This window comes from Candidatus Moraniibacteriota bacterium (assembly GCA_028688415.1).
Taxonomy (GTDB): domain Bacteria; phylum Patescibacteriota; class Minisyncoccia; order Moranbacterales; family UBA1568; genus UBA1568.
Window position 1 is genome coordinate 576,715 of sequence record JAQTYF010000001.1, and the last position, 230,686, is coordinate 807,400.

The window sequence follows — 230,686 nt, forward strand, 5'->3', positions numbered from 1 at the left end:
TTGGCTTCGCGAATCAGTCTTTCAGTGTTCTTTGCTCCGGCCTCGTGTCCTTCCCACGGTTCCAGACCACGTTCCGTTGCCCAACGTCTATTTCCATCAGGAATAATCACCATGTGACGAGGAAGATACTGACTTTCTCCTATTGTATTTGTTGCTTTGAGATTCATATATTCACCATACTTGTTATCCAAAATTCTTTCAAGAAGCCTATTATTTCGCCTCTAATATTCACGTTTCATCATATACTCAGCGACTGAAGAAAGAAAGTCGTACGCTCGAGGATTGAGCAATGCTTCTATATTCTTCAGTGCTTGCTTGCTTTCATCGATATACGCGGAAGCGAGCTCTTTCGTTCCTTGGAGTGCTCCTGTGGATTCAATAAGGGACTGGAATTCCTGACAATCTCTTTCGGTCAATTGTTCTCCGAGTCCGAGTATCTCAGTGATACGTTTTCGTTCATCAAGTGTCCCATCACGGAGAGCACGAGACACGAGCAAGGTGATTTTTCCTTCAGAGATATCTGATCCTATAGGCTTACCGAGACGTTTCGCATCTCCGAATATCCCCAATATATCGTCTTGAATCTGAAACGCGATGCCGAGAGGAAGGGCGTATGCTGAGAATCCTTCGAGAAGCTCTTTGGATGCTCCAGCGAGAAGAGCGCCGAGATAGAGTGGCCCTTCGATAGTATACTTTGCTGTTTTATTCCGATACATCGAAAGGATTTCCATTTCACTTGCCTTGCCCATATATTCTATATAGATATCTTTCATTTGTCCGATGGCAGTAAAAGAAACGATTTCTTGCAATTTCGAAAGAGCACGGAATTTCTGTTCAAGAGGAAAAGAAGAAGAAAAGATTATATCATTTCCAAAGGCACCGAGAATATCACCAATAACGATAGAAATAGATTCTCCAAAGTGTCGCGTATCTTTGTTTGCGAACAGTGATTTCCCGATATCGGTGTAGTGACGATGAATAGTCGCTATGCCGTGTCGGGTGTCATCGTTGTCGATGATATCGTCGTGAACAAGGAGGAATGCATGTACCAACTCTATACTCATCGAAGTGGTCAATATAGCCTCCTCATCTTTCCCTCCAGCTCCGATATATCCATAATACATAAAAGCGGCTCGCAATCGCTTGCCACCAGCCAAAACGAATTTCCGAGAATATCGCAGGGCATCAGTGATGAAAACATCTTCTTTTTCCGCTGTTTCGATAGCCCTGTCAAAATACGCCCCAATTTTCGGATCAAGACGTTCTTTGAAAACCTTTAATTCATTCTCTATCTGCATATATTCCCCTTTTAGAGATAGTCAAACACGCTTGAAAGTATATCAAGAAAGAAAACCAAAAACAAGGGAAAAGTCTTCCACTCTCATTTGAAGTACAATCCTCTTTTCTTTTTCAATAACCAAAAGAATTTTTCAGCATCCTTTCCACACTGACTGAGCAAGAGCTCTCAGATCGAAAAAAGAAGTTATGATTGTGTAGATTGGGGACTACTTTTTTCGTAACACTGAAAGCTCTTGTGAGAGGTGGAACGATGATGAAAAATTGGCTTTTGGTTGTTGGATAGAAATATCCCTTCTATATGAGAGGTTACTTGTGAGAAAAAGATTTGAAAAAAGATACTAAAATTGCAAAAAGTCTTTATATTTCTTGTAGAGCTCATGCGTCGCTCGTACATCGCGAGCGTTATATCGTGCGATGTCTGATGATCTTCCATTTTCAAACAGTGTTTTCACATCATCACCATCGACTCCCTGTATTTTCGGACTCTCGATGTCGAAAGCTCGACACCAGAGATGGAGGCTCCCCTTCTTTCTCATCGCGCCGTAAAATGTCAATTGATCAAAGAGGTCTATATGATGTGCTCCTCTCGCCTGAGAATTCAGATACCGATTCGAGAGCAGATTTTTTGTCGGACGAATACCGTGTATAGCAGAACGCACCATGAGGAACGGCACATCGAACTGTCGACCATTGAATGTGACGAACGTATCGTACTTTCCAGCGATCTCCCAGAATCTCTGGAGCATTTCTTTTTCTGTCATCACGGTACACTTGCACTCTCCTTCTTCGAAACTTTCTTCTACCTTCACTGATGAAGATTCAAAATATACCGCACTTTTTTCACGCTCACTATCATAAATACCGATAGCAACTATACGCCCTGTCAAAGGTGAGAATCCCATACCATTTTTCAGATCCGTCAATGCTCCGGCATATTCAGTCTCATTTTCTGATTCTCGTTTGATCCAACGAGTGAGTGCTTCCTGACTCGTCTCATCGAGCGTGTCAAAATCTTCTCCAACGGTTTCAATATCGAAAATGAGGGTGTGCATACGCTTTCTTATAGTGGGTGTGTACGATTTCTGAAGGCGAGAAATGATTGAACGAGATTACTCATATCCTTTTCCTCTATAATTGCTTCGCTCTCATGTGTTTCGATATATGTGTTGAGAGCCTGCATACCCTCCTTACTTTCATACCATTCTTCGAAAAGTGCTCCGTATTCCTCTACTTTTTTTTCCTGTTCTGATTCTGGAACCGTTTCTTCATCAGGATGGGTATTTCTGTAATCCAATGAAGCAAAATAATACTGCACCAGATTCTTTGCTAAGAGGAATCTTTCTGCCCTTTCTTGTTCTTGCTCTTTCGATGGGAGAACGTACTCTGGATGTTCGAGGATATTCATAATAATTGTTTCTTTATCATTATCTCACCCATATTGTAGCATAAAAAAACAGGGCCCGTGGTGCATTTGCACTCGGTACCCTTTTGAACAAAAAACTCAAGAGACGCCGTACTGCTCCCGGTAAGCAAGTATCTTCCTGAGTGCCTCAAATGGCGGTTCTGCGTTATTGTTGATGTCGCTTGGATCGTAGGAATCACAGTAGCACTGCAAAACCCCAATGAGATCAGAGAGTGTCGCAGCAGCACGAACAGGAATGCCGTAATTCTGTTCAAATTCCTGCACGGCCGACAAATTACCGTCTTTACTTCGTTCCTGCCGATCGAATGCAATCACACAACCGATAGGAGTACCACCATTGACACGAATAATTTCGACCGCTTCCCCAGAAGATGTTCCCGTCGTCATGACATCGTCGACGACAAGGACTTTTTTTCCTTGAAGCGATGTGCTACCGACAACAATACCACCTTCGCCATGGTCTTTTTCTTCCTTGCGGTTAAAGGCGTACTCAATACTGTTGCCGAGAGTCGCCGCAACGGCAGCGACCAATGGAATGCCCTTATATGCTGGGCCGAAAATGACATCCGGACGACCATACTTGAGTTCGTCCTTATAGACATTGACAGCATACGCTTTGGCAAGTTCAGAGAGGGTGCCTCCGGTATTAAACAAACCAGAGTTGAAGAAGTAGGGCGAGGACCGCCCACTCTTCAGTTTGCGCCCCTCCGGAACCAACTCCAGAGCCCTGATGCGTAACGCGTAAGAAACGAATTCTTCAGCGGATGGGATAAGAGATTCTATCATGATAAGTCTTCTTTCTCTCGCGATGCGAGTTGGTTGGTTGAAATTCAAAATGGATACTTGCCAGCCCGTTTGAGACCAGCGTTCAGATCATCGCGTGAAAACTCGGCAGACTTCGCAGCTGCTTGTGCGAAATATTTCGAATCACAAGCAAATTGCCCCTTTGCCCAAGCGCCGGTCACACCACGTGATGAATTGATAACAGCACCAAAGCCATCGTCGTTGAACAGCGCTGCGCAGTCATTCGCCGTAGCGCCCTGACCACCATAACCCGGGCCAAGAAACAGTCCTTTCGGAAGAATTCTTCGCATTTTGACTGCGTCTTCAGGAAAAGTCGCTCCCATGACAACGCCCAAATTGCGATAGCCGTTCTGGCCCTCTGTACCTTCGCCCCACACACTAACGAGCTTGGCCAGCTCTTCCCAAACGGTAAAACAACTCTGTGTCACCAATTGCTCAACCGCAGAGTTAGGTGCAAACGATGTCTTGTCGACAACAAAAGCGCCCGTGCCATGAGTCTTGATTTGATTCACAAAATGCAGAACGCCAGCTTCGCCAATGTACCCGGCGCCAACAGTCACAGCATCAGCACGAATTGAGGTTTCTTTTATTTCCCCATCGAAAAATGGGATTCCACCAATGTGTGCGCCCGCGTAGGCCTTTGCTGTTTCTCCGCCGTCAGTGCACTTAGCATCGTTGATGACGAGAAGGCCCTTGCTGTGAGCATAGGCGATAGTCGCCTCGAATGCCCAAGACAAAAAATGGCTGCCGGTGTAAAAAGCCAATTGCGGTTTCACGGCGACAGCAAATGGTTCAATGGCGTCGATGATTGCCACATTGGAATCATAGTACAAGTGCCCAAGAGCCTCCCATGTTTTCTCATGTTTGGCAACCACGACATCAACAAGATGCAATGGCATGAATTGAAACTGGGGATCGAGCCCGACGCAAAGTACGCTTTTTTTCGCAATCATTGCGGCTTGAAGCCGATCCACAAAAGTCGACGATTTGATATTCATTTTTAAATCTCCAGTTGTTAAGTTTACAAAAAATCAGCTCAAAGCTGATGTTACAGCATACAAATCTTCCCCGCTTTTGTCAAACGGGGAAATGGCCTCAAAAAGAGAAAATCCCCTACCAACAGGCGGAGAATTTTTACTAGACATGTGCCAAGCCCTGCCTGTCGGCAGACAGGAGTTGGCGTACTTTATGTCTTCAACTTCGTTGTAGCCCTAAGGGGAATCGGACCCCTGTTACCAGGATGAGAACCTGGTGTCCTAACCATTAGACGATAGGGCCGTAAAGAAACTTTTCCATAATAACTATGGAAAACCTTCTTAGCAGGAGCGGTAGGAATCGAACCTACGCAAGCGGATTTGGAGGCCGCTGTACTACCATTATACGACGCTCCCGTGCCTTTTTTCTGAAAATTCAACAAACAAAAAACAGTTAACCATTTAACAAAAAGCAGATACTATCATTCTATCGTGCTTACTGTTTTTTGTTAACTGTTGCTTGATTATTTGCTCTCAGCGTGAGGAGTGTTCTTCTTACAAAAACGACAATATTTCGAAAGAGCAAGCTTTTCTTTCACCTTTTTCTTATTGCGCTTGGTGTAATGTGTGATACGACTACACAGAGAACACTTCAGTTTTACCATGGTATCTTTTATCTGTCCCATAACACTCTTCTTTACTAGCTATTTACAAAGCCTTTCTACTCTACCTGAAAGAAGGCTATTCGTCAACCTGAGCCGTTGATCGGGATTGAACCGATGACCTCGTCATTACCAATGACGTGCTCTACCAACTGAGCTACAACGGCATACTTTCAAAGCACTTTGTATAGACTATCAAGAAATGTGTGCTCTGGCAAGAAAAATCTTATGGACGAAGAGATTAATTCAGTTGTTTCATTCAGAGAAATATAGAAACTGATAATAAGTGTTTGAAAAAGAAAAAGGCCGATGAATGATATCATACGGCCTCAAGGCGAGTTTTCGCATGAAGGGAACAAGTGACGTCTACGCGTCATTGAAGCATTGCCAGAACTCCTGGCGGGTCTTGACCGGCTTCACGACTTCCGCGGAGTTGTGATCAAAGAGAAACAGAGCGAATGCATGATTCGGAAAACCCTGTCTCATCCAGTACTCGGCCGCTTCAGGAGATTTTTGCTGAAGCGCTTCGATTGCGTGCGTCTGGAGCACGATGTAGCCGGGGTAGTCCAGGACTTCAAGTCCCGTCTCCACATCATGCATCGTGTCACCTGCGTTTGATGGCACTCCGTCGTGTGAAAACAGACACGGCACCTCGACCCCGATCCACTGCTCACGGATCTGGAGTGGTGCTCCCCCGCGTGGGACGGAAATGAAGCGGATCGTCCCCAGATCTTCCATTTGAATTTGGCGCATGAAAAAACCTCTCATTCCAGAACACATGCCAACACAGGCAAGATGTAATAAGATAATCACGAATAAGACTAAGAGTCAATGGTCCATTCGAATCCTATCCTAAATAACAAAAACGAGGATTTTTAACCCATCATTATATATTATGGGATTCAGTCACAAATATTTTTCTTGCCGTCGCACTTCTCGAAAGCCAAACAAATTTGAAGAGGGATTCCTCCTCCACCATCGCTGTGCCGGAGGCACCGCGACTCCTCCAGAGCCTGGGTTTTTCAAAAGCCAAGCATATTTAGATTCGGTCACAAATATTTTTCCTGACGGAAAAATTTCGCGTCCCCGTCTCACGGTATTCGCCTTGCTCTGCGAGCAAACTCATACATCGTTCCGACTTTCTCATCCCTCTCGAAAGCCAAGTAGTTGGCTTTCTCCTGCCAAAAATAAAAAAACTTCCTTTCGGAAGTTATTTTATTTTGTGGGCAGGGAGGGATTCGAACCCCCGAAGGCCGAAGCCGACAGATTTACAGTCTGTTGTAATAGACCACTCTACCACCTACCCATACCATATCTCTTGTCCTTCTTTTGAGCCACCTGTCAGACTTGAACTGACGACCCACGGTTTACAAAACCGTCGCTCTACCAACTGAGCTAAGGTGGCATCTCCTCTCTAAAACTCTACTCTGTAATCACATTTTTCCCACTTCATCTACCAACCCCGCCTGCATCGCTATGCGAAGCATTGCGGGCAGGTAAGCTAAGGTGGCATTTCATTATTCTACTTCTTTTTTTCTTCCGAGACAAGTATAGCTTCTATACTTCTTTCTGAAGGAGAATTTTTTCCAAACGACGAATCTTGATTTTTGCCATGCGTTGGACAGGACTCAGTCGGAGCACTTGTCGGTAGCATTCTTTAGCATCTTTGATATTACCAATCTCGAGATAATAATCCCCGAGTTCTTCATACGCACTGAAGTCTTTTGGATTCACAGCGATATGTGCAATCAGGGTTTCTTCTTGTGCGACACTGACAGATTTTTTCTTGACAGATATTCTCTCAGGACGAACCATTGCCTCACTCACCATTGGGCGAAGAGCATCTTGTTCTTGTTCCTGTTCTACTGGAGCACTCAGCTGTATGTCCTTCACAACATCTGATTGCACATCGAGAGAAACTCTGGTATTTTCCTGTTTTTCAAAAATACGAAAACGTTCAACTCGAGATCGTCTAATCACTGGGATTTCCGTATCATTTGTCTCGATCGTATCCCCACTACCATCGGATACTTCTTCTTGTACCGATATTGGTTTCTGAAAATGTTTCTGCTTTTCTTTCAGAGACTGCGTCATATCACTTAGTGTATTGTGCATTCGAAGAGACATCACTTTGAAGCGATAGGTCATTTTTTCTAATAGATGTAGAGAAAAATGTTTTGTTCGAGAAAAAGCAATCTGCTCTCCTGCGGTACTTTCTAACTGAGAAATTTTGTCCACTACTACAGGATCAACACCCTTTCGAGAAAGATACCACAATGCAAACAGTACACTCAGCACGATGACAATTGGAGGGACAATGAGATACCACATGAGAATTGAAGGACGAGGAGACGAGTTAAAGATTTTCAACGAGGAAAGAGATGCGTATCTTGTATTCTTTTAGACAAAAAAGAGGTCAAACGAAACATTATATTTCATATCGAACAAAACCACCTATCTGAATATTTTCCCCTATCTTATGGATTTTTTCAGTGAGCAATTCTCCGACGGTTTTGGTACTATCTTTGATGAACACCTGGGTCAACAGTGCGTTTTCACTGCGGAATTTTGTTTCTTTACCCATCATAATCTTTTCCATCATTTCCTGTGGTTTGTTTTCTTTGATGAGCTGTTCTTTCCAGATATCACGTTCTTTCTTCACGAGTTCTTCCAGAACTTCTTCTGGTTTCACATACTGTGGAGCGGCGGCGGCGATATGCATAGCGATATCATGACCCAACGAAAGGAATTCTTCATTGATAGCGACAAAATCTGTCTCGCAATACAATTTAAGAAGTACTCCGATACGATTATTGGAATGAATATAAGAAATCACAATACCTTCGTGAGCTTCACGATCACTCTTGCCTTGTGCCTTTGATTGACCGCGTTTTCGAAGGAGAACAACTGCTTGTTCTTCATCGCCTTTTGCTTCATCCAGAGCTTTTTTTACATCGACAACACCTGCACCAGTCATTTCACGCAAGCGTTTTACTTGTTCCATTACACCCATAATTTTAGATGTTATTTTTGAGTTATTTCATTCTCAAAAAAAGAGTGTACTTTTTCTTGAGACATACAAGAATCATCTTGTTGCGATTATGCCACTTGTGATTGAACAGATCCTTTGACCATGTTTTTTGCCAATGCACTTTTTTCTTTTGTTTCGATCACCATCTTGCCAAGATAACCAAGCAAAATACGGAGAGAAGAAAGAGCATCATCATTTCCTGGAATAGGATAATCAACAAAACTCGGATCGGTATTTGTATCGACGATACCAATCACAGGAATATTCATTTTTCGAGCTTCAAAGATAACCAAAGACGCTTCTTTGACATCAGCAATGACAATAGCCCCAGGCAACTGCCCCATACGCTTGATACCTCCGACTTTCTTCTCAAGCTTTTCAACTTCTTCATTTTTCTTTGCTTGTTCAAATTTGGTATATTTCTTGAAAGCACCCTGTTCCAACTTCTCATGAGTGTCATTCAAATATTTGGCACGAGAATTGATGCAAGAAAAGTTCGTGAGCGTACCTCCCAACCAACGATCGATCACATAGGATTCACCTAATCGAGTAGCGAGAGATTTCACTGTATCCTGAGTCTGGGTCTTCATCCCAACAAAAAGAATCGGTTTACCACTCTTGACCACTCCACTCAAAAATGTCCCTGCCGACTGAAGTTTCTCAGCAGTTCTCTCGAGATTGACGATATTGATATTCTTGCGCGTCGTATAGATGTATTCTTCCATCTTCGGATGACGGCGAGATTTCAAATGTCCGAAATGGACACCTGCCTTGAGCAAATCTTCCAAACTCACGCTCACTTTCGAAAAATCAAATGAAGCGAAATAGGATTCACTTACTTGCTTTTCTGTCTCTTTCTTTACAACAACTGTACCTGTCTCTGCTATAGCCGTTTCCGACATAATATTACTTCCTTAAGAAATTAAGCTCTTCACAGAAAAGTGAAGATGCACATTTTGCTCACATGAGCCACCTATTTTCTCTTTTCTAAGCCTTGAAAGCACTGTAAGAACAGGCCAGGAACAGGCTCTTTGAGAAAATATGTCTGATTTTGTACTCCTGTTCGAAGAACAAGAGGAAAATACAGTTAGTATCGTATCAGAAGAAAAGCATTCTGACAACCCCCTTCTTTGGGGCTTGCCAATTCTACGAGCTCGTGATACACTCTTCCTACAACGCTCCATACGTAAATTTTATGCTGTTTTTATGAAACAAGGAATACACCCAAACTATTTTGAAACCGCCACTATTACTTGCTCTTGCGGAGCAGTACTCGAGACTGGTTCAACAACAGAAACGATGCACACAGAAATCTGTTCACAGTGCCATCCTTTTTATACTGGAAAAAAGAAGTTTATCGATGCTACAGGACGAGTTGATCGTTTCAAAAAACTTTCTCTCAAATCAGAAGAAAAACAAGCTCTCCGTCTCAAAGCTTCCAAAGCAAAAAAGGCAGAAACTCCTAAGAAAAAGAAAGAAGTTGCCGAAAAATAGCGTTCCTGGCGCTTCATTTGTGTTCCTTACTTTCTCTTCTTAACATGTGAAGCGTCATTTGATCCCATATCCGTTCTGCAATCAGTAGAAAAGAAATGGGATTTTTGCTTTTTTTACCGTATATGTTAGGCTTCAAGAAAGAAAACTATGGAAAATCTCTTTCACGGAATTGAAAATGAATATCAGGAAATAATGACGCTTCTCAGTGCGCCAGAAATTTTACATGACCAAAAAAAATATGCTGTTCTCGGAAGAAGAAAAACTGAACTCGAAATTATTATTGGTCATATCACCCGTCTCCGTATCATAGAGAAGAATATGCGAGAGAATGCTGAACTCACACAGGGAGAAGATGATGCTGAACTCAAAGAAATGGCAATGAATGAGAATCTCGACCTTTCAGTTGAAAAAACAAAGCTCGAAGAAACACTCAAAAAACTCCTTCTCCCAAGAGACCCTTCGGATGAAAAAGATGTCATTGTAGAGATCCGTGGTGGTGCTGGAGGAGATGAATCAAGTCTCTTTGCTTCCGAACTCTTCCGTATGTATTCGCACTACACAGAGAAACAGGGTTGGAGAATTGTCATGCTCCATTCTAATCAGACAGAGGTAGGTGGATTCAAAGAAGTAGTTTTTGAAATCAATCGTGGTTCGAGTGATATGCCTGTATATCAGAAAATGAAATACGAATCTGGAGTGCATCGAGTGCAACGCATCCCAGAAACAGAAAAATCTGGACGAATCCATACCTCGACTGCAACGGTCGTTGTTCTTCCGCAAGTCGAAGAAGTAGAAGTGGTTATTCGCAATGAAGATCTCCGTATTGATACATTTTGTTCATCTGGTCCTGGTGGACAATCCGTCAATACAACCTACAGTGCTGTTCGTATCACTCATCTCCCTACAAATACCGTTGTTTCTTGTCAGGATGAGAAATCTCAAATCAAAAATAAAGAGAAGGCTCTCAAAGTCCTCCGTTCTCGCCTCTTTCAGCTTGAAGAAGACAAACAAAATCAAGCACTCGGGAATGCTCGTCGTACACAAATCGGCACAGGTGATCGAAGCGAAAAAATCCGTACATACAATTTCCCACAAGATCGAATTACCGATCATCGAATAAAGATGTCTTGGAGTAATATTCCTCAGGTTCTCAGTGGAAACTTTGAACCAATTATCAATGCTCTCGAAACAGAAGATATGAGACTCAAACTCGAACAACAATCAGCCAACAACCAGTAATCACAAAACGTAAAATCTCAAAAAATTTTCAGAAGACCTGATGATAAAGTTTTATCATCGTTTGATGAAAAATATTTGAGATTTTTTTTCAGAAAATATGACTATCAAAGAATTACAAAATGAATTTCTCTCTGCTGAGAAGAAATATATTGATCCTATTGATTTTTTTCTCTTGATCGCTCATACGCTCAAGAAAGAAAAAATATTTATTCTTACTCATCCTGAATATGAAATAAATTCATCGGAAGAAAAAAATATCAGAAACAACATACTCCGTAGAATACAACACGAACCCATAGCGTACATTACTGGATCCAAAGAATTCTATGGCTATGATTTTACTGTTACAAAAGATACTCTCATACCGCGACCAGAAACAGAACAGATAGTTGAGTTAGTTATTGAATCAGTTCATAATCAACAATTAACAGAAAACAAGGAACAGAAAATTGCCATTATCGATATTGGTACAGGAAGCGGAAACATTATTATTTCCATCGTAAAGGAAATAAAAAAACAATTCACCTCGTCTGTTTCAAATATATCCTTTTATGCTCTTGATATCTCTCTCCCTGCCCTTGTTGTCGCGAAAGAAAATGCGAAGAAACACGCTGTCGAGAACAATATAGAATTTTATACGAGTGATCTCCTCGAAGGAATGAAAGAAAAAATCCCTCAAACAGATATTCTCATTATCACTGCCAACCTCCCCTATGTCTCACATACTTTGTATGAGAATACGCCACCAGACGTACATAACTTTGAACCAATGACCGCGCTTATAAGCGAAGAAGACGGTCTCGCTCATTATCATCGTCTCTTGAAAAAAATCAAACAACTCTCTTATACGAAACAATCTTTTTTTCTTTTATTGGAGATGAGTCCTGAACAGTCGCTTCCTCTCTCACGTTTTATTTCCGATCTCTTTCCTCAAGCAACCGTACACATACACCAAGATCTTGCACAAAAAGATCGTATTGTTTCTATTATTCTCTCGCGTCTATAAAATTTCCTTATTATAAGCTACACCACAAAAAAACAAAAACTCCGATAAACGGAGTTTTTGTTTTTTGAACCAAAAGAAATGGAACAGAAAAACGATTATCGTTTCTTTGTTACTTTCTTAGCGGCCTTCTTGACTACTTTTTTTACAGCTTTTTTTGTAACTTTCTTAGCTACTTTTTTTACAGCTTTTTTTGTAACTTTCTTAGCTACTTTTTTTACAGCTTTTTTTACTGTTTTCTTTTTTGCTACTGCCATAGTACTCACCTCCTTCTAACCACTCTTCTTTTGTTTCATATGTTTATGAAACAGAAAAAAGAAATATGGAATTATTTATTTTTGTTTCACACAATAATTTTTGTGCGTATTACAGAAAATTATTTCTGCATACTTTTATTATACTCTTTTTTTAGAAATTGCAAAGGAAAAAAATATCTGTCAACCCCCTCATTCTCTTTTTTTGTAAAAATAATTTTTTATTTTTTCTTATAAAAATATTTCTTCTTTTATTCTGAAAAAATAAAAGAGAAAAATATTCATTCAATTATAAAAAAGAGTACACACTCATAAAAATAAAAAGAAGAAAAATAATTACCAAGAAAAATATTTTTCTATATTATCTTCCCTTTTATTACGCCAAAAATAGAATGATTTGTCCAGTTGACAGCTGTTTTTCGAAGACGTAGTATGAGAGGCAGAGCGGTCGATTAACTTATCGATGACACAAAAGATAGGTAAGTTAAAAGAAGCTTCAACGTAAGCCAGTACCTTATTAATCTTCATAAAAACTAGAAAGAGGGGTGAAAAGATATGGAACAACAAGATCCTATGTTCGAAGAATCTCCTGCTGATCAAGCAAAAGCTTGGGTGCAAGAAAATCTTCGTATCATTGTCAGCGTCTTCATTGTTGCGGCAATCGCTCTGGGCATTTACTCCTACTCACAACGTACGGCAGTAATCTCAGACGACGAGAATACCCTTCTCGAAACCAAGCAAGGTGAAACAAGTATTCTGACAGGAGATACGAAATCAGAAGGCTCCGTAAAAGCAGATGTGAAAAACAACGTTATTGTCACTCCGGAACTTAGTCGAGAAACCGAAACATCTTTCGTGGAACAGGCGGAACTCGGAAACGGAACAACACATTTGGCTCGTCGAGCCCTTGCTCATTACCTGGAAAAGAATCAAGACTCATCACTCACAGCGGAACACAAAGTATATATCGAAGATTATCTTCGAAAAAATGTTCGCTTTGAAGGAGCGGTTATCCCTCAGACATCTCTCGAATTTTCGAAAGACTTGATCAAACAAGGCATTGAGAAATCAAAGATGTTGAATGAAAAACAATTACAGAACTTAAAAAAATATTCTTCTCGTGTCAGCGCTTACCGCTAATACATCAGGAAGAGTCAGTTGTTCTTTCTTTTCAAAAACACAGCCCCGTAACACGGGGCTGTGTTTTGTTTATCTCTTTAATTCCTTTGTTTGAGTCGTATACGCCAATCTACGAAAAGAAGAAACCCAAAAATAATTATTGCTACAATAAACAAAGCAAAGAATTTTCCTAGAGCCTGGGTGTTCAGAGCAATCACTGCTATAACGGAAGTAATAAAGAAAAAAAATACCGCTATCTGACGCTCAGACCAACCAATTTCAAGCAATCGAAAATGCAAATGTCTTTTATCAGGTAAGAAAAGAGATGATCCTTCGCGAAAACGTTGCCAAATGACAAAGAGAGCATCCAAAATCGGTAGAGAAAGCACTAAAAGAGCAGTCGCGATCTTCGTTCCCGCAATTACTGCCAAAATAGCGATGAGAAAACCAAGAAACATAGAGCCTACCGTACCAGCAAGAATACGCGCTGGATAAAAATTGAAGAACAAGAACCCAATTGTTATCCCCATACCAACGACTGCGAGAATAGCGATTGGCGGTTGATATACTTCTGGTTTAAGACTGAGGAAAAAAATAGTGATAAACGTAATGAGCGAAATACTCCCGCAAAGCCCATCAAGCCCATCAAGCCAATTCAAAGCGTTCATTACAAGAAACATCCAAAAAAACAGAAGAAGAAATCCTGGTAGCACGAAAATTTCATAAGGAACAATCCATACTCCACCAAAAGGATTCGAGAGAGAGTGTATGTGAATACCAAAAATAAAAACGAGGGCAGTAAGAGCAATTTGAAAAAATATCTGTACTTTCCACTCTATTTCTTTCAGATCATCCCAAAGACCAAAGAAAAGTATGAGCAAGCCTCCACACAACACTCCATACAATTCTCGCGTCAATACAAGATGCGAATCAAAAAAAAGGGTGAAGAGAAAAGCAAAAAGCATTGCCACTCCTCCTAAACGAGAAAGTGTTTTCCTCTGTGCATGACGGCTCTCTGTTCGCCATACAGATCGCTTAAAAAGAGGTACCAAGAGAAAAAGGAGAATACAGCCTACAGTCAGTGCAAACGCTATAAAAAAAGGGGTGAGGAAAAGATCTATCGTCATAAACAGAGCACTTCAGTAATTAATCACCGCGACACTGATACTGACTATTACGATACCGAAAGAGAGAAGGCAACCACCAAGGAGCATGAGATACGAGGCAATACGTTCAGACTTCTGATAAAAATGATAGGAGAGGAAAGTATGCAGTAAAGTAAAAAAGATACTCGCCAGTGGAAAAAGATATGCTTGCCACCAAGATCCCTGGATATCTACCCCGAAATACACGTTGTAATGTAAGATAATAATATTCTCTTCTTGTCTAACAAAATATCCAAGCAGTCCGAGACTTAAAAGACAGAGAAGGATATTCGTGATGAGCAAAATTTGTACAATATCATTGGCAAAAAAAGAATGCTTCGCTTCTGATTGCAGAGTAACAGCATCCCAAGACAATTCATTTGTATTTTCTTGATATGGCATAGAGAAAATCAATTTGGAGTATCGAGCAAAGCATCGGAATGTTCTTGTTCTACACCAAGACGAGCATGATCAAGTTGATTTGTTACTTTGAAAAGACGCTTCTCTACCTCATCATATTTTTTATGGGCATTGCCGATATGACCACCGAGCACAGCAAATTCTTGTTCAAATTTCTCATGCTCACGAGCTAATTTATCTAATTGCCCCATAATCTCTTTCGCTCTTTTTTCTATTTGAAGACCCTGCAATCCAAAAAGAATCGTCCTCATATAGGCATAAAAAGAGTTCGGGGAAACAGGCATAATACGTCGCTGTGTCAGATAATCAAGCAATCCTTGTTCGTCATCGTCTTTGATAATAATTTCATAATAAACATTTTCCGCAGGAACATACATCAATGCGAAATCAAGCGTCCCCTCTTCGGGAACAATATATTTGTTTGCTATAGCATCCACATGCTTCTTCACATCAGTATAAAACTGTTTTCGTGCGATACGCTTTTCATCATCAGTTTTTGCGGTAATAATCTTTTTGAAATTCTCTAAAGGAAATTTAGAATCCACACTGACTAATCCCCCTTTGAGCTTGATAATCGCATCTACCGCTTCACCACTCTTGAACATATATTGCAAAGCAAAATTTTCCTTAGGAAGCATCTGAGACAAGAGGTCTTGAAGCATCAATTCACCAAATCCACCACGAATTTTTGGAGCTTTCAAAATCTCTTGTAATGAAGCCACCTCTTTTCCTACTTCAAGAATTTTTTCACTCGAATAACGCAATTGTTCCAAATCTTTCTGAACATCAGCATACGAACGAGCCGCTTTATCCAAACGATCATCGAGACGCTTCCCATTCTCTGAAAGACGATTATCGAGCATATGCTGAAAATTCGAAAGTTGCTGATTGAATGCATTGGCAATAGAATGAATCTCCGAATCAAAATGACGACTCATGTTGATCATCTCTATTCGCGAAGCATCAGAATCAGTATTTTTCTTTTGCAAAGAAAAAACCAGCCATAAAACGAGACTGGTTACAAAGAACAAAAGAAGAACGACTATCCAAGATATCATATATGCTTATTGAAAAAAATTGTCTTTTTTTTATTTATTCAATCCAGAAATGAATCGTTTCAGTTCAGGGACTTTGTTCGAAACTTCTTCATATGGTCCTTCAAGAAACTCAATAAAAAAACGATCCAGCATATTTAATCGATAGTGGAGTTCTTCGCTATTCATAAGTACAAAACGAATTTCCTTACCCACTTCTGCTTCCAAATGAGCGATAGCATGCTTGAGCTTAGTACGATTGATATTGTTCACCACAAGAATCATATCGACTTTGCTTTTTGGATAATTGAGAAATAAGCCACTAATGAGAATAAGTTTCACTTCACCTATAATCTTCAGTTTACGAAAAACCTGTGATTGAGCATGGACATTGAGTTTCGAGACAAGACTTTTCAGTTCGGTATAGAAAGGAAAATCTTCATTGACTGAGAATTGTTTTTTCCCTTTACGTGAATGTTCAATAACCATCTTCATTTTCGTCAGACGTACTATCTCACGACTCACTTCTGGTCTCGAAATAAGTGTTTTCTCTGATATGGTAACAGTCCCAAACTCTACTCCGGGATTGAGAATGAAAAATCGTATAAGTCGAGCGCGAGCCTTCGATCCAAACAGCGAGTCAAACAATGCAAGTGACATAGGAATACAATCGTTACGAATAGAGCCAGAAAAGAGTTATTTTCCCCTTTTTTCCAGTATAGAAAGAAAAAGGCGAAAAGTCAAAAAGAGCTTTCTTCTTCCCAAAAAGAAAAGAGGCGTTGTTGAGTGCATAAAAGAGGCTGTATCTCACGAGATATGCTATAATAAGTATATTCTTTTTCTTTCTGACAAGATTTTTTCATCTTGATAAGAAAAGGTACGTTATTCTTTATGTTTTCTCTTTCAAAACAAGCATCAAAAAAAGTATGCTCAACAAAAAACAACAAGAAAAGGTTCAAGGAGTTCCCGATTTGAAAAAAATTATCACTGAAATTCCTGTTACCAAAGGACGCGGCACAGAGCCTTTTGTAAAAGTCTTCAACTATAGTGATCAAAACATCGCCAAAAGTTCTCTCGGGTCTCTTGTGGGTGTTTTTGAAATTTCCGATAAAGATGAAAATTCTGTCTTCATTGTCAATTTCCTTACTTCTGTAGCAAAAAAAGAATATTTCAGCAATCTCCGTCGTGGATCTATCGAAAGTTTCGAAGCATCTCTCCATAAAATCAATCTTGCACTAGCAGAACTCGTCAAAGACGGTCATATCGCATGGCTTGGTAAGTTTCATGGTGCTATCGGCGTACTCGAAAAAAATAATTTGCATTTTTCCGTTACTGGACAGGCACAGATACTCCTCTTACGGAACGGTAACCTTTCAGAAATAAGTGATGGAATAACTTCTCCAGAGTCTAACACTCATCCTCTTAAAACGTTTATTGAAATATCGAGCGGACGACTCGTTCCCCAAGATAAAATCATACTCACGTCTCCCGAACTTTTTGAACTTCTCTCTACCGAAGAGCTTGAGAAAAATGCTCTCCGTATGGACAACGAGCAGTTTTCTCAGTTTTTACGAACGGTACTCGTAAATAAACTCGATATGGGAGGATCTCTTATCGTCGATTTTGAAGAAACTGAACAAATACAAGAAGTAAAGAAAGAGGTAAAAAAGGTTATTAAAACGTCACAGAATTTTTTCAGTCAAGAGCCATTTGAAACTGCTCAAAAAGAAAAGAATGCTATCATCGTAAACGGCGTACTCAATAATCATGAAGTTTCTGATGCCGAAAAAGAATATACCGATCCTCGTACTCGACATATTTATGTCCATGGCGACACTGAACAGATAGATGAAAGTCATCCATTTCAAGAAAATATGCAGTCCTTTTTGCAAGACATCGCTCATTCGTTGGAAGGCATACTTATTGCTCAAAAAAAATTACTCCGTAAATTTGGAAAGAGAATAACCCTTTCTTTTGTCTTCCTGACGGAAAGAACCCTTACAGCATTCTCTACTTTTTTCTCTCTCATTCATAAACAATGGATCAAAGGAAGCGCCGTTCTCGTATCCAAAATACGGTCTGTCCAAATCATATCACCTATCAAAAAGAAGATTCAGAAAACCTCTCCTATACATATAGAGTACAAACAATCCTTCCCAAGTGATATCAAAATCGTGCCAACACAAAAAATTTCCCCTGAAAATGAAGAGCCTTCCTCGGATCTTCCTCCGTTTATAAAGGAAAAATTGGTTGCTTTTTATAAGAAAAAAGAACTGTCTCATCCAGAACATCTCTTTTGGGAACGCTTTATTACTCTGTTTTCACCTCTTTTTTCTTTCTTTATATCATCGTTTACAAAAGTATCCCGAGCATTATTCAAATTTTTTGTCTTTATCATAGCATTCGCTAAACCAAAGATTCAGCGTCTTTTTGCCCTCTCATTTCTTTTTCTCAGAACGAAATTAAATCAGTATGAAAAAAAACAGATCATCCTTGCATCTGGTATTGTTGTCACCCTCATTCTGGGAAGTGTTTTTCTAGTGAAATTTTTCAATAAACAAGAAGCTTCCCCAGTGGTTGAGGTGCCAATTGAAAATGCTCTTCCCTTTTCCTCTTCTCTCGAAACAGAGAAAAATATCCACTTGGTGCAAGACATGCAATCCATCATGACCACGGAAGACACCATTATTACTTCAGTACTACTCGATGATGAAATATACCTCATCACTCCCACTGCTGTTCTTAGTGTGAACGAAAAGAAAAGTTTTCTCTTACCAGAAAAAAGTGGTTCTGTGACACTCGCTACTCCGATGAATGACTTGCGCCTTATTTTCATCTCTACAGATACCAACGAGCTTTTCTCTTTTGCTCCAAGCAATGGAAAATTCACAAAAAATACCCTCAATCTCTTGGACGGAACTATCATACAGTCTATCGGCACTTATCTGACATATCTTTATGTATTGGATGCCAATACCAATCACATCTATCGTTTTCCACGTGCAGAAGGTGGTTTTGGAACAGGCTCTCTCTGGACCAAATCCCCCCTCGCTCTTGGAAACTCTCCTCAAATAGCAGTAAGCGAGACAATTTTTGTTGCTCCAGATACAACTCACATTTCAGCTTTTTTCCGTGGTATATCTACCAAGGATTTTGAATCGCCTCTCGCACCCCTTTCTCTTTCTTCTCTTCTCGCTTCACCTGATCTCGAGAATATCTATGCAATCGATACTAACGAGAAACGCATACTGATATGGAATCAGGAAGGAATGCTCATTGCTCAGTATTTCTCCGAACAATTTTCTACTCTCAAAAGTATTTCGGTTGATGAAAAAAAGAATACGGTGTTTATCACAACCGAGAAGGAACTTCTGTCATTCACCCTTGATTCAAAAAAATAAATCCTGATTCCTAAAAAAGAGTAACAGTGATCCCGTTACTCTTTTTTGTTTCCTGATATTTTTTAGAGAGGTTTTTCTGCAAGCCTCATACGATTCATAATTTCACGATTGACAATAGTCGCATCACGACCATACCGGAGACGCGAGAGTTCTTTGAGAGCATTCGCTATCTCTTGACTCCCATTCGTTGGAGCGTATGTTTTCATATTGAATGGCTTGGTAAGCTCATTGTTCATAAGGAGTCTCGCAAAACAATTCCGATTGTCGACATTCATCAGATCGCGGGCTGAAAATACAGGAAGAAATTGCTTCTCAAGAAATTCAGCGTCTTCTGATCCGATACGGAACGAAACAAGCGATCCGACATTCCCAAACACTGCCTTGGAAATTTCTTCTTTGAGCTGAGCAATAAACTGATGCGCCATTGTGAGCACCAATCGATATTTACGAGCCTCTGAGAGGATTTGAGCAATAGAATTTGTGGTTACATTCTGGAACTCATCCATATAGAGATAGAAGTCGGTCCGCTCCTCTTCTGGTGTGTCTACACGTGACAGCGCTGCCATCAAGATCTTTCCGACAATGACCATGCCGAGCAGTTTCGCATTGATTTCACCGATTTTTCCTTTGGAAAGATTGACGAGAAGAATCTTCTTTCCGTCCATAATTTCACGGAAATTGAGCGTGCTTTTCTGCTGTCCAATGATTGGGCGCATCATATCATTGGAAATGAACGTTGTAAGCTTGGAAGTAATATACGGCACCATGTTGGCAAGCGCCGCTTCTCCACCTGCCTTCTCTGCTTCTTTGGTCCAAAAATCGTATGCGATAGGGTTATTACACTTGGAAAGTTTGTACTTGCGAAAATCTTCATCTGCTAATACTTTGGAAATTTCCATGAGCGTTGATCCGCTCTCAGGATCCTCCATGATAAGCAACATTGCATTACGCATATATTGTTCAAACATTGGTCCACCAGTGGCTTTCAGATCATAGAGTTGATCAAATATACCAATCATTTCATTGATAACGAACGTTTTTTGCTCTGGATGTTGTGCATCGTACTCGAGCATATTGAGCCCAATAGGACGTTCGGTATCCGAAGGATCAAAGAGAATGACGTCTTCTGCTCGTTCTTTGGGAATAGCGGTCAAAATATCTTCAATAGCATCTCCGTGAGGATCAATAAAACAAAAACCATGTCCCGCAAGAGCGTCTTTCTTGGCCATTTCCTGAAGATACACCGACTTACCAACACCCGTCTGTCCAATAACATACATATGACGTCGACGATCATTTTCAGTAATACGAATATCTGTCTTCGTACCGCGATAATCATTGTATCCGAGAAGCAGTCCTTCTTCTGGAATGTTCACTGGTGGAGGAGCAGCTCCTGCTTTGAGCCACTTGATTTTTGGTGTAGCCGTCGTCGAAATCGGGAAATGGAAAATACTCGCCAATTCTTCGACCGAAAGGATCATCTGCTGTTCATCATTAAAGTTACGGAAAATAAAATCATACACTGCTTGTTTTTCACTGATGCGTTTTTTGATACGAAACGTATTTACTTCTGGATTCTCGAATTGACCAAAAGCATTTTCCAAATGACCCAGGATTTCTTCCGCACGCTCTTGAGTCCCTGCTGATGCAATCAGTCGTATATTGGCACGAAAAGCTCCTTTATTCGTTTTTTCATCGATAGATTTTACCAATTCTTGTTCTTCGGGAGTAAGGTTGACTTGTTTTTTATCATCTAGAATTGAATTCTTCTCTTTAGAACTTGTCAGTGTCTTCATCATTTCTTTTCCAAACGAAGCAGAGGCCTCACGAAGCATTGATTGATGTTTAGCATCCTTGAGACGCTTCCCTTCTTGCATCCTCTGGGCAATCTTTTTCCCTTCACTACGCCACGCAGTATTCGTACGAGTGAGGAGTATCTGAAGCGAGATGCCTTCTTCGATAGAATTCAACTTACTTAAAGCATTGGAAATAACATTGAGTGGATCAACATCGAGTCCACGATAGGTACGAAGAGGAAGAGCATGGCTATGAACGAGATCGAGTACAGAAACTGCCGTATAGCCACCCGGCGAAAAGATAGTGTATTCCGTCGCTTTTTCAATCACTGCATGAGGGAAAAAACTATGTATTTGTTTCTCTGCACTCTCCCTGAAACGCTTTGGAACAGAAAGGTAGAAAAATATTTCTTCACTCGAAGAAGGATTGGCAATTTCAAAAATGATTGTTGGAGTATCAAAAAAAAGTCCTTTGAAAAAACCTCCCTTGGGCTTCAGAACAGTCAGTGAAGCAAGTAACTGCTCCATAGCAAAAATCTCTTCTTTCCATGCCTCAGCATTCGGAGCCTGTTGCGCTCCCTCTGGAATTTCTTTACGTGTCACGCGTATCATTTCCAGATCCATATTCATAGACTGATTGATCTGATAACGAAAACGAAAAAAACTTCGAATAACGAGAAATGTTCCGCTGATGATAGCGACAGACGCCAAAAGATACACCAACGGTATCAAAAGGATATTCAAATCAAGACCGGTCATTTTTTGTATGTGTTATATATTTTTTTGATATTTGCTGGGATAGATTCTCAGTCTTTCTTGATCAGACCTTTGGCGAGCAGTCCTTCATACAGATTATCTACGAGTTCATCATGCATCTTATCAAGTGCATAATAATCTCCGAGAGAACGGGCAACTTTCACCGCATAGACAACTCCTCTTGTCTCAGCGAGCTCAATAAGTTTCTGTACTTTACTCTCCTCATCTATCGTCGCACTGATACTCTTTGCATCCAATTGATGATCCGTGTTGTCAGACGGTACTGATGATTGTGATTCGGGTGCCACCTGAGCGAGAATTTCATCGTATTTTCTTTCTTTCTGTTCACTCGAACCTTCAATGTGTGTATCGATCTGTTCCGATGGAACTGTCAATACATTCTCTGCTGATGTTTCTGAGGTACGTTCTGGCGTAATAGACATATTCTCCGTTCCAATCGTTTTTTCGTCGGCCATAATTATTGAAGATAAATAATAAAAGATAATTGATGATAGATAAGTAACTAAGAAGATAATTGATGATAGATAATAGATACTCGATAAAAAAACATTCAACACCCCATCATTTATCACTCATCATGTATCCTGCATCTTCGGTATCTCTCTAGACTGCTCCTTCTGTGAGTTCTTCTTTGAATTTGTCGACAACACCACGTACAAATATATTGTACCCTGGAATCTTGTTTTCGAAAAACGATTCAAGTTCTTCTTGCTTCGCCTCTCTGTTAAGCAGAGATTCATACTCTGCGACATTTTCATCGCCCAACTTCTCCATCGTTTCAATAAAAATACGCTTCACCAAAGCTTCTCCTATCTTTGCGAGCAGTTCTTCTTTCTTGTCTTCTGGGACATTTTCCAAATGAAACGCCTCGATGAGTTCTGTCTTCAATGCTTCCTGGTCAAGTGCCATAGATGTATGTAATAAATTGTATTAGTTCAAAAAAAATGAAAAATTATTGAGTGGTCGTATAGAGACCGAGGCGTTGTCCTGGAGTAACCAGCGTCGATATCTTCTTGAGATAATCCATGACCGTGACGTTCGGGTGTTCACGCAAAAATGCTATCCTATCGAAAGCAATCTTGTTATCCTCTACACCCTGAAAAAATTGCGTAAAATTTTTGATTTGTTCGTGATTCAAACCTGTTTTGTATCCCGTAAAAGATCCTGCTTTGTAGAGTTTTGCATCTTTGAATATATCCATCAGCTTGATAGAACTCATTTCTTTTTTATCCACAATCCAGTCTTGGCCCAAAGCAGGGTTTTCCATTCGAAATATCTGCATATACCAATCATTCACACGAGGGATGAGTTCTGCTGTAAATACTGGTTCACGCGAAACAGATGGTGATTCTACAGGAACAACATTGCTCACAGGAGACTCGGTGACCCGTTCCAATGGAGGAGTATTTTCTCCAACAGATTGTGTGGCAATCTTTCCACTCAGAATTTCATCCACTTTGGCATTGGTCAGTGTCGTACCAGGATGCGAGGCGACATAGTCTGCTATTTTTGCATCATTGGCAGTGATGGAAACTATCTGATCAGGAGAAAGAGACTGAGCTTGAGAAAGAGCATTCTCAACAAATGCTTTATCAATACCATGATCAGAAAACTTAATTGTTTCGCCAGCCTTCAATTGTACGTCACCGTATTTATCTTTCAGCGCATCGATAAAATGAGTTTTTTCTGCCCCTTCGAGTTTCAGCGTGTCAGCTACCCCTCCTGCTATTTTCCACACTGAGTCACCTGGCTTCACGACATAATCCTGATTGAATACACCTGTGAGAGGGTCTGTATCTGGTTGAGGAACCTGAGGTGCTTCAATGGGCGCTTCTGATGGTACAGGAACAGACGGAATCGCTAGCGGTGACACTTCTCCAGGAGTCGGAATCTGTGCGGATGCCTGAGGAGTATTTCCTATTTGATCTTTCACCCAGTCCACTGCCTGATTGCCACCCAGATGATCCATAGCGACCTGAGTCAGCCAGCCAGATCCGACAAGTCCACCGACACCCAGGGCCGATACCTTACGCCATGTCTTCGCTCGTTTCTCATTTTGCAATTTCGTATTGAGAGCATTGATATCTTGATCAAGGAGGGTATTGAGCGCATCAAAAGTAACTTCTGGTTTCATGCCAAGACTTTCTGTCTTGAGTCTCTCCATCTCTTGAGCTATTTCCCCTTCTGCTTGATCAACTCTTTTTCTCTCTCCGAAACTCTCGAGGAGCGCCTCTGTACCAACAGCCATACCCGCTCCACTGGCCACTTTGCGAATAACTGAAGCAAAAGCAAGTGCTCCTGCTGCGGTTCCGCTCCCACCAGACAAAGCAATTCCTGCGGTAATGCCCAAGAAAGCTGCTGTAATAGCGAGTTTTCTTGTAAGTGGGATGCGATTATAGGCACGGCCCAAGTTTCCTAACAGAACAGTTACTTTCTCGATACCACTCGCATCTTTCAGATGTTCTGACTTGTATTGTGTTCGTTCATTGATGAGATTGGTGGATTCATCGAGCTTGTAATAACGCATGATACGCTCTATCTCTTTTGTTCTTTCCTCTGGAGTCAGTTGTTCTTCATCGATTCTCTTTTGAAGCAGTGCCACTTCTGCATTCTGAAGATTCTTCACCGCTGTCTCATAATAAACCTGTGCGTCATCTTTTCTCGCATCTTGCTCAATACCAAACATACTCTTGAATTTCTTCCAAGCATCCCTATTCTTGACATCCGTCTCCACCCAACGAGCACGCATCTCACCAACCATCGTTCGAAGACTATCTATGTTTGCTTGTTCTGCTTCTCGATCTGTCTCTAATGTTTTTTCTTCGGATGTTTGTAACTCAATTATCGGTTCATTTTTGATAGTCTCAGAAGCTTTTATCTCTTTTGGTTCTTCTTTTTCATCTGTTGGCACTGTATCAAAACTTCCTTCTTCCTCTTGATCAAGAAGCTCTCGCAATCTGGCTTCATGTCCTGCTCTCACCGATGCCAATCGATCATTTTCTGCTTTTTTCTCTGTTTTTTGTCTTTCGAGTTCTTCTTGTTCCGCTTTCTGCCACGCTTCTGCAGATACAGAATCCACAACAGGGATTGAAGATATTTTTTGTCCCTGTGCCTCTCTGACATAACCCTCTGTAGAAAGTTTTTCCTGTAATGCTTCAATAGAGAGACTGTGCGCTGTCATATCGCCTTCATCCTCTTCTCGTGGTTCTGAAAGCAATTCCTCAGCATTTGCACCCTGTCGAACATCCATCATCCCTTCTGTAAGTGCGGTTACAAAAATTCTCGACTGAGTTCCATCTGCATTTGTCTTCACCCACATATCTCCCACTTGTGGCACGAAATCTTCAAGACCACCCTCATTGTCTGAAGGTGGAACTATCGGTGGCTCGTCCGGTGGAATCGATCCTCTACCTCCCCCATTATTTCTACCTCCACGATCGCTTCCGGTCTGTGTTTGTGGCTTGCTTGATGTTTCTGCGTTCTTTCCGCTAGATTTTTTCTTCTGTGCAGATTCTTGATCAGAGATATTTTTTCTCTTTTTTTCAAGTGTCCTCACCATTTCTTCTCTTGATATGACTTCGGCATCCTCGACTTTCTCTCCTTGTTTTGCTTTCAGTTCTAATGCTTGTATTTCCTTTCTTAAGAAAGTAATTCTCTCATTAAGATGCTCTTTCTCTTTTAAATCAAGTGATCTGAGCACTATATCATTCCCATTATTCTGAGGCTCAGAAATGCCGATATTGTTTTCGTTGTTTCGCCTGCGTTGATTCACAATCTTTCCTGATGTGGTACCAGCATCAAGACTAGCTGATACTATCGGTTGACTCCTTTCGTTCGAAATGCCTTTTCGAGCCTCAATAGCTGCTGCATTAGCACCTGCCATTATTATTTTTTTTTGTACACTGAACCTTTCCGCCATAATCGTACTATATATAATTAAAGACTTTTTTATTGTATACGATCAGTAAAATACTTCTCGATAAACAGATGAGCAAACAATTGTTTCTCAGAGGCGTCCATCGGTAATTGGTCGAGGCGGATCATAATACTTAAAGAGAGTGCTTGTATAATATCGTTTTTGTTTTCTTCTATAAATTCGACGAGATTTCGACCTTCTAACAAAGTATTCATTTCTTGCAGACCAGCCGCAAGAGTACTTTTGAGACGGTCTTCTTCGAATGCGATTTCTAGAGTATTCTTTCCAAGTTTTTGAAAGATTTTTTCATACACTTCGCCAGCATTTTCTGTTTTCGTCTTTTCTGGTGTTTTTGTGGTATCTACCACTGGTTCTGTAGATAGAGGCGAGACTTTTTTTGCTCGGGGCATTATTAATTTCCACTGAAACTCGTCATCCAGAAATTGCAAAAATTTCTTTACATATTTCGGCGTCACTTTCAAACCTTTCTTCTCGCCATAATGATACTTTATTTCCGTACCAGATTCAGAAATCTCTTCAATAACAAGTTCTTCTCCCTCTTTGTCTTTTCCAAACGGTCTCCGCTTGCTCCGTAAGGCTTCTACAAGCACAGCAAACAACTCTTCACCAGAATATTCTTTCTTTTTTTCTGATGCCACTTTCTTTCCTTCTCGTATAACAAATTTCGCTTCATTAACATCGGAAAGAGCTCGTTTGAGATCATCAATATTTCTTTTTTCAAAAGCGTCCTTGGCAGCACTCCGTAATGAGTAAAGATAAGAAGAAAACTTACTAAAATTCCCTTGTTGTTTTCCTTTTTTATCGCCAGGGAGAACTTCGACAAGAATTTTGGCTTCTGATTCTTTTTCTTTGCATTTTTTCCTAATAGAATCCATCATATCTTGCAGTGGTTTGAGTAATTCTTCTCGTTTTTCTCGAATAACTCTATTCACAGCTTCCACACATTTTAAGAATTCAGTATCTGCTATTCTTTTATCTATTCTTGCTTCTCTTTCCGGTATTTGATCCAAGAGAACATCACTCAATGTGTGGGTGATTTGTAATTTCTCTACTAACGCATCAAGATCCTTCTCATTTGTCACTGTATTAATTTCTGTTTCTCTATAATTAAACTGTATCAACAAATCAGTCCGAACAAGTTCATGCAATTTTTTTTGAACTGCTTGTTCAATCTCTCTTTTCAACTGACTTATCACAGTAACTTCATCATTAGTGAGGTCTCTCTGCAATGAATCCTTAATTTCGTCTAAAGGAAAAAATCGAATATCGGTCGGCCCTTCACCCTCCTTGGTCTTCTCGGTGATCACTATACTTTTTCGAAGGCGTACGTACTCTTCTGGCGTTTGAACCTTCTCAATAATAATCATCCAGTCTTTTTGAATTTCATCAAGAGCTCCTGAAAGATCAGCCGAAATCTCTGATTCTGCATTTTTTTCAGATCGAATATCAGCAGAACTATTTCTCTGTCCAGTATCAGCTGATGCTCTCAATTCTGCTACGACTTTATCTCCTGCTGTAGCAATTATATTTTCCAAGCTCGAATGAGGTTCTGCCATAATACTTCTTTTATTTCACGAATTCCTCAACACATTTTCTGACAAATGTATTTGAAAAGAGATTCTTCTCTGATGCGGTCCAGGAAAATTTCTCCAAGCCATCGACAAATTTTTGAGAGAAAGCTGTAATAATCTTTTCTTTGTGTTCAATAATACTTTCAACTCCGATTTGATCTCTGATATCGTTCAGACCATCCCTGAGAGCGTCTGCTAATCTCTGTTCTTCAGAAAAGATTTCTTTGTCATCATGACCGAGACTCTGGTAGAGAGTTTCATACGATCGCTCTTCTGATTCTACACTATTATTCTGCATTGAGGAAACGATTTGTTCGCTCTCATCCTGAAAAATGATTTGTTTTCCTCGTTTTGGTTTTTTTGTATCAAACTTTTTCTTTCCTTCTTCTGTTTTCTGTTCGGTATATCCTGATTTTTTTGGTGATATTTGTTTCACCCGACCGCCGATAGATTCATCATCTTCTCCGATGCCTCCATCGTTTTTGTCTTTTTTCCCGAGGAATATTCTTTTTTCGAATGCGTCCAATTTTTCCCAGACCTCCATAATTTCTGCGGATGATGAATGTTCATCTACTGATTGAGCCCATTCATCTACTTGTCTGACGAATTCTGGTGGACTCGGAGCATCGTCTGCTATATCGCCACTAAAGGCGATCGTCGATTGTTCACATTTCTTCTTCAGTGCATCTACTTTTCTGTCGAGAAGAACTTTTTGGTATCCTTTTTCTACCAATTCAATATCTGGTTTATCATCTCCCTGTTCGTTTTCCAACGACTTCAACTCTGATATTTTGAGTTCCAGGGCATAATCTGGCAAAGAAGCTTCAAGGGCATGGAGCTCAGCAAACAAAAGGAATCCTTGACGTCCCTGTTCTACAATATGATCATCAAGTTTGTTCCATTCTTCCCCAATTGTTTCAATCTTCTCGTGTATTGATTGAGATTGCTGTAATATTTCTTCTCCCTCTTTTTTCTTTTCTGGATCATCAATCTCTCCAGAGAGATATGGTCCATATTCTTCATCAACAAATGCATTCCATGATTCTATCATTGTACGACTTGCCTCGAATTCACGAATAAAAGCATTTTCCAGCTTCATCATTTCTCCTTCATACAGGGCATAAAATTCTGGATACTGTTCTTTTATTGGATCCGTTTTTTCCATTCCCGCAACCAATACACGGAAGTTTTCCAGGTGTTTTTTCTCTCCCTGCGCCCTCCTGTTCTTCTCTATCCCGTGAATATCGGTTCTTGTGTAATAAATCTGTGGTTTTCCTCCTTTGGTCTTCGCTATTGTTCCTACGGCAATACGATCACCGCTTGTGGCATCCTGAAAAACGTCACCTTTCTGTGGAAACGGAAAATCTTCTTCTGGAATGACATCGTTATTTTGTTTTTTCGGCGGTTCGAGAACAGTCTGGGCGTCTGATTTGTCTCCGGCAACCGCTGTATCTGGAGGAATATTCGACTGAACAGACTCAGACTCCCTTTCCTTATCAAGAATGATTGGTGGTTGTACAATCATTTCTTCACGAGGGAGCGACTGAAGAACAAACTGTCCATCTTTGAGCGGAGGGAGTGGTTTCTGTAAAAGGTTTCCGACCTGTTCAAAAAAAGGAAATTTCATAATTTTTCTTTTCAATGTATCTTTGTTATAATTCTATCATACAAAACAAAAAAAATATATGTCTCTCTTTCGTAAATATTCATCTCATCAGATTGCAACAGGATTTCTTCTTTTTGGTATTCTCGTACTCGCATTTTCTGTGAGAATATACCACATCGAAAGTATTCCGGCCGGTATCTATCCAGACGAAGCTGCGAACGGTGTCGATGCGCTCCATGCGCTCGAGACCGGAGTATATCAACTCTTCTACACAGCCAATTATGGACGGGAAGGGCTCTTCATCAACCTTCAGGCACTCTCGATATCTCTTTTCGGTAATACCATCCTCGGACTCAAGCTCTGGTCCATCATTTTTGGAACCCTCTCAGTACTCGGCATCTACCTTCTTGGCAAAGAACTCTTCCACAGACGAATTGCTGGCTTATTTGCATCCTTCATGCTCGCGACATCCTACTGGGCAATCAATTTCTCCCGCATCGGATTTCGAGCCATCATGACTACATTCCTTCTCACTTTCTCATTTTATTACTTTTTTCGAGGTCTTCGCACGAGAAAATTCAGAGATTTTTTCATCTCTGGTATCCTTTTCGGAACTGGAATGCATACGTATATTGCATTCCGTGTTGCCCCTCTCATACTTCTTCTCCTCCTTCCAGCGCTGATACTTTCCTATGAACGTTTTTTCGCACGTTATTACAAACACGCACTCCTATTCATACTTGGTGCATTCATTTCTGCATTACCAATGTTCTATCATTTTTTTGTTTCTCATCCAGAAAATTTCGAATCACGTTCTGATGAAATATCCATCTTTTCTCCGAAAATCAATCATGGCAGTATTTCACAAACACTCGCTCGTACATTCTCCCTTTCTCTCATAAAATACAATTTCTTTGGTGATCAGAATTGGCGTCACAACTATCCACCCTATCCGATACTCAGTCCTTTCGTTGGAACATTTTTCCTTGCCGGATTCCTTTTTGTTCTCTGGCAAACAGGAGCACTTCTCATACGTCGTATTCGTTATCATAATCGAGATACCAGGCTCGTTCTATATTTCTTTCTGCTTGGATCTTTTTTTACGATGCTTCTTCCGGAATTCCTCTCTGGAGAAGGGCTTCCTCACGCTCTCCGTTCGATCGGAACACAGATGCCAGTATTTCTCATCGCTACTCTCCCAGCGCTCTGGATATTTCATCAAGCTCTGCGTTCTCGAACAGGTTCGCGTATTGCACTGCTCTTCGTTCTGTTTATCGCTTTGAGTGGAAGTATGGCATTTGATCTGACAAAATACTTTGTTTTCTTTGCAAAAAGTCCAAATGCTGGAGGATCATTCAACGAAAACTATACCAATATGGGACGATACCTCCTCACACTTTCTCCTGAAACAAAAAAATACGTACTCTTTTCTGATGAAGGAAACAATGACCGCTTCAGACTCCCTGTCTTTGCTCATCCTGTTTACTATCTTACTTATGGACGCGTCGCCAATATGGAAATTATCGGAGAAAACACTCTAATCCAAAGTCCAGCTATCTTTCTCATGGTGAATTACAACGAAGAAATAGCGAAAAAGATATTTGAGCGTGTGCCGAATACAAGGATAGAACGTATCGATATGAACGGACCTGATCGTACTGGTGGAGATTTCAATGTCATTTTTTTATCTGAAAACTAATAATCAAGAAAGATTTCCTCATAAGTAATCTTTCTCAGAACCAGTCGTTTGCTCCAGCGAGCAACTCCTTGCGTGAACTTTTTTTGATCTGACGAAGCGTCGGAACCATGCTCAAAAAAACTTCAGGCCTCTGAGAAAAATTCTTATGAGAAACTCTCAAAAAAAACAGTATGGACTTTTTGAAAAAACACGCATATCTCATTGTTGCAGGGATTCTCGTATCACATTTTGTTCTTGGTCTCGTGATTTCCAGTCAAGAATCGATGATCTATGATGAACGAGCGCATATCCCCGCTGCCTATAGCTATGTCCGTTACGGCGATATGCGTCTCAATCCCGAACACCCCCCTCTCCTCAAAGACCTCGCTGGGCTCCCACTTCTCGCATTCAATCTTTCTTTCCCTCTCGCTTCTCCCGAATGGCAGACAGGCACCAATGAACAGTGGACTGTCGGTGATATGTTCGTCAACTGTTCCAATCCTGAAATGAGTTGCAACAATGCTGATACGATTCTTTTCTGGTCTCGTCTCCCTATTACGCTCGTCGCTGTATTACTCGGCATCGCGATCTTTCTTTGGACACGTGAACTTTCAGGAACGCTCGCAGGCCTCTTTGCAGTTACTCTCTACGCTTTTGACCCAAACATCATTGCTCACAACCATTATGTTACGACCGATATCGGTATCGCCACATTCCTTTTCCTGGCATTCTATTTCTTTGTTCGTTTCTTGAAAAATCCTTCGTACACGAATATCATCACAGCCGGACTTTTCCTCGGATTCGCTGAAGTGACCAAATTTTCTGCCGTACTTCTCTTTCCTCTTTTTGGACTCTTTGTCATTCTCTACGCTCTCACCAAAGAGAAGAGACCGACAGACAGACGAACCGTATCTCTCTTTAAAATGCAAACCTTATTCGAATATGTTCTCAAATTTGGAGGCAGTGTTGTTGTTTGTTTTATTCTTATCTGGTCCTTGTATGCCTGGAATACGATCAATATGCCGGGTGAAAAAATCGTTGCCTCAGCTGATTTCTATCTCTCTCAACAAAATGCACCGGCGATATTCATCCACGACCTCATTGTAAATACGAGTGAGAATGCATTTCTCAAGCCACTCAGTCAATACATTCTCGGTGCTGGTATGATCTTTGCTCGTGTCGCCAGTGGTAATCCTCATTATTTCCTCGGCGAAGTGACTATGGATCCCTCACGCTGGTATTTTCCTGTCGTTTTCATCCTGAAAGAAACCCTGCCCTTTCTCATGCTTCTTTCCTTCGCTCTCATCTATACGCTCTCGCGTATTGGAAAAGTGCTCTTGCGAACAAAAAAACAAACTCTTTTTTCTTTCATATCTCAGTCTATCCAACAGAAGCCAGCACAATACCTCATTTTCGGATTTATTCTCCTCTATAGTGTGGTCAGTATCAATGGAAAATTGAATATCGGTTTCCGTCATCTCTTCCCTCTTCTTCCGTTCCTTTATATGCTTATTGCAAAGACGGTATTTGATTTCTGGAGACATCTCAAGAAAAATGAATCGACTCAGAAACTCTTCTCAATTCTCTTTTCTGGTATCATCTTTTCTATTATTTCTATACCCATTCTCGCTTATCCGAACTATCTCTCGTATTTCAATATCGCTGTTGGTGGTCATAGCAATGGCTACAAATATGTGACTGATTCCAACTACGATTGGGGACAAGATTTGAAAAGAGTACAACGATTCATCGATATTCACAATCGATGCAAAACAGGACAAGTGGACCTCTGGGAATCCAAAGAATGTATAGTCACGGTCGATTATCCTTCTATCAATAAGATCCGTATAGATTATTTTGGTGGGTCAAATCCTGGAACGATGTTTGATGATGTGTTCATCCCCTGGTGGGGTGAAAGGGAACCAGAAGCTGGCTGGTATGCCATCTCCTCATTCTTCTACCAAGAGAGTTTGTACAAGAAAAAACCCATCGGAACAAGAGATTATTCTTGGCTCGAAGATTATACTCCAGTGACTCGAGTCGGTGATTCTTTCTTCATCTATTATATTCCCGAAAAGAGATAAGGGACGAGAGATGAGTGATAATGGATAAATGATAAAAAAGAAAAGAAAAAGATTCCGGATACTCTATCGGAATCTTTTTCGTTTCAGATCTTTTTACTTCCTTTTTATCTCTTATCGCTCATCCATTATCATGTATCTTTCACCGTCCCCCACTCACTTTTTCTTTTTCTCTTTCTTATCTTTTTCTGTCTGCTTTACAGTGCTCTGTTCTTTTTCGGTTACATACTCCTCTGGAAGATTGTCACGAAAAGTATAATAGATACGATTCTCGACACGCATATCAATATACTCGAGCTTCTCACGTTTTGATGCCGATAACTCTTTGTCAAAAAGAAGACGGAGTGTTCTCAAAGATTTTTCCAGAGGAAAGGACGTGCTGAAATATACTTCCCAGCCATCTGTTGTTCTCACTCGAAGTTCATCGGAAAATTGAGAAACAACACTGTATTGTGGCAAGAGGTCAATATTCAATTGCTGAGAAAACTTCTGATCAAGATCGAGGAGAAATGCCATGAAATCTGTATCCATAACCCTACTCCCTTCATTGACAGCAGTATGACTCATATCACTGATCGTCAAAGCAAACTTTTGATATGCCTCTGTCGTCGCAACAGCATTTATTTTGAGTGCACCTTGTTCATCAATCATATACGTCGTCTCTGGAGTCGCCCAAAGGAGAATTTTCTTCTTTTCATGAAGAGAGAGGGTGAGCGTATTTGGAAAAGAACGAATGAGAGAAGCTTCAGAAACAAGAGGAAATGATTCATATACATCACGTACTATAGTCGCCATTGGAATGACGGGATACGCTCGTTTTGGAAAGATCCCCCAGTATTTCCCCATAATTCTTTCTTCCACAAACTGCTCCACGTCTTGCTGGGATAGTGTCTCTGTCCCGAGCACGAGAGGGTGCTCTACTAAAACAAACGATGAGAAGAAAAAAAGATAAAATAATGTACCTGCAAATACGAACCAGAGCAACAATACTCCATTGGTTATTTTTGTTGGTTGATTCTTCTTTTCTATCCGTTGTCTGCGTTTTTCTGGTAACGCTTTCCGAAGAAAAGGAGTGTGTTGTTTTTCTCCCTTTTTTCTTTTATTGTATTTTGAAAAAAACCACATAATAAAAGATATTACAATGAAAGAAAGAGTTTTTCGAGAAGTAATCGGGCATTACTTTGCGTATTTCTCAAGAGAGAAAGAGCTTGTTCTACTGTTTCCAGTAGCAAAAAAAATCGTTTCGTCTGAGGAATATTTTCACCCTTCAATGCCTGCCTATACAGTCCTGGCAACCACCATTCGAGAAGATGTATGGTCTCAGGGACATTTTTTGCCAACTCTTCCGCAAGCACGAGTCGCTCACCAAGCGAGAGTGAGGTCAAACGAAAGAGTCGACTCAATTTCTCTTGTTCTCCTACAAATTTCTCAGGATGAGAAAGTAAACGCAAGATCATCCCTGGGCGACCGAGAGTGAAGAAAAATGGTGCAATCACTGTTTCCTTGTTTCTCTCCACTACTGAAGCAAGGCCAGACTGCATATCTTCTGGTGAAACATAGCTGAATCGTACACGCTCAATACGAGAAAGAATAGTTGGTATGATATTTCCTATCTGATGTGTCACCAGAATAATAACAGCACTCGGGTTCGGTTCTTCAAGCGTTTTTAGAAGAACGTTCTGAGCTGATGATGAGAGTTTATGAGCATCTTCTATAATAATCACGCGATACTTTCCATGAATCGGAAATTGTCCCAAAAACAACAATGCTTCTCGTATCTCGTCTACACCAATATTTTTTTGTTTAGTCACGCTACGTTTCGTCTCTTCTTGTGGAGTAATCACTCGCACATCAAAAGGATATGGTTTATCTGTGGTAGGCACAAAGTCAGGCTCAGAAACAAGCTCTGATGCAAATGCGAGTGCACAGAAACTTTTTCCGACAGATTCTGGTCCGACAAAAAGATATCCCTGAGAGATAGAGTCTTCTCGGACGAGTCTCTCAAGTCGTTTTCTTTCTTTGTGGTGACCAATAATATGCATAGGCAAGGAATTTTCAATTTCTAATTTTCAATTTTCAAAGAATGATTTAGTTTTAAAAATTTCAAAATTGTTTAAAAACGAGAAGTGTATCAAATATATTTTTCAATCACTGTTTGCAATTCATTCTGAAAATGTTGTTTTGTGAAATGTGCTACTGATTGTCGCATCAAAGATTCATCATACTGACCTTCGTGTTCAAGAAACCTCCTCACTCCTTCTGCGATGATTTCTGGTGTTTGTGCATGAAACAATTCCCCTGTTTTTCTTTCTTGTATGATTTCTTTGATACCACCATATTCATACGCGATCACTGGCGTACCAAATGAAAGTGCTTCGACGGCCACCATACCAAAATCTTCTTCTGACGGAAGAATGATCGCTCGGGCACTACGATACAGTTCGACAAGCTCATCGTCTCTAACAAACCCTCGAAAAGAAATATTCTTCTCTGCTCTTTCTTCGAGTGCATGTTGTTCTGGTCCACAACCAACAATGACGAGAGGCAGATCGAGTTTATTGAATGCTTCAACCACTCTATCAATTTTTTTGGATCGAGTCAGTCGAGAAACAACAAGAAAAAAGGATCGTTTGGATGGAGCTGTAAGGACACCCTCTGTAGTACTTGCTTTTTCAGACAAATCGAGAGCTCCTGGATACAAGAGCGTGCTTTCTCTTCGATAATATTTTCTCACTCGTTCTTGCGTGAATCGCGAATTGACGAGGAGAAAATCTGGGCGATCAGCTGATTGTCTATCCCATATACGGAGATAACTCATCACCATTCGTAAAAAAATATTCCTTTTCCCTTGTGCACCAAGTTCTCCGAGATACTGCTCATGATAATCCCACGCATACCGCATTGGGGAATGAATATAGGCAATGTGCTTTGTATGAAGACGTGTGATAATTCCCTTGCTCCACGCACCAGAAGAAGAAATGACGATATCAAAATCACGCAAATCAAATGATTCCACAGCAACCGGAAAAAATGGCAGAAAAAATCGATAGCGTTTCTTCAGAAAATTCGGCAACCGAGACAACCATGACACACGAATATCTCGTTTCACAAAGTGCTCTCCTATCTGTTTCTGATCATACAACAGTGTATAAATCGGCGCTTCTGGGAAAAGCTCTGCCATTGATTCGAAAACCCGTTCCGCTCCTCCGTATGACACCAAGAAATCATGCACCAAAGCTACTTTTTTCTTTGTTCTTTCTGATGATTTGTCTACATTTTGTTCTTGCATATCAGGAAAATAATACATGTATATCATCTGCGCATTTCTGCCAACTGAAACGACGTACATTCTCAGTCGCTTTTGCTATTATATCATCTCTTTGCTGTTTGTCCGAAATTACACGATATATGCCCTCTGCGAGAGATTCTGCATTCAGAGGATCGATATATATCGCCCCTGCTCCGCCCACTTCGGGAAGAGAAGCAATATCCGATGTCACCACAGGTACGCCGACAGACTGTGCTTCGAGTACTGGGATACCAAACCCCTCGTAGAGAGATGGAAAAAGAAACACATCGGCATTTTTGAACAATGCCCATTTTTCTTCTTCTGAAATATACCCTAATTCTTTGATATCAAGCTTGTGGCTTGTAGCTTGTAGCTTATAGCGAATTTGATCATAGCCGTATCCAGGCTTCCCTGCAAGTACAAGTATATGAGGAATCACATATTTCTTTTTCAATATTTCAAATGCCTCAATCATTCTCACGATATTTTTCCTTTCTTCCAATCTCCCTATGAACAAAAGATATGGCGATGTCTGTTTTTTTGTTCTTTGTTGACTGTTCTCTGTTGACTGCTGTTCGTATCCCTCATAAATCACCTGTATTTTTTTCTCTGGGACGCTATAGAGTTTCATTACATCACGTTTGGTATTTTCTGAAACACAAATCACCGTACTAGCAACGCGACACGAAAAACGAATAGACAACCGCATGTAGAGACGATCCAGAAATGCATAACTCTCTTTGCAAAACTCATATTCAAGACCGTGAATCGTCACGATTGTTTTCTTGGGCCCGCCTGCAACGCTATGCTCGAATGTACAAGAAGAAGCTTTGTGAAAAATTTTCCTCACAAATAGAGCTACACTACTATACAAAAACGTAGCATTGTGGGCAGGATGGATCAAGGGCACAGTGTGTGCTGGTACGAAAAGAACATCAGGAGTGTGAAAGAGCATTTCGAGAGAAAGTGCTATTTGTGTCCAGAAACGCGGTGCCCAGACACCTCTCACGTGCCAATTGTTTGGCAAAGAAAAGTCAATCTCTGGAACGACGAAACGTATTCTTCCTTTTTCCCAGGAGATTTTCCGTCGGACATAAAGAATTACCGTATCTGTCGGGCTGATACATGTACGCAGATGTTTGATTGTTTGATATGCATATTCCTCAATTCCTGTCCGTCTCTTGAGGAAGGCTCTCGATGCATCAATACCTATGATCATAAAGTTTCAGTGGGTAGAAATTCTTATCAGAAATATTTTCTTTTTTCATTCTTCGTATTTCTCGAACATTTCTGACTCGTTCTGTCGAACAGGGAGCTGTCCTGTCGAGACCATCCGTCACGCTCTCCGCCAGCTGGCGGATGTTACCGACTCACTTATCACAAATGTGACCGATAAATACGAAGAATGAAAAAAGGAAATATTCCTGATATCACACTTCTTTATGACTAACACTACTTCGCCAACATAATACTCCGCTTATAGAGTTCGAGGTTTTCGAGCACAATGCCAGTTCCCTTCACAACGCAAAATGCAGGATCTTCCGCTACATAACATGGGACATTGATCGTCCTTGAAATCAATTGATCGAGATATTTGAGCTGAGCTGTTCCTCCAGAAAGCACCATCCCCTTGTCCATGATATCAGCCGACAATTCTGGTGGCGTTTCCTGAAGCACTTGCTTGATGACGTTGATGATTTCACGAAGCTCGTCTTGGATAGCTTCTGTCACTTCATTTGAAGAAACGACGATCGTTTTTGGCAATCCTCCCATCAAGTCTCGTCCATGAATATCCATATGCTCTTCTTTTACCTGAGCAATAGCAGAGCCGATTTTCATTTTTATTTCTTCTGCTGTCCGATCACCTATAGAGAGGCTGTATTTGCGCTTGATGTAATCCGATATAGCCTGATCGATACGATTGCCTCCGACGCGAGCACTATGAGCAGAGACGATACCTCCAAGTGAAATCACAGCAATTTCTGATGTGCCTCCTCCAATATTGATAATCATATTCCCCTGCGCCGCATGAATTGGGATTCCTGCTCCTATCGCTGCAAGTATCGGCTCTTTCACGACATACGCGGATTTGGCACCCGCCTTGAGGGCAGCATCGATCACAGCACGACGCTCGGTCGATGTCACTCCCGCAGGAATAGAAAGTACTACTTCAGGTCGAAAAAATCGGACACGTCCACTGACTCGATTGAGAAAATATCGGAGCATCGCTTCTGTCACACGATAATCAGCGATAGCACCATCTTTGAGTGGTTGGCTCGCGACGATGGTGTCTGGGGTACGTCCCAACATTTCTCTCGCTTCATTACCGACAGCGATCACCTTGTTTTCGAGAAGTGAAATAGCTACCACGGAAGGCTCGTTCACTACCACACCTTTCCCAGGAACGAACACGAGTGTATTTTTCGTCCCGAGATCAATGCCTATTTTTCGTAAAAACATTCCTTTCATATTTCTTCAATATATATTTTATCTCTTTCTTCTCTAGATCACACAATTTTCCACTGTCACTCTTTTGATCCGTGCTCCTATCTTTTGCAAGCGTTCCTCTATTCGTTCATATCCGCGATCGACTTGGTAAATATCTTCGATCACGGTCTTGCCTGACGCACAGAGCGCTGCGATGATAAGCGCTGCACCTGCCCGCAAATCGAAACTCTTGATAAGTGTTCCTCGAAGAGGTGTCTTGCCATTGACGATTACCTGATGAGGATTGAGGACAGTTGCCCGAGCCCCCATCTTGATAAGTTCTGATACATAATTAAATCTTCCTTCAAAAATAGTATCGAAAAGAAGCGTGTCTCCGACTGCTTGCGAAGCAAGCACTCCAAATGGAGCCTGGACATCAGTCGGGATACCTGGGTACGTTCTCGTATCGAGTTTGACAATCGCTTTCAATTTCTTCGCAGGAACAACAGTGATAGTATTTTTTTCTATCACAAAATCAGCACCAAATTCTCGTAATTTTTCTAAAACAATATCAAGATGTTCTTCCCGGGCATTTTTGACAGTGATCGGACTTCCGGTAGCGACACCGAGAATAAGGAAGGTTCCCGCTTCATTGTGATCAGGAATAATCGTATGCTTTGCACCACGAAGCGTACCTGACCCAATAATCTCAAGTGTATGTGTACCAAGACCTTTGATCTTTGCTCCGAGAGCAATCAGGAATTTTCCCAAGTCTTCTACATGCGGTTCGGTTGCAGCAATCTTGATAATCGTTTTCCCTGGCATACTCGCAGCGAGCATCATCGCATTTTCAGTTGCAGTCACGGAAAATTCTTTGAGGATGATTTCAGCCGAATGTCGTTTGCTTGCATCGACACGATACACTTTTCCATCGCTTTTGATATCAATACCCATTTTCTGTAGAGCGTCAAAATGTGTCCCTACTGGTCGAGCTCCGATAACACAGCCGCCAGGATGATGGAAAGTAAATTTTGCAAAACGTGCTGACAGTGATCCAAGAAGGAGAATCGATGAACGGATTTTCTTCACGGCTTCGATATCTATTTTTGATGGATCGATATCTCGAGTAGTGATCGCCACCGTGCGCTTTCCTCGCCACTCTATCAGAGCACCCATACTCTCGAGAATCTCGATCATTCGAAAGACATCTTCGATCAGCGGAAGATTTGAGATGACGCAGGTTTCCTCGGTCAAGAGTGTTGCTGCAAGTATTGGTGTCGTTGCATTCTTGGATCCGCTCACAGTGATTTCTCCACGCATTTTTTTCCCTCCCTCAATTTCAAAAAGTTCCATAAACTCCGTTCAATAAAAAATAAATATCTCTCTGTGCTACGTTCTGGTTCTTATACACTTACAGAGTACATACCACATGAGTATAGCCCAAAAGAGCCTAAGAATCAATAAAGACCATATCAATACGAGGTATCGGTATGGTCTCTTATGCTTCTTTACTGAGAAGCGAAGGCAAAGGAATTTGCCTTATGTAAATACAAGAAAACATTGTTTGTTTTTCTTTTTGTTTTGATTTTGATTTTTAAAGAGCATTTTTCCTTTTTTTAGAGAAGAATCATCTTTTGAATGATTTTCTCTCCCAAAAAAAGAAAACGGGCACTTCCCGAAGGAAACACCCGTCTTAATTCACTACCTTACTAGTATAGCACGCTTTTCCCCTTTTGTCAAAGGTTTTTTTTGGTTTACTTAGCGGTTGAACCGCTAAGTAAACCATTAGATAAACAATCTGGAATATTACCTCTGCTTCTTGATATATTCATACACAGCAAGAGCTGCGACGACACCGTCACCAGCAGAAATGTTATTTTGTTTGTAGGGAGCATCAGTAGCATCCCCAACTGCAAAGATTCCTACTTTCGATGTCGCTTTGGTTCGATGATCGAGGACGATTTCTCCTCGTTCATTGAGAGTGATAAGATCTTTGATAAATTCTGTATTCGGTACCATTCCGATTTCCACGAAGACACCATCAGTTGACAGTGTTTTTTCTTCGCCAGTGAGAGCATCTTTGTAGAGGACGCCTGTGACGGCCGTTTCTCCGAGTATCACTTGTGGTACAGCGTTATAGAGAGTATGTACTTTTTCATTCGTGAGAATTCTGTCTTGGGTCACGGCATCTCCACGAAGAACATCCGAACGAATCATGAGGGTGATGGATGAAGCATATGGCAAGAGATCTTCTACTGCTTCGAGTCCAGCATTACCTCCTCCAACCACCACCACATTTTTATTACGGAAGAATGGTGCATCACAGGTCGAACAATACACGACACCCTTGCCATTGAATGTTTCTTCTCCAGGAATATCGAGATGACGATGTCGTCCGCCGGTAGCCACGATCACTGCTTTGGTCTCATGTTGTGTCCCATCAGAGAGTACAATAGTATAGCGTCCATCCTGTTCTGTCACAGCAGTTGCTTTCACTCCTGTCAAAATCTCGATCCCCTCTTGTGCACGGAGATGTCTCTCGAGTGACTGAGCGAATTCAAATCCAGGGATAGTCACCGTACCAATCCAATTTTCGATACTTGCAGAGACCGTCGACTGACTGAGGAAATTTTCTGTCACAAAAAGCGTCTTCATTTGTTTGCGAGCAGAATATACTCCTGCAGCCACTCCACCCGGACCTCCACCGATGATGATCACATCGTACATATTTTTTTTCTTATTGAAATTATTTTTGAAAAAAGAAAGGGTCTTGTATTTTTTCAAACACAAAACCCTCTTTTACATCAGCCTCGATAACCACCATCCACCAGAATATTCTGGCCCGTGATATACGATGCTCCAGATCCAAGGAGAAATACAACAACCGTCGCCACTTCACTCGGCTCTGCGAAATGTCCGAGCCAAATCTTGGCACATTCACTTTCATACTCACCGTCTGGCAAGGTATCATTCATACCCGTATTGATCCACCCTGGAGCAACACCGTTCACGCGGATGCCATACTTGGCATAATGAGAGGCAAACCCGAGTATCTGCATCGCCATTGCCGCCTTGGACGAATCGTAATGCATCGAATACTCTGCCCACGAATTGATACCGTTCGTCGAAGTAATGAGAACAACAGCGCCTTTTACTTCTTTGGCTTTCATACGCTCGAGGACGGCACGAGTGGAAATAAATGATCCCATCACATTCACCGCATAGACATCGTTCCAACCAGGGATTTTTTTTCTATCGGCATCAATACGTGTCTTGAGTGTTTGTTCTGTCAAATCAGTGTTCGGTGAAATACCAATACTGTCGACTAACAGTGTAATTTCTTCTCCAAGTGTCGTCACAGATTCTTCGAGCATTTGCTCAAATGATGATTTTGTCTCATCGGTACGGTCCGAGACCTGTGCAAGAAAGATGTCCGCACCAAGCGTTTTGAGTTCTTCGGCGACCGCTTCTGCTTTAGAACGATTACCGCTGTAGGTCAGCGTGAGCTTCTTCACACCATGTACTACAAGTGCACGAGCAATCTCAGATCCGATACCACCACTGCCACCCAAGACGAGTGCGTGACCAGATACATTGAAAAGGTACTTATTCATAAATTTCTCCTCTATTGGTTTAGATAAACAAAAGAACTACTGCATTTTGAAAAGGGATTTCAGATATGCTTCGCTGATTTTTTTCTTGCCATCCCATTTGCAAGATATATCATCCTTGAGAAGCTCTACTCCGAGCATCGCCACCGCTTCGCGAATAGCGGTGATCTGCGTGATGACAGCGAGACAATCTTTTTCTTCTTCCACCATACGACGTACGCCTTTCAATTGTCCTTCGATGCGCGCAATACGCGAGAGCACCGGCGATGTTTTCTTCGGAATCGTCATAATGATTGTTTCAGAAAAATATACCCTACAGGGGTATATTATATCTTTTACGAAAATGTGTCAACCCTGCGCATTCAATTCCATTCTAAAGCGCGACATTCAGACAGAATGAATGTTTTTTTTCAACGAACAAAAGAATTTTTCATCATCCTTTCCACTCTGACTGAGCAAGAGCTCTCAGATCGAAAAAAGAAGCTAAGAGTGTGTTGATTGGAGGCTTCTTTTTTCGTTTTACTGAGAGCTCTTGTGAGAGGTGGAACGATGATGAAAAATTGGCTTTTGGTTGTTGAAAAGAGAAAGCTTCATTTCAAGAGAGACTGTAGTCCTTAAAACTTCGCCCATCCAAACATATCATTGAAGTTCCCGATAATCATCTGTACAACATTTTCAGTTTGTTGTGGAGTAATAATCATTTTTTCTCTTGAGATGCTTTCATTACCTGCTTTATCGATAGACTTGGCCTTGAGAAAATAGACAGAACCAATCTTGAATGATGTGAGCACTATCACGTGTGAAGTCGATGGATCGGTCGGCATATCAATCGTCTTTTCTTCTCCATTCGATCCTTCTTTGTAAGCAATGGAAGTGGTGGCTGGTTCATCAGTGTACCACGAAACAATAGCCTGGACTTTGCCATCTTGAGCGAGAGCCATATCAGTTTTGAGTTGGTCAATTTCTGGAGCAGTGGTATCTTGACTCGTTGTGAAGTTTTTGGCATCCTGAGTCACCTTGTTCCCTGCTTCATCTGTCGCAACGATCTTGGCATTGTACACCGACCCTGGTTTCAGTCCCTTGAGGACGACAGTGTGCGAGAGGGAAAGATCAGGCTTACCCTGAGACCCGGTATCAGAACTCTCCTTGGTATTCGTATAGGAGACGGATGCATCGGTCGGAACGCTCGTATTGAAACTCACTTCGACTTCCGTATCAGAAAGTACTTTGGTCGTGACATTACTAATTCCCGGAAGAGAACGGGGCGAGAATGTGTAATCAGAAGAAGCGAAAAGGTTGTTTAATTTATCCTTACCTTTGACACGAAAATGATAAAGTTGATTGCTCTCGAGCTTGTTGACAGTCATTGTGTGCGTCTTCGTTTGGGTATTACTTTCTTGTTTGTCTCCGTACGTTTCTGAGAGACCGTATTCCACAATAGAAGACATAAGTGTACTCGTTTTCCAAGCGAGAACTGCTTCGCCGATTTTGTTCGAAACGATATTGATAGAAGAAATGGTCGAAGGAGAAGTAGTAGTGAAAGAGGATTCGGAGGAAGTAGTGAGATTGCCTCTCGCATCGGAAGAAAGGACGACAAAATAATATTTGGTACTCGGGATGAGATTCTTGAGAAAAATCGTATGTTCGACAGCGTACGTCTCGATAGCTGAATTGATCACATCTTCTCCGGACATATCTCCATAATCCGTCGTGATGCCGTACCTCACGTACCCATTACTGACCTCATCCGTACTCCATGTCACCGTTGCATTCTCTCCTGTCACATCTGACACATTCACACTCGAGATTGTCGGGGATATCAGATCACCCCCTTCGCTTCCGCTGTCTACCTGTATCGGTTTGGTCGTGAAACTCGCTTCATCAGAAACAACCACTGTGTCGAGATTATCGATACAGGTTGCCTGGTAATAATAAATCGTCGAAAAGAGAAGTGATGGAAGCGTGATAGAGTGGCGCTTGTTTTCGAGAGTCTCAGTGACTGGAGTGGCTGCATAATTGCTCGGGGCAGTGCCGTACTCGATCGTACAGAGAGCAGGCTGGTCTGTAACAAGTGAGATGACGGCATTCGTATCAGTGATAAGTACCGTATTCATCCCTGTGATACTCGTCAGTGGATCGTGCTGGAAACTCGGATCCGGAAGTGTCTTGAAAGAGTTTTGTGAGGAAAGTGTCGTATTTCCAGAAAGATCAGCAGAGTAGGCTTTGAAATAATAAGTAGTGTCAGCGACGAGAGAGGGAAGGATAACAAAATGATCCTGTCCATAAGTGACAGTTTCTGTAGTACTGGTATACGGTCCTCCTCCAGTAGTAGCATATCGTATCTGACTCGTACTTTGTTCATCGGTGAGCCAAGTGATAGCTACTCGATCATACGTGATGACAGAAGCTCCGAGAGTGGAAATGACAGGACTTGTATTGTCCGTGGTAGTAGTGAATTGATAGAAAACGCCTCCATTGGTATCGAGAGCCATATTACTATCCGTATCTTCTGATTTCACAAAGAAATAGTAAACCGTACCAGGTTGCAATCCTGATATTGTCTGAATATGACTCGTCGTGAGTGGAGTGGTACCGACTTCGGTAGGAGCGACGAGAGCAGTTTCTGATTTTTCTGTTGAGTAAGAAATATAAGTAGAGGCAGGAATATCCGTGTTCCAACCTATTGTTGCCTGAGTATTCGCGGCGCTCGAGAGAGCAACATTGGAAATAGCTGGACCTGGATTGGTAGTGAACGTATATCCTGTTCCCCCGTTATTATCAGTACCTTCGTTGCCTGCTGGATCAGAAGATTTGACCTGATAGAAATACGTTGTAGCAGGAGTGAGACCGGTAAGTACGACGCTATGGATACCACTTCCTCCAGTGTTATCCGCATAGTTGAACACGCCGATTTCATCAGTGAAAAATCCACTGTTAACGGAAAAACCGACCGTCGAAGTAGAGAGTTCGTTGGTATCCCAAGTGATAGTGACTTGAGTTGTCGAAACTGCAGAATGAATAACATTGGAAATAGCAGGCGGAGTGGTCTCTGATCCCCCTCCTCCTTCTCCAGAATCTTGAGTACCATTTGGCTTTCCTTGAAGAGTCGACGACATCCAAGAAACGTTTCCGACGTTGTCTGTCATCTTGACCTTGTAGTAACGAATCGTGTCAAAAGTGACAGTCTCATCAATATAGTAATTAGTACTTCTGGAATTGATAGTAGCGACGAGAGAAAAATTGACATTGTCTCCTGACGCATAAAGTTTGTAATTGGCGAATCCATAAAAAGGTTCGGCAACCGTTCTCCAAGAGATGAAGAGTTTCCAATCATTATTCAGAGCATTCGACACATCTTGAATAATCATAAGAGTCGGAGTTTCTGTCGAAGTGACAGAGGAAATGATTGTTTCATTGTTGTAGACATCTCGATACTGAACATAGACGATGTCTGGATTGGTAGCGAGTGTGAGGAGCTTCGTTCCATTATAGGCTTCGTAGGTGGATCCAGAGAGATCAGAATTCAATCCAACTTTCATTTCAATCGTGGAATCATCAGTCGCAGAGAGAGTGACACTCGCTGGAGTGAGCGATGCATCAACCAAAACAGGATAGGATCCGAGCGTTGGCGCCTTGGAATCAAATGTGATGGTATCAGTCGCTGTGGCAGTATTGTTGGCAGCTTCATTGTCATTCACGGTCACTTTCACTGAAAGAGTCGTGCTATAGGTATTGGTAATATCAGTCTTCGCGTCCCAGATAGCTTCGTACTGTGTGTAGTTTGCAATATCGACACTCTTGTTAGCTGTGGCATTGATAGAAAGATTGGCACTATTGATGGTAACGAAACCAGACCCATTGTCATAGGCAAAGGAAGGAGTGATGTATCCAGGAGTGTTCGTTCCATCGGTAGTATCGAAATCTTTCACTCGATAGATGATACGGATTTTTCCCCAGTCAGAATCGAGATTATCAGAAATCTGTGAGACTGCGAGACCATTAGTATTGTAAGCAGTGTCAAATTCTGGAGCAGCATTCACCACATATTGTGATGTCACACTTGTGAGGATCGGGGTGATAGCACCGCCTGAGGTAAGAGTCACTCGGTATTGGAAATATTGATCATCCGATCCTGTCATGAGTGGATGCGTCGGAGAGAGTGTCACCCCATTGTCACTCTCGGTGAAATATGTAGATCCTGAACAATCAGTGTATCCACACCAGGAAGCAGATGTGAGACCTCCGAGAGTAGACGCAGAACGCACTTGAAGTTTCACAGTATCACTGGCACTCGTATTTGTCGCTGTCCAACTCATTTTGGAGAGAAGATTGGCATTCGAGGAAGAGTCGTACGGAGAAGAAAGAATCTCTCCTGATGTGTACTGGGAGTAGTCGATGGTAACAGAGTCAAGAGTGGGTGAAACAGACGGATCAGTTGTCGAAAAATTCGCACGATACTGCATGTATTGATTGCCTGATAATGATGAGATGTCTCCACCATTCGCGACACCAGTTGTCCAGGAAGTCCACGAACCATCTGGCGTCGCAGTATTACCCGCCCGGACGTCCATCGTTATGGTTTGTCCGTTGAGTGTCGTAGCATAACCAAAAGTGGAAAAGGAGGCAGACGCTCCGAGGTTAATAACGGCAGAAGTGAAAGTACCAGAAGCTACTTCGGGAAAACGATTATATTGAGATACAGTAACATTACCATAATTAGTCACGTAGACCGATGTTCCATCAGGAGAAATCGTTATACCGATAGGACTTGCTCCTGCCGATATTGTTTCGGGGGTAAGTGGAGTAAGAATTCCAGTACTGGTATTTCTGTTGTATTGAGATACATTTGAGCTTGATAAATTGGCAGTGTAAGCCGATGCTCCAGACGAAGAGATAACAATACCATACGGACTATTAGATGTATTTATAGTATCTACATATGTAAGCAAACCAGTACCTATATTTCTGTTATATTGAAAAATGCGTTGATAATCATAATTAGTTACATAGACCGATGTTCCATCAGGAGAAATTGTAATACTATAGGAACCATTCATTGTGGATATCGTTGCAGGGGTAAGTTGAGTAAGGAGGCCAGTGCTGGTATTTCTGCTGTATTGAGATACTTCATTATAATTATTTACATAAACTGACATCCCATCGGAAGAAATTATAACATTATTCGGTTGGATTCCTGTAGATATCGTTGCGGGGGTAAGCGGAGTGAGGAGGCCAGTGCTGGTATTTCTACTGTATTGAGATAATGTATTACTACCATAATTAGCCACATAGACTGATGTTCCATCAGAAGAAATTGTGATACCACGAGGACTCGTTTCTGCCGATATTGTTGCGGGGGTAAGCGGAGTGAGGAGGCCAGTGCTGGTATTTCTGCTGTATTGAGATACGGTAGTGTTACCAGAATTAGTTACATAAACTGATATTCCATCGGGAGAAATCGTAATACCGATAGGATTTGCTCCTGCCGATATTGTTGCGGGGGTAAGCGGAGTGAGGAGGCCAGTGCTGGTATTTCTGCTGTATTGAGATAATGTATTACTACCATAATTAGCCACATAGACTGATGTTCCATCAGAAGAAATTGTGATATCACGAGGCTGTGTTCCTGTAGGTCTCGTTGCGGGACTGAGTGCTGTAAGCAATCCACTCTTTACAAATTCTACTCTCGCTCCACTGCCGCTTCCCGTCACCTGTGTTATATTATTCGTTCCATTCCCAAATCCCCCACCTGTTGCCAGTCCTTGTGGTATCGTCGTCCCATCATCGGTGAAAGTATAACCGGTAGCAGGGAGTTTCACATCAGTCCCAACCGTCAGTCCACTCTGACTCGTATACTCATTCCAGTTCGTCTGATTGCCAGGATGCACGGCAGTATTCACCGTCACTCCACCACTCCAGCTATTCTGGGTAAATGTATATGTCGCTCCCTGTGAACCGAGTGGCAAGAGATAGGTACCACTGACGATCACAATGACGAGCAAGGCCGATACCTGTGCTTTCCAGCTGCCCATCAATACTTGTCCTACTTCTTTAATTGATTTGGAAGCAAGGCTTCCAAAAGATGGAAACAAGCTTCCAAATCTCCTCTGTTTCTTATGCGATATGACATCAGAAAGTACTCTCTTCTTTTTCTTGGAGAGGAGAGCGACAAAAAAACCAGTTGTTTTTTTTATTGTTTCTAGGAGTACTACGAAGAAATTTTTCTTCCATTCCGAAAAATGACGTCTGAAGAAAGTGCTTCTTTTTCTCTGCATTCTCTGCGGTGCAACACTATCAAAACACCCTTTCTTTCTCTGAATGAGGGTTTGATATGGTTTTCTTTTTTCTTCTACAAAAGACACTCTTCGCATAGTGTTTCTTTTTGTTTCTTCGCGCTCAAACATGGGTGTTCAAAAAAGAAACATCCATTGAAAGTATACCATAGAAATCTTCTTTTTGAAGAGAAAAAAGCCGTCTCTCGAAAAGAGATAACGGCTTATAGGAAAAATGAGGGCTATAATGATTGGACTATTCGTCTGAATTGTTCACCACGATCGAATTCATTCTTGAAAACACCGAAACTCGCTGATCCCGGAGAAAGAAGGACAATATCTCCCGGCTCCGCTGATCGGGACGCGATTTCTACTGCTTTATCCATACTGTCTACTACTGTGAATATCTGGTTTTTTTCTGTATCTGGGAGATACTTTCGAAGCGAAAGAATGAGTTTGTCGGTTGCTGTCCCTCGGAACAAAATGAGTCCTTTCACACGTGTCGCTATGGCTTCTGCAAATGCATCAAACTGAAGATTCTTGTCACTTCCTCCAGCGAGAAGGATGATCGGTTCGGAGAACGAACGGAGAGCGGAGAGAGATGCTTCAGGAATAGTCGCGGTGGTGTCATTGAAATACTGCACGCCTCGACTCTCCCCTACATATTCGAGACGATGCTCGACACCAGGGAAACTCTCGATACCTGACACAATCTGTTTCGCAGATAATCCAGAAGCGAGAACTGTAGAAACTGCAGAAAGAATATTACTTTGGTTGTGTTCTCCTCGAAGGGTACGATGTTTTATAGGCATGAGTTCGTGAGATTCACCTTGTTTACGAATCCATATCATCCCATCTTTGAGCCAGACTCCATCTCCATCGATTTCATCTCGTTCAGAAAACCAAACAATTGATCCAGGAGCATCTTGTACCATATCACGCACCGCTTCATTGTCGAAATTAGCAATCACCACATCATTTTTTTTCTGAAAAAGAAAAATGTTTTTCTTATCCTCGATATAGTCAGCCATCGTCTTGTAATAATTGAGGTGATCAGGATAGATATTGGTAAGCACAGCAATATGAGGACTTTTCTTCATATATCGTAAAGCAGAGAGTCTCCAAGAAGAAAGTTCAAACACTACTGTGGTATCTGAAGTGATTTTTTTGAGCGAGGAAAGCACACCGACTTGTCCAATACCGATTCTCATCACTTTTTTTCCACTTTTTTCGAGTATGTGTGCGATCAGTGTCGATGTCGTTGTTTTTCCTTTACTTCCAGTAATGCCAATAATTGGCGCCTTACACAACGCAAAAAAAATACTCGAGTCCATTTCGACTGGTATATTGTTCTTCTGTGCGAGCCTGATATATTCATTCGTCCAGGATATGACCGGGTTCTTTATCACCATATCGACATGGGAAAAATCTTCCGGACGATGTTGTCCGAGTATATAGGTGATATTCTTGTATTTGGCAAGTTTTTCTAAGGCAGGGCCAAGCTCTTCTCGTTTTTTGATATCGGTAACAATCACTTCACGCACACCGTGCTCGAGAAGAAACACTACCGTACCAACACCGCCCATATTGAGACCAAGACCAAACACCGTCACTCGCTTGTTCTTGAAAAAAGATTCTTGCAACATATTCTTAGGAAATGTCTACTGAGCGGTTGGACCGCCAAGTACATAACAGAGGAAACAACGATGAATTATATATTCTCTACCATCCAAACCAGTGTTTGTTTTTCTTTCGAAGAACCATGCCATATCGAGCATCTGGAATCAAGGTATCGTTAGCGAGAGCAAACTGTCCATTGATAATCACAAAAGAAATGCCCGTTGAGTATTGATATGGTTCTTCTATAGTGGCACGATCAGCAATATTGTCTGGCTGAAATATGACTATATCAGCGAAATACCCTTCCTGCAAGAGTCCTCTCTTCTCCAACTGAAATTGCTTAGCTGGTTTCCCGGTCATTTTGTGCACTGCCTCTTCCCAGCTGAGGGCTTTCTGATTACGGACATATTCTGCAAACACTTTAGGGAAAGTACCAAAATTACGTGGGTGCACAAGATTGCCAGACTTGGCATACTCGGTACTGTATCCAACGCCATTGCTACTAATAATAGAAAATGGATGTTGGATGGATTTCAAGACATTCTTCTCGGACAATGCTTCAAAAGAAACGATAGCCTGTCCTTCGCTCGCTATGAGAAAATCAAGCACTGTTTCTTCGGGCGTCTTCCCTTGAAGGAGAGCAATTTCAGAAATTTTTCGTCGCGAGAGCATTTTATTTAAGTGAGACGAAGAAATGGTAATCTGTGAATAATCCGTATCGTTTTGCTTCATATCACGAAGTACCGTGCTTCGCACTCCAGCATCTTTGAGACGAGCAAGCATCATTTTGCGACCTTCTCCCGTAATCCATTCCGGAAGAAGAGTGTAGAGGACAGATCCTGTTGTTGTATACGGATAGACATCGAAACTTATCGGCACTTCATCGAGCGCGGCGGTTTCTATAAGATGAAAAACATCGTCCATATAGTGCCAATTCTTCTTGCCGACAACTTTCAAATGAGAAATATGGAGAGAAGATTCCGCTTCACGAGCAACGAGAATAGCTTCTTCAACCGCTTTGACGACATCTGCGCCTTCATCACGCACGTACGTTGCATAGATTCCCTGATGAGAGACAGCTGTTTTGGCAAGTGTCGACAATTCTCTCGTACGAGCACCTCTGGCGTGAGTATAAGCAAGTCCTGTCGAAAGCCCTATAGCACCTTCTTCTAGGGCTTTTTCGAGCATTGCATCCATTGCGTGGATTTCATCGGGTGTGATGGTACGCGTCTTGTCATCCATCGCTCCACGTCTCAGTGTTCCATGTCCGACAAGCGTCGCAAAATTGACCCCGATACGACGACGCTCTGTTTCTTTGAGAAAATCCTGCATCGATAACCAATTGAAATTTATTTTTTCGACATTGGTCCATTTCTGAATCGCACGGATATTTTCTGGAGAAAAAAGTGGCGCAAGCGATGCTCCTGAATTCCCACCGATGATTGTCGTCACGCCCTGAGAGACGAGACTCTCCATGCCCGGTTCGTTGAAAATTTGCCAATACGTATCAGAATGATTGTTCACATCCACAAAACCTGGCGCCACATACTGTCCGTCTGCATCAATGATTCGCTCGGCCTGTGCTGATGCCAGATCTCCTATCGATGCAATAATTCCTTCCTTGATAGCAATATCGGCACGAAACATCGGACGGCCACTTCCGTCGATGATAGTGCCATTTTTTATCACGATATCATACATATTGCTTGTGTTTTTTTAACAGTCGTCTATTGTGTTTCATTTTTCTTAATATGTTCCTTCAACTCTGTCATAAATTGTCTGTTCTGCTGAAGTATCTTGGGGATAAGCAAATCAATATCCGCTGATTCTTTCAAATCATCGATTTTCTGTAAAGCACTTTTTTTGGCGATAGTCATCATTTCATCATAATCTGACATCTGCGACTCAATAAATTTGATATTACGATAATCTCTTTTTACTGCGACAAGGAGTACTTTGGATGTCCGAGCATTGGGTAACATTTCAGCAAGTGCATTCCCAGAATTCCTTGGATTATCGAGACTCGCAATACGCATATTGAAATCTTCATCTATCTTGAGTGTATCTGGATCAGCATAGTGCATCGCATACGCAGGGTCGATCTCTGCAACCTTGAGCATAAAGGCTTTATTTTGTTTTGCATCAACCGGAAGTTGTTGCAAGAACTCACCAAGAGAACCCGTGTTGTTATTGAGTTGGTCGAGATAACGTGAGAACTGACTATTCTTGTGTATACCCGTATCTTGAATAGATTCCATACCAAACTCATCATCTCGTTTTTTCGCAAGAGCAGGAGGGAAAGCATCCACAATATCTTCTTTTTTGATTTCTTGTTTTTCCTCTTGTTTTTGTGGGACCACTACTTCTTCTTTCAAAGGTACTGAGGGGGTGATGATCGGTTCTGCCTGAGAAATCAATTCCTCGGTAGGTACTTCTTGAGAAGTCTCTCCCGATGGTATTTCTTCCCCTTCTTCATCGCTGTCTTGTTTATCCAACGAGGCGATTTCATCCTCGAGAGCACGACGTTCCTGAATGAGTACCAACAAATCTTCATCCTTCTTCTCCGGAGAAATAGATTCATTCAATGCTTCAATTTTTTGTTTGATCAGTTTCTTCTTCTCATGACGAATTCTTGCCTCAGAAGCTTGTTGTTCTTTTTTCGCTTTCTCTTCGGCTTCTCTTTTTGCTTGCAACACCTTCTCTTCAGATTCTTGTTTTTCTTGAGTCAGACGTTCTTGTTCGTGTTCTTCCATCAACATGATTTCTTTTCGTTCTGCAAGAGTATGCAAAATATCATCATCAGAGAGTGATCCGAATTTCGTTTCGGAAATCTCTTGCAGACGTTTTCTATATTGTTCGATATCTTGCTTTTTTTGTGTTGTTTTCTTCATAACCTTGTACGCTATTGTTTACCGATAACAGTGACGAGTTCTACGAGACGATTCGAATATCCCCATTCATTATCATACCACGCAACAATCTTCACGAGATCACCATCGATTACTTTCGTCAGAGAGAGATCTATTGTACTCGAGTGTGGATCACCGATGAAATCAGAAGAGACAAGTGGTTCACGAGTCACTGCCAATACCTGACGATACCTAGCATCTTGACTGGCCCGCTCAAGTACGGCATTGATTTCTTCGACGGTTGTTTTCTTCTTGAGAACAAACGTGAAATCAGTCAAAGAGACAACAATAGTCGGAACACGAAGTGAGAGCCCATCAAATAATCCAGAAAGTTCCGGGATGACTTGTGTCACAGCGATAGCCGCTCCGGTCGTCGTCGGAACGATATTGGACGCGGCTGCTCTCGCACGACGGAGATCTTTGTGTGGGCCATCCTGGAGATTCTGATCAGCGGTGTACGAATGTATTGTTGTCATCAATGCTTTGGCAATACCAAACTCTTCATGAATGATTTTTGCAACTGGAGCAAGAGAATTTGTCGTACATGAAGCGTTGGAAATCACTTCTTCAGACTGATACGAAGATTCGTTGACGCCAACAAGAATGGAAGGCACAACGTCTCCTGTCTTGGCAGGTGCTGAGAGAATTACTTTTTTGGCTCCGGCAGCGATGTGTTGTGAAGCAGAGACGCTATCCGTAAATCGACCCGTGCACTCGAGTACGACATCAATCGCCAATTCTTTCCACGGCAGTTTCTTCGGATCAGGTTCAGCAAATACGAGACATTCTTTCCCATCGACGATAAGCTTCCCTTCACTCACTTCTATCCGTTTTCGGTATTGTCCGTACGCAGTATCGTATTTCAACAGGTGTGCCAAGATATCGACACTCGTCAAATCATTGAGAGCAACAATCTCGATATCTTTTTTCTCGAAAGCTATTTTGAACGCTGACCGTCCGATACGACCGAATCCATTGATGGCAATTCTCTGTTTTTGCATATTTGTATTTCTGTATATAAATAAATTTTTTATAAGGCTTTATGATCACTCCCAAAAGAAAGTATCTTTTGTTTTACCGCTTCCTTCGTCTGATTTCGTGCTTTGGTCAATATTTTACGAAGGTCAGTTTCATCTTCTGATAACAATGCTTCCCGAAGTCCACCAATGAAAGAAAGACGAAGAGCGGTATCAACATTGAAGCAACTCACTCCTCGACGGATGACTTCAGCGACTCGATCACTCCCCCAGTCCGATGCTCCGTGCATCACAAGTGGAAGTGTCACACGCTCTCGTATAGCCGTCAGACGTTCATAATCAGGTGTTTCACGTTCCTGGAAAAATCCGTGAGCGTTTCCGATAGCAACCGCGAGAGTATCAATACCTGTTTCATTGACAAATTCTACTGCCTGATCAGGATCGGTCATATAATTATTCCAATCGATATTTTCCATCTGTATTTCTCCGAGATATGGAACATTACCGAGTTCGGCTTGCACTACAACGTTCTTGCTGTGAGCAATTTCCACAATTTTTTTGGTAGCGATGAGGTTGTCTGGATATTCCTTGCGTGATCCATCATACATCACCGAAAGAAAACCTATACCCATGGCTCGTTCAACAACCTCAAAGTTCTTACCATGATCGAGATGAATACCGACAGGGATATCTTTGGAATAAAATTCAGCAAGATTTTTGATGAGATGAAAAATAGCGCGACCACCCGCATAATCAAATGTTTTTTCGGTCAACTGAATAACAACAGGAGAGGACAGTTCTCGTGCTGTTTCGAGAATAGCCTGTGTCGTCTCGAGATTGATCGTATTGAAAGCGCCAATCGCATAGTGATTCGCTTGTGCTTCTTCAAGCATCGTTTTTACATTTGCCAACATAATTTTCGTGCTATCAAATTATTATTGAGTTTTTCGTAATCGTCGTTTTGCTTCTTCTTCAAAGAGTCCCATCATTTTTATCAACTCATAAGGAAAGAGACTTTCTCTTCCTACCAATACTCCATCCATTCCTGCCTCAAAAGAAACTGGTCCCAGAAGGGCGCTCTTCACCGATCCTCCATAGAGGAGACTGATCCTCTCTGCTGTCTGCATATCAAACATCTCTTTCAATATTTTTCGGAAGAGAATGCTGACACCGAGGATATCCTGCGTTGTAGGAAGTGCATCGGTACCGATAGCCCAACGTGGCTCGTAAGCAATAATAATTTTCTCAGCTTGCAACTTGGAAAGGTCAGAAAAAATTGTACGTATCTGACGGGATAAAACTTGTTCGGTATTTCCTGCCTGTTTGTCTTCTTCTGTTTCTCCAATACAGACAATCGGAGTCAGATAGTATTTGATAGCAAATATTGCTTTCTCACGTACTTTCTCATCCGTTTCTCCTGCGTATCGTCGCCGTTCACTATGACCAAGGATGACATATTCCACTCCATCATTTTTGAGCATCAAAGGTGAGATTTCTCCGGTATACGCACCACTTTTTTCTGGAAAAAAATTCTGTGCGCCTTTTTTTATTCCCTGAGGCAAACGATCAAATTGTGCGAGATACAAAAACGAAGGGCAAATCACCCCGAGAACGTGTTCGTAGTTCCTCTGCCCAGCTTCTCGATGAAGCACCGTAAGATACTGTGATACTTCTTCACGTGAGAGCATATTCATTTTGAGATTTCCGATCACATAAAATTTCCGCATAGAAGTTTCATTTGTTTTCATGAATTCAGATGTCCTCGTAAATATTCTGCTGCCTTTTCTGGTTCTATGGTCGATATTTCTATTCCCGTAGAGAGTTCAAAACCAGCCCAAACAGATGTCCTCGGTAAAATCTCTATATGCCACTGGTAATGAGGGTAGTCTTTGCCATCACACGGAGCTGTATGAATATAGAAATTATACGCTGGATCATTCAGACCGCTATAAAGGGCAAAAAGAGCTTTCTGCATCGCTTCCGCAAGGGCGAACTTTTCTTCATCGGTAATGCGTTCAAAATACGGATTAGGACGCTTACCAATCACCCATATTTCGAAGGCGACACGGGAGGCAAAAGGGCAAAATACAATGAAATGTTCATTTTCGTAGAGTATCCGCTTTTTAAATTTCTGCTCCGCTTTGATGACGATATCGTATACATTGCAGTGATTGCTTCTGTAATACCGTTCTGCTCCAGAGAGCTCAAGGTTGATATACGGGGAAATAGCTGGAAGCGCAATAAGCTGAGAATGGGGATGCTCGATAGATGCACCTGCTTCTTTTCCATGATTATGGAAAATCTGAATGTAATTGATATCTGGTTTACCCATGAGTGATAGATATCGTTCTTGATACGCATCAAAGAGCTCCGCTCCTTGCCATGTCTCAAGTAATGCCAGCGGTTTCTCTGCATCACGTGTCACAAAGAGTTCATGGTACCCGAAACCAGTCATCGAAAAATAAGGTCCCTCAGAGAGGTCTCGCACTTTTTCCTCCGAAGAGAAGGCTGGATATTTATTCGGAAAAACACGGAGACTCCACTCTCCGTCTTCCTGACGATACACAAGAATATCATCTTGTTCATTCGTTTTCTCTGGATCGACGAAAGGATCTTCAGGATTATCTGCACGGACACGTTCCAATGAAGCAAAAGCATCAGGACGCTTGGCACGGCCCGTCGCTATCACAACCCAATCTCCCGTAACAATGTCTTGACGAAGTTCTGAGGGAGTAGTATGTATTTTTTTTTCTGCTTGTGTCATTTTGTTTTGTTTTTTTATTGACGATAGATATTCAAGAAGCATTGGCAGTTATTTTCTTCTTAGCATACTCACTAATATGATATGCACCCGTGATGAGACGCCATTTCGTTTTGAAAAGATCGATTAATACTTGAATAAATCCATTCGGACCAGTCAATTTCACAGTAGACCCTTCTTCATTCATCCAGCGAACTGGCAATTGTTTCACCTGAAACCCGAGTCTCAGTGCCAATACTACCAACTCAAAATCAAATCCGAATCGATCGACAACCATGCGTGAAGCGATCTCGTTGGAAGCTTTTTCTGAAAGCACCTTGAAACCACATTGTGTATCAGGATAATTCCATAAACCAAGAATGATACGAATGAGCCAATTCCCTCCTTCACCCAAAATTTCTCGATGCTTGGGCTGATGTATCTGAACGAACGATCCTGCTATCTTACGTGAACCGATAATAACATCATATTCTGACTTGAAATGTTCTTCGCAGGCATCGAGATGAGTGATAGAGGTCGAACCATCAGCATCGAGGAAAAGTCGCCACTTCCCTACCGCTTCGAGTAAACCCTGACGGACAACATACCCCTTGCCGTGATTTTCTGTATTCTCGATGACACGAATATGAGGTATCTGCAGTGCATAATTACGAGAAACGAGAGCAGTATTGTCAGGAGAACCATCTACGATCACCAGTATCTCATACGAATAATTCTTCCCTTTAAGATATTTGTCTATTTCGAGAAGATTCCGTCCGATACGCTCACCTTCCTTATATGCAGGGATAATCACTGATAGAAAGATTTGTTCCATAAAAAAAATGAAGAATAGTAAACATCCTGTTAATTACGCTTCCACTATATCACAAAACAGAGAAACCTGCACATCAGAAAAAGCACTATTGAAAGAGAAGTTTATAATTTTTTGACCAATAGACGATACCTTCGTAGTAATTTTTATTGAAAGTACCAAGATAATTGATAGAAGCGCTCTTGATGACTGACTCTTTACTCGAGGTAGCGCCAGCGACACGAAGCTTGAGAGCCATCGCCATCACCCCATCCGTGATATTCCATGGATCAGGATTCTTATGTCCTGTATTGGCTGTAATGCGAGATTTATACCCCATCCATACATCAGACATAAACTGAGGTATACCCATCGCCCCGCCCTGCCCGATATACGCACTCGGAGAAGGAGAACAAGAGACTTTCTTGTCCTTACTGTACCCGAGAACATCGACAATATCATAGAAGAGAGCCTTTCGTTTATACAAAAGATCAATCGATTTTTGCCAATTCTTATTTTTCTTCAAGAGGGATTTGTATCGTGCAACAGAGACACTTTCTACTTGTTTATAGGTACACTGTCCCGTATTGACACCGATGTTCGTTTCTTTTTTCAAGAAACCATACAGCACTCCTACAGGCACTCCTGTTTTTTTGCTGGCAAACTCTACTGCTTCACGGATATCTTTGGCATCATATGATTTCCCCGACAAAATATCCAAATCGCCCTGCAATTGATCCAGTTCTTTCTTGAGACGACTGATAATTGTTTGTTGATCTTCTATATCACCCTGCGTGTCTACCTTATCCAATACCAAATTTTTCTTCTGCTGATTCTTGAGAGCGAGCAGTCGTTCCTGATCCTTTTTCATATCCTCCAATGTTTCTTTTTCACCAGTCACTTTTTCTTTCATGGTGTTGATCTCACCAATCACTCCCTGTATCTTTTCCTGTACCGAAAACAACGTATCATATTCATGAAAAAAACGCATATCACTCTTTTCTGCAACAATGATTTCAGAAAAAGGGATACTGCTACTTTCATAAAGCTCTCGAAGGAGTCCTTTGAGAACAGATTTTTCGAGGGTCAATTGTTGCTCCAGTCCAGCTACTTCTTTTTCTTTTTGTTCGATGGTTTGTGTGGACTCATTGAGAAGCACCTGTGTACGCTGAATCACCTGCTGGGTAGAGGTGAGCGATGTATTGATCTGGTTTAAGTTCTTTTCCAACTCACTTTTTTTCTTACTTGCGTCTTTGAGTTTTTTCTCCAGACTATCGATACGATCATTGATACATCCAGTGTCTGTATCGTCACAATCCGACTGAGCCAAGACAACAGAAGACTCTGTTGGCACAACAAAACACAGCGCAGAGAACGCGCCGAAAGAGAACAAAAGAAATAAGATGCGAATTTGTTTGTACATACACACAGTATAGCATATTTTTTTACTCCTATTGAACACAAAAATGCCCAAAAGAAAAAACTCCCGAAAGAGTCTTTTCTTTTTTGAAGAATGATTTGATTTATTCTTCTGTTTCCGTTTTTCCACTGACTTTTTGAATTTCAGCCTTCCCGTCTTTTGATTGTGCGAGGATAGATTTTTCGATTTCTTTTGCCACTTTTGGATTTTCTTTCAGAAACACTTTAGCGGATTCACGTCCTGCGCCAAGCTTCACTTCACCAAAAAGGAACGAGTTTCCTGATTTTTTGAGCGTTCCATAGATAACACCAGAGTCAAGGAGGTCTCCTGCAAGTGAAATACCTTCATTGTACATAATATCAAATTCAGCAGTACGAAATGGTGCTGCGACCTTGTTCTTCACCACTTTGGCCTTCACACGATTCCCTACCACTTCTTCTCCTCGTTTGATCTGAGCACTCCGTCTCACTTCGATACGAACGGAAGAATAAAATTTGAGCGCCTGTCCTCCGGTAGTCGTCTCCGGATTACCAAACATCACACCAATCTTCATACGAATCTGATTGATAAAAATAACCACGACATTGGAACGAGCAATAATAGCGGTCAATTTTCGAAGAGCCTGCGACATAAGCCTCGCTTGACGGCCGACATGATGATCGCCCATCTCACCTTCGATTTCTGCTTTTGGAACGAGGGCTGCGACAGAATCGACAACAATCACATCCACCATATTAGAACGAACGAGTGTTTCCACGATATCGAGTGCCTGTTCGCCATTGTCTGGTTGAGAAATGAGGAGATCGTTGATATTCACCCCGATACGCTTGGCGTATTCTGGATCGAGTGCATGTTCTGCGTCGACAAAGGCAGCAATACCACCTGACTTCTGCGCATTGGCGATAATATGAAGCGACAGTGTCGTTTTACCAGATGATTCTGGACCATACACTTCTACGACACGACCGCGTGGTACACCTCCGATACCGAGAGCGATATCGAGTGACACCGATCCCGTCGGAATCACCTCGACATCGACCTTACGGACGTCGCCAAGTTTCATCATCATTCCTTCACCAAATTTCTCTTGGATCGCATCCAAGACAGTATTGATTTTATCTTTCCCCTCACTTTTTGTCGTTTTGATCTTCGCCATATGAGTTATTACAATGATTTATATTTTTGAATTATGTCCTCTGTTGTTTACTTCTCTTACAGAATAACATACACAAAGAAATACGTCTAGAGCTGTCTCCCAAGTGGAGTAAAAACAACCGCGTCTTCGATTTTTTTCTCGATAGAAAGGGACTCTTCTTCTGCATCATTCCATCGGATGAATGTCTGTGATGGCTTATCAGAAAAAACTGTTACTCGCTCTTTTGATATGACACTCTGTGGCGTATCTTGACGTAGGATTCCATCAAATACTTTCTCATCATCTACTTCGATCATCACTTGTGCGGGATTTTCACGTACCGACACTTCGACACGGAACATCTGAGATTCCATATCAAGAGACACTGGTACTGCTTCTGGTATTGGCTGTATATGAGAAGACTCTATTACAAGCACTTCGACTTTCTGTTTTTCGAAACGATCGACTGCCATCACTGTCAGCGTATTGATCCCTGACTGTAGAGGAAGAGTACTAGAGAAATTTCCCTCTCCATCGACAAAGATTGATTGGTCATTGATAGACACCCGTGCTCCCTTGTCCGTCTTTCCTTGTATAACAGCCGTATCTGTGTCTACGACTGTGCCGTTCATCGGACTCAGTATGACGAGACGAGGAACGAGAGCGAACGTCTGAAATTCACGGAAAACGTATATAAAAGCACCAAAAACAAGCAATACAACAAACGTGATAACAATCGATTGTGGAGTGATAACGAGCGAAGCAATGTTGATATGTTTTTTATGAACGGGCTGTTCCTTGGGTTTTTGATGGAGATTTTCTTGGATATGACGCTCACGTTCGTAGAGCTTCATAAACACACCTTCATCAATATTGAGATACAGTGCATAACTCTTGAGGAAACCACGGACATAGACATCCGCCGGCAGTTTTTCATATTCTCCGTTTTCGAGATGTTCGAGATATTTCACCTGTATTCTCGTCGCCTTGGAAATCTCTGTGAGACTCATACGAAAATCTCCGCGAAGTTTTTTCAACTTCTCTCCCAGTGTCAGTGATTCAACCTTTTTCCGTGTAAAACCTTCACTCATAAACATCCTTCATCTCTTATCAATTACTTTCCTTACAACTGCCATTTATTCCGTTCTGATTGCTCTGCGATCGGATCATCGCCGTATTGTCTTTCTTCATCTTCTGCAGAAGCAGAGGTGATATCACCTTTACCAATCAGTACTGTTTTCTTGCCATCCACCATACCAACAACTCCATTGTCTTCGAGAAGACGCATCAGTCTGGCCGCTCTTGGATACCCGACACTAAACGCTGTCTGAAAAGAAGTGGTCGAGGCTCGTCCGGACTGAATAGTCATCGCCTTGGCCTGTTCATACAAAGCATCTTCTTTCGCACCTTCATCGATGAGACTGAGTGCCTCTGTGATATCGTCCGATTCTCCTTCTATCACTCCTTCAATATCATCACCGATACCGTCCTCCTCCTCATGCGCTTTTTTCTGTGCACAAAGAAACGACGTTACCGCATTGATTTCTGCTTCAGAGACGAGTACGCCCTGTATACGACGCATTTCTTTGCCATCAGCAGCCGAGTAAAGCATATCGCCATTGCCGAGCAATTTCTCAGCGCCACTCGTATCGAGGATAGTACGGGAGTCGATCTGTGATTTCAATTGAAAAGAAATACGAGCTGGAATGTTTGCTTTGATAAGTCCCGTGATGACGGTTGCTTCCGGTCGCTGTGTCGCGAGCACGAGATGAATACCGATAGCACGCGAAAGAGAAGCAAGACGCACAATGAGTGGCTCCACTTCTTTCTGATGAGTCACCATGAGATCCGCCATTTCATCGATCATAATCACGATATATGGCATAGCAGGATAGGGTTCTTGTTTCACGGTACCAGCTTCTGTATTGACGACCGTACGCTTCTCTCCTTTGGCGATCATTTCGTGATACCCTTGGATATCTTGTTTGCCTGCTTCTTCGAGGATTTTGTATCGGTGTTCCATCTGACCGACTGCCCAACGAAGTACGTTGACAACTTTTTTGTTCTCAACGATAACATCCGCTTTCAAATGAGGGATGCCTTTGTAGCGTGCAAAAGAAACTCTCTTCGGATCAATCAAAATGAGTTGCAACTCTTCAGGCGTATTTTGGTAGAGTAGTGAAAGAAGAAAAGTATTCATACACACACTTTTCCCTGAACCTGTGCGACCAGCGATAAGAATGTGAGGCATCTTGGCAAGATTGGCCATTACTTTTTTTCCATTCACATCTTGACCAAGAGCGACCATGAGATCGGAAGTACGAGACTTGTATGTATCGCTCTCGAGCATTGATCGGAGACGGACAGTAGCTACAGATTCATTCGGCACTTCGATACCGATGAGCGCTTGCCCAGGAATAGGTGCTTCAATACGAATTGATTTGGCAGAGAGTGCAAGAGCGAGATTATCAGAGAGCGCTGTAATACGAGAGAGCTTGACTCCAGAAGCCGGATGAAACGTATACTGAGCGACAGTCGGACCGAGACGGACGTCTCCTGGTTCCACTTCAATACCAAAATGTTTGAGCGTATTCTGAATAATATGTTTTTTTGCCTCTATGTCACCTCCTGTTGCATGACCCGTTGCCTGTTCCAAGAGACTTACATCCGGAACTTCCCACGGTGTCGTTCCTGAATTTTTCTTTTTCAGACTGAGTTTCTTGATCAATACGGTCTCTCCTTCTCGAAACTTCAGATTACTAATGTTATTCTCTGCGAGTTTTGCTGTATCTTCTGGAGAAAGAGCTGAGGACACCTCTGATGATTCTTCTGTTTCTTCTGGTATTTCTTGTTTTTCTGCCTCTCCCTGTGGTGCGACTGATACCATCTCTGCTACAACAGGATCGACAGAAGGAGATGCTTCTGGTGATTCTGGTGTTTCTTCTTTGCTCGGAAATAGTCTCCTCTGCAACCGCTCGAATGATGCGATGAGAGAAACATTGAATGAAGCAATCACACCGATAATAAAAAATGTGAGAAGAATAATCGTTCCAGCAACCATCCCAGTAAACTTGATGAGAACAGAGGCAAAAGCAAAACCAACATACCCACCACCCTGTCCATTACTCGCTACCTTGAGAAGCTCCTTGGTCGTATCTCCACTGTAGAGATGGAACAATCCGAGCACGGAAAAAAACGCGGTAATAAGACCGATAAATTTCACCGCATCCGAGAGCGTGGTCTTACGTCCCTTGAGAAACATGAGTCCTGCAATAACAAGAAGGAGAGGGAAGAGCCATTTGCCCCATCCGAGCATCATCCCGAGACCCGTATTGATCCATACACCTAAGAGTCCGGCTGAACGGAAATAGGCAAGGAGAAAAAGCAGTGAGAGCGCAAACAAAAAAACCGCTGCGATACTTCGCTTGGCATCACTGTGTAAAATAGTTTCAATGGTGAAATCATCTTCTTCTGATTCTTCTACGACTTTTTTCTTTCGTCCCATAAGCAAATATATATTTTTATCTTACTTTTTGAGTATACCACAAAACAGATTTTTCTGGAGTTTCAAGCATTTGTCGACAGAAATCAAGACAAATAAAAAAAGGTCTTTCGACCCGTTTCTATATTATAGCACATTTTTCTCTTTCTGTCAATGCACAAAAGAAGGGGCATTCCTTCTTTTGTGCTCAAGATTTCTACTGACCAGGAGCTGTCTCCTTCCAGTTAAGATCACAATAACGAGTACCTCTACAGTTATTCACGCCACAACCTTTTATGTCATTGTATCGTTTTCCATCACACACATTGTTCGTGTCTCCACAAGCTGGAATACCGGAACAATCATTCTGAATTTTGACATATACCGTTCTGTTGGTTACTCCTGAGGCATTCGAACAGGAGATGGTGAAGGAAGTGGTAGGAGCCGTAACAGAGACAGAAGTAGAGCCGTCTGCAGGATCGATTGGTGCATTAGTCCAGCTAGCCGTAGAACTACTATCATCACTCGAATGACGACAACTCGTTGCATTGGCAATGGTCCATGTGAGAATGGTAGATCTTTCTGATGTAAGTACGAGTGGATTTGCTTTCAGTGATACTGTTGGTTTATTGGTGTTGTATGCAGAGCAGGAAGCTGGTGAGGGAGTGAGTGCGGCACACGTACCACTACAATTGTAAGTTCCCAGATTCTGCTTTCCACACTGATTCGGAGCAGAGAGACAGGTTACACCGGCAACTCTGTACCAACGTTCTTGAGCATTGGTAGGAGCTGGTGCATCGCACGTTCCATTGCACACAATCACACCCGAGGTAGTCGTTCCAGAATCTCCACAGGAGTTCACACTCCCTGTTTTCTGACAGGCAGTACCGTATCCTGTAGGGAGAGCGGGAGGAGTAGCACTACAAACACCTGCACAATTGTATGTACCAGAAGTGGTACCACAAGCATTGGCAACAGAAGTACAAGTTCTACCATTCAATGCGGAGCAAGGAGGAACGACTGGTCTCGAATTGCCACCACCGCCGCTTCGAGCCCCAGATGTTGATCCTCCTACAGCATTACCGCAGTTATTATTATTTCCACGATTACCACTACCATCACGACTGCCACTTGTACCACTACTACTACTCGTACCACTCGAACCATCACTCCATGCCATTGATCTTTCTATATGAAAGAATCTACCATTGCCCATCCCGAAAGAAACACCGATGCTAACAATGAAAATTATGAGAAAAGTTTTAATAGTATTCATATGTTATTTCCAATCATCTACAAATAAACTCAATTGATCAAATGAAGTAAGATCCAAGAGATTTCTTTTTTCCTGTGTTGCAAGATTCATAATAACAAGTCGAGCTTGGGTCGGAGGATCAGTCCAATCCACTTCTTCAAAGGCTATATATTTTTCATCTGGCGAGAAAATTGGCCAAAAAGCATGTGATTTAATATCATACATAAAAGTCGCTTCAAACGGACTCCAGGAAGAAACTTCAAAGACATAAATGTCTCCTCCATCTGGATATGACCAAGCAATATATTTCCCATTCGGAGAGAGAGAAAATTGTTGATTAAAACTCACACCATCAGATTCCGTCTTCCAAATATGCTCACTTGATTTATCTTCTAAATCAATTTTATACAATCCATCATTTCGTAAAACAACAACTGATCTGCCATCCGGAGTCAATATCGGCATAGCACCTTGTGCAATTTTTTGTTCTTGATTGCCAGCTTTCTGCATATATACATTGAATTCATTCGGTCTTCCAAGAGCTTCGGCATTCTCCTCTTTTCCCGAATAAATAAGAGCGTCATATGGAACCGAATACGAGGGATGTCGCTTTTTTTGAATCATCGAGTCAGTAAGTGTTGTAGCGATATTCCCTTCTATTCCTGTAATTTGGGTTTCGTCACCTCTTATTTCTGATACTAACAATTCTTCCGATGTAGCAGTTTTAAATTTTCCTGAAAAAGCAATTCCTTTTTCTAATAGAGAATAGGGAGCAAGAATATTTTTACTAATATCATACTGATAAATACCAAAATCATTTCCATTGTTTGGTGCAAGAGAAAGATATATAGATCCCTTGGGATCCCATACGGCTTGAGACGTTGTTTCGGTGGACATCAATACTTGTTGCTCTACCAATTTTGTATTATTTTCCTTTTTGGAATATAAATATGTTTTATAAAACAAAAAAATGCTCGTAAAAACAATTGACACTAGAATAAAGAAAAGAAGAACTTTCTTGAGAATGTAAGAATGAGAACTTAAAAACATATTTTTTATTTAGTATTTATTTTCATTTTCATTATACCCCCACCAGAGGGAAATTACCAACTCTTTGTCAAGGCAAGATACATTTCTGCAGTGCTCTCGTGCAGACATACTGGATATCACCCTCCTCGTCGGTGCGATGGATACGGATATTTCGTTTTTTGAGACGATGGAGAACTTCGGAACTCGGATGACCATAGCTATTCTTGCCAACAGAAATCACCGCTTCTTTCGGTGTGAACTGATCAAGGAACACTTCACTCGTCGAGTAGCGTGAGCCGTGATGGGATACTTTCAGAATATCGATGTGTCCGATATCAGGAAGAAACATTTCTTCACTCGGGAGATCACCAGTGAAAAGCATCGATGTCTCTCCATACGTGAACCGTGCGACAATACTCCCCTTGTTGGTCTCTGCCATTGTCTCAGGGAGTGTTGTCTCGGGATATTCGATCGAGAGGAGTCCATCTATCGGAAGCTGTAGTGTCGTTCCTCGAGATACTTTGAGAGTATCGATGTGATATTTCTCCAGTGATTGCTTGAGAAGGGTGAATACCTCTGTCTCACTCTCGGCTCCTGTAGAAAGAAAATGATTGATATGGTATGTCGAAAACAATCCTGGAAAACCGCCGACATGATCTGCGTCAGGATGCGTCGCGATGACGACTTCAATAGTCCGGTCCCAGAATGGAAGATATCGTCCGAGACGAGCAAGGAGGTCTTTACTCTTTCGACCGCCGTCAATCACGACTTGATTCGATCCTTGAGAAATGAGAAGTGCATCGCCCTCTCCGACAGAGAGGAATGTGACGAATGTCTCTTCACGATATCCGTCCCACCATGTTCTTCCTGCATACAAAATACAAGCAATGAAGAATAACAGCACCAGACTACTCAGAAGTATTTTTTTCGACATAGGTGTGCACAAAATATTTCTCTCCTACGACAATACCAGAGAACAGTACAACATACCAGAGAAAGAGCGTGAGAGGAGAGAGTGATACGCTTTGTACTGCTCCAGCGATACCACTCAAATATTCGACAGATGAAGTGATCGTTCGAAGCAGTGCATACGTGATGCCTGCAGGAATAATATGGAGTCCTGGCAAGAGGAAAAATCCTAACGCAGAAATAGAAGTGAGCGCCATTGTGTATGGTATGAGCGGAAGAATAAGTACGTTCATGAGAAGAGCAAAAGGAGAGAAAATATGGAATTGATAAGCAATGATCGGCACCACAAAAAGTTCTACAGCAAACGTCATCATCGCTATTTCCACGAAAGTTTTCCCAAAAAATATTCGAGGAAGAAAAGATTGCATGATCGGTGTACAGAAAATAAGCGCGAGGGTCGCGAGAAAAGAAAGCTGAAACCCGATATCATACCGTAAAAGAAGTGGCTGAAATATGAGCATCACTCCTCCTGCAAAGAAAAGCATATTCAGTCCGCGAGACAATCGACCAAAAAAGAGTCCTGATAGAGCACAAACGCCCATCACACCCGCTCGCACCGCTGATGATGGAGCACCAACTAGGATAATAAAAAGTATAATACCAATGACAGCAAACCAAAGTGCCTGACGACGCCAGAGACCAAGACCGATACCGAGTAGCATCAGTCCTTGTACGATAAGTGCAATATTGTATCCTGAAATCGCCGTAATATGAGAGAGTCCCGACGCGACAAATGCTTGCTTGAGGTTTTCTGGCAAACGATTGTCCCCTCCTATAACCAGTCCGAGAGCGAGACCAGCTTCTGGCTGAGGGAGACTCTGTTCTATCGCCCGCTCGAACGCTCGCTTGGGGAGAAAGAAGAAACGCATCATACGAGCATGTCTGTCTTCGGGTAACGATTGCGATATGGTCGCGTGGGCACAGACGTATCCAATACCATTTTTCGCAAGAAACATGCGGTAGTCGAATGCTGGATCAAAATTCTCGGGTCGCTCGAGCAAACAAGAAAATGTCAGTCTCGATCCGATGCTGACATCGGTCGAAAGTGGTGCTTGCCACAAAATTTTCTCTTTTGGACAATCATCCTGTTCACATACGATACCTCTGACAATTACTTGTCTGAAAAAAGTTTTCTCCTCTGGTTCACTGACGACACGAACTGTGCCAATTATTTCCTGTGAGACAGAATCATCTCCTCGATATCGATCGAGTGCTCGTTCTACCAAAAACGTCCCTGCAATGAAAAAAAATATCGGCACAATAAAAAGGAAACTTCTCCGAGAAGGAAAGGCGACACAAACACCTACCCACAAAGCGATACCACACAAAAGTATCCACTGTGGAGAAACAAAAAAGGAGCCCAGAAAGACTCCTCCTATATATCCTAAACACGCAAGAAGAAAAATTTGATCCTTTCTCATAATTATGAAAAATAGAGAGTAATCATGATTTCTTTTTTTTCGTTTGGTTAGTTTTGTCCACACTTCCGATGAGCGCGTCGGTAACATCCGCCAGCTGGCGGAGAGCGTGACCCAGCCTCGCTCTCGCTCGTCAAGGCGGGCGGATGCCTGCCTGTCGGCAGACAGGGTCTCGACAGGACAGCTCCCTGTTCGACAAAGCGAGTCAGAAGTGTTCAAAAGTAACCACGGGATAAAAAAGAAATCATGACTACTCTCTCAAAAAACAAAGGGAGTCTATGAAATTTCAATAATCTTCTGACGACTATTTTCTCCAGAGACAATCCGTATCAGACTTGGTGCAACACCAAAATGTTTTGACAAGAGCTTGATCAAGAGATGATTCGCTTTCTCATCGACCGGTGGTGCAGTCAGACGAACACGATATTCCCCGTCTCCCACACATTCTATATCATTCTTTGACGCTCGAGGAATAACTTTTACAGAGATTTTTGACATAGAATTTTCACTCGCTTCTTTCAATAAAAATTGGATTTCTTTTTTCTTACCAATTGTTTTTTCAGAGAGGCTTGAAAGTTTTTCGAGCATGGTGCCGTCGTCTGCGACGGATCGAAAAAATTTCAGAAGTGAGTTCGCCGCTGGGCGAATGAGCGTCTCTTCGAAAAAATTATTGGTAAGGAAAAAACTCGGTAATTATAAGAAATACTTAAAACAATGCTTTTATTCCAAAGTATCGAGGGCCTTGCGAAAACTCTTGGCACTGCCAAAAGACTTATACACACTAATAAATCGGATATAGGCGACATCATCTGTTTCTTTCAATTTTTTCATAATCAAACTCCCTATCTCACGACTCGGAATCTCATTCTCATGTTTCTCATGAAGAGCATACTCGATTTCTCCGAGAATCTTTTCTATTTTTTCTTCTGCGAGAGGACGTTTTTCAAAAGCTCTCCGTAACCCTTTCTCGATTTTACTCCGATCGTATTCTTCCTTCCGACCATCTTTTTTCACAATCGAAAGATGAAATATTTCTATTTCCTCATACGTACTGAAACGAGCATGACATTGTTCACACTCCCTTCGACGACGCACTACTCGCCCCTCCTGTGTATCACGAGAGTCGATAACTTTTGTTTCAGTATGATTACAGAATGGACAATACATAAAAAAAGATAATTGATGAGAGATGAGAGATAAAAATATAAGGATGAGGAATAATTGATGTCGGATATTTTGCATCACTTATCATGCATCTTCTATCCTCTTTTATAGTATACACCGCTCTCGTTTTTCGTAAAAGAAAAGATGCTCTTAGAGGAGCATCTCGCAGAAGAAATCATCCTCTTGGTTATTTCTTCATTTTGCGACGAATAAAAGCGGGAATTTCTAAGTCTTCATCCTGAGCAAATTCTTTGGATCCATTGTGCGAAGACATATTACGTGGTTGGATCTTCTCTTCAATGATCATTTGTGCCGGTTCTATTTTCCTATTTGTAAAACGGATTTCATCTAATCCTTCTTGATCAACTTTTTCTGTTTGTTCTTTTTCTTCTGGTTCTTCTGTCGGTTGAGAAAACGTATGACGCGAAGGAGTAACAGGAGGAGTCACTGTTGTTGATCGATTAGTGATCAGTCCGATAGGTGATTCGTTCATCCGTACCACATCAAATCCTGTTGCGACCACTGTAATCTGTATTTCACCTTTACGAATCTGATCATCGGTGACCGCTCCAAATATCACCTTGGCATTTGGATCAATATTTTCTGTGATGATACTCGCTGCTTCATTGATTTCAAGCATCGTAAGATCAGTCGAACCAGAAATATTGAAGAGTACCCCTTTGGCACCATCGATAGAAAGTTCGAGAAGAGGGCTGTTGATAGCGGCCTTGGCAGCTTCGACAGCACGGTTGTCTCCGGAAGCAATACCAATACCCATAAGAGCACTTCCGCTATCTTCCATAATCGCTCGCACATCGGCAAAGTCGACATTGACGATACCTGGCTTGGTAATCAAATCAGAAATACCCTGCACACCCTGACGGAGAACATCATCGACGATACGAAAGGCGTTGATGAGCGTGGTCTTGCGATCAATAATAGAAAGAAGTTTATCATTCGGAATAGTGATAAGCGTATCAACACGATCTTTCAAATTGGCCAATGCTTCTTCGGCAATGGTACGGCGTTGAGATCCTTCGAAAGCAAATGGTTTTGTAACAACACCAACTGTCAGAGCTCCCAGCTCTTTGGCTGTTTCAGCAACAATAGGAGCAGCTCCAGAACCAGTGCCTCCTCCAAGTCCACAAGTAACAAACACCATATCCGCTCCTTTGAGCACTTCCTGAATTTCATCACGATTTTCTTCAGCAGCTTGTCGTCCGATTTCTGGATTCATTCCAGCTCCCAGTCCCTTGGTCAAATTTTTACCAATGTGAATTTTTTCCTGTGCTTTGGAATTATGCAGAGCTTGAGCATCAGTGTTGATAGCGACGAACTCGACGCCTTTAATTTTGGCATCGATCATTCGAGTAATACCATTACCACCAGAACCTCCAACACCAACAACTTTTATCTTTGCGAATGTCTCAATGTCGGGTTTGATCTCTGCCATATATGTCCCCTTAAAAAAAGTTGATTAGATAAGCCATTTCTTCTTTTTCATCTGTATGCTCTCTACTCATTTCACACCTTCCAATCAGAAAGGTTTCTTGAATTTCAACTCTATCACAACGTGAGAAAAAGTGTCAAGGTAGCGAAAAAACACAAGAAAAGAGTATTTTCCGAACATATCCGTTGTGTATCTGTTTTTGCTACCGAAACATTATGGGAGAAACTGTTTCAACCATTGATGTATTTGTTTTATTGTATCATAAACACCCTCAGGAACCAAGCCCGCTATTTTTCCTCCAGCAGAATAGACGCCGTTTTTACGAGTTGCATTGGTCTCTGCGAGAAGAAGAAGTCCGATAACTGTGGCAAATTGAGGTGTATCCACCTGATCAAGAATACCTCCAAGAGCTTTCGGGTAACCGATTTGCACAGGAAGGCGCAGAATATTCTTGGCAAGTTCTACTGTTCCAGGGAGGAGCACTCCTCCGCCACAGAGCACTGCTCCACCAGGAAGCAATCCTTCACGTTCTATTTTTTTCAATTCTCCATTGACGAATGAAAAAATTTCTTCGAGTCGGGCTTCAATAATCTCAGCTATATGATGACGAGAAACCAATACATCTTCCTGAGAATCAAAAATACTGAGATCGACTTCGTCTTTCTTGGGTATCTCTTCGGGTGAAGCACTACCATATTTTCTTTTGACTGCTTCCGCAACTTCAATAGACGTTCGGAGACCGATAGCAATATCGTTGGTGATATGACTGCTACCGATAGGCAATACAGCGAGATGGAGAAGGTCTCCGTCTTCGAAAACAGCGAGTGAAGTCGTATTCCCTCCAATATTAATAAGGACTGTGCCTAACTCTTTCTGTTTGGACGAAAGCGTTGCTTCAGCTGCTGCTAACGGTTCAACAACAAAACTTTCTGCTTGAACATCTATTTGATCAAGACTGCGCGCAATATTTTTCAAATGAGCCGTACTACCGCTGATAAGAAGGGCATTCATTTCGAGCCGTACACCTTTCATGCTGAGAGGATTTTTGATATTTTTTTGATCATCCAATCGATAGTCCTTCGGAATAATATCAATTATTTCACGATTGAGAGAAAGTGTCGCTCGTGCTTGCGCTTCATCGAGGACACGGGAAATATCATCATCCATAACCTCTCCATCTGGGCGACCTACAGCAATCACACCAAGAACATCCTGACAGAGGATCTCTGTTCCACCAACACTCACAACAAGATTTTCGATAGAATGTCCAGCCATCCGTTCGGCCTGCTCGAGTGCGACATTGCACGCTTTGGCAACACTATCGGTATCTGCCACGACACCGCGACGCATACCGAAAGAAGGTGCTTCTCCAACACCAATCACTCGAAGTGGTTCATCAAGAGAAACTTCCTGAGCAATCACTGCTCGGATCTCTGCGGAACCAATATCCAATCCTACAAAATAACGACCACGCGACATAGACAAAAAAATCAAAGACAAACCTGGAGCATTCAAAAAACGAAGCTACATCTTTTTTATTATACCTTGAAAAGAGTAAAACGCAAAAGAATATTTCTACCACGAAAAAAAGGCGATGAGATACGGAGAAAAAATCACCAAACCAATAGCAATAGAGGCGAGTGTTGCGAGGAGCACCGCCCCTGCCATCACATCTTTGATCACTCGTGCATAAGGATGTATTCTCGGTTTGAGGATATCCATTACACGTTCCAGTGCAGTATTGGCAAGTTCGAGTGTCAGCACAAGTGCCATTGATAAAACAATGAGAGAACGTTCCATTCCAGAAAGTGGAAAAAGAAACATTCCTATTATCACAAAAGAGCTTATCAGTATTTCTGTTTGAAAGTTTTTTTCATGATGGAGAGCAAAAGAAATACCCTTGAAAGCATAGAGGAGACTTCGAGAAAATCGATTCATAGAGACATTGATTATATTGATATTATTTTTTGTTTCCCGTGAGCTTATCTGTCACCGCTTCTTGAATCAAAAACATTTCTTCTTCATGATCAAATCCAAGCAGATGGAGTATTCCGTGTGAAAAAATATAGGTCATTTCACGCTCCAATGTCACTTCATCTTCTTCTGCTGAGTGTGCAATAAAGTCTGCGCAAAGGAAAATATCTCCGAGAAAAATCTGCTTCTCTGCGTTCTGCGACAATGCAGATTTTCCTTCATATTCACCAAAGGACAGTACATCTGTCACGCTGTCATGCTGTCGATATTGTTTGTTGAGAGACTGTATTTTTTCACGAGAAACGATCGTTACGCCGATGGTTATTTCTTTCTCTGACAAAAAAGAAAATTGTGGGTGTGCGAGAGTACAAGAAGCAATCGTCTGAAAAAAATCACTCTCGAGAGGATTATCCACTTCATTGGTATATTCTAAAATAATATGCATAATTTCACAATTTTTCTCTCGAATCTATATCAAAAGACTTTCAACAATTTTGCGAATGTCATCACCAGATGCACGACCAGCGACTCCTTTTACGGCTATCCCCATCGCTTGTCCCATCTGTGATTTGGCAGTGATATTTGCTTCTTTGAGGAGTGTCGTGACCAAAACACGGAGATCTTCTGCTCCCATGGCCTCAGGGAGATATGCGGAGAGGAGATTCAGCTCAGATTCTTCTTGAAGGGCTAGATCCTCCCGATTACCAGCACGATATTGAGCAATACTGTCTCTCCGTTGTTTCACAAGACGTTTGAGAACTTCTTCTACTTCACTGTCAGAAAATGTATCAGGGGTAACACGTTTTTCAATAGCAACATTTTTCAGTGCGCTTTGTAGAAGCCGAAGTGTATCACGCCTAAGCACATCACCAGATTTCATCGCTTCTTTGAGATGCATTCCTATGGTTTCGTAGAGTGTCATATATTTTTTCTCAATCAGATTACTTGCTTCATTATTGTATCAAACTCCCCTGACAATACCAAGCGAGAGAAAACCACTGACGTACATCAGTGGTTTTTCCTCAGAAAAATTTACATTTTTTTCTTGATATCACGCAGAGCGTCTTCATCAAATTTCCCTAATTTTTTGAGACGATTGATTTCCTTGCGAATCTTCACTTTGTAGAGAGCTTCGTCACGACGTTTGACGCGACTCTGTTCTGGTTGATGAAATCGTATTTTGCGAACCTGCCTGAGCACTCCACTCTGCTGGACACGACGAGAAAAACGCCGAATAAGACTTTCAGCAGTTTCTTTCTCTTTTTTCTTCACTTGAATCATAAAAACGACCTCCTTTCAAAAAAGCTTTTCGCTTTTTCACTCTTTCTCTCTTGTATCATCTCATTTTTGAGCGAAGAGAGAAGTACTGAAAAAACGACAAGCTTGAATAAATTATACCATTACACTATCCACTGCATGAATATTTTCTGCCAATCGAGCTCCCCCCAAAAGATGGAGATGGAGATGAGGGACCTCTTGTCCTCCATCACGTCCCACTCGAATAAGAAGCTTATACCCTTTTTCAGAAATATTCAAGTCCTCTGCGATTTTCTTGGCTACGAGAAACATTTTCCCAACAATCGACACATCGACAGGCTCCATCGAAGCAATACTCACAATTGGTTTCTTAGGGATGATCAAAATATGGACAGGAGCGATAGGATGAATATCCGGAAAGGCCAATACTTCATCATCTTCATAGATGAAAGTTGTCGGAACTTCTTTACGAATAATTTTGAGAAAAATATTATCATTCATAGCTCCTGTCGATATATGTGCCTATACCTTGAGATCTTGGTTTGCTTTGAGAATTTTTTTGACGGCATCAGCGAGTCGTTCATGGGTGACGGTCTCTTGCGTTCCTGAAACCATATCTTTGACAATAGCTGTATCATCCAACGCTTCTTTCTGGCCAATAATTACGGTCACTTCTGCATCCAGACGATTTGCGACACGCATCTGAGATTTCAAGCTTCCTCTTCCGAAACTCTCCGCGATAAGAATACTATTCTTTTCGAGCTCAGAAAAGAGCTTGAGACTTTTCTTCTTGGCCATTTCACCAAGTTGAGCGAGAAACACCTTGGCTTTTGGTTCCTGGTACGGCTTCACCTGGGTACGTTTCATCTCAAGGATAATGCGATCGAGACCAAGACCAAATCCGATTGCAGGGGTGTCTTCTCCTCCCATCGTCTTGATCAAGCGATCATAGCGTCCACCACCACCAAGAGAATATTTCTTTCCATCCTTGTCTCCTGACCAGATTTCAAAAACTGTTTTCGTATAATAATCCAATCCTCGCACGAGTCGAGTATTGATAGTATATGGAAGCTCGAGTTCATCGAGATATTCGAGTAAGCGTTTGAAATGATCTCGCGATTCTTCATCAAGATAATCGAGAGACTGAGGAGCCTGAGAAGTGAGTTGAATACATTTGTCCTCTTTGCAGTCGAGTATTCTCATCGGACTCGTCGTCAATCGTTCTCGACAATTCTGACACAGTTTACTTCTCTGTGCTTCCAGATACCTTACCAGTGCCTTCTCATATTCACGACGTGATTCTGGAACACCGATGCTATTCACTTGAAACTCTATGTTTTTAAGTCCCAATTGTTGGACAACGCGATATGCGAGTTGGAGTGTCTGGGCATCAAGTATCGGATCATTCTCACCATACAATTCGAAGTTTCCCTGCCAAAACTCTCGATAACGACCTTCTTGAGGACGATCATACCGATACACTGGGCCAACCGAAAAGAGTTTCACTGGTTTTGGCAGAATATTCATACCGTGCTGGATATATGCTCGAGCAATACCCGCTGTAAACTCTGGACGCAATGCTACTTTGTCACCTCCACGAGTCGTGAATGTGTACATTTCTTTTTCGACAATATCTGTATTCGTACCGATCAGTCTCGTGAATAAGTTTTCAAATTCTACCAACGGTGTATCGATACGCTGAAATCCATACTCCTGCGATGCGTGGGTGAGTATTCGTCGTACACGCTCCCAATATGGCTGATCTTCAGGCAAAATATCACGCATACCACGAAGAGATTGAAGAAGAATTTTTTCCTCAACTTTTTTCCCAGCACTCGTTTTCTTTACTCCAACATTCTTTTTGGTAACTTTTTTTATTCCTTTCTTTTCGCTCTCTTTCTTCAATGCCTGAGAAGGTTTGCCAGTAACCGCTTTTTTCTTCAACATAACAGTACTCTTAAAAGATTGACGAATTAATACAATGAAAGTTTGTCCATCGGCCACGCTCGCAGAAGCACACGACCAATTATTTTATCTTTTTTGATAGGTCCGAGAGCACGCGAATCGTAACTAAACATTCTGTTATCTCCCATCACAAAATATGCATCGGTACCCACTTCTGTTTTCTTCATATCTTCAGTCAGTATATTTGCATCAAGATAAGCACTCTCATCTAACACATATCCTTCTGGACGATCAAGAGTATAGAGAATCACTTTTCCTTGTCGAATCTCAACCGATTCTCCTGGTAGCCCGATAACACGCTTGATAAAAAACTGCTCCGGATTCTTTGGGTAACGGAACACGACAACATCTTGTCGATCGATTGAACGAAACGGACGAACAGAAAAATTGATGAGATCTGTCAGATTGATAGCGGTTTCTTTGTATCCGAATTCACTCACAACAAGATACTCAGCATCATGGAAGTTCGGCTCCATACTGGAACCTTGAACGAAAAATGGCTGGAATAAAAAGATGCGAACGGGTATAATGATGACAAGAGCCAAAAGAAACACTTTGACCATTTCAAAAATAAGCTCACCAATACCGAGATATTCGCCTTCTTCTGGATTTTTTTTCACAACGTCATTCATATTTTTGCGAGATTGGACACAAGATAAAGAAACTACGGACCCCTTCTCCCCTGAAAGGAACAAGGATAAAACATTGATATTCTAACAGATTTTCCACCCTTTTGCAAGAGTAAAAAATCCCTCTGATAAAGGAAAAAGTAAAAAATATGGATAGTCTCCAAAAACACTCTCATTCAAAAAAATCCCTCATTCCCTCTCAAAAAACTCTTTTTTTGCCTCATGAGACGGAGGTTTCTGCACCTCAAATCACAGCGCCTGAGCTTTTTTATGATTTCTCACACAAAAAACACCGTCCGAGACATTCGTGGAAAAAACCAGTCATGATCTTTTTTGCTTTATTTTTTACTTTTTTCTCACTTGTCGCATTTCTTTTGTTCTCCAAAGGTATTTCTATTGGACGAACAATTCAACTCGATAATACAGCGTCCCCTTCATTTCTGACAGAATTAAAGCATCTCGCCTCCAGCTTCATCACACGTGATAACACTCTTCTTGATGGCAAAAACAATGGACGCATTAATATTCTTCTCCTTGGTCGCGCAGGAGAGAAGTATCCAGGAAGAAATCTCACTGATACAGTAATGCTCATGAGTATCGATACCACGCAAAAGAAAGTGGCTCTTTTGTCACTCCCCCGAGATCTCTATGTCCCGATCCCAGAAACATCACTCTTCATCAAAATAAACTCTCTGTATCAATATGGAATCAGTAACGATACCGGTATCACACCGCTCCGTACTTCTGTTGAGACAATCACTCATCAAAAAATTCACTATTCTTTTGTGTTGGACTTCGATGGATTTGAAAAAGTCGTTGATGCACTTGGTGGTATTTCGATTGATGTTGTCAGAGATTTCTATGATCCTCGTTACCCAGGAAAGAATTATAGCTATGAGACATTCGAGATAAAAAAAGGATGGCAGACACTCGATGGCGCGACAACACTCAAATATGTGAGAGAACGACACAATGATCCAGAGGGAGATTTTGGAAGAGCAAAGAGACAACAACAGGTCATTCAAACCATCCGAGACAAAGCTTTCTCCTTAGGAACCGCCTTCAATTTCTTTGCTGTTCGCGATCTCCTCGATGCTTTGGGTGAGAGCGTACAGACAGATATGTCTCTCGAGGAAATGGAACATTTTCTTCAGTTGGTGCGAACGCTCGATACAAAAAACATCACTTCTGTTGTCATCGATGCTTGGAAAATGGACAGTTTGCTCCGTGTTTCTCATATCCAGGTTGGTCCAACCGCGATGTTCATTCTGGTTCCTCGTATCGGAAACTGGAGTGAAATCCAGGATGTGAGTGAACACCTTTTCGATCTCGATACTCTACACACACGAGAACAAATGATTCAAGAAGAAGACCCTACAGTAACGATCATTGTGCCAATAAAAGAGATTGCTCTTGCGGAAAAAATGAAAGATCTTCTCGAGACGATAGGATTTCAGTCTGTAAACATTATTTCATCTCGTGTTTTGAACACAGAAGAGAAAGAGAGTATAATACAAGACACAACAGGGATGTCCAAGCCCTATAGTCTCGACGAACTCATACGAAAGTTCTCTCTCAAGAAAGAGGATTCTTCAGAAAACCTTTTGGAACAAAAATCATCAACATCAGATTTCGTTATCACTCTCGGTGAAGATATCCGTGAAGCACTGGCGTATGATGAAGAAAAAAGTGTCGGAGAGATTCCTGATGATGCTGTTTTTCCAGAGATGATTGCTCCTCAAGAAAAAATCAAGAAAAAGAATTAACCTTCTTTCTCAAAGATTGCTTATTCTTATAATAAAAAATATTTGCTCTCTTTACTCTCAAAAACTATGAAACTTATCATCGGACTCGGTAATCCAGGAAAAGAATACGTACATACTCGGCATAACGCTGGATTTTTGTTTGTGGATTTCTTGAGGCAAGCACTTCAATTCGAATCCTTTGTATTGGATAAAAAAATGTCTGCAGAAATCAGTACCGGTAGTGTCGACGGGGAAAAAATACTCCTAGTCAAGCCAACGACATTTATGAATAATTCTGGCACTCCCGTACAGTCCCTACTCCAATTCTACAAACTTTCTCCTGCCGACATCATCGTTATTCATGATGATCTCGATATCACCATCGGAGCATACAAACAGACACATTCCTCACGAAGCGCTGGACACAATGGCGTTTCTGATATCATCGAAAAACTTGGCACTCAAGATTTTTTCCGCATTCGTCTCGGTATTGATAGACCAGCAGTAGAAGAAGGTGCTTGTCCGTCTATCCATCAGTATGTACTTCATAATTTTTCTCCTGAAAATCTGAAAAAAATAGAAGAAGTATTTCCAGAAATAAAAAAAGTGATACTTCCCTCGTAACTCTTCTCAATAAAAAACACAGCCGACTCACATCGTACGAGTCGGCTTTTCTTGTGAGATAAATGTTTCGAGTTGCTTATTTCTTTGCTGGAGCTTTTTTGTCAGCATCCGCATTTTCGACAGGAGCACTCTCCTTGACAACACCTTCGACTTTAGTCACATCACCTTCGACTTTCTCATTCAATGCTTCCAATTCGGCTTCGGTACGTGGTGCTTCCACAAGAGCAACAGTAGTGTCCATTTCTGTCAGCACTTCCACTCCAACAGGAATCTTCATATCTTTGACTTGGATATGATCTTCGAAAGTTTTCAACGAGGAAAGATCGACAGAAAGTGTATGAGGCAGATCTTTCGGAAGACAACTGATCAAGAGTTCTTCTACTGGTTTGAGAAGCATACCACCCATTTCACGCACTGCAGGTGCTTCACCAATGAATTCGAGAGGAACGTGTGTTTCGAGTTTCTCATCCATACGTACCTGAAAAAGATCGATATGAGAGAAACGACTCGACAGTGGATCGAGCTGGACATCCTGAATAATAACATTGGACTTCTTTCCTTTTTCAGGAATGATTTCTACGATACTGCTTTCACCAGCCTTGGTATACAATTTGGAGAAATCAATATAGTTCACCCAAAACATTTCAGGAGTTGTACCGTGACCGTACATAACTGCTGGTATTGATCCCTGCTTGCGCATGGTATACAAATCTTTACTTGCTTCTTCTCGTGACTTCACTTGTAATGTAAATTCTGACATATACTTCTTCACTATTATTCGAAATTATACTTATATAAATATTTCTACACCGCCCGTATACTGTTTCAAAAATTGATGCGCTTCGATAACCTGATCTGATGATACCGTCTCACTCAAGAAAACAGTGCGCGCCTCGCTCTGCTCCAAATCAGTCAGAATACCAAGACTCACCACACCCATCTGCCCCATCGACACAAAAACCATCGAGGACGCTCCACAATCCGTACAAGAAAGATGGAGTGTCGTACGTTTCTCATCTTCATCGAGCACAAGCATCTTGGCCGGCTTGTATTTCTTATTACATACCGGGCAACGGATGATAGATTGCAGATTTTCAAGTGGCATTTTCATACAACATATTTCTCTTATGCGACTCAGCAAGCAATCATTTCTCAAAAAACACCGTCTCTCAATCACGCTGTAGTCCCCATAGAGTACCACAAGAAACCGGCTTGGTCAAGAAAACATGAGAAAGACAAAAAATCATTATTCGTATCGCAAAGCTTCCAAAGCATGGATTTTCGAAGCTCGCATAGCAGGAAAAAGGCCCGTGAACAGCCCAAGAAAGAAAATGAATATGATAATGGAGATAACAAAAATTGTTGGCATCTCCACGAAAGACGTCGGAGCAACACCATATTTTCCTGACAAAGCGTTGATACCGACATTGATACCTTTGGCCACTCCGTATCCGAATATAAGGCCCATCGCTCCTCCTAGGAAACTAATGAGAAATGCTTCAAAAATAAACATCTTGAAGATATCGAGTCGTTTTGCGCCAAGAGCTTTCAGAATACCCACTTCTTTGGTTCGTTGCAGAAGCGAGATACTCAGTGTATTGAGCATCCCCATCGCAGAAATAGACATGATAATCACTCCGAAAACGACGAGAATTGCTCTCACAATAGAGAAAAATGAATTGATATCGGCAATAGTATCTGTCACGCTTTCTGTCACAAATGAGGTCTGTTCAATCTGAAGACGCACCGATTCAATTATTGATTCGTTTTTAACGAGCACTTTACCAAATTGACCGGCGATATTTCCATACCGAGATCGGACCTCATCAAAAGAAACGAGAGCGTATACCGCTTCATCTTTTAGAGGATCCCTTATGACATCGGCAATAACAAGCATATTTTCATCTTCACGCTTGGTGCGTTCTGTTGATCCGTCTTCTATATCACCCAACATATCATTCGTCACGACACTCGTATATTCTATGCGTTGCCCGATACTATCACGAGGATTTTCGTATCCCAACAATGTCGCCAATTTGGGCGTGATAAGAATTGCGCCTGGTTCAGTAAAAATTTTTTCACGAGTCACTTGGTCAATGTCAGAACGTGCGAGGTCGAGATAATGTCGACTTACGGCATTCATAACCACGTCAGTTTGTGTTTCACCATTGAAAAACTTTCCACCGATACTGGTACGAATTTCGATCTGATCTATTCCGGCTATATTTCGAATCTTTTCCAATGCTCCTTTGTCGAGTAAAACAAAAGTTTCGAGACTCTTATTACTCACATCAATGATATTGCTTGGGTTGTTCTTTGTCACTTCATGAATAACCATCCCTTGCACCCCAAACCCAAGCGATATAAGTAAGGTGATAATACCAATACCAATAGCGACTCCGCCGACTGTCAGTACTGATCGTAGACGATTCGAAAACATATTCCGATACCCGATGAAGAGTACTGAGGACAAACGCATATGAAAAAAATTTTTCATATCAACTGCGTTCGCTTCAGAAGAATTTCCATCAAACTGATGAACAGACGGAGCTATGGCTTTATTTTTTATAGCTATTTCATTCATGATAATTCTTTCATATCTTTTTCCATTTGACTAATGGAATGCTGATTGATGACATCGGTTGTGATTTTCCCATCAATCATATTCACAATACGTGAACCAAATTTATATTGATCGACGTTATGTGTCACCATCATAATAGTGATACCAAACTGCTCTGAAATATTACTGAGAAGTGTCATTAGTACTTCACCAGCTTTCATATCGAGATTTCCTGTCGGTTCATCGGCAATAAGGAATTTCGGATTAAGAAGAAGCGATCTCGCAAGAGCGATACGCTGTTGCTGTCCTCCTGAGAGGTCATATGGACGATGATCGGACCACTGTCCCATACCAACCAATTCAATAAGCTTGGCAGCCAGAGGAATACTTTCACTAAATGTTTTACCAGCGATCACACCAGGGATAGCGATATTTTCTATAACCGAAAGAGATTTAATCCAAAATGGTTGTTGCGGAATGAATCCGATGTATTTATTACGAAAGTTCGCGCGCCAATCTTTATTCTTACTCCAAATATCTTCTTCACCGATAAACACCGTTCCTTCAGTAGGACCTTCTAGACCATAAATGGTATGCAAGAGTGTCGATTTTCCGCAACCAGAAGGACCTACTAGGAGAATAAATTCACCTTTATACACTTCCAAATTGATACCATAAAGCACAGGAATATCCTGATCTCCAACATGGAAGGATTTCTTGAGATCTTTGACTCTGATAACAATGTCTTTCTCTTCAGACATATTGCTTTTGACACAATTTACTAATTTCCAAATTGCAATTGACCTATCCAACCAAAATTATTAAGAAAGGTTTTCGTGATGACTTCTGTCGCGTTGGCTTTCGATTGTTCTACTGGTACGGTTACTGCATCCGTCACCGTCTTGTTACCCGCTTCATCAGTCACATCCACCTGATAACTATAGACATCCCCTGCTGCAGCTGGAATAGTAATGAGATGATAAGTATTCAGGACATCATCATTTGTTGATTGCTCAAATGATTTGGTCACGATCCCCTTGGCGTATGCTACGTGTATTCGAGATGGCTCATCGGTCTCAATCTTGATATAGACATTGGCCTGAGCGTTATTACCTCGACCTGAAACACGTCCCATCGATTTGTTTGAAAGAATCTTGGGCGGTCGAGAGTCGGTACGAGTAGTAATCTTCTGCTCATACGGTTTCGCTTGAATATGATACTGGTCATCTCCAGTCACACTAATGATGTATTCTACTGCTGGATCAAGGTCTGATATTTCGGCGGTATGTTCAGTGACCAATTCTTCGTTCAAATACGTACGACTACTTTCTGTTCCCTTTCTATAGTATACCAGAGTCGATGTCGGAACGTTCGTGTCATAAGCAATAGTGATGGTCGGCAAATCTACATTTTCTTTGTTTTCTATCGTCACTTCTGATGCTACTGGTTCTTCTGGTGTACTAAAAGAATATTGATCCGATGAGAAGGTATTCAAATCACCATCAACACATTCTATCTGAGCCTGATAATCAGAAGCGGGCTGGAGTTTGTCAATTTTCTGCACATGTCCAGAACCAGCAGATGTTTCTTCTACGCTATAGGCACCGTAGTCGAGCGTACAAGTCGCACTCACATTGGTCGTCCAGTTGACATAGGCGGTATTGAGACCGATGTCAGTTACAGTCACATCAGAAATCACGGGTGGGTCGAGCGTAGTAAAAGTATCGACATTGGATGTCCCGATATTCCCATCTGGATCGATATATTTCACACTATAGAAATACTTTGTCCCAGCATCAAGTCCTTTGACCAATACTTCGTGTGTCGTAACCGAGTCTACCTGTCCAGTAGTTTCTCCAAGAGAAATTGATTTCCCATACTCGATAAAAGAACTTGCTACGCGATCTGTCGCCCATTTGAAAGTAGCCTGAAAAGATTGAGTGGTGTAACTCGGGGTTCCAACAAGTTTCGGTGCCGTCGTATATTTTCCTGTTGGAATAATCGAGACCGTCGACGAAGCAGCGGAATAGTTACTCGTCTTGTCTTTGGATTTGATATGGTAGTAATACAACTTACTCTCCAGTGTCGTATCACCCGAGGCAAGGAGTATTTCTCCTGAATCGACATACGCGCTTCCTGTTGTTTTGGCAATTTCTGTAAAAGTCACATTGTCTTCGGAACGATAAATGACAAAACCATCAAAGTTGGCAGCATCGATACCGTCTGGCCTTGCCCATTTCACCGCAATACCATACTTCGAATTTTCTCGGTCAGAAGTATCAAAAATCTGTACCGTCCCAGGGATAGGAGGATTACTCGTATCAGCATTGAATGACACTACAGCATAATTTCCGTATTCAATATTTCCTGACTCATCCTCAGCTACTACGAAGAATAAGTTTTCACCTTTTTGAGTCGCAAAAGCACTCGGACCAGCGGCGTTGAGAGTAGTTGAAACAGAATTATTCGCTGTTGGGAGGACATTGACGGAATAATGATATACAATCGCTGCTTCGTCTCCTGCGAAAGACGCTGGACTCGACCAGGAGAAGGCAAAAGAGTTGGCAGTCGAAGTTGTCGGAGTTGCTGTCAGATTCTGTGGTGGTGTCGGAGCGCTTGCGCTGTAATAATATTCTTGTAACAGTGCTGTCGAGGCATTGCCAGCACCATCTACCGTACGGAGATAAAATTTGTTCTTACCAGACTGATAGGCTCCCACAATATGACCAACATTCGGCAGTGTGACAGTAATATCAGCGGGATTCACAATATCAGTCCAAGTATCCGTTATATCACCGTCGGTGCGATACTGTAATTTAGAAAGACCTGAGAAAGTATCAGTTGCATCTCCTGACCAAGTAAAAACGAAATTGTCCGTTGCTGTATATCCTGTTGGATTGACCGAAATAATCGCTGGATTGGTTGGAGCGATATTATCAAATTTATACGTAAAGGCACTATATGAATTTGTAGTTATCATACCAGCATTGTCTTCGGTCATAATCTTCAAATAATATGTCTGTCCTGCCGATAAACTTCCAGCCGTATAATTATTGGTCGTCTGAAACGTCACTGGATCAGCATTACTATCCGTACCAAAATAGACATAATACCCAGCCACACCTGATCCACCAACACCATCAGTAGCGCCATTCAGAGCATCGACAACAGGCCACTCGAAATACGGGGCCGTGTGATTGTACCAGGTATCGGTCGTGAGCGCAGTTGTCTTCCCGACATTTGTATAAGCGCTCACAGCACTCGGATTGGTTGGCTCGGTGATGTCCTGATAGTAACTCACCCTATAATCAGTAATGAGTGGTGAAAAAATGCGATCTGATGAAGACAGATTAGCTCGAACTTCGATATACCCATCGGGAGTAGAATTGATTTTGAACAAATGATTCGTCCCAAAAACCTGTTCATTCGAAACAGCTACCCAATCTTCCCAGGTAACTCCATCAGTCGATGATCTTGTTTCAAAAGTAACAAAAGTATTATTTGGCAACGTATAATTCACCGAAAAGTTTGCCCACTTATACACTGAGACAAGATTCAGCGCTTCCGACGTATAGGTTCCGGTCTTTTGAAATCCTGTTCCATTCCCCGTCGAGCTCACTACATAACTATAGAGTCCATCAGGATACGAGTTGGTGCCGTTACCAGCTATCACCCAGTTGCGATTGCTCGTATGCTTCTGAAAACCACCGATATTGACCTGGGCCGGGACATCCGTCACGGACTCCCACGTTCCTGCCAGACCATCAGCCAATAAATACCGATAGTAATTGGAAGTGTTAGCTCCACGAGTCGTATAAATATATCCGTCCTGACCGTCGGCGATGCTGCCACCAGTGCTGATAGTAGCTGGCAATGCTGGCAGGGTAGCCCATGTCCCCGCGGTGATATCGTAGCGATAGTTCCAGGCATTTCCACCACGAATAGAATAAATATATCCACCATTGTAAACCATTTCACCGCCTGTTGTGACGCTTGGTGCGCCCACAGTAGACAATGCTGACCAGCGAGACCCGGCAATAGCATCCAGATCATAGCGCCACCAGGTGGTCTGGCCCGCCCCGCGTGTCAGATAGATATAACGACTGCCATCATAGGTCATGCTCGAACCGGCACCAACCTGTATTGGCGGACGATCCGTCGTGATTTCACTCCAGGTATTAGTCGGGATATCATATTTATAGAAGTAGTTACTCGCTCCACTCCGCGACGTTCGAATCGCCCCCGGAGAATAGTAAATCTCGTTGTTATCGCCAACGTATACCAGGCTCGATCCATCCCAGGCACCCACCGGAAGTCGCGCCATCTCGGTCGTCGTTCCGGTCGTCACATTGTACCGGACAAAGGCGTTATCATAATAGCCACGGATCATGTAGAGGTTATCACTTTCATCGGCCACGGCAAAGGTACCGTACCAAAATTGAAAATAGCTACTCCCACCAGGAATGGACGGACCAAAAAATCCTTTGGTTGGAACCTCCCATGAGGCCTCCGCAATATTATAGCGATAAAAATTGGCAGTGTTGGCACCACGAAGCGCATAAATATATCCGTTGTAGGCTATCTGTGAAGCCCCCTGATCAAAAGTTGCTGGAGTATCAGGCAATTGTGACCAACTATTGAGCGAAACATCGTATTTGTAATAATTATTTTTCCAGTTTCCTCTTGTTAAAAACACGCTTCCCGTGTTCATATCATAAGCAAGACTCCCTCCGGTATAGATTCCTGTGGGCGCCGAAGCAAGCACTGTCCAGGTATTAGCGGTTTCACTGTGCGACACATCAGTTGCAATAGAATACTTGGCAAAATACGGATAGTAATTCCCCTGCATGACATAGATGTTGTTCCGTCCATCGTAGACGCTATCCGAATCATAATTCGTGAGCTGACCATCAACGGTGTTTGGGTTTCCAAACTGTGCGTTGGCGCGAGCGCTCCACGTATCAGTCGTCGTGTCATAGCGGTAGAATGCGTCATCACTTCCCGGAAGACCGTAGATATAGTGCGATCCATCATACGAGATCGATCCTCCGATATAAAAGTTCTTCGGGGCACTCGACACGGCACTCCAGGTATCAAGCGCGATATCATATTTCCAAAAAGTCGGGGTATTCCCTCCTCGAGTAGCATACAAAACGTCACCCGGCCCTGCTTCGATGGACCCTCCATACCCGACTGTAGCTGGTGTCACCGCCATAGCGGTCCAGATATCGTTGGTCAAATCATACCGATAAAATCCGGTCGTGTTCGCGCCGCGCAAAACGAAAATGTAGTCACTGCCGGCATAACTCACCTGCACACTGTCACTACCATAATACATTCCCGCTGGAGCGTTGGTCATGCGCGACTGGTTCCAAAATCCCGTCCCACTGCTGGCCGAAAGCCTGAGAGCATCAGTGACATCAGTCGCCGACACATTGGAGAGGGTCCCAGCCGCAAAGCCAGCTTGGGTCGTCTTGGTCTCAGTGATGGCGGGCGTCACCCCGTTATAAACATAGGTGAAAGCCGCATATGCAGAAGCGCTGACATTTCCGTTATTATCCTTGGTTTTAATCCGAAGATAATAGGGAGCGGCAGTAAGAGCCACATTGACCTCATAGGTCGTGCTCGTTTGAAATGATCCATCGATCACTGGATCAGCACTGCTATTCGTCCCAAAATACACATAGTATCCATCTACTCCCGCCTCTGGACTACTTGCTCCAGAGAATGAAAAGTATGGATGTTCATACAAATATGTCTGACCAGATGTCAGTGTCACCCCGCTCATGATTTGCGAATAAGCATTAACAGCCGTTGGATTGGTCGGTGGCGTATCGGAATTGTTATAGGTAATCGTATAGTCTGAGACCGTCGGAGTACTCACTCCATCACTGGTCGCAAGCGTAATCCGTACCTGGATATACCGCTGAGCTGGTGAGGCAATTGTAGTCCCGACTACAGCCTCCCATGCTGACCAGGAACTCGCATCCGTACTCGTACGGGCCTCATAAACAACACTCGTATTGGCTGGCACCGTGTCATTTACCACAAACGAAACCCAGTCTGACGCCTGGGCCAAATCGAGCGCCTCGCTCACATAACTTCCCGTACTAACAAAGTTGTTCGTTCCAGATGTGTAACTCCACATATCAGTCGTTCCTTGTCCTGTGAGAGCATAGAAAGAATTACCACCAGCATATTCAATATCAGCCCCGTTATAGGGACCGCGGCCATACAAGTACTTTTGATTCGATGGCAGCATCCGCCAGGTGTTTGTCGCTATCGTATATTCCCAAGTTTCGTCTTTGTAATACCCAGCCAGAGCGTATATTTTCCCACCTGCGTACGTCAAGCTCGTACCATAATACTGAGCAAACGGCGTTGGAGAAAGAGTAGACCATGTTGCACCAACCGTATTATATTTCAGAAAAGCTGTTTCACCGTCACCGACAGTGGCATAGAGGTTAGTACCGTCAGAAATCAATTTTCCGCCAACACTGACATTATACGTCACTCCATCAACGACTGTATTCGCAAGTGTCGCCCATGGACCGACAGCTACATCAGTACTGTAAAAATTGGACGTGCCATTACCACGGAGCAGATACACCTGATTAGTTGAAGTGTTGTAGGCAGCACTCCCACCGTTCCCCACCGTAGCCGGAACTGCGGTCACTGTCGCCCAGGTATTGGATGCGACTGTGTAACGATAGAATGTCGTGGTATTAATACCGCGAGGACAATAGATATACCCAACATTGTACGTACACGTCGTATCATACGTCACAGTAGCAGGCAGATTGGCCATCGCTGACCATGTATTGGCAGTCACATCGTATCGATAAAAATTGAGTGTTCCTCCACGTACCGCGTAAACATATGATCCAATACCGGTTACCCCGTTCCAGATGAGGTCACTTCCCGTGCCCATGGTAATGGTGTTGTTCATCACCTGCTGAGGCCCTACCCAATCCCCTGTGGCGCCGAGAGTCGGATCGAATTTCCAAAGATCATACGTACCATTGCCACGAAGCATGTAAAGCATGTTGTCATTGGCGTTGAAGGCAACTGAGGTAAAATTGGCGCCGGCTGGCGTTGTAGCAAGCACCGTCCAACTATTGCCCGTAATATCATAGCGGAGAAAACCTGTCGTATTAGCTGAGCGTGCATAGTAAATATAGCCATTGGCGTAGGCGCCCTTCTCATCACCATTGAAATTCTGTCCAGTCGTGATATTGGTTCGAGTGCTCCAAGTATTACTGGCGATATTGTAACGATAAAATGTGAGTTGGTTGGCTCCGCGTGGTGTGTAGAAATTTCCATCATACCCATACACAAGATTAGCTCCTGCAGAAACTGTCAACGAAACTGGTGCGAGACTCTGCCACTCGTTAAGAGCCACATTAAATTTCCAAAAGTCAGTACTATTGTTCCCGCGCAACACATAGGGGTTGGTTCCGTCAAACCCAATACTCGCACCAGTCCACGGGGTATCGAGTAGTTCTGGCAATTCTGTCCACGTGTTCGTCACCACATCATACGAATAGAATTTTTTCGAAAAACCACCAAAAATAATATAAATCAGGTTATTGGTACTGTCAGCCACCATGTCTGCTCCATAGTATGCCGGAAATGGCAGGTCGGTAAGCTCGGTCCATTCGTTTAAAACAGAGTCGTACTTCCAAAACGCCTTATCGGACAATCCTCGCATGACATAAAGATCGTTTCCGAGAAATATCGAGCTCGATCCAGCGGACACGGTATCAGGCGGTACGGACCAGGTGCGAGCTGACCAACTTCCATCGGAGGCGAGCTGTATTGCATCGGTAGCACTTTTGAGAGAAAGATCGGTTGTTGTTCCAAGCCCCCACTCTGTTTCTGTTGTGATCGTACGAGCATAAGGCGCACCAGACACATTCATCCCAGTAATATACACGGCAAGTACTGCGACCAGTGCCACAACACTACTTCTCCAAGAAAACATCCAGGCTACTTTACTCAAAAATACGGTATGCTTTCCTACAAAGGCACTAAAAAGACTTAGATGTCTCCGTCGCCAATAGGCTGTTCCGTGACTTTTTCTTGAGGCAACAGTGTATGTTTCCAAGAATTCTCCGAGACTTTCCGCTTCAATCACTATCTTATTTTTCTTCTGTTTCGAAGTACGGAAAATTGAAAAAGCCATGAGAAAAAACGTTTGCCAAAGAGTTTTCAACAAAATACCGGCTACGCGTACCAGTGATGGAATTTGTCCCGATGAAGGCTGTTGAATATATTTTGTACTCTGAGGAGATTGCGTGGTCTTGGTAAGCCAATTTCGGACACGGTACATACGGTCAGAACTCACCTCAAACATATCCTTCTTTGAGACAACACTTCGCGGAGGAGAAGAAGATTTTTTCACTTTCTTTTTAGAAAGAATCTCGGTTTTTTTCCGAGAAGAAACAGATCTCTTCTGAGACGTAGATACTGTTTTTTCTTTTTTTATTTTTTGTTTGAGAAGAGTCATGAAAAAATACTCTGGATACCAAAAATAAGAAATTTTTATTCTCAAAAATCGTCAATTCCCTTTCAAGAAAAATGCACGTAAACAAAAGTATTATATCACGAAAAATCCCCTTCCCCTAATCAAAATGTCTCATAAAAATATTTTTATTTTTACTTTCATTTATGCTTCATCCAAAGATGATATTCCTTCCCAATCTTGAAGAATAAAGAGAAAAATTCAATACATATTCTCGATTCCAGAAAACGATCGAATTTGGCTATTTCCTGAAAACGTGTATACTAGAGGAAGTCGTAACCCATTAACAGGAAATACTCCTATGACTGAAGAAATTATCGTACCGACAGGACATTGCATGAAATGCAAAGAAAAAAGAGAAATGAAGGACACTGAAGAAGTAGAAATGAAAAATGGTCGCAAAGCTATGAAAGGCTTGTGTTCCGTTTGTGGCACTAAAATGTTCAAGATTCTTGGAAACAAGAAATAGTTTCGAATCATCAAAAAAGAGCTCTGCCAACTGGTAGAGCTCTTTTTCATTCCTCTTTTTTCTCTCTTTTTCTTCATCTCGCATCATGCATCACTCATCTGTTATCTTCTCTTAGATATCCAAGTTTGTCACAGTTTTGGCATAGGTCTGAATAAAGCGACGACGTGGTTCCACTTCACTTCCCATCAAGATATCGAACAGTTCATCGGCAGCCTCAGCATCTTCGATGGTCACCTTGAGCATAATACGATTATCAGGATTCATCGTAGTTTCCCAGAGTTGTTCTGGGTTCATTTCTCCGAGACCTTTGTAACGCTGGAGTGCAATACCACTCGCATTGCCTGCTTCTCCTGCATTCTCTACCAAGACCACTCCTACCTCTTCTTCGGATTCTTCTGTCTTCTTTTCCTTTTTGCCTTTTTTGGCCGTTGATTTTGCGAGGATAGCTTGCTTCATTTCTTCTACAATACGGAGTTTCTCTTCTTCGGTATACGCATAACGAACGTCTTTGCCTTTTTGCAAACGATAGAGCGGTGGTTGCGCGATAAAAATATGTCCATCACGAATCAATTGCTCATAATAACGATAGAAGAATGTCAGAAGCAATGTTCGGATATGAGATCCGTCGACATCGGCATCGGCCATAATAATCACTTTGCCATAGCGGAGTTTCGTAGCATCAAATGTCTCACCAATACCCGCACCGAGAGCAATAATGATTGGTTTCAATGTATCGGACTTTACTACCTTGTCGAGACTGGTTTTTTCGACGTTTACGAGCTTTCCTCGGAGTGGCAATATAGCCTGAAACTCACGGTTTCGTCCCTGTTTGGCTGATCCACCTGCAGAATCTCCTTCGACGATATAGACTTCGGAACGCTCTGCATCACGAGTGGTACAATCAGAGAGTTTTCCTGGGAGAGTCATTCCTTCGAGCGCTCCTTTGCGAAGCACAGCGTCCTTGGCAGCACGAGCAGCAATACGAGCCCTCACAGTGAGGAGACATTTATCGATCATGGCACGAGCATCACCTGGATGAGTCTCGAGATATTCATTGAGTCCTTCTGTCGTCACTGATGATACCGCACCACGTACCTCATTGTTATTGAGCTTATCTTTTGTCTGACCCTCAAACTGTGGATTGGCGAGCTTCACAGAGACAACCGCTGTCAGTCCTTCACTCAAATCTTCCGAAGTAAATGATCCTTCTTTTTCTTTCAACAGGTTATTTTTCTTGGCATAGTCATTCATTGCACGAGTGAGAGCCATCTTGAAACCAGCGACGTGCGTACCACCACCTGGGTTCAATATATTGTTTGCGAAAGAAAAAAGATGTTCTTTGAAACCTTCTGTAAATTGGAAAGACACTTCGACATAAATATCGTTCATTGTTTTTTCGATGTAGACTGGCGTCTGATTCTTCACTTCTTTCCTTCTATTGAGAAATTTGACGAATGAAACAATACCAGAATCGAAATAAAAACTGTGTCGTTTGATCTTGTATGTTTCTTCGTCACCGTGTGCTTCACGACAGTCTTCGACATTGATACGGATGCCCTTGGTCAGAAATGCTTGATAACGGAGATATTCGAGGATTTTGTTCCAGGAGTACACTCTTTCTGGAAAGATCTCTGGATCCGCTTGGAAAGCGACAGTTGTTCCTGTTTTCTTGGATTTCCCGATAGGTTTCACATTAGCTACTGGTTTGCCACGATGATACTCTTGTACCCATATTTTCCCCTCGCGCTCGACAGTAACTCTGGTAATAGCAGACAAAGCGTTCACAACAGACACACCGACACCGTGCAATCCTCCAGAAATTTTGTATCCGCCCTCACCACCGAATTTTCCTCCTGCGTGAAGTACCGTCATGACGGTTTCCAGTGTTGATTTTTTGGTCTGAGGATGGATTTCTACTGGTATACCACGTCCATTATCTTTCACTTCTACCCAGTTATCTGGCAAGAGTCGCACAACAATATCCGTACAATGCCCTGCCATCGCTTCGTCAATAGAGTTGTTCACTACTTCCCAGATAAGATGATGAAGTCCATCAAGAGAAGTCCCTCCGATATACATACCTGGACGCTTACGCACAGGATCGAGTCCTTCGAGCACCTGAATAGATTTTGCGCCGTAGCTTGCTTGTTCTTTCTTTGCCATAGATTTCATTTGGAAGGAATTATATTGCTCTTATTCATCTTTATTATTTATAAAACGTCTGAATGAAAATTCTACAAGAAGCATACCCGCAAAAAGCAAGAGTGCATCCCACCAGAGCAGAATATCATTGTACTGAAAAAAAACTATTCCCATCACGAAAAGGGAAAGCAAGAGAGATTGTCGGAATGCTCCTGCCAGATTTTCTGCTGTTGCCGTATCTCCCAACCCTTTTCGGTATATCCAAATGACAAAAAGGAGAAATATACCCGTCAAAAAAACAAAAAGACTGAGGGAAAAAATGACAAGTCCGATAAATCCGGTCTGGTGCGGGTCGAAGAAAAAAACAACGCCGAGCCACGCGATAAGTGTCATCAATGTGAAAAAACGAATACCCCAGAGATAGAAAGAAAGCGACATAGTATTCGAACTCAAGAATAAATTTCCTCTTGTGAATAATGTATTATTTTCTCTCCTCCCCTCTGATAAGGAAAATCCACCTTTTCAGTATAGCGGTTTTTTGAGAAAAGCACAACTGTAGAATATCTCATATCAAGGCTATTCTAAAGCAAAAAAGAAGGGCTTTCCCTTCTTTTTCGTCATTTTCTCCTTTTATTTCACTTCTGATGTAGTGTTGGCATAGTTTTTTTGAATTATTTTTTGATGAGTTAGAATGGTGCTGTCTCTTTCCAATTAAAGTCACAGTAGCGGGTACCTGCATTGGTACATGTTGTCATGGAACCACAAAGATCGAGGGTGAATGTTGATCCATTACAATGTTTCGAGGCTTCACTACCACAGGTTCTCGTATCGGCACAAGCAGAAACTGTCACTGTTACTGTTTTACTCGTATTCACACCTACGCTATTCTGACATGTAAGTGTATATGATTTATTTGTCAGAATATTGTTTTTGGTTTCGTTTCCATTTGTTCCCCTTGATCCACTCCAGTCACCTGAAGCAGTACACGACACAGCATTAGCTGTTGACCAAGAAAGTGTTGAGGAACCGCCTGAGGTAACACTCGAAGATGAGGCTGAGAAATCAATGATAGGAGATGCTGGAGTTGGAGGTGGAGGAAGCACACAGCTACTTCCATTCCAGTTGTATCCTCCGTTGCAATGATACTGACACCTTGTACCTGTATCAGTGGCATAGTATGAGTAGTTTGTGGTGTTGTTAGCAAGGTTCACATTGTCACTTGCAAACATCGTAGCATTTACTGGGACAGATCCTTGACAAATGTTTGTCACACAAGATGATCCACTTCTATTGGAAAAGGAATCACAAGTATACTGACAGCTTGTGCTGGTATCAGTAGTTGAGTAGGTGTAGGCAGTGTTTCTATTAGGAGCATTATCTGGTGCTCCGTAGGCAGAGACGTTTGAAGAAGGGAGGCTATTGCAGGAATAGGTAGGAGCGAAACAACTACTTCCATTCCAATTGTATCCACCGTTGCAGGAATACTGACACCTTGTACCTGTATCAGTTGCAAAATATGAGTATGGAGTATTAGCATTAAGACTTACATCGTCATTTGCGAACATCGTGGCATTAGCTGGGATAGTGCCAGTGCAGGAGTAAGTTGGAGGTGGGGTTGGAGGAAGCACACAGCTACTTCCATTCCAGTTGTATCCACCGTTGCAGGAATACTGACACCTTGTGCCTGTGTTGGTGGCAGAGTATGAGTATGGGGTATCAGCGTTAAGACTTACATCGTCATTTGCAAACATCGTGGCATTAGTTGGGATGGTGCCGGTGCAGGAGTAAGTTGGAGGTGGGGTTGGAGTACCTCCTCCTCCGCCTCCACACGCTGTACTATGAGCAGGCACAGTAATGGAAGAAGTAGGACCATCTCCTGTACTATTCCAGCAATAGACAGAGTAGTTGGTAATACTCGTTCTCGAAACAGGTTTCACTCCATGATTAGGACTGATCCATTCAGATAACCCTCCTCCTGAAATCCAGCATCCCGTGGAACTATTATTAGCATCCACATACACATTTGAATTACTACAGAAATCTGTTTTTGTGAGCGTAGTAGTTGGCACGGGTAAAGTGATAGTTTTGATTGCAGAACAAGAAGCATCACCTGAACCTACATTACTACATTTCCAATTCCAATTCGCTCCTACGAGAGTCACTGCACTTGGCTTCCCAACATTACAGAGTGTATGTGTTGCTCCAAATCCAGATTCATTGGGAGCAGAAACAAAAGACTTTCCATTTGATGTACCACAAAGTGGAGATTTGTTGATGTGACATTCGGGTGACTGCGGTGAGCCCGAGCACCGCCATCTGATACCACGATAATATCCATCAGGACTATACGTATCAGTAGATATTTCTGTGCCTGTAGTACAGATTTGAGCTGGTGTCAGAGAAAAATAGTCATTCACTACCGTATTGTTTGCAGAACCACAGGTACCAGAAGAAACAGCAACACAGGACTCTGATGTAATTCCCCATACTCCTCCTGCGTTACACATAGTACTTGCACTTCCTGTATATCCTGGTGCAGTATTGGTGTATGGTCCAGCAGTTTGTCCTACGCTTTTTGTTTGAGCAGAGACATACGCAGAACATCCAGTACCCCAATTTACATTACCTCCGGGCCAGGTGCAGGTGGTTACAGGCTTCATTTCAGAACAAAGCTTATTTGAAGAAGCTCCATTATTTCCATTACACCACCATTGCCATTGATCAGGATATTCTGCAGTCGCACCTCGATTTCCTGTAGTACAATTGTAGTGGGTTGTAGAACAAGAACCATTTACAGCAGGTGCGGTGACGGTAATTGTGAAAGAGCTACTGGCGCAGTTGTTCCCATTAACATAACATCCTGTAAGAGACACTGTGTGCGTTCCAGGAGTACTCGGTGCAAGAAAAGATTGAGTCGATGTACATCCACCACTTGCATCACAACTCGCACCACCTGCTCCTGCTATACTGGCACTCACTCCTATTCCTGGAGGACTAGAGCAACCAAGAAAAAAACAGAAAATACCGTTCAGCAAACCACTCCAACCATTGAAATTACTTCCCTGATTGCCACCTGCTGCGGCAACATTCATAGATATTACTTCTCCAGGAGCATAGGAATTTTTGTTCGTTCCGGCATAAAAAGTTGCCGAGGGATGAAACGTGGCTGTATTTGCTAGAAGATAGTAATAGGGATCATTATGACGATTCCCTGGATAATAATTCATCGTATAGCCAGCAGGTATGGTGTAATGAACGAAATAGCCGTCTCCGTCATTATTAGTTGCTACCCATTGATTATAATTGACTCCATCCCATATTTCACAGTCACGGCCACATCTTCTCATATTTTGGTAAATACTTGGCACAGTTATTTTATCTTGATACGTCGACCCTGTATACCAAGTTTTTTCTGCTGCTTTTACATCCTGATTTGGTATGAGTAAGAAAAAGGTAAATAACAGGAAGAATGATGCTTTCTGCCAGTGTCTGAAGATCTGTTGCATAAATGGAAGTATTATTGATTAATAGCTGGCATAATGGAATCACGTACTCTCACTTCCTTTGCGAGAACTGTCATCCCATCATTTCCTTCCTCAGCTAATACAACTGAAATCATGCTTTCAACTTTTATCTCATTTTTATTGATCATCACACTATCATAGAGAGACATTGTAGGAACTGATGATGCTTCTTGTGATACAGAAACATTCTCTGGCATACTTGATGCTTGTTCTAGGAGTTCTTGGAGTACTTTATTATCTTTCGGAGTCATCTTGATAAAGAGAGTGTTCGCATCAGTACGAACAGTGAAGTCTCGTTGCACTGCAGTGTCAAAAGGATTTTTGATACTATTGTCATGAAATGTAATACGATCTCCATCGATAGCAGTGACAGTGCCTGATAATTCTTTCTTTTCATTCTGTGATTGGAAGAAGACATTGACACCACTCTCATCAATCATTTTTTTTGCAGCATCAAACCCTGCCTGATATGCAGGACTGTTTGTGCCAATATCTGATGGGGAAATATTTTTTGATGTATCAGTACGAAGAGTGACGAGAGTGCTCCCGAGCGCACCACCAAGAAGAAACAAGAAAACACCAACAACAATACTTTTCCAAGACATATTTTTTTTATTTACTATTTATTTCATTTCTATTATACCCCCCCCGAGATAAATCGCCAAATATTTGTCAAGAAAAAAACCGACGTGTGTCGGTTCTTCTTTGGTATGAAATAAAATGTTCTCTAGGCTCTCGAGACGTAAGTTCCCTTTTCGGTGTTGATGATGATTTTATCACCGACTTTGACAAAGAGAGGAGCAGTTACTTGGAGACCAGTCTCGAGAGTGACGACCTTGCCACCGCCCGATGCAGTATCACCTTTGATTCCTGGAGGAGCATCAGTGACGGTGAGCGTCACTTTGATCGGTGGTTCGACGTTAATCGGGTTACCATTCCAGTTCAGTACGGATATCTCTGTGCCTTCGACAAGGTATGAGGTCATCGTTCCCAGCACTTCTTTGGAAAGAGAAAATTGGTCATAAGAAACCGTATCCATAAACTGATATTCGTCCCCTTCATGGTAGAGATACTGAGCGTGGGATTTGGAAATTTCTGCTTCTTCCACTTTTTCTGCGCCCTGGAACGTATAATCGATAATCACACCGGAAAGAAGGTTTTTCAATTTGGTTCGCATCACCGCTCCACCTCGTCCAATCTTGGAATGGAGATAATCCAAGACGAGGTACGGTTCATCGTTCCAAATGATTTTTTTTCCTGTTTTGATATCGGTCATGTTGAGCATAAGGCGATCAGTATTTATTGATTATGAGCCTATTTGATCACGTACGGGACAAGTGCCATGAAACGAGCACGCTTGACTGCGAGTGCGAGTCCGCGTTGTTCTTTGGCAGAAAGTCCATGTTTCTTTGGTGGATACATCTTGCCCTGTGAATTGAGAAATCGACGCAAGAAATAAGCATCTTTGTAGTCGACATTGGCAAGTTTTTTACTCATTGCTGCTTCCATAGTGTTGTAAGGATTAACGGATAAGTGATGATTGATACATGATATATGCAGAGGATGATTGGTTTGAAGAAGAGGATAAGTGATAGAAAGGGAAAGATAATGGATAAGTGATAGAAAATCGAGATCTTTCAACGCTTTTCATCTTGTATCTCTTATCAGACATCTTGCATCTTCTTTAGAATGGCACGTCTTCTATCTTGATCTCATCTCTCTCATCATCGAGATTGATAGTCGGAATTTCTTCTTCGATAGGTGCTGGCGCTTGAGCACGCGACTGTGGAGTATTTGGTCTTTGTGTCGGAGCAGTACTGCGAGGAGCATTCGTTCCCTGAGATGATCCTTGACCACTCGCACGACTCCCGAGTTGCATATTTTCACCGATGATTTCTGTCGTGCGACGAGTTGTTCCATCCTTGGCGGTATATTCTCTCGTTTGGAGACGTCCTTCGATGAAACATTCTTGTCCCTTGGTCAGATACTGTCCAGCAATCTCTGCAAGACGACCCCAGAGCACGACATTGTGAAACTCTGTTTTCTCTTGTTTGGTTCCACTCTTGTCCGTCCAGAAGTTATTCGTAGCAATAGACAGTGTAGCGACTGACTGACCTGTCGGTGTGGTTCTCATTTCTGGATCACGAGTGACGCGACCGACGAGGACTACTTTGTTGACGTTCATACTTTTTTTATTAATGATGTAAGAAAAAATGTATTAGATATCAAGTTTAGCTTTCAATTGATCATCAATCTGTTCGTTGCTCACTGGTTTAGCATCTTCTTTCGGAGCGATAGGTGCGTTCGGCATCGGACGGACGGCTCCACGTTTTTCATAACGACCTCCACGACTTTCTACTTTCGGTTTTTCAACACGTGGAATAGCTTTGAGTTCTGGAAGTTCTTTGGCAGAGATGACAATAGAACGCAAAACGTCTTTGGAGAGTTGAAGTGCGCGAGTGATAGCAGTCAGCGGATGAATAAGAGCGACTTCTTTTCCACTTGCTTCAAACTCATCTTTATCAGGGAGAGTGAAACGACGAGCGATATAGATACCACGAGTTTCTTTCTTGATCTCATAGGCCATCTTGCGCTTCTCTTCTGTCGTAGGTGTCAGAAATACACCGCCTTCGGAAGTAACGATTTTTTCCACTACTTCTTTGATTCTCGGCAATTCACTTTCTTTTGACTCACCAACGAGATAATACAATTCGTATTCGATCATAGTCTTAAATTTATGAGCTGGTAGCTTTTTAGCTTAACAACTGCAACTTCTTAAATGGATTATAAATAAAAAAATACCCCAACAGAGAGAAAACCTACCTTGTGGGGATGTGTCGCTCCTAGTCCTCGCAATAACTCTTCGATAAAAACTCAGAGCCTGCGGGGCGGGAGAGACGTCGGTCTTTCTCAGTTGTATGCACATCGTACCAGACATTTCCTCTTTTGGCAAGAGAGGTTTTGAATCATGCCCTTCACATTATTTTAAAAAATAAAAAGGCCGTTTCCAATTTTTTGGACGTACCTTCAACACTCAGCAGGCTAAATTTCAACAACTGACACTGCGTTCGCTGACGCAGGTTGAAATTCATTGTGAAAGTAGTAGGCTCTCTCATAAGAAAGAAACCGTATCTTCTGGCAGAAGAGGATTGCTCCATCTGCCACTGTGAAACAACTGGAGATTGGACACAGAATCACGTCCGTGTGTTGCTCCGAAAAGTAGATATGCAAAACGATTACCACGATTTTTGATTGTTGCTAGTCCGTTCGCCGATTTATTCTCGGCAACCACAATTTCATTTGCGGTGACAGAGATAACAGTAGTCATTTTCTGATTCCCTCCTTCGGAATCAGAAAAACGGATAATACCATGCGGCATAATCATAGCAAACCTCCATAAAAAAATTGGCAAAAGTACCAAATCAACAATAATCTACTCTCCCTCATCTGTCCAATTTTTGTTTATTACACTTCTTATAGCATTTCTGTATTGAAAAAGTAAAAAGAATGACACGAGGCCATTCTTTTTACTTTACTAGAGCGGGTAGAGGGAGTCCTCCGCGCTCCGACGCGGAGCCTGGGCGCTACACACAGAATACTCGCTCGCTCGTATTCGACTCACGCCCTTCTCCTCCCTCTACCCAGAAAAAATCAAAAGACCTGAAGAAATTCAGGTCTTTTGATTCTTATGAGCGGGTAGAGGGAGTCGAACCCTCGTCCTCAGCTTGGAAGGCTGATATAATAGCCGTTATACGACACCCGCTTATTTGGAGAAGAAAATTTCTTCTCCGTTTGAAAAAAACTATTTATTCTCTGCAACAACAGCATTGACTCGGAGACCCGTAAACGGATCCATGTGACATTGTTCTTTCGGTATTCCTAAATCTATCAATGTTTTTTCTATCGCTTCACTGAATTGTGGTGATCCGACAATATAATACAAACAATTCGGGATATCTTGTATATATTTTTTGATTGTTTCCTCACAAATATAACCTCTTTCATCATTTTCAGGAGCACAAGGATCTTCCGAGCGACTAAGTACTGTCACGTATCGATAATGAGGAAGTTGTATCTGTTTCATCTCTTCATCAAAAGCAGCATCTTTCGTAAAACGATTAGAATACAGGAAAATAAAATTTCTTTCGCTTTTTTCGTATTCTGCTTGTTTCAAGATACTTCGTACTGGTGTCACTCCGATACCACCTGCAAGAAAGACAATCGGTCGAGTATCAGCTTCTGGAAGAACGAAAAATCCTACAGCTTTCGTAATAACAACGGTATTCCCTGGTTCGAGTTTCCAACATGTTTGCTTGAAAGAACTCTCGCCATGACGCATAGCAAAGTATAATTCTGATTCAAAAGGTGCAGAAGAAAGTGAGAGCGATCGCACCAATCCTCGTTTGTCTGTCTCGATTTCGTCCATTTTTGGCACTTCCATTGCGACGTACTGACCAGCCTTGAACACATATCCTTCCGGTTTGTCAAAAACAAAAAGGCGTGTGCCGTCGGCGACATCGCGTATTTCTTTGAGTGTGATGGTAGATCCTTGCATAAAAAAGACTTTTTACTCTTTAATTTCCTTCTCAGTCTACCTTTTTTTACAGTCCTTGTCAAAGCTTCTTTCCGCTGTTTTTGTTTTGTGAAGAGATCTATTACCGTAAAGAACCCTTCAAAAGCCAATTTTTCATCATCGTTCCACCTCTCACAAGAGCTCTCAGTATTACGAAAAAAGCAGTCTCCAATCTACACAATCACAACTTCTTTTTTCGATCTGAGAGCTCTTGCTCAGTCAGTGTGGAAAGGATGCTGAAAAAATTCTTTTGAAGAGTTCTTCTTCATTCTCCTCAGAAAGAATATTTTCTATTCAGACGATATCGTTCAATATGTTTTCGTATTCGGAGAGTTCTAGAAGCATCATGAGTACCTTGCCAATCTTTTCGGTATCATGACGAATAAAAGAACGTGTACGAGCAATCGTATCACCTCGAGCAAAACGCACTTTTTCAGCGCTGAGAAAATCTGACTGAATCACTCTATAGGGACGTTCTTTTCGAGCTTTTTTATCGAAAGATACAATCTCATTTTCTCGTTCATATTTTTTGAGAAGTGCCTGGCTTGGTTTTCCCGTATTGTACGTCACAAAATCTACTTTCCCCTTTCCGATATATTTCTCTATCGCATCGATATAATCATCCAGAGTGAACCCATCAGTCTGACCTTTTTTGTTCACTAGGTTACAATTGTAGACTACTTTTGCCTGAGATTTCCGTATCGCTTCTGGAATACCAGATACCAAAAGATTGGGAAGAATAGAACAATAATGATTGCCTGGTCCCATCACAATGAGATCAGCCGAGAGTATTTTCTCGATCGCTCTTGGATTTGCTTTGGCACGAGGAGAGAGATATATTTTTTCTATCCCTCGTTTTTGCATTTCGAAATTATGATTGATCTCATTTTCCCCCTGGAGCAATCCATCGTTTTTCAGTTTCATGAAAAGTTTTGTGTCGATGTCCGTGACTGGTATCACCTCTCCTTTCACATTGAGTATTTTCGCCGCTTCTCCGACACCCTCACTGAAACTTCCCGTCACTTTCTCAAGTGCCGAAAGAAGCAAGTTTCCAAAACTATGACCAGATAGACCGCCTTCTTCAAAACGATAGTTCATCAGCGTTCGAAGCATCTCCGATGAATCAGAGAGTGCAACGAGACACTGACGAACATCTCCTGGAGGGAGTACTCCGAGCTCATCACGGAGCACTCCGGTCGATCCTCCATCATCGGCCATTGATACGATAGCAGAGAGTTCAATCGGGTATTTTTTCAAACCAGAAAGAAGAGTGAAACTCCCCGTTCCCCCTCCGATTGTCACTATTTTTTTCATCATTCCATACAAGGAATAAAATTATGGTCGGAGCACTCGGAATCGAACCGAGACTACGTGCGCCCAAGGCACGCGTACTACCACTATACTATGCTCCGAATACGGTTGCTGCTCTATGCTACAAGCTACAACCCGTCTACCCAATCGGAGACGGGTTGTAGCCCTATCTTTTTCTATCAGAGTACTTACCAAGAAGTGTCTCTGATATGCATCTTTATCTTACAGCTTCTTTCAAAGTTTTACCAGCGGTGAACTTTGGAACGGTCATTGCTGGAATAGTGATCTTCGCTTTGGTTTGAGGATTGATACCTTCACGAGCAGCACGATTCGAAACTTTGAATGTACCAAAACCGGTGAGCGTTACTTTGTTTCCTTTCGAAAGTTCTGCAGTCACTTCATCGAGCAAACATTCGAGCATCGCTTCTACATCTTTTTTCGAGAACTCAGTCTTTTCCATAATGGAGTGGACGAGCGTATCTTTGTTTATATTCTTCATAGTTTTCACCGCCTTTCTAGTTGAGACTTTCCACTCATCATTTTTCGAAACACAGATGATGAACAGAAAATGCACATTATTTAACTCCTGTTCTTTATTCTAAGCCATTATTTTGAAGAATGCAATAGGCAAGCCTTTTCTCATATCTATGACTTATCTAAGCCATTATTATCTTGCATATTCTATTGCGCGCGTCTCGCGAAACACATTTACCTTGATTTCTCCTGGGTACTTCAATTCTTCTTCAATACGTTTTGCAATGTCTCGTGCGAGCTTCATTGCACTCAAATCATCTGTTTTTTCTGGATTCACAAAGATACGTACTTCACGTCCCGCCTGAATAGCATACGATTTTTCCACTTCTGGAAAGGTGTTGATGAGCACTTCCAATTCTTCGAGTCGCTTGATATATTTTTCTGCTGTTTCTTTGCGAGCACCTGGTCGTGATGCAGAGATAGCATCAGCAGCTGTCACAATAAATGATTCTGTCGTCTGATGCGGATATTCGTCATGATGACATTTCATCGCATCGATGACATTCTGTCCGATACCAAACTTCTCGAGAATACGCATACCGATTTTGACATGCGTTCCTTCGATTTCATGATCTACTGCTTTACCAATGTCATGGAGCAGTCCAGCCTTCTTGGCACATGTGACGTCGAGTCCGAGCTCCGCTGCGAGCGCTCCTGCAATATAGGAAACTTCGAGAGAATGAAGGAGGACATTTTGTTTATAACTATAGCGATAACGGAGGCGTCCGAGGATATAAAGGAGTTTTGGATGCAGTCCAGCAATACCCGCATCATAGGCAGCAGTCTCTCCAGCTTCCTTGATTTTCTTATCGAGCTCTTTCTTCGCCTCTTCTACTGCCTCTTCGATACGTGCCGGATGAATACGTCCATCAGAAACGAGTTTCTCAAGAGCAATACGAGCGATCTCTCGACGAACAGGATCAAATCCGGAAATGATAACCGTTTCTGGAGTATCATCGACAATGAGCTCCACTCCAGTTTCCTTCTCAAGTGCGCGAATATTACGACCTTCCTTTCCAATGATTTTTCCTTTGACTTCATCGGAAGGAATAGTGACGGTCGTTGTCGTGAATTCAGAGACATGCGATCTCGCATATTTATGAATCACGGTTGCCATAATATTGAGTGAACGTGTTTCCAACTCTTCATGACTTTCGTTTTCGAGTTTAGACATACGTTTTACGAGAGCATCCGCACTCTCTTCTTCTGCCAATGCAAAAAGTTTTTTCTCAGCTTCTTCTTTGGAAAGTTGCGAGAGTTTCTCGAGACGTGTCATTTCTTCTTGACGAAGTTTCTCTGTCTCTTCACGAATAGCACGTATTTCATCAGCCTTTTGCATCAGACGACGCTTTTCAGTATCGATGTCTTGGAGACCTTTTTCGGTTTGCACTTCCCGCTTCTCGATACGCTCTTCCTGAAGAACGAGTTTTGCTTCTCGTACTTTTTCATTTTTCTTGGCTTCCTCGAGGATTTCGACAGCCTTATTCTTTGCTTCGATAGTGATTTCTTTTACCGTTGTCTGCGCTTCAGCAAGCATTTTCTCAGCTTGCCCTTCTGCGGTAGACAATTGCCCTTTGGCAATATTCTTTCTCACGACATACCCCACGACAGTTCCCACCACAAGCATAGCTAGGGCAAGAATAAAATATACTGCACTCATAAAATAAAAGAATGCGAGCAATCAATAGTATGGAAAAAGATACAAAAAATCACTCTTTCGTTGTGACGAGAGTGAAAAAAGATGCGTAATGTGTCAAATAATGTTCTAACATAAAGCTCTTCTGTTGTATCGTTCTTCTTTCTTTGACTATCGATTGAAGCAATGGATAAACGATTAATACCGTACATCCATCATAGTCGTGTCAGAGCCTTTTGTCAAAAGGAGAAGGATGATATGATAGAAGAAGTACTATCATCTCCTAATTTTGAAAGAAAAATAAAATGTATAAACCGCTCGTACTTATCGTTCTGGATGGCTGGGGAATAAGCAACAATACCGTCGGAAACCCTATTCGTGAGGCGACACTGCCGACATTCGACAAACTCAATCGTTTCTACCCGATGACCACTCTTCAGGCTTCGGGGATTTCTGTCGGTCTTCCGTGGAATACTGCTGGCAATAGCGAAGTCGGACACATGACGATGGGGGCCGGGAGAGTGCTCTATCAGAACCTCCCGCGTATTTCTCTCGCTATCCAAGATGGTAGTTTCTATAAAAACGAGACGCTCCTCAAAACACTCCAATTCGCCAAAGAAAAAAAAGGGAAGCTCCATATTATGGGACTGGTGAGTTCTGGATCTGTCCATTCCCACAAAGATCATATCATGGCACTCCTTCGTCTCGCTAAAAACGAGAATATGGAGGAAGTGTATATCCATGCTTTTACCGATGGCCGAGATTCTGCTCCCAACGCTGGTATGCAACAACTCAAAGAGCTCGAGCGCACAACCCGTCTCATCGGTATAGGAAAAATTGCCAGTCTCTCTGGACGAAATTTCTCTATGGATCGAAACAACAACTGGGATCGTATCGAAAAGACGTATCGAATGTTGACGGAAGGAACAGAGCTTACTGAGCCCGAACCACCGCTTGTCTTTGAAAAAGCATACGCAAAAAATCTCTCTGATGAGTATATCGAACCTATCAATATGGCAGAAAATGGGAAACCAATTGCGCTCATTGAAAACAATGATGCCGTTATTTTCTTCAACTTCCGGGAAGATCGCGCTCGCGAACTCACTCAGGCCTTTGCTCTCCCACAGTTCGAAGGATTCGAACGCACATTTCTTGATATCGCTTTTATAACACTCACCGAATATGAAAACGGACTCCCAGTTTCTGTTGCTTTTCCGCCAGAAGATGTCAATCATTGTCTCGGCGAAGAATTGAGTCTCGGAGGGAAGACGCAGCTCCGTGTCGCTGAAACAGAAAAGTATGCTCACGTGACATACTTTTTCAATGGAGGAAAAGAAAAAGCTTTTCCCGGAGAAGACAGACTCCTCATCCCCTCTCCCGATGTTTCACATTTCGATGAGATACCAGAAATGAGCTCTCCAAAAATCACTGAAACGATCGTGTCTTCTCTCAAAGAAAATCGCTATGATTTTATTCTCGTCAACTACGCCAATCCAGATATGGTCGCACACACTGGTAACGAAGTGGCTTCTATACAAGCCGTCGAAGCAACCGATAAAAGTCTTTCTATCCTCATACCAGCGGTCTTGAGTATCGGAGGAGCTATACTTATGACTGCTGATCATGGCAATGTCGAGGAACTCAAGAAAGTAGCGACAGGAGAAATGGATACCGAACATTCTACCAATCCTATTCCACTCTGGTATATCACTCCTGATAATCATCGTGAGAAAACATCCGAGATAATGATGCGTGAGCAAAATGAAGTCAATGGACTCCTTTCTGATGTTGCTCCAACAGTACTTGATATTATGGGGTTAGAGAAACCTCAAGAAATGAACGGGAATAGCCTCCTCTCGATACTTGAATAAACAGACAAGCAGCAAAAAAACAATTAACAGCCAACAAAAAATGAGTCCACATGGACTCATTTTTTAAAATTCTTTATTTCTTGTTTATCCACTTTCTGTTTATTGTATCACTTTATCAACAATACCATATTTACAGGCTTCTTCAGCACTCATAAAATAATCACGCTCTGTGTCGATTTCGATTTTATGAAGTTTCTGTCCAGTATGCTTCGCGAGTATCTTATTGAGACGATCACGCGTCTTTAAAATATGTTTGGCATGAATATCAATATCCGTCGCCTGACCAGATGTTCCTCCGAGTACTTGGTGAATCATCACTTCACTGTTTGGCAAAGCCATACGTTTCCCCTTCTTTCCTGAAGCCAGAAGAAGTGCTGCGGCTGAAGCAGCCATACCGACACAAATCGTCTGTATATCAGATGAGACATACTGCATCGTATCATAGATAGCAAGTGCCGAAGAAACTGATCCTCCAGGAGAATTGATATACATCTTGATATCTTCTTTGGCGTTCTGAGAATCAAGAAAAAGCAATTGAGCAATCACTGTATTGGCGAGGTCATCATCTATCGGCGATCCGATAAAAATAATCCGGTCTTTGAGAAGACGAGAATAAATATCGTAGGCCCGTTCACCAGAGCTCGTCTTTTCGATAACCATCGGAACAAGATATTGATTCTTCATATGAGTAAGAAGATAACGGATAAGCGATAATAGATAAGTGATGAAAAATCAGAATAAAACCTCATTCATCATCATACATCGTGTGTCTTGATTCCTCTTCATCTTGCATCAATTATCATGCATCTTGTATCTGATTTTATATTTTTTCGAGAAATTCAAATACTTTTTCATTACGTAATTGTCCCTGAATAGCGGTATAGAGACGTTCCATATCGATATTCTTTTCGATGTCTTTGATGTTGCGATAAGATTGCAACGTTTTGTTCATTTCTTCTTCGATAGTCTGACTATCCACTTCGATTTCCTGCGTCTCAGCAAGCGAAAGGAGAATAAGGTGTGCAGCAAGACGCTTCTTCGCTTGCGGTTCCCATTCTTTTTTCATCTCATCTTCTGTTTTCTTCATCTGCGCCATATAGTCCGCGAAATTCATACCCATGGATTCTACTTGTGTCTGGAATTCACGTACCATCCGTGATTGTTCTTCCTCAACGAGAATGGATGGATATTCCAATGACGATTGCTCTACCAAACTATCGAGAATATGGGCTCGATGTTCTTCTTGTTGTTTTTTCTTTGCTTCTTCGAGCATTCCTTGGCGCATACTTTCTTTCAATTTCTCCAATGATTCAAAAGCGCCCAATCCCGAAGCGAATGTGTCATCAACTGTCGGTATCTGTCGTTCTTGTACGACTCCGAGTTTCACTTCAAATGTTGCTGGTTTTCCAGCAAGATGTTTTGCATGATATTCAGCAGGAAAGGTCAATTCAAAAGTCTTTTCTTCATTTTCTTTCATGCCAAGAATCTGTTCTTCAAATCCAGGGATGAAGACTCCTTTTCCTAATACGAGTGGGTGTTTTTCGCTTTTTCCGTTTTCAATCAAAACACCGTTCTGCAAAACAGAAAAATCTACTAATACATTGTCGCCTGTCTCTGCGGGACGATTGACCGTTACGAGTTTCGCTCGCATATCAGCCAACTTCGTCAATTCTTTATCGATCTCTTCCTCAGGGACAGTTGCTTCTTTTTTTGCAAATTGAGCATTGATCTTTTTCACACCACTCTTCCATTCTTTGAGGGTTACTTCTGGCATCACTACAGTGATCACGCTGTATTCGAGTGACTCACCGAGTATTGTTTTCCCGAGTTTCACTTCTGGACGGCCAATAGCATTCACTTTGTTTTCTGCAAGTGCCTTCGGATACGAATGGTCGACGACATGAGACACCGTTTCCATGAGTAGTGCCTCCTTGCCAAAACGCTTCTCGATTACATCACGGGGTACTTTTCCTGGTCGAAAACCAGCTACTTTCACATCTTTTCCGAGATGTTCTGCGGCATGATCCATCTCTCCTTGCCATTCTTCCCACGGTATGACTACGGACATTTCGACTTTTGATTCTGGAAGTTTTTTTACAGTTACTTGCATACGATATAATAATTCAAACCTATTAACATTCTTCTCTATTCCTTACTTTTTCGGGAACTTATCACGATACATTTTGAGACCTTTTTTCACAGCGAGAAGAGCCTCTTTCTTCCCGTGAAATCCTTTGATAACCACCTTCTTGCCATCAATAGATTTGTATGTTTCAAAAAAATGTTGCATTTCTTTGAGGGTATGCTTGTTCACATCACTCAAGTTTTTGATCTCATCAAAACGTGGATCGCTTTTCGGTACAGCAATAATTTTATCATCACCTTCTCCACAATCAATCATCGTCATAATACCGACTGGTCGAGCTTCAACGAGGATACCTGGATAGAGTGGATTCGTCGTTAAAAGCACAACGTCAAGAGCATCACCATCATCCCAGAGGCTCTGTGGAACAAAACCATAATCAAACGGGTAGTCCTGAGAACTCTTCATTGCACGATCGAGCTTAATAAGACCAGTCTCCTTGTCGATCTCGTATTTATTCTTGGTGCCTTTGGGACATTCGATAATGACATTGATGATATTTGGAATATCATTTCCCGCACTGATTTCATGCCACATGTTCATAAACGTGTTTGTTAGACGTATTATACGTTTGTTATGCGATAATTGATTCTTCTGTATTCTCTCCTTTTTCTTCTTCTGCTGATTTTTCGTCTTCTGTGTCACTCGTCACATCGATTTTCCACCCCGTGAGCTTGGCTGCGAGACGGACATTCTGTCCACGTTTACCGATAGCAAGAGAGAGCTGATCATTCGGAACTTTGACAATCGCTTTTTTCTCTTCTTCGATCAGATTGACAGACAGTACCTTGGCAGGAGCAAGAGCTGCGCTGATGAATTTTTCTGTATTTTCATTCCATTCGATGATATCAATTTTTTCACCACCGAGTTCATCAATGATGGATTGTACGCGTGTCCCTTTCTGTCCGACACACGAACCGATCGGATCCACTCCTTCTTCATCAGAGAACACGGCAATTTTGGTACGAGAACCAGCTTCACGAGAGACGGCTTTCACCTGTACGGTACCCGTGAATATTTCTGGCACTTCCAAAGAGAAAAGATGACGGACCATCTCAGGATGTGCACGAGAAAGGAGGAGTCCTGGTCCTTTTGTATCAGATTCGACACGAACAAGAAACACTTTCAAATGTTGGCCGGCTCGATATGATTCTCCTTCTATTTGTTCGGAAGGAAAAAGAATGCCGATAGATTTTCCAAGATCAACAAAAACATTGCGTCCTTCGACACGCTGAACAACGCCATTCACGACTTGACCTTCTTTCTCTTTGTATTCGATAAACATCGATTCACGCTCCGCTTCACGGATACGTTGAATAATCACCTGCTTGGCTGTCTGCGCAGCGACGCGACCAAACTGATCATGACTCTCAAGAGGAAGTTCAATAGTCTCTCCAAGTGCGATACCTTTTTTCAATTTCTTTGCTTCAGAAAGAAGAATATCTCGTTCTACATTGAATCGTGGTAAGCGATCTTCATCATTATTTATTTCTTCCTTTCTTTCTTCCGATACATCTCCTGTTTCAGACACCTCTGTCTCTTCGATAAATTCACGTGTTGTTTCATCTACAGCTTCTTTGACCAGAAAGAAATTGGCTTCTTTCTTGACTTCATCAAAAACAGCCTTGATCACTTGACCTTTTTTTCCATAATCTTTCTTGTATGCGGCTGACAAAGCAGCTTCAACAACTTCGAGTACGCGTTCTTTGGAAATGCCTTTTTCTTCGGCGATCTGCATCACCGCACTTCCGAACTCACCCAAACGACCAGAGAGACTGGCCTCATCTGTCGATTCTTTGGTTTCTTCTTCTACTAATACTTGTTTTTTCTTGGCCATAATAATTGCTACTGAATTAACGATTAATGCTCTTTCAACAAAAAAAGTCCGCGACGAGCGAACTTCCATGCCTGCATAACTTTACTCCCTTAGTATAGCTGATAAAACCATTTTTGTCAATATACGGAAACGACAATTTTCCGCATTTTATTCATTTTTTTACTTTATCAGAGCCATTTCTAAATCGATAAAACACATACGAAAATATGCACCCGAGAAGGGCTCCACTCGCATCAATAAGGACATCGGTCAACTTGGGGCCACGATATGGCACAAACGATTGATGAAACTCGTCAGAAATACCGTACATTATCGAAAAAACAAATGCCACAAGAAACACGGTCGGAAAGACTCTTCGTGACGAAACAGCTGAGAAAAAACGAATCGCGAGTAAACACAGTATCATATATTCTACGATATGGGCACCCTTGCGTTCAATATAAAAAGAAAGTGGCATCTCAGTACTCTGTGGATTTCCAGAAAGAGAAGAAAAAAAGAAAATAACACCCATCCACAAAAGGAGTGTTATTCCACGAAAAAAAATAGTCAGTATTCGAGTACGATTCATATCACTTTTTATGTGAACGTTCTCCGAGTTCCTTGATCAGCTCAAAAAAAGCATAGAATGGCAACCATAGCCACAGCGTTTTTTTGATGAAATTGTCAAGACTAGCATTTAAGTTCATAGTTTCAATTTTTTAAAACATTTCTGATCTACTTCATAAACGACATCTTTCTTCTCTACTACTACTCGCCACTGTTCTTTCTCTGCCATTTTTTCCAAGTTTTGGTTCGGATTGAAAGCAATTGGGTTGTCCACGAGCCGAAGAAAGCTCCCGTCAGACTCTGTGTCTCCTATACCAAACGAGTCTTTGAAGGTGAGTTTATGTTCGTAGACATATTGTTCTACTACTTGACCCTTATTTCTCGATGGTTCGAACGATGCTTCTCCTGTATATTTTCCTTCTTCATCAAGAGCATAGACACTTCCGAATACGTTGTCAAATTTCAGATATTGACGATTGTATTCCTCTACCACTTCTATCGGAGAACCCGAAACAGCGATGAGATGGTATCCCTCTTTGCGTAATTTTTGCATCAATTTTTCTGCAAAAATATAGGTGCGTTTGGCATGGAAAGGAACGAGTGCCTGACACGCTTTGAATACTTCTTTCTGTGTACACCCTTTGATGTGGAGAGAATAGAGCTCGACGAGCGCTTTTCGATAGTCTTCATATGTTCCCTCGTGTTGCAACCAATTTGCATATATTCCAATGAGTTTGTCTCTTGCCTCAACAGAAAATATACCCATCCAAGACAATTCGCTGATGAGTTCAAAATGGAGATTCTTTCGAAAAATGGTCCCGTCAATATCAAAAATAGCAATCTTATTTTTTTTTGTCATAATTATACTTTTTCAACAAATTTTTTCAGATGAAGATTAAAATGCGAACCTACCCCCTCTATACTCTCGACAGTAATATCTCCACCCATCTGCCTTGCAATCTCACGCGAGATCCAGAGCCCGAGACCCGTACCAGAAATCTTGGATGTCTCATCGGTTTTCACACGATAGAATTTTGAAAAAAGATGCTCAATGCCTTCAGCTGATATACCGAGACCGGTATCAGCAACGGTGATAAGAATAGTATCTTTCCCTTCTTCTTTCACCGAAAGAGTGACACTTCCCTTGAGTGTGTATTTCACAGCATTACCCACGAGATTCACAAGTATTTGCTTGAGGCGTTCTGCGTCAGCAGAAACAACGAGAGGATAGAGAGGTTCGGAGTGAAATTCTAATCCTTTATTTTTTGCCAACAAGGAAAATTGTGATGTAATTTCAATAAAAATCGGTTTCAAGTCAACGGACTTGAGAGTAATAGGAAGACGGTTCTGCTCCAACCGAGAAACATTCAAAATATCTTCTACAAGGTCATTAAGACGAAGAAGAGATCCGTCCATATTTTCCAAATAATCCATCGATTGTTTTTTTGACGCATCAGTCGTTGGAGCGTTTATATCCCCTTTCAGAAGATCGACATATCCACGAAGAACAGTGATCGGCGTTTTGAGCTCATGACTCGCCATGGAAATAAAATCGTCCTTCATATGATCCACTTCTTCGAGCTTCGTCACACGGAGTGCGTAGTAGAAGAATCGCATATGATTTCCCAAAAGGAGAAGTACAAAAAAGAGTGAGACTCCGAGCACGAGATACGATTGAAAAATTGCTTTCCTGACATACGCATCATGCGATTGAATCGAAAGCTGGAAAACGATGAGGCCGAGTCCATGTCCTTCTTCATCAGTAATTTTCTTCACCACATTCCAATAACGATTCCCATCTTCATTGGTCAAAAATGCCAACGTGATATTTTCATCTTGCCACGGGAGGAGATATGGCGTCATCGCTCTATCAATCGGTTTGCCGATAGATTCATGATTTGTCGAAGCTCGGGTGACAAAAGAAGATTCGTCGGAATCCCTTGTCAAGATAACGATTTCTGATACATCTTTGTTCTCTGTTTGTACCTGATCAATTCTCTTCTGCAATACTCCCTGATCTGAGAAGAGATCATTTCCGAGAACACGGAAAACATTCTCTGCTAAAATAGCTTTGCTTTTGAGAAGAGCGTCCGTCGTATCCTGGAATTTCTTCAAGGAATAATAGCTGTTGCCAAACAAAGCCACAGTAATGACAACAATAAGCACAATCGAATAAAGAATCGTCGGATTTTTCTTGATGAATTCTATTCCTTTCCGGAGCGATTGGAGCAACATCTTTTCTCTTTTTTATTTGATGAAAGATGATCGACGACCTATGAACACGAGAGCGACACCGATACAGGACGTCATAATCACAAATACAGTAAACCAGAGCTGTGTCTTGGATTTTTCGAGAGGAGTAGCGTTCTCTGCTGTTTCTGTAGCAGAAGCCTGAGCTGGTTGGATGGCGATAGCATCAGCAGTCTTGACGAACGGGAGCGCGCGACTCTGAGAAGTAATCTTACCAACATTGTCAGTCACTGCGACATACACTTCATGATTGCCATCAGGAATTTCTTTGTCGAGATCATACGACCAATTGCCATCGGCATCCGTCTTAACTGTTACGACAATCGGATCACTAAAGATATAGAGTGTTACGAAGATATTTGGCAGAGCTTTCCCAGAAAAACGAGTTGTCTTCTTGGTAGATTCTTTTTTGACGGCGTCTGTATTCTTCGTATCTCCGTTTTTTGTATCAGCATTTGTGACAGTGACTATCTGTATTGTATTGACGGCGAAACGAGTTTCAGTGATCACTTGCTTTGTTTCTTCAACAGGAGTAGAGACTCCATTTTCTGTAACATTTTTCACGATTGTTTCTCCTTTTTTTGGTGATTCAAAGGCTACCTTATCACTCTTGTCTCCGGGAGAAAAGATGAGAGGATTAAATCCGTTTTTGAGTTCATCACCATCGAGAAATCCATCACCATCGGAGTCAGCGAGAAGAGGATTCGTATTGAGACGAATTTCTTCTTTGTCAGGAACACCGTCACTATCCGTATCCGCTTCTGAATTCTTAAATTTTTTCTTATCCTCTAAAGTAATAGTCTGGACAGGATTTTCTATCGCAATTGTTTTTTTCTTCCCTTCGATTATCGTGCCGTCTTCTTGATACAGTTTCGTTTTGAGATCATATGAACCATTTGGCAATGTATCATTGGCATCGACAGTCAGTTTGAAATCACCATCATCCTTCTTCTCTGCGGTACCGACATATGTTGGGATAATTACGCTCGAAGCAGAGGATGCACGCTCTTCTTTCTTTATTTCTCGAGATTGATCCTCTTTCTGTTTTGTGTCTGTAGATTGGATTTTTTCTGATGTTACCTCTTGAGATTTTATTTCTTCTTGCTTTGTTTCCGAGGGATTCTCTTTTTCTTTCTTCGTAGGCGTCACATAATACTCTACTTTCTTCACGGTAGGTTCTGTTTTTGTAATGATATCTACTTTCTTCGGTTCTTGTTTATTCTGAGCTATAGTTGTCTCTGACTTTTGAACCGTTTTTGCAATTTCTTGAACTGTTTTTTCATCCTGTTTTTTTATCTTTTCAGTCTTTTGCTCATTTTGAGTTTTTTTCTCTTCTATTTTTTTGATTGTTTCTGATTTGAACTCTTCTATCTTTTTTTCAAGCGTAAAAGATATCGCGTTTTCGTTGTTATTATCATTTTCTTGATCTTTGTCAGCCAAAACGATACTTACACTGACAAGAGAAAACATTCCAACCAAGAGAAGTGCTTGTGTTTTTTTCAACATACTTTTTTTATTTTTTATATAAGAGAATCTTTTACCCTCTCAGTATACTTGATATATGGTAAAGCGCAATACCTCCTGCCACCGAAACATTGAGAGAATTTTTCTTTCCCCACATCGGGATTTCGAGTATGACATCGCACTGTTTCAGAATCTTTATATCCACTCCAAGAACTTCATTTCCGACGATCAAAGCGACTTTTTCTTTTGGTATATATGCCTTATAATTCACACTTTTTGAAGATTGTTCGAGTGCCACGATTTCATATCCTTCCTCACGAAGTGTGGCCAAGACTGCACTAAGTGACGATGATTTCTTCCAAGGTACACTCTCTTCTGCTCCGAGTGCTGTCTTTGTTAATTCTTTCTCGGCTTTGGTCGTAAAGACTGAAGATTTCTTTGATGGCTTTGGAGTATATCCTGTAAGAAAAATATAATCTATTCCAGCTCCATCTGCAGTACGAAAAAGAGAACCTACATTATGAGCACTCCGGACATTGTGAATAATAAGCACACATTTCTGTTGTTCTTGCATATTTTTTTATTGCTCAATCAATAAGTGAATGCTCGTATGATTTAAAAGAAATCAGTTCAAAATTCAGTAATCAAAAGCCAATTTTTCATCATCGTTCCACCTCCTGTCTGCCGACAGGCAGGCTCACAAGAGCTCTCAGTATTACGAAAAAAGCAGTCCCCAATCTACACAATCACAACTTCTTTTTTCGATCTGAGAGCTCTTGCTCAGTCAGTGTGGAAAGGATGCTGAAAAAATTCTTTTGACAACCGAATTTCAAAGTGATAATAGAACTATTTATCTATCTCTACTAGTCGTTAAAACATCTGTTACTTCTGATTTTGAAAGAGTTCTTTTCCTGTTTCCCATACTTCGGGAGCATTTTTCTTTTCCTTCATCCAATACCACCATTCTCCGCCCCACAGATAGATTTCAGGAAAGCCTACGCGTTTTGCATATTCGACATTCTCTCTCAATTTTTGAGCATTCATCGTGATATATTGTTCTTCGAGAGGAATATCAGCGATCCACCCTGATGCCCACGGTTCTGCCTGAAGTTCTATGACCATCAAATTCTCTTGTTTGGCAAATGTCCGTACTATCCATGCTTTGGTACGGAAAAAATTCGGTCCTACTGGATAAGTGAAGTATCCACCCACTTTTTTACTATAAATATCACGATACATCGTCGTACCGAATTCGTCCCCTCGACTCGCTGCACCATACCAAAGTGACAGTTCTCCACTATCAGTCAGAAGTACTGGCCGTGAAGTATCGAGCGTTTTGACCAATGCTACTTCTTGTTCCAAAAAATGTACATCAAATGGAGGACAAATACCAAATGGTAGGAATGGTTCGTTCTCAATCTGCCACTTAATCACTGTTCGATCATCTTTGTATCGTTCGATAGTTTTTCCAATAAAATGAAGTATTCCTTGTTTGCGTAGGGCATCATTCTCATTGGCCCATTCTGGAATATGACATTCTGGCCAACGAGGAACTTTCAGTCCGATAGTGAGAATGACATTTGCTTGATGCGCTTTGGCTTCTGCTATTTGCCAATCGACATCCGAAAAGTCATATACTCCTTTCTCACGCTCTATGAGATCCCAGTACACTGGCAGACGAAGTTTTTTCACACCGACCTGATCAAGTAACGCAAGATAGACTTCTTTCCAATCGAGTCCGAGATCGGTAGCATACCGTGATGAGAAAGTCATGCCGAGCTTTGCATCCTCACGAACAGTCTGCCCAGGCAAATTGAAATACACAAAGACAAGTAAGAGTATACCTGTAAGCAGAAGCAATCCTTTTCCAATACTTTTTAAAAAAGAAATCATATACACATTTTCCTAACAATTAGAGAAGTAAGGTAACCCCGCTCTGTGCTGAAAGCCACAATCCGATGCCGATAAGAACGATAGCACATCCTTTCTGGAACCAATCCCAAAAAAATAATCTCTCATCAAATAATGCGGGGAAGCGAAGTGATAATGGGAGCGCTAGGAGGAGAAGAAAAAGATACTGCATTCCAGAAAGAGCCTGAACAAGAGCCACTGACCCACGAGAGATGGCATACACGACCAAGAACGAACCGATGCCAGCACACACCTTACTCAAAACAAAATACACTCCTGTCTTGCGTGCTCGACCTGGATCAGTGGTTGTTTCTTGAGAATGATCCAATATTTGGTGACGAAATGGAGCAAAAGAAAGAAGTGTTATTCCTCCGACAAAAATACCGAGACGAGACCAAACAAGACCACTGACGAAATTATTTTCTTCGTATCCTTGCTTCAAAAGAATAAGGGAAATTCCGATACCAACACCTGCTAAAAGAATAGGGAAAAACGGTATATGTTCATTCTTTTTAAGAGGCAAATCAAACGATATCAACAAACCGCCAAAGATCAAAAAAGCGAGGGCCAAAAAAATAGTGCTCCCGAGAGTAGTTCCTGAAAAAAAAGCAAAGAAAAAAGCTGTAATCGAGGTCACCGTCCCGACGAGTGGAGCGACACGAGAAACCTCATACTTTTTGAATGCAGTATAAAGAGCCACTAAAGCGTAAAGGAAAATAATACCTGAAAAAAAAGCAAAGAGGGTTGGTTGCCAGCCAAAGAAACCAAATTTAAATGGCACAAAAAAAAGAGCAAAGAGACTGAACATTGCCACATAGAAGGCATATACTGCTGGTGCTTTGATACGATCGGCGAGGAGATATTTGTCAAAGAGAGCCGCAACAGCATTGAAAAAATATCCGAATAAAGCAATGGAAATAACAAAACCAAATGACATAGTTTTTATTTTACGATAACAAAAAATATTCTTTTCTTGTTTCAGTATACCATACAAAAATCCGCCCCAGAAATACCAAGGCGGATGTTATTTTTTCAAGAAAAATTCCTCTACTCCGGAAGAAGTGCTATACGATTGTAATACAGAGAAACATCTGCAATCCATTTTCTGACACTTTCATCACTGTGACCAGCACAGCTCGAGCCACATTTCCAGATGATCATATTCTTTGGATCACTCGTTTTCCGAAGTTCTACCAGATGTTTCAGACGATTTCCGACAACGGTCGCTGCTTCTTCAGGACTTCCAAAACAACTATGTCCCATTTCAATTCCACGTGTACCAACACCCTTGTATCCCCAATAGTTAAAACAGTCATTTCCTGATTTATCGACAGGAACACGTTTACCCCAATTACTCTCTTTCTTGGCAATACCAACGATGAGCGCTGCGATTTCGCGATCGAATGTCGCAATAGTCGGAATCATCACTTCTATAGGATATCCAGTTGTTATCGCACGAATAGTCACGCTGAGATCATTATCAGGGAGATGCTTCATTGCCTCTATATTCTCGACAGACGAAGGAACAGATGGTATTTCGCAAGGAACACTTGTCTGCAAGGCATTCTGTTTCCCTTCTTGAAGAGCAAAAAATCTTGCGACGTCTTCTTGCCAATAACAACGTTCCTCGTTAGATGGTAATGATTCTTCTAACGCCGTATCTGCGAGTGCGAACCGAGAAATGAGAGAAGTTCCCAACATCCCCAAGATAAAGAAAACTCCAATAAAAAGGAGGGTTATTTTTGTGGGAAAAAAGTTTTGAAGAAAAGTTGGTTTCTGTAAATGATGTTTCTTGTAATGCTTTGGGGCAAAAGAGATCTTCATACAGTACCTGTTCCTGTTTTGCAATCACAGTATAAGATTGCTTCTCCGAAACAGTATTAACAATTATGGCCTTGCGCTCTCTTTATTAAACAAGAGAGATGACAAAAACCTTATAACAACGTAAATCCCATACTACTCTTTTTTCCAGTTTTCGTCAATCCTAAACAATAAAAAATCCCTCATATAAGGGATTTTTCATGAAAAAATCAGTACTATTCGAGAGGAATATCATCCTCATCGCCACCAGCGAGACTAAAGTACATATCGACATCTGCAATCCATTTTTTGACACTTTCCCTGCTGTGTCCACTACAACTGAATCCACATTTCCAGATGATCATTTTTTCTGGAGTATTGAGTGCCTCTGAATGAGTGAGAGTATTGATACGCTTAGCAACAGTTTGTACGGCATCCTGACGACTATTGAAACAGGTATGCCCGCCCGTACCCATGAGTCGTCTCACTCCTCGATATCCCCAATAATTGAAACAGTCCTGACCGTCAAGAACCGGGATACGTTTACCCCAATTGCTTTCTTTCTTGGCAATACCAATGAGAAAAGATGAAGTCATACGATCCTGTTCAAATATGTAGGGAAGCATCGCTTCAATAGGATACCCTTTGACCATTTCTCGAATATTGTCCTTATACTGCTCATCAGCCACTTCATTGAAATATTCAAAGAACACATCAGAGGTATTACTTTTTTTGTCAGAAGAAGCATTCGCATCAAAAATAGTCTTGTCTACTATCGTTTCTTCAGGGATTTCCATCTGTGTTATTACTCCTTCAGAACCCGACGTTCGAGCAAACACACCTGGTCCAAAAAAATGCTCAATAAAACCCATAGAAACAACACCAAACGCTACTCCGCCAATAAGCGATCCATAAAGCATTTTATGCGGTGATACATTAGGAACAAAACGAGCGAAAGTCAGCTTCACAAAACGAGCATATAATTCCGTTTTCCTCCAGAAACGCCAGAGACTGTCTCGAAAAGATTGTTTTTTTAACTGCTGTATAAAATCTTTTTGTTCTGTACGAATACCGTCGAGACCACGTTTCTTCTGTGAAAAAACCGGCAATCTATTCCTCTGCAAAGAAACAGAGGGAGTTATAGATTTGAAAGGAGTTGATTGTTGACGCGATGAAACAACATCGGACATACTCCTCTTTTTGTAGGTATATTTTGAAGATTGATCTGAAGGAAAAGACATTGATTTTTATGTATACTTATTCTGCATTTTCTCAGACAGGTTCATTGGTCTGATTTTTTGAAGAAATACTATTCTTTGGTCTCGACAGGAGTATCAGTATTTATACCACTCTTGGTCTTGAAAAATCCAATGACGTCTGGTTCTCCGACATAGCACTTTCCGTCACCGCCATAGAGAAATGGCACTCCCATGCCCTCAGGTGCTATATCACATGTTTTTGCTCTGCGCTCCATTTCTTTTGCATTGGTTTTGTTCCCCCACACTTCTTTTTTCTCAAAATTCACTTTCTCTGCTACGACTGGATTAGTCTCGAGAAAGTCATTTACTACCTTACAATGCGAACAGCCTTCACCATAATAATAGATAATAGCGTTGGGATCATCCACTATCGATACTGACTGCTTCTTCTCATCTGCTATTCCCCACCATATGAATCCACTGATCAAAATGATAGTGCCAGTAATGAAAATAAGTGCTTTTTTATCAAACATACACGCGAGAAAAATAAATTACTATCGTACCATGAGTATAGCACGATTTTGCTTTCGAAGCCAGAAAAAAATACCTGCAGTGACGATAATCATCACACATGAGAGAACTTGTCCAAAAGAAAAAGCGCCTCCCAAGAAAAATCCCATCTGAGAATCTGGCTCACGAAAATATTCTCCTATAAACCGAACAATAGCGTAACCCAAAAGGAAGAGACAGGTCGATAATCCAAGGAAAGGCATTTTCTTTCGAAAAAAGTAGAGAACAAAAAAAAGAACAATGCCTTCGAGGAAAGCTTCGTAGAGAGCTGATGGATGACGAAGAACTTCATTTGATTCGAGAGTGGTTGGAAAAAACATCCCCCAAGAGACGCTTGTCACTCTTCCGTATAACTCCACGTTGAGAAAATTTCCCAATCGACCAAAAAATATCGCCACAGGAACGAGAAGAGAAAGAAAATCAGACGTTTCCCAGAAAGCAATATTTTTTCCAGAATTCTTCTGTTTTTGGACGAAAAAAAAGAGCGCTATTCCTGCCCCAATCAATCCTCCGTGAAAACTCATGCCCGAAATACCCGTCCAAACACCTGAATGAAAATCATACGGAGAGAAGATCGAAAGAGGCGATTCAAGAAAAAAACCGAGATTATAAAAAAGGACATATCCCACTCGTCCTCCAATAGAGGCTCCAATGAAAATAAAAAGAAAGATATCGAACATCTCTTCTTCTGACAGTATGGATTCACCTTTTCGAATAAGAAAAATTCCCAAAAATAAAGAAGCAAGAGTCCCTCCAATAAAGAAGAGTGCATACCAATGAAATGAAATAAAACCGATCGAGAAAGCAATCGGGTTTATGAGTTCAGGCAGATGTTGCCACCATTCTTGCATAGCTTGTTAGCTTGTAAAGAAAATTTTATTGATTCTTCCTAAACAGCGAAGAGGCTACCACCTACTCGTCACGTTCACTCGCGAGCGACGGTGACAAGCTAAGAATTATATTCTTTCAGTTGATCGCGAAACTCAAACATATAAATCTCTCCTAATGCCAGAAAAAGAGAAATAATAATAGGTCCGATAATAAAACCAGAAAGTCCAAACAATGCGATTCCTCCAAGCGTCGAAAACAGTACGAGAAGTGGATGCATTTCTGTATCTCGCCCTACGAGTTTTGGGCGGAGGATATTATCTATAGTCGAGATAATACCAAGACCAACGGCAAAAATAAATACTCCCTGCCAAATATTTCCAAGGAAAAACATAATAATACCAGTAGGCAACCAGATGAGACCGGAACCAAACATCGGAATAATCGAACACAGAGCCATCACAAGACCCCAGATAGCCGGAGAAGGAACGCCTGCAATCCAAAACGTCAGACCTCCCAAGAATCCCTGAAGCAAACCGATAACGAGAGTACCCTTGAGCGTCGCTCGACTAATAGAAATAAATTTTCTGATAAGCAGTCTGTCATGTTCATTTTTGAGCGGACTGAAATTCATCAACGCTCCCAGCATTCGCTTGCCATCAATAAGAAAATAGAAAAGTGTAAAGAACATCATAAATGTCCAAAAGAGAAACCCAGTAATACTTTGATACACGGCCTGGAGCAGACCAAGAGCATTCTGAGTGAACTTTTGAATATCATTCAATATACGTTCCTGATTGAATGTTTGCGTATCAAAAAAGATATTCAGGTATGGAGCAGTGTGTGCCTTCTCTACGGTTTGATTGATGAGAATTTCTACCGTCGATCCCTCGCTCAAAGTATGATAGACTCCTGTCGCTTCACCGATAGCGAGACTCAGAATAAGAAAGATTGGCGTTACAACAACGAAGACAACAAGAAGACAGGTAAGTGTCGCGCTCAGTATTTTCTGACCACGTGTCCATTTTTCTAATACAAAGTATGGTTTCTTGAAGAGGGTGGCAAGGATGGCAGCCGCAACGATAGCTGTCAGAAATGGCTGAAAAATAAAAAATACAACAACTCCAACAAGAAGGAGAATGAGAAAGAAAAAGTAAACATTCAGTGATTTGAGTTGCATAGGAATATTATTTTAATATACTTCTAGTATACACTTCAACTGCTTTTTTCGGAAATATGGCGAAAGCTGATTCGCCGAGGAGAATCTGGGCATTGACATACAATACTGGTTTTTTGTCGAGAACTTTTCTTTCATGTGGCGGACGAACAGAGAGCGTGAGACTATATTTGTCCTGAAAATATTGTTTGATACCCGCTCGCGTGTTGTACCCCGATGACAGAATGAATGGCTGATACTTCTTCTTCTGTGAAGAATAGTATTGTCTATGTTTCTCATGCAAAAATACATACACTCGAGCATTCTTCCAGTCATACTTCTTGTTCTCTTTCTGTCGTTTTTTGTTTTCTGTTTTCTGCTTTTTGTTGATTGATTCCTGCTTCCCCTGCTCTCTATAGTATACACACTGACTCTGGAGCATACAGGCTTCGCACTTGGGTCGAGCAACACAGAGACTTGAACCAAAGTCCATCAAAGCACCATTCAGTATTTTCTTTCGCATCTGAAACACAGCCTCCCATTGGGAAGTATCAGTCACGAGATGTTTCCCTCCCAAGAAAAATCGTCCGATCACTCGATGAAGATTCGTATCCCACGCCAGATGATTCTCTCCATAAGCAAAACTCAGAATAGCTGAGGCGGTATAAGGTCCGATACCCGGGAGTCCCTCGAGTGATTTCTTGTCACGAGGAAATATTCCATCATATTTTGTGACAACTTCCTGAGCTGTACGAAGCATATTGCGCCCCCGCGTATAGTACCCGAGTCCCTCATAATATGGGAGAAATTCTTCCCAACTCGATTTCGCGAGAGATGTCACATCAGGAAAACGAACGAGAAATCGTGTATAGTATTCGATCACTCTCTTGACTTGCGTCTGCTGAAGCATGACTTCTGACACCCAGACCTCATACGCCGTTATTTTTGCCTTGCCCCGAGGTGAAACTTTTCGGGGGTTACGCCACGGTAAATGTTCCCTCCCTGCTTTCTCGGAAAAGTCCTTGATGTGTTTTTCAAAAAATTTGATTTTTTCTTTTCGAATACGCATACAGTATTTTTATACTATAAAATCGTTCCTCCTCCGAGACATATGTCACCATCATAAAAAACTGCGAATTGTCCTTCGGCAATACCGGGATCTTTTTCTTGGAGTGTAACTTCGAGAGATTTCTCATTTTTCCAATGTATCGTAGAGAGATGTTCCTCTGGTCCGTGACGAAGTTTCACAGAGAGTTCGGCACCATTTTCTGGTTGAGTAGAAAACCAATTGAGATTTTCTACCGTGAATGTATCCCGAGATAGAGCCTCTTTATGCTCACCGTGTGAGATAAATATCGTATTGGTTTCCGGTTCTTTCCGGACGACGTACCATGGGCCACCTGAGAGTCCGATACCTTGTCGTTGTCCCACGGTGAAGTACCAGAAACCAGGATGTTCTCCGAGAATTTTTCCCGTTTCATATTCGACAAGGTTCCCCTTTTTTTCACCGAGGTGATATTTCAGAAAAGCAGGGAAAGGAATTTTTCCGAGAAAACAGATACCCTGACTATCTTTACGTGAAGCATTTGGGAGTTCGAATTTCTGTGCCAACTTCCGTACCTCTTTTTTTTCGTATTCTCCAATCGGAAAGAGTGCTCGAGAAAGTTGTGACTGGGAGAGTTGTGAAAGAAAATATGTCTGATCTTTGATGGCATCAGGAGTTTTTTTCAAAAGATACTTCATTGTCATCTCCGACCCGATCGGAGATCCAGGATTTTCTTTCTGGATTCCCTCCTTCGAGGGAATGACAGGAGAAGCTTCAACTCGTGCGTAATGTCCGGTCGCAATTTTCTCAAATCGATCTCCGATGAAATCGTAAAATGCACCAAACTTGATACGAGCATTGCAGAGCATATCAGGATTTGGAGTACGACCATTTTTCACTTCATCAATCGTATATGCGACGACTCGCTCCCAATATTCTTTCTGAAATGGTACTACCTCAAGAGGAACATTCGCCTGTTCACAAACCGCTCGTACATACGACAAATCATCCTCCCACGGACACTCTCCGAGAAAAGCCAATTCATCTTCCAACCATATTTTGAGATAGAAAGCTGTCAGTTCGTGCCCTTGTTCTTGAAGTAAACGCAAAGCAACCGAACTATCCACTCCTCCCGATACGAGTACTGCTATTTTCATACAATTTCTTTATGGTGATTCAAAAATTGTATCACGATCGTTTCTATTTCTTTTGCCGTATGACACTCCATCATCTGCATGCGGAGTTCTTTGGCCTCCGGAAAGTTATTGACGTATGCTTGATAGTGTTTCTTCATGAGTTCGAAACTTTTTGTGTCGCCCCATACCTCTTCGAAAAGTTTTGTATGTTCTATCACTGCTCGTAACTTCTCTTCGACGGTCACATTTTTTTTGTTTTTATCAAACAACCACGGGTTACCAAAAATAGCTCTTCCGAGCATCACTCCATCAGCTCCGGTTTCTTCCACTTTTTTTCGAGCATCTTCCAAATTCGTCACATCACCGTTGCCAATAATGAGAGTGCTCCGCCAGCTGGCGGATCCGTTTCTGATTTCTACTGCGCGCTTGATTCGCTCCCATCTGGCAGGCACTTTCGACATTTCTTTTTTCGTTCGAGCATGCACCGTGATTGCTGCAATATTCATCTCGAGTAATTTCGGCAACCATTCTTCGAGAGTGTCTTCATTGTATCCCAATCGTGTTTTCACAGATATTGGAATATGTTTCCCCGAAGCCTCTATTCCTTCCTGAGCAGAACGAATAATAGCCTGAGCAAGAAGAGGATCTTTCATAAGCGTCGCACCTGCTCCTTGCTTCATCACGTTCTTATCAGGACATCCCATATTGATATCAACACCATCAAATCCGAGTTCTGCGACAAGTTTCGCTGCCTCAAACATCTTTTCTGGATACGCAGTAAACAGTTGCGCTACGATCGGTCGCTCGCATTCTGTATAAGAAAGGTCACGGAGAAGTGCTTCTCTCCCCTTGGGATGGCAAAGTCCATCGGCTGAGACAAATTCTGTCCAAGTCACATCTGGTCTGCCGTGCTTCGCAATCACACGACGAAAAACAGCATCGGTGACATTGGCCATCGGTGCCAGAACAAAAAACGGTTTTTCCAATTTTTCCCAAAATCCGAGATATGGTTTCATAAAAAAACTGATGGATTGCTTGAGTTACTCTAATATGTCTTTTACGCTTTTATAGATTTTTCTTTTTCTGTCCTTTAGCCGGTGGCCGGTCACATGTGCGACGGAAATGTCGCTAGAAAATACGCGTGACGCGTGGTATAGCGAGCTGGACAGCGTTTTTATCGACAATTTCCATCTACACATGTTCGGCGGCGGGTAGGGATAGAAAAAGGGAAATATATAAAAAGCGTCGTCTATCTAATCCACCCGTATAATCCCTACTGGACAGGCGTCAGCCGCTTCTTCATTTTTTGTATACTCTTCTTCATTTATTTTCGCCACGACGAATTCATCACCTTTCCATTCTCCATCCTTGAGATCTGCTTTCCCATCTTCTTCATTCATCTGCCATCGATCAGGCGCGACGAGAGCGCACGATCCACATCCGATGCAATCATTTCGTTTATGACAGACTGTTATTTTTTTTGTTCCCATATTAATAAGAATTTTCAATTTTCAATTCACAATTTTCAAACAATGAATTAATTTTTCAATTTCGAAATTTAATCATTGGAAATTGTTTAGAAATGAGAAATTGAGAATTAGAAATTTTTTACTTCTTGTCTTTCCATATATACACCGCATCATTCACACGTACACGCTCAGTCACTGGGAAGGTCACGACATCACCCTTTTTTCCGCTCTGTATAGGCCTCATGTCTGCATCACGAAATTCACCAATCACCCCTTCATACACCCCTGTCGTCGCTCCAAGAATGCGGATCTCATCGCCAACAAAAAGCATGCCCGCATCAATGATCATTTCTGCGACACCAACTTTGGCAAAATATTTTTTCACTGTTCCAACAAAAAGTTTTTCTTTCGTCGCTTGTGATCCATGAACATCACTATACGCTTCCAATTCTTTTCCAAGATAATAATTCCCTTTTGAAAGTCCACGGTGATACACTGTTTTCAAATCAGAGAAATACTTTTCAATCTTTTCTTTCGTATAGGTACCGTTTTCGATGTCAGTCAATGCCTGCCTATATGTCTTGACCACGGTGTAGACGTATTCAGGAGAGCGTCCACGACCCTCTATCTTCCAGGTCTGCACACCAGATTTCAAGAGTTCATCAAGAAAATCTATCGTGCAGATATCAGCCGCGCTCATCACATAATGATTGTCAAGAATAAGCTCTTTGCCAGTTTCCATATCGGTCACCTTGTATTCTTTACGACAATTTTGGAGGCAAGCTCCCCTATTCGCAGAAGCATTATCTGTGTATCCACTCATGAAACAACGGCCTGATTGAGCCACACAAAGCGCTCCATGGACAAATGCCTCGATCTCCATCAAGCGTCCTTCTCGTCCCATAAGTTGTTCTTCTTCAATACGCTCATAAATAGCCCTGATCTGATCGAGTGTCAATTCACGAGCGAGCACCACCCTGTTTGTCATGCCAGCAAAAAATTTCAGTGATTCAAAATTGGAAACAGAAAATTGTACTGACACATGTACAGGAATACCAATCTCATTACAATACTGTATCGTCGCAAAATCAAAAGCGATGATAGCGTCAATATGATTTTCTTTGGCAGCATCAACAAGCTTCCTCATAATCTTCGTATCATGATCATAGAGGAGCGTATTGACCGCGAGATAAGTCTTCACCTTTTTTTTCTGACAAATCTCGGCTACTTCTGCGAGGTCAGCAAGCGTGAGATTGGCAGCGGCTCTCGCACGCATATTGAGCTGAGTCACACCAAAATACACGCTGTTACACCCACCTTTGATGGCAGCTGCCAGACTCTCGAAACTCCCAGCTGGAGCCATTATTTCGACATTTTTTGGATCAATCATATGTTTTCTTTAGCCAGACTAGTGTACTGTATTTCGAAAAAAAAAGAAAGGGTCTGCTGCTATTTCTACAAAACAGAAACTTATTCATCATATGAAGTAACCAAAAGAATTTTTAGAGCATCCTTTCCACTCTGACTGAGCAAGAGCTCTCAGGTCGAAAAAAGAAGTTGTGATTGTGTAGATTGGGGACTACTTTTTCCGTAACACTGAGAGCTCTTGTGAGCCTGCCTGTCGGCAGACAGGAGGTGGAACGATGATGAAAAATTGGCTTTTGATTACTTCAACAATCGCACAAATTTATCTGTATTTGACAACTTTTTTTTTGACTGGTAGTATAAATCAGACAATTTTAGTCCACATTATGAAAGTATCAAAACCCGCCTGTAGCGCTATGCGTAGCATTGCGGGCAGGAAAGCCTTATTTGAAAGGATATTATGAAAATTTCTAAGAAATCATATTACGGACTGAGAGCTATTCTCGCTCTCGCACAGACAGAAAAACCGCTTTCTATTCATCTACTCGCTGAGAAAGAACATTTGCCAGAAATGTATCTCGAGAAGATTCTTCAAGCACTACGGAAAGCAAACCTCGTGACAGCGCACAAGGGTGTCTCAGGAGGATATGTACTCGCTCGTCGTGCTGAAAAAATAAGCGTCTGGGACGTCATGGCCCCACTCGATGGTCCGACAAAAATAGTTCCCTCCCCACTCCGAGGAACACTTCCTTGTCTCCAGGTCAGTCACTGTCAGACCAACGAAGTCTGGCGGACGCTCGAAAACAAAATAGAAAACACGCTCTCAAAAATATCTCTCGCTAGTCTTATTCCAAAAAATATCTCCTAATCATATTTCTATGATCACTCTCGAAAAACTCTCCGTTTCTATTGAAGGGAAAAAAATACTTCATGATATTTCGTTTGGTTTCAAAGAAGGACGAACCTATGCCATCATGGGACCGAACGGCTCAGGCAAATCCACTCTTGCAAGCGCCATTATGGGACACCCGAGTATTGTCTATTCTCGCACATCAAAGATTCTGGTTAAAGGCAAAAATATCAAAACAATTTCTCCTGATAAACGCTCAAGAATGGGTATTTTCCTCTCTTTCCAAACACCGATGACACTTTCTGGTGTGACGGTTTTTGAACTCCTTCGTCTCGCTCTTGAAAAGCAGATGGATCCAGTCGTTCTTCACAAGAAGGTAGCAGAATATGCCAAGGAACTCCATATCAAAGAAGAGCTACTGAAACGCTCACTCAATGATGGATTTTCTGGTGGAGAAAAAAAGAAACTCGAAGCGTTGCAAGCAGTACTCCTCTCCCCATCATTTGCTCTCTTTGATGAAATCGATACTGGTGTGGATGTCGATGCACTCCAAACTATTTCTCATTTTTTGAAAAAATATCTTCCAAAGACAACCACGACTGTTTTCATTACACATTCCACTCGTCTCCTCAAATATATCAAGCCACAAGAAGTACTCGTAATCAAAGAAGGTCGCCTCATAAAAACAGGCACCGGTCTCCTCGCGAGAAAAATCGAGGAAAAGGGATTTGAATCTATCAAGTAATATGAAAGTTACCAAGAAAGAAAATGTTGATCTCGGCGATTATAAGTACGGTTTTGCTATGCCTGAACATTCAGTCCATAAGACCAATTTAGGCTTGAATAGAAGGATTGTCAGTGAAATATCAGAAGTGAAAAATGAAACTCCTTGGATGCGAGATATACGTCTTCGTGCCTACGAAATTTTCAAAGAAAAACCAATGCCACGCTGGGGGGCAGATCTTTCCAAAATTGATTTTGATGCTATTACCTACTATCTCAAAGCAACTGACAAACAAGTGACGAGCTGGGATGATCTCCCAAAAGATATCAAAGATACATACGATCGCATCGGCGTACCAGAATCTGAAAAAAAATTCTTGGCAGGTGTTTCGGCTCAGTATGAATCAGAAGTCGTGTATGAAAGCATGAGCCGAGAATTAGAAAGACTCGGTGTCATCTTTTGTGATATGGATACAGCTGTGAAAAAATATCCAGAACTCGTCAAAGAATATTTCGGGACGCTTATTCCAACCAATGATAATAAATTCGCCGCACTCAACACTGCCGTGTGGTCAGGTGGCTCATTCGTCTATGTTCCAAAAGGGGTGAAAGTCGATCTCCCTCTTCAGGCATATTTTCGTATCAATGCCGAAGCCTTTGGTCAGTTCGAAAGAACGCTTATTATCGCTGAGGAAGGCAGTTCTGTGCACTATGTCGAAGGTTGTACGGCTCCTATTTATACGACTTCATCACTCCATTCAGCTGTTGTGGAAATATTTGTAAAAAAGAATGCTCATGTGCGTTATACGACTGTTCAAAATTGGAGTAAAAATATTTTCAATCTTGTAACCAAGAGAGCTCGGGCAGAAGAAAATGCCGTGATGGAATGGGTAGATTGTAATCTTGGTTCTGGTGTCACGATGAAATATCCTGCTGTCTATCTCACGGGACGTGGCGCTCACGGAGAAGTCCTCTCTATCGCCTATGCCGGAAAAGATCAACACCAGGATGCAGGAGCTAAAATGGTCCACCTCGCACCAAACACCACTTCACGTGTGATATCCAAATCTGTTTCCAAAGATGGCGGTCGTACATCCTATCGTGGTCTCGTCCATATCGGCCGTGGCGCAAAAAATGCTCGCGCATCGGTCGTCTGTGATGCCCTCCTCCTCGACGATATTTCACGATCAGATACCTATCCAACAATGTCAATAAAAGAAAATACTGCCATATTTGAACATGAAGCAACAGTAGAAAAAATAGGTGAAGAGAAGCTTTTTTACCTCACTTCACGCGGTATCAAGAAAGAAGATGCAGAGGGGCTCCTCGTCAATGGTTTCATCGATCCAGTGGTGAAAGAAATCCCTCTCGAATATTCGATAGAATTAAATAGACTCATCAATATGAATATGGAAGGTTCGATTGGATAATCGAAAAAACACAAAACACTCTACACAAAGACCAAACAAAAATCGGATTTAAAAGAATTTTTTTGTTATGAAATATTTAGATATCTCACAAGATAATAGGACAACCTACGTTCTCAAAGAAAATGAGAGCTGTATTTTCTTCTTGTTCAATCGTTCCGGCGACATCACTTTCAATCTTTCCGGCATCGGAGCAGCGGCTCATATTTTTTGTTTCTTCATCGGAAAAAATGCAGAAAAACATTCACTCCACATCACACAAAACCATCGGGCTCCACAGACTATTTCTCATGCACTTATCAAAAGTACTGCTTCTGATACATCAGTATGTGAATACGAAGGCACTCTCTTTATCGAGAAAAATGCTGTGCAGAGCGATGCCTCCCAAGAAAGTCGGGCTATTCTCCTTTCTCCTGATGCTACCGTGTCGATGAAACCAACTCTGGAAATCCTCACTCACGATGTAAAATGCTCACATAAAGCCACTTCTGGTCCGATCGATCCTGAATCACTTTTCTTTGCACAGTCACGAGGACTTTCCTACGCAGAAGCAGAACAACTCCTCATCACTGGATTTTGGAATGATGCCCTCGAAAGAATAAATAAATTGGATATCAATGAAGAAGAAAGAGAAATAATAAAAAAATATTTATGATTCATCCAGAAACAATCAAAAAAGATTTTCCCATTTTCGCTCATCATCCAGATCTGATCTATCTCGATTCGGCGGCAACTGCCCTCAAGCCACAGGTTGTTATTGATGCAGAAAAAGAATATCTCGAACAGTATTCGACCAATATTGCTCGTGGTGTCTATCCCCTCGCTGAAACAGCGACGGAGAAATGTGATATGACACGAGAGAAAATCGCTCACTTTATCGGGGCCGGAAGTGCTGACGAAATTATTTTCACGTCTGGAACAACAGATGGCATCAACCTCGTCGCTTTATTACTCGAAACACACGTGAGTGAAGGTGACAATATCATCACAACGGAGATGGAACATCATTCAAATTTTCTCCCCTGGAAAGAATTGGCGGAGAGAACAAAGGCCGACTTCCGTGTGATTTCTCTCACACAAACAGGTGAAATAGATATTGAAAGATTGAAACAATCCATAGACGAAAAAACAAAAATCGTCGCTTTTTCAGCTGTTTCCAACGTCCTCGGAACTATCAATCCTGTGCAGGAAATAACCGCTCTCATAAAAAATATCAATAGGGATATCATGGTCGTCATCGATGGTGCGCAGGCGATTGCTCACAATACCATCAACGTGACAGAATGGGATATTGATTTTCTCGCCTTCTCCGGACACAAGATGTTTGGTCCGACAGGTATCGGCGTGCTCTATGGAAGGAAAAGTATTCTCAATACTCTCGCTCCGATCATTTTTGGTGGTGGTATGGTACTGGATAGTTGTGCGGAAAAAACACTCTACAAAGAAGCGCCATATCGTTTCGAAGCAGGAACACCTCATATTGGCGGTATTATCGCTCTCGGGATGGCTATTCATTATATACAGTCTCTCGGTCTCGAGAATATTCGTAAACACGAACAATCCCTCACTACTTACGCTCTCGAGAGATTGGAAAAGGCTTTCGGCGACGCCATCACTCTTCTCGGACCAAAAAATATCGCTATACGAGGTGGTATTATAAGCTTCGTCATGGCAGGTGTACATCCTCATGATATCGCTGCTGTCCTCGGCGAACACAATATTTGTGTCCGAGCAGGAGAACATTGTACTACACCCCTTCATAGAAGCCTCGGCCTCAATGCCACTACACGTATCTCTCTTTCGATCTATAATACTGAAAGAGATATCGATAGGCTTGTCGATGTCCTCAAAGAAGTCCAAACAATGTTCAGATAAATAAAAAAATGAACAGAGAAGAGAGGTAAAGTTTTTTAGATGATTGTTATCAGAACAGTTTCAATAACATATAAGGATTCAGAAGAAAGTAAAAAAATTTTTAGATAAACCTGTCCGAAGCAGTTTCGCCCAATGGTTTTCTAAAAAACTTTTTTACTTACTTCTGAAAAATTCATTATTTTTATCCATTTTATATAAGAAATTTTATCGTATGTCTCTTTATCAAGATCTCATCCTCGATCACTATCGCAACCCTCGAAACCAAGGGACACTGAAAAGTGCGACCCACAGTGCTGAAGCTGCCAATCTCTCCTGCGGAGACAGGCTCCATATAGACATAATCGTGAAAAATGATATCATAGAAGATGTAAGGTTTTCTGGTTCTGGTTGTGCTATTTCCCAGGCATCAGCATCACTCTTGACTGAATCCGTCAAAAAAATGCCTATTGAAAAAGCGCTCGCACTCGAGCCTAAGGATATCCTCGAGCTTCTCGGAGTCACGCTCTCGCCTACTCGGCTCAAATGTGGACTCCTCTCTCTCGAGACACTTAAGAAAACACTACGTACTTAGTAAATTGTTAACGAAAATATATATTTTCCTCGGCAATATATAAAGAAGGTGAAGGTTTTCAAAAAATATTTCGTTTTCTTTCTCCGGTTGACGGCGGTAATATTTGCGAAAAAAGTGCCTTTAGAAAACAATCGTGACGCTCGGGACATTCTTATGGACTTAGAGCAGGACAGATTTTTTCTCGGCGACTTTTGTCGGAAATGTTCGACGGAAAGAAAGGGAATGAAAAGGAAATATTTTTGGGAAACTTCTCAAAATAATTTAATAAAAGAAATTGTATGTCACAATGGAAAGACGACACAAAGCCACACGGACCAGTAACCCTCGCCAATGGCTGGACTATAGAAGTCGATGCTAATGCCTGTATCGGAGCTGCTCCTTGCGCTGCCATGGCTGCCAAAACTTTTGGATTAAATGATGACGGAAAAGCTGATGTTCTCGCCACTGCTGACGAAGATAGTAAAGAAACAATTCTCAATGCTGCTCGTGCCTGTCCTGTCGCAGCCATCATTATCAAGGATGAAACTGGAAAAGTTATTTTCCCAGAATAAGACTACTGAGGACTGTCAAACAAAAATGATCCCTGAAAAGATTTCGAAATTTTTTAGACGATCCTTGTCAAAGCAGTTTTGACAAATGGCTCCTAAAAAAATATTTGAAATCTTTTCTTATTCTCAAACTGTATCCTTCTACATTTCTCAAAGATATGTCTCCAAAGAAAACTTCTCTCAAAAACAAAGTTATAGAAAAACTCAAGCTCGTCCTCGATCCGGAGCTCGGTATTTCTATCTGGGAACTTGGTCTCATCTATGAGGTTATTGTCAACAAAGAAGGTGTTTGTGTTATCACGATGACACTCACGACTATCGGTTGTCCCCTCTTTGCGCAGATACAGAAAGAGATCGAGGATCGTGTGATGGAAATACCTGAAATCGAGGAAGTGAAAATCGACCTCGTCTTCGATCCACCGTGGAGTGTCGAAAAAATGTCCGAGGACGCCAAAATCCGCCTCGGTTTGGATTAACGCATATTTGTAGACAAAAAGAAAAACTCTCAAAAACTTTTTAGGAAACCACTTCGCGAAATTGCTTCGGACGGGTTTATCTAAAAGTTTTTGAGAATTTTTCTTTTACAGCTTCCCTGTGTTTCTATTTATAACTCTTGATCAGGGTATTGAGAGCAGCGGTGTCTAGAACTCTCTCAAACATCGGCTCATTGCCTTCGCGAACAAGAGTTTCATAAGAAGGCTTTCCTTCTCGCTGATAGATGATACCGAGAGCGAGACGATCGAGATCAAAAGCCAATTCAAGGGCTTTCATTTTATCAGTTTTATCATGAGCCTCATCCACGTAATAGCCTTTTTCCTTGAACCACTGGTAAGTATTCTGCTTATTGAACACGACGCACGGCTGAAGAACATCGATGAGAGCATAGCCTTTGTGAAGAATCGCTGCTTTAATAATTTCTTTTGTCTGTAAAATATCTCCCGTGAAAGCACGTGCGACAAATGTCGCATCAAGTGACAGCGCTACTGCAAGAGGATTAAACTGATCGACGATCACTCCGTCTGGCTGAATCGGATTTTTGAGTCCCTTCTCACTCATTGGCGATGCTTGACCCTTCGTCAAACCGTAAATCATGTTGTCATGGACAATATTCGTGATATCAGGATTACGACGGATCGTGTGCATAAAATGATTGCCTCCCTCACCATAAGTATCACCATCACCACTCTCTGCGATGACTGTCAGTTTTGGATTTACATTTTTGATAGCTATCGCTGGTGGGAGCGCTCGTCCGTGAAGACCATTGAAATAATTCACGCGCAGGTAGTGTGGGGTCTTGGCAGCCTGACCGATACCAGAACATATCACCACGTCCTGTGGCGCTCTATCGAGCTCAGACAAGGCCATTTTCACGATATTGAGAATAGGAAAATTGCCACAGCCTGGACACCAAGCCATATCCGTCCCCTTCGGCATATCGTAGAGCTTTTTGTCTATCATACAAATATACATCTAAAGTTCAAAATCTTTTATCAGTGTTTTGAATCGTTTTACTACCTCTTCTACAAAGAATGGATCTCCATCATATTTCAGTATTGATTCAGAAATTTTTATACCGTATTCAAGTTTCAAAAGATTTGCAAACTGTCCGCTCGCATTATTCTCCAGCACCACAACTTTTTTCTTTGCAAAAAGCTTTTTGGTATTTTCTGGCAATGGATATACTTGAGAAAAATGCACACCTGCTATACGTTCATCATCAATATGTATCAATGCTTCTTCGAGCACTCCCTTATTCGATCCCCAAGAAATAACAATCATTTCTGCATGATGTACATCGCCGATTTCTGTCGGAAGAAGTGCTTCCTCGCGGATACCTTTTATTTTCCCGAGACGTTTTTCGTGCATCAAAACCCTCATTTCAGCACTTTCTGTGATATGTGCGTCTTCATCGTGTTCGTCACTATCGATACCCACCAATCCTTGGCCATAGCCAGGAACACCACGAGGAGAAATGCCGTCAGGAGTCAGTGCATAGCGTTTGTAATCTGCGTCTGTTTTTATAATATGATTTTCTGGTGTGAGTGTCTGTAAACTTTCTTCAGGAAAACTTCGAATAGAATCAAGGAAGTATTGATCTGTCAGAATAAAGACAGGAATCTGATATTTGTCAGCGATGAAAAACGCTTGCTGTGCAAGAAAGAAAGCTTCTTCGTGTGTGCCTGGGGCAAATACGGCTCGTGGGAATTCACCATGACCAGCATAGAGCACGAGATTGAGATCAGCCTGCTCCGTCCGTGTTGGCAGTCCTGTCGCAGGTCCTGGACGCTGTCCAATATGCACCACAATCGGAGTTTCAATGATACCCGATAAACTTACCCCTTCTGTCATCAAATCAAACCCTCCACCAGAAGTCGATACGATCGCTCTCGCCCCCGCATACCACGCTCCAATACTGTGATTGATAGCCGATATTTCGTCCTCTGCTTGATCGATTACAATACCGAATTCTTTTTTATGCTGCGCCAAGAAAGTAAGGATTCCTGTCCCTGGAGACATCGGGTACGAAGAAATATAGTTACAGCCTGAAGCGAGAATACCGAGACCGAGAGCATCATTACCGTCGATGAGAATTTCCTTTTCTACAGCCTTATTTTGAGAGAGATTGACCTCGATTCCTTCATTATACGCAATATGTTTTCCGAAATCATACCCCTTCTTCCCAGCCTCAATATTTTTTTCTACTATTTCATTCCCCTTGCGAGCAAAACGTTCTCGGAGATATGTTTCAAAGAGTGCTTCGTCAGCACGAAACATCCCAAGGACTATTCCGACCGCTACGGTACTGGTATAGATAGGGTTACCGAGTTCGTTTGCAAACTGTGTGAATGGCACATCGATCACCTGACACACGGTCGTACCACGACACACTTTCTGTCGTTCACCAAGAATGATGGTCTTACTGGTGATACGTTTTTCGAGATGAGGTATGACATCTGCATCGAGTGCGAACAAGAAATCAATACGTTTGACAAATGAGGCACGTCGCTTGTTCGTGATACGGATCTCTGTTGAGTTGCTTCCTCCGCGGATACGCGACATATATTCTTTGCTCGCAAAAACATGGTAGCCCTCACGTTTAAGTACTGACACGAGCGTCGCTTCGATTGTCTGGATACCCATCCCGGCTGATCCACCGAGTACGAGCGATATATCACGAGAAAAATTTTTCATACCGTCTGCTTTTTTATTTGTTTTTTCAGCAAAAGTTTTTTCTTGCTTCTATTATACCACAAGAAAAAATAAAGTCCCCCAAGAGCCAATCCGCCTGCTGACGGAAATCAAAGTTCAAAACAAAAGAAAAAACCGAAGACCAAAGTTAAGCTTACACCCTCACCGCGGACCGACACCCACGATAAATACCATGATTATTAGGAAGATCCCTGTTCAAGAACGCTCGTCCACTGGCGCGGTTCCAACTTCCAAGCAAAACCCAACCACTATCAGGAATCCAAAATCCGAGGTTATAAGTGTTTTTTTCTGAGCCACCACCAGCAGGATCGTTATCAAGCACTTGATTGGTTGTTTCAAGATGAAGGAGAAAGAGTGTCATCCAAGTTTCTGGGGTCATACCCTGTTCCCCTTGGTAGGCTTCATTTTTTTGAATTTGTTCGAGATACTCATGTGGTGTTTTGTTCGCTTCAAGCTTCTTCCTTCCTCCTTGCTCTTTTCCCTTTCCTTCACTTGGGATATCCATCTCTGATTCAAGAAGAAGGATGTGGAAAGCTTGACCTTCCCCCAAAAGTTCATTCTTTGTTTTCCCTCCGTGGTTTTTTCGTGTGAATGAGGTCGGGAAGTAGACAAGAGTACGATTGCCTTCATCCCAACTAAACGGGTTGCGGTAATCAAGTTTCAACGCTTCCATCGTACCATCTTCATTCTTTGACCAGAGTTTTGTTTTTGATGGATCAGGAATACGCTTTTCTGGATCTATTGGATCAGGTATTGAAACATAGTGAGCGAGAAGAGTTTTCTTCATTGTTTCTGTGAATTTCTCAATACTCATTCCAAATGGTACGATAAGGAGTTTTTCAAACCCCTGGTTTGCTTTTGTTTCTACGAGAGTTTGTTTTTCTTTCAGCCTTTTTTGTATTTCTTCCAGTATAGGGAAGTTGTGCCATACCCCTTCGATGTCGGTCATCCCAAGCATCCCTTCTTTGGTTTCGAGGAGGCCTATTTTTTCAAAAATGGTTCTTTGAGTTTCGTATTGTTTTTTGATATTCAGTCTGTTTTCGATTTCGTGGGTATCAAATGCTTTTTCATCAAAATTATCCAAATGGAAGTCTGGTTTTTTTTGTGGCTTTGTTGTTTCTCCAGAAAGAGTCTTTCTATATGCCTCTGCAGAATCAGTGCCCAAAAAAGCCTTGATCAGTTTGATGTTTGATTCTGGATTGGTTTCCTCTGGAGGGAGGATGGTTTTCTGACTAAATGGGTTTTCGAGGGACATAGAATATGACACAAAATGAGTTATCTATCAATTACAACGTATCAATAATTTCTTTCAGAAATTGTTCGAAAATTTCAGGAACTTTATCAAATGATTCGGCATAGTATCCATTGGGCTTATATGTTCCAACCACTGATTTCCCTTCACCGAAACCGATTCCAGCAATCACAAGCCCGTTCCCACTCTTCGCATCCTTCTTCCCGATTTGATCTTCCAATCGTTTGATATGCTGTTGTATTGCGAGAGCATCCGTCTCGCCATCCGACAAAAACAGAATGACTTTTTTCATCTCTCCCTCACGCAACTTATATTCCATCTTTGAATCAAACTGCTCTTTTCGAATGGCATCAAATGTTGCTGATTCGTTGTTATTTCCACCAGGAAGAGCTCGAAGAGCCTTGTGCATACGCACTCGATCAGGATGCGTCAGTTCATCACTCATCGGTTTGACTTCATAATCATCATTCGCAAACATTCGTACTTCTGTCTTGATGTTGAGACGAATATCTTCACCTCGCCGACGCTCTTTCTCCAAACGATTTTGGAATTCAGTCAATGCCTCAGTTACCAATACCGCCAATTTTCTTTGGAGTACCTCTTTCTGACTTCCACGCATCGATCCTGATCCATCACAGACCAATGTAAATTCAAATTCCGATGGAAGATTACGAAATGTTTCTCTCTTCTCAAAATCAAGCATCACCTGAGGATCATCGTGTCCGGCTCTGATCTCTGCAAGAGCCACAGCAGCTTTCCGAGGATCGAGCATTACCCCTTCTTTGACCGACTTTTTCAAAACTCTGCGTATCGATCTTCGTCGTTCGATGACTTGATCAAAGATTTTTGAGAGTGCATCGATATATGGTTCGACAGATTTGAAATCTCGTTTATATGCATCAAAATCAAAAGAAGAAACACCGCGAATATTCTCCAGCGCCTGCTTCTTCTTCTCCGCAATCCGCCTATTGATTTCCTCTATACTTGGAATAGCGTCTGTCTGATCAATCGGATCTGGGATAGCACTTTCAAATGGATCGTCGCCAAAGAGATCTCCTTCACCTTCTTCTAGATCTTCTTCATCAGGATTTTTTTCGCCCTTCTCTCCTGCACCTTTACTATTACCTGATTTTGGCTCGGCTTTTCTGTCTTGCAAATCTTTCTTGTACAGGTCTGCAAAAACTGGCACCACCTGTTGCCACATCTGGAAATATCGAAATTGCACAGAATCAATTGCCTTTTTTCCTTCTTTTTTTCTTCCTTGATTTATTGTCATCAGTGTTCGTTCTACGTCTCTTCGGTTCGTGATGAAATCGATGAGATCCCCTTTTTCTCCAATACTTTTCTTGACGTGTTCTACTGCTGTCGCCACTTCCGGATCGAGAGTCACTGCTTCTTCTGGAAGCATCGCTTGTCGCAAGAGAGCATACATAAACTGCTGATGACGTGGCGTCGGAGTACCTGTCGTCGGATTTTTATTAAGGACTGCACTAGCAAATAATTTTGGATAGAGAACATTTTTTACAGAAGAACCACTCGCAAAACGATCCATCACTTGTTTGTTGACCAAAATATCATCCACACAATTGAAGAGACGATGAAGCGCTTTGGGGAAAGATTGATGGATGTTCGTCGTTCTTTTGATCCGATCAAAGTTCTGATCATAAGCATCTGGATTTCCCAACATATCACGAAAATGTTCTGCTTCATGAAAGTTCACAAAAAGTGCCTCTGCATCTGACATCCCATATTCAAAAAGCATCACAGGATCGATATTCACACGAATATTTTGAAGATCGATATAGGCACCTTCTCCTGGTTTCAGAGTAAGAGAAACATCTGGTGTACCGAAATAGGCATTCACTTGTTTTTCATACTGTTTTTGAAATTGTTCTGCTCGTTTTCGCATTTCTTCATCGAGAGCACTTTCTTTTTTTCCTTTTCGTTCAGTCTGTTCTGCAACATCTCCATCCGAAGAAACATTTTTATCGGACGCAGAAATATTGGAAAGTACTTTTGGCACTTCCGCTTTATTTTGTATATTTGAGAGAAAATTATTTTCCTGGTTCATTGATGTATTTCTTTTTTGCTTTTTCTTCCTGAGCTTTTTTCCGAGCGATGATCTGCCAGACGAAGGTAATATAATCACCGACAAGACCCTGTGCAATATATCCTTTTTCTACTCCTTGACTGATAAAATCTTCACGCATTTTCCAGGCTCTGTCTGAATCAAGGCCTGCAAGACCCCATGCGATATATTCTTTATCTATTCCTTGACTCATGAAGTCTTCACGCATCTGCCAGGCTCTATCTGAGTCGAGACCTACAAAACCTCGTGCGATATATCCTTTTTCTACTCCTTGACTCATGAAGTCTTCACGCATCTGCCAGGCTCTGTCTGAATCAAGGCCTGCAAGACCCCATGCGATATATGCTTTGTCTACTCCTTGACGAATGAAATCTTCACGCATTTTCCAGGCTCTGTCTGAATCAAGGCCTGCAAGACCCCATGCGATAGATCCTTTATCTATTTTTTTATGAAAAAATCTCTGACGAATGAAATCTTCACGCATTTTCCAGGCTCTATCTGAGTCGAGACCAGAAAGACTTCGTGCAATATAGTCTTCATCTATTCCTTGACCGATGAAGTCTTGACGCATCTGCCAGGCTCTTTTTGAGTCGAGACCTGCAAGACTCTGTGCGATAGATCCTTTATCTATTCCTTGACCGATGAAGTCTTGACGCATCTGCCAGGCTCTGTCTGAATCAAGGCCTGCAAGACCCTGTGCGATATCTCCCTTGTTTGCTCTTTGACTGATGAGATCTTCACGCATCTGCCAGGCTCTGTCTGAGTCAAGGCCTACAAGACCCTGTGCGATAGATCCTTTATTTACCTCTTGACTCAGGAGATCTTCCATACATATGAGAGATTTTTCTTCGAACTTAGCAAACCATACTTCGAAGTCTTCTTTCATCTCTGTATCAAATACTTCTTCATCAAAATTGTCTAGATGGAAGTCTGGTTTTTCTTTCTTTGGTTTGATTGCTTCTCCTGCTATGGTTTTTCGATAGGCTTCTGCAGAGTCAGTGCCCAAAAAAGCCTTGATCAGTTTGATGTTTGATTCTGGATTGGTTTCCTCTGGGGGGAGGATGACTTTCTTGCTGAATGGGTTTTCGAGGGACATAGAGATATATTGCTATTTCGTACCGAGAAGAAGCGTCGATTTCATTTTATCAATACGTTCATCGAGTTTTTCAAATATTTTCTGATGAGGATCGGATTCCTTGTATTCAGGAGTATTGATCGCTCCGTGAAGCGTCTGAAGCTCATCATCGCTCACTGATTCGATATGATGCTTTTTAAAATCTTCTGCTGTCCACCCTTCGAACAGTCCTACCGTTCGAATGAGGAGTTCTGTGAGAAATTTCTGATCATCTTCTGAATGTGTTCCTGCTGTTGCAAGAATATTATCAGCAATAATTTCATCCAGTGATTTCGTAAAATTGCTTTCGCGCCAAGGGAGAATAATTTTCCGCATCAAATCACGAGTTGAAATAACTGTCTTTTCCAATTGAGATTTCTCCGCTCGCATCCCCTGCTTCAGTGCCATAAACCGCTGACCCTTTGTCTGTCCAGAAAAAAGTTCTTGTATTTCGCGTACCGCCACAGCGAGTTTGGCAAGTTTCGGAAATTCTTCTGCAGGAAAATTGGGCGGAAAACGTAAACGATCCTTACGGAGAAGAGCGGTCAGTACGAGATCGTAGGTTTCTTCCATTGTCGGATAATCTACCTTTGGTCCACTCCAACGCGAAGCCTGTGCCACATTCCATTCTTGGGTCCCATGATACTGACGCCCAACATTGAATGTACTAAGAACAGCAAATCCTGGATCGATATGGAAAGTCTCATCACCGTTTTCCTGAAGGATAATCGGTTTACCGACAGATTTGATAGCGATATCATTGATACGACCGAGTACCTGAGGAGGGATCATATTGATCTCATCGATAATGATTGGTCTGCCATCTCGGAGCGCACGACCCAGTGGTCCATAATTAAATACTGTCTCTACGTCTCCTCCTTGCACGACAGAACTAAGCACTCTCTCGAGCACTTTGTCGGCGTCAAGCATCACTCCTTGTACACGCATATCTTCGGTATATTTTTGCACCAGTTCGACAGTATCTTTTGATGACCACTCCTTTTCACTTCCTCTTTTGATTTTCAGTTTTCCGATGAGGTCATAAACCGAAGATTCTTCAGAACCGGAGAAAAATTCTGGCTGAAGTCTCTCATAAGCATTATCAAATGATTCTCCTTCATTCACCATTCCGTTTTCAATCATATAGAGCTTGGCGATATGCCTCGCTACTTCTGTTTTACCACTTCCCAAGTGTCCAGCCAGCGTAAATGGCAGTCTATTACGGAGTGCTTCGAGTCCGAGATTCACCACCTTTTTCACAGAAGGGAATTCTACAATGCGATCTTTCTGGAAAGAGTCGCTATATTCTCCGAGTGTCGCCACTCGATCGAGAAATGGTCCGACAGAATCATCTTCTCCTTGGAATATTTCCAGGTCTTTTTCTATCGCCTTTTTTTTCGCCTCCAAGCGATCTAGCATCGACGCATCTTTTCCGACAGGAACGCCAGCATGCGAACTTTTACTCTTTTTACGAATATCAGCTAGAGCAAAATCGATACGACTCATCGATAGGAGGAGTCGACTTCTTTTGCGTAACAGCTTCCCATAGAAATAGAGTTTTGTTACTTCTTTTCCGTACGCTTCTCGTATACCCGGAATTTTCCCTAATTCTCCGAGTTTCTCTATCACGTGAGCGAGCTCTTTTTCTGCATCAACAGCAGAATGTTCACTTACACCCTCTACTTCTCTGTCAATCGATGCTTGTGTCGGAATATATCTCCCACCGATTTTCTCTCCTTTTATTGACGTTTCATCGTCATTCAAGAGAGCTTCAAGTTCGGCGTCCAAAGTATCTTCTTCTTGCTTTGCAGATGGTTTTTCGTTTGAATCCACACTCATCGTCCGTACGAGATCACGCCGTTTCGCAACGAGAGTCTGTATTTGATAAATGAGATCGGTCTGTTCTTCGGGAGATCGCTTCGCAAAAGGAATCTCCTGTTCTTCATCTTCTCTCCTTTCACTCTTGGATCCACCGAGAGCCGTCTCTGCAAATTGCTGTGCTGTTTCAGAAGCGAATAAGAACGATTTTGTTTCTGACATAGTGTTATGATTCAAATAATTTGTATCTCATTTGTACTTCTAGTATATCACAAAAGATTCTCTATTCTACCGAATTTATCCTCTATTAAGCTTGACGAGCGGACTAACTCACCTGTCTAGACGACAAAGCTGGCCAGAATATTAATAACGGCGGGAGAAACAGACGCCCACGTTGCTACTCGGATCCTCCGGATCATCCCTGCCCACGACCGCACCGCCTCTATCAAAGTGGCCGATATTGACGAAGTCGCCACCCGAAGAGCGTGAACTCGTCCAATAGTATTCACTCTCGTGTATCCTGGTGCCTATCTTTTGATTTATGAGCACCATATACTGGAAGCGTTCTGAGAAAGAGTCTCTCGTCAGAGCAGTGATTGTGAGAGTGTTTAAGATGCGTGATATTTCCTTCCAGTTCTTGTGGTAGTTCTGCCAGAGTTTCTCGATGTGTGGTTTCTGTGTTTCATATTCTTTGATCGCTTGTCTGTATACTTCTGTGTCTGAACATTCCTTTCTGAGAGAGTCGGTTTGTTCGAGGTAGTTTTGATTCTTGTATTCTACTGTATTTGAAACCAGTGCCCAGCCACGTCTAGGGGTTTCTTCGGTGTAGGTAGGATCATTGCTGTTGAAATGAATTCCAATAAGCAAATCACCATTTTGCTGCTTGCTCCCGAGAAGTTCTGTCATTTTCTTACCTGAGAGCTTGGTCCCATCAGGAAGCATATCCCAATTCAAACACAAAGTAAGTCCTTTTTCTTGTGCATCTTTGAGATCTTCTCTTGAAAATGGAATAGGTGGCACATCCTCCGGAGTGAATCCAAAAGCTTCTTGGAATTCTTTTGGTCCGAGGAAGTTTTCTCCGAAGAGAGTTTCTGCTTCTTCTTGTTCTACTTGGTTGTGTTGTTCAAATGCTTTTTCATCGAAATTATCCAAATGGAAGTCTGGTTTTTGTTGTGGCTTTGTTGTTTCTTCAGCAAGAGTCTTTCGGTATGCCTCTGCAGAATCAGTGCCCAAAAAAGCCTTGATCAGTTTGATGTTTGATTCTGGATTGGTCTCCTCTGGAGGGAGGATGGTTTTCTTGCTGAATGGGTTTTCGAGGGACATAGTACTTGACGCGAATGAAAAAATTATTCTTTTTCAAGTTCTTTTTTGACTACTTCGAATTCGTTTTCGATTTCTTTGAGACGGGTACGGCTCTCTTTGATGAGGACAGTACCTTCCTTGATTTTTTCGAGGCCTTTTTCGACATCCACTTCTTCCTGATTATCGAACCAAGCGATGATTTCTTGCACCTTTTTCAGCGATTCACTGAGATTTACTTTTGACATATTCTTGTACGTTATATAGATTATTTATTCGAATATTTCTTCTACTTTTGCGGTCACTTTTCCTCGACTGAGTTGTACAGAAAGTATATCACCGATCTTCACATCACAACTTTTCTTCACCACTCGTATCCCCTGACGTACCAGACTGTATCCGAGCTTGAGAACATTCATCGGATCGTACTGCGCGAGACGTTCACTCTGATGGAGGAGCGTTTCTTCTGATTGTTTCAGAAGTGCTGTCATGCCTTGATAGAGGCTTTTTCTTCCTTGATTGAGGAGTTCTTTTTTTCGTTCTATCGTCGATTGGACGAGGAAAAGTCGCTCTTTCAAATCCTGATGCAAGGTCGTCACGAGTGTACGGAAATGTTCAAGATATGAAAGGAGATGGAGACCCTCATCCTCGAGTGTTTTTTGTATCAGAGTGAGATTCTGAGAAAAAAGCATCGGGAGATGTGTCTCGAAATGTCTTACGAGTTGTCGTGCTTCATCAAAATGCAGACGAAGTTCCTTGGCAGTGGCAGTCGGTGTCGATACCATCACGTCCGAGACGAGTGCTGCGAGTGTCACATCTCGTTCATGACCTACGCCGAGGAGTGTTGGTATGTGAGACATCGCCACTGCACGAACAAGAACTTCATTATTGAAAGCTTGCAGACTCTCGAGACTCCCTCCGCCACGAACGATCACGAGCACATCATATTTCTCCGGATGCGTATTGAAGTATTTGATGGCATTCATTATTTCAAAAACCGCTTTCTTGCCTTCCACACTCGTCGGGAAAAATGTCACATGAAATCCCTGGGCTCCCAAGTTCATCGTGAAGTCACCAATAGCCGCCCCCTGTTCTGATGTAATAAGCGCGATACGTTCCGGAAATGCTGGCAACACACGTTTTCGTTCGAGAGCGAAGAGTCCTTCTTGTTCAAATTTAAGCTTCAGGGCTTCATACGCTTTTTGGAGAGCACCAACTCCAGAAAGCTCGATCACTCCCACTTTCATTGAGAGACGTCCGCTCGGTTTATAGATATCCGGTACCCCCTCGACGATAATCTCGTCTCCAATAGCTATTTTCACCCCGGAAACATCGTATTGGAAACGAAAAATAAGACAATTGAGTGTGCTCTCGTCCTTACTGTCTTTGATGGTAAAATACACCACTCGTTCTCGCTCATCGACACTCGATACTTCTCCTTGCACACGCGAGGCCATACCCGAGAGCTCCATATTGAGCCCATCGAGAAACTGACTGACCGAGAGGGTATCAGATGCAGGATAATTGATGCCTGATAATTGATCTTCTTGAATAGAAAGGTTTCCTTTTTTTTCTTTGTTTCCGATTTTTTTTCTTGCATCACTTATCTTGTATCCATTATCTTCGATGTCCGAAGCATTCACCATTCTCTCATCACCACCCGTTCGTTCTTGGATAATCTTCAATAAAACACTCCCATATTTCCGAAATTTTGCCTCTTTCAAGCCCTTGATACAGAGCATTTCTTCCTTATTCTGAGGCAATGTATCAGAGAGAGCCTGCAAGACAGCATTCGGAAACACACGAAAAGTTTCCACGCCCTCGGTACGTGCTTGTGTATCTCTCCATCTTCTCAATTCCTGTAAAATAGCCATGCAAAGATGTCTTATAAATCATATTCCTTTTTATTATAGCAAAAAAAGAAAAACCCTGCTCTCAAGCAAGGTTTTCCTCAGACAATTCAATTTCCTTACTATTTCAGATATTTGTCGACGACCGATTGCATATCCGTGAAACTATAAGCACCTTTGAAATTCTCCGTGTTTACAAAAAACTTTGGGGTACCACTCATACCAAAAGTGGTTGCAATAGCACTGTCTTCTGCGATACGGCCATCATATTTGCCACTTTCGAGACATGATTGCATATCGCCTGGCTTCACCGCACTCTTCAGGAACTCTGCGATCACACCTGCTTTCGACTTGTCATTCTTGACATCATTGTTCATCAGGTTATACCCTGCTTCACTCATGAGTAAGTCATGGACTTCCCAGAACTTCTTCTTTTCAAATCCACAATAGAGAGCTTTGGTACCCATTTCGCCATTTCCGTGTCCATTCGCGTAGACCCAGACAAAACTCGCCTTTCCTGCGTCTACAAGCTTCTTCATTTCTGGTACTGGAGCCACATATTTTCCACCGTCTTTCACCATAGTGAATTGTGGGCCAGCCGATTTGTTCAAATTTGGATTTTGTCCAGCAGCGATATTGCAGTATGGACAGCTCGGATCACTAAATTCGACAAAAACTACTTTGGCATTCTTTTTGCCAAACGTGATATTTTTTCCATTAAACAGTCCTTGTATCTGGTCCATAGTCACCGTTGGTTCGTCCGGTTGTTGCTGTTGTGTTCCGATATCAGCTTTTGGTGCAGATATTGATAAATTCGCCAATACTTTGGATAATTTTTCTGTCCCAAGAATAACTGATCCAGCAATGATAAGTCCTGTCAAAAGCACTGCTCCTGAAAGAAGCAAGGCGTCAGAACCAAATTTCTTTCCTTTTTGTTTCTCTTCTTGAGAAGATACAATTTCTCCTTCCATATCATTTTTTTGATTATTATTTAGCTTGATCAGTATAGCAGATTCTTACCGTACATTCAACATTCCGCCTCTCTACAAAAAACGAAGTACTGTTGGATGAAAAATAAGGAGATATCCGAGAATAAGCATGAGTATGCCTCCAATCAAATTGGACCATTTGGAATACGCTTGTGTGAGATGAAGTTTCTCGAAGCCCCAAAGAGCCAATCCAAAAACAAGAAAATCATCAACCATATAAAAAAGAATATAGAGAGCCATATACCACTGTGTCTGCAAGAAATTCAAATCGTTCATTTGAATAATTTTTGTAAAAGCCTGTGGAATACCTATGGAGCAGGCAAATTCGATCACGTTGACCGAAAAAGCGAGAGCAATCACGCCAATCGCTGTCAACCACGTGAATGGTTCACTTGCGAGTTTTTTGATTCGTCCAGAAATTTTCACTCGCCCCTCGAGATTAACCACCTGACATGTTCCATCAGACTTGTGCCATTCGTACAGAAAAAACAATCCTCCTCCGATCGAAACAATACCAACTATCGGGGTAATAAAACGATCAAGTCCTACAAAATCCCACGTTGTAAACCATATATTCAAAATAAGATAATACATCACGGCCTCCGCAATAATAAAGAGTCCAGCGACAGTCCACATACGCCGACGAGACCCCATCTGTACCAGCACGAGAAGAAATGTCACCAAGACCCACATCGCACATGGATTAAATCCATCGATCAGTCCTAAAACACCTGAAAGTACAGGGAGGGAATACTGCATCACATCGAGCGTCTTATTGGTAAATGGAAGAGTAACAAAAAAGGGTTCTTCTGCTGGCAGGACACAAACATCGCCCTCACAGATTTCTCCAACCTTTTCTGTCGCATCACTCGATATTCCGGATAACAGTCCTTCTATCCCAACAAGATCTGTACCTTTATTCGCTTTAATAAGCTTTTCTATACGAACTCCTGTCGTTTCCTCTGTATCAAAACCCTGCAGAACTGTCACGCCAATAACGGTAATAGGAGTAGCTTTCGAAAGTTGCTGAGCTTCCGTAAAACGATCATAGAGATTTTTTCCATCTTTCGTTTCTATATCAAGAAAACGTACTTCGATGTCATCTCTTTGTTCCTGCAATTTTTCGAGATAGACTTTCTCTTTCTGACAGTGAGCGCAATCCTGTCGTTCAAACATTTCGATCAGGACTTTTCCTTCTGCTACACTCGATGTTTCAGATGCGAATACTTCCATCGGGATAAAAACCAAACTCCAAAATGCAAGAGTGTATAGTATTTTTTTTCCTAAGAAATTCATCATACAGAAATATTACAATAAAGTCACAGCATGTGATGTATGGTACTCATCATATTTCTCGCTTATATAGACAATGATTTCTCTTAAAAAAGGGAGGAAATTCTTCCAAGCCAGCAATTTGAGCAAAATGTATCCGAGGACAATGAAAAAAGGTTGGAGCAACTCAAAAATATCATATCCGTGACTCCCGGCCTTGAGAAAGAAAATGTGGAGAAGCATTGTGATCAAAATAATATAGACCAGGCGATGAAGCCTCTTCCAATTCTTCCCACCCAAGAGACGGATACTCGAAGTATTAGACGTAAGGAGTAGTGGGAGAGTAAAAATGAGCGCCAAAATACCAAAATAAAACAATGGGTGCATAGAGAAAAAATGGGCATTCAGATACGGCGCAATGTCTAGAGAAAAGGAGAGCGGATCAACGAAATAAGCCACGCCGTGGACAAGAGCAAAGCATCCCATCATGATACCAAATTCTCGCCTGAGTCCCATCAATTGTGAGAGTAGTCTCATTCGAAAAATCTTCGAGAGTGGGCCAAGAAAGAGAATGCCCAGAAGCATTCCCTCTGCATAACTACCAAAGTCTTTTCTCATCTCGGGAAAAATAATGAAAATAAGGCTCAGAAAAGCAATAATAAGCAATAATTTTTTGATCCATAGAAAGTGCTGTGCAAGAAAATCACACAGCATATCATGGAAACGGAATATCATCAATACTACAGGATCGATAAATTTGAGAAACGTAATGATCATACTGTAAATAGAAACTCACTACCGATAAAAAAGCAACCCCAACAAAGATAAAAGAATAATATGGATAACACCTACAACAATAATTACTGGCTCTCGTCGCATATTCATGTGTCGCATATATCTTCTTCTTTCATAGTAACGTACCCTCATAGTCTTTGCAACACAAATTTTTCTTACTTATTTTTCAAACAAAAAAACTGATATTTTTCCATTCCTCTTTTTCTATAGAAATATGGTATAATGAAGACAATATTTTTCATTTCTATGAAACCCATCAATGAACGACCCGATCATTTCTGCCAATAAACTGCGCGTCATCTACAATCAAGGAGCTTCCAATGAAATGCGGGCGCTTGAAGAGACGGATGTCGCCATCTATCCTGAAGAATACGTTATTATCTACGGTCCATCTGGGTGTGGAAAGTCGACACTTTTGTATTCCCTTTCTGGATTGCAAAGCGCTACCTATGGGACCGTCTCTTTTCATGGTAAAGTCATTGCTCAAATGAGCCGAAAAGAAGACCTCGCATTGCACCAAACAGGTATCGGAATGATTTTTCAAGCTTTCTATCTCATCGGATCACTCGATATTCTTGATAATGTGTGTCTTCCCAAGGTGTTCCGCGGTACCGATCCCGAAGAAAGAAGGAAGGAAGGGTTTCAGCTTCTGCGTCGTTTTGGTATTGCCGAACAGGCAGACAAATTTCCAGGGCAACTCTCTGGTGGACAAAAACAACGCGTTGCTATTGCACGATCACTCATCAATAACCCTGAAATTATTTTTGCCGATGAACCGGTTGGAAACCTCGATAGTGCCAGTTCCGAGAACGTGCTCCAAATCCTCAAGGAACTCAATGAGATCGACAAAAAAACTATCGTGCTCGTCACACATAATCCAGAACACCTCGTCTATGCGGATCGTGTTATTTTCATGAAAGATGGTCGTATTGTCAAAGAAGAAATACACAAAGAAAAACGACCGATCAAGATTGAGAAAAAGGAGGAAGAAGAACAGGCCTTGGAATCTATGGAACTCAAGATTTTGATGGCGTCCTTCAAAAACCTCCTTCCACAACAAATTGATATCCTTTTGGTTCCTTTCAAAGCAAAACAACTTATCACTCATCTCCTTTCCCAATTAAGCGAAGAACAGGTTTCAACTGCCGAAGCCTTCCTCAAAGAACTCCTCTTCAAAAATATCGATATTTCACGATTTTCAGAACAACTCGATCTCCCTCTCGAAGCAGGTGGGGCTGGTTGGAACAAAATGCGGGCTCGATCATTCTCTGAAGACGTCATTACTATTCTCAATCAGGTAGAAAAATTGAAGAAAGATCCAGAAGAAGGATCTGCTTCTTTCCTGGAATATCTCATTGATCGTTTTCATCTCTCTCTCGCGCCAACCCAAAAAACACAATTTCAGAAACTTATCAATCTTCGTATTGCGAGCAAGGTTGGACAAACAGGACTTCAAAAAAATCTTGATGAAAAAATTACTGCCGGAGGTATCGGTCTCAACAAAATCACGGCCGAAAAAGTTGTTCGCGAAATAGAAATTATTATGCTTCTCAAATATTCTTAAATCTATGCGTTTTTTCGATCTCCTCAAATTGTCTCTTCGTATGTTCAAGGCTCGCACGATGCGAACACTGTTGACGATTCTCGGTATGAGTGTCGGTATTTCAGCTATTATTTTTCTTGTATCTTTCGGGTATGGATTACAGCTGACACTTCTCGAAAAAATTACAACATCTGATGCTCTCGTCACGCTCGACGTGACACTTGGTGATACGAAAGATGATCGTAGTCTCGATGAAACAGCTATTAGTGAGCTTCGAACAATCCCTACAATAAGCGATATCATCCCTGTTCTCGAACTTCCTGGACAAGGGAAATTCGAGGACTTCACGCTCGACGTAGACACAATAAGTTCTTCTGCATCACTTTTCAAAAATGAGGGATTAAAGCTCGAGGAAGGAAAATTTTTTACAGAAACTGAATCAGAGAATGTAGTGATCACATCGGCAGTCGTGCGTATTTTCGATATCACTCCAAAAGAAATGATTGGCAAAACAGTTTCACTTACTTTGTTTCAGAGTAATACATCTGGTCAGACTGACGCACAGGCATCGTATGAACCCGATGTACTTTATACCGTCGTTGGTGTTATTGCTGGCGAAGAAAACATTATTTATCTCCCACTCAATTCGCTATCAGACTTTGCTATCGAAGGGTATACAAAATTGAAAGTGAAATGTGCTTCAACAAATGTCTTGAATCAAACTCGTAGCGAGGTAGAATCCAAAGGTTTTGCTGCTTCTTCTATTTCTGAAACCATCGACCAGGCCAACAAAGTATTCAGCATCGTACAAATTATCCTTATGGTTTTCGGAATGATTGCCCTCATCGTTTCCGCTATCGGTATGTTCAACACGATGACTATTGCCCTCCTCGAACGTACCGAGGAAATCGGAATTATGAAAGCTATCGGTGCTTCACGAGGAAGTATTTCTATGATGTTTATTATGGAATCTACTCTCATGGGATTTCTTGGTGCCCTCGGAGGAGTCATTCTCGGATACGTCGGGGGCAAAATACTCAATGTGCTCATCAATCTCATTGCCAATCGTTTTGGAGGTGAGTCTGTCAGCCTCTTCTACAATCCTGCCTGGTTCATCCTCACTGTTATAGGTTTCGGTGCATTCATTGGTTTTCTCACGGGTCTCTTCCCAGCTCGCAAGGCTTCTTCTATCGATACTTTGGAAGCATTACGTTACAAATAAAATAAGCATTCAGGAATGAATGTTATTCGTATGTGGATCGAAGCGCGTTGATAATAACGAGCACGTCTATCGCTTCCTGAATGAGAGCTCCGGAAAGTGGCGTGATCATGCCGAGAGAAGCTCCTATCATACCAAGTGATGACAAGCCGATACCGATAAGAATACTCTGCAAAGCCACATGGTATGATCGCCGACCAATATGTATGGCATCACGAATAAGAAAAGCATTGTGTCCAAAAATAGCGACGTCAGCAGCTTCTATTGAGGCACTATTTTCTGATCCAGAGAATACGATACCGACATCTGCAAGAGCGAGAGCCGGGGCATCGTTCATTCCATCTCCTACCATACCGACAAGGTGTCCTTCTTTCTGATACCGCTGTATCAAGGCTGTTTTATTCTCTGGACGACACCGTGCGTATATCGGCAATTGGAATTGGCCAAAAAGACGCTCAGCATTCTCTTTCTTGTCCCCCGTCAATATACCGAGCGTATAATTATGTTTTCTCAAATATTCAAATGTCTGAGACACCTCTGCTTTGAGCTCATCATCAAAAAAGAATCGTGCCAGAAGAATGTCTTCTTTCATCAAATCAACGACAATACCGCTATTTTCCGAATGCTGAACAGACTGCACCATACTGTATTGCTGTCCACCAATATTTCCAAATATTCCTTCTCCAATTTTCTCCTCTACCTGTTCCGCTACAATATGTTCTCCTTCTGACAGGTGATACTCTCGAATAATAGCTTTGGCAATAGGATGAAAGGAGTGTTGTTCGAGAGCAGAAGCAAGTGCGAGAGCTTTTTCTTGAGAAATTGATTTATCAAAAAGTACAATTTTTTTCAGTTGAGGAATACCAAGTGTCAACGTCCCTGTTTTATCAAAGAAAAACATCTTTGTTTTGGCAAGCAACTCAAGCACGAGTGGACTCTTGATAATAATATTTTTTCTTGCTGCTTTATTGAGCCCACCGATGAAACTGATCGGTGCCGCAATGAGGAGTGGACACGGTGTTGCAATGACAAGCACAGCAAGAAACCGTTCCCAATCACCTGAAAAGGCAAGAGCTCCAAAGGCGAGAGCAAGAGCAAAAAAAGTAAAATAAATATTGTATTGTTCTGCAAGACGAGCTATCGGTGCTGGATGCACCTTCCCTTCTTCTACGAGAGACAGTATTTTTCTATAACTCGAATGTTCAAAATCTGAGAGCACCTGGAGATTGATCGACGTACCGACATTGACCGTACCACTTTTGAGAACAGCCATCTCGACATACACAACTGGTTCCATTTCTCCAGTGATATTTGCTTCATTGAGTAATGCTTTCTCTGAGAGCAGACGTCCATCAAAAGCCAGCATCTCGTTGGGACGAATAGAGAGAATATCTCCTTTGTGTACATCCTGCAAAGAAACTTCTTCTGTACCTCCAGAAACGACACGGAGTGCGACCTTTGGAATGTTTTCAAAAAGTCCACGGAGCGTTTTTTCTGCTTTACGAGAGCCATAATTCTCAAGAGCAGTGCTCATCACCACCATCAGAGAAACGACCGCTCCTGCCAAAAATTGACTCAAGACAAAGGCAGTACCGAGTGCGAGAAATGCGAGATAATCGAGATTCCATCGCCCCCTCCTCACACGTCTATATGATTCCATGAGAAGTTCGGACAATCCAATGAGAATAGCTATTCCATATATGAAATCTCGTTTCGTAAAAAGAGCAATGAGAATACAGCAAAAGATAAAAAAAGGTAATCGAAATTCTTTCTTCCCTAAGAGAAATGCGATACTTCGATACATATTTCTTGTGGTGATAAAAATGTTTTATATTTTTTTTCTTGGATCTTGTGCCAAGGACTGTTCATACTTTTTTATGAGAGATTCATCAGTATGCAAACGTGTTTCAAGCGAAGCAATTTCTTTCTCTTCTCGCACGACCTGACGTAATACCCAAAAAAGAATCGATCCAAAAATACCGAAAAGGAGAAGTCCGATACCGATCAAATAGAGTACTGAATCACCTAAAGCACGGATCTTTTCTTGAAAAACATCCAATCCAGTATCGACTGATGTTCCTCCTTTTTTCCATTCACGACACTGATTTGCATATCTCTCAAAACTTTTTTTCTGCACAAAGAGAGGATTGCTTCCCTCAAGAGATTGATTCAAAGATGTCATTGCTTTATCGCATTGTCTCAAAGAAAAAGCACGAAAACCCTCTCGAAAATACTTGCTATACGCTCCTTGGACAGGGGTAATACCTGTCTGTACCACCAGATTTTTCATCATTTCGATCGGTAATGCAAAAGCGAAATTGTCTCCCTGTTCCCGATCGAGTGCATCCGTCTGAAGTGTCACTATGCCCGTTACCAGTCCTTCTTCATCAAACAACGGGCCTCCGCTCGATCCTTCAGACACCTTGGCATCTGTTTGGAATAATCGGAAACTTTTATCTCCTGACTGTTTGAGCGCGCTCACAACACCTTGAGTAAATGTCGCTTCCAGAGCACTATTTTGATTGAGTTCTGCTGTCGCTGGAAAACCCAAGATAAAGGCTTTTTTTCCAACGGCGAGAGAGGCACTTTCTCCGAGACTCAATGCTGGGAGGCGAGACTCATTGATTTTAATGAGTGCTACGTCTTGTTCATCATTCACAAAATTATCATTCACTGAAACGATACTCGCAGGAAAACCTTGTGAAAAAAGAGCGGTCAAAGATTTTTCTGATGAATCTGGTCGCAATACGACACGCTCCACCGTGAGGTCAAACTGACTGTTATCTATCACGAACTGAAGCACTTTTTGACTGAAGTTATTTTCTGATTCAGAATTGAGAAATGTCTCCATATCAGCATCGCTCAAGAAAAGAGCATTTTCATACAAAACAGACATTGCTCTTTCTGATGCCAGTATCTGCTTGAGGGTTTCTTCTGAAACGACATGTGCATTGGTCGCGATATATCCATCTGGATGAATGATAAATCCGCTCCCTACAAGGTATTCGTCAATTGTTACTTTACTGTATTTATCCGGTATGATTGCAACGGTGTTTTTTACAATATCTACTTTGATAAAAGGTATCTGAGCACTTCCAGTTGTATGACTCACGATACGTACGATTGACGGCTTGACCAAGTCAACCAATGCCTCTTCAGGAAGTAATTCTTTGGCTTCCATTGATTGAGGAAGAGAGAAAAAGGTAAACAACAAGAAACCAGACAACAAAAAGGAATGAAACAATAAGGAAGCTGGTACGGGCATAAAATCCAAATAACGCTCTTGTATATTATTTTTCCACCACTGTCATCGTTTCGATAACAACAGGTGTCACAGGTGATGAACCCTCACCTTCTTTGCGTGTCGGAGCGCCTGCGATAATGTCGACAGTCTCGAGACCGGTGGTCACCTTCCCAAAAATGACATAATTCTTCGGAAGTGGGGTATCTTTGTGCATGATGAAGAATTGACTGCCATTGGTATTGGATCCAGAATTGGCCATAGCTATCGTGCCTCGAGTGTACTCACCCGAGAATGATTCATCGGCAAACTTGTACCCAGGACCACCCATACCCGTCCCTGTCGGATCACCTCCCTGAATCATAAAATCTTTGATTGTGCGATGAAAAATCGTCCCATCATAGAATTTTTCTCGTGCCAAAAATACAAAATTATTGACGGTTATCGGTGTAGCCTCCGCATCAAGTTCGACTTCGATCATACCGACACTTGTTTTCAGAGTAGCGGTATATTTCTTTGTGACATCAATAGTCATCGATGGTTGTGTCGTATACATTTTTTTCTGTGTTAACGTATTAGTTGGTGATTGAACGGGTGGGGTTTCTTTGGGCTTCTTCTGAGCTGGAGCCTCTTGTGGAGGGACTGATTCTTTTGTTGTCTTTTCAGTATCAAATACGAGTCCACTTTCACCTGATTTTTCTCTCCGTATTTCCTCCGTCGTGCAACCCGAAAGAGAAAAAGCTCCTAAAAAAATAAATACGAAAAAAAAGAGGAGTTTCATTTTTTTTATTCTTACTTCTTATATACGCTTCGGATATACTCTTACATTTCCTTCTTATTATACCCGAAAAATCAAAATCACCCAAACCTCAGAAAGAAAAAATATTTTGTCTTTCTCTGGAAAATATTTCCCGATGAGATGTTGACTTTTGAGAAAAAAGGTGCTATACTGTATATGTTGAGATATGAAAAGCGGGTGAAGACTTCAAATGTCTACGCCCGTTTTTTCTTTCTTAATGCGTTAAAAAACCTAAAGGTCGAGTAGGGTTATAAATAAAAATAAAAAAACGCAACAATTATTTCTAAAAAATAAATAGTAACAATAATATTATGGAAACACCTATGGAAACAACAGACACCTGTTCTACAAATGGATGTCCCAATTGTACCAAAGTTGCAGAAGAATCAAAGCAGAACGAAGAAATGAGCCTTGCTTTCTTACTCGCTCTCGTTCCTGTCATCAGCCTTACCTTCTTTGGTCAAATGGGTCTCTTGTAAAAGAACTCTTGAACCAAAAGAAAGACCGATTTACCAGCTGGTAAATCGGTTTTCTTTTTTCTTTACTTGTTTTGCAATAACGACAGACAGGAGGCAATCATGTCTCTTCTTTTTATTTTCTTAATGTTTCTGAGAAGAATTCCTTACAAAGGCTTCTACTCGGCGTTCTTCGAGAAGCGAATGTATAATGCTCAAGACAAAAAGAATAAGAATCACACTGATCGATATACGAAAAGTGAAGAGAAGAGAAGCGGGAATATATGAAGCGATAGCCGCATAATACTTCCGTGGTCCGACAAGTGGTCCATCTGTCAGAAGAGGTGCCTCCACCTCCAATTGAATAGATGAAGAAAAATTGATCTCTGGAGATTCGAAAGGTGAAATTCCCCAGATATCAAGCAATGCTCTACGGATATCATCACTCTGCACGTATTGGGCAAGTAGATTGACCGTGTATGTTCCAGGAGATTCCTTGGTAATATCAAATGGCGGGAGAGAAATATCAGAACCAGAAGAAACTCCGTCCAAAAGCCACTCTTTTTGTACATTTGCTGACGACAGAAAGTTCGGTATCATTTTCCCTCGTAGCCTGACACTGGTACCAAAATATGATTGATAAATAGATTCGCTCAAATCATCACAATAACCATCCTTACAATACGATGCGGTGGAACCAGCAAGGTCCCTATACTTCCCGAGATATTTCTGCCACACAGCATTCTTATCAACAGATTCTATGAATATTTGTGGCTCTACAACATTGAAAGCCCTCGTAAGCGTCACAGACTTTCCTGTTTTTATATTATTTGCCACGACAACCACTGTGTATGTATCTCCGACATTTCCTGTGACTGGAAAATAATTGATTGGTCCCTGAGATTTTTCGTTACAATCGTTAGAAACCCTTGAAGTACATGTGAGTGGGGTGCTATTAATTGTCCATTGAAAGTTGGAGAGAGTAGTATCATCAACTTTGAGTCCGATAATTTCATTTTTTATCACACGACAAATAGTTCTATCAGACGGTTCACTGTTACAGATTGATCCCGATGGATCCAAAGAAACCTGCATCTTTCCTGATGGAACGTCGAGTCTTGATATTACCCTGGACGCAGTAATTTTTTCCGAAGTGGAGAGGAATTTCACGATGACATCGCTATTGCCTTTGCGTACTCCACCACCAGCGAAATGTTCTTCTGCGTCGACTCTGAACCGTAAATATCCCGTCTCTCTCCCGTTACCAATATACGTGTTCATTTTGGTACGGGGAATATCTAATTTAAGACTCACTGTATCGAGAGCATTACCATCGGTATTACCCAACAAACCAAGATCTCGTAAATCAGCTGTTATGTTTCTCGCTGTACCATTGGAGAAGGCGCTGGTAGCACTCCCTATGTATACCGTCCACTTGAAAAGAGTATTGGATATATTCTGTGCTGGATTTGCGATCATTGATTGAACAGTCAAGAGATCTCCACTCTTATCATTGCCCGGATCATTGAGAGGGTCAGACGGAGAAGCTGAAACACTGACATCAAGTTTTGTCGCCTGACCTCCTTCTGTCGGATCAACGAGGTTTCTCTCGATACAATCATTGAGATTGACATCAGCCACGGGGATAGTCACATTATACCCTTTGATAGACTTCACATATGAACCAGTGCTTTTTGCGAGAGAAAGAGGACAATCTTTCTTGGAAAAAGCCCACATAATCATCGATGAGGAATCATTATACTTTGTGGTATACATCGATGTGCCTTCGACAGCGACACCTACTTTATCTCCAGGCTCATAATTCCAAGTGAAGGATGATTGACCAAGACCAACAACATTTGCCTCATCTTTATTTTCGTTATCCGCAGTGCTTGGATCGATAGGATTGGTCTTCCATTTTCTCTCTTCTCCGAGAGTAAAGCTCCCATCACCACTCGAATAGCCAGGGAATTTTGGGAAAAGATGTCGACAGTAGAGATCGACACTGGCATCAGAAGTAGCAGAACAGGTAGCAAGTGCTGAGCCACAAGAAGTTGTAGATGTAGGGTTAGCGACACAACGAGGTTCACCGACACTACAAACCGGCGCACCAGCAGAACAAGCAGGGACACCAGAAACAGTACATTGACCCGTATCAGCAAAACTGAAGAGAGAGCCTGATGAAGTGACATTTGGATCAATAGTGAGTTGTTCTGATTCAACGTTGACAAGACTTGTCATACACACAGGACTTGTGCCTCCAGGACAGTCAAAAGTAATATTTGAAGCACTTCCTAATTCATAGTTTGTTCCTGATGAAGGGTCGTGGATATAACAGTGTGATGACATACCAAGTTTGTCATCACCTCCATAATGAGCGTCGTAGCCATCCCTATCTGTATCCACTGTCGTACTCGGACCGAGATCACTCGTATATCCATTCTGAACAATGATACGTGCAGCTTCGATCTTCCAATCCTCGACGGTCACCCTCCCATCGTTATCGAGATCACAGTCTTCATTGGATGATCCTATATTGCATCCCTTCCGCTTGAGTGTCCATGTATAATAGAGTGCTTTTTCAGTATTCGAAAAATACATTGGAAATGCTTTTGCAGTCATCTTTTCACCAGCCTTTGGATCATTCGGGGAAAAATAAAGCATTACTTCAGGAGCATATCCTTTATTTGATGAAACATTCATCATTTCTCCTTGGTCCTGGAGTGTCGATGTGTCGAGATGGTACCGTCGTTCCACATCAGACATAATACTCGAAGCAGAAGGTATGGACGGTCCCCCACCAAAAAGTGCAGAAGCAGGGGCACTATTCATCACAAAAAGTTGGAGAACAGCGAAAAGTATTAAAAATGGTTTTTGTTTTTTTTGCAAAAGTTTCATAGAAATGCTCTTACGAACAAAAAATATTAACGGTACATAAGAAAAAAGATGTCTGTCAAAAAAATAAATATCCAACTTGCCACAAACGAATACCAGAGGGAGCGTGATCGATAAGCGATATATCCTGCGAACGGACAAAAGATGAGGAGCGGAGCCTTGTACCAAGAAAAGTCACCTTTCAACAAGAAAAATCCGTAGAAAAAAGCTGCCTGCATCACTACTGCCCATATCCCAAATGATTTCAGCCAGAGTGATTGTATCAACCCCCGGAAAAACACCTCGTAAAGAGAAAGGACGATTGAAGAAAGAACAATTTCATAAAAGATAAACCAGAGAAAACTCGTCTGCACAATACCAGGGAACACGTACTGCTCATGAAAGAGAGGAAACATCAGTACAAGTCCGAGCTCGATTCCGCAAGCCACAATGAGCGCCAAGAGTACTGCAAGAACCCCTGATATAAAACGTCCTTTTTGCAAACCTAGGTTTTGAATCGGTTCACCTATGACCATTTTACTATACAACAATGGAATCACCAAGAAAAAAGCAATTCCTACAATAAATCCTTGGAGGACTGGACTAAAACTCTCATTCTCCTTGAAGAACAGGAGAAATCCCAACGAGAAGAATACGAGTATCCCCGTCACTATAAATCGTCTGTGCATCGCAAGCAATCTCAACATATGATTCATATACTTATTTATCTCCTACCTTTCTCATTCTTGCTTCTTCCTTGGCCTGACGAACTGCATCGAGACGCTCTTGTCGTAGTTTTGATTTCGATGGACGGCCTTCTTTTTTTGCTGATTCTTCTTCTTTTTTCCAAGCTCTTTTCGCCAGCACATAGAGCACGAATACCATAGCTGTCTGGATAGGAAGAAAATTCAGTCCAAAACCAATAGCCTCAACTAATCCAAAGAAAATAACAACCAAGCCTCTCGCTATCTGCATATTCCCTCTTGTTCCCTTGGAAGACCGATCGAATACGGTGAGAAGTATCCAAATAAGGAAAGACAAACAGAGAGTGATGATTGTCCCAATGCCCGGCAAAGAACCAATAAAGGCGAGATCCAGCAAATCTTTGAAAAGAGCAATCAGCCCTACTCCACCATAGAGAAGGAGAGACGGCTTCTCTCCTGTAAATTTCATTCCTTCGGTACCTGATTCTGAAGCCATATATACCAGTTAACAATTCCCTTATTCTTCTTTTTTTTGTATTTTGAGACCCGTGCCTTTTGCTTTGTTTGGTCTTTGTTCCGCCGGCTGGCGGATTGAATTTTGTGCTTTTTCTCTTCCGCTATCGTCCTGCATCAAATTCCGCCTTCGCTTGTTCTATTTCGAGCAACTGACGAGGATCAGAGGTGATGATCTGATCTTCACTGTATGATGCGACTATCTTGATAGCGGCATGCTTGGAACCAGCAAAGAAAATACCTTCTCCGACATTACTCTCAAGCAACAAAAATTTCTCGTGATCAGTCAGATAAAATGTCTCTGCAACAAGATCAATCGATGATGGGGATTGGCGAAGAAGGAGTTGCATCGAGGAGTTCGTAATAATTGGTTTTCCATAATGTGATGAGGCAAAATCGCCGATATCCTGAGTAATAGTCGTAAGTCCGGTATAGTATTTGCGACAACGCTTGGCGATACCAAAGAGAAACGCAGCAGCATCATCGTTTTGCATCATCACCCACGCCTCATCGACGACGATAACACGTTTTTTCATATGTGCACGGATTTCATTCCAGATGAATTGCAAGATGATATACATCGCGATTGGTCGAAGCTCATTCTCGAGATCACGAATATTGAATACCACAAGCTGATTGTCTACTGATATATTGGTTTGCTTGTTGAGAAATCCTCCGAAAATACCCTCCGTATAACGTTCGAGGCGCGCTGCGAGAGATTCTGCTCCTTCCATATTTTCGAGCACGGCATAGAGATCAGACATTGTCGGGAATGAAGAAGCTGTCAAAACTGAGAAATCACTTGATTCGTTGATATCACGCACCGCGTAGGTTTCTCTGATGGCTCGATCAATAATAGAATCTTCTTCAGGGGTCACGGAGCCGAGCATCAGGTGAATGAGTCCAATAAGATTGGCGACAGTATTTCGAAAAATATCCGCCCCTTCTTCATCGCCGATCTTTGTCGGAAGATCAAAAGGGTTCAGATGCACATCTGAGGAAAGTGACACCTTGAGAAAAGCTCCACTCACTGCCTCACAGAGATGTTTGTATTCGTTCTCAGGATCGATGATAATGACGCTCGACCCAAACATCATCGATCGAAGTATTTCGAGTTTTACGGTATAACTCTTACCTGCACCTGACTTGGCAAACACGACCATATTCGCATTTTCCATTTTGAAACGATCGAAAAGTATCAGACTATTATTGTGTCTGTTGATACCATAGAGAATACCTTCATTGGAAGAAAAATCAGAAGAAACAAAAGGAAACGTTGTAGAAAGTGGTTCTGTATTCAAATTACTCGCCACATCGAGCGTATCCATAGCAAGTGGTCTCGTCGCAGCAAACCCCTGATCCATCCGCATCACCGCAGGTTTGATATAGACCAATTGGGATTCGAGAATAGCTTCTATGGACTGACATTTATCACTGAGCTCTTTCTCATTGGCACCATATACCGTCATATACAGTCCAAAACGAAAGAATTTTTCTGTCCCTTGTTGCAGGTTCGTTCGTAAACTTTCGATATCCTGAAGAGCAGTCTCGAGTACAGGATCACTGATTTTCCCTTCTTCGGATTCGATATGCATCTGTGATTGCACTTGGGTCGATGATTTTCGGAGGTTTTTCAATATTTCTGCCGTGTCAATTGGATGAATGAAAAGTGCCGTATCCATTGCAAAATCAATGTTGATAATCGGAGAAAACCAATTGGTAGAGAGAAATCGTGGATATGCCACCACAAAATAGGTTCGTGACAGCACTTCTCCGATCTGCATCGTATTGGGGTTGAGACGAATAGCTGGAGGGGAAATAAAATCACGAATCGTAGTCAATCCTTGTTGATACAACGTTTCTTCTTTTGGCTTTGAATGATCGAGAAACGACAAAAAAGACTTCTTGGATTTGTCGTCTGGAGATGATTGTTTCGGATCAATAAGTGTAATTCCTTGAGGCATGATTTTTTATTTACTTTTTTCTTTTAATTCTTCGTTTACTGTTAATTGCTATCTGTTAACTGTCTTTGTTATACCGATGCAATATCTACACCGCCCATGTTTTTTAGTATGGTAGCAGTAAAAAGTGATGGATTGTAGCTATTGTAGAGCAGTTCTACCACTTCTTCGGTATTGAGAGGAGAAACACGGACACCAGTCCCTCCGAGTACAGAAGAAACGTGTTCTACGCGTTGCAAGAGTTGTGATCGATATGTTTCAAAGAGATGCCCAGTATCCTTGACTGCTTCTTTGGGCTGGAAAATACCAAAAAGTTTTGTTCCGAGGCCTCCTTGTTCATCTTCGACAGGAGAGAAGGGAATAACAACATAAAAATATTTCGACATGATATTTGATACGTCGGTCAAATTCTTGACAAAAGATTTGTATTCGGAAATTTGAAAACGGAGGAGTTCATTTACTTGCTGCTTCTCTGCATCCTCGAGGAGATCAATATAAGATCGAATATCGAAGCGACGAGAGGAAACGACGATTTGGACAGGGAAATCGAGTGAGTTGAGGAAAGACTGATATTGCGAAATAACCGCGTTCTGTTCATCGGTTGATTTCAGATCAAAATTGATCGAAGAAACAAGCAGGATGGAACGGAGCGCACCATTTTTGAGTACAATCACGCCATCACGAATTCTTTCCACATCGACATATTGTTGTGTACTTGATCCTCCTCCTGTTGTATTTTTTGGTTTCAAAAATTCCATTTTTCTTTTTTACCTATGATCACTTATCCTGTATCAAGTTTATTTATTTCCCCTCTTGTCCGTCAAGTATTCGTGCCAATGCAATGAGTTTTTCTCTATCCATACGTTTTTCAGCGATTACAGGAATTTCGACTTTTTGTTTTACAGGCTCTCTATCCGATAGTTTGGGAGGTGTTTTCTTCCACACAGCGATTTTGGGACGGAAAAGAAAGAGAAAGGCATAGAAAATAAACGTTGTGAAAGAAAAGCCATTCGGTCGATAGAAAGCAAAAACAAGAAAAAGAAGAGCGATCGGTATACCCGCAACAATAAACAACGTGGTGTCGACATAACTAAACAACGTAAGGAGTACTGCTCCCATGCCGATCATCCAGCCAAGCTGTTTCCATGTGAGTGGACCGACGATCTTGTCTTCGATACCGATAAATTGTGGGACGCTCGACATCATACTGTTATTTCTCTAAAGAACACCTCCTCTACTCTACCATATCCTTCCCAATAACATCAATTTCCTCAAGCATTTCTCTGTGATGGACGGATCACAAATGGATTCGAATCATCATTTCTCGAATGTGTCACTTGAGGCGTTGTACTTGATACGGGTTCTGAAACATTCTTCACAGGATTCATCGTAGGTTGTGCTTGTTCTTCTTCATCTTTCTTGGTTTTCTGTAACATTTCCATTTCTGCTGGCAATATATGTCGTGCAGAAAAACTCATTGTACCATCTGTTGTTTTTACCTCCTGCGGATTCACAGTTGGTATTTGAGAGTGATGATTCTGGACGATGCGCATACTCGGTATGGTCGATTCAGTCTGTTTCATACCATCTGATCCTTGAGATTGCTTCATCGAAAAAGTCTGCGTCGTAGAAGGTATGTGTATCGGATTTTGCTTCAGAGAAGTATTCGTAGGAGAGACTGTGACAGACGGAGCAATAGGTGCTTTCTGACTCACATTTCCTGTATTATGAAACTCGGGAAAGAGTACTTCTTGATGTTCTGTATCGATAGAAAGCGGGGTACTCTCTTCAATAGACTTGAGAATGAGATTGACACGTTCTCGCTCTTCTGGAGAAAGCTTGGCACCATTTTCGGAACGAAAAAGAAAATTTCCTCGATCGACACTATTATGATGACCCACGCCAAGCTCGTCACGATAGTACTTGATCCAATACAAGAGTGATGGTCGGACAGGTTCTCCTTGTGATTTAATTTTGATACGTTCTCTCGAAACGAGCTGGTTACCGAGGCGTTCATATTTCGACAGAGCTTCGAGAAGTGGCATATTGATGGTCATTTTCTTTGGTTCAGTTTTCTCCTCCGACTCCTCTACTCTCGCTTTAGGCTGTATGGTCAGGATTTCTTTCTGAATAAAAGCGATAATATCTTTGGCTTGATTCGGATCTCCGCCATTCGTCGTCATGAGCATACTTCCAATTTTTGCCTCACATTCTTCGATTTTCAATTCGCCAAAAAATATCTTCCGGATAAAAAGACTCATGTTTCCGATAGCGATATCATTGAGATGGAAATTTTCTTGAAGACGCTGAATAGCCGTAGCTATTTCGCTAGAGATCAAAATATCTCGAGATTGTTTTGATAACAGACGAAAATGCTTCCATAAAACATCTTCTTTTTGTCTATCCATAACATCTACTGAACCATCTTCAGAGACGAGCATTGGATAACACACTATTTTTTTATTTTCTTCTTCCACGATATTTCTATATTAATTTATGGGAGATCAGCTTGAATTTTCTGATATCGTTCAGGATTTGATATTCTTGTAAGCGTCATATAATTCTGAGCGTGAACTTCATTCGCATTTCCAGCTCTGAAAACATCTTGTTTTGCAACATCAGAGCTACTCATATTGCTCAACATATTATTCACAGCTGCTTGTCGGACAACACCTGCATTTCCTGCTGGATTTGCACGCATCGTATTTGCGACTTCGACTTCAATAAGCACACTCGATTTTCCTTCTTTCTTCAATTTCTTATCAAGCTCTTTTTTAATATCTGGACCAAGTGCAGCCATATTATTATATTGGGTAACATCCATACTATCAAGAGCGTTTCCATTTGCTTTCTTAATAAGCTCTTTCACTTTTTCTGCCTGTGCCTGAGGATCCTTGTTTGCAGACTTGATAGCCTCAACCGCATTATTTAATTCGCTTGCACTGCTAAATTGTTCTTTCTTTGCAAGAATGTTGGCTGCAGCTTCTCTCTCTGCAGCGCTATATTTATCTCTGGTACGAGGATCTATGTGTTCTTTCAATACTGTTGCACTCATTCGCCCTTCTTCCATTTTTTTCTCATTTTCTGCTACCTGCTTATTGTGTTGATTTTCTATGACTCGGTTATAACCTTCTCTTCCTCCGCCTACACGACCAGCGATTCTTTCTTCTGTTTGTTGACTAGAATCTTTCCAATATTTTGGTGTGACATATTTCAATACTCCGTTATTCTCAGCCCTTTCCTTGATACCCTTTCCTACGCCCCGTGTCAGAGTATTATTATAAGTTTTCTTCCCTGCCCATTTGGTAAATGCTTGTCCTTTGTCGACAACCATACCTGCTCCAACGATAGAAAACGATTTTGCGAGTCCCATTGTGAACCAAAGCATAATAATAGGAATAGAGAAAAGTGCCATAGAAGCAAAGAAGCTCTGATCGACTCCTACTACATTTCCCGCTACTGTCTTCATGTTTGCGAATACCTCACTCCCATTCCCGAGAGAAGAAAAGAGTCTCACTGAAACAAGAAGCATCAGCATAGCCGCCGGCCCAAAGAACGCATATTTCCAGAAATTGTCCCACCACATGCCCGAATATTTCTCCAATCCAGGAATGATAGACACCGCAAATCCGACTGGTGAAAAAATCACGAGGACAACAAGTGCGACAAGACGAATCACAAACATAATCGACAATACGAGCAGTGTGATAGAAAATATAAAGAGGAAAACAATAGCTATCAGAAGTCGTGAAATATTTGAGTCTTGTTTATTCGGCAGCAATGTAGTCTCGAGACTAGTAGCCGTAAGTGCAGAGCCGAATAAGCCAGTTCCACTTCCTGCACCTGGGTTACTCGCCATCATCTGATTGGCAAAGAAATACATCGGGACATTGGTCATATCGATCAAAGCTCGTGATACCGGGTAGCTGAAGTTGATAAACAGCGCTGCGAGGACAATACTGAGGAGAGCTTTCTTGAAATCTTTGCTCACCTGGAAAACAAGCGTGAATGCTGTGTAGAGGAGGACGAGAATGAAAAACAAATTGAAAAAATCACGAATAAATTTCCAAGATTCATATATTCCCGGATTTCCAAAAAGAACAGCCACATCTTTGGGATCAATAGCCCATTCAAAGATGGTTATAGCAAGAGACGTTAATAAGCCAAGAGTAACAAAAATGCCGTAAAGCAACCACTGAAACGCTGGCTTTAAACCATCAGTAACGGCACCACCGACTTTTCCTGCCGCCGTACTAATAGACTCAGAGACAGATTTTGGACAGAAAAAATCGCCACAGTCCCCGTAAAGAAAGCTCTGTTCAACTGCATCTGCAGATTGTACATCAGAAAAAGAAAAAATCACTCCTGAGAAAAGCAAGAGTGCCAAAAATGAAACGATCAGATTTTTTTTTCTGTTTTTTGCGATAAAAGCCATACAGCTCTCGAAAATACCAGGAGAGAAAGAATTATCTTTTTTCAGTATACCATAAAAAAGAAAAGAAGGAAGCGTTTGTCAACACTCCCTTCTTCCTGTTTTTCATTATTCTTCTCCTCTATCTTTTATCTCGCATCCCTTATCCTGCATCACTTATCTCTTATCTTGTATCACTCATCCTGCATCACTTATCCTGCATCATGTATCCTATTCTTAGTAGATGAATCCTTTGATAGCACGACTCGATGCAGAGAGTGTTCGACGACTCGTCTTGGCCCAGCCGACATAGTTCATCTCGCTTACCGTGATAGTATCGCCACTCACTTTTTCTACAAGAGCAACGTGACCATAGAAACGATTCTCAGTGGTTACCATGATAGATCCGACTCTCGGTGTTCGTCCTGTCTGATAACCAAGTGCTTTGGCCTTATACAGCCATGTACCCGCATTACCACTCCACGGGACATAACGTTTCTGGGCGACATACCAGGTACACCATCCGTATGGGAATCGATGACCTGTCCCTGCTTTACCATCGAGTTTACGCCCAGAAGAAATATCAGTTGCTGTACCACCAGCAGAGCTGGCATACTGTCGTCGTTCCAGTGTACCGGCAGGTGTCGGCTTTACCACTTCTTCTTTCCTCCCATCTGGGATGATAATGACATCACCAACGGTTATCTTTCCGTTGGCCGGAAGCTCGTTGAAAGCAATAATTTTACTTTTTTCTGCTTTGAAAGATGCTGCGATAGTATCGATGGTGTCACCCTGCTTCACGGCATAGGAAAGTCCAGCGACAGGAAGGATAAATATCTGATCCCCTGGCTTGATCTGATCGACGTTATCGAGGTCGTTCGCCCACAAGATAGTATTGACAGTGATACCGTTCTTGGTAGCAATCCCACTCACAGTGTCTCCTGATTCGACGGTATAGATCTTGACACCACCATCTTCTTCTGGATCACGAGCGATAGCACTCTCTGTAGAGAGAATAATTTGATTGCCACCAGCTTGACCCTGCATATCAAAAAAAGAAGTATCATCCTTCTGGTTTGGATCTATGGTGCTTGCCGTACTGGCGAGCGGTACGAGGGAAAGATTTTCTTTCTTACTGGTTTGAGCAGCAATACGATGTTTCGCAGAGAGAGATTGTTCACTGACAGTATCTCCATTGACATAGCCAAACAAGAGACTATCAGCGTCTTTCCCTTGAGTGAAATTGCTCGCCGAAACAAGGAGAGTGCTGGAGGCTACGATAGAAAAAGCCGAGTAATTACGGAAAACACGCACGACACGATAACCAGACAATTCTTTGATGAATTGGAGGAAATGTTTCTGAGAAGAATGTGTACGGGTATGCAGATTTTTCAAATGACCTGACAGTGTCATTGCCTTCTCCTCATGAGGGGTACGTGTCAACAATGAGCGTACATGATTCTTGCTCATCGCGAGACGAGCCTTGAGAGAAGGATGTGGGGATTGAGTATTTATAAAACTCTCGCCTTTCAATTGATAGAACACTCTAGATACAAATTTTCTCAAAATGAGAAAAAGAGAGCATCAAGCATTTATCCTAATTTTTACAAAATTCAGTATACCTTATTCAGAATTACCAGTCAATGGAAAAAAAGCAAAAAACCACTCATTACGGCTTAAATAAAGCTTATTTTATGTTTATAATTTGATTTTTTGCTTTATATAAAGCTTTTTATATTTTTACTCATTCTTGCGGTACTATACATTCCCTTCATTGTCGTTCCAACGTAGGCGGGAATCTAGAAAATAAAAAGTGAAACATTCATACCAAACATGATATACTTTAAGTATTATTCATCTTGCATCTCTTATTATTTTTTCCTTTTTTCTTTCTTATCTTCTCTTTCTCTTTTAATCACTCATCCTGCATCACGCATCACTTATCATTTCTTATGCCAGAAATAGAAAAGCAAAAAACAGAAATACTGGCTCTAGCAAAGGATTTTTGTGACCATCTTGAAATAGAAATGAGTCGGTCCAAGAAAACAGTAGACAGCTATATTCGTACGCTCTCATACTTTTTTGTGTGGGGAAAAATAAAAACTCCTCAAGATATTACAGCAGAAAAAGTACATGAGTACAGAATCTATCTCAACCGAAAAATGACTCGAGAGGGAGAGACTCTCAAGAAAAGTACTCAAGCCTACCACGCCGTCGTCATCCGCACGTTCCTTAAATATCTCTCACGACACGATATCAAAACACTTACGGCGGAGAAAATCGAGATAGGAAAAACTCCTGATCGTCAGATCGATTTTCTTGAATACGAAGAGGTAGAGAGACTTATTTCTGCTTCTGATGGAGTCCACGTGAAATCTCTTCGTGACAAGGCGATTCTCGAACTCCTCTTTTCTTCTGGTCTCCGTGTGTCTGAACTCGTTAGTCTCGATCGAGATCATGTCAATCTCGACAAAGAAGAATTCAGTGTCCGTGGTAAAGGGGGGAAAATCCGTATTGTTTTTATTTCTCCAGATGCCAAAGATGCTCTCAGAAAATATCTCGAAAAACGTGTCGATGTCGATCCAGCGCTCTTTGTCGCTTATCAGAAGCCTGGACTCCAAAACAGAAAAAGTGCAGAAAGAGAAAGCAACCGTCTCACTGTACGAAGCATCGAACGCCTCGTCAAATACTATGCCAAGAAAGCTGGCATCATAAAAGATGTTCATCCTCACACGCTCCGACATAGTTTCGCAACCGACCTCCTCCGGAACGGTGCTGATATCCGCTCTGTCCAATCAATGCTCGGTCATGCCTCTATCACGACCACTCAGATCTATACCCACGTGACCAATGAACACCTCAAAGAAGTTCACCAGGCGTTCCATGCGAAGAGGAAGAAGCGGGGGGAAACTGATAATTGATGCATGATGAGTGATAATTGATAAAGAAAGAATTGATAATAGATAATGGATGATAAAAGAAAAATAATAAATAAGGATATGGAAGAAAAGATTAAAAAATTTCAAGACTTATTTGCATGGCAAGAAGCTCATAAATTAGCATTGTTAGTTTATACAATAAGTAAAGAATTTCCGAAAGAGGAGTTGTTTGCACTAACAAATCAGATACGAAGGGCTGCAGTATCTATACCATCAAATATAGCTGAAGGATATGGAAGACCTAGCGGAAAAGATAGGGTTCACTTTTTTTGGATAGCAAAAGGTTCTCTCCTCGAGGTAGAAAGTCAGTTTCTTATTGCTAAAGATCTTGGGTATATAAAAAATCTTTCATCCGAAAAAATGTTTATTACACAACTTGAAAAATCAGATAAAATTCTTACTGGACTTATAAAGAAAACGAGGTAACCCTCGTTTTTTTATCTCTTATCATGCATCCCTCATCTATTATCCTCTTCTAAGGGGTGCAACACCAAGCATCATTTTTTTGACACCAGAACGTTTGAAGGCGATCGTAGCAAGCGTCCCAGAAATAGAGACGATGAGTCCTCCACCGAACTGTGGGTGTTCTACCATATCTCCTGGACGGACATCATCTTTTCCGAGCGGTGGGGTATGATCCTGATTATTCACAGAGTTTCCAGTACTTTCCATTTTTGGAGTCACTTGCTTCTTGGTTGTCGGGAAATGATAGAATGATTTTTGTGCGTGCCGTTTGGCGAGCATCCCCGATGAGATACGCTCGAGTTCGAGGATGAGATGTGGTGGTATTTCTTGCAAGAATCGGGAAGGAGGATTGACCTGTGTAGAGCCAAAAATCATCCGTTGTTCGGCATAGAGGAGATGTACTTTTTCTTTGGCACGAGTGACACCGACGTACATGAGACGTCGCTCCTCTTCCATTTCTTGTGGGGCGAGTGCACTCCGAGAATGCGGAAATATCCCCTCTTCCATACCGAGCATAAAGACAAAAGGAAATTCGAGTCCCTTGGAACTGTGCACCGTCATCAGATGAACGACATCACTTTCTTGGCTGATACCATCTGTATCAGAGGAGAGTGATACTTCTTCGAGGAAACGATGAAGTGCATCAGTGAGTCCGATGTTGTCATATTTTTTCGCTACAGAAAGGAGTTCTTGCACGTTTTCCTGACGGACATCTCCTTCGGTCGTACCATCTGCCAAGCTACTCCAGTATCCACTTTCTTTACTGATTTTATCGAGCAGTTCTGGAAAGAGCATATCTGTCCGACGATCCATCTCGGCGCGTAGTTTGAGAAATATATCGACGAAGTCTCTGATGGATTTGATTTTTGCTTCTCGTAGTCCACTCGTTTCAAAAGTCATCTCATACGCTGCATCAAAGAGATCGAGACCGTGCTCTCTTCCGAACTGTACCCATTTGTCGAGTGTCGCTTTGCCCAACCCTCTTGTTGGTTCATTGATGATTCTTTCCACTGCCAATATATCGCGAGGATTTTCGAGCAATCTCACATAGGCAATCATATCTTTGATTTCTTTGCGCTGGTAGAATTTCAGTCCGCCGACAACACGATACTCGATAGAATGACGAAGGAACATTTCTTCCACGATACGGGATTGAGCATTCGTCCGATACAGAACGGCGAAATGACTATACGGGCGACCAGCAGTATGTTCTTTGGTCACTGTTTCCGCCACAAACCGCGCTTCTGCTTCTTCATCTTCCGCAGGACAGAGCGTGATCGGTTCTCCTGCTTTGATATCGGTCCAGAGTTTCTTGTGACGTTGATTGACGTTTTTGGAGATGATACCGTCGGCCGCATCGAGAATGATCTGCGTCGAACGATAATTACGATCCAGCGTGATGACGGCTGCATCCTGATAATCTTTCTCGAAGTTGAGGATATTTCGGATATCAGCCTGACGCCAACCATAGATTGACTGATAATCATCACCGATAACAAAAATATTACCGTGTTTTTTCGCGAGGAGATGGACGAGGAGGTACTGAGGATAGTTCGTATCTTGATACTCGTCTACCATGATGTACTGGAAAATCTGCTGATACTTCTCGAGTACTTCCGGATGTTCCTGGAAGAGTTTGACGGTCAGCATGATGAGGTCGTCGAAATCCAGAGCATTCGTTCGTTTCAGCTCTTGTTCATAACGACTGTAGATTTTCGCGACGGTTTCTTCGATATAGCTCCCCGCCTGTGAGGTGAACTGCGAAGCATCCGAGAACGCATTCTTGGCACGGGAAATAGCATCAAGAACAGCTCGTGGACGGATCTGGTCAGGATTGATTTCCAGTTCCTTCATCGCTTTCTTCACGAGCGATTCCTGGTCTTGGCTGTCGAGAATATTGAAATTCTTCTCATATCCGAGCGCTTCGATCTCTCGTCGCAAAATACGACAACAGATATTGTGAAACGTACCGATATATTGAGGAAGAACGACATCACCATATTCTGCCATGTCACTTTCCTTTAAGAGTTTCTCGATGCGTTCGCGCATTTCTCCAGCAGCCTTGTTCGTAAACGTCACCGCGAGAATCGCATTCGGTGACACCTTTTTCTCATTCATGAGGTAAGCGATACGATGGGTGAGTGTTTTTGTCTTCCCAGATCCCGCTCCTGCCAAGATAAGCACCGCTCCTTCGGTCGTGAGTACTGCTCGTAATTGCTCAGGATTCAGCCCTTTTTCCCAAAATTTCATATAAAAGAGGATAATGGATACATGATAATTGATAAAAGATAAACAAGAGTCGAAGATAAAAAGGGATTGTTTTATTTTTCCCTATCACCTATCTCTTATCTTGCATCACTTATCTTTCTACATCTGAGTCATTCTAACATAATTTTCTCGAACACTCTATCTTCAAGAAGTATATGGTATTATATGAGTATGAAAAAAATACTGAGGAAGATAATTCAGACTATCGAGGATGCTCCGCTCACTCTTACTTCTTTTGTAGTGGCTTTTTTTGCGCTCATTGTTACCCGCCTCCTTATCGAGACTTCTTTTGGACTTTTTCAAGAACACTCCTTTTTCTTTTTCTTTTTTGAATTCACTCATACCTTCTTTTTTTTTCTCTGCTCATTCCTTCTGCTTGTATCTCTCGTTCGCTACGCTGGAAATATCAGCTTCGAAAAAGCTGCCAATGTCCTCTTGTTCGGTTTTCTCATCATTCTCACGCCACCGATTATTGATAACATCATTTTTCACGGCAGTCATTTCTGGAGTTTCTACGAATTCGATGGATTCATCGGACTTATCAAACGATTCTTCACTCTCTTCGGAGATACACCCGATATGGGTATCACCTACGGTGTCCGTGTCGAGGTCGTCGTCGTCACTCTCGCTCTCGCTCTCTATACTTTCCTCAAATCACAGAGCAAGAAAAAAGCGTTCATCGTTGCGCTCCTCACCTATACCGCGCTCTTCATTCTCGGCACCTTCCCAGCTTGGCTCACACTCGGTATCCTCAGTTTCGAAAAAGGATTTTTTGCCATCAATCAGAACGATGTAGCCGGACTCTTCCTCACACCACAGTATATCTTTGCTCGTGACCTGACAGATTTTCGGAGCGTACTGAATGTGAAAATGAGTATGGTCTATAGCGTGATGAGTGCGTTTCTCGTAGGTCTCCTTCTCTACAGAGAATATACACAATACTTTTTTGCACTCTTGAGAAACGTCCGTCTCCCACAGGTTTTCTATCACGGTGGATTGCTCGTTCTCGGTATGATCCTTGCCTTCTTCCTCACCGAAACACCTTTCTCTATTGATTTCTTCCACATCACCGGAACAATCACACTCATTATCGCTATCGAGAGTGCATGGATCGCTTCTGTCATTGCCAATGATTGTTTCGACATGAATATAGATACTGTTACCAATAGTGATCGACCTCTGATACAAAAAACCATCCCTACAGAACTCTATAAAACAATGGGTATCTTGTTTTTCATCACTTCACTTCTCTTCGCTGGTATTGTCAGTTTCTCCGCTCTTCTCTTGCTCCTCGGATACCAATCCATCGCCTGGCTCTATTCAGCTCCACCGCTTCGGCTGAAACGATTCCCTTTTATTGCGACTTTGTTTGCTGGTTTTGCTGGTATTCTCATTCTTATCACAGGATTTGTCGTTGTTGCCGGAGCAAGCGGACTCGCATCACTGCCGATGTCCATTCTCTTCTACCTCTTCTTTGCTTACACGCTCGTTCTTCCTATCAAAGATTTCAAAGACATCGCCGGTGATAAAAAAGACTTTGTCTATACAATTCCTGTCTTGCTCGGTGCTAAAAAAGCCCAGATACTTCTCGGGAGTACCACTTTTTTGTTTTATATATTCAGCACGATTATCCTCAATGCAAGGTCCCTTTTCTTCCCAGCACTCTTTTTTGGTAGTCTCGCTTTCTGGACCATACAAAAAGGAGAAGAAAAAAATACATCTTTCTTCTCCTTCCGTAAATTGCCTGGCATCCTCGTAACTCTCACTCTTTGTTACGGAATTACTCTAACACTTCTTCTTTTCTAAAGTATTTTTTCTAAATTTTCCCAATTCTCGACAGACAATGCCTGCGCACGGATATCGATTCGCAGACCAAGCTCTACGAGTTTAGATTCAATAGTTTCCTTGGGGATACCGAGACTCGACGAGAGATTGTTCGTCAGTGTTTTCCTTCGTGCAGAGAATCCTGCTCGAGCAAGTCTGAATACTTTTCGATCTTCTTCAGCATCATACGCTCTTCTTGGAATAATCTGAATTACCGCACTATCTACTTTCGGCACTGGTTCAAAAGATTCTTTGGGCACAAACAATTTCTTTTCTACGGTCGCGTAATACTGTGCCATGAGTGAGAGGAGGCTCATATCTCCTGGCTTAGCAGAGAGACGATCAGCTACTTCATTCTGCACCATGAGTGTCATCGATACTGGTGGATAGGTTAGAGAGAGGAGCGTGCGAATAATAGGAGCTGTGATGTAGTAGGGAATGTTCGCAATAATTTTATACGGATGTTCTGAGAATTGAGTTTCTTCCAAAACTTCTTTCAGGTTCATATCGAGAATATTTCCCTCAAGTAAAGAGAGTTCTTTGGAATTTTTGTACTCTTCTTGGAGATGTGTAATGAGCTCGTGATCGAGTTCGATAGCAATTATTTTCTCCACCATACCTACTAACCGAGAAGTCAGCACTCCTGTACCGGGGCCGATTTCAAAAACCCAATCAGTGGACTTTGCATCAGCAATGGTAAAAATATTTGCAATAACAGATTCATCTTTAAGAAAGTTTTGTCCCAGTGATTTTTTCGCTTTTATTTGCATAAATATTTGCAGTATCAGATATATGAAACTTGAAGGAGTATCATATCAGATATTTCCTAAAAAACACAACTTTTTTATTTGTATCGAAGCGCTTCGAGAGGATCGATTTTACTCGCTCGTCTCGCTGGCACGAGCGCTGTGAGAAATCCGACAAAAGCACCGAAGACAATAATAAGAGCGATAAACCATGTCGGAGTGAAAAAAAGGTTAACAGAAGAACCACCGAGCCTCACTGCGAGAAAATTAATAGCGATGTTGAGTCCTGCTCCTCCGACAATACCAAGTACCACTCCCCCCAGGCCCCCGAGGAATCCCATGATAATAGATTCCCACAAAAAAAGAGTGGAGATGGTCATATCAGAAGCTCCGATAGATTTCATAATACCAATCTCTTCGGTACGTTCCATAAGCGTGATCGTCATTGTATTGAACATTCCGATAGCTGATACTACGAGAGCAACGATACCAAAACTCATCAATACAATTTGTACAATAGAGAAAATTTTATTTGCCTGATCAATCGTATCAGAAAGAGATGAAACAAGAAGTCCTTCACCAACAATTTTCTCTCGTACTGATTCCATTACATTACTTGAGGCACATTTGACTTTGAGTTGTGAATAATGTTCGACAGCATTCTCTGGAAAAGAGACAGAATGAACATATATGATATTTTCCTCACTCGGTATCACTCCGATGACTGTGTAAGAATGTTCTGATTCTATTTTTTCCAATTTATCCTGCACATCGTCTTTAGTAGCTCGAGAAACGAAAAAGGTTAACTCTATCGGTGTATCAATGATACTCGCACCATCTTTTTCAAAAACCGTCGCTAATGCAGAAGAAATAAGGATGCCTCGAGGGGTCGCGTCGTTGATCATTGATCCTTTCTCGAGACGAGTACCACTGAGTTTCATAAACATGGGCGTGGTACCGATGACTGTTAGATCAAGCGACACTCCATTGATGAGTCCCTGTGCGGTCAATCGAGAAGAAGGACTCACCTCTACCACTCCTTCGAAAGCCGTGATTCTTTCTATGCGTTCTTGATCGATTGGTACGAATGTTGCATTGGCCTCAGTCACATCGAGTGTCACAAGAGAATCATCAGTTGTGATACGATCGAGAAGTGCTTTCTGAAGTCCATACCCGAGAGAAACAAGAAAGAGTACTGCTCCGATACCGACACTCATACCAAGAATCGTCAAAGCTGTTCGCATCTTGCGAGCCTTGAACATACGGGTTGAGAGAGTGAAAGCATCAGAGAACTTCATACATCACATCGTTTATTAATACTTGATAAGTAAAAGCATTTCCACTTCTTGAGCAATTCTTTCTGCAGTAAATCGATGAAGTCCCATACCTTCTTTGGCTACTGGGAGATCGAGAAGATGGAGTAATCCAGTATGATCGATTTTATTTTCTGTACGTTGTTTCAGAATTGTGTAGAATCGAGACTGTTGTTCTTCGTTCAACACAAGCGAAAAATGTGACGTGAGATATTCACCGAGAGATTCTGTCGCATGCAAAGGAAGCTCTTTCATCTTTCTCGCTTGATCTACGAGTCCGGCAACACGTTCCGAGAACGAATAGGCACGACGTACATTCCAGTTTGCTCCTCCTTCTAGAAACGGGGCATCGAGCATTTGTGCTAATTCTTCCTGTTTGATGCTATTAAAAAGATATTCTTTAAGAAATCCTTCAGTGATTTTGACCTGCTCTTCGGTAATTTCTGAAAGAATATGAAACATCATCTGCTTTACCTTGTAAGGAACAAGCAATGCCGACACCTGGTCTTGAGGCATATTCTGAAAACTACGGAGCAGCATTTCAAGCTCTGGAGAACGTTTGGCAGCCTCAAGTTTTTCCGCCTCAAGTTTGGCATTTGCATCGACAGCGTGTGTAATGTTTCGTTTTTCTTTGTGTACTTCTTCTCGGAGGATCTTCCCATCCTTCATGAAGATATTCCGGTCTCCATATTGGAGGTGATTCGGCTCATGTGTCACGAGGACGATAGTCTTCTTATCTACTTCATTTAACTCTTTGAGAATTGCCAGCACGTTTTCTGCGGAGGCGCTATCGAGGTTTCCGACTGGTTCATCGGCAAAAATGATATCTGGTTTGTTGATAAGTGAACGTGCAATAGAGGCACGTTGTTTTTGTCCACCAGACAATTCGCTCGGGAATTTGAATGCTTGTTCGAGAATGCCAAAACGCTTCAGAAGTTGCATTCCTTCTTCGTGTCGTGTTTTCTTGTCTTCATTGCGGAACAATTTTGGAAGACAGATATTATCAATGATGGTGAGGGATGGGATAAGGAAGAAAGCCTGAAAAATCATTCCCATACCCAATTGGTGATAAAGCAATTTGTCTTTCTTCGTCATCTGAGAGAATGCTTTTCCATTGAACAATATCTCACCAGATGTCGGAGCCTGGAGTGCTGCGAGTGAATACAGCAGGGTCGACTTGCCACAACCAGATGGACCAAAAACAATCACGTATTCTTCTGGATAAATATCCAAACTCACCCCCTGAAGTGAACGCATTTCGTTCTGCTTTCCTTGGTTGTATGTCACATTCAAATTTTCGACGTGCAGTAATGATTCGTTCATTTTTTACTCAGGAAGTATAACTCTTGTCTAGTATATCGTATCGTCATTCATCCCACAACCTACAATCAATCAAAAGGATGTCTTTTCTTATCAATCAATTGACGATCTCTTCCATTTTGACATTGATGACGCCCGCTCCGAGAGAAGCTATTTTCGCAAAAGCAACCTTATCGAGATCGATGATACGACCTGGCACAAAAGGTCCGCGATCATTGATTTTTACGATAACGCTTTTTCCATTATCGACATTCGTTACTTTTACGAATGATCCTTTGGGAAGCCAGGGATTGGCAGCTGCCATCGTCCCTGTCCAGGCGTACCACGATGCTCCCCCTGTATGACTTTTCCCAAGTTTGACCATAGTTCCTTGTGTTGTGATTTCTGGAACTGGTTCTTTGATAATCTCTGTATCAAGCAGTTTCCTATTTACCTCTTTATCATCATATTTACTGATTCTGTACGTGAGTTTTTTCATACCATCTTCTCCTTTCTGCGTAACAATATTTTTCCGCCACGAAAGAGTTTCGTCTTCATTGACTTTCTTTTCAAAAGGGATCGCTTTTTCGACAACTCTTTCTTCGATTACTACCCGCGTAACAACAACACTGATACCACTGCCTATCAGTGTCTCTCGACTCGGTTTCACAATATCATCAGCGTCTATCACAAAGATACTCTCATCAAGAGCCTGGCCCACTGTAAGCGCTTGTGTGTGCAGTATATTTTCACTCCCATCCACCATCACTTTTATCGTATGTGCTCGTGCAACAAAAATATATGATCCGGAAAAAATTTTTGTATTTTCATCTGGGAAGACACTATCCCCTTCTTGAAGTGAGAGTTTTTCTGTTTCAAGAAATTCTTTCACCGTTTCTTCTGAAACATCTGAAAAGGAATAATGAAACCCCTCATCAATAAGGACAACTTTTTTTAATTTATAGGTATCCCATCCCTCTAATACTGGCTCTTTCAAAAAATCATTGTACCAAAAAATCAAAAATGTACCTATGATAAAAAAAGAGAGAAAGATCCACTTTTTCCTCTTATTTTCTCTTTTTTTTGTTCTTGTATTCCGATACATACGTACTTTTCTCTACTCTTTGAATCGATATTGTAGGGCTTCTGTGAGATGTGATACTTCGATAGTCGGAGATGATGAGAGATCGGCAATTGTTCGTGCTACTTTGAGTATTCGCATATACGCTCGTGCCGAGAGTTTCAGTGTCGAAACTGCACTTCTGAGTATTTCTTTGGTTTCATTGTTCAATACACAAAACTTCTTCACCTGATGACTCGTCATTTCTGCATTTGTTCGACAACCAGCCCCTTTATATCGTTCTTTCTGCAGTGCGCGAGCACTTTCGACACGTGTTCGAATAGCGCTACTTTTTTCAGCATCTCTATCCTTTCCTTCCAATTTTTCGAATTTGACTCGTGGCACATCGACATGAAGATCAATACGATCGAGAATAGGTCCTGAAATTTTCTGTCGATACCGAACCACTTGAAAAGGAGAACAAGAGCAAATACGTTCCGGATCACCGTTGTGTCCACACGGACAAGGGTTCATCGCGGCTACCAGCATAAACCGTGCCGGAAAATGAAGCGATCCCTTGGCTCGAGAAACAGTAATTTCCCCTTCTTCGAGTGGTTGACGAAGATTCTCCAAGACTGATCGTGAAAATTCTGCGAATTCATCGAGAAACAACACTCCTCGATGTGCCAAACTGATTTCCCCGGGACGAGGAAATGACCCTCCGCCCACAAGAGATACTGCGCTCGCCGAATGATGCGGCGCACGAAATGGTCGTATCATAATAAGCGCATTATTTTTTGGCAAACGTCCAGCGATGGAAAATATTTTGGTAATTTCGAGACTTTCTTCGAGATCCAATCGTGGAAGAATTGTTGGAAGCGTTTTAGCGAGTAATGTCTTTCCTGATCCTGGTGGTCCGATAAAAAGTGTATTGTGTCCGCCAGCCGCTGCAATTTCCAGCGCTCGTTTCGCATGTTCTTGACCGAGGACGTACGACATATCAAGATCATTGTATTCTTCAGCAGAAAATATTACCTCTTTCCGTTCGTACGGTACGAGACGATTTTCTCCCGTGAGATGCTTGGCAATATCAAAAAGATTGTGTACGGGGATTACATCAATACCAAGAACAAGCGATGCTTCATACGCATTTTCTTTTGGTACATAGAGTTCTTCAAAACCATTTTCTTTCGCATACAAGGCAATTGGCAAGACTCCTTGTACTTTTCGTGCACTTCCATCGAGTGCCAATTCTCCAATAAACAATTTTTTTCGATAATCAAAGGCTATCTGTTCTGTTGCCAAGAGAAATCCAAGTGCCATCGGAAGATCATAGATCGGTGTATTTTTGGGAAGATCAGCAGGAGCAAGATTCACCGTGACTCGACCACACTGATGTGGTGGTTTGAATCCGCTATTTTTTAGTCCAGCACTCACACGATCGCGTGATTCTTTGATCGAGGTATCAGGAAGTCCAACCAATGTAAATGTATGAAGTCCAGCAGAAAGCACATCAACTTCCACTTCTACAGAAACACTTTCAAGCCCGAGTGTTGTCGCAGAATATACTTTTGCTGACATAACTATATACAAAAATTAAAAATCTCAAATATTTTCTGCATGTTCTCTCCGCCACTTCCATACTACTCCGATGACTCCGAGAGTAAGAGCAATATCAGCTATATTGAATACAGGAAGAGAAAAAATAGCGATATAATCCATTATACAGCCAAAAGTAAAGCGCTCCAAAATATTCCCCAGACCACCAGAAAGTATCAAGAAGAAGGGCCAGCCACCGAAGAAAGAAGAAAAGAGTTTATTACGAAACAGTATTATGATAATCATTATGCCTACAGCACTTCCGAGAGACAACCAGGAAGGAATCGAGATACCGAATGGTCCATTATAATTACACACAATTTCTCTATATGGAGAGAAAAAGAGCCAGAGATGAAGCCAAATTTGTACCCAAATAAAAAAAACCACAAAAAGTACTGGAATGAATACTTTTTGCAGTTTTATCAAGTCGAACATACGTCTGTTATGCCACTGTACGTGCGGAAGGATACGCCATCAAACGATCAGTATTGATTTGTTCTCCTGTTTTCTCACAAACGCCATACGTTCCTTGTGTCATCTTTTCCAGAGCATCATTCACATCTTTCAATTGAGCTTCGAGATTGACTTCCAATCCAAGATTATCGATATATCCTTCTACCTCAGTTGTATTGTCTTCTAAATCAGTACCGAGTTGTTCAATTTGTGTTTCATAGTTACCAGCGATATCTGTCGATTTTGCAAATACAGAAAGCTCTGCTTCCAAACGGGCTTTTTCTTCCATCAGTTTGCTTTTGAGAGTGGCCAGTGTTGTTTCATCAAGTGCCATAGAATTGTACCAAAAAAATTATTCTTAACTTCAGTGTACCAAAAAAATGGTACTTTGTCTACAAAAAGATATGCTCCAAATGTCGTATAAAAGCTTTTTTGGACGTTTCATCATAGAGGATAGCGAGTGCATCAAAATGATAGGGCATTGATTGACACTTTTTTTCACGCAAATAGTACGCTACAATACGTTCCAATTTATGAAGCTTTGCTCGTGTGATACTCGATTCAGGGACGAGAGCACCTCCTTCTCTTCCTAGACGTGTTTTTACCTCAACAAAAACAAGTTCTTTCCCTTTCTTTGCCACAATATCGATTTCTCCTAATCGTCGGCCAGAAGTATTACAATAATTTGTTTCAAGAATCGTGTATCCTTTATCCTTCAAGTATCGACAACCAAGTGATTCACCAAGCGATCCAGATTCTGATTGTACAAAAAATGTTCCCATACGTATGAGATTATTCTACCACGTTCAAAAATAATCAAGAAAGGAATCGATATTAATAGAAACCTTTCTTTTTATGACAAGAATCTTTCTGGGAGAGTTGGAGTTTTTTTGAGCACGGTGCCGTCGTTTCGACGGATCAAAAAAAGTCCATAAGAGAAGTTCAAACGCTTCGGTGAACGAATGACTCCCAGGAAGGTTGCTTGTTATAAAAAGAATCAACATCTATCTTCTCTATCTACGTCAGATGTAGATTATAATTACCCCGCATGCCGCGGGGTTTATTGTTTGTAGCTATGCTAAACGCATAGACAAACAATAAAAAAACGGCCTTTGAAGCCATTATAGTGTTTATTGATTGTACCCGGACGGATGAAATGTTGGTGTCCGGGCGTACGACGCCCAAATAGTAAAATCTTGGCTGTACGCCCGAACGTTGCATGTGCCAACAGGTATGTCGGTTATGTAGCTTCCGGGTGAGAAAGCATAATAATCCATTGATCATTCCTGTAGTTTGTGCTCATGCTATTTTCGCATTTGTCCTAACTGGCAAATACTTCTCCCTTCACCGTTCTCTGGCACGTAGCCTTTTGTTTTTTTTGAAAGAACGATTTTTTGTTTCTTTTTGTTTTTTTCCTGGGTTTTTATTTTTCAGGAAGAACAAATTTTGTTTTTATTTTGGTCCTCGTGTTAGGGCGAGGCGGTTTCGATACATTGTCGAAACACTTGAACAGTGATGGAGGTTTCATCCACAACAGATTATTGAGAAAGAAAAATCCACCACCGTTTGAGAACATCTGGTAAAGGAAAGATTGTCAAAGATCATCACTTACAAATTCATTATAGCAGAAAAATGGTCTTGGGTCAACGGAGAGAGACGTCTTTTCCTTTGTCGTCGGCATTCTTTCCCTTCTTTTCTTTTTCTTTTTTCTTTTTTCTTTTCTTCAAGAAAAAAAGAAGTCGCCGACTTTATTTTTCTTTTCTTTCAAGCCTTTATTTCACATTCTTATCAAGGATAGCTGTCAATGTATTTTTACTGGTTCCGATATACCAATGATTTTTCGTGATCGCATAATCCAGAGAGATATTTTTTTCAGTATCCACATTTGCATAGCGTATCGCAATCGGAGCAGTATTCATCGAAACACGAGAAGTATACACATTAGATTTAAAAGATGTAGATTGAGAAACAGTGATATTTGGTCCAAGGAGCAACATTCGTAAAGCGTACGGAAGTGTATTTTCACTCTTGGAAAGTAACGAGACAACAGCTGTCTGATTTTTCAAAAGCAAATCTAGACCAATACGTACTTTTCCTGCATCGTTATACATATAGAGTGAAAAAGATTCATCAATATTTGAAAGCAGTTCAGGATTCATTTCCAGCTTAAGAAGAAGTGCAAAACGACTAAATGCTAATTTATTATTATTTTGATCAGTGATAAGAAACTCGACTGGTTGTTCGATCGAAGCCTCGCTGATACGTGTCGATACAGAACGAAGCGTATTTCTGATGTCTTCGACAGATACTGTTTCGATATTAAGAGGAAGATAATTAGCGGTATTCAAAGCATAGGGAGACACCAGAGGAACAGTTTCTTCAACTACCGCTGGTACCACTTTCTCTTCGGATGTTTGCGTTGCTGACACAGAAGAAGTCGCTCTTACAACAATAAAATAATAAGCAATTCCACCACACGCAAGCAAAACAAGTAGAACGATTATTGCGATCCAGAGCACTTTTTTTCCTTTTGGAGCATCGAGTTCAATGTTCGTATCCGAAGTATTTGACACTCTCCCTATTTGTGTTTCTTGTGCTTGTTTGGGAGGTATTCCTGATTGTGGTTTTGGCGCTACCGCAAAAGGATTGACAAACTGTTCAGTATTAGCGGTTACTGGAATTGTTTCAGTTATTTTTGCGATATCTTGCTGAAAAGGATTCTTTGGTCGAGACTGTTGAGAAGGTAATGGAGCAGAAGTAGAAGCAGGAGTAATGGGCACCGGAACTGAATTATGTTCCTGAGCAATAGGAGAAGAAATATTGATGTGATTCTTCAGTGCATCAAGATCACTTTGCATTGTCCGAACTGCAGGCGTTTGATTTTTTGCATCAAGGAATGACATAGAAAAAATTTATTGCAGATAAAAGAAAGAGGAAGAGCATTCTTCCTCTTCATTATACCATCAAATATTTTTTTTGCACAAACTCTTTGCAAAAAATTTATTTTTCTTCAGCAGATTGATGAAGCGTTGCCTTGTGCGAAAGATTGATACGTCCTTGATTATCGATTTCTTTCACAAGAACAGGAATGATATCGCCAACATGCACAACATCTTCGACGTTTTCTACACGCTTATCAGAAAGTTCTGAAATATGAATGAGTCCTTCTTGGTTGGGTAATACTTCAGCAAAAGCTCCAAAATTCATAATACGTGTGATACGTGCCTGAAACAATTCTCCTGCTTTTACTTCACGAGTGATATTATTCACCCATTCTACCGCCTTGGCAGCACTTATTTCATCGGCTGAGGTAATAAATACTGATCCATCGTCTTCAATATCAATAGAAACACCTGTTTCATCGATAATCTGATTAATCATCTTGCCACCAGGTCCGATAACATCACGAATTTTTTCTGGATTGATATGAAGTGTGATAATACGTGGAGCGTACGGAGACATTACTTCTCGAGGGGCAGGAATCACTGCGAGCATTTTTTCGAGTATTTCGAGACGAGCAATTTTGGCTTGAGCGACAGCGACACGGAGTACGGCAGGTGTTAGTCCATCGATTTTCACATCCATCTGCATAGCAGTAATACCATCTTTCGTTCCTGCTACTTTGAAATCCATGTCTCCATAATGATCTTCGAGTCCCTGAATATCAGTAAGAATCTTGTAAGCACCGTCTTTTCCTGTGATGACACCCATAGCGATACCTGATACTGGCTTACGAATCGGTACACCCGCATCCATAAGTGACAGTGTCGAACCACAGGTCGAAGCCATGGAAGAAGATCCATTAGAAGCGAGTACTTCTGAAACCAAAATAATTGTATATGGGAATTCTTCACGAGAAGGAAGCACTGGAACAAGCGCTTTTTCTGCTAATGCTCCATGACCGATTTCACGACGTCCAGGTCCACGCATCGGACGTACTTCTCCGACTGAATAGGGAGGGAAATTATAGAAATGAATATAACGCTTCTTCTCATCTGTTCTCATGGTATCAACAACCATTTCATCACCAGGAGCACCAAGTGTTGTGACTGTAAGCGCTTGTGTTTCACCACGAGTAAAAAGTCCAGTACCATGTGTTCGAGGAAGAACACCTACTTTACACCATATAGGACGGATTTCTGTCAGCTTACGACCATCTGGACGCTTTTCTTCTTTGAGAACATTTTCGTGAACGATTTCATCAGCGACCTCATCAGAAATGAGACTGAGAAGTTCATCCATTGAACTCTGTTCTGGATAGGTTTCTTTGGCCCAGAGAGCCACCTTGGCAGAAATAGCAGACATTTTTTCTTCCATTGCTTGTTTTGGCAACAGATAGAGAGCTTCTCCCCATCCTTCTTTCAAAAAAGCTTCTTTCACAGCTGTTTCAAATTCCTCTGATCCACGGATGAGTGCTGGCTCTGATTTTATCTTGCCAGCTTCGATACGTACAGCATCGATAAACTCTGTAATTTTTTGAATAGCTATAAATCCAAATTCAAATGCTTCAATCATTTTGTCTTCGAGGATTTCATTGCCACCTGCTTCGATCATATTGATCTTTTCGTGTGTTCCTGAAAGAAGAAGATCGAGAGCGCTCGACTTCACTTCTTCCACAGTTGGATTGAGGATAAATGACCCATCAGAAGTAAGTCCAACACGTACAGCAGCAATCGGACCATTCCACGGAATGTTAGAAAGACTGAGTGCAACAGAGGCGGCAATCATCGCAACTGTATCATAGTTGTTCTCGCCATCATACGAAAGTGTTGTGAGGACTACTTGTACCTCGTTTCGCATACGACTGTCAAATAAAGGACGAATCGTGCGATCCACTGCTCGTCCAGAGAGAACGGAATCATCCGATGGACGGCCTTCACGCTTGATAAAACGAGATCCTTTGATCTTTCCTGCAGCGTAATAACGTTCTTCAAAATCTACCATGAGAGGGAAATATCCCGTAATTCTCGAGGCACCCTTGCTCATTGTGGCTGTTGCCATCATCACTGTATCGCCGTAGCTCACTGTGACAGCACCACCCGCCTGCTGTGCCCACAATCCAGTGACGATTGTCAGTTCGCGTCCTCCGATCTGGAGAGACCATTTTTTTTCTTCTTGCATATGATATACCCCTTTGAAGACAAGAGTAGAGAGAGGATTCAAAGCACAAAAGTCAGAAAGTAAAATATTTTCACTCTCTGATCTTTGAGATTTGAACTCTTTCAGCCATTTCTTGGCTATAAATAAGGTTATTAATGAATACATTTGCCCTTGTACTCTACCGAAAAAATCACCTTTTGTCAATAAATTTTGAAAGATATTCTTGATTTTAAATATATTTTTTCACAAGAATTTTTCTGGGAGAGTTAGAATTTTTTTGAGCATGGTGCCGTCGCATCGACGGATCAAAAAAAGTCTATAAGGGAAGTTCACCGCTGGGTGAACAAACGACTCCCAGGAAGATTGCTTGTGATAAAATATATATATACAAAAAAACTCCAAGAAAAAAAGTTCCACATACAGTGGAACTTTTTCACTTTTGATAAAAGATTATATCAAAAATCGTTTTTTATTCTCAGAAAGATTGATGAAGTCATCTACTTGTTCAATAAGCTTTTGACTCGCAGATTCTGCAAAAGCAATCACTTCTACACGACAACCGCTAATACTCTGGATATATTCTACAAGCGAGACATAATCTCCATCGCCAGAAACAATGACAACAACATCGAGTTTTGCCGCCATTTTAATGGCATCAACAGCAATTCCAACATCCCAATCCCCTTTTTTCGATCCATCAGGGAAAATCTGGAGGTCTTTGGTCTTCACTTCAAATCCGCTTTTTTCGAGTGCTTCGAAGAATTTTTCTTCTGTCGCTTCAACGGTTTTGATGCCATAAGCAATGGCTCGAATAAGCTTACGCTCACTCGTCGCTGCGAGAAGCACATTCTTGAAATTTACTTTCTTGTTATAGAGAACGCGAGCGCTATAATACAGGTTTTGTATATCAACAAGCACGCCAACCCTCTGTTCTGCAAACTTTGCCATAATAATATTACTAATGAGTCTCTCTAAAAACAAAAGAGCTTACTTAAGCTCCAGAGTTTTGATGACTTCTTTATAAGATTTTTCATTGGTCTTTTCGAGATAGCTCATCAGTTTCTTTCGTTTGGAAACCATCTTGAGCAATCCACGACGGGAATGGAAATCTTTCTTGTTTTTCTTCAAATGCGTCGTCAATTTCTTGATTTGCTCAGTAAAAAGAGCGATTTGATATTCTGGCGATCCAGTATCTTTATCGTGTCGCTTTACTGCTCCCGTTACCTTTTCCTTCTGCTTGTGCGTCAGTGCCATGGCTTTGTTCAGCTCTATACTCGTGAAAGATACTTTCTCTCACCAACATATGCTATATAAAATATATTACTTTCACACAATACCATACACTTCTCTGTTTAGCAAATTATTTGACTTTTGAAAGAGGAAATGTTTTACCAAATCGTCCCTAATCCGAGGACATTTACAAAAAGGAATAAAAGATGACAAACGAAGACGCAGGGGTAGGCGTGCCAAGCGTGTTGCACCTCGAACGGAAACATGGCCCTAAAAAGAATTGGAGAAAAATGGCCATTTCCGCTCGCAAGAAAAAAATCGAGCTTAAACTCGGTAATGATCTGCCCTCTGATGGCAGGATCTTCGCCTGGTTTACTCCTCAGGCAGTGATTCTCCAGCCGAGTTTCAAGATCACTGTTCGGGGCAATACGGTACGTCCGTATGAAGAAGTAACCATCCCACGAATGAGCGGTCAGCATGACCTCACCATCTGCGGCGTCAAGTACGGCGCTCGCGCCAACTAAGGCGCATCATATTTCGAGAAACCCCTCGAAAAAAACGGCCCGAGCAATGTCTCCGGTCGTTTTTCATTTTACTTCCTCCCAAGAAAAAAATAATAATCCGCCACGGTACGACCAATGAGAAATATTTTTGTAATTTGTATATCATGGAGACCGCTTTTTTTCAAAAGTTTCTTCAACTCTCTCTGATTATACGCTCGTAAATGTTCTGGATGTCTCCCAATAGTTTTCTTCCCCCAATCACCCGATGCTGTCGGCACGTGTCCTATTATCATACCCCGATCCTTTACCACACGCATCGTTTCCTTCATCAACATTTCTGGGTCAAGAACATGTTCCAGAATAAAAGTCAGAATCGCATAATCAAATATCTCTTCCTTATATGGCGTGTGTTCAGCCCATCCAATAAACACTTTCAATCCTTTTTCGGACGCCTTCTCTCCTAAGCTTGGGCAAATCTCACTTCCATACACCTGACATTGTTTCTGTTTGATAAGGAGACGCCCGATTCCACCAGAATTACAACCAACATCATAAACAAGTGAATTTTTCTTCACACTTGATAAAATATTTTTTACTCTGATATACTCCGGGGAACTTTTTTCATAATATCCGAGTGCATCCGCATCTTCATATTGATGATAGAGTTTGATGTATTGCTCTCTATCCAGAGTAAGGTCGATAGGTTTTTTTATCATCTCATTTTGGAGAAGCATCTTACGATCGTGTATTTTTATCTCTGATACACCAAAATTTCGAACTCTTTTTCGTTCAACAACGCTCATATGCCACCTACCGTTCTGAAAATAATATTCACATTCTATATTTTGACAAGACCTATTTTCTATCTTTTCTTTTATGAAAACTTTACTTCCTCCATAAGTAGTTTTTTTGAATTTTTTATGAACTGGATATTTCCGTATTTGTGAAAAAGTGAGATACCGTTCCATACGCTCATCGTTTAATATACAATTTCAGTACCAATAGACTCACCAAGCAAAGCTTTGGTTATATTTCCTTCTATAAGACCACTAAAGATTCTCACCTGAGAATCAGAACAAATATTTTGTATACAATATATTTTTTCAATCATGCCTCCTGAATGATCGATTCCCTTCAAACGATTTGAAACAAATGTTTCCATTTGTGAATCACTCGTAGAAAATACTGGAAGAGGATGTATTTTTTTCTGAATATCTTCAGAAGAACCATAGATTCCATCAACATCAGACATAAAAAGAAGTTTCTCTGCATGGAGATCTCGTGAAAGCAAACAAGCCAACGCATCCCCTGAAAAAATTCTACTCCCTTTCTCACTATCAAGTATTAAATCCCCATGCAATACCGGAACGATATCTAATGATAATGCTGTACGAATAGCATCAAGAAATACTTTAGGAGTATTTTTTTGAAACGAAACAGTAATAGCGCTCGTTTGTATTGGCCATGCCGGAATACCAGCATCTTGCAAAGATTTTGTTACTCTGTTATTCAGTTCATTCATGGCAAGATGAATTTTTGCAGCAGCTATTTTGTCTTGTTTCGTAGAAATAATGCCAGTTTTCAATGTATCGACAAGACCATATCTATCAAGCAATGGGTGTGTCATACCTCCACCGCCATGCACAATAATCAAAGATGATTTTTCCTTGTGCATACCAAGAGAGATTTCGATCGCCATTCTTCTGAGGAAATTTCGCCTGAGACGTGCTTGACTTTGATCTTTATATGTTATACAACTACCACCAATTTTCAATATTGTCAGATGTGAATTCTTCATTCCTTATAAAGAAATTGGATGTTTCTTAATTTTTTGGTTCTACCCAAGCTCCCTTTTCTTTAATAAGTGCCACCAGAGCATCTACTGCTTCAGTTTCTGGGACATCACGACGAACAAGTTCTTTTTTGTAGTAGAGGTTGACCATCTTTGGCCGACCACCGACATAAGCGAAATCTGAATCAGCCATTTCCCCAAGTCCATTCACGACACAACCCATCACAGCAATACGCACACCAACGAGCTGTTTCGTACGTTCCTTGATCATATTGGTTATCGGCTCGAGATCGAAAAGTGTACGCCCGCATGACGGACAAGAAATAATTTCTGTTTTCGTAATACGTCTGCTCGTCGCCTGAAGAATACTATAACAAACATCCAACTCCGTTTCTTGTTTTTCTGTAAGCGAAACTCGAATAGTATCTCCGACACCTTCCATAAGTGCCGTACCGATACCAAGTATCGATTTGGCGCGACCTTCCTCGCCGTTCCCCGCATGTGTCACGCCCAGATGGATCGGGTAATCCATACTTTCTTTCTCCAGTGTCGACACCAGCAAACGATTGGCTTCGATCATGACCAATGGGTCAGAAGATTTCATGGCCACAACAATATCATCGAAACCGTACTTATGAAAAATACGTAAATACTCCATTGATGATTCCACCATACCTACAGGAGTATCACCATAACGAGACATAATTCGATCAGAAAGAGAGCCATGATTTGAGCCTATACGAAGGGCCTTTTTTGACTTTTTAGTGGCTTCGATAAAAGGAATAAGACTCTTTTCGATACGCTCCAATTCTTTCTGATAACTTTCATCGGTAAATTCAAAATTTCTAAAAATTTTTCCATCAAGAAAGTTCCCTGGATTGAGACGTACCTTATCAGCCCACTTGAGTGCTTCGAATGCTGCTGCTGGCAAGAAATGAACATCAGCAATGAGCGGAATATTTATACCGTCCTTAAGCAACATCTCACGAATTGGTCCGAGCGCCTGTGCGTGTTTGGGTGTCGGAGTGGTCAATCGAATGAGTTCTGCGCCCGCTTTCACACATGCCTTGATCTGAGCAACTGTAGCAGAAATATCGAGTGTATCCGTATTCGTCATGGTCTGTACTCGGACAGGATTTTCTCCACCGATACCGATTCCCCCAACATTGACAACGCGTGTCTTCCTTCGTGGCTTGAGAGCTTTAAAAGAATTCATACAAATATTGTTAAAAAATATTTCTAAAGAATCGTAAATGCTGCAACGCCGTCCCCTGCTTGTGGCTTCATCACACGCACACCCTGAGTCACTCGTCCGAGGAGCGGTACACTCTTAAATGGAATACGAATAATTGTTCCTTTTTCAGAAGTCAGAATGAGATCATCTTCAATATTTTCCATACTCACAATTTTAGCTCCGACGAGCTTGCCTGTTTTCGGCGTAACTTTCATCGTTTTGATTCCTGATCCACCACGTTTTTGAACTTTATACGATTTTAATTCACTTCGTTTACCATATCCGTGTTGAGAAAGAATAAGGAGTTCAAGTCCTTTTTCCCCTTTTGGAAGAATATCCATACCAACGATCTTATCGATATTTTTGAGCTTCATGCCTTTGACACCAGAAGCATTACGTCCCATCGGTCGAACATCCGTTTCTTTGAACCGAATAGCTTGACCATCATTGGTTGTGAGTACAATATCATCAGAACCGGTAGTCGGACTCACCCAACCGAGAGTATCGCCTTTTTCAAGTCCGATAGCGATAAGTCCGCTTCGACGAACGTTTTCGAAATCTTCCAATTTTGTTTTCTTGATTGTTCCTTTTTCTGTCGCCATAAAAAGGTATTTGAACGCATCATTGTTATTGAAGGCGATCATGGCAGTAATCTTCTCTTCTTGAGCAATTTGCAAGAAATTGACAATTGCTTGACCTTTGGAAGTGCGAGTTGATTCGGGTATTTCATACGCTTTCGTCTGAAATACTTTGCCTGTATTTGTGAAGAACATCAAATTATCATGCATTTCTATAGACAAGACATGTGCGATGCGGTCTTCTTCTTTGGTCGTCGCTCCGATAACACCCTTTCCGCCACGCTTTTGGACACGATAGACACCAGGATTCATTCGTTTGATATATCCATCTTCTGTGAGTGTGATGATTGCCTCATCATTTGGGATGAGATCTTCTTGCTTGAATTCCGTCACGCCAGTCTTGATGACTTTTGTTCTTCTTTCGTCGCCAAATCTGTCTCTCACTTCGATAAGCTCACTCTTCACCAAACCAAGAATCTTCTTACGATGCTTGAGCAAGTCTTCGAGATAAGCAATCATCTTCATTTTTTCTCCCAATTCGTCTTCTATCTTCTTCCGTTCCAAGCCTGCGAGTGTCTGAAGTCTCATTTCCAAAATAGCCGTTGCCTGCAAATCAGAAAGCTTGAATTTCTTCATCAAATTCACATGGGCCTCTTCTTTCGTCGGAGATTTTCTGATGGTTTCGATAACAGCATCAATAAAGTCCAGCGCTTTTTTCAATCCTTCGAGGATGTGTGCTCGTTCTTTGTTTTTCTTCAGATCATATTCTGTGCGACGCACCACAACTATTTCTCGGTGCTTGATATAGTGTTCGAGAATAGACTTGAGTGTAAGAATCTGCGGATCAACACCATCTACCAGTGCGAGCATATTCACATTGAAATTCTTTTGCAGGTCGGTCATTTGATACAGCTTGTTCAATACTTTCTGAGGAAAAGCATCTTTTTTCAGATCAATAACAATTCGAACTCCGTTTCTATCTGATTCATCGCGCAAATCTTTGATACCTTGAATTTTGTCGTCTTTGACGAGATCGGCAATTTTGATAATGAGTGATGATTTGTTGGTCGCATAAGTCATCTCCGTCACAATAATCTGAAACTGACCAGTTTTATTCTCCACTATTTCCACTTTGGCTCGACTCAGTATTGGTCCTTTGCCAGTTACATAAGCTTCACGAATATCTTTGACATTGTAAATAATTCCTCCTGTTGGAAAATCAGGTCCCTTGATAAATTGCATCAGATCATCAATGGTCGCTTCTGGAAATTCAATTAAATGACAAATACCGTCCACCAATTCATTCAGATTATGTGGAGGAATGTTTGTTGCCATACCAACAGCAATGCCGACCGTACCATTCAAAAGCAGTTGTGGAAGTTTCGCAGGGAGAACAAGAGGCTCTTCATGCATACCATCGAAGTTTGGGATGAAATCCACGGTATCTTTATCAATATCAACGAGCATTTCCTCTGCAATTGCCTTGAGCTTGGCTTCTGTGTAACGATAGGCGGCAGCGCTATCACCGTCCATCGATCCAAAGTTACCTTGTCCCCATACCAGTGGATATCGGAGTGAAAAATCTTGTGCCAAACGCACCATAGTGTCATACACAGCGGTATCACCGTGTGGATGATATTTTCCGAGCACCTCTCCGACAACTGTTGCTGATTTACGAAATTTCGAAGTCGATCGAAGACCGCTCGACCACATAGAGTACAAAATACGGCGATGCACCGGCTTGAGTCCATCTCTCACATCAGGCAAGGCACGAGCAACGATCACGCTCATTGCATAATCGAGATACGATTGCTTGACCTCATCAGTGATTGAACGCTGTTCTATTTTTCCATCGTGAAAAGCTTTTTCTTCCATAAATCGATTATTTTCAGCTTGATTATATATCAAATATACCTTTCTTCGTCTACGAATCCTTATCTTATCTCAATATCACACAAAATAATTATGGATTTGTCGATGTTTCAGTTTCTGTATTTTGTGTATCTTTACGAAATTGTTCATTGAAATAATCTGATTGATCTGAAGCAGAGTCAGGGAGGATCGGGGTAGCCTTTTGCAAAAGACTGTTCAAAGAAGGTTGCTCTTCTTTGGAAGAATCTGCTTTTTCATCGTTCGAAGACTGAGGAACGCTTTTTCTTAAATTCTGGACACTTTCTTCGAGAGAAAGAAGCCAGATACTCACGACAAAAAACATCGAGACGAAAAGGGAGAGAAATACATATCGCATTCGAACTTGTTCCGGCTTTTGACGAATTTCTTCAATTTTTTTCCAAACGTTCAATGGCATATCCTCTTCATTATTCAAATAACTCTTCCTTACATCCCTTTTTCAAAAAGAACAATTTCCATTTTCTTCTCATCGAGATCTTTCTTCTTTATATTCAATTTGGCAATTTTTTCTGATGGACAATTTCCAATAGCATCGCAAAAGGATTTCTCTGTATCAAGATCAAGTGTTAGTCCAGGTATTTTATAGTGCATAGGGATAACCAGTTTCGGTTCTATTTTACGAACTAATTCAGAAGCAGTTTTAGTATCCAGTGTATCTATGCCTCCTACAGGAACAAACAAAATATCAACTCCGTTTAATTTTTCCAACGTCTCTCCGGCAATATCAGAACCAAGAGCACCAAGATACCCGATGTGAATATCTTCACTCTCAAAAATAAAGACTGTGTTTTGACCTCTCTCGCTCCCTGCATTTCCATCACGATACGAAAGAAATCCGAGTGCAGATACACCTTTTACAGCGTATTCCCCTGGAGCATCCAAAACCACTACTTCTTCTTTCAGTGTATCAACCGTTTCCTCTTTTTTCCCATGAGACAAGAAAACAATGTCGACTTGACCCTGAGGAGAACGGAGTCCTGCTCCTTTTTGTAACGGATCAGTCCAGATTATAACATCTTCTGTCGCACGACCTGCAGGCTTTGTACTAATTTTAAAACAAAAATCGCCGTAATACTGTATATTCATAATTTGAGATAAATAAACTTTCAAAAAAACCGAATACTCTCGGATGTTGCCCAGTATATCACAGTTCTTTTTGCTCTGTCCATGAGAAACCCTCTTTTCGAAGAAAGTTGTGCTTACTCCTTGCCAAAAGAGACTTTTTCCTATAGGATAAAAAGTATAGAAAGTAATCGGTGTCTTGTTAAAGATTAACACAACTGAATACAAGGATGCTTCAATCTTTGACTTCTCGAGTCGTTTTTCTCAAACACCCAGACACATTGGTGTTTTTTGCTTTTTAATAGCCATTTGCTCAATTTAATTTTTTATCGCGAGAGAGCAACTCGCACTCATTTTTAGTATATTATGACAAAAAGTACACAATCTGCAGAAGTCATCGAGAATCCATCTGCTATGGACACTCTCTTTGCAAAACATGTTATAGAGATCCCTGAAATAGGGTCAGTTATTCAAGGAACGGTCATTTTTGTGGCATCCAGCTATGCCTTGATCGATCTCGGTTCTGTCGGAACTGGTATTGTTCTCGGAAAAGAAATGCGCGATGGCCTTGGACCAGAAGGAAAACTCAAAGTTGGCACAACAATCACTGCCACGCTCATGGATTATGAGAATGAGGATGGTTACATAGAACTCTCCATTCGTGAAGCTTCTTACGAAAAATCTTGGGATGATATCGAACACAAACTCACGAATCGTGAAGTACTAACTACCAAAGTCATTGAAGCAAACAAAGGCGGACTCATGATCGAAATCAACGGTATTCCTGGATTTCTCCCTGTTTCCCAGCTCTCGAGCGAGCACTATCCTCGTGTAGAAGATGGAGACAAAAACAAGATCTTGGATCTTTTGAAGAAACTGATCGGACAAGAAGTGCACGTACGTATCTTGGATGCTGATCGTGAAAACGAAAAACTCATTGCGAGCGAAAAGGCTGCGCAGAGCGAAAAAGAACGAGAACTCATCAATCTTCTCCGTGTTGGCGAAGTGGTCAGCGGTGAAGTGAGTGGTGTTGTTGATTTCGGTGCTTTCGTCAAATTCACACCTGCTACCAAAGAAGGAGAGAAGAAATCTGTAGAGAAGCTCGAAGGTCTCGTTCATATTTCTGAACTCGCTTGGCAACTTATCGATGATCCACGTGAAGTAATCAAGACTGGTGATCACGTAGAAGCCAAAATCATCGGCATTGAAGATACTCGCATCTCCCTTTCTATGAAGGCATTGAAAGAAGATCCTTGGACAGCCGTTCTTGAAAAATACAAGATTGGCGATATCGTTCCTGGAAAAGTCGATAAAATCAATCATTTTGGTGCATTCGTCTATCTGAACAAAGATATTCATGGATTAGCTCATGTCAGTGAATTTTCTGAGGTCTATCCTGGAAAGAAAATTGAGGAGGTATTCAAAGAAAATGAAACATACTCTTGGAAAATCCTTTCTATCGAACCAAAAAGTCATCGTATGGGACTTCTTCCCGTCAATGAGAATGCTCCAAAAGAGAAATCAATGAAAAAAGAAGAGGAAGTCAAAGAAGAAGTAGAGAAGAAAAAAGCATAAGCTTTATAAAAACGCCCTGCTCATCCAGGGCGTTTTTGTACAAGAAACTCAAGAAATATGAAAAATGTTTTTATTATCTCTGGTCCGGCAGGGTCAGGGAAAGATGCGATTATCAATGGATTGGAAAAACTTATCCCATTGTCACGCGTCATTACGACAACCACTCGTCGTCCTCGTCATAATGAAACCGATGGGAATCCCTATCATTTTCTTTCACGAGAACAATTCCTTCAAAATATAGCGGAAAAAAAATTTATTGAATATTCTGTCAATGAGAACGACGAGCTCTATGGCGTCACCTTTGAAGAACTTGATCGCGTAGATCGATCAGGGGCAATCGGTATATGGAAAATGGACTGGAAAGGAGTGATTTCTGCAAAGAAACTTTTTCCAAACATCATTGCAATTTTCATACACGCACCAATGAATATTCTCGAAGCTCGTCTCCGCAAACGTGATAGTGCACAAACAAACAAAAACTATTTCGAGGATCGTATGAACTATACCAAAGAATGGCTTAAGCATACAGATATTTATGATTACACCATCGAAAATGAACAGGGAGAGCTCGATCAATCTATCGAACAAGTCGCTTCCATCATCGAGGATTGTACCAAAAAAATCGTCTAAAGATGCTCTCTCTCCTTTCGTGCGTCGTTTTTTGAGACGTGTCCAAAACACAGCGTCCACATTTGATCTTTGGGAAGAAGGCGAAAGCTTTATTATCGGAGTTTCCGGAGGACCAGATAGCCTCTGTCTCCTAGATGCGATGACACTTCTTCAAAAAAAAATGCACTTCTCTTTTCATATTGCTCATGTAAACTACCATTTACGAGGAAAAGATTCGAATAACGATGAACTTCTCGTACGAGAAACGGCAGAAAAATATTCTCTTCCTCTCACCTGTTTTTCTTGTGACACACATTCTTTTCGCCATTCAGAAGAAACGATGCGCGACCTGAGATATGCCTTCTTCGAAAAAACACGCATTGATCAAAAAGCTGGGAAGATTCTTATTGCTCATAACCAAAATGATCAAGCAGAAACGCTTCTTATGAGACTTTTACGAGGTTCTGGATTATCAGGACTTTCCTCTATGAAGGCGAAAAATGGTCATATTATTCGGCCACTCATCGAAATGAGTCGTGATGATATTATGCGATACTTACAAGAACGTAACATTTCTTTCCGAGAAGATACCAGCAACAAAGATGTTTTATATTTCCGTAATCAAATTCGTCATATTCTTATTCCTTTTCTGGAACAACGCTTTCAACCAAAAATACGGCCGATTCTTGCAGAGACAGCACTTCTTCTTGGTGAAGATTATGCTCTCCTCGAACATATTTCCACTTCTTTTGTCGTAAAAGAAACCCCTACCTCAAAAGAATTTTCTTGTCGTGATTTCCTTTCTCTCCCTCCTGCTCTTATGACACGCGAATTACGTTCTCTCGTTCGTCCATTGCTCGAGGGGAAAAATCCTTCTAAAAAGCTCTTAGGGGAACTCCTTAAAGTACTCAAAAGTACCAAAAACAAGACTCAGACCGTAACATTTCAAGGGTTGAAATTTATACGAAAAGGTGATACAGTAAGACTACTCAATTTTTGAGAATACGATCATTATATCATCATTATTTAATTGTTATTGAAAATATCTTTATGGAAAAAATGTTTAAGAATCTTTTTACTGTTATTCTCCTTTTTTTGCTTGTTTCTGGAATTATCATTCTTTCTCAATCGCCAGAAAAAAAGCCTGCTGAAATATCACTCAGTGAACTCGTGACAGAAATCAATCAGGATCAGGTAAAATCTGTTTCTATACAAAACAACACTCTCTCGATTGAACTTCAGGATGGATCCAAACAGAAAGCGAGTAAAGAAGGAGAATCTTCCCTCTCAGAAACACTGATGAATTATGGCATCAATACGGAAAAGCTAAAAAATATCACTATTACCGTCAAAGAAGATTCTGGTTGGTCATTGTGGCTCTCTGCGCTTCTCCCCTTTCTTATTCCTTTTCTGCTTATTGGAGCCTTCATCTGGTTTATGATGCGTCAAGCTCAGCGTGGTAATGCTCAGGCTCTTTCTTTCGGTACGAGTCGTGCTCGCATGACTGACCCAAAAGACAAAAAGAAACGAACCACCTTCGCCGATGTTGCTGGGGCAGAAGAAACGAAGAATGAGCTTGAAGAAGTAGTAGAATTCTTGAAATTCCCAAAAAAGTTTCTTAGCATGGGAGCAAAAATACCGAAAGGAGTCCTTTTGCTTGGTCCTCCAGGAACAGGAAAGACACTCATGGCAAAGGCAGTAGCTGGTGAGGCTGGTGTTCCTTTTTTCAATATCAGCGGTTCTGAATTCGTTGAAATGTTCGTTGGTGTTGGTGCGAGCCGTGTGAGAGATCTTTTCAAACAAGCTAAGAAAAATGCACCTTCTATTGTGTTTATTGACGAAATAGATGCTGTTGGTCGTCACCGTGGAGCTGGTCTCGGAGGTGGTCATGATGAACGTGAGCAAACTCTCAATCAAATCTTGGTAGAAATGGATGGTTTTGAAACAAACACGAGCGTCATTGTTATCGCTGCTACCAACCGTCCTGATGTACTTGATCCAGCCTTGCTTCGTCCTGGACGTTTTGATCGTCGTGTTACTATGGATCTTCCTGATATCAACGAACGCGAACAAATTCTTGTTATTCATACAAAGAATAAGCCTATTGAAAAAAACGTTTCTTTGCGTGTTATAGCTGAGCGTACTTCTGGTTTTTCTGGAGCTGATCTCGCCAATCTCGTCAACGAAGGTGCTATCCTTGCCACTCGTCGGAACAAGAAAACTATTGATATGTCAGAACTGACAGAATCTATCGAAAAAGTTATTCTTGGACCAGAGCGTCGCAGCCGTGTCATCAATAAAGAAGAAAAAGAAATTGTCGCCTACCACGAAAGCGGTCACGCATTGGTAGGGGCGAGTCTCAAATACGCAGATCCCGTGCAGAAAGTCTCCATCATTTCTCGTGGTCATGCGGGTGGGTATACGTTGGCAGTCCCTTCTGAAGACAAAAGCCTTCATTCTCATGATTATTTTCTCGATGAGCTCGCGATGCTTCTCGGTGGATATGCCAGTGAGAAACTTATTTTCAACAACACTACTACTGGTCCGTCGAGTGATCTCGAACGAGCAACACATATGGCACGAAATATGGTTACCCGTTACGGGATGAGCCGTCTCGGTGCTCGCACTTTCGGTAAGAAAGATGAACTTGTTTTTCTCGGTCGCGAAATGCACGAAGAAAGAGATTATTCAGAGAAAACAGCCCAAGACATCGATAATGAAGTCTCCACTCTTATAAACACCGCTCTCGAACGAGCAACTCAGATCTTAAATGACCGACGGGTCACTTTAGACATACTCGCAAAAACATTGCTTGAGAAAGAAATTCTTGAGAAAGAAGCCTTCGATGCTATTGTAGGTGAGAATCCTGCTAAAAAAATAGTGTCTGCTTAAGTTAAGTCAGTATATCCCCTCTTACAAGCAATGATGCTATGGGGATATACTTTTTTATCCTATGAAAAAAATACCGTTTCCAGTACTTCTAAAAGAGGCATGGCAAGCGACATTCTCTCAAAAAACACCTTGGGTATTTGGTTTCTTCATAGCCACTGCCAGTGTATTGGTGCAAATGTTTAACAGAGATTTGATTTCTCTACAGATACAATCATTCGAAGATTTGTTTCGATTCATTACCGAGAAAACACCTGAGGAGATCACTCTTGCTTGTCTTTTTTTACTTGCTCTTTTTTTGGTACATAGTTTTGGTACAGGAAACCTGATCAAATCACTTTCCTTTCTCATCAAAAAACCTAGTGCCTTGCATTCTCTTTTTTCATTTCATTTCCTTTGGAAGAACTTCTCTCTTACTCTCATTATCGAATGTGTATTCTTTTTTCTTATTCTTTTCCTTCTTGGTATTTTTTCTCTTCCTTTTTTCGTTGCTTCCCAGATCAATCCTGCTGTAATTCCCCTTCTACAAAGCCTGGCTTTTTTTCTTTTTCTCCCTCTTCTTCTGATACTTTCTCTTCTGAAAAGATTTTCTCTTTTCTATGCCTTATTCTCTTCTCTTCGTCTACGTGTTGTTTTTGAGACAGCTTCTCTCCTACTCTCTCGTTTCTTCTCTGCATCTCTTCTTTTCTTCTTCTTCACACTTATTCTCACTCTGCTCTTTACTTTTTTGGTAAATATCGCTATCCTAACAAGTACAGTGCTCGTAGAACAAAACATTCTTCCTTTCACAGAATTTTCTGTACGTTTTTTTCTTTCTCTTCTCTTCTTCTCTTGGTTTTCTGTGTTTGAGAATGCTCTCTGGATTGCTTTTTTCAAATCCCTCGCAAGCCCGCGTGTGACAAAGAAGATTACGAAAGGCGAAGAGTCGTTGATCGAAGAAAATGTTCTCGTAGAAACTCCTTTTGTATAATGGTTCAATCTTATAGCAAAAGGGCTTGTAGCTCAGTTGGTTAGAGCGCTACATTGACATTGTAGAGGTCTCCAGTTCGAATCTGGACAAGCCCACAAGATTAAGGACAGTTTCCGCCCAAGGCGGACCAGCCTTGGGCTGGGGTTAGAGCGCTACATTGACATTGTAGAGATCACTGGTTCGAATCCAGTATTGTCCACCCTTCATTATAAAGCTACACCTGCCTGTCGGCAGACAGGTTGATATTGTAGAGGTCTCCTGTTCGAATCAGGATACGCCCACCAAATAAAAAATCCACTCTGTGACAAAGAGTGGATTTTTATTATGACAATTTCCTAAGGATCTGGAGGAAGTGCTGCTGGTGGCGGTGTTGTGTTGTTTTTTATAATAACCCTTAGATTTTTATCAACATTCCCGATATATTTTACCGCTGGTCCTACTTCTCTTGTTGCCTGTTGTATACTTCCATAAATTTGTTTATCAACATTGCGTATTTCTTTCGTTATTTTTGATTGTATCTCCCCCACTCCTTTTTGAATCAGATTACTTACCAATTTATTTGCCATAGACATCACTACACCGCTGAGTAATTCTCCTGGATTTTGTGCCGCGGCAAGGATATCATTTCCTAAATTCTGAATATTTGTCGTTGCAGCCTGTATGGTCGCAGCAGGAGATAAGACTCTTCCGCCTTGTTCCTTTGGAAGAAATCCTGTTGCAAGCGCTTTGGTAGCCGCTACCGTTTGTTCTGCTTCGATTTGTTCACGATACATCTGTTGTGCTTCGAGTGAATATCCATATGGATTATTCATTGGGTTACGGAAGAAAGCATTAAAAGCCCTCGAATTCCCTCGCGAAAAAGCGTCCATACCTCCGTGTTCATCCAGACTGTATGTTGGTATAGAGCGCTCAGTAGTTACCCTCTTTGCAGAAGAAACAAGATACCCAGTATAATCACCTCTCAAGCCACCAGAATTCGACCCTGCAGCTATGTAATTCGCTGAAGATGCTTTCCCTCGAGTCGTCATCGAGAAAAAATCATTCATATACAAATTCGCTTTTTCTCTTGGACTCTGGTAGAGAAATTCATTAAAATCAGTGATAAAGAGTGGCTGTCCTCCGACTCCTCCTCCGATCAACTGGCCCACTTTACTGTTGAGCATTTGTACCGCTGCCATCTTCAGTGTACCCATGAGAGCACCTTCTATTTGTCTTTTTATTGTTGTTATCATCTGATCAACCATCATTGCACCAAATGCAGCCCCCCATACATCAGCACGTGCCTGTTGAGGGAAAAAAGAAAATGTCATGGAAAAAAACATGATGGAAGAGATGATAATTTTTCTTGAAGTTTTTTTTGACATTATTTTTTCTTTTACCTGTGTTGTATTTTTCATAGACTCAAAGGAATTTCCTCGATGCCGTAATCTGCTAATTTAGTCTGAATTTCTACTACCAATTCTGCAACACTTCCAAAAAATCCTTGCGCTTTTGAAAGAACCGCTATTTGTCCGAGAGGATCAGTGTCATTCGGCTTCAATTCTTGTTTGAGTTGCACGGCATATTGAGCCATTTGAAGAGCCTTGATATGGACATCAAGCATTTTTTCTGGAACCTCAATGTCTTTGAGTTCTGTCAACATTTTTTCCCCACGTTTTGAGAGGTCTTCTAAAGACTGAGTATTCCCCGAGGCAAGTCCTGTAACAGATTCTAAAGAAAGATTGTTGAGTATTGCACTAAAATCACTCTGCGTTTGGAAATCTTTCGGTGAATTATTGGCAACGAGATACGAAACAACCGTAAGATATTCGAGAGCATCTTTCTTTTCTCGTTCCAATCTCTTTTTATCACTGAGGTTTTTTGGTAACTTTTTAATTTTAATATCTTCTTTTTTTATTTCAGGGAGAATAATTTCTTCTGCATTCCCACTGAGAATACTATTTACTGAAACGTTGATATCTTCAAGAGAAATTGCTTCTCCGCTTTCATTGGTATCTTGTATCATGCCCGCAATTTCATTCGATACTTTTTCTGTCAGATTCATCTCATCTGCCTGTGTTGAAGCAACTTCTGTATTTTGTACTCCTGATTCTTCTTGAAAGAGTTTATCGCCCGGTGCTGGTTTGAGTGGATCATAACTGCTTTCCACTTCTACGCCATCGCTATACCCATCATTATCCGTATCTTTATTCATTGGATCAGTTCCATACAATTTCTCCTCCTCATTACTGAGTCCATCTTGATCGGTATCGGCAAAAATATCTTTTGTTGTCGCATCATTTTCAGCAAAAACAAAAACAGCTGAACCAAAAACAATCAATCCAAAAAAAAGAAAGAGGGCCTGTTTCATGCTGTTTTCCTCAAAATAAAAGAGGGACTTTTTGAACATACAACGTGTTTGTTTTTTACTTTTTTTATTATATCACAACTTCGCAATGTCGTGAATTTTTTTACATAAATTGTTATAAAAAATCTGAAGAAGGTTTTATATAGTATATAAAAAAGAAAGGTTTGAAAATATTTTTTCCAATCTATTCTTTTTTAATTTTAAAATTTTATATCCATACTCTCTTTTAAAAAAATAATACACTCTATAATTTTTAAGTATTTTTTATTATTGCTTCATGTTCATTAAAAATGAATCAATATTATGTCATAAATAGTTGTTTTGTCAATAATATACATCCTCTCTCCATTAACCATTCCAGTATGGTCATTCCAAAAGGTTTGGCATTTGTTGAATAGTGAGAATATGGCTTTAAATTAGGGAATGTGGAAATATGTTCCACGTGGAACATATGGAAATAGTGTTTGGATTGATATATAAATGTTCCACGTGGAACATTTCTCTTTTGATCTGTGTAGATTTTGATGTGGATTAATTGAATGTGATAGGAATACATCAATGTTCCACGTGGAACATTTTGTGTCGATTCGTTGGAATGAGATTTAGAATGTTCCACGTGGAACATCCTCTCTCCATTAACCATTCCAGTATGGTCATTCCAAAAGGTTTGGCATTTGTTGAATAGTGAGAATATGGCTTTAAATTAGGGAATGTGGAAATATGTTCCACGTGGAACATATGGAAATAGTGTTTGGATTGATATATAAATGTTCCACGTGGAACATTTCTCTTTTGATCTGTGTAGATTTTGATTGAAAATGGTTGGAATGCATAATATTGACAAAAGTAATAATTTATTACATAATAATATTATTGGAAAGAAAGTATGTAAGAAAAAACATTGACGAATAGGGAAAAAACAGTATGATAGAGAGATGGCTGTATTATTCAGAGGTTTATATCTCGATACAGCATGAAATGGGCCGTTAGCACAGTTGGTAGCGCGCTTCCATGGCATGGAAGAGGTCGCCGGTTCGAATCCGGCACGGTCCACCCCGTTAAAGAAAAATTTCAGCCGTTCCGTAAAGTGCTGATAATTTTCTTTTCAGAACGTTTTCATAAGAACAAACAGATTCCGTTTTTCTCTAACGGGGTCCACACCTACAAAAACACTTACCAAATGCCTCTATAGCTCAACGGATAGAGCTATCCCGTCCTAAGGGAGAGATGGGGGTTCAATTCCCTCTAGGGGCACAAATTTTATTGTTTATATACTTGTTATCAACGAAAAATATGGCATCAATGCGCATTATTAAGGTAAACGAACTCCTCCGCAAACTTCTCGCAGAAATTATGGAGCGAGAAATTACTCTAAAAAAGGGGGTTCTGATGACAATTGCTAAGATTGACACATCACCAGATCTCAGGTACACTCGTATGTTCGTGAGTGTTTTTCCTGAAACAGAGAGTCATTATGTCTCTGAAACACTCAAGAAAGAGCTTTCTAATATTCAAAAACATCTCTATACAAAGCTTCATATGAAGCCAATGCCGAAAATTTCGTTTGAAATAGACACGACGGCTCAAAATGCAGATGTTGTTGAGAAGCTTTTGAAGGAAATATTTTAGCTATTATAAAGCTTTATTCAGAGTTATCCACATGTTATGCAAAACTTCTTCTCTGAATTTCATACCCTTAAATACATCATTGAACAGTCTGAAAGGATTCTTCTTTTTGCTCATAGCAGGCCTGATCCAGATACTGTTGGAGCAAATCTCGCGCTTGCTGAATATATCGAAAATTGTGGAAAACATGTGGATATCGCTTGTTTTGATGCTTTTCCTGATTCATTGAGACCGCTTCTTGACGGTGTATTCTTCCATCCCGATCAACTCGATCTCACAAACTATGATGCTGTTATTGCCTCTGACAGTGTCGATCGTGGATTCGATAAAATAAAACACTTGTTTTCAGAACAACAGGTAATTGTGCTTATCGATCATCATCCTGACATTTCTCTTTCTGGCGACGTCATCATTATTGATCCAGAATATTCCTCATCATCCGAGATTCTTTATCTTTTTTTATCTACTGAAGAGATCAATATAACCAAAACAATAGCAAAAATGCTTCTTACCGGAATACTCTTCGATACAGGAGGATTACAGCATTCTAACGTTTCGCCACATGTAGTAGAAATAGTTTCAGAGCTTGTAAAAAAGGGGGCTCCGCTTGAAAAAATAACTCAAACTATTTTTACAAAAAAAACCATTGGGGCACTTAAACTTTGGGGAAGAGCCTTCGAAAAAGCGCGATTTAGCAGAGAGAGCGGTATGCTTGTCACCGCGATCACTCGAGAAGATATCAAAGAATGTCAGGCATCTGTCGAAGATATTTATCAAGTATCGTCTATTCTCAGCGCTGTACCCGATACCAAGTTTGCTCTTGTTCTCTCAGAAAGAGATGATGATACTATCCGTGCCAGTATTCGTTCTGGGGAAGGGGCTGGGGTCGATGTGTCAGCTATAGCACATCAGTTTGGTGGCGGAGGACACAAACTTGCCAGTGGATTCGAAATACAAGGAAAACTCCTCACAACAGATACTGGATGGATAATACAATAAAAAATGTATGAAAAAGAAAATCAATACAAAAAAAGAGAAGGAGTTGCAATCTGTCAACGATTACTGGAAAGAACATTGTATCTGTGTACTTCGCACAGGAGCGACACAGGCGGTCCCTGGAAACGGAAATGCTGATGCAGATATTCTCCTGATAGGGGAGGCTCCAGGGAAAAAAGAGGATATAGAAGGTGTTCCGTTTATTGGTTCAGCAGGAAAGTTCTTGAGTGAAATGCTTGCCTCTATCAACCTTAACCGTGAAGATATATTCATCACCAATGTCGTCAAATACCGTCCACCAGAAAATCGTGATCCATCACCAGAAGAAAAGGAAGCCTGCAGACAATGGCTCGTTGATCAGGTAAAGGTTATCAATCCAGTGCTCATCGTCACGCTCGGACGGCACGCGATGGAAAACTTTATTCTAGACAAAAAAATTTCTGAAGTGCATGGGAAAACATTCTGTATTACACTTCCAGATCTCGGGACACGGACGTTCTATTGCCTCTATCATCCAGCGGCTGCACTCTACAATGGAGGACTACGAGAAGCACTTAAAAAAGATTTCAAGAAAATCCCACGCCTCCTCAAAAAATTTCAAAAAAAAGATATATAACAAAAAATCCCGAGTGATCGGGATTTTACTTTACATGTTCAGATTTTTGATAAGCTCTTAGACATATCTCTACAAATTTTCAAACTGCGTTGAGAACTTGATGGAGAGGAGAAATGTTTGATTCAAACACTTCTCCAAGATTGCGTTTTTGTAAAAAATTGTTACCTTCCCCAGGAACATGAGATGGTTTGAGCATCTTTCCGGTAGATACTCCCTGGATTGTGAGTAATAAAGGTTGCTTCACATGAAATAAAAGCGAGTGTCTCTTTTTCGACGATGCGTGCTTTTTCATCCAAAACTTCCTGAAAAGCAATTTCTTTGTCTTCCTTGAAGGGATATTTTTCAGAGGTGATATTTTGAAACTCCATAAAGAGCGGGTCGAGAGCCGTTTTGAGCTTTTCTTCGTTCCACAAAGGAATAAGAATGAAAAGCAGAAAGGCACTGGAAAACACCCCGAGAAAAAGAACAGATGACTTACTCATAGGAACCTTTCTGAGCAAATGCTCGATGAATGTGTAAAAGAACCACCTCGAATTTCCGAAGAGAGTACTATAGCATCAGAAAAAAGATAAAGCAAGAACAAAAAAAGTCTTCTCATCAAAAAGAGAAGACTAGTGGGTGTGCCGCGGGCGAGACTCGAACTCGCACGACCTTGCGATCCGAGGATTTTAAGTCCTCTGCGTATACCATTCCGCCACCGCGGCTAACGAAAACTATGAGGTCCGAAACGGAGTTGAACCGTTGTGAAAGGTTTTGCAGACCTTCGCCTAACCGCTCGGCCATCGGACCTATTCTTTTCTCTGTTAAAACAGTATTCTCAGTGTATCGAAATTTCGCTAGAACGTCAACAAAAAAAGCACTCTTCAACAAGCTCAGAGTGCTTTTTTGTTTGCTTAGTCAACGATTTCAGCAACGAGATTTCGACGACCGAATGCGAATGCTTCACCTTTTGTTTCCATATAGATATCGAAGTGATTGCCCTTTATAGCACCACCACGATCTTCACAACGGAGCACTCCCACGCCTTCGATAGCAATTTTCGTACCAAAAGGATACGATGGAGGACAAGCAAGTGTTCGTTTTTCTTCCACTTTGAGTCCTGAAGCAGTAATACCATCAGATTTTCCACATTCATCGGCTGCTGCAGTATAAGCTGAAGCATTGATGATGAATTTTTCCTTCGAAAGAGATTTCCAGAGATGTTCCTGCTTTTCCTTCCAACGATTGAGAATTTTTTCTTCTTTTGAAGGAACGACATTCTCAGAAACTATTACCTGTTCTTTTTCTTCTATTTCAAAAGTCCACTTCAAAAGAAAGGGGTCCGTTTTGAAACTATAGAGACTTGACAAAGGAAGACTATTTTCTTGAGCATCTACCGATGCTGTATTTGTGTTAAAAAGAGCTACTGTAAGTACTACTACGAAAAGAAGATCCTTTCGAAATGTCATAGATTGTCTTTAGGAGTAAACTCTGTCCCTCGTAAGGGAGAAAGGTTGGCTTCTTAAGTCAACTGGAGATAATAGCATATTATACAAGTTTTGTCAATACTGATAAACAGATTATTAGCTTATATAAAGCATTTATGTACATAAAAGATCCTATTTTCGAGTCTTTTTTGTTCAAATATCATACCGCGACAAAGAAAAATCCCTATCCGGAAATGGACAGGGATTTTACTTTGTTGGAGCGGGTAAGGGGAGTCCTTTTTGCTCCGACAAAAAGCCGGGGCGCTACACACAGAATACTCGCTCGCTCGCATTCGACTCGCGCCCTTCTCCTCCCACTTACCCAGAAAAACTAAAAGACCCAGTAAATCTGGATCTTTTAGTTCTTTTGAGCGGGTAAGGGGAGTCGAACCCCTATCTAATCCTTGGCAAGGACTCATAATAGCCGCTATACGATACCCGCTTACTCCGCCAGCTGGCGGATTCGGCGGACAAGCCCGCTATAGCCATCTGACATTTTTACTACACTCTCTATTTTTTTTATATTCTTCTATTCCTCTGTGGGACTGGTTGGAATCGGACCAACGACCAAGCGGTTATGCTTCTCACTATTGCTTTCACAACTTTTTTCAAATTTGTGAGCTGGACTATCCCTTCACCCAAAGGTAGGGTGTCTGCCGTCTAGTCTCTACACCTTCCTCAACAAACGAGGCTTGGCTCGGGATTGTCATGTAGCTTATCGCCATTTAGATTTCCCCGAATTTGACAGAGTATCACCCAAAGATTACTCTCTGGGCAGCCCTGCTAGATTCATTCGTTTTGTGTTATGATAATGTTATGAAAAAACTCATAACATGTGTGGTGTGTAAAAAAGAGTTGTCTGGCAGACAAACAGTTTTTTGTTCCGCCATTTGTAAAAACCAACTTCATCAATCATATCAATCCCAACAAGCCAGAGGCTTAGAGAGAAAGATGTCACTTTTGAAACAGTTTGGTGGAAAATGTTCAGTTTGTGGCTATAACAAAAATCTTGCCGCATTGACTTTTCACCATATTGACCCAAAAGAAAAAAGATTTCAGCTGGATATGAGATCTCTTTCAAACAGAAAGCAATCTCATATTGACGAGGAAGCAAGCAAATGTTTGCTTATTTGCAATAACTGTCACGCCGAATTACACAATCCACAACACAATTTAGAATGAACTCTTTGAGCCGCGCGCTCTACCACTGAGCTACAGTCCCACTACGCTTTACCTATTGACTACTCTTTTCTCTTCACAGACTTTTGTGCCGAGGGACAGGTATTTCACTACTCGTCCTTCGGGCTGCGTTCTCTAGGACTTCCGTCCTTGAGTCCTGCTTCGCAGGTCACCTCAAACGGGCAAACAAATGTTTTCCCGACCCCTTTCCTGTTCAATCGTAACATTTTGAAAGGTTCTTGAGAACAACCTTATTCTTACTCTTTACAGACTTTTGTGCCGAGGGGCAGGATTGAACTGCCGACACAAGGATTTTCAGTCCTCTGCTCTACCACTGAGCTACCTCGGCATCATCGCAAACAAACTCATGTGTATATCCAGTGTATAACTCTTCTTTTTCTTTTTTATAAGCCGTTTGTGCGCGCTCAAGGATTCGAACCTTGGACCCCCTCGGTGTAAACGAGGTGCTCTAACCAACTGAGCTAAGCGCGCCCAATACTACTTACTATTCATTCATTCTGTGCCCAGGAGAAGACTCGAACTTCCAATCCCTTGCGAGAACTAGCACCTCAAGCTAGCGCGTATACCATTCCGCCACCTGGGCTTAAACCCACATTGGGTTATATACCTACACCATTCCGACTACTCAATTTGGGGAAAGACTCCAATTCTTATCGAATCAAAGTCTGGGGAGGCTATTTTACTTCTTCAGTCACTACAGGAGCAACCACTTCTTTCTTAGCTACTTTAAGAGAACTTTTCTTCACAACAACTTCTTTCAATTTCTTACTCAATACTTTAACAGACTTATCACGAACAAAATAGAGCTTGGCACGACGTGCACGCGTACGCTTCACAAATTCAATTTTCTCAATTTGTGGCGAAGACAAAGGAAAAACTATCTCGACACCGACATTGAAAGACACTTTTCGTACAGTAATAGTCTTGGAAGCGCTCTGTCCTCCCTTGATAGCAATAATTGTTCCCTGAAATGATTGCAAACGTTCTTTTCCGCCTTCTTTGATCTTACGAAAAATCTTGACAACATCCCCAGACTGAATCTCAGGTATATCAAGAGGTTTTCTCTGCTTTAAATTAAAAGATATCAATTTCTGTTCCATAATAGTGCGCTACCCAAGAGGCTTTTTGTTCTGAAAAAGCACGAGCAAATAAAAAAATTAAAAAGAAAAACCTTGACCTTTGTTATTGTACTAACAGGCTTTCTAAGGCCTCATCATCATACCCTGCATCTCGCGTTTCGTCAATATCTCTCAAGACTGTTCGAAAATCAGGAGCTAGTGGCGCAAAAAAGGCATATTTCTTGGCAAAGAGAGTGAATTCCAAACAAGAAGCGTGGAGCAACTGTCGCTTCACAAGAAGATTCTTTTCTTGTCGTACGTATTTCGATGCATACAGTGTATCACCAACAATGGGATTACCTATGGAAGCGAGATGAACGCGTATCTGATGCGTACGACCAGTACGAGGCATCACCTCGAGGAGATCATATGCTCCGTAGCGAGCAATGACACGATACAATGTTTGTGCCTGACGCGCGCCTTCTGGCACATCGTTCGTCTCTACAACAAAACGTTTCAACTCACCCGAACGACGAATAAGGGGTTTATTGATTTCACCTGAAAGAAACTCTGTATGTCCGTACACGAGAGCGAGATATGTTTTTTTAATTTTTCGGTCATGAAAAAGCTCTTTGAGACTATCAAAGGATGCTTCTGTCCGGGCTACCACTAATACTCCTGAAGTATCACGATCAAGGCGATGAACGATACCAGGACGAAGAGCATCTCCACCAATATCACGAGTTTCTGGATATTGTGCAATAAGAGAGTGAACGAGTGTTTTTCGTTCATCTCTGCCCGCCGGGTGAACCTGAAGACCAAAGGGTTTATTGATAGCGATCAAATATTCATCTTCATACAGAATCGTGAGAGGAGAATCATGAAAGGGCTCTACTACCAAAACAGGGGAAATAAAGGCTTCTTGTGGCAAAGTAATCACATCATGGAGCTTCATCTTGCATGTTGCTTTCGCGACTACTCCATTCAACGATATCTTTCCTTCATTTGCCAAAGAAGCAATCATATTCCTTGAACACTTCTTTTCTGGAAAGCTTTCTTGTAATAAATCAAAAACAGCCACATCAAGTCGTTTATCGACGAGGTGACGAGGAATTTCTAGAAAGATATTTCCTGCTGATGGAGGTATGTACATAATAAACCAGACTGACTACACAAATAACAGACTCTGAAGTATACTATATGGTATTGAGCTGAAGAGCAAGCCTGCCCGCAACGCTTCGCGTAGCGATGCAGGCGGGGCTCGTCTAATAAATATAAGCTACTGTATGAAAATTGCATTTTTCGAAACGAGCGCAAGTGATCAAGCGTTTCTCAGTCCGCTTCTGCAGGGTCACGATGTTTCGTTTTTTTCCGAACCTTTGACAAAGGAAAATGTCACTGTTGCTTCGGAATATGAAGTTGTTTCTGTGTTTATCTACTCGACACTCACTGCTGATATTATTGATCAATTACACAATGTCCGTTGTATCGCAACACGTTCCACAGGATTCGACCATATCGATCTTCCGACGTGTGAAACAAAAGACATCACCGTACTCCATGTTCCTCACTATGGCGAGAACACTGTAGCAGAACACGCCTTTGCTCTCATTCTCGCTCTTTCTCGTAATGTCCATAAATCCTATGCACGAGGACTCAAAGAAGACTTTTCTATCGAGGGTCTTATCGGGTTTGACCTGAAAGACAAAACTCTTGGTGTCATCGGAACAGGACGTATCGGACTACATGTTATTCGTATTGCCAAAGGTTTTGGCATGCATGTGCTCGCCTTTGATGTCTTTCATAATACACTCCTTTCTGAAATACTCCATTTCAGTTATGCATCACTCGATGAGGTACTTGCTCAGTCTGATATCATCACCCTACATACTCCCTACAATAAACACACTCACCATCTCATCAATAACGAAACGATCAAAAAAATCAAGAAGGGAGCGCTTCTCATCAACACCGCTCGCGGTGGTCTTATCGAAAACGAAGCCCTTATCAAAGCGCTCGATGAAAAAATTCTCTCAGGAGCTGGTCTTGACGTCCTCGAGGGAGAAGAATACATCAAAGAAGAAGGGCAGTGTCTCCACGAAGATTGCGCGCCTTCTCGTGCACATCAGATTGATCAAAACAAGAACCTCTTGAGCCGTGATAACGTCGTATTCACTCCTCATATCGGATTTTACAGTGAAGAAGCTCTCAAGCGCATTCTTGAAACAACCGCAGAAAATATCGTACAATACGGTCTTGGAAAGAAAGAAAATCAAGTTCATTCTTTGTCTCAAAAATAGATTTTAAAAGAAAGAAGGAGAGCGCTTCTCTTTTCCATTGCACAGAAAGCTTTTTTCTGTGTTTTTTTCTTTTTCTTCATTCATCTCTTTTCCTCTTTTTTCCTGAAAAAAAATCTTTGCCTCTTTCTTCTCAATTGTGTATGAAAATATATCTCTACCACTATATATAGTTGAAAACAAAAAATAAAAGAAAAATAGTCTCCATTTGTCGGCTTAAAATGGGGCAAGTTGACACATCGAAATCAACCCTCTATTATGGGGAGACCGTCAGTTTATTTTAATCAACACTAACAGTAAAAATATGGAACAAGAATCATGTTGTGGAGGCAGTTGTCATGAAGAAGAAATGGGGATGGAAAATGGATTTTTTCCTGTGATCGGGAAGAAGGTTCCTAATCTTGAATTCGACTATTTTCAGAAAGAAAGTTTTCATACATCACATTTTTCTGATTATCGTGGAAAATGGACTATCGTGTTTTTTTATCCTGCTGACTTCACATTTATTTGTCCAACAGAACTGGAAGAAATGCAGAATAATTATGCCAAATTCCAGGAACTCGGAGCAGAAATTCTTTCGGTATCCACTGATACCAAATTCACTCACAAGGCATGGCATGATCACTCTCCTGCTATCAAAAATATCGAGTATCCTATGGTCGCTGACCCTACTGGTGATATCGCTCGTACATTCGGTGTTTACATCGAAGAAGGAGATGATAAAGGACTCAGTCTTCGAGGGAGTTTTATTATTGATCCAGACGGCGTTCTTCAGGCATATGAAGTCCATGCGAACAATGTCGGACGAAGTGCAAGTGAGCTTCTCCGTAAATTGGAAGCAGCGCTCTTCGTAAGAGAACACGGCGGAGAAGTCTGTCCTGCAAACTGGAAGCCAGGAGCCAAAACACTCAAGCCAGGTATTGAATTGGTTGGGAAAATCTAAATCACAATACAAAATACTATGTCTCATATCTACGCCGCTCAAAACTTTACACACCTCCTCGGCCTTCCAGGCCTGAGCGATACCCTTCTTACCAATCACTTCACTCTCTATGAAGGATACGTGAACAATACGAATATCCTCTTGAAAAAAATGAATGCGATACGAGAGGAAAGACTAGGCGGAAATGATGAGAGAAAAGAAGAGTCGGCAGAATTACACAGACGATACTCTTGGGAGTACAACGGTATGAAATTACACGAATTGTATTTCGAAAATCTTACGAAAGAAAAAACAGTATTAGATCTCGAAAGTGATTTCGGAAAAAAACTCATTGAAAGATTTGGTTCTTACGAAACTTTTTTACATAATTTTACAAAGAATGTTGGAATGTTTCGTGGTATCGGCTGGGTCGCTCTTATCGAAAGAGATGGTGGACTTGGAATTATTTGGATCAATGAACACAATGAAGGACTCCTGGCAAATTCCAAAATACTCTTGATCATGGATGTCTTCGAACATGCCTATATGACGGATTATGGTATCAAAAGAGCTGAGTATATCGAGACATTTTTCCGCTCTGTTGATTGGAAAAAAGTAGCAGAACGATTTGGAAATTAATCAAAACAAATATATGACTCTGACTCAAGTAAAACGACGAGATGGTGCAATAGTCGCATTCGACAGATCACGCATAGAACAAGCAATAGAAAGTGCTTGCGATGCTACAGGGGAGACAGAAAAAGATTTCATTCCTGCAATCACCGATGAAATCATTGTTGATATCGTTGCGACATGCGGGGAAGATAGCGAAACACATATTCCTTCAGTAGAAACCATCCAGAACTTTGTCGAAAAACATTTGATGAGAGAGAGTCGATATGAAATCGCAAAAGCGTATATTTTATATCGAGAGAAACAGAATGAGAAGCGAGAAGAACACAAAGAACAGCTCATCGAACAATTTGAGAAACATTCGATGAAGGTTATCAAGACAAATGGAAAAAAAGAACTCTTCGATATTAAAAAAATCAAAAAGGTTTTTGATAGAGCAGCACTCGGCTACGAGAAAGAATGTTCTTTTACCGACCTTATTGAAGCTTTCAAAAAAAATATCGTCGATGAAATCAAGACTTCTGATATCAGTAATCTCCTTGTCAAAACATGTGTCGATCTCGTGACAATAGAAAACATTGCTTGGCAGAATATTGCTGCACGCATTCTTCTCGGAGATCTCTACAAAAAAGCGAGGCGGAATCGTAACCTCGAGCAGAAAGATATCTACAGTCCAAAGGCTTTCAAAGATTTGTTCGACGACTACATCAAACGAGGACTGTACTTCAAAGATTTTTATGATTACTACTCAGCCGAAGATATTCTCTCTGCCGGAAAACTTCTGTCCTGTGAAACTGATCTGGATTACGAATACACTACCATTGTTTCATTCACGAAACGTTATCTCTTGAATCCCAACAAAGAAGTGCGAGAATTGCCTCAGGAAATGTATATGGCAGTAGCGCTCTTCTTGGCTATTCCGGAAAAGAAAGAAGATCGTCTCGCTTTTGCTTTCAAGATTTATGAACACTGTTCGAAACAACGTATTTCTTTGCCGACACCGACACTTCTCAATGCTCGCACCAACTATCATCAACTCTCGAGTTGTTTCAAAATAAATATCAATGATGATCTTCGTGATATCTACCATGCTATCGAAAATATGGCTCAGATATCCAAGTTTGGTGGGGGAATAGGTGTCTATCTCGGAAACATTCGCTCTCGTGGCAGTGCGATCCGCGGTATCATCGGTATGTCTGGTGGTGTCAATCCTTGGATCAAGGTTATTAATGACACAGCAATTGCTGTCAATCAACTCGGTGCTCGCCTCGGTGCCATCTCTGTCACGCTCGACATCTGGCATCGTGATATCTACGATTTCCTTGATTTACAGACAGAAACAGGAGATATCCGTTCCAAAGCATTTGATATTTTTCCTTCTGTTTCTATCCCAGATCTCTTTATGAAGAGACTCGAGGCAGATCTCGATATTACACTGTTTGATCCACATGAAGTAGAAACTTTGTATGGAAAAAGACTTCAAGATACATTCAATGAAGAATTTGAAACATTCTATGAAACTCTCGAGAAAGACGAGAGACTCACGATGAAAAAAGTTGTAAAAGCGAAGGATGTCTTCAAAAAGTTCTTGAAATCAACCGTTGAAACCGGTATGCCATATGTCTTCTTCCGAGACACCGTCAATCGTCTCAACCCAAACAAGCATGTCGGAAATATCTATTCTACTCAACTCTGCACAGAAATTTGTCAGAATACATCAACCACAAAATTTGTCGAGGAAACCCTCGAAGATGGGAAAATAATCATTCGATACGAGCCAGGAGATCTCGTGGTGTGTAACCTCGCTTCGATCAACATCGCTACTGTATACAAAGAATCTGTGATTGCTGACGTTTTCCCTGTTGTGATGCGTGTCCTCGACAACGTCATTACGCTCAATTACTATCCCGTCCAAGAGGCCAAGCGGACTGCGATGAGATACCGAAGCGTTGGTCTCGGTTATCTCGGATTAGCAGAGTATCTCGCTGTACGAGAATTGGCCTACGATAGTGAGGAGGCTCGTACAGAAGTCGATCGACTTTTCGAACGTTATACCTATTACACTTACCGCTCTTCTGTTGATCTCGCTAAAGAACGTGGATATTATGAACTCTATCCAGGAAGCGAGTATTCCAAAGGCATCCTCCTTGGTCACAACACCAAATGGTTCGAGACGCATACATCCTTTGCGAATGATTGGAAGAAGCTCTTCTTGGACATGAAGACTTCAGGTGTACGATTTGCCTACCATACGGCTCCAGCACCCAATACTTCGACAGCAGGTGTCGTCGGCACCACTGCAGCACTTCTTCCTATCTACAAAAAATTCTTTATTGAGACTAATCTCTCTTCACCGACTATTCGTGTTGCCCCCAAACTCTCCAACAAAAACTTCTGGTACTACAAGGAATACATCAATATGAATATGAACGATGTCATCGATATGATGTCGGTCATTTATCCTTGGATTGATCAGTCTATCTCGTTTGAATGGATGATTGATCCGTCCAAGGTCAGCCCTGCTCAACTCTTCAGCTATTACGTCAAAAGCTGGAAGCAGGGGATCAAGACAGTCTACTACGTACGTAGCCTCTCTGCTGAAATAAAGGATAATTGTGTCAGTTGTAGTGGTTAGAATCAGTTAACAAAGAGCAGATAACAGATAACAAAAAAGATTGATCAATTATCTATGACTGAAGAAATGAAAAGAAACCTCCTTTTCAATCCAAAAGGGAACGATGATGTCGAGAAAAGAACTATCATCAAAGGAGCAACAACGGGATTGTTCAATCTCAACGCAACCAAATACCCTTGGGCCAAATCCCTCTATCAAGTGATGATCGGAAACTTCTGGGTACCCGAAAAAGTATCTGGACTCAAAGACGATGCACGAACATTTCATACCGATCTTGGAGAAGAAGAACAGCGGGCATACAAAGGTATTCTCTCGTTTCTCATCTTTCTCGACTCTCTCCAAACCGTCAATCTCCCTCATTTCTCCGACTATATCACTTCTCCAGAAGTCAATCTCATCCTTTCTATCCAGGCCTACCAGGAAGCTATTCATTCTCAGTCATATGCAACCATCCTCGAATCCGTCGTCGAGAGCAAGGAACGCGACGAGATCTATTATTTCTGGCGTACAGACAAGATCCTTCTCGATCGCAACAAATACATTGGGAAAATCTACGAGGATTTTATCAATAAGCCCTCGGACAAAAACTTCTTCCGCGGTGTTGTTGCCAATTTTCTTCTTGAATCTGTCTATTTCTACAATGGATTTGCATTTTTTGACACACTCGTCGACAGAATGAAAATGCTCGCCACAGGACGGATGATTGCTTATATACGCCGTGATGAACTCACTCATATCACCATTTTCGCGAATATTATTCGCGAAATTAAGAAGGAGTTTCCAGAACTTTACGATGAAAAGTTGATCATCAAAATGATGTCGACGGCAGTCGATCAAGAAATAGAATGGGGGAAACACATTCTCGGCAATCGTATTCCTGGTATAAACAGTGAAACAACCAGGGACTATACTCACTGGCTCGCGAACAATCGCCTCGCGATGCTCGGTATCGGTCCACTCTATCCGAATGCCGTTTCCAATCCTTACAAACATCTCGATCGATTGCAAGATCCAAATGGTGATAAGGGCAATTTCTTTGAGACCACCGTAGTGAATTATACGCAGTCAAGTAGTATGAACGGAAGTTGGGATTTTTAATTCTCTTTATACACCAAAAACTCCTCATTATTTTTTGAGGAGTTTTTTGTTTGAGAAAAGAAAAAGTATGATATAATTATGAGAGCTTTCTTTTCAAAAAATAAATTTTCGTATGTATAAAAATAAAAACTTTTTTATCGTATTTTTCTTTCTTCTTTTTTCTGTCAGCACCGTTCTCTTTGTTGACCAAGCGACATCTGCAGGATTGCAATATACACTGCTTGAAAAAATCCCTGGATTTGCAAGTACTGACGGGAGTGATCTTCCAAAATATATCATTGCTATCTACAATGTTGGTCTTGCTGTTGTCACACTTTCTGCTGTGCTCATGATTTCGATAGGCGGGTTTATGTATCTCACGAGTGCCGGAAATACTTCCTCGATGGGAACGGCCAAAGGCATCATATTTGATGCTCTTATTGGTCTCGTCATTGCTCTTTCTTCTTGGGTCCTTTTGAATGTCATTAACCCTGATTTAGTCAATGTCTCAATCAATGGTCTTTCTGCAACGCCTGTCTCACCAGGAGTTGCCAGAGAAATGACGGCACCTTCTGCTATAACAGGAGGTTTGACTGATGCAGAAGCGAGAGCCCAATTATCCAGTGCGGGAATAAACGTAAATAGTCCGGAACCAACAACAAGTCTTGGTAATATTCCAGCATCCACAATTACTCATATTATCCAGCTGAAAAACACTTCAGGATGCTCTGATTTCAGAGTTACTGGAGGCACTGAGCCCGGCCACGTTTCACATGGTGCAGGACTACCGATAGTTGACGTAACCAATTCACCATGTTTGAAAAGTTTTCTTACGAACAAAGGAAACCTTGCTGGTGTGCATATTACAAAAATCTGCGCGATAGCATCAGAACAGGCAGTGGCATTTAATTGTGGCTATAAAGAACCTGCACCCCATTTTCACATTGTATTCACCCCCTAAATATTGCTATGAAAAAAGTTTTTTACTTTTCTCTCGGTCTTCTTTTTTTGGTTCTCATTTTTCTGGGAGCCTATAATTTTGTCTTCAAAAATAACGTCAATGATCCGACTGTTGCTATCGACGGAAAAACTTTGACAAATAAAGAACCATTTACGGAAGAAAAGCCTCTTTCCATAAGCATTTCTCCTTTTCTCAATGAAGACGTCTCTGATGTCAGTATTTCTTTGGATGGATTTCTCTTCTACTATTCACTTGACGATCAAGCGCTGAAAAAAGCAACTCTGGAAGGGAAGGATAAAACAGTCCTTCTGAGCAATCTCCCTGGGACACCGACACGTATTCTCTGGTCACCCAAGAAAGACCGCGTTCTCCTTTTTCTCAAACAATCCACTGGAGAAAGTTTCTGGTATTCTGTCGATATCGCTACCAAAACACTCATCCCTCTCAAGGCAGAGATATCACGCATTGCTTGGAATAATCTCGGCGACACCCTCTTGTACCAATACACTGATTTCACTACTGGAAAAAGAACTCTCAATACCGCTCGTCCTGACGGCACCGCCTGGAAGAAAATAGTGGATGTTAGTCGCGACACATACATCGCCCCTATTCCTCAGAGTGCGAGTATCTCGTTTTGGAGCAGACCAAACGCTTTTGAAGCCACTTCTTTCGAAAGTGTTGGTATTACTGGGGAGAGCCGAAAAACACTCCTTTCAGAGAAGTTTGGAGCGGATTACCTCTGGTCTCCGAACGGTGAGAAAGTCCTCGTGAGCACGAGTAGTGAAAAAGGAGGGAAGGGGATGTTCCTAGGCAGTATGAATGCCAATGGTGGAGAATTTCAGAGTCTCGCTACTCCAACTCTGATTTCCAAAGTGGTTTGGTCCAAAGACAATAAGACTATCTATTTTGCCTTACCTGGATCGATTCCAGAAAATGCCGTCCTTCCAAACGATTATTTCGAAAAATCTCTTCATACGAAAGATACTTTTTGGAAACTTGATATGAGCAATGGAAAGAAAACACGTCTCACAGAACTCAAAGAAGTCGTGCAGAATTTCGATAGCACCAACCTCCTTCTTTCTCCAGATGAAAGTACGCTTTTCTTTACCGATCGAGTCACCAAACGCCTCTACCGCATAGAGCTTTAAATACAAGGGATATTTTCTGTTGCATAAGAAACTTTTTCACAAGAATCTTTCTGGGAGGCTTGAAATTTTTTTCAGCATGGTTCCGACGCTTCGTCGGATGAAAAAAAGTTCACGCAAAGAGTTTGCCCGCTGGGGCAAATGAATGGCTACCCAGAGAGGTTGCTTGTGAGAAAGTATTTCAAAACAAAAAATATTTTTATTCTATAAAAGGATCTTCTCTTTCTTTATTAGACTCATACCGAGACCAAAAATAATCCAGAAGATGAATGCAAGATCGGTCTTGAAAAACGGAGTGTCTACAAAACCGAGAACCAGAAAAAAAGAAAGGAGTGCTACAAAAAGAGCACTTCTTTTTTGTATATCATCAGCGTGATGCACATTTTTTCCAAAAGAAAGCATCTTTTTGATCCAGACAAAAACAAGAAAAAGAAAGCTAAAAAGACCGATAATTCCTGTTTGAAGCCAAAGCGCCATATACAAGTTATGTGGTTGTGGTACCGCCCATTCAAGATACAATGGAAAGTGCGATTGGTAAGAAAGGTACACTTCCTGAAAACGTCCGATACCGATACCAAAGACAGGATTCTCCGCAATAGCTGTTGCTGAAACCTTCCATATCATTATTCGTGAAGCAAGTGAGGATCTCTCGTGAAAAGAAGTCAGTGCTTGCCACTTTTCACTGCCTGACTCAAAAAAGAGAAATGTGAAGAGAAAAAAGAGAAGGAAAAACACTATTTGTTTTTCCTGTGTCGCAGGAGTATTTTGTGTTCTCTTTAAAAAGAAAAAGAGGCCCTCTGCAAGAAGTATACTCATCCACACTGCATATGAATGGGTATGAAAGAGTACGAAGAGTAAAGAGAAAAAAACACCAATCATCATTCTCTTACTCCATTTTTTGTTAACAAAAATCGGGTGAAAGAAAAAATAGTGCACCAAAAGTATTCCGGGAGCCAGAAAGAAAGCGAGATAGTTTGGGGATGCATACCAGGCAGAAAGACGGTTGTCAAAAGTCATTTCTCCTTGGAAAAAATATTCGAGAGCAAGCAAAGAAACGGAAGCGATGACACCAAGCCAGAGAAAAAGCATTGTATCAATATGTTTCTTTTCTGGCTTTGTTTCTGTCCATAGCCACACGAAGAGAGTCGGGACAAGAAACCATGTTTTGATCATTCCGAGTCCTGTCCACGAAAATGGATTTGCAACAAACGAGAGAATGGCCCCTCCACAAAAAAGCACTATACCAACAAAGAGCGCTTTGCTTTCTGTGGCGTTTCTGAGAGGATAAAATACTTTTTTGATACATCCATACAAATATATCATCAAAGCCACTCCTACAGGCATTTCAACGCTGTACAGAGGTATTCCAAAGAGAATTGTTTTGAAATGTGCTATAGGAAGCAAGAGAATGCTTAGAGCGAGACACGTCTGAATAAAAAACTTTTCTTTGAACATATATGAAGTCTCTTCTCTTATTATTAAACTTTAAATGATTTCTTTATGTGCTTTCTTGGGTTTTCTCTTTACTATACACTCCAAGTGCCAAGAAAAAGAGAAGGAGGGGAAGAATATGTACCGAAAAAAGAGGCGTTTCGAAAATGGCATGTGATGAAAAAAGAAGAAGAGAGGAAAATACTGCCAAAAACAATGTTTCTCCTTTTTTATACCACCTCCTCCAAGCAGAAACAATACCAAGAAAGAGGAGTCCTTCGAAGAAAAAAAGTCCAGGAAGTCCCAATTCTCCCGCTACATCGAGATAGGTATTATGAGCATAGATTGGTTCTCGGTATGTAGCTGTCGGCTTGACAGTGAGCGGGTAATTCCCGAGACCACTCCCAAGAAGAGGATGTTCTCCTACAAAATCAGCAGTCATCTCCCACAAACGAAGCCTTTCTTTGTTTGATGCATCTGTTTGGGAGAAACTCGAGAAAAGACGTGTGCCAATAGGACTCAATAATACTATTGTACCGAAAAGTAATACAATACTACTTGCAAAGAAAAATGATTTTCTCTTTTTTATATACCGAAAAAGAAAGGGGAAAGAAAATGCACTCAGTCCGACAATGAGTCCGATATATCCGCCTCGCGAAAAAGTGAGTAGATCAGCGATCAGAACGATGATTGCTCCTAGCACAAAAAGGTGTCGTATTTTCCCTACTGATTTCTCCGCAACAAACAGAATAAGAAAGAGTGACATTCCGAGAAAAAAAGAAAACATGTGTGGGTCGGGAAAAAAACCAGTGGCTCGCAAGACCGTTCTTCCAGAGATATTCACAAGAAGACTCGGGTATTCCGCTACTACGGCGCCAAAATTCGGTCCAAGAAAAAAAGGGAGTACCGACTTCACTAAAAAAGCAAATACTTTTTCGACACCAAAGACAAATTGCATACAAAACAAAATGAGAGAAAGGCTCGCGGAAAGCAATACTCCGAAAGCAATGTATCTGGCAGCTTTTTCTCGAAACACTTTTTCTTGCAATAAATCAGCAAATACTAAAAAAAGTGGGAAGAAGGAGAGAAGAAAAAGGATCTTGCGTATTGCCCATTCACTTTTTTCTGCCCAAAATATCGATGCAATAGCCCAGAAGAGGAAAGCAAGAAAAAAGAATAGGGTACTCGGGCTCGGCAAAGAAATATGTTTTTTCACTAAACCTTGTACACACCAAAAAAGAAAAAGGATGGTGGCGAATATTCGTATTATCGGCAAATCTATCCCATCTGTTGGATGGAGAGCAAATTGGAACGGAAGGAAGAAAAGGAAGAAAAATGTGAGTTTTTTGAGCATATCTATGATGTTTTGTGCCGAAAAAGAGAGTGCAAACAAAAAAGAACGATGTTTTCCCACAAAGGTCGGTGTTTTTTGTAATATTTTTTTTGTGAGATATAAAATTGATTTTTCTGTTTTTCTTTCGAATGAGTGCTTTTTCCACCAAAATGGAGAAGGGGGAGGTTGGTTTGTCGCGCAACCAAAAATCCTCCTTCACGCACTTTCTTACAAAGATCTACGTCTTCGAAATAAAGAAAGAATTGTTCATCAAAGCCTTTTCTATAAAAGAAAAGATCTTTTCGAATAAAGAGTCCGCAACCACTCACCCAATCAGGGAAAGAAAGTCCAGATTTTTGCCACCGATTCTGATGCTTGGGTGTAATATTGTTCCAGAAAAGACGGTGTAATGTCGGTTCATATCCACATCCCCACGGTTCTTCTTGATTTTTTTCATCTACAAGCATCATACCAAGAACACCTATATTTTCTTGTTCTATAAAAAGAGTTCGTATCTCGTGGAGAGATTTTTTGATCCAGAGAACATCGGGATTGATAAATCCAAGAATATCTCCTTGTGCTTCTTGTGCGCCTCTGTTATTCCCCGCACCGAAACCATTGTTACACTCATTTTCTTTCAGAATGAACGGAAATCGTTTTTGAAGTTTCTTCAGAGACAACTCTTCTTTTTTGTCATTATTAACAACAATAATTTCAAAAAGGTTTGATTCTTTTTCAAAAGAAAAGATGCTTTCCAGAGCGGATTTTAGATAGTAAACGCTCTGATAATTGACGAAGATAAGAGAAATAAGCGGTCGGGTATTCATTGAAAAAATCGTTATAGGCACGATATACTTGTTCTGAAGCAGGAGTTTTCCACACTTTTCTATCAAACAAATTTTTCGCTCTTCGTATTCTAACATAAAGAGCTATGTGCGGTCGAAGGAAAAAAGGGGTGTGTTTCTGAAAAAAAATCAGTCCGGAAAGGACAAGGAAGTACACTTTTTGAGGATTTTCATTACTTTTCTCCCTATGATAGACTTTTGCTCCTGAAACGACAAGGAGGTCAAAACCAGCTTCTCTTGCACGAAAAGAGTAGTCTACATCCTCATAGTAGAGAAAAAAACACTCGTCGAGAAATCCTATTTTTTCAATAAGCTCTTTTTTTATAAGGAGAGCGCAACCAGTAAGAAAGTTGCTTGTATATGTGTCTTTGTTTTGTTCTGTTAAAGAAGGTTTCGTATGTATGGCCCTCATTCGGGAAAAAAGCACTCTTCCTTGAGCAAACCATATTTTCTTCTTTTCTTCTTCATAAACAACTGGGCTCAGTAAACCAGCATGGGAATGTTTTTCTCCAGCAGAAACAAGAAGAGAAAGTGCTTCTGAATCGATTTCTGCATCATAATTAAACAAGAGACAATATTCTGCTCCACAGGAAAGCGCCTCCTTTATACCGACATTCATTCCTTTGGAAAAACCGAGATTTTCCTTATTTTCAATAAAAATACATTGTGGAAATTGTTGTTTTACTTGTCTAAAGGAGTGATCGGTAGAGTGATTATCCACCACAATAATTTCTTTGTTTGAATATGAAAGCTGATGAAGTGACCGCAAACATGAAGGAAGACAGTCTGCTCCATTGTAATTCAAAACAATAATTGCCACTTTTGGCTCTATAGACATATTTTTCAACAATATACACGATTTTTTGTCAAAAAAGTATTGATGTGAACACTTTTTCTTTATCTACAAGGTTATTGTTTCTCCTTTTTCGATAGACGAAAAGTCATTTTTCTCTCCTTTTTGAAAAAGATTCATCACTTCTTTAGCTGTGATGGCTCGAGTAAGCCAAAGCATAATAAGATACGTAGCTACTCCTGAAAAACCAGCCAGGAAAAATGAATATGGGGAAAGAAAAAGAAGAATGAAAGACATACTCATTCCTGACAGAAGAATTTTTCCGATATTCTCAAAGGAAGGGCGATACTGAACATGTTTGTATACAAGAAAACTTGTCACCAGAACAACAAGCATTTCTGTGGCTAGCGAAGAGAAAGCTGCTCCGTGATAGGAAAAGCGAGGAATAAGAAAGAAATTCAGACAGATATTGAAAAGAGCGACAAAAAAGAGTGTTTGCATAAGTTTTTTTTGAGCATTCCCAACGATAAGCAACATATTGAAAAAGTTTCCGAAAAAGATACAGGCAAGAGAAAAAATCAATATTCGAAGTACTGGTGCCGACTCCATAAAACCCTCTCCAGAAACAATGCGAATGATATCATCTGAAAGAAACCACGTACCCACAACAATAGGAACAACGATAATGAAAAAAACTTTGAAAGTTTTATTCGCTATTTCCTCAAAATGCTTTCTCTTGGTGTAAATAAATCGCGAAAGAAGGGGAAGAATAAGGCCAACAAGCATCGCAGGAAAGAAAATAAGATTTTCCATCACCTTGTAAGCAACATTGTAAATACCTACATCGGCATTACTCTGAAGTAAAGAAAGAAGTATGGTGTCTATTTTGAAATACGTGAAGGTAATGATGGCAGTTGCTCCCATCGGCAACGACTCGCGTAGAAAATTCTTCCAAAACACGACATCAATCTTCGGAGAAAATCGAATAAACCTCCGGCTCAGGAGAAAAACAATAATAGCATTAAAAGAAAGTGATGCGAGAAGTGTCGATGTGACAGCTAAAAAGCCGAGATCTGCCTGAACAACAAAGAAAACGAGGCTTACCTGAAAAACTTTGCCAAGAAACTCGATAAGAGCAACTTTATCCATAGCGAGACGCTTCTGGAAGATGCCATTCATGAAAAGTGACGTAGTAGAAAAGAGAATTGCTCCTGCTGCAATCAAAATCCCTGTTTTCAAATCATTTTCATACTGCAAGAAAACAATTAAAAGAGGCGCGAGAAGGAAAACAGTCAAAGAAGTGGTTAATCGCAGAGAAAGCACCTTACTTAAAATGTTTTTTTCATCAGCCCCTTCTCTTGAAATCTCACGCGCAGTCACGGAGCTCAGGCCTAGGTCTGCAATGGCGGAAAAAAACGCAAAAAAGGCCAACACTGTGGAATATTTACCAAATCCATCTTGTCCAAGGTATCCCGTAATCAAACGAATTGAATACAGAGAAAGAGCCACTGTGGAAAATACCTTCAAGAAAGAATTGAGAACGACATTATAGGCGATTTTTCGCGCAAGAGCCATTGTATTCTTTTTAATTGTAGAAAAAAACAAAAAATCTACTTTCCTTCTTTTTTTGGATGAATCACTACTTTACGTGCTTCTCCTGTTCCAACACTCTCTGTTATTACTTCATCGTTGTCTGCGAAAAAAGAGTGCACTATTTTACGTTCATACGGAAGCATTGGACGCAAAGTAACCGATATATTGGTATTTAGAGCTTCTTCCTCCGCTTTCTTTGCTTCTTTCTCGAGCAATGCTTTTTTTTCAAGAAAATAATCATTCACATCCACAATAATCTGAATTTTTTCTGTTATTTTCTTACGGAGAAGAATGCGTAAAATATGTTGAATAGCGGTCAGATTTGTACCATATTGACCAATAAGAAAGTTTTGATCTTTCTCAACAGTTAAACGACAAAAAAAACTCTTTGAATCGGTTTCTTGTTCCGAAACCTCAATTTTTGCTTCAAAATCAAGCTTTTTGAGCAATTCTTCCAGGAGTTCTTCAATAATTTGTTGATAGGTTTTTTCCATACACTATTTTTCTTCTTTTACTTTCAATAAAACCTTTTGTTGAAATAACATAAAAAGAGTCGAGAAGAGCCAGTAAAGGGAGAGGGCCGCAGGAAAGGTTACTCCGATAAAGAAAGTCATTCCAGGACCCAGATAGAGCATCTGCTTATTCATTATACTCGCAAAATCTGGTTCTGACGAAGAAGACTCTTCTTTGGGCGGTAAGAGAGGGGACTGCAATAACATTTTTGTCTGGAAATATTGAGCTAAAGCAGAAAGAATAGCGAGTATATAGCTTGGTTTAGTGAGATCGAGTATATGGAGAGAGAGATGATTGATTTCTCCTGGATTTTGTATAAAACGATAGAGATCGGTCGGATTCACAACAAAACCGCTCTGTGAAATATTGATAATCACTCGATAAATAGCAATAAGAAAGACGAGCTGAATAATAAGAGGTAAACAACCAGAAAAAGGGTTGGCATTATTTTCCTTATAAAAAGCCATAAGTGCCTTTGTTTGTTGTTCTTTGTTGTTTTTGTATTTTTGTTGAATGGCCTTGATTTTCGGTTGCAATTCCTGCATCTTTCGTTGAGATTCGATTTGCTTCTTAGAAAGCGGTATAAGAAACGATTTCAGCGCGAGGGTCGTCAAAATAATAGCGATGCCAAAGTCATGGCCTGGAATGACATTATAAAAGAAAATAAGGGTATTGTAGAGCGGTTGATAGATAGAAATGTCAAAAATATGCATCATACTCTTTTTTTATTTAATACTATTTATTCAGTATCTGAAAAAGATCTTCTATTCTCTTTTTTATCTCTATAAATGGCCTTTCTTTGGACTGTTTTTGAGTGAGAAAAAACACAACATCTCCTTCTTTAGGCCATTTTTCCTTATAAGAATACACTGCTTCAGACAATCTTCTCCTTAATCTATTTCGGTCCACGGCAAGTGGGAGGTATTTCTTACTCAAAGAAAATCCGATATGAAAAGATGGAGTATCTTTTTTATAACGACAGCCTATTCCTTCAAAAAAAAGAGTCTTACCGAAGCGAAAGACTCTTTCAAAATCCTCTTTTTTTCGCAAACAAAAACCTTTTTTCAACATACTTTATGCTACAGTCAGTTTCTTGCGACCGTCTCTACGACGGTTAGCGACAACTTTTCTTCCTCCGACGGTATTCATTCTTTCGAGAAAACCGTGCCGACGAGCACGCTTGAGTGTTTTTGGTTGATATGTTCTCTTTGGCATATAATAAACATTACATCTTAGTCAATTGGATATTTTTCTATTGTACCAGAAAAAGAAAGGAAGTCAATCTCCAAGCCACTTTTTCTCTTTTTTTTCTCTCTTTCTCTTTATTCGTCTTTTTATATAAAAAATATCCTCTCTAGAGAGATTTTTCAGAGTTATACACCACTTATCCACTCTTTCTTTTTTCCCCCTCTTTGCCTCTTGTTCTAAGCGTGATATACTTTAATTCATTCTTTTTATCCCTAGTTAGGTGGTTTTGATTTATGACAAACGAGGATCTCTGGAAAGCTGTTTTAGGGCAAATGGAACTTTCTATTTCAAAAGCAAATTTCATTACCTGGTTCAAAAACACGAATATTGTCAGTAATCAAGACGGTATTATTACTATTGGCGTTCCAAATGGTTTTGCAAAGGAATGGCTTGAGAATAAATACAATCTCTTTATTTTACGTGCACTTAAAGAACTAAGTGGTGATATACAGAGTATTCGTTGTATTATTGCTCCTGAAAAAATAATTTCTTCTGTTAATTATTCAACTCCTCAAAAAAATATTGATGCTGTTCGAGCTCCGGAAAATACTGGCTTTGTACGAAAAAAGATTATAGAAAAACCTTTTTTTACAGAGACGGGTAGTTCTACACCTACTTTTCATGAAACAAATCTCAATAATCGCTATACCTTTGAAAATTTTATTGTTGCGGAAAACAACGAGCTTGCTCGAGCGGCTTGTTTTGCTGTTTCACAAAACCTTGGTATGGCCTACAATCCTCTTTTTATTTATGGTGGTGTTGGGCTCGGAAAAACACATCTTCTCCAATCAATCGGCAATGAACTCGTGAAAAATTCTCCAGAAAAGAGGATTAAATACATCAATTCTGAACGATTTACAACAGAACTTGTTGATTCAATTAAAAATCAAAAGGTTGATAAATTTAAAGAATATTATCAACAGATGGATCTTCTTATTATTGATGATGTTCAATTTCTCTCAGGAAGAGAAAAAACACAGAATGAATTCTTTCATATTTTTAATGCCCTCTATCAACTTAATAAACAAATTGTTATCTCAAGCGATCGCCCTCCAAAGGCCATTCCTACGCTCGAAGAACGGTTAAGGTCTCGTTTTGAAGGAGGAATGATCACTGATATCAGTCGTCCAAACTTCGAAACACGCGTTGCTATTCTAGAATCAAAAATTGCTGAGAAGTCTTTTCTTATGGATACTCCTTCTATTCATTTTATTGCACAAAATATCACTCAAAATATTCGCGAACTTGAAGGCGCTTTAAACAGAGTTATTGCTTTTTGTGAGTTTCACAAACTTTCTCCAACACTTGAAAATACAGAAAAGATCCTTTCTCAACTTATAGAAAATAATAAAAAAACTATCCAAATAGAGGATATCTTCCGTGTTATTACTCTTTTTTATAATATTACTCAAGAAGATCTTGTAAAAAAAGGACGTAAAAAAGAAATAGCTCATCCTCGGCAAGTCATGATGTATATGTTACGAACAGAACTTCAAACTCCTTTTTCAAGTATTGGAGATATTTTTGGAGGAAGAGATCATACAACAGCCCTTCATGCATTTGAAAAGATACAAAAAAACAAAGACCTTCACCCACGACTGAAAGAAGAGTTACAAACACTTAAAGAGCGTCTCTATTACCCGGTATAATGTATAAGTGTGTATAAGTACCTAAAAATGGTGTAAAGTTGTTGTATAACATTTCAGTTGTTGTGGATAAAAAGAAGTTGTTTTTCTTTTTTCTCTCTTTCTTTAAAAAATAATATACTTTCCATCTTCATTCTCTTTTTCCACTCTCCTTAAAAAGATTGTAAAGAAAGCATAAAACAAAGTTATCCAGATATCCACACCACTAATAGTAATAATGAAGTCTTTAAAATTTAAAAAATAATAACCATTAATACACTCTCTTTATGAAACTCATTTGTACACAAGAAAACCTCAATAGAATAATTTCTTATTTAGAGAAAGTAGCTGGAAAACAGTCAACACTTCCAATTTTAAGTAATTTTCTTCTTGAAACAGAAAATGGCAGATTGAAAATATCTGCAACAAATCTCGAAATCGGTATTATAGGATATATTGGAGCAAAAATAGAAAAAGAAGGGAAAATAGCAATACCAGCAAAATTACTGAGTAACTTTATTCATAATCTTCCTCTTGGAGATGTGCTTGAATTAGAAAGCGATACTGAAGGGTTGAAAATAATCAGTACAGCTTATCAGACGAAAATAAAAGGGTTAGATGGAAAAGATTTTCCTATTATTCCTGAATATAAGGAAGAATATTTTTTCTCGTTTCCAGCTCAAGAATTAAAAAGAGCTCTTTCTCGACTTCTCTTTTGTATTAGTGTAAATAATGCACGTTTAGAGCTCACTGGTGTGCATATTTTCTTTTATAAAGACCATATAGAATTAGCTTCTACAGATAGTTTTCGTCTCGCAGAAGAAACTATTCCTCTTGTGGTCCAAGGAAGTGAATATGATGCATTTCTTACAAACAATCAATCGCTTATCATTCCAGGAAATACCCTTCATGAAATTATTCATATTATTACCCCAGAAAGTAAAGATGTAAAAATTGCTCTCAAAGAAAATCAAATATTTTTTGAAATAGATGGCGTTCAAATTATATCAAGGATTATTAATGGTAAATATCCAGATTATAAGCAGATTATTCCAAAAAATTTCCAATTTCAAGCTGTTTTTGAAAAAGAATCACTACAAAGAGCATTGAAAATAGCAAGTAGTTTTTCTTCCTATAATTCAAGTGAAATTACTCTTCATCTTCAATCAAAAGAGAAACAATGTGTTGTTTCATCAGAATCTCAAGAAATAGGTACAAATAAAGCTATTCTTCCTATAGAGATAATAAAAGATAATATTGAACCACTCACCATTATCTTTAATCCACGATATCTTTTAGAGGGAATAAGTGCTCTTGGAAGTGAAAAAATTCTTTTCTCTGCAAATGATAAATCAACACCAGTAGAATTAAGAATCTCAGATACAAAAAATACCCTTCTTACAGAAAATTATCTCTATATTGTAATGCCTATTCGTAAATAGAAGACCCTTCTTACAAAGCATATTATGAGAAATCTTAAAGATCTTCTTCCAAGAAAACGCTCTTCTTCTGTTGTTGTGGAAATAGATGAAAAAACAATTTTTCATATTGCAAAACGTATTTTAATTGAAGAATATGGCGTTCGTGGTGGAGAAAATATTATACCGAGTTTTTATAAAGAAAAAAAACTCTTTCTTTCTCCACGAAGTTCTTTGTGGGCAAATGAGGTTTATCTTATGAAAGAACATATTACTCGGAGAATCAATGAAATGTCGGGTAATGAAGTAGTAAAAGAGATAAAAATTACACAACAAATATAAGTGCTGTCACGGCGCTTGAAACTCCATTACTCACCCCAAATAAAAGTAAATCTTTATTTTTTGGGCTCACGAGGAATTATAAAAACCCTCTACAGTAGAGGGTTTTTATGTGAAAAAAGAAAAGAGGTTGTTTTTAGAAGCTGACACTCATATTTTTACTATCAGTATCAGTGTTGCCATTTTTATCCTTTACTTCAACACTAATAGTAATAGTAGAAGCATTTTTATCAAGAGGAATGGTGTATCCTACTGTATAAGGATCAGAAGCAGTAGATCCTACAGAAGATCCATTTATAGAGTAGGTGACAGATTCTACTCCATAAGGAGCATCAATAGAGGCTGTAAGAGAGAGCGATGCTGATGTTGTGGTATCTGGGGTGGAAAGTTTGACATCTACCCTATATTTTTTGAAATCACTTTCTTTACATTCATCTGTTGGTGGAGCGCCAAGAATAGATCCTTTTTGGTCTTTATACCAATCTTTCACACTTTTCTCCCAATTTTTAAATTGAGAATCATTTTCAGGTTTTTCAGGAATTGGTCCACGAGGATCTTCTCTGTCAACATAAAAGAGAATATCATGGGTACTTGTAAAATCTTTTTTATCTTGTTCGCTTTCTGGACAATATTTATTTGAAAGACAATACGTCTTTTTTTCTCCCGGAATAGAACAAACCTTCAAATCCTTTTCTTTTTCAATTTTTCCTGAAAGCATTGGTTTGTTTGTTTTTCCTTCTCCGTCACCAATTTCATCATCAGGAGTATATTTAGGAAAACTTTCTAGAGCATAATTTACCAAAGCTTTATCAAGAAAGTATCGCCAAATAGGAGCTGCGACATTCACACCGTCAGACCCCTCAAGCATTGAGCTATTATCATTATTTCCTGCCCATACACCAACAGCAAGTGAGGGGGTATACCCAATCGTCCATCCATCGCGAAATTCGTTTGTAGTACCTG

202 protein-coding genes, 17 tRNA genes and 1 pseudogene (2 of these 220 running past the window's edge) are annotated in these 230,686 nt (G+C 41.2%); 50 read left to right on the plus strand and 170 right to left on the minus strand.

Annotated elements, in window-relative coordinates:
• The 16 genes from uppS to rpsB all read right to left on the minus strand — a co-directional run.
• Positions 1 to 167, minus strand: the start of a protein-coding gene (uppS, locus tag PHH40_02830) for a polyprenyl diphosphate synthase (protein ID MDD2766675.1). 562 nt of this gene lie to the left of the window's left edge; 167 of the gene's 729 nt are visible here — the first part of the coding sequence; the start codon lies at positions 165 to 167; the stop codon falls past the left edge of the window.
• 54 nt (positions 168 to 221) lie between these two features.
• A complete protein-coding gene (locus PHH40_02835; GenBank protein MDD2766676.1) occupies positions 222 to 1,298 on the minus strand; it encodes a polyprenyl synthetase family protein in 1,077 nt (358 codons plus the stop codon).
• Between the two features lie 339 nt (positions 1,299 to 1,637).
• Positions 1,638 to 2,351, minus strand: coding sequence for a ribonuclease H-like domain-containing protein (locus PHH40_02840; GenBank protein MDD2766677.1), 714 nt, complete (start codon positions 2,349 to 2,351; stop codon positions 1,638 to 1,640).
• An 8-nt stretch (positions 2,352 to 2,359) separates the two neighbouring features.
• Positions 2,360 to 2,704, minus strand: a complete 345-nt coding sequence (locus PHH40_02845) for a hypothetical protein (GenBank protein ID MDD2766678.1) — start codon at positions 2,702 to 2,704, stop codon at positions 2,360 to 2,362.
• 96 nt (positions 2,705 to 2,800) lie between these two features.
• Positions 2,801 to 3,508 carry an orotate phosphoribosyltransferase gene (pyrE, locus tag PHH40_02850; protein ID MDD2766679.1) on the minus strand — a complete coding sequence of 236 codons (708 nt, stop codon included), beginning with the start codon at positions 3,506 to 3,508 and terminating at the stop codon, positions 2,801 to 2,803.
• 44 nt (positions 3,509 to 3,552) lie between these two features.
• Complete coding sequence (gene pyrF, locus PHH40_02855) at positions 3,553 to 4,479, minus strand: orotidine-5'-phosphate decarboxylase (GenBank protein MDD2766680.1); 927 nt, start codon at positions 4,477 to 4,479, stop codon at positions 3,553 to 3,555.
• Positions 4,480 to 4,732: 253 nt separating this feature from the next.
• A tRNA-Glu gene (locus PHH40_02860) sits at positions 4,733 to 4,804 on the minus strand.
• A gap of 42 nt (positions 4,805 to 4,846) precedes the next feature.
• Positions 4,847 to 4,917: transfer RNA gene (locus tag PHH40_02865), tRNA-Trp, on the minus strand.
• 107 nt (positions 4,918 to 5,024) lie between these two features.
• A complete protein-coding gene (rpmG, locus tag PHH40_02870) occupies positions 5,025 to 5,177 on the minus strand; it encodes a 50S ribosomal protein L33 (GenBank protein MDD2766681.1) in 153 nt (50 codons plus the stop codon).
• 79 nt (positions 5,178 to 5,256) lie between these two features.
• Positions 5,257 to 5,329 (minus strand) — tRNA-Thr (locus tag PHH40_02875).
• 199 nt (positions 5,330 to 5,528) lie between these two features.
• Complete coding sequence (locus PHH40_02880) at positions 5,529 to 5,900, minus strand: hypothetical protein (GenBank protein ID MDD2766682.1); 372 nt, start codon at positions 5,898 to 5,900, stop codon at positions 5,529 to 5,531.
• A gap of 485 nt (positions 5,901 to 6,385) precedes the next feature.
• Positions 6,386 to 6,468 (minus strand) — tRNA-Tyr (locus PHH40_02885).
• 26 nt (positions 6,469 to 6,494) lie between these two features.
• Positions 6,495 to 6,567, minus strand: a tRNA-Thr gene (locus tag PHH40_02890).
• A 152-nt stretch (positions 6,568 to 6,719) separates the two neighbouring features.
• Positions 6,720 to 7,493, minus strand: a complete 774-nt coding sequence (locus tag PHH40_02895) for a tetratricopeptide repeat protein (GenBank protein MDD2766683.1) — start codon at positions 7,491 to 7,493, stop codon at positions 6,720 to 6,722.
• 97 nt (positions 7,494 to 7,590) lie between these two features.
• A complete protein-coding gene (locus PHH40_02900; GenBank protein MDD2766684.1) occupies positions 7,591 to 8,175 on the minus strand; it encodes a translation elongation factor Ts in 585 nt (194 codons plus the stop codon).
• Positions 8,176 to 8,261: 86 nt separating this feature from the next.
• Complete coding sequence (rpsB, locus tag PHH40_02905) at positions 8,262 to 9,095, minus strand: 30S ribosomal protein S2 (GenBank protein MDD2766685.1); 834 nt, start codon at positions 9,093 to 9,095, stop codon at positions 8,262 to 8,264.
• A gap of 304 nt (positions 9,096 to 9,399) precedes the next feature.
• Here rpsB and rpmE point away from each other — a divergent pair.
• From rpmE to prmC, 3 genes and pseudogenes are all read left to right on the plus strand, one after another.
• A pseudogene (gene rpmE, locus PHH40_02910) lies at positions 9,400 to 9,606 on the plus strand (50S ribosomal protein L31).
• Between the two features lie 228 nt (positions 9,607 to 9,834).
• The gene (prfA, locus tag PHH40_02915) at positions 9,835 to 10,926 is read left to right on the plus strand and encodes a peptide chain release factor 1 (protein ID MDD2766686.1); all 1,092 of its coding nucleotides are present in this window, start codon (positions 9,835 to 9,837) and stop codon (positions 10,924 to 10,926) included.
• Positions 10,927 to 11,023: 97 nt separating this feature from the next.
• The gene (prmC, locus tag PHH40_02920; protein MDD2766687.1) at positions 11,024 to 11,932 is read left to right on the plus strand and encodes a peptide chain release factor N(5)-glutamine methyltransferase; all 909 of its coding nucleotides are present in this window, start codon (positions 11,024 to 11,026) and stop codon (positions 11,930 to 11,932) included.
• A gap of 95 nt (positions 11,933 to 12,027) precedes the next feature.
• On the opposite strand, the gene PHH40_02925 is transcribed toward prmC, so the two are convergent.
• The gene (locus PHH40_02925; protein MDD2766688.1) at positions 12,028 to 12,186 is read right to left on the minus strand and encodes a hypothetical protein; all 159 of its coding nucleotides are present in this window, start codon (positions 12,184 to 12,186) and stop codon (positions 12,028 to 12,030) included.
• A 552-nt stretch (positions 12,187 to 12,738) separates the two neighbouring features.
• Here PHH40_02925 and PHH40_02930 point away from each other — a divergent pair.
• Positions 12,739 to 13,323: a hypothetical protein gene (locus PHH40_02930; protein ID MDD2766689.1), complete on the plus strand. Its 585-nt coding sequence runs from the start codon at positions 12,739 to 12,741 to the stop codon at positions 13,321 to 13,323.
• 77 nt (positions 13,324 to 13,400) lie between these two features.
• On the opposite strand, the gene PHH40_02935 is transcribed toward PHH40_02930, so the two are convergent.
• Genes PHH40_02935 through PHH40_02950 form a run of 4 tightly spaced genes read right to left on the minus strand, consistent with a single transcriptional unit; the run spans position 13,401 to position 16,561 of the window.
• Positions 13,401 to 14,429, minus strand: coding sequence for an MraY family glycosyltransferase (locus PHH40_02935; protein MDD2766690.1), 1,029 nt, complete (start codon positions 14,427 to 14,429; stop codon positions 13,401 to 13,403).
• Between the two features lie 12 nt (positions 14,430 to 14,441).
• Positions 14,442 to 14,849 (minus strand): hypothetical protein, encoded by a 408-nt coding sequence (locus tag PHH40_02940; GenBank protein MDD2766691.1) that lies wholly within the window; start codon positions 14,847 to 14,849, stop codon positions 14,442 to 14,444.
• Between the two features lie 8 nt (positions 14,850 to 14,857).
• Positions 14,858 to 15,925, minus strand: coding sequence for a DNA recombination protein RmuC (locus PHH40_02945; protein MDD2766692.1), 1,068 nt, complete (start codon positions 15,923 to 15,925; stop codon positions 14,858 to 14,860).
• Positions 15,926 to 15,955: 30 nt separating this feature from the next.
• Positions 15,956 to 16,561 (minus strand): hypothetical protein, encoded by a 606-nt coding sequence (locus PHH40_02950; protein ID MDD2766693.1) that lies wholly within the window; start codon positions 16,559 to 16,561, stop codon positions 15,956 to 15,958.
• A 266-nt stretch (positions 16,562 to 16,827) separates the two neighbouring features.
• On the opposite strand from PHH40_02950, the gene PHH40_02955 reads away from it, so the two are divergent.
• Positions 16,828 to 19,302, plus strand: a complete 2,475-nt coding sequence (locus PHH40_02955; protein MDD2766694.1) for a hypothetical protein — start codon at positions 16,828 to 16,830, stop codon at positions 19,300 to 19,302.
• Positions 19,303 to 19,364: 62 nt separating this feature from the next.
• Here PHH40_02955 and PHH40_02960 read toward each other — a convergent pair whose 3' ends face one another.
• The 6 genes from PHH40_02960 to PHH40_02985 all read right to left on the minus strand — a co-directional run bounded on the left by PHH40_02960 (position 19,365) and on the right by PHH40_02985 (position 29,010).
• Positions 19,365 to 21,857 (minus strand): type IV secretion system DNA-binding domain-containing protein, encoded by a 2,493-nt coding sequence (locus PHH40_02960; GenBank protein MDD2766695.1) that lies wholly within the window; start codon positions 21,855 to 21,857, stop codon positions 19,365 to 19,367.
• 47 nt (positions 21,858 to 21,904) lie between these two features.
• Positions 21,905 to 22,330 carry a hypothetical protein gene (locus tag PHH40_02965; protein MDD2766696.1) on the minus strand — a complete coding sequence of 142 codons (426 nt, stop codon included), beginning with the start codon at positions 22,328 to 22,330 and terminating at the stop codon, positions 21,905 to 21,907.
• 148 nt (positions 22,331 to 22,478) lie between these two features.
• Positions 22,479 to 22,784 (minus strand): DUF5663 domain-containing protein, encoded by a 306-nt coding sequence (locus PHH40_02970; GenBank protein ID MDD2766697.1) that lies wholly within the window; start codon positions 22,782 to 22,784, stop codon positions 22,479 to 22,481.
• Positions 22,785 to 22,827: 43 nt separating this feature from the next.
• A complete protein-coding gene (locus PHH40_02975) occupies positions 22,828 to 25,794 on the minus strand; it encodes a hypothetical protein (GenBank protein ID MDD2766698.1) in 2,967 nt (988 codons plus the stop codon).
• 29 nt (positions 25,795 to 25,823) lie between these two features.
• Complete coding sequence (locus PHH40_02980) at positions 25,824 to 27,368, minus strand: hypothetical protein (protein ID MDD2766699.1); 1,545 nt, start codon at positions 27,366 to 27,368, stop codon at positions 25,824 to 25,826.
• Positions 27,369 to 27,378: 10 nt separating this feature from the next.
• Positions 27,379 to 29,010, minus strand: coding sequence for a hypothetical protein (locus PHH40_02985; protein MDD2766700.1), 1,632 nt, complete (start codon positions 29,008 to 29,010; stop codon positions 27,379 to 27,381).
• 58 nt (positions 29,011 to 29,068) lie between these two features.
• Here PHH40_02985 and PHH40_02990 point away from each other — a divergent pair, with 58 nt between their 5' ends.
• Both PHH40_02990 and PHH40_02995 read left to right on the plus strand, forming a co-directional pair.
• On the plus strand, positions 29,069 to 30,688 hold the full coding sequence (locus PHH40_02990; GenBank protein ID MDD2766701.1) for a glycosyltransferase family 39 protein: 1,620 nt from the start codon (positions 29,069 to 29,071) through the stop codon (positions 30,686 to 30,688).
• A 170-nt stretch (positions 30,689 to 30,858) separates the two neighbouring features.
• Positions 30,859 to 32,751, plus strand: a complete 1,893-nt coding sequence (locus tag PHH40_02995) for a glycosyltransferase family 39 protein (protein ID MDD2766702.1) — start codon at positions 30,859 to 30,861, stop codon at positions 32,749 to 32,751.
• A gap of 153 nt (positions 32,752 to 32,904) precedes the next feature.
• On the opposite strand, the gene PHH40_03000 is transcribed toward PHH40_02995, so the two are convergent.
• The 4 genes from PHH40_03000 to PHH40_03015 form a co-directional block, all read right to left on the minus strand.
• Positions 32,905 to 33,873, minus strand: a complete 969-nt coding sequence (locus PHH40_03000) for a hypothetical protein (protein MDD2766703.1) — start codon at positions 33,871 to 33,873, stop codon at positions 32,905 to 32,907.
• Positions 33,874 to 33,884: 11 nt separating this feature from the next.
• A complete protein-coding gene (locus PHH40_03005) occupies positions 33,885 to 34,790 on the minus strand; it encodes an AAA family ATPase (GenBank protein ID MDD2766704.1) in 906 nt (301 codons plus the stop codon).
• Between the two features lie 89 nt (positions 34,791 to 34,879).
• Positions 34,880 to 36,037, minus strand: coding sequence for a glycosyltransferase (locus PHH40_03010; GenBank protein ID MDD2766705.1), 1,158 nt, complete (start codon positions 36,035 to 36,037; stop codon positions 34,880 to 34,882).
• A 1-nt stretch (position 36,038) separates the two neighbouring features.
• Positions 36,039 to 37,256, minus strand: a complete 1,218-nt coding sequence (locus PHH40_03015) for a glycosyltransferase family 1 protein (protein MDD2766706.1) — start codon at positions 37,254 to 37,256, stop codon at positions 36,039 to 36,041.
• On the opposite strand from PHH40_03015, the gene PHH40_03020 reads away from it, so the two are divergent.
• A complete protein-coding gene (locus tag PHH40_03020) occupies positions 37,249 to 37,446 on the plus strand; it encodes a hypothetical protein (protein MDD2766707.1) in 198 nt (65 codons plus the stop codon). The genes PHH40_03015 and PHH40_03020 overlap by 8 nt on opposite strands.
• A 43-nt stretch (positions 37,447 to 37,489) precedes the next feature.
• Here the strand turns inward: PHH40_03020 and PHH40_03025 are convergent, their stop codons facing one another.
• The 33 genes from PHH40_03025 to lepB all read right to left on the minus strand — a co-directional run bounded on the left by PHH40_03025 (position 37,490) and on the right by lepB (position 76,553).
• Positions 37,490 to 38,506 carry a rod shape-determining protein gene (locus tag PHH40_03025; protein ID MDD2766708.1) on the minus strand — a complete coding sequence of 339 codons (1,017 nt, stop codon included), beginning with the start codon at positions 38,504 to 38,506 and terminating at the stop codon, positions 37,490 to 37,492.
• Between the two features lie 33 nt (positions 38,507 to 38,539).
• Positions 38,540 to 39,817: a UDP-N-acetylglucosamine 1-carboxyvinyltransferase gene (gene murA / locus PHH40_03030; GenBank protein ID MDD2766709.1), complete on the minus strand. Its 1,278-nt coding sequence runs from the start codon at positions 39,815 to 39,817 to the stop codon at positions 38,540 to 38,542.
• A gap of 453 nt (positions 39,818 to 40,270) precedes the next feature.
• Positions 40,271 to 41,191 (minus strand): FAD-dependent oxidoreductase, encoded by a 921-nt coding sequence (locus PHH40_03035; GenBank protein MDD2766710.1) that lies wholly within the window; start codon positions 41,189 to 41,191, stop codon positions 40,271 to 40,273.
• A gap of 77 nt (positions 41,192 to 41,268) precedes the next feature.
• Entirely contained in the window at positions 41,269 to 42,078 is an 810-nt protein-coding gene (locus PHH40_03040; GenBank protein ID MDD2766711.1) for an SDR family oxidoreductase, read from the minus strand.
• 36 nt (positions 42,079 to 42,114) lie between these two features.
• The gene (locus PHH40_03045) at positions 42,115 to 42,363 is read right to left on the minus strand and encodes a metal-sensitive transcriptional regulator (GenBank protein ID MDD2766712.1); all 249 of its coding nucleotides are present in this window, start codon (positions 42,361 to 42,363) and stop codon (positions 42,115 to 42,117) included.
• A gap of 326 nt (positions 42,364 to 42,689) precedes the next feature.
• Entirely contained in the window at positions 42,690 to 48,446 is a 5,757-nt protein-coding gene (locus PHH40_03050; protein ID MDD2766713.1) for a beta-propeller fold lactonase family protein, read from the minus strand.
• A 143-nt stretch (positions 48,447 to 48,589) separates the two neighbouring features.
• Complete coding sequence (gene murD, locus PHH40_03055; protein MDD2766714.1) at positions 48,590 to 49,993, minus strand: UDP-N-acetylmuramoyl-L-alanine--D-glutamate ligase; 1,404 nt, start codon at positions 49,991 to 49,993, stop codon at positions 48,590 to 48,592.
• A 76-nt stretch (positions 49,994 to 50,069) separates the two neighbouring features.
• Entirely contained in the window at positions 50,070 to 51,668 is a 1,599-nt protein-coding gene (locus PHH40_03060; GenBank protein ID MDD2766715.1) for a D-aminoacylase, read from the minus strand.
• A 26-nt stretch (positions 51,669 to 51,694) separates the two neighbouring features.
• Positions 51,695 to 52,858: a hypothetical protein gene (locus tag PHH40_03065; protein MDD2766716.1), complete on the minus strand. Its 1,164-nt coding sequence runs from the start codon at positions 52,856 to 52,858 to the stop codon at positions 51,695 to 51,697.
• Between the two features lie 11 nt (positions 52,859 to 52,869).
• Complete coding sequence (gap, locus tag PHH40_03070; protein MDD2766717.1) at positions 52,870 to 53,877, minus strand: type I glyceraldehyde-3-phosphate dehydrogenase; 1,008 nt, start codon at positions 53,875 to 53,877, stop codon at positions 52,870 to 52,872.
• A 29-nt stretch (positions 53,878 to 53,906) separates the two neighbouring features.
• Positions 53,907 to 54,767, minus strand: a complete 861-nt coding sequence (locus tag PHH40_03075; GenBank protein ID MDD2766718.1) for a class II fructose-bisphosphate aldolase family protein — start codon at positions 54,765 to 54,767, stop codon at positions 53,907 to 53,909.
• 21 nt (positions 54,768 to 54,788) lie between these two features.
• On the minus strand, positions 54,789 to 55,580 hold the full coding sequence (locus PHH40_03080; GenBank protein ID MDD2766719.1) for a triose-phosphate isomerase: 792 nt from the start codon (positions 55,578 to 55,580) through the stop codon (positions 54,789 to 54,791).
• Between the two features lie 17 nt (positions 55,581 to 55,597).
• Entirely contained in the window at positions 55,598 to 56,617 is a 1,020-nt protein-coding gene (locus tag PHH40_03085) for a DUF4921 family protein (protein MDD2766720.1), read from the minus strand.
• A gap of 31 nt (positions 56,618 to 56,648) precedes the next feature.
• Entirely contained in the window at positions 56,649 to 57,428 is a 780-nt protein-coding gene (locus PHH40_03090) for a glycosyltransferase family 2 protein (GenBank protein ID MDD2766721.1), read from the minus strand.
• A gap of 85 nt (positions 57,429 to 57,513) precedes the next feature.
• Positions 57,514 to 58,827, minus strand: coding sequence for a lytic murein transglycosylase (locus PHH40_03095; GenBank protein ID MDD2766722.1), 1,314 nt, complete (start codon positions 58,825 to 58,827; stop codon positions 57,514 to 57,516).
• Between the two features lie 100 nt (positions 58,828 to 58,927).
• Entirely contained in the window at positions 58,928 to 59,980 is a 1,053-nt protein-coding gene (gene recA / locus PHH40_03100) for a recombinase RecA (protein ID MDD2766723.1), read from the minus strand.
• Between the two features lie 86 nt (positions 59,981 to 60,066).
• The gene (locus PHH40_03105) at positions 60,067 to 61,050 is read right to left on the minus strand and encodes a helix-turn-helix domain-containing protein (protein MDD2766724.1); all 984 of its coding nucleotides are present in this window, start codon (positions 61,048 to 61,050) and stop codon (positions 60,067 to 60,069) included.
• 32 nt (positions 61,051 to 61,082) lie between these two features.
• Entirely contained in the window at positions 61,083 to 63,464 is a 2,382-nt protein-coding gene (locus PHH40_03110; protein MDD2766725.1) for a DNA translocase FtsK 4TM domain-containing protein, read from the minus strand.
• Between the two features lie 193 nt (positions 63,465 to 63,657).
• Positions 63,658 to 64,716, minus strand: coding sequence for a hypothetical protein (locus tag PHH40_03115; protein MDD2766726.1), 1,059 nt, complete (start codon positions 64,714 to 64,716; stop codon positions 63,658 to 63,660).
• Between the two features lie 3 nt (positions 64,717 to 64,719).
• A complete protein-coding gene (locus PHH40_03120) occupies positions 64,720 to 65,661 on the minus strand; it encodes a hypothetical protein (GenBank protein MDD2766727.1) in 942 nt (313 codons plus the stop codon).
• 151 nt (positions 65,662 to 65,812) lie between these two features.
• Positions 65,813 to 66,658: an MBL fold metallo-hydrolase gene (locus PHH40_03125; GenBank protein MDD2766728.1), complete on the minus strand. Its 846-nt coding sequence runs from the start codon at positions 66,656 to 66,658 to the stop codon at positions 65,813 to 65,815.
• Positions 66,633 to 68,114 (minus strand): ComEC/Rec2 family competence protein, encoded by a 1,482-nt coding sequence (locus PHH40_03130; GenBank protein MDD2766729.1) that lies wholly within the window; start codon positions 68,112 to 68,114, stop codon positions 66,633 to 66,635. The genes PHH40_03125 and PHH40_03130 overlap by 26 nt, the downstream gene beginning before the upstream one ends.
• Positions 68,115 to 68,387: 273 nt before the next feature.
• Complete coding sequence (locus tag PHH40_03135) at positions 68,388 to 68,609, minus strand: DUF167 domain-containing protein (GenBank protein ID MDD2766730.1); 222 nt, start codon at positions 68,607 to 68,609, stop codon at positions 68,388 to 68,390.
• Between the two features lie 222 nt (positions 68,610 to 68,831).
• Positions 68,832 to 69,278: a transcriptional regulator NrdR gene (gene nrdR / locus PHH40_03140; protein ID MDD2766731.1), complete on the minus strand. Its 447-nt coding sequence runs from the start codon at positions 69,276 to 69,278 to the stop codon at positions 68,832 to 68,834.
• A gap of 184 nt (positions 69,279 to 69,462) precedes the next feature.
• Positions 69,463 to 70,728 (minus strand): cell division protein FtsZ, encoded by a 1,266-nt coding sequence (gene ftsZ / locus PHH40_03145; GenBank protein ID MDD2766732.1) that lies wholly within the window; start codon positions 70,726 to 70,728, stop codon positions 69,463 to 69,465.
• Positions 70,729 to 70,938: 210 nt separating this feature from the next.
• Positions 70,939 to 72,204, minus strand: a complete 1,266-nt coding sequence (gene ftsA / locus PHH40_03150; protein ID MDD2766733.1) for a cell division protein FtsA — start codon at positions 72,202 to 72,204, stop codon at positions 70,939 to 70,941.
• A 96-nt stretch (positions 72,205 to 72,300) separates the two neighbouring features.
• Positions 72,301 to 72,663, minus strand: a complete 363-nt coding sequence (locus PHH40_03155; protein MDD2766734.1) for a diacylglycerol kinase — start codon at positions 72,661 to 72,663, stop codon at positions 72,301 to 72,303.
• A gap of 22 nt (positions 72,664 to 72,685) precedes the next feature.
• Entirely contained in the window at positions 72,686 to 73,144 is a 459-nt protein-coding gene (gene ybeY, locus PHH40_03160) for an rRNA maturation RNase YbeY (GenBank protein ID MDD2766735.1), read from the minus strand.
• Between the two features lie 24 nt (positions 73,145 to 73,168).
• Entirely contained in the window at positions 73,169 to 73,621 is a 453-nt protein-coding gene (locus PHH40_03165) for a GatB/YqeY domain-containing protein (GenBank protein MDD2766736.1), read from the minus strand.
• A 110-nt stretch (positions 73,622 to 73,731) separates the two neighbouring features.
• Positions 73,732 to 73,980 carry a 30S ribosomal protein S21 gene (locus tag PHH40_03170; protein ID MDD2766737.1) on the minus strand — a complete coding sequence of 83 codons (249 nt, stop codon included), beginning with the start codon at positions 73,978 to 73,980 and terminating at the stop codon, positions 73,732 to 73,734.
• Positions 73,981 to 74,091: 111 nt separating this feature from the next.
• Positions 74,092 to 74,457, minus strand: coding sequence for a histidine triad nucleotide-binding protein (locus PHH40_03175; GenBank protein MDD2766738.1), 366 nt, complete (start codon positions 74,455 to 74,457; stop codon positions 74,092 to 74,094).
• A 21-nt stretch (positions 74,458 to 74,478) separates the two neighbouring features.
• Entirely contained in the window at positions 74,479 to 75,903 is a 1,425-nt protein-coding gene (hisS, locus tag PHH40_03180; protein ID MDD2766739.1) for a histidine--tRNA ligase, read from the minus strand.
• Between the two features lie 26 nt (positions 75,904 to 75,929).
• A complete protein-coding gene (lepB, locus tag PHH40_03185) occupies positions 75,930 to 76,553 on the minus strand; it encodes a signal peptidase I (GenBank protein ID MDD2766740.1) in 624 nt (207 codons plus the stop codon).
• A gap of 146 nt (positions 76,554 to 76,699) precedes the next feature.
• Here lepB and PHH40_03190 point away from each other — a divergent pair, with 146 nt between their 5' ends.
• Entirely contained in the window at positions 76,700 to 78,316 is a 1,617-nt protein-coding gene (locus PHH40_03190; GenBank protein ID MDD2766741.1) for an LCP family protein, read from the plus strand.
• Between the two features lie 66 nt (positions 78,317 to 78,382).
• A complete protein-coding gene (gene pth, locus PHH40_03195; GenBank protein MDD2766742.1) occupies positions 78,383 to 78,919 on the plus strand; it encodes an aminoacyl-tRNA hydrolase in 537 nt (178 codons plus the stop codon).
• Positions 78,920 to 78,995: 76 nt separating this feature from the next.
• Here pth and PHH40_03200 read toward each other — a convergent pair whose 3' ends face one another.
• The 5 genes from PHH40_03200 to PHH40_03220 all read right to left on the minus strand — a co-directional run bounded on the left by PHH40_03200 (position 78,996) and on the right by PHH40_03220 (position 89,838).
• Positions 78,996 to 79,679, minus strand: a complete 684-nt coding sequence (locus PHH40_03200) for a 50S ribosomal protein L25 (GenBank protein ID MDD2766743.1) — start codon at positions 79,677 to 79,679, stop codon at positions 78,996 to 78,998.
• Positions 79,680 to 79,709: 30 nt separating this feature from the next.
• Positions 79,710 to 80,030 carry a hypothetical protein gene (locus tag PHH40_03205; GenBank protein ID MDD2766744.1) on the minus strand — a complete coding sequence of 107 codons (321 nt, stop codon included), beginning with the start codon at positions 80,028 to 80,030 and terminating at the stop codon, positions 79,710 to 79,712.
• A gap of 135 nt (positions 80,031 to 80,165) precedes the next feature.
• The gene (locus PHH40_03210) at positions 80,166 to 81,503 is read right to left on the minus strand and encodes an FtsX-like permease family protein (GenBank protein MDD2766745.1); all 1,338 of its coding nucleotides are present in this window, start codon (positions 81,501 to 81,503) and stop codon (positions 80,166 to 80,168) included.
• On the minus strand, positions 81,500 to 82,243 hold the full coding sequence (locus PHH40_03215; protein ID MDD2766746.1) for an ABC transporter ATP-binding protein: 744 nt from the start codon (positions 82,241 to 82,243) through the stop codon (positions 81,500 to 81,502). Before PHH40_03215 ends, PHH40_03210 begins: the two co-directional genes overlap by 4 nt.
• A gap of 20 nt (positions 82,244 to 82,263) precedes the next feature.
• Positions 82,264 to 89,838, minus strand: a complete 7,575-nt coding sequence (locus PHH40_03220) for a hypothetical protein (GenBank protein ID MDD2766747.1) — start codon at positions 89,836 to 89,838, stop codon at positions 82,264 to 82,266.
• A gap of 469 nt (positions 89,839 to 90,307) precedes the next feature.
• Between PHH40_03220 and PHH40_03225 the strand changes: the two genes are divergently transcribed.
• Positions 90,308 to 90,475 carry a DUF5679 domain-containing protein gene (locus tag PHH40_03225; protein MDD2766748.1) on the plus strand — a complete coding sequence of 56 codons (168 nt, stop codon included), beginning with the start codon at positions 90,308 to 90,310 and terminating at the stop codon, positions 90,473 to 90,475.
• A 111-nt stretch (positions 90,476 to 90,586) separates the two neighbouring features.
• Here PHH40_03225 and gyrB read toward each other — a convergent pair whose 3' ends face one another.
• From gyrB to rny, 15 genes are all read right to left on the minus strand, one after another.
• On the minus strand, positions 90,587 to 92,638 hold the full coding sequence (gene gyrB, locus PHH40_03230) for a DNA topoisomerase (ATP-hydrolyzing) subunit B (GenBank protein ID MDD2766749.1): 2,052 nt from the start codon (positions 92,636 to 92,638) through the stop codon (positions 90,587 to 90,589).
• 30 nt (positions 92,639 to 92,668) lie between these two features.
• Complete coding sequence (locus PHH40_03235; protein MDD2766750.1) at positions 92,669 to 93,055, minus strand: hypothetical protein; 387 nt, start codon at positions 93,053 to 93,055, stop codon at positions 92,669 to 92,671.
• A 248-nt stretch (positions 93,056 to 93,303) separates the two neighbouring features.
• On the minus strand, positions 93,304 to 96,123 hold the full coding sequence (locus tag PHH40_03240) for a hypothetical protein (protein MDD2766751.1): 2,820 nt from the start codon (positions 96,121 to 96,123) through the stop codon (positions 93,304 to 93,306).
• A gap of 11 nt (positions 96,124 to 96,134) precedes the next feature.
• A complete protein-coding gene (locus PHH40_03245) occupies positions 96,135 to 96,746 on the minus strand; it encodes a hypothetical protein (GenBank protein ID MDD2766752.1) in 612 nt (203 codons plus the stop codon).
• A gap of 122 nt (positions 96,747 to 96,868) precedes the next feature.
• Entirely contained in the window at positions 96,869 to 97,426 is a 558-nt protein-coding gene (efp, locus tag PHH40_03250; protein ID MDD2766753.1) for an elongation factor P, read from the minus strand.
• A 29-nt stretch (positions 97,427 to 97,455) separates the two neighbouring features.
• Entirely contained in the window at positions 97,456 to 97,650 is a 195-nt protein-coding gene (gene rpsR, locus PHH40_03255; GenBank protein MDD2766754.1) for a 30S ribosomal protein S18, read from the minus strand.
• Positions 97,651 to 97,825: 175 nt separating this feature from the next.
• Positions 97,826 to 98,326, minus strand: coding sequence for a single-stranded DNA-binding protein (locus PHH40_03260; protein MDD2766755.1), 501 nt, complete (start codon positions 98,324 to 98,326; stop codon positions 97,826 to 97,828).
• Positions 98,327 to 98,359: 33 nt separating this feature from the next.
• On the minus strand, positions 98,360 to 98,866 hold the full coding sequence (locus PHH40_03265; GenBank protein ID MDD2766756.1) for a 30S ribosomal protein S6: 507 nt from the start codon (positions 98,864 to 98,866) through the stop codon (positions 98,360 to 98,362).
• A 387-nt stretch (positions 98,867 to 99,253) separates the two neighbouring features.
• Positions 99,254 to 99,526 (minus strand): hypothetical protein, encoded by a 273-nt coding sequence (locus tag PHH40_03270; GenBank protein MDD2766757.1) that lies wholly within the window; start codon positions 99,524 to 99,526, stop codon positions 99,254 to 99,256.
• Positions 99,527 to 99,832: 306 nt separating this feature from the next.
• Positions 99,833 to 99,904, minus strand: a tRNA-Gly gene (locus PHH40_03275).
• 39 nt (positions 99,905 to 99,943) lie between these two features.
• Positions 99,944 to 100,696 carry an FAD-dependent oxidoreductase gene (locus PHH40_03280; protein ID MDD2766758.1) on the minus strand — a complete coding sequence of 251 codons (753 nt, stop codon included), beginning with the start codon at positions 100,694 to 100,696 and terminating at the stop codon, positions 99,944 to 99,946.
• 312 nt (positions 100,697 to 101,008) lie between these two features.
• Positions 101,009 to 102,031 carry a YvcK family protein gene (locus PHH40_03285; protein ID MDD2766759.1) on the minus strand — a complete coding sequence of 341 codons (1,023 nt, stop codon included), beginning with the start codon at positions 102,029 to 102,031 and terminating at the stop codon, positions 101,009 to 101,011.
• Between the two features lie 21 nt (positions 102,032 to 102,052).
• Positions 102,053 to 102,126, minus strand: a tRNA-Pro gene (locus PHH40_03290).
• A 116-nt stretch (positions 102,127 to 102,242) separates the two neighbouring features.
• The gene (locus PHH40_03295; GenBank protein MDD2766760.1) at positions 102,243 to 102,533 is read right to left on the minus strand and encodes an HU family DNA-binding protein; all 291 of its coding nucleotides are present in this window, start codon (positions 102,531 to 102,533) and stop codon (positions 102,243 to 102,245) included.
• 159 nt (positions 102,534 to 102,692) lie between these two features.
• Positions 102,693 to 104,219, minus strand: a complete 1,527-nt coding sequence (gene rny / locus PHH40_03300; protein ID MDD2766761.1) for a ribonuclease Y — start codon at positions 104,217 to 104,219, stop codon at positions 102,693 to 102,695.
• A gap of 281 nt (positions 104,220 to 104,500) precedes the next feature.
• Between rny and gpmI the strand changes: the two genes are divergently transcribed.
• Positions 104,501 to 106,066, plus strand: a complete 1,566-nt coding sequence (gene gpmI, locus PHH40_03305) for a 2,3-bisphosphoglycerate-independent phosphoglycerate mutase (GenBank protein ID MDD2766762.1) — start codon at positions 104,501 to 104,503, stop codon at positions 106,064 to 106,066.
• A gap of 99 nt (positions 106,067 to 106,165) precedes the next feature.
• Here the strand turns inward: gpmI and PHH40_03310 are convergent, their stop codons facing one another.
• The 21 genes from PHH40_03310 to PHH40_03410 form a co-directional block, all read right to left on the minus strand.
• Positions 106,166 to 106,750: an ATP-dependent Clp protease proteolytic subunit gene (locus PHH40_03310; protein ID MDD2766763.1), complete on the minus strand. Its 585-nt coding sequence runs from the start codon at positions 106,748 to 106,750 to the stop codon at positions 106,166 to 106,168.
• A gap of 136 nt (positions 106,751 to 106,886) precedes the next feature.
• Complete coding sequence (gene tig, locus PHH40_03315; GenBank protein ID MDD2766764.1) at positions 106,887 to 108,176, minus strand: trigger factor; 1,290 nt, start codon at positions 108,174 to 108,176, stop codon at positions 106,887 to 106,889.
• Between the two features lie 42 nt (positions 108,177 to 108,218).
• Complete coding sequence (locus PHH40_03320; protein ID MDD2766765.1) at positions 108,219 to 108,752, minus strand: inorganic diphosphatase; 534 nt, start codon at positions 108,750 to 108,752, stop codon at positions 108,219 to 108,221.
• Positions 108,753 to 108,783: 31 nt separating this feature from the next.
• On the minus strand, positions 108,784 to 110,046 hold the full coding sequence (nusA, locus tag PHH40_03325) for a transcription termination factor NusA (GenBank protein MDD2766766.1): 1,263 nt from the start codon (positions 110,044 to 110,046) through the stop codon (positions 108,784 to 108,786).
• Between the two features lie 151 nt (positions 110,047 to 110,197).
• Positions 110,198 to 110,614: a VanZ family protein gene (locus tag PHH40_03330; protein ID MDD2766767.1), complete on the minus strand. Its 417-nt coding sequence runs from the start codon at positions 110,612 to 110,614 to the stop codon at positions 110,198 to 110,200.
• A gap of 114 nt (positions 110,615 to 110,728) precedes the next feature.
• Positions 110,729 to 111,451, minus strand: coding sequence for an HAD-IB family phosphatase (locus tag PHH40_03335; GenBank protein MDD2766768.1), 723 nt, complete (start codon positions 111,449 to 111,451; stop codon positions 110,729 to 110,731).
• A 2-nt stretch (positions 111,452 to 111,453) separates the two neighbouring features.
• A complete protein-coding gene (locus tag PHH40_03340; GenBank protein ID MDD2766769.1) occupies positions 111,454 to 112,827 on the minus strand; it encodes a HAMP domain-containing sensor histidine kinase in 1,374 nt (457 codons plus the stop codon).
• A gap of 12 nt (positions 112,828 to 112,839) precedes the next feature.
• Positions 112,840 to 114,348 (minus strand): Ig-like domain-containing protein, encoded by a 1,509-nt coding sequence (locus PHH40_03345; protein ID MDD2766770.1) that lies wholly within the window; start codon positions 114,346 to 114,348, stop codon positions 112,840 to 112,842.
• Between the two features lie 31 nt (positions 114,349 to 114,379).
• The gene (locus PHH40_03350) at positions 114,380 to 114,880 is read right to left on the minus strand and encodes an RNA methyltransferase (protein ID MDD2766771.1); all 501 of its coding nucleotides are present in this window, start codon (positions 114,878 to 114,880) and stop codon (positions 114,380 to 114,382) included.
• Between the two features lie 308 nt (positions 114,881 to 115,188).
• On the minus strand, positions 115,189 to 116,199 hold the full coding sequence (locus tag PHH40_03355) for a hypothetical protein (protein MDD2766772.1): 1,011 nt from the start codon (positions 116,197 to 116,199) through the stop codon (positions 115,189 to 115,191).
• Between the two features lie 19 nt (positions 116,200 to 116,218).
• Positions 116,219 to 117,154, minus strand: coding sequence for a hypothetical protein (locus PHH40_03360; GenBank protein ID MDD2766773.1), 936 nt, complete (start codon positions 117,152 to 117,154; stop codon positions 116,219 to 116,221).
• Between the two features lie 110 nt (positions 117,155 to 117,264).
• Positions 117,265 to 118,041: a hypothetical protein gene (locus PHH40_03365; GenBank protein MDD2766774.1), complete on the minus strand. Its 777-nt coding sequence runs from the start codon at positions 118,039 to 118,041 to the stop codon at positions 117,265 to 117,267.
• 212 nt (positions 118,042 to 118,253) lie between these two features.
• Positions 118,254 to 119,207, minus strand: coding sequence for a hypothetical protein (locus tag PHH40_03370; GenBank protein MDD2766775.1), 954 nt, complete (start codon positions 119,205 to 119,207; stop codon positions 118,254 to 118,256).
• A gap of 119 nt (positions 119,208 to 119,326) precedes the next feature.
• Entirely contained in the window at positions 119,327 to 119,749 is a 423-nt protein-coding gene (locus PHH40_03375; protein MDD2766776.1) for a hypothetical protein, read from the minus strand.
• A 21-nt stretch (positions 119,750 to 119,770) separates the two neighbouring features.
• Positions 119,771 to 120,637 carry a prolipoprotein diacylglyceryl transferase gene (gene lgt / locus PHH40_03380; GenBank protein ID MDD2766777.1) on the minus strand — a complete coding sequence of 289 codons (867 nt, stop codon included), beginning with the start codon at positions 120,635 to 120,637 and terminating at the stop codon, positions 119,771 to 119,773.
• 98 nt (positions 120,638 to 120,735) lie between these two features.
• The gene (locus PHH40_03385; protein ID MDD2766778.1) at positions 120,736 to 121,794 is read right to left on the minus strand and encodes an AI-2E family transporter; all 1,059 of its coding nucleotides are present in this window, start codon (positions 121,792 to 121,794) and stop codon (positions 120,736 to 120,738) included.
• Positions 121,795 to 121,801: 7 nt separating this feature from the next.
• Entirely contained in the window at positions 121,802 to 122,839 is a 1,038-nt protein-coding gene (locus PHH40_03390; GenBank protein MDD2766779.1) for a hypothetical protein, read from the minus strand.
• A gap of 14 nt (positions 122,840 to 122,853) precedes the next feature.
• On the minus strand, positions 122,854 to 123,972 hold the full coding sequence (mnmA, locus tag PHH40_03395) for a tRNA 2-thiouridine(34) synthase MnmA (GenBank protein MDD2766780.1): 1,119 nt from the start codon (positions 123,970 to 123,972) through the stop codon (positions 122,854 to 122,856).
• Complete coding sequence (locus PHH40_03400; protein MDD2766781.1) at positions 123,969 to 124,967, minus strand: tRNA-dihydrouridine synthase family protein; 999 nt, start codon at positions 124,965 to 124,967, stop codon at positions 123,969 to 123,971. The genes mnmA and PHH40_03400 overlap by 4 nt, the downstream gene beginning before the upstream one ends.
• Positions 124,968 to 125,204: 237 nt before the next feature.
• A complete protein-coding gene (locus PHH40_03405; protein MDD2766782.1) occupies positions 125,205 to 125,441 on the minus strand; it encodes a ferredoxin in 237 nt (78 codons plus the stop codon).
• A 118-nt stretch (positions 125,442 to 125,559) separates the two neighbouring features.
• On the minus strand, positions 125,560 to 126,810 hold the full coding sequence (locus tag PHH40_03410; GenBank protein ID MDD2766783.1) for a U32 family peptidase: 1,251 nt from the start codon (positions 126,808 to 126,810) through the stop codon (positions 125,560 to 125,562).
• Positions 126,811 to 127,245: 435 nt separating this feature from the next.
• Here PHH40_03410 and PHH40_03415 point away from each other — a divergent pair, with 435 nt between their 5' ends.
• The 8 genes from PHH40_03415 to PHH40_03450 all read left to right on the plus strand — a co-directional run bounded on the left by PHH40_03415 (position 127,246) and on the right by PHH40_03450 (position 133,255).
• Entirely contained in the window at positions 127,246 to 127,653 is a 408-nt protein-coding gene (locus tag PHH40_03415; GenBank protein ID MDD2766784.1) for an Rrf2 family transcriptional regulator, read from the plus strand.
• Between the two features lie 10 nt (positions 127,654 to 127,663).
• Positions 127,664 to 128,380, plus strand: coding sequence for a Fe-S cluster assembly ATPase SufC (gene sufC, locus PHH40_03420; GenBank protein ID MDD2766785.1), 717 nt, complete (start codon positions 127,664 to 127,666; stop codon positions 128,378 to 128,380).
• A gap of 1 nt (position 128,381) precedes the next feature.
• Positions 128,382 to 129,788, plus strand: a complete 1,407-nt coding sequence (gene sufB, locus PHH40_03425; protein ID MDD2766786.1) for a Fe-S cluster assembly protein SufB — start codon at positions 128,382 to 128,384, stop codon at positions 129,786 to 129,788.
• 67 nt (positions 129,789 to 129,855) lie between these two features.
• On the plus strand, positions 129,856 to 130,440 hold the full coding sequence (locus PHH40_03430; GenBank protein ID MDD2766787.1) for a SufD family Fe-S cluster assembly protein: 585 nt from the start codon (positions 129,856 to 129,858) through the stop codon (positions 130,438 to 130,440).
• Positions 130,437 to 131,660, plus strand: a complete 1,224-nt coding sequence (locus tag PHH40_03435; GenBank protein MDD2766788.1) for a SufS family cysteine desulfurase — start codon at positions 130,437 to 130,439, stop codon at positions 131,658 to 131,660. The genes PHH40_03430 and PHH40_03435 overlap by 4 nt, the downstream gene beginning before the upstream one ends.
• Before the next feature lie 211 nt (positions 131,661 to 131,871).
• Entirely contained in the window at positions 131,872 to 132,231 is a 360-nt protein-coding gene (locus PHH40_03440; GenBank protein MDD2766789.1) for an SUF system NifU family Fe-S cluster assembly protein, read from the plus strand.
• A gap of 278 nt (positions 132,232 to 132,509) precedes the next feature.
• A complete protein-coding gene (locus tag PHH40_03445) occupies positions 132,510 to 132,782 on the plus strand; it encodes a ferredoxin (protein ID MDD2766790.1) in 273 nt (90 codons plus the stop codon).
• A 155-nt stretch (positions 132,783 to 132,937) separates the two neighbouring features.
• Entirely contained in the window at positions 132,938 to 133,255 is a 318-nt protein-coding gene (locus PHH40_03450; protein MDD2766791.1) for an iron-sulfur cluster assembly protein, read from the plus strand.
• 124 nt (positions 133,256 to 133,379) lie between these two features.
• Here PHH40_03450 and PHH40_03455 read toward each other — a convergent pair whose 3' ends face one another.
• From PHH40_03455 to PHH40_03510, 12 genes are all read right to left on the minus strand, one after another.
• Positions 133,380 to 134,237 (minus strand): thiamine pyrophosphate-dependent enzyme, encoded by an 858-nt coding sequence (locus PHH40_03455; GenBank protein ID MDD2766792.1) that lies wholly within the window; start codon positions 134,235 to 134,237, stop codon positions 133,380 to 133,382.
• A 12-nt stretch (positions 134,238 to 134,249) separates the two neighbouring features.
• Entirely contained in the window at positions 134,250 to 135,971 is a 1,722-nt protein-coding gene (locus tag PHH40_03460; protein MDD2766793.1) for a 2-oxoacid:acceptor oxidoreductase subunit alpha, read from the minus strand.
• 151 nt (positions 135,972 to 136,122) lie between these two features.
• Positions 136,123 to 137,244 (minus strand): hypothetical protein, encoded by a 1,122-nt coding sequence (locus tag PHH40_03465; protein MDD2766794.1) that lies wholly within the window; start codon positions 137,242 to 137,244, stop codon positions 136,123 to 136,125.
• Positions 137,245 to 137,275: 31 nt separating this feature from the next.
• Positions 137,276 to 139,312: a VWA domain-containing protein gene (locus PHH40_03470; protein MDD2766795.1), complete on the minus strand. Its 2,037-nt coding sequence runs from the start codon at positions 139,310 to 139,312 to the stop codon at positions 137,276 to 137,278.
• Positions 139,296 to 140,426, minus strand: coding sequence for a hypothetical protein (locus PHH40_03475; GenBank protein MDD2766796.1), 1,131 nt, complete (start codon positions 140,424 to 140,426; stop codon positions 139,296 to 139,298). The genes PHH40_03470 and PHH40_03475 overlap by 17 nt, the downstream gene beginning before the upstream one ends.
• Positions 140,427 to 140,438: 12 nt before the next feature.
• The gene (locus PHH40_03480) at positions 140,439 to 142,484 is read right to left on the minus strand and encodes a hypothetical protein (GenBank protein ID MDD2766797.1); all 2,046 of its coding nucleotides are present in this window, start codon (positions 142,482 to 142,484) and stop codon (positions 140,439 to 140,441) included.
• 141 nt (positions 142,485 to 142,625) lie between these two features.
• A complete protein-coding gene (locus PHH40_03485) occupies positions 142,626 to 143,585 on the minus strand; it encodes a hypothetical protein (GenBank protein ID MDD2766798.1) in 960 nt (319 codons plus the stop codon).
• Positions 143,586 to 143,608: 23 nt separating this feature from the next.
• On the minus strand, positions 143,609 to 143,809 hold the full coding sequence (locus PHH40_03490) for an exodeoxyribonuclease VII small subunit (protein MDD2766799.1): 201 nt from the start codon (positions 143,807 to 143,809) through the stop codon (positions 143,609 to 143,611).
• 24 nt (positions 143,810 to 143,833) lie between these two features.
• Complete coding sequence (gene xseA, locus PHH40_03495) at positions 143,834 to 145,435, minus strand: exodeoxyribonuclease VII large subunit (protein ID MDD2766800.1); 1,602 nt, start codon at positions 145,433 to 145,435, stop codon at positions 143,834 to 143,836.
• 98 nt (positions 145,436 to 145,533) lie between these two features.
• Positions 145,534 to 146,382: a DsbA family protein gene (locus tag PHH40_03500; protein MDD2766801.1), complete on the minus strand. Its 849-nt coding sequence runs from the start codon at positions 146,380 to 146,382 to the stop codon at positions 145,534 to 145,536.
• A 72-nt stretch (positions 146,383 to 146,454) separates the two neighbouring features.
• Positions 146,455 to 147,699 (minus strand): glutaredoxin, encoded by a 1,245-nt coding sequence (locus PHH40_03505; protein MDD2766802.1) that lies wholly within the window; start codon positions 147,697 to 147,699, stop codon positions 146,455 to 146,457.
• A gap of 9 nt (positions 147,700 to 147,708) precedes the next feature.
• Entirely contained in the window at positions 147,709 to 148,449 is a 741-nt protein-coding gene (locus PHH40_03510; GenBank protein ID MDD2766803.1) for a ferric reductase-like transmembrane domain-containing protein, read from the minus strand.
• Positions 148,450 to 148,726: 277 nt separating this feature from the next.
• Here PHH40_03510 and PHH40_03515 point away from each other — a divergent pair, with 277 nt between their 5' ends.
• Together PHH40_03515 and PHH40_03520 are read left to right on the plus strand one after the other, a co-directional pair.
• On the plus strand, positions 148,727 to 150,031 hold the full coding sequence (locus tag PHH40_03515; GenBank protein MDD2766804.1) for an ABC transporter ATP-binding protein: 1,305 nt from the start codon (positions 148,727 to 148,729) through the stop codon (positions 150,029 to 150,031).
• A gap of 4 nt (positions 150,032 to 150,035) precedes the next feature.
• Complete coding sequence (locus PHH40_03520) at positions 150,036 to 151,232, plus strand: ABC transporter permease (GenBank protein ID MDD2766805.1); 1,197 nt, start codon at positions 150,036 to 150,038, stop codon at positions 151,230 to 151,232.
• Positions 151,233 to 151,254: 22 nt separating this feature from the next.
• Here PHH40_03520 and PHH40_03525 read toward each other — a convergent pair whose 3' ends face one another.
• Genes PHH40_03525 through PHH40_03535 form a run of 3 tightly spaced genes read right to left on the minus strand, consistent with a single transcriptional unit; the run spans position 151,255 to position 155,251 of the window.
• On the minus strand, positions 151,255 to 153,033 hold the full coding sequence (locus PHH40_03525; GenBank protein MDD2766806.1) for a heavy metal translocating P-type ATPase: 1,779 nt from the start codon (positions 153,031 to 153,033) through the stop codon (positions 151,255 to 151,257).
• A 24-nt stretch (positions 153,034 to 153,057) separates the two neighbouring features.
• Positions 153,058 to 154,494 (minus strand): serine protease, encoded by a 1,437-nt coding sequence (locus PHH40_03530; GenBank protein MDD2766807.1) that lies wholly within the window; start codon positions 154,492 to 154,494, stop codon positions 153,058 to 153,060.
• Positions 154,495 to 154,519: 25 nt separating this feature from the next.
• Positions 154,520 to 155,251, minus strand: a complete 732-nt coding sequence (locus PHH40_03535) for a peptidylprolyl isomerase (GenBank protein MDD2766808.1) — start codon at positions 155,249 to 155,251, stop codon at positions 154,520 to 154,522.
• A 329-nt stretch (positions 155,252 to 155,580) separates the two neighbouring features.
• Here PHH40_03535 and PHH40_03540 point away from each other — a divergent pair, with 329 nt between their 5' ends.
• Positions 155,581 to 155,748 carry a hypothetical protein gene (locus PHH40_03540; protein MDD2766809.1) on the plus strand — a complete coding sequence of 56 codons (168 nt, stop codon included), beginning with the start codon at positions 155,581 to 155,583 and terminating at the stop codon, positions 155,746 to 155,748.
• A 120-nt stretch (positions 155,749 to 155,868) separates the two neighbouring features.
• Here the strand turns inward: PHH40_03540 and PHH40_03545 are convergent, their stop codons facing one another.
• From PHH40_03545 to PHH40_03585, 9 genes are all read right to left on the minus strand, one after another.
• Positions 155,869 to 158,622 carry a hypothetical protein gene (locus PHH40_03545; GenBank protein ID MDD2766810.1) on the minus strand — a complete coding sequence of 918 codons (2,754 nt, stop codon included), beginning with the start codon at positions 158,620 to 158,622 and terminating at the stop codon, positions 155,869 to 155,871.
• Positions 158,623 to 158,648: 26 nt separating this feature from the next.
• Positions 158,649 to 159,314: a hypothetical protein gene (locus PHH40_03550; protein ID MDD2766811.1), complete on the minus strand. Its 666-nt coding sequence runs from the start codon at positions 159,312 to 159,314 to the stop codon at positions 158,649 to 158,651.
• A 4-nt stretch (positions 159,315 to 159,318) separates the two neighbouring features.
• A complete protein-coding gene (locus tag PHH40_03555; GenBank protein ID MDD2766812.1) occupies positions 159,319 to 159,798 on the minus strand; it encodes a hypothetical protein in 480 nt (159 codons plus the stop codon).
• A 121-nt stretch (positions 159,799 to 159,919) separates the two neighbouring features.
• Positions 159,920 to 161,779, minus strand: coding sequence for an ATP-binding protein (locus PHH40_03560; protein ID MDD2766813.1), 1,860 nt, complete (start codon positions 161,777 to 161,779; stop codon positions 159,920 to 159,922).
• A gap of 68 nt (positions 161,780 to 161,847) precedes the next feature.
• Positions 161,848 to 162,534, minus strand: a complete 687-nt coding sequence (locus tag PHH40_03565; GenBank protein ID MDD2766814.1) for a hypothetical protein — start codon at positions 162,532 to 162,534, stop codon at positions 161,848 to 161,850.
• A 43-nt stretch (positions 162,535 to 162,577) separates the two neighbouring features.
• Complete coding sequence (locus PHH40_03570; protein ID MDD2766815.1) at positions 162,578 to 162,982, minus strand: PrgI family protein; 405 nt, start codon at positions 162,980 to 162,982, stop codon at positions 162,578 to 162,580.
• A 65-nt stretch (positions 162,983 to 163,047) separates the two neighbouring features.
• Positions 163,048 to 164,253, minus strand: coding sequence for a hypothetical protein (locus PHH40_03575; GenBank protein ID MDD2766816.1), 1,206 nt, complete (start codon positions 164,251 to 164,253; stop codon positions 163,048 to 163,050).
• Positions 164,254 to 164,270: 17 nt separating this feature from the next.
• A complete protein-coding gene (locus PHH40_03580; protein ID MDD2766817.1) occupies positions 164,271 to 166,211 on the minus strand; it encodes a hypothetical protein in 1,941 nt (646 codons plus the stop codon).
• A gap of 213 nt (positions 166,212 to 166,424) precedes the next feature.
• Positions 166,425 to 167,753, minus strand: coding sequence for a LysM peptidoglycan-binding domain-containing protein (locus PHH40_03585; GenBank protein MDD2766818.1), 1,329 nt, complete (start codon positions 167,751 to 167,753; stop codon positions 166,425 to 166,427).
• 386 nt (positions 167,754 to 168,139) lie between these two features.
• Here PHH40_03585 and PHH40_03590 point away from each other — a divergent pair, with 386 nt between their 5' ends.
• Complete coding sequence (locus tag PHH40_03590) at positions 168,140 to 169,108, plus strand: tyrosine-type recombinase/integrase (GenBank protein MDD2766819.1); 969 nt, start codon at positions 168,140 to 168,142, stop codon at positions 169,106 to 169,108.
• A 78-nt stretch (positions 169,109 to 169,186) separates the two neighbouring features.
• Positions 169,187 to 169,552 carry a four helix bundle protein gene (locus PHH40_03595; GenBank protein ID MDD2766820.1) on the plus strand — a complete coding sequence of 122 codons (366 nt, stop codon included), beginning with the start codon at positions 169,187 to 169,189 and terminating at the stop codon, positions 169,550 to 169,552.
• Between the two features lie 39 nt (positions 169,553 to 169,591).
• Here PHH40_03595 and PHH40_03600 read toward each other — a convergent pair whose 3' ends face one another.
• Positions 169,592 to 171,841 (minus strand): UvrD-helicase domain-containing protein, encoded by a 2,250-nt coding sequence (locus PHH40_03600; GenBank protein ID MDD2766821.1) that lies wholly within the window; start codon positions 171,839 to 171,841, stop codon positions 169,592 to 169,594.
• A 189-nt stretch (positions 171,842 to 172,030) separates the two neighbouring features.
• On the opposite strand from PHH40_03600, the gene PHH40_03605 reads away from it, so the two are divergent.
• The gene (locus tag PHH40_03605) at positions 172,031 to 173,665 is read left to right on the plus strand and encodes a UbiA family prenyltransferase (protein ID MDD2766822.1); all 1,635 of its coding nucleotides are present in this window, start codon (positions 172,031 to 172,033) and stop codon (positions 173,663 to 173,665) included.
• On the opposite strand, the gene rsmA is transcribed toward PHH40_03605, so the two are convergent.
• The 12 genes from rsmA to rpsO all read right to left on the minus strand — a co-directional run bounded on the left by rsmA (position 173,662) and on the right by rpsO (position 186,507).
• Entirely contained in the window at positions 173,662 to 174,453 is a 792-nt protein-coding gene (gene rsmA / locus PHH40_03610; protein MDD2766823.1) for a 16S rRNA (adenine(1518)-N(6)/adenine(1519)-N(6))-dimethyltransferase RsmA, read from the minus strand. The two genes, PHH40_03605 and rsmA, sit on opposite strands and share 4 nt — an antisense overlap.
• A 74-nt stretch (positions 174,454 to 174,527) precedes the next feature.
• On the minus strand, positions 174,528 to 175,727 hold the full coding sequence (locus PHH40_03615) for an ABC transporter permease (protein ID MDD2766824.1): 1,200 nt from the start codon (positions 175,725 to 175,727) through the stop codon (positions 174,528 to 174,530).
• Positions 175,728 to 175,742: 15 nt separating this feature from the next.
• Positions 175,743 to 177,065: an ATP-binding cassette domain-containing protein gene (locus PHH40_03620; GenBank protein MDD2766825.1), complete on the minus strand. Its 1,323-nt coding sequence runs from the start codon at positions 177,063 to 177,065 to the stop codon at positions 175,743 to 175,745.
• Positions 177,066 to 177,159: 94 nt separating this feature from the next.
• Positions 177,160 to 178,038 carry a G5 domain-containing protein gene (locus PHH40_03625; GenBank protein ID MDD2766826.1) on the minus strand — a complete coding sequence of 293 codons (879 nt, stop codon included), beginning with the start codon at positions 178,036 to 178,038 and terminating at the stop codon, positions 177,160 to 177,162.
• Between the two features lie 120 nt (positions 178,039 to 178,158).
• Entirely contained in the window at positions 178,159 to 179,682 is a 1,524-nt protein-coding gene (locus PHH40_03630) for a YifB family Mg chelatase-like AAA ATPase (GenBank protein MDD2766827.1), read from the minus strand.
• 24 nt (positions 179,683 to 179,706) lie between these two features.
• Complete coding sequence (locus PHH40_03635; GenBank protein ID MDD2766828.1) at positions 179,707 to 180,135, minus strand: signal peptidase II; 429 nt, start codon at positions 180,133 to 180,135, stop codon at positions 179,707 to 179,709.
• Positions 180,136 to 180,142: 7 nt separating this feature from the next.
• A complete protein-coding gene (locus tag PHH40_03640; protein ID MDD2766829.1) occupies positions 180,143 to 180,487 on the minus strand; it encodes a hypothetical protein in 345 nt (114 codons plus the stop codon).
• A gap of 58 nt (positions 180,488 to 180,545) precedes the next feature.
• Entirely contained in the window at positions 180,546 to 180,935 is a 390-nt protein-coding gene (locus PHH40_03645; GenBank protein MDD2766830.1) for a YraN family protein, read from the minus strand.
• A gap of 990 nt (positions 180,936 to 181,925) precedes the next feature.
• Positions 181,926 to 183,056 (minus strand): hypothetical protein, encoded by a 1,131-nt coding sequence (locus tag PHH40_03650; protein ID MDD2766831.1) that lies wholly within the window; start codon positions 183,054 to 183,056, stop codon positions 181,926 to 181,928.
• Between the two features lie 97 nt (positions 183,057 to 183,153).
• Entirely contained in the window at positions 183,154 to 185,274 is a 2,121-nt protein-coding gene (gene pnp, locus PHH40_03655; protein ID MDD2766832.1) for a polyribonucleotide nucleotidyltransferase, read from the minus strand.
• A 429-nt stretch (positions 185,275 to 185,703) separates the two neighbouring features.
• Positions 185,704 to 186,201 carry an NYN domain-containing protein gene (locus PHH40_03660; protein MDD2766833.1) on the minus strand — a complete coding sequence of 166 codons (498 nt, stop codon included), beginning with the start codon at positions 186,199 to 186,201 and terminating at the stop codon, positions 185,704 to 185,706.
• Between the two features lie 39 nt (positions 186,202 to 186,240).
• Complete coding sequence (gene rpsO, locus PHH40_03665) at positions 186,241 to 186,507, minus strand: 30S ribosomal protein S15 (protein ID MDD2766834.1); 267 nt, start codon at positions 186,505 to 186,507, stop codon at positions 186,241 to 186,243.
• 182 nt (positions 186,508 to 186,689) lie between these two features.
• Between rpsO and PHH40_03670 the strand changes: the two genes are divergently transcribed.
• A complete protein-coding gene (locus PHH40_03670; protein MDD2766835.1) occupies positions 186,690 to 187,007 on the plus strand; it encodes a hypothetical protein in 318 nt (105 codons plus the stop codon).
• Between the two features lie 68 nt (positions 187,008 to 187,075).
• On the opposite strand, the gene PHH40_03675 is transcribed toward PHH40_03670, so the two are convergent.
• From PHH40_03675 to PHH40_03700, 6 genes are all read right to left on the minus strand, one after another.
• Positions 187,076 to 187,789 carry a class I SAM-dependent methyltransferase gene (locus tag PHH40_03675; protein ID MDD2766836.1) on the minus strand — a complete coding sequence of 238 codons (714 nt, stop codon included), beginning with the start codon at positions 187,787 to 187,789 and terminating at the stop codon, positions 187,076 to 187,078.
• A gap of 176 nt (positions 187,790 to 187,965) precedes the next feature.
• Positions 187,966 to 188,784 (minus strand): isopentenyl phosphate kinase, encoded by an 819-nt coding sequence (locus PHH40_03680; protein ID MDD2766837.1) that lies wholly within the window; start codon positions 188,782 to 188,784, stop codon positions 187,966 to 187,968.
• Positions 188,785 to 188,809: 25 nt separating this feature from the next.
• Positions 188,810 to 189,994, minus strand: a complete 1,185-nt coding sequence (gene ispG, locus PHH40_03685) for a (E)-4-hydroxy-3-methylbut-2-enyl-diphosphate synthase (protein ID MDD2766838.1) — start codon at positions 189,992 to 189,994, stop codon at positions 188,810 to 188,812.
• Positions 189,995 to 190,017: 23 nt separating this feature from the next.
• The gene (gene gyrA, locus PHH40_03690; GenBank protein MDD2766839.1) at positions 190,018 to 192,465 is read right to left on the minus strand and encodes a DNA gyrase subunit A; all 2,448 of its coding nucleotides are present in this window, start codon (positions 192,463 to 192,465) and stop codon (positions 190,018 to 190,020) included.
• A gap of 88 nt (positions 192,466 to 192,553) precedes the next feature.
• Positions 192,554 to 192,898 (minus strand): hypothetical protein, encoded by a 345-nt coding sequence (locus PHH40_03695; GenBank protein MDD2766840.1) that lies wholly within the window; start codon positions 192,896 to 192,898, stop codon positions 192,554 to 192,556.
• A gap of 29 nt (positions 192,899 to 192,927) precedes the next feature.
• Positions 192,928 to 193,587: an MBL fold metallo-hydrolase gene (locus PHH40_03700; GenBank protein ID MDD2766841.1), complete on the minus strand. Its 660-nt coding sequence runs from the start codon at positions 193,585 to 193,587 to the stop codon at positions 192,928 to 192,930.
• 342 nt (positions 193,588 to 193,929) lie between these two features.
• Between PHH40_03700 and PHH40_03705 the strand changes: the two genes are divergently transcribed.
• The 7 genes from PHH40_03705 to PHH40_03735 all read left to right on the plus strand — a co-directional run bounded on the left by PHH40_03705 (position 193,930) and on the right by PHH40_03735 (position 199,805).
• Positions 193,930 to 195,138 carry a S1 RNA-binding domain-containing protein gene (locus PHH40_03705; GenBank protein MDD2766842.1) on the plus strand — a complete coding sequence of 403 codons (1,209 nt, stop codon included), beginning with the start codon at positions 193,930 to 193,932 and terminating at the stop codon, positions 195,136 to 195,138.
• Between the two features lie 57 nt (positions 195,139 to 195,195).
• Positions 195,196 to 195,768 carry a hypothetical protein gene (locus PHH40_03710; protein ID MDD2766843.1) on the plus strand — a complete coding sequence of 191 codons (573 nt, stop codon included), beginning with the start codon at positions 195,196 to 195,198 and terminating at the stop codon, positions 195,766 to 195,768.
• Entirely contained in the window at positions 195,674 to 196,747 is a 1,074-nt protein-coding gene (gene tilS / locus PHH40_03715) for a tRNA lysidine(34) synthetase TilS (protein MDD2766844.1), read from the plus strand. Before PHH40_03710 ends, tilS begins: the two co-directional genes overlap by 95 nt.
• A gap of 50 nt (positions 196,748 to 196,797) precedes the next feature.
• On the plus strand, positions 196,798 to 198,639 hold the full coding sequence (gene ftsH / locus PHH40_03720; GenBank protein MDD2766845.1) for an ATP-dependent zinc metalloprotease FtsH: 1,842 nt from the start codon (positions 196,798 to 196,800) through the stop codon (positions 198,637 to 198,639).
• Between the two features lie 61 nt (positions 198,640 to 198,700).
• On the plus strand, positions 198,701 to 199,606 hold the full coding sequence (locus tag PHH40_03725) for a hypothetical protein (GenBank protein ID MDD2766846.1): 906 nt from the start codon (positions 198,701 to 198,703) through the stop codon (positions 199,604 to 199,606).
• A 21-nt stretch (positions 199,607 to 199,627) separates the two neighbouring features.
• A tRNA-Val gene (locus tag PHH40_03730) sits at positions 199,628 to 199,701 on the plus strand.
• A gap of 29 nt (positions 199,702 to 199,730) precedes the next feature.
• Positions 199,731 to 199,805, plus strand: a tRNA-Val gene (locus PHH40_03735).
• 136 nt (positions 199,806 to 199,941) lie between these two features.
• On the opposite strand, the gene PHH40_03740 is transcribed toward PHH40_03735, so the two are convergent.
• Both PHH40_03740 and PHH40_03745 read right to left on the minus strand, forming a co-directional pair.
• Entirely contained in the window at positions 199,942 to 201,003 is a 1,062-nt protein-coding gene (locus PHH40_03740) for a hypothetical protein (GenBank protein ID MDD2766847.1), read from the minus strand.
• Positions 201,000 to 201,995, minus strand: coding sequence for a hypothetical protein (locus PHH40_03745; protein ID MDD2766848.1), 996 nt, complete (start codon positions 201,993 to 201,995; stop codon positions 201,000 to 201,002). Before PHH40_03745 ends, PHH40_03740 begins: the two co-directional genes overlap by 4 nt.
• Positions 201,996 to 202,933: 938 nt before the next feature.
• Between PHH40_03745 and PHH40_03750 the strand changes: the two genes are divergently transcribed.
• The 5 genes from PHH40_03750 (at position 202,934) to PHH40_03770 (ending at position 205,191) form a co-directional block, all read left to right on the plus strand.
• Positions 202,934 to 203,006 (plus strand) — tRNA-Ala (locus PHH40_03750).
• A 129-nt stretch (positions 203,007 to 203,135) separates the two neighbouring features.
• Positions 203,136 to 203,207, plus strand: a tRNA-Arg gene (locus PHH40_03755).
• A gap of 39 nt (positions 203,208 to 203,246) precedes the next feature.
• Complete coding sequence (locus PHH40_03760; GenBank protein MDD2766849.1) at positions 203,247 to 203,582, plus strand: ribosome-binding factor A; 336 nt, start codon at positions 203,247 to 203,249, stop codon at positions 203,580 to 203,582.
• A gap of 36 nt (positions 203,583 to 203,618) precedes the next feature.
• Complete coding sequence (locus tag PHH40_03765) at positions 203,619 to 204,578, plus strand: bifunctional oligoribonuclease/PAP phosphatase NrnA (GenBank protein MDD2766850.1); 960 nt, start codon at positions 203,619 to 203,621, stop codon at positions 204,576 to 204,578.
• Between the two features lie 7 nt (positions 204,579 to 204,585).
• A complete protein-coding gene (locus PHH40_03770) occupies positions 204,586 to 205,191 on the plus strand; it encodes a uracil-DNA glycosylase (protein ID MDD2766851.1) in 606 nt (201 codons plus the stop codon).
• Between the two features lie 161 nt (positions 205,192 to 205,352).
• Here PHH40_03770 and PHH40_03775 read toward each other — a convergent pair whose 3' ends face one another.
• The 5 genes from PHH40_03775 to PHH40_03795 form a co-directional block, all read right to left on the minus strand.
• Positions 205,353 to 205,673 (minus strand): hypothetical protein, encoded by a 321-nt coding sequence (locus tag PHH40_03775; protein ID MDD2766852.1) that lies wholly within the window; start codon positions 205,671 to 205,673, stop codon positions 205,353 to 205,355.
• A gap of 139 nt (positions 205,674 to 205,812) precedes the next feature.
• Positions 205,813 to 205,895: transfer RNA gene (locus PHH40_03780), tRNA-Leu, on the minus strand.
• Positions 205,896 to 205,909: 14 nt separating this feature from the next.
• Positions 205,910 to 205,980, minus strand: a tRNA-Cys gene (locus PHH40_03785).
• Positions 205,981 to 206,084: 104 nt separating this feature from the next.
• Positions 206,085 to 206,639 carry a 3D domain-containing protein gene (locus PHH40_03790; protein ID MDD2766853.1) on the minus strand — a complete coding sequence of 185 codons (555 nt, stop codon included), beginning with the start codon at positions 206,637 to 206,639 and terminating at the stop codon, positions 206,085 to 206,087.
• 388 nt (positions 206,640 to 207,027) lie between these two features.
• Positions 207,028 to 207,099 (minus strand) — tRNA-Gly (locus PHH40_03795).
• A gap of 374 nt (positions 207,100 to 207,473) precedes the next feature.
• Here PHH40_03795 and PHH40_03800 point away from each other — a divergent pair.
• Positions 207,474 to 207,839, plus strand: coding sequence for a hypothetical protein (locus PHH40_03800; GenBank protein MDD2766854.1), 366 nt, complete (start codon positions 207,474 to 207,476; stop codon positions 207,837 to 207,839).
• 274 nt (positions 207,840 to 208,113) lie between these two features.
• Here the strand turns inward: PHH40_03800 and PHH40_03805 are convergent.
• From PHH40_03805 to PHH40_03825, 5 genes are all read right to left on the minus strand, one after another.
• Positions 208,114 to 208,185 (minus strand) — tRNA-Phe (locus PHH40_03805).
• Positions 208,186 to 208,254: 69 nt separating this feature from the next.
• A tRNA-Val gene (locus PHH40_03810) sits at positions 208,255 to 208,328 on the minus strand.
• Between the two features lie 29 nt (positions 208,329 to 208,357).
• A tRNA-Leu gene (locus PHH40_03815) sits at positions 208,358 to 208,440 on the minus strand.
• Between the two features lie 91 nt (positions 208,441 to 208,531).
• Complete coding sequence (gene rplS, locus PHH40_03820) at positions 208,532 to 208,957, minus strand: 50S ribosomal protein L19 (GenBank protein MDD2766855.1); 426 nt, start codon at positions 208,955 to 208,957, stop codon at positions 208,532 to 208,534.
• Positions 208,958 to 209,039: 82 nt separating this feature from the next.
• Positions 209,040 to 210,068 (minus strand): RluA family pseudouridine synthase, encoded by a 1,029-nt coding sequence (locus tag PHH40_03825; GenBank protein MDD2766856.1) that lies wholly within the window; start codon positions 210,066 to 210,068, stop codon positions 209,040 to 209,042.
• A 133-nt stretch (positions 210,069 to 210,201) separates the two neighbouring features.
• Between PHH40_03825 and PHH40_03830 the strand changes: the two genes are divergently transcribed.
• From PHH40_03830 to PHH40_03860, 7 genes are all read left to right on the plus strand, one after another.
• Positions 210,202 to 211,215, plus strand: coding sequence for an NAD(P)-dependent oxidoreductase (locus tag PHH40_03830; GenBank protein MDD2766857.1), 1,014 nt, complete (start codon positions 210,202 to 210,204; stop codon positions 211,213 to 211,215).
• A gap of 352 nt (positions 211,216 to 211,567) precedes the next feature.
• On the plus strand, positions 211,568 to 212,155 hold the full coding sequence (locus tag PHH40_03835; protein MDD2766858.1) for a redoxin domain-containing protein: 588 nt from the start codon (positions 211,568 to 211,570) through the stop codon (positions 212,153 to 212,155).
• Positions 212,156 to 212,173: 18 nt separating this feature from the next.
• The gene (locus PHH40_03840; GenBank protein MDD2766859.1) at positions 212,174 to 212,773 is read left to right on the plus strand and encodes a Fe-Mn family superoxide dismutase; all 600 of its coding nucleotides are present in this window, start codon (positions 212,174 to 212,176) and stop codon (positions 212,771 to 212,773) included.
• Positions 212,774 to 212,786: 13 nt separating this feature from the next.
• Positions 212,787 to 215,402, plus strand: a complete 2,616-nt coding sequence (locus PHH40_03845) for a ribonucleoside-diphosphate reductase subunit alpha (protein ID MDD2766860.1) — start codon at positions 212,787 to 212,789, stop codon at positions 215,400 to 215,402.
• Positions 215,403 to 215,468: 66 nt separating this feature from the next.
• The gene (locus PHH40_03850) at positions 215,469 to 216,500 is read left to right on the plus strand and encodes a ribonucleotide-diphosphate reductase subunit beta (protein MDD2766861.1); all 1,032 of its coding nucleotides are present in this window, start codon (positions 215,469 to 215,471) and stop codon (positions 216,498 to 216,500) included.
• A 112-nt stretch (positions 216,501 to 216,612) separates the two neighbouring features.
• On the plus strand, positions 216,613 to 217,440 hold the full coding sequence (locus PHH40_03855) for a hypothetical protein (protein ID MDD2766862.1): 828 nt from the start codon (positions 216,613 to 216,615) through the stop codon (positions 217,438 to 217,440).
• Positions 217,441 to 217,448: 8 nt separating this feature from the next.
• Positions 217,449 to 218,588, plus strand: a complete 1,140-nt coding sequence (locus PHH40_03860; protein MDD2766863.1) for a hypothetical protein — start codon at positions 217,449 to 217,451, stop codon at positions 218,586 to 218,588.
• 201 nt (positions 218,589 to 218,789) lie between these two features.
• Here the strand turns inward: PHH40_03860 and PHH40_03865 are convergent, their stop codons facing one another.
• The 9 genes from PHH40_03865 to rpmH all read right to left on the minus strand — a co-directional run bounded on the left by PHH40_03865 (position 218,790) and on the right by rpmH (position 226,308).
• Positions 218,790 to 220,040, minus strand: a complete 1,251-nt coding sequence (locus PHH40_03865; GenBank protein MDD2766864.1) for an O-antigen ligase family protein — start codon at positions 220,038 to 220,040, stop codon at positions 218,790 to 218,792.
• A gap of 43 nt (positions 220,041 to 220,083) precedes the next feature.
• Complete coding sequence (locus PHH40_03870) at positions 220,084 to 221,370, minus strand: O-antigen ligase family protein (GenBank protein MDD2766865.1); 1,287 nt, start codon at positions 221,368 to 221,370, stop codon at positions 220,084 to 220,086.
• A gap of 2 nt (positions 221,371 to 221,372) precedes the next feature.
• Positions 221,373 to 222,176, minus strand: coding sequence for a glycosyltransferase family 2 protein (locus tag PHH40_03875; GenBank protein MDD2766866.1), 804 nt, complete (start codon positions 222,174 to 222,176; stop codon positions 221,373 to 221,375).
• Complete coding sequence (locus PHH40_03880; protein ID MDD2766867.1) at positions 222,085 to 223,032, minus strand: glycosyltransferase family 2 protein; 948 nt, start codon at positions 223,030 to 223,032, stop codon at positions 222,085 to 222,087. The genes PHH40_03875 and PHH40_03880 overlap by 92 nt, the downstream gene beginning before the upstream one ends.
• A gap of 63 nt (positions 223,033 to 223,095) precedes the next feature.
• Positions 223,096 to 224,562: a flippase gene (locus PHH40_03885; GenBank protein MDD2766868.1), complete on the minus strand. Its 1,467-nt coding sequence runs from the start codon at positions 224,560 to 224,562 to the stop codon at positions 223,096 to 223,098.
• 35 nt (positions 224,563 to 224,597) lie between these two features.
• Complete coding sequence (locus tag PHH40_03890; protein ID MDD2766869.1) at positions 224,598 to 225,074, minus strand: hypothetical protein; 477 nt, start codon at positions 225,072 to 225,074, stop codon at positions 224,598 to 224,600.
• 3 nt (positions 225,075 to 225,077) lie between these two features.
• Entirely contained in the window at positions 225,078 to 225,809 is a 732-nt protein-coding gene (locus PHH40_03895) for a YidC/Oxa1 family membrane protein insertase (GenBank protein ID MDD2766870.1), read from the minus strand.
• Between the two features lie 19 nt (positions 225,810 to 225,828).
• Positions 225,829 to 226,164, minus strand: coding sequence for a ribonuclease P protein component (gene rnpA / locus PHH40_03900; GenBank protein ID MDD2766871.1), 336 nt, complete (start codon positions 226,162 to 226,164; stop codon positions 225,829 to 225,831).
• Positions 226,165 to 226,167: 3 nt separating this feature from the next.
• Positions 226,168 to 226,308, minus strand: coding sequence for a 50S ribosomal protein L34 (gene rpmH / locus PHH40_03905; protein MDD2766872.1), 141 nt, complete (start codon positions 226,306 to 226,308; stop codon positions 226,168 to 226,170).
• A gap of 266 nt (positions 226,309 to 226,574) precedes the next feature.
• Between rpmH and dnaA the strand changes: the two genes are divergently transcribed.
• From dnaA to PHH40_03920, 3 genes are all read left to right on the plus strand, one after another.
• The gene (gene dnaA, locus PHH40_03910; GenBank protein ID MDD2766873.1) at positions 226,575 to 227,990 is read left to right on the plus strand and encodes a chromosomal replication initiator protein DnaA; all 1,416 of its coding nucleotides are present in this window, start codon (positions 226,575 to 226,577) and stop codon (positions 227,988 to 227,990) included.
• Between the two features lie 263 nt (positions 227,991 to 228,253).
• The gene (gene dnaN, locus PHH40_03915; protein MDD2766874.1) at positions 228,254 to 229,408 is read left to right on the plus strand and encodes a DNA polymerase III subunit beta; all 1,155 of its coding nucleotides are present in this window, start codon (positions 228,254 to 228,256) and stop codon (positions 229,406 to 229,408) included.
• A gap of 24 nt (positions 229,409 to 229,432) precedes the next feature.
• Positions 229,433 to 229,726, plus strand: a complete 294-nt coding sequence (locus tag PHH40_03920) for a DciA family protein (GenBank protein ID MDD2766875.1) — start codon at positions 229,433 to 229,435, stop codon at positions 229,724 to 229,726.
• 133 nt (positions 229,727 to 229,859) lie between these two features.
• Here PHH40_03920 and PHH40_03925 read toward each other — a convergent pair whose 3' ends face one another.
• Positions 229,860 to 230,686, minus strand: the end of a protein-coding gene (locus PHH40_03925; protein MDD2766876.1) for a transglycosylase domain-containing protein. The gene runs 1,744 nt beyond the window's last position; only the last 827 of its 2,571 coding nucleotides appear in the window; its start codon lies beyond the right edge, outside the window; the stop codon is at positions 229,860 to 229,862.

Excerpts from the sequence above, each read along its gene's own strand:
- nusA (MDD2766766.1), bottom strand. The coding sequence starts at position 110,046 with ATGGCCAAGAAAAAACAAGTATTAGTAGAAGAAGAAACCAAAGAATCG.
- PHH40_03680 (MDD2766837.1), bottom strand. The coding sequence starts at position 188,784 with ATGAAGAATTCACATCTGACAATATTGAAAATTGGTGGTAGTTGTATA.
- PHH40_03650 (MDD2766831.1), bottom strand. The coding sequence starts at position 183,056 with ATGTCATTCCTTGATGCAAAAAATCAAACGCCTGCAGTTCGGACAATG.
- PHH40_03790 (MDD2766853.1), bottom strand. The coding sequence starts at position 206,639 with ATGACATTTCGAAAGGATCTTCTTTTCGTAGTAGTACTTACAGTAGCT.
- PHH40_03095 (MDD2766722.1), bottom strand. The coding sequence starts at position 58,827 with ATGTACAAACAAATTCGCATCTTATTTCTTTTGTTCTCTTTCGGCGCG.
- PHH40_03850 (MDD2766861.1), top strand. The coding sequence starts at position 215,469 with ATGAAAAGAAACCTCCTTTTCAATCCAAAAGGGAACGATGATGTCGAG.
- PHH40_03525 (MDD2766806.1), bottom strand. The coding sequence starts at position 153,033 with ATGTATCGAAGTATCGCATTTCTCTTAGGGAAGAAAGAATTTCGATTA.
- PHH40_03520 (MDD2766805.1), top strand. The coding sequence starts at position 150,036 with ATGCGTTTTTTCGATCTCCTCAAATTGTCTCTTCGTATGTTCAAGGCT.
- PHH40_03640 (MDD2766829.1), bottom strand. The coding sequence starts at position 180,487 with ATGGCACTTGATGAAACAACACTGGCCACTCTCAAAAGCAAACTGATG.
- PHH40_03765 (MDD2766850.1), top strand. The coding sequence starts at position 203,619 with ATGCAAAACTTCTTCTCTGAATTTCATACCCTTAAATACATCATTGAA.
- PHH40_03240 (MDD2766751.1), bottom strand. The coding sequence starts at position 96,123 with ATGCAACAGATCTTCAGACACTGGCAGAAAGCATCATTCTTCCTGTTA.
- PHH40_03725 (MDD2766846.1), top strand. The coding sequence starts at position 198,701 with ATGAAAAAAATACCGTTTCCAGTACTTCTAAAAGAGGCATGGCAAGCG.
- PHH40_03370 (MDD2766775.1), bottom strand. The coding sequence starts at position 119,207 with ATGTCCGATGTTGTTTCATCGCGTCAACAATCAACTCCTTTCAAATCT.
- PHH40_03890 (MDD2766869.1), bottom strand. The coding sequence starts at position 225,074 with ATGGAAAAAACCTATCAACAAATTATTGAAGAACTCCTGGAAGAATTG.
- PHH40_03770 (MDD2766851.1), top strand. The coding sequence starts at position 204,586 with ATGAAAAAGAAAATCAATACAAAAAAAGAGAAGGAGTTGCAATCTGTC.
- PHH40_03005 (MDD2766704.1), bottom strand. The coding sequence starts at position 34,790 with ATGCATATTATTGGTCACCACAAAGAAAGAAAACGACTTGAGAGACTC.
- ispG (MDD2766838.1), bottom strand. The coding sequence starts at position 189,994 with ATGAATTCTTTTAAAGCTCTCAAGCCACGAAGGAAGACACGCGTTGTC.
- dnaN (MDD2766874.1), top strand. The coding sequence starts at position 228,254 with ATGAAACTCATTTGTACACAAGAAAACCTCAATAGAATAATTTCTTAT.
- xseA (MDD2766800.1), bottom strand. The coding sequence starts at position 145,435 with ATGGCTATTTTACAGGAATTGAGAAGATGGAGAGATACACAAGCACGT.
- PHH40_03555 (MDD2766812.1), bottom strand. The coding sequence starts at position 159,798 with ATGGCTTCAGAATCAGGTACCGAAGGAATGAAATTTACAGGAGAGAAG.
- PHH40_03125 (MDD2766728.1), bottom strand. The coding sequence starts at position 66,658 with ATGTCGAAAAAAATACTTCTGAGTAGTCTGGTGCTGTTATTCTTCATT.
- PHH40_03050 (MDD2766713.1), bottom strand. The coding sequence starts at position 48,446 with ATGCGAAGAGTGTCTTTTGTAGAAGAAAAAAGAAAACCATATCAAACC.
- PHH40_03155 (MDD2766734.1), bottom strand. The coding sequence starts at position 72,663 with ATGAATCGATTTTCTCGAAGTCTCCTCTATGCTTTCAAGGGTATTTCT.
- PHH40_03855 (MDD2766862.1), top strand. The coding sequence starts at position 216,613 with ATGTATAAAAATAAAAACTTTTTTATCGTATTTTTCTTTCTTCTTTTT.
- PHH40_03440 (MDD2766789.1), top strand. The coding sequence starts at position 131,872 with ATGTCTCTTTATCAAGATCTCATCCTCGATCACTATCGCAACCCTCGA.
- PHH40_03835 (MDD2766858.1), top strand. The coding sequence starts at position 211,568 with ATGGAAAATGGATTTTTTCCTGTGATCGGGAAGAAGGTTCCTAATCTT.
- lgt (MDD2766777.1), bottom strand. The coding sequence starts at position 120,637 with ATGCAAGAATGGTGGCAACATCTGCCTGAACTCATAAACCCGATTGCT.
- PHH40_03135 (MDD2766730.1), bottom strand. The coding sequence starts at position 68,609 with ATGTCAAAAATCTCTGTAAAAGTTATTCCTCGAGCGTCAAAGAATGAT.
- PHH40_03920 (MDD2766875.1), top strand. The coding sequence starts at position 229,433 with ATGAGAAATCTTAAAGATCTTCTTCCAAGAAAACGCTCTTCTTCTGTT.
- PHH40_03630 (MDD2766827.1), bottom strand. The coding sequence starts at position 179,682 with ATGTCAGCAAAAGTATATTCTGCGACAACACTCGGGCTTGAAAGTGTT.
- PHH40_03205 (MDD2766744.1), bottom strand. The coding sequence starts at position 80,030 with ATGAAAATGCCACTTGAAAATCTGCAATCTATCATCCGTTGCCCGGTA.
- PHH40_03320 (MDD2766765.1), bottom strand. The coding sequence starts at position 108,752 with ATGAACATGTGGCATGAAATCAGTGCGGGAAATGATATTCCAAATATC.
- PHH40_03000 (MDD2766703.1), bottom strand. The coding sequence starts at position 33,873 with ATGTGGTTTTTTTCAAAATACAATAAAAGAAAAAAGGGAGAAAAACAA.
- PHH40_03645 (MDD2766830.1), bottom strand. The coding sequence starts at position 180,935 with ATGGGAACATTTTTTGTACAATCAGAATCTGGATCGCTTGGTGAATCA.
- PHH40_02990 (MDD2766701.1), top strand. The coding sequence starts at position 29,069 with ATGTCTCTCTTTCGTAAATATTCATCTCATCAGATTGCAACAGGATTT.
- PHH40_02880 (MDD2766682.1), bottom strand. The coding sequence starts at position 5,900 with ATGGAAGATCTGGGGACGATCCGCTTCATTTCCGTCCCACGCGGGGGA.
- PHH40_03375 (MDD2766776.1), bottom strand. The coding sequence starts at position 119,749 with ATGTTTGATAAAAAAGCACTTATTTTCATTACTGGCACTATCATTTTG.
- lepB (MDD2766740.1), bottom strand. The coding sequence starts at position 76,553 with ATGAATGACGTTGTGAAAAAAAATCCAGAAGAAGGCGAATATCTCGGT.
- PHH40_03700 (MDD2766841.1), bottom strand. The coding sequence starts at position 193,587 with ATGAATATACAGTATTACGGCGATTTTTGTTTTAAAATTAGTACAAAG.
- ftsH (MDD2766845.1), top strand. The coding sequence starts at position 196,798 with ATGGAAAAAATGTTTAAGAATCTTTTTACTGTTATTCTCCTTTTTTTG.
- recA (MDD2766723.1), bottom strand. The coding sequence starts at position 59,980 with ATGGCGAAGATCAAAACGACAAAAAGTGAGGGGAAAGATAAAATCAAT.
- rny (MDD2766761.1), bottom strand. The coding sequence starts at position 104,219 with ATGAGTGCAGTATATTTTATTCTTGCCCTAGCTATGCTTGTGGTGGGA.
- PHH40_03235 (MDD2766750.1), bottom strand. The coding sequence starts at position 93,055 with ATGTCGCTTTCTTTCTATCTCTGGGGTATTCGTTTTTTCACATTGATG.
- PHH40_03580 (MDD2766817.1), bottom strand. The coding sequence starts at position 166,211 with ATGGCTTTTATCGCAAAAAACAGAAAAAAAAATCTGATCGTTTCATTT.
- PHH40_03080 (MDD2766719.1), bottom strand. The coding sequence starts at position 55,580 with ATGCGGAAATTTTATGTGATCGGAAATCTCAAAATGAATATGCTCTCA.
- PHH40_03455 (MDD2766792.1), bottom strand. The coding sequence starts at position 134,237 with ATGATAGACAAAAAGCTCTACGATATGCCGAAGGGGACGGATATGGCT.
- rpmH (MDD2766872.1), bottom strand. The coding sequence starts at position 226,308 with ATGCCAAAGAGAACATATCAACCAAAAACACTCAAGCGTGCTCGTCGG.
- PHH40_03200 (MDD2766743.1), bottom strand. The coding sequence starts at position 79,679 with ATGTCAGAATTTACATTACAAGTGAAGTCACGAGAAGAAGCAAGTAAA.
- PHH40_03895 (MDD2766870.1), bottom strand. The coding sequence starts at position 225,809 with ATGATGCATATTTTTGACATTTCTATCTATCAACCGCTCTACAATACC.
- PHH40_03605 (MDD2766822.1), top strand. The coding sequence starts at position 172,031 with ATGAAAAAAATACTGAGGAAGATAATTCAGACTATCGAGGATGCTCCG.
- tig (MDD2766764.1), bottom strand. The coding sequence starts at position 108,176 with ATGCAAGTAACTGTAAAAAAACTTCCAGAATCAAAAGTCGAAATGTCC.
- PHH40_03865 (MDD2766864.1), bottom strand. The coding sequence starts at position 220,040 with ATGTTCAAAGAAAAGTTTTTTATTCAGACGTGTCTCGCTCTAAGCATT.
- PHH40_03105 (MDD2766724.1), bottom strand. The coding sequence starts at position 61,050 with ATGAGTGAAGGTTTTACACGGAAAAAGGTTGAATCACTGACACTGGGA.
- PHH40_02895 (MDD2766683.1), bottom strand. The coding sequence starts at position 7,493 with ATGTGGTATCTCATTGTCCCTCCAATTGTCATCGTGCTGAGTGTACTG.
- PHH40_03450 (MDD2766791.1), top strand. The coding sequence starts at position 132,938 with ATGTCTCCAAAGAAAACTTCTCTCAAAAACAAAGTTATAGAAAAACTC.
- pth (MDD2766742.1), top strand. The coding sequence starts at position 78,383 with ATGAAACTTATCATCGGACTCGGTAATCCAGGAAAAGAATACGTACAT.
- PHH40_03360 (MDD2766773.1), bottom strand. The coding sequence starts at position 117,154 with ATGTCATTTGGTTTTGTTATTTCCATTGCTTTATTCGGATATTTTTTC.
- PHH40_03365 (MDD2766774.1), bottom strand. The coding sequence starts at position 118,041 with ATGAAGATCTCTTTTGCCCCAAAGCATTACAAGAAACATCATTTACAG.
- murA (MDD2766709.1), bottom strand. The coding sequence starts at position 39,817 with ATGGAACTTTTTGAAATTGAGGGAGGGAAAAAAATGCGTGGAGAAATC.
- PHH40_03225 (MDD2766748.1), top strand. The coding sequence starts at position 90,308 with ATGACTGAAGAAATTATCGTACCGACAGGACATTGCATGAAATGCAAA.
- PHH40_03445 (MDD2766790.1), top strand. The coding sequence starts at position 132,510 with ATGTCACAATGGAAAGACGACACAAAGCCACACGGACCAGTAACCCTC.
- PHH40_03510 (MDD2766803.1), bottom strand. The coding sequence starts at position 148,449 with ATGATCATTACGTTTCTCAAATTTATCGATCCTGTAGTATTGATGATA.
- PHH40_03470 (MDD2766795.1), bottom strand. The coding sequence starts at position 139,312 with ATGAACCAGGAAAATAATTTTCTCTCAAATATACAAAATAAAGCGGAA.
- PHH40_03540 (MDD2766809.1), top strand. The coding sequence starts at position 155,581 with ATGGAAACACCTATGGAAACAACAGACACCTGTTCTACAAATGGATGT.
- ybeY (MDD2766735.1), bottom strand. The coding sequence starts at position 73,144 with ATGCATATTATTTTAGAATATACCAATGAAGTGGATAATCCTCTCGAG.
- PHH40_03825 (MDD2766856.1), bottom strand. The coding sequence starts at position 210,068 with ATGTACATACCTCCATCAGCAGGAAATATCTTTCTAGAAATTCCTCGT.
- PHH40_02970 (MDD2766697.1), bottom strand. The coding sequence starts at position 22,784 with ATGGCACTTGACCAGGAAGCATTGAAGACAGAACTCATCGAGGCGTTT.
- PHH40_03335 (MDD2766768.1), bottom strand. The coding sequence starts at position 111,451 with ATGACAAAAAAAAATAAGATTGCTATTTTTGATATTGACGGGACCATT.
- PHH40_03025 (MDD2766708.1), bottom strand. The coding sequence starts at position 38,506 with ATGAAAGGAATGTTTTTACGAAAAATAGGCATTGATCTCGGGACGAAA.
- PHH40_03035 (MDD2766710.1), bottom strand. The coding sequence starts at position 41,191 with ATGTACGATGTGATCATCATCGGTGGAGGTCCGGGTGGAGTGGCTGCA.
- PHH40_03355 (MDD2766772.1), bottom strand. The coding sequence starts at position 116,199 with ATGATTTCTTTTTTAAAAAGTATTGGAAAAGGATTGCTTCTGCTTACA.
- PHH40_03635 (MDD2766828.1), bottom strand. The coding sequence starts at position 180,135 with ATGTTCGACTTGATAAAACTGCAAAAAGTATTCATTCCAGTACTTTTT.
- PHH40_03245 (MDD2766752.1), bottom strand. The coding sequence starts at position 96,746 with ATGTCTTGGAAAAGTATTGTTGTTGGTGTTTTCTTGTTTCTTCTTGGT.
- PHH40_03065 (MDD2766716.1), bottom strand. The coding sequence starts at position 52,858 with ATGAAGAAAACAACACAAAAAAAGCAAGATATCGAACAATATAGAAAA.
- PHH40_03505 (MDD2766802.1), bottom strand. The coding sequence starts at position 147,699 with ATGATGAATTTCTTAGGAAAAAAAATACTATACACTCTTGCATTTTGG.
- PHH40_03385 (MDD2766778.1), bottom strand. The coding sequence starts at position 121,794 with ATGCAACTCAAATCACTGAATGTTTACTTTTTCTTTCTCATTCTCCTT.
- PHH40_03435 (MDD2766788.1), top strand. The coding sequence starts at position 130,437 with ATGATTCATCCAGAAACAATCAAAAAAGATTTTCCCATTTTCGCTCAT.
- PHH40_02925 (MDD2766688.1), bottom strand. The coding sequence starts at position 12,186 with ATGGCAGTAGCAAAAAAGAAAACAGTAAAAAAAGCTGTAAAAAAAGTA.
- dnaA (MDD2766873.1), top strand. The coding sequence starts at position 226,575 with ATGACAAACGAGGATCTCTGGAAAGCTGTTTTAGGGCAAATGGAACTT.
- PHH40_03830 (MDD2766857.1), top strand. The coding sequence starts at position 210,202 with ATGAAAATTGCATTTTTCGAAACGAGCGCAAGTGATCAAGCGTTTCTC.
- PHH40_03265 (MDD2766756.1), bottom strand. The coding sequence starts at position 98,866 with ATGATCGAATACGAATTGTATTATCTCGTTGGTGAGTCAAAAGAAAGT.
- PHH40_03045 (MDD2766712.1), bottom strand. The coding sequence starts at position 42,363 with ATGACGATTCCGAAGAAAACATCGCCGGTGCTCTCGCGTATTGCGCGC.
- PHH40_02950 (MDD2766693.1), bottom strand. The coding sequence starts at position 16,561 with ATGTCACTTGCATTGTTTGACTCGCTGTTTGGATCGAAGGCTCGCGCT.
- PHH40_02960 (MDD2766695.1), bottom strand. The coding sequence starts at position 21,857 with ATGACCGGTCTTGATTTGAATATCCTTTTGATACCGTTGGTGTATCTT.
- PHH40_03015 (MDD2766706.1), bottom strand. The coding sequence starts at position 37,256 with ATGATCATAGGTATTGATGCATCGAGAGCCTTCCTCAAGAGACGGACA.
- rplS (MDD2766855.1), bottom strand. The coding sequence starts at position 208,957 with ATGGAACAGAAATTGATATCTTTTAATTTAAAGCAGAGAAAACCTCTT.
- PHH40_03675 (MDD2766836.1), bottom strand. The coding sequence starts at position 187,789 with ATGAGCGTTGTTGAACGAAAAAGAGTTCGAAATTTTGGTGTATCAGAG.
- PHH40_03415 (MDD2766784.1), top strand. The coding sequence starts at position 127,246 with ATGAAAATTTCTAAGAAATCATATTACGGACTGAGAGCTATTCTCGCT.
- PHH40_03430 (MDD2766787.1), top strand. The coding sequence starts at position 129,856 with ATGAAATATTTAGATATCTCACAAGATAATAGGACAACCTACGTTCTC.
- efp (MDD2766753.1), bottom strand. The coding sequence starts at position 97,426 with ATGCTCAACATGACCGATATCAAAACAGGAAAAAAAATCATTTGGAAC.
- PHH40_02995 (MDD2766702.1), top strand. The coding sequence starts at position 30,859 with ATGGACTTTTTGAAAAAACACGCATATCTCATTGTTGCAGGGATTCTC.
- PHH40_03040 (MDD2766711.1), bottom strand. The coding sequence starts at position 42,078 with ATGAATAAGTACCTTTTCAATGTATCTGGTCACGCACTCGTCTTGGGT.
- PHH40_03175 (MDD2766738.1), bottom strand. The coding sequence starts at position 74,457 with ATGAATGATAATATTTTTCTCAAAATTATTCGTAAAGAAGTTCCGACA.
- PHH40_03460 (MDD2766793.1), bottom strand. The coding sequence starts at position 135,971 with ATGAAAAATTTTTCTCGTGATATATCGCTCGTACTCGGTGGATCAGCC.
- PHH40_02965 (MDD2766696.1), bottom strand. The coding sequence starts at position 22,330 with ATGGCCGACGAAAAAACGATTGGAACGGAGAATATGTCTATTACGCCA.
- PHH40_03020 (MDD2766707.1), top strand. The coding sequence starts at position 37,249 with ATGATCATAAAGTTTCAGTGGGTAGAAATTCTTATCAGAAATATTTTC.
- prfA (MDD2766686.1), top strand. The coding sequence starts at position 9,835 with ATGGAAAATCTCTTTCACGGAATTGAAAATGAATATCAGGAAATAATG.
- PHH40_03760 (MDD2766849.1), top strand. The coding sequence starts at position 203,247 with ATGGCATCAATGCGCATTATTAAGGTAAACGAACTCCTCCGCAAACTT.
- PHH40_03775 (MDD2766852.1), bottom strand. The coding sequence starts at position 205,673 with ATGAGTAAGTCATCTGTTCTTTTTCTCGGGGTGTTTTCCAGTGCCTTT.
- gyrB (MDD2766749.1), bottom strand. The coding sequence starts at position 92,638 with ATGGCAAAGAAAGAACAAGCAAGCTACGGCGCAAAATCTATTCAGGTG.
- PHH40_03880 (MDD2766867.1), bottom strand. The coding sequence starts at position 223,032 with ATGTCTATAGAGCCAAAAGTGGCAATTATTGTTTTGAATTACAATGGA.
- PHH40_02835 (MDD2766676.1), bottom strand. The coding sequence starts at position 1,298 with ATGCAGATAGAGAATGAATTAAAGGTTTTCAAAGAACGTCTTGATCCG.
- PHH40_03170 (MDD2766737.1), bottom strand. The coding sequence starts at position 73,980 with ATGATTCAAGTGAAGAAAAAAGAGAAAGAAACTGCTGAAAGTCTTATT.
- PHH40_03075 (MDD2766718.1), bottom strand. The coding sequence starts at position 54,767 with ATGTTGGCAAATGTAAAAACGATGCTTGAAGAAGCACAAGCGAATCAC.
- PHH40_03600 (MDD2766821.1), bottom strand. The coding sequence starts at position 171,841 with ATGAAATTTTGGGAAAAAGGGCTGAATCCTGAGCAATTACGAGCAGTA.
- PHH40_03740 (MDD2766847.1), bottom strand. The coding sequence starts at position 201,003 with ATGAAAAATACAACACAGGTAAAAGAAAAAATAATGTCAAAAAAAACT.
- PHH40_03330 (MDD2766767.1), bottom strand. The coding sequence starts at position 110,614 with ATGAATCGTACTCGAATACTGACTATTTTTTTTCGTGGAATAACACTC.
- gyrA (MDD2766839.1), bottom strand. The coding sequence starts at position 192,465 with ATGGAAGAAAAAGCTTTTCACGATGGAAAAATAGAACAGCGTTCAATC.
- PHH40_02975 (MDD2766698.1), bottom strand. The coding sequence starts at position 25,794 with ATGGCGGAAAGGTTCAGTGTACAAAAAAAAATAATAATGGCAGGTGCT.
- PHH40_03615 (MDD2766824.1), bottom strand. The coding sequence starts at position 175,727 with ATGAAGTTCTCTGATGCTTTCACTCTCTCAACCCGTATGTTCAAGGCT.
- sufC (MDD2766785.1), top strand. The coding sequence starts at position 127,664 with ATGATCACTCTCGAAAAACTCTCCGTTTCTATTGAAGGGAAAAAAATA.
- PHH40_03870 (MDD2766865.1), bottom strand. The coding sequence starts at position 221,370 with ATGCTCAAAAAACTCACATTTTTCTTCCTTTTCTTCCTTCCGTTCCAA.
- PHH40_03390 (MDD2766779.1), bottom strand. The coding sequence starts at position 122,839 with ATGCGTATTCGAAAAGAAAAAATCAAATTTTTTGAAAAACACATCAAG.
- PHH40_03090 (MDD2766721.1), bottom strand. The coding sequence starts at position 57,428 with ATGGAACAAATCTTTCTATCAGTGATTATCCCTGCATATAAGGAAGGT.
- PHH40_02980 (MDD2766699.1), bottom strand. The coding sequence starts at position 27,368 with ATGGCAGAACCTCATTCGAGCTTGGAAAATATAATTGCTACAGCAGGA.
- PHH40_03465 (MDD2766794.1), bottom strand. The coding sequence starts at position 137,244 with ATGTCCCTCGAAAACCCATTTAGTCAGAAAACCATCCTCCCTCCAGAG.
- PHH40_03220 (MDD2766747.1), bottom strand. The coding sequence starts at position 89,838 with ATGTTTGAGGTGAGTTCTGACCGTATGTACCGTGTCCGAAATTGGCTT.
- ftsA (MDD2766733.1), bottom strand. The coding sequence starts at position 72,204 with ATGTCGCGTGGTCGTTATTTTGTAGGATTGGATATTGGTTCCGCAGAG.
- PHH40_03710 (MDD2766843.1), top strand. The coding sequence starts at position 195,196 with ATGAAAAATGTTTTTATTATCTCTGGTCCGGCAGGGTCAGGGAAAGAT.
- PHH40_03010 (MDD2766705.1), bottom strand. The coding sequence starts at position 36,037 with ATGCAAGAACAAAATGTAGACAAATCATCAGAAAGAACAAAGAAAAAA.
- PHH40_03110 (MDD2766725.1), bottom strand. The coding sequence starts at position 63,464 with ATGGGACGAAAGAAAAAAGTCGTAGAAGAATCAGAAGAAGATGATTTC.
- pyrE (MDD2766679.1), bottom strand. The coding sequence starts at position 3,508 with ATGATAGAATCTCTTATCCCATCCGCTGAAGAATTCGTTTCTTACGCG.
- PHH40_03410 (MDD2766783.1), bottom strand. The coding sequence starts at position 126,810 with ATGATTGATCCAAAAAATGTCGAAATAATGGCTCCAGCTGGGAGTTTC.
- PHH40_03215 (MDD2766746.1), bottom strand. The coding sequence starts at position 82,243 with ATGTCTGAAGAGAAAGACATTGTTATCAGAGTCAAAGATCTCAAGAAA.
- PHH40_03405 (MDD2766782.1), bottom strand. The coding sequence starts at position 125,441 with ATGGGAACAAAAAAAATAACAGTCTGTCATAAACGAAATGATTGCATC.
- PHH40_03745 (MDD2766848.1), bottom strand. The coding sequence starts at position 201,995 with ATGTTCAAAAAGTCCCTCTTTTATTTTGAGGAAAACAGCATGAAACAG.
- PHH40_03590 (MDD2766819.1), top strand. The coding sequence starts at position 168,140 with ATGCCAGAAATAGAAAAGCAAAAAACAGAAATACTGGCTCTAGCAAAG.
- PHH40_03350 (MDD2766771.1), bottom strand. The coding sequence starts at position 114,880 with ATGCAAGAACAACAGAAATGTGTGCTTATTATTCACAATGTCCGGAGT.
- PHH40_03480 (MDD2766797.1), bottom strand. The coding sequence starts at position 142,484 with ATGTCAGAAACAAAATCGTTCTTATTCGCTTCTGAAACAGCACAGCAA.
- PHH40_03695 (MDD2766840.1), bottom strand. The coding sequence starts at position 192,898 with ATGCCATTGAACGTTTGGAAAAAAATTGAAGAAATTCGTCAAAAGCCG.
- PHH40_03475 (MDD2766796.1), bottom strand. The coding sequence starts at position 140,426 with ATGTCCCTCGAAAACCCATTCAGCAAGAAAGTCATCCTCCCCCCAGAG.
- PHH40_03130 (MDD2766729.1), bottom strand. The coding sequence starts at position 68,114 with ATGAGAAAGGATCAAATTTTTCTTCTTGCGTGTTTAGGATATATAGGA.
- PHH40_03270 (MDD2766757.1), bottom strand. The coding sequence starts at position 99,526 with ATGATTATGCCGCATGGTATTATCCGTTTTTCTGATTCCGAAGGAGGG.
- prmC (MDD2766687.1), top strand. The coding sequence starts at position 11,024 with ATGACTATCAAAGAATTACAAAATGAATTTCTCTCTGCTGAGAAGAAA.
- PHH40_03310 (MDD2766763.1), bottom strand. The coding sequence starts at position 106,750 with ATGAAGAATCAATATCTTGTTCCGATGGTTATCGAAAAGACGAGCTCT.
- mnmA (MDD2766780.1), bottom strand. The coding sequence starts at position 123,972 with ATGAAAATAGCAGTACTCGTATCGGGAGGAGTGGATAGTTCGGTTGCT.
- PHH40_03280 (MDD2766758.1), bottom strand. The coding sequence starts at position 100,696 with ATGCAAGGATCTACCATCACACTCAAAGAAATACGCGATGTCGCCGAC.
- ftsZ (MDD2766732.1), bottom strand. The coding sequence starts at position 70,728 with ATGGCAGAGATCAAACCCGACATTGAGACATTCGCAAAGATAAAAGTT.
- rsmA (MDD2766823.1), bottom strand. The coding sequence starts at position 174,453 with ATGCAAATAAAAGCGAAAAAATCACTGGGACAAAACTTTCTTAAAGAT.
- gpmI (MDD2766762.1), top strand. The coding sequence starts at position 104,501 with ATGTATAAACCGCTCGTACTTATCGTTCTGGATGGCTGGGGAATAAGC.
- PHH40_02935 (MDD2766690.1), bottom strand. The coding sequence starts at position 14,429 with ATGACGATAGATCTTTTCCTCACCCCTTTTTTTATAGCGTTTGCACTG.
- PHH40_03400 (MDD2766781.1), bottom strand. The coding sequence starts at position 124,967 with ATGAAACCATATCTCGGATTTTGGGAAAAATTGGAAAAACCGTTTTTT.
- nrdR (MDD2766731.1), bottom strand. The coding sequence starts at position 69,278 with ATGTATTGTCCATTCTGTAATCATACTGAAACAAAAGTTATCGACTCT.
- PHH40_03165 (MDD2766736.1), bottom strand. The coding sequence starts at position 73,621 with ATGACACTCTACGAAACCATAGGAATGCATCTCAAAGAAGCGATGAAA.
- PHH40_03840 (MDD2766859.1), top strand. The coding sequence starts at position 212,174 with ATGTCTCATATCTACGCCGCTCAAAACTTTACACACCTCCTCGGCCTT.
- PHH40_03085 (MDD2766720.1), bottom strand. The coding sequence starts at position 56,617 with ATGACACAAGCAGAAAAAAAAATACATACTACTCCCTCAGAACTTCGT.
- murD (MDD2766714.1), bottom strand. The coding sequence starts at position 49,993 with ATGTTGCAAGAATCTTTTTTCAAGAACAAGCGAGTGACGGTGTTTGGT.
- PHH40_03485 (MDD2766798.1), bottom strand. The coding sequence starts at position 143,585 with ATGTCCCTCGAAAACCCATTCAGCAAGAAAACCATCCTCCCTCCAGAG.
- PHH40_03340 (MDD2766769.1), bottom strand. The coding sequence starts at position 112,827 with ATGTTGCTCCAATCGCTCCGGAAAGGAATAGAATTCATCAAGAAAAAT.
- PHH40_03535 (MDD2766808.1), bottom strand. The coding sequence starts at position 155,251 with ATGAAACTCCTCTTTTTTTTCGTATTTATTTTTTTAGGAGCTTTTTCT.
- PHH40_03565 (MDD2766814.1), bottom strand. The coding sequence starts at position 162,534 with ATGGAATTTTTGAAACCAAAAAATACAACAGGAGGAGGATCAAGTACA.
- PHH40_03490 (MDD2766799.1), bottom strand. The coding sequence starts at position 143,809 with ATGTCAAAAGTAAATCTCAGTGAATCGCTGAAAAAGGTGCAAGAAATC.
- PHH40_03705 (MDD2766842.1), top strand. The coding sequence starts at position 193,930 with ATGACAAAAAGTACACAATCTGCAGAAGTCATCGAGAATCCATCTGCT.
- PHH40_03560 (MDD2766813.1), bottom strand. The coding sequence starts at position 161,779 with ATGCCTCAAGGAATTACACTTATTGATCCGAAACAATCATCTCCAGAC.
- PHH40_03515 (MDD2766804.1), top strand. The coding sequence starts at position 148,727 with ATGAACGACCCGATCATTTCTGCCAATAAACTGCGCGTCATCTACAAT.
- PHH40_03595 (MDD2766820.1), top strand. The coding sequence starts at position 169,187 with ATGGAAGAAAAGATTAAAAAATTTCAAGACTTATTTGCATGGCAAGAA.
- PHH40_03845 (MDD2766860.1), top strand. The coding sequence starts at position 212,787 with ATGACTCTGACTCAAGTAAAACGACGAGATGGTGCAATAGTCGCATTC.
- PHH40_03885 (MDD2766868.1), bottom strand. The coding sequence starts at position 224,562 with ATGGCTCTTGCGCGAAAAATCGCCTATAATGTCGTTCTCAATTCTTTC.
- pnp (MDD2766832.1), bottom strand. The coding sequence starts at position 185,274 with ATGCAAGAAGAAAAAAAATGGTCTCTCCAGATCGGAGGACGCGAACTG.
- PHH40_02985 (MDD2766700.1), bottom strand. The coding sequence starts at position 29,010 with ATGAAATTTCCTTTTTTTGAACAGGTCGGAAACCTTTTACAGAAACCA.
- PHH40_03860 (MDD2766863.1), top strand. The coding sequence starts at position 217,449 with ATGAAAAAAGTTTTTTACTTTTCTCTCGGTCTTCTTTTTTTGGTTCTC.
- hisS (MDD2766739.1), bottom strand. The coding sequence starts at position 75,903 with ATGTTGAAGAAAAAAGCGGTTACTGGCAAACCTTCTCAGGCATTGAAG.
- PHH40_03260 (MDD2766755.1), bottom strand. The coding sequence starts at position 98,326 with ATGAACGTCAACAAAGTAGTCCTCGTCGGTCGCGTCACTCGTGATCCA.
- PHH40_03060 (MDD2766715.1), bottom strand. The coding sequence starts at position 51,668 with ATGTATGATATCGTGATAAAAAATGGCACTATCATCGACGGAAGTGGC.
- PHH40_02845 (MDD2766678.1), bottom strand. The coding sequence starts at position 2,704 with ATGAATATCCTCGAACATCCAGAGTACGTTCTCCCATCGAAAGAGCAA.
- PHH40_02955 (MDD2766694.1), top strand. The coding sequence starts at position 16,828 with ATGCTCAACAAAAAACAACAAGAAAAGGTTCAAGGAGTTCCCGATTTG.
- PHH40_03660 (MDD2766833.1), bottom strand. The coding sequence starts at position 186,201 with ATGGCAAAGTTTGCAGAACAGAGGGTTGGCGTGCTTGTTGATATACAA.
- PHH40_03670 (MDD2766835.1), top strand. The coding sequence starts at position 186,690 with ATGACAAACGAAGACGCAGGGGTAGGCGTGCCAAGCGTGTTGCACCTC.
- rpsB (MDD2766685.1), bottom strand. The coding sequence starts at position 9,095 with ATGTCGGAAACGGCTATAGCAGAGACAGGTACAGTTGTTGTAAAGAAA.
- pyrF (MDD2766680.1), bottom strand. The coding sequence starts at position 4,479 with ATGATTGCGAAAAAAAGCGTACTTTGCGTCGGGCTCGATCCCCAGTTT.
- PHH40_02940 (MDD2766691.1), bottom strand. The coding sequence starts at position 14,849 with ATGCCATATCAAGAAAATACAAATGAATTGTCTTGGGATGCTGTTACT.
- rpsO (MDD2766834.1), bottom strand. The coding sequence starts at position 186,507 with ATGGCACTGACGCACAAGCAGAAGGAAAAGGTAACGGGAGCAGTAAAG.
- PHH40_03190 (MDD2766741.1), top strand. The coding sequence starts at position 76,700 with ATGGATAGTCTCCAAAAACACTCTCATTCAAAAAAATCCCTCATTCCC.
- PHH40_03800 (MDD2766854.1), top strand. The coding sequence starts at position 207,474 with ATGAAAAAACTCATAACATGTGTGGTGTGTAAAAAAGAGTTGTCTGGC.
- PHH40_03550 (MDD2766811.1), bottom strand. The coding sequence starts at position 159,314 with ATGAATCATATGTTGAGATTGCTTGCGATGCACAGACGATTTATAGTG.
- PHH40_02900 (MDD2766684.1), bottom strand. The coding sequence starts at position 8,175 with ATGGGTGTAATGGAACAAGTAAAACGCTTGCGTGAAATGACTGGTGCA.
- PHH40_03570 (MDD2766815.1), bottom strand. The coding sequence starts at position 162,982 with ATGATGTCGAGCGTCCCACAATTTATCGGTATCGAAGACAAGATCGTC.
- PHH40_03210 (MDD2766745.1), bottom strand. The coding sequence starts at position 81,503 with ATGAATGAAATAGCTATAAAAAATAAAGCCATAGCTCCGTCTGTTCAT.
- PHH40_03115 (MDD2766726.1), bottom strand. The coding sequence starts at position 64,716 with ATGAATACTATTAAAACTTTTCTCATAATTTTCATTGTTAGCATCGGT.
- PHH40_03875 (MDD2766866.1), bottom strand. The coding sequence starts at position 222,176 with ATGAATACCCGACCGCTTATTTCTCTTATCTTCGTCAATTATCAGAGC.
- PHH40_03545 (MDD2766810.1), bottom strand. The coding sequence starts at position 158,622 with ATGAAACTTTTGCAAAAAAAACAAAAACCATTTTTAATACTTTTCGCT.
- PHH40_02930 (MDD2766689.1), top strand. The coding sequence starts at position 12,739 with ATGGAACAACAAGATCCTATGTTCGAAGAATCTCCTGCTGATCAAGCA.
- PHH40_02840 (MDD2766677.1), bottom strand. The coding sequence starts at position 2,351 with ATGCACACCCTCATTTTCGATATTGAAACCGTTGGAGAAGATTTTGAC.
- PHH40_03620 (MDD2766825.1), bottom strand. The coding sequence starts at position 177,065 with ATGAACGAATCATTACTGCACGTCGAAAATTTGAATGTGACATACAAC.
- tilS (MDD2766844.1), top strand. The coding sequence starts at position 195,674 with ATGATTACACCATCGAAAATGAACAGGGAGAGCTCGATCAATCTATCG.
- rpsR (MDD2766754.1), bottom strand. The coding sequence starts at position 97,650 with ATGGAAGCAGCAATGAGTAAAAAACTTGCCAATGTCGACTACAAAGAT.
- PHH40_03285 (MDD2766759.1), bottom strand. The coding sequence starts at position 102,031 with ATGATGAAAAAAATAGTGACAATCGGAGGGGGAACGGGGAGTTTCACT.
- PHH40_02945 (MDD2766692.1), bottom strand. The coding sequence starts at position 15,925 with ATGATATCTTGGATAGTCGTTCTTCTTTTGTTCTTTGTAACCAGTCTC.
- PHH40_03345 (MDD2766770.1), bottom strand. The coding sequence starts at position 114,348 with ATGTTGAAAAAAACACAAGCACTTCTCTTGGTTGGAATGTTTTCTCTT.
- PHH40_03530 (MDD2766807.1), bottom strand. The coding sequence starts at position 154,494 with ATGCCCGTACCAGCTTCCTTATTGTTTCATTCCTTTTTGTTGTCTGGT.
- PHH40_03500 (MDD2766801.1), bottom strand. The coding sequence starts at position 146,382 with ATGGAAGGAGAAATTGTATCTTCTCAAGAAGAGAAACAAAAAGGAAAG.
- gap (MDD2766717.1), bottom strand. The coding sequence starts at position 53,877 with ATGCAAAAACAGAGAATTGCCATCAATGGATTCGGTCGTATCGGACGG.
- sufB (MDD2766786.1), top strand. The coding sequence starts at position 128,382 with ATGAAAGTTACCAAGAAAGAAAATGTTGATCTCGGCGATTATAAGTAC.
- rnpA (MDD2766871.1), bottom strand. The coding sequence starts at position 226,164 with ATGTTGAAAAAAGGTTTTTGTTTGCGAAAAAAAGAGGATTTTGAAAGA.